The sequence below is a fragment of the Streptomyces sp. NPDC060232 genome, from assembly GCF_042726555.1.
GTDB lineage: Bacteria > Actinomycetota > Actinomycetes > Streptomycetales > Streptomycetaceae > Streptomyces.
Map to the genome: position 1 here is coordinate 7,214 of NZ_JBHXAG010000003.1, position 223,047 is coordinate 230,260.

Below are 223,047 nucleotides of genomic sequence, written 5' to 3' on the forward strand. Positions count from 1 at the left end.
TCGGAGGTGGGGGGGCCGGGGCTGTGCGCCCCGGCCCACCACCGTCCTGCGCGGGCGCCGCTACTCCGCGTCCTCCGCGCCGAGGCCCAGGCCCGGGAGGAGGCCCGGAAGCAGGGGCGGGAGGGTGATCTCCGACTTGAGGCTCTCCTGCGTGCCCGCCGAGGGCTGCGCCGACTGTCCCGCGGGCGGGTTGAGCAGGTCGCCCGTACCGCCGAGCAGGCCGCCGTCGGCCGGTGGCCGGGTGCTGCCCGAGGGGGACGGAGCGGGGCTGCCGCCGGACGGCGTGCCCACCGCGGGGCTGGACTGCTTGGCACCGCCGGGTGTCTCCGGATCGGCGGGGGAGCCCGAGGATCCGGCGCCGCCGCGGGTCTGCTCCGGCGCCTTGGGGAGCAGGCTCTGGAGCGGCGCCACGTCATCGTCTATGGCCTGGAAGACCGAGTCCACTTCGCCGCCGACGTCGGTGAGCTGCACGGGCAGCTTCTCGCGCAGCTTGCCCCACGTGTCGCGGTGGGAGCGGGAGAACGACGACAGGGTCTGGATCGGGCCGAGGGAGCCGTCCCGGTCGTACGCGGCCTGGAGGAGGCGGTGGCCCTCCTCCGCGTCGTGCTTGACGCCCGAGAGCGCCCGCCGGATCGCGCCCAGGGACTCGTGGTCCAGGGTGCCCGTCCGGCCCCGCTCCATCAGCCTGCGGGCCTCCGACAGGCGGTTGGAGGCCCGGTCGAGGTAGACCTCTCCGCGCTCGGCGTCGTCGTCGGCCATGCCCAGCTTGAGGTCCTCCATGCCCCGCTTCACGGGGTAGAGGTGGTCACCGGGCAGGGCGTCGGAACTGGCAGCGGCCACTCCGCTGAAGGCCCCCGCGGCCACACCCACGGTGAGGCCGCCCGCTGCGATGCCCTTGGACCAGCGGGAGCGGGGCCGCAATTTCCGGAGCGGGGTCGCCCGGTGGGCGCCGCGGCCGGTCCGCTGCTCGGGCACCAGAGGGTCCGAGGCGGCACCGCCCCCGGCCCTCTCCTCCAGCACCATGGCCTCCATGGCCGCAACGAGCTGCGCTCGCTGCACCACTTTGACCTCGGGGTCCAGCATGGGGCGCGGCATCCGTTCGCCGAGCACGCTCGCCAGGGCCAACAACCGGTCGTGGTCAGCAGGTTCGGCAGGTGCCTCGGACTGCTCGGCCGCCGAGTCCGGTTCCGAAAGGTCGGATGGGTTCCGATCCTCCAGGGCCTGGGCGAAGGCGTTCGCCCGCCGGTGCGGGGTCACGTTCGCGATCACTGGCGGCACCTCCTCTCGTCATGACGATCGACTCCCCAAGGTGTCCGGAAGGTTGCCTTGCTTGAGCACATCCACACTTTCGAGTGAGCGGCTTCAGGCAGGGCGTGTCCACAGGGAGCCTGCATTCCGCACAACGAGCGTCGCGGCAGTTGGGTTACGGACGAAGGATGATCGGACCACAGCGTCATCGAGGGGTCACCGGATGTGAGGTCGGTTGTGTTGTCTGGGCGGGCCGTCAGCGGGCGTCTTCGGGGAGGAGGCGGGCCAGGGTGCGGACCGCCCGGTACTGGAGCGTCTTGATGGCGCCCTCGTTCTTCCCCATCGCCCGGGCCGTCTCGGCGACCGAGAGGCCCTGCAGGAAGCGCAGGGTCACGCACTCCTGCTGCTGCGGATTCAGCTTCCGTACGGCTTCCAGCAGGGCCGCGTTGGAGAGGGACTCCAGGACGGAGTCCTCGGGGCTGCGCTCCACCTCGTTGGCGTCGAGCATCTCCCCGGTGGTCACCTCCAGCCTGAAGCGGCTGGACTTGAAGTGGTCCGCCACCAGGTTGCGGGCGATCGTCACGAGCCAGGCGCCGAAGTCGCGGCCCTGCCAGGTGAAGGTGGAGATGCGGCGCAGGGCGCGCAGGAAGGTCTCGCTGGTGAGGTCCTCCGCGGTCGCCTTGCCGCCGACGCGGTAGTAGATGTAGCGGTAGACCGTGTCGCTGTACTGGTCGTAGAGGCGGCCGAAGGCCTCGGCCTCTCCGGCCTGGGCGCGTTCGACCAGGTCCATCATGCGGGCCTGGTCGCTGTCCGCCAGGGGGCGGCGGGGGGCGGCCTGGGTGCTCGTGCCGGCTGCGCCGTTCGAGCCGCCGGCGGCCGAGCGGCCTCGTCTGCCCACCGTCGCCCCGCCGTCGGTCAGGGCGTAGCAGGGACCGACCGGGCCGAGGCCGGCAGGAACCGCGGCGGCGAAGGCGGGGGCGGTGTACGCGGTGGGGACGAAGCCGCGCAGGTGGTCGAGGACCGTCGCGCGCAGCTGAGCCAGGCCCGAGGCGTCAACCCCGACAGGTGGGTACACGGGACTCCCAGAGGCAGAGCTTCCATCACGTGCAGTGCGGGACCGTTCATCCGTCGTGGCGATAGATGGCCGGTGGCATGCGTCTGAGGAGAATAACGCTTCGTACAGGCGGCACTACACCCAGTTGCTCAAATCACCGGTTCCGACACTTCTGTTGCGTGTCGAGGGCATATTCGGTCGCGGTTGGTGATCGATTCTTGATCACTTGGATACGCGGAATGGACGCTTCCAAGGGGGCCCGCGACCGAGTCGGGCAGGGCGGAGTGCCGCGCCCGGGGCGCGGGTAGGGGTGAGCGAATGCCCGTGGCCGGGGCGGGAGCGGCGTCGGCGGCCGTGGGGGCGGTGCGGGGAGCTGTGTGGCCTGGGCCTGGGCCGGGAGCGGCTACTTGCGGCGCCGGTGCAGGGCGATGGCAGCGGCCGCGCCGCCCGCGATCGCGCCGACTCCGGCCGCCGCCGGGACGCCGACCTTCACGGCCTTGCGGCCGGTCCGATAGTCGCGCAGCCGCCAGTCGTTGATCCGGGCATGCTTGCGCAGTTTTGTGTCGGGATTGATCGCGTACGGATGTCCGACCAAGGACAGCATCGGGATGTCGTTGTGCGAATCGCTGTACGCGGCGCAGCGTTCGAGTTCGAGGCCCTCGGCGGCGGCCAGGGCGCGGACCGCCTCGGCCTTGGCGGGGCCGTGCAGCGGCTCGCCGACCAGGCGGCCGGTGTAGACGCCGTCGACGGACTCGGCGACGGTGCCCAGGGCGCCCGTCAGGCCCAGCCGGCGGGCGATGATCGTGGCGGTCTCCACGGGGGCGGCGGTGACCAGCCACACCTTCTGGCCGGCGTCGAGGTGGGCCTGGGCCAGGGCGCGGGTGCCCGGCCAGATCCGCTCGGCCATGTACTCGTCGTAGATCTCCTCGCCGATCGCCATCAGCTCGGAGACCTTGTGGCCCTTGACGATGGACAGGGCGCTGTCGCGGGCGTCCTGCATGTGCTCGGGGTCCTCGACCCCGGCGAGCCGGAACCAGGCCTGCTGCCAGGCGAAGCGGGCGAGTTCGCGGCGCCGGAAGAACTCGCGCTTGTAGAGGCCGCGGCCGAAGTGGAAGATCGCGGCGCCCTGCATGACGGTGTTGTCGAGGTCGAAGAAGGCGGCGGCGAGGTCGTCGCCGGCGACCGGGAAGACGGGCTCGGCGGGACCCTCGTCGGGTTCCCTCGCCGGGAGGAGTTCGACGTCGGCTTCACCGGTCGGGGCCTCGGTGGGCTCGGCGGCTTCGGTCAGCGCGGTCTTGCGGGCGGCTTCGGCCGAGGCCTCGCCTGCCAGCACGCTGCGTGCGGTGGCGGAGCGCCTGCGAGGGGGGAGCCATCCGAGAGCGGCCATGACGCGAGCATAGCCACTGTGTTCGGGACTTCCCGAACCGGCGGGAAACGGAGGCGTTAACTCTTCGCGGCGCCGCCGGGCGCGGCGGGCGGGCCCTCGGGGGCGGCCGGCGGGGCGGGCGGGCGCGGGAGAATGGGGGCATGAGCCCTTTGTTGCGCCGTAAAGAGAAGAAGAGCCCCGGCGAGCGGATGGTGACGCTCATCGGGAAGCCGGGGTGCCACCTGTGCGACGAGGCCGAGGAGGTCGTCGCGAAAGTGTGCGCCGAGACCGGTACACAGTGGGAGAAGAAGGACATCTCGCAGGACGAGGAGCTCTACCGGCTCCACTGGGAGCAGATTCCGGTGGTCCTGGTTGACGGCGAACAGCACACCTTCTGGAGGGTGAACCCCGACCGGCTCCGGCGGGCGTTGGCGGGCTGAGCCTCCTCCCGGTTACCTTCATGGGTGATTTGTGGGGTCTGGGGGCGTATCTGCGAGAGGTGTGCACCGTTTTGCCCCCTTTGGTATTTGAACGGGTTCGGCGCGCCGTCGGTTCCGGGATTGCGTGCCGATGTCGCGTGACCCCGGTCACTTTGGACGGACAAAGCGGACACAATCTTTGTGCACGCGTTCACAAAGGCATAGCCTGCTGTCGACGGGGCGGTCCTGGGACAAGAGGCCGCCTGCAGCCCCGCTCATCCCGCAGGAGCATCGTGGCAACTGGCCGAACTCACCGACCGGCGACCCGCAGCCGAGGTATTCCCGAGGCCACTGTCGCCCGGCTTCCGCTGTACTTGCGTGCCCTGACCGCGCTCTCCGAGCGATCGGTCCCCACGGTGTCCTCCGAGGAGCTCGCGGCGGCGGCCGGAGTCAACTCCGCCAAGCTGCGCAAGGACTTCTCGTACCTGGGTTCCTACGGAACCCGCGGCGTCGGCTACGACGTCGAGTACCTCGTCTACCAGATCTCCCGTGAGCTCGGCCTGACCCAGGACTGGCCGGTAGTGATCGTCGGCATCGGCAACCTCGGCGCCGCCCTGGCCAACTACGGCGGTTTCTCCGCGCGCGGATTCCGTGTGGCCGCGCTGATCGACGCCGACCCGGCGATGGCCGGCAAGCCCGTCGCCGGCATGGCCGTCCAGCACACCGATGATCTGGAGAAGATCATCGAGGAGAACGGCGTCTCCATCGGCGTCATCGCGACGCCCGCCGGCGCCGCCCAGCAGGTCAGCGAGCGGCTGATCGCGGCCGGGGTCACCTCCATCCTGAACTTCGCCCCCACCGTGCTGTCCGTGCCCGACGGCGTGGACGTGCGCAAGGTCGACCTCTCCATCGAGCTCCAGATCCTCGCCTTCCACGAGCAGCGCAAGGCCGGCGAGGAGGCCGCCGCGGCCGCCACCGAGCCCGGCTCCACCGTGGGCGGCGCAGCCCCCGCCGCGGCCGTCGTGCCGCCGGCCGGGCGCACCGCCGCCGAAGCGCGCAAGGGCGGCCCCGACGGCGACGTCCCGGCGGTGATGCCGGCATGAGCCTGCTCGTCGTCGGGCTGAGCCACCGCAGCGCACCCGTGAGCGTGCTGGAGCGCGCCTCGCTGTCGGCCGACGCCAAGACCAAGCTGCTGCACGACACCCTCGCCGCCGAGCCGGCGACGGAGGCGACGGTGCTCGCCACGTGCAACCGCATCGAGCTGTACGCGGACGTCGACAAGTTCCACGCCGGCGTCGCCGAGCTCTCCACGCTGCTCGCCCAGCACAGCGGTGTCGCGCTGGAGGAGCTCACCCCCTACCTGTACGTGCACTACGAGGACCGGGCGGTGCACCACCTGTTCTCGGTGGCGTGCGGACTGGACTCGATGGTCGTGGGCGAGGGGCAGATCCTCGGCCAGATCAAGGACGCCCTCGCGCTGGGCCAGGAGCTGCACACCGCCGGCCGGCTGATCAACGACCTGTTCCAGCAGGCGCTGCGGGTCGGCAAGCGGGCGCACTCCGAGACCGGGATCGACCGCGCCGGCCAATCGCTGGTGACCTTCGGGCTGGAGCAGCTCGCGGTGCGCACGCCGGTCGCCGAGTGGGCCCACGGCAAGCGGGCCCTGGTGATCGGCGCCGGGTCGATGTCCTCGCTGGCCGCGGCGACCCTCACACGGGTCGGCGTCCGCGAGGTCGTCGTGGCGAACCGGACCACCCAGCGGGCGGAGCGGCTCGCAGAGATTCTGGTTGCCTCAGGCACGGGTGTGCGGGCTTCGGCCATCCCCATGGCCGAGGTGGCCGATGAGCTGACACGCGTCGACGTGGTGGTGTCCTGCACCGGTGCCACCGGGCTCGTGCTGACCGCCGACGACGTGCTCGCCGCCGTGTCCTGGGGCGCCGCCGGACTCGCGCCCGTGGAACGGGAGGAAGGGGGCTCCGCCCCGGTCCCCGCGCCTCGGACGCAGGCGGGGCCGGACGTGGCGGGGCTGGACACCGACGTGCTCGCCCGGCTGGTCGCCGCGGCCGAGGCCGGCGGCCGGATGGCCGACGCCGGGGCCGCGCGGACCATCAGCGCCACCCCGGAGGCCGACGGGTGCCCCGTGGGCCCCGACGGACGCTCCGCGCTGACCGGCGTCGACGCCAACGCCCTCGAACTGCACGGCACCTGGGCCGACCAGGGCGAGGCCGCCGCACAGCGGCAGCCCCGCAGGAGCGCCCGTACGCACACCGACGCGACCGCCGTCCGGCTCGCGCTGCTCGACCTGGCCATGCCCAGGGACATCGACGCGGCCGTGCACCGGATCCCGGGCGTGCGGCTCGTGGACATCGAGTCCCTCGCGGAAGCCTCCGCCGACGCCCCCATGGCGGCCGACGTCGACGCCGTACGCGGCATCGTCGCCCAGGAGGTCGCCGCCTTCGGCGCGGCGCAGCGGGCCGCGCACATCACGCCCACCGTCGTCGCCCTGCGCGCGATGGCGGCCGAGGTCGTGGCCATGGAAGTGGCCCGCCTCGACGGGCGGCTCCCCGACCTCGACGAGCGACAGCGCGCCGAAGTCACCCAGACCGTGCGCCGCGTCGTGGACAAGCTCCTCCACGCGCCGACCGTGCGTGTCAAGCAGCTCGCGAGCGAGCCCGGCGGCGCCGGGTACGCCGACGCACTGCGCGAACTCTTCGACCTCGACCCTCAGACGGTTGCCTCCGTCAGCCGGGCGGACGCGGCCGATCCGAAGAACGACGACGACCCAGGACGGGCATCATGAACACACGTCCCGACCAGCCGCTGCGGCTCGGTACGCGGCGGAGCAAGCTGGCCATGTCCCAGTCGGGGCACGTCGCCGACGCGGTCCGGGCGATCACCGGCCGACCCGTCGAGCTCGTGGAGATCACGACCTACGGCGACGTCTCGCGCGAGCACCTCGCCCAGATCGGCGGCACCGGCGTCTTCGTCACCGCGCTGCGCGACGCGCTGTTGCGCGGCGAGGTCGACTTCGCCGTGCACTCGCTGAAGGACCTGCCGACCGCACAGCCCGACGACCTCGTCATCGCGGCCATGCCCCGGCGCGAGGACGTCCGCGACGCGCTCGTCGCCCGCGACGGCCTGACCTTCGAGCAGCTGCCCGACGGCTCCCGCATCGGTACCGGCTCGCCGCGGCGCACCGCCCAGCTCAACCACCTGGCGCGCTCGCTCGGCAAGCGGATCGAGACCGTCCCGATCCGCGGCAACGTCGACACCCGCATCGGCTTCGTCCGCGACGGCGCACTCGACGCCGTCGTCCTCGCGGCCGCCGGCCTGAACCGGATCGGCCGCGGCGACGAGGCCACCGACCTGCTGTCGGTCGACAGCATCCTCCCCGCCCCCGGCCAGGGAGCCCTGGCCGTGGAGTGCCCCGCGTCCTCCACGGACCTCATCGCCGCGCTCGGCCGGCTCGACGACCCGCACACCCGGGCCGCCGTGACCGCGGAGCGTTCTCTGCTCGCCGCCCTGGAGGCCGGCTGCAGCGCACCCGTGGGCGCGTTCGCCGACCTGCTGGCCGACGGACGGAATGTCAATGAAATGCGCCTGCGCGGCGTCGTCGGAACCCTCGACGGCTCGACGCTGGTGCAGCTGTCCACCACCGGTCCCGTGCCCCAGTCGTACGACGAGGCCATGGCGCTCGGCCGCGAACTCGCGGACGAGATGCTGGCCAAGGGTGCGGCCGGTCTGATGGGGGAGCGATCGCTTTGAACCCCTCAATTCCGACCACCTCCGCTTTTCCGGCCGTCGCCGCCCACGGGCGCGTCACCTTCCTCGGTGCCGGCCCGGGCGACCCGGGTCTGCTGACGCTGCGCGCCGTCGAGGCGCTCGCCGCCGCGGACGTACTGATCGCGGAGCCCGAGGTGCTCGAGGTCGTACGGACGCATGCGCGCGCGGGTGTCGACACGCCGCAGCTGACGGTAGCTGACGAAGTGTCAGCAGCCGCCGGGGTCCCGGTGATCCGGGACGCGGCCAATCTTGTCATGGAGGCCGCACGCTCCGGCAGGCGGGTCGTGCGTGCCGTCACGGGTGACCCCGGACTCGACGGCAACGCCGCCGACGAGATGCTCGCGTGCGCGACGGAGGGGATCCCCTTCGAGGTGGTGCCCGGCGTCGCGACCGCCGTCGGCGTGCCCGCCTACGCCGGTGTCCCGCTGCGCGACAAGCAGGGCGCGGACGTGCGGTTCGTCGACGCGAAGACCGCGTCGGCGCGCTGCTGGAGCGAGGTCGGCACCAGCGACGGCACCCTCGTCGTCTCCGCGACCCTGGAGACCGTCTCGGCCGCCGCGGCCGAGCTGGTGAGCGCCGGGCGCAAGCCCGACACCCCGCTCACCGTGACGGTCGCCGGCACGACGACGCGGCAGCGGACCTGGTGCGCGACCCTGGGCACGATCGCCCAGGTGTTCAAGCAGGGCAAGGTACTGCCCTCGCCCGAGGGCGGCCGGTCCGTCATATGCGTGGTCGGTGAGCACGGCGCCGCCGCGCGCCGCGAGGACCTGTCGTGGTTCGAGTCGAAGCCGCTGTTCGGCTGGCGCGTCCTCGTACCGCGGACGAAGGAACAGGCCGCCTCGCTCTCCGACCAGCTGCGTTCCTACGGCGCGGTGCCGCACGAGGTGCCGACCATCGCCGTGGAGCCGCCGCGCACCCCGCAGCAGATGGAGCGCGCGGTCAAGGGCCTGGTGACAGGCCGCTACGAGTGGATCGCCTTCACCTCGGTCAACGCCGTCAAGGCCGTCCGCGAGAAGTTCGAGGAGTACGGGCTCGACGCGCGCGCCTTCGCGGGCATCAAGGTCGCCGCGGTCGGCGAGCAGACCGCCGCCGCGCTGGTGGAGTTCGGCGTCAAGCCCGACCTGGTCCCGAGCGGCGAGCAGTCCGCGGCCGGACTGCTGGACGACTGGCCGCCCTACGACCCGGTCTTCGACCCGATCGACCGCGTCTTCCTGCCGCGGGCCGACATCGCCACGGAGACGCTGGTCGCCGGGCTCATCGAGCTCGGGTGGGAGGTCGACGACGTCACCGCCTACCGGACCGTGCGCGCGTCGCCGCCGCCGGCGGACACGCGCGAGGCGATCAAGGGCGGCGGTTTCGACGCCGTTCTCTTCACGTCGTCCTCGACCGTCCGCAACCTGGTCGGCATCGCGGGCAAGCCGCACAACGTGACCGTCATCGCCTGTATCGGCCCGGCGACGGCCAAGACCGCCGAGGAGCACGGCCTGCGGGTCGACGTCCTGTCCCCGGAGCCGTCGGTGTCGAAGCTGGCGGAGGCTCTCGCCGAGTACGGCGCGGCGCGCCGCGAGGCGGCCAAGGAGGCCGGCGAGACGGTCTTCCGCCCGAGCGAACGCCGCCCGGGCGCGCGGCGCCGTCGTACCACGTGAGCGGCTTAGCCGGCCGGAGAACGGCGGACGGTACGGGCGAGGGGCCCGGGTGCGGAGCGATTCCGCGCCCGGGCCCCTCGCGTTCCCGGCATCCGGGGTGCGCGACCCGGACCGGAAACCGAGGGCGCTGGAAGCTCAGGAACGAACCCAGCGGGTGAGACCCGTCCAGGCGGCCGGTGCGAGGGTCAGGGTCGGCCCGTCGGTGACCTTGGAGTCCCGGACGTGCACCTGCGCGGCGGGGCAGGCGGCGACTTCGACGCAGGCGCCGCCTTCGTCGCTGCTGTAGGAGGACTTCCGCCAGGCGATGGCGGCTTCTAGGCAGTCTCCGCCGTCGCTGCCGCTGTAGCTGGACTTGAACCACGCGAGTTGGGCGCTCATGGGTCTCCTAGCAGCCGGTCCAACAGGTCCCTCGTTTCATCAGGGTTGAGGGCCTGAGTCCGCAGCATCGCATACCTCTGGGACAAGATGCTGACCTCATCGAGGTGGGATACGACCAGGCTGCCGCGTTGACTCTCGACGTACGCGATGTGCTGGTGGTCCGACGTCTCCAGCAGGACGAAGGGGCCGTCGAGTGCGGGGTGGGTCGTGCGGTCGTGGGCCAGTACTTGGATCGTGATTCCGGGCAGCTCCGAGCAGGCGGCCATGTGTCGGAGCTGCTCCTTCAGGACTTCGCGGCCCCCGACCGGGCACCGCAGGACCGGTTCCCAGATCACGAAGCTGGCCAGCATGGGCTGCGCGCGGTGGAGGACGGACTGCCGGTCGATGCGCGCGGAGGTCTGCGCGGCGATGTCGTCGACGGTGTACAGGGGGATGCGGCTCCGGAAGACGGACTCGGCATAAGCGGGAGTCTGGAGGAGTCCCGGCACGACTTGGTTTTGGTACGAGGACAGAGCTTGGGCGCTCTGCTCCAGGCAGATCAGTGGCTCTGCCCAGGGCGGGATCACATCGATCTGTGGCATTTTGTGAGCAGCGACGGTCAGGATGCCGGGAAGCCCGAGCTCCCGGTCCATGGCCTCCGCGACATCGGGCATCAGCGGCCTTCTGCCCTGTTCGATAGAGGCGATGCTCTCCTCCTGGAGCCCGACCTGCTTGCCGAGTTCCCGCTGCGTCAGCCCTTTGGCGATACGAGCGGTGGCTACCTGCTCGCCGACCATCTTCATCGCCGTGCCGTTGGGCCGTGTCCTCTTGCGTGGTGGCATGAACCAGAACTCCCCGCCCTGGAAGGCGAACTACCCGTACCAACCCGTACTGAACATCGGGTACGGGTTCCCGTACTCCACCACGCTAGTCACGGAGGGCGACCATCGGCGGGTGAACGTGGAAATCCAACCGGCCCTGCTGCGCGAGCGGTTCTATCCCCGCAGCCGCCAGACCGTCCGCCCTGCCAGGGAATTCGCGGCGGAGACACTTCACGCGTGGGGTGTCACATGCCGCCGCGACGACGTGTTGCTCTGCGTGAGCGAGCTGGCGACCAACGCCCTGCTGCACGGCGTCCCGCCCGGCCGCGGCTACCGGCTGCGGATGCTGAGGTTCGAGGGGGTCGTGCGGGTCGAGGTGCACGACAGCGGCGGAGGCCGGCCGCGCATCGGGCGCGGGGACCCGGGCGCCGAGGGCGGGCGCGGGTTGCTGCTGGTGGCGGCGGTCGCGGACCGGTGGGGGACCCTGCCACGGGTGCCGGGCAAGGTGGTGTGGTGCGAGTTCGGCCTCGGACCGGGCGCGGCGGGCGGGCCCGCGCACGGGCTCTAGGCTTGGTGCGACTGCTGTCGAAGCTCGAAGAGGCGACTGAAGATGAGCGCGTACGGATCCTTCCCCGGTTCGCGGCCCCGCCGGCTGCGCACCACCCCGGCGATGCGGCGGATGGTCGCGGAGAACCGGCTGCACCCCTCGGACCTGATCCTCCCGGCCTTCGTGCGCGAGGGCATCAGCGAGCCCCTCGCCATCTCGGCCATGCCGGGCGTGGTCCAGCACACGCGGGACACGCTGCGCAAGGCGGCCGTGGAAGCGGTCGAGGCGGGCGTCGCGGGCATCATGCTCTTCGGCGTCCCGGCCGACGAGAACAAGGACGCGCGCGGTACGGCGGGCACCGAGCCGGACGGCATCCTCCAGGTCGCGATCCGCGACGTGAAGGCCGAGGTCGGCGACGACCTGGTGATCATGTCGGACCTTTGCCTGGACGAATACACCGACCACGGCCACTGCGGCGTCCTCGATGAGCACGGGCGCGTCGACAACGACGCGACGCTGGAGCGCTACGCCGAGATGGCGCAGGTCCAGGCCGACGCAGGCGTCCACGTCGTGGGTCCCAGCGGAATGATGGACGGCCAGGTCGGCGTCGTCCGCGACGCCCTCGACGAGACCGGCCACGAGGACGTGTCGATCCTCGCCTACACGGCGAAGTACACCTCCGCCTTCTACGGCCCCTTCCGCGAGGCCGTCGCTTCCTCCCTCCAGGGCGACCGCAAGACGTACCAGCAGGACCCGGCGAACGCCCGCGAGTCCCTGCGGGAGCTCGCCCTCGACCTGGAGGAGGGCGCCGACATGGTGATGGTCAAGCCGGCCGGCCCCTACCTCGATGTCCTCTACCGGGTCGCGCAGGCCGTGGACGTACCGGTGGCGGCGTACCAGATCAGCGGCGAGTTCGCGATGATCGAGGCGGCGGCGGAGAAGGGCTGGATCGAGCGCGACCGCGCCATCCTGGAGACCCTGCTCGGCATCAAGCGCGCGGGCGCGGACACGATCCTCACCTACTGGGCGACCGAGGTCGCGGGCTGGCTGCGCAACGCCTGATCGGGGCCTGATCCGGGCCTGATCCGGGCCTGATCCGGGCCTGATCCGTCCTACGGCCAGTCGACGAGGCCGTGGAAGACCATGAAGTCGAGGACGACGGCGGCCGGGGCGATCACGGCCAGCCACGCCCTGGCGGCGGCGTTGCGCCGCTGCCAGGGCAGCGCCCACGCGGAGAGCAGTACGACCAGGACCACCACCAGGCCGAACCCGAAGACGGGGAAGGCGAGGTTGTAGGAGGCGTCGAACCGGTCGCTCACCTCGCCCCCGCAGGAGTCGCAGGCCATCGGTGCCAGCCCGACGAAGAAGAACGCGACGGCCGCCATCGGCAGCGTCAGCAGGGTGGAGACGAGCGGCGCGACGAACGCGCGCGGATGCCGGTCGGCGCCGGCGTCCGGGGTCGGGTTCATGCCTCTAGTGAACTCCGCGACAGAAAGGCGGACATGAGTGTGCGTACTCAGGTGCGTGGCGCGGAGGTCTGTGAACCTCGTAGGGATACGTGCGCACTTGGCACGTCGATACCGAGAGGTTCTGCATGCAGGCTGAACACCTGTCCGTTGCCGACCAGGCGTCCTGGGAAGGGGCGATCCGGCACCTGTACGAGGACGCGACCACGTTCAGTGCGACCGGTCCGCGCGCGCACGAGGACTGGCGGGCAGACGTGCTCGCCGTCATGGCGCGCGCCGTCCCCGACCCGCGCGGCTGGGCGGGGCTCGACGACACCGCGAACGACCGCTCGCAGGAGCACCCGGATTTCCCGTTCTGCCGTCCGGCTTTCAGTTCCGATCCGTCCCGCCCGCTCACGCCGACCGACATCGGGGAACGGTTGCACGAGATCAATCGTGCGAGTGCCGAAAACCTCCTCCTTGCGCTCACCGACGGCGGCTGCACCCTGCGGAACCTCGAACGGTTCACCGAGAGCTTCGACGAGCTGCAGGACATGGCCCGCACCATCCTCGCCCGCTACGGGGACACGTTCGCCTGCTACACCAACGTCACGGTCGGCGCGCGCAAGGACGACACGCTGGACTTTGGGGCGTCCCACTGGGGCTATACCCCGATGACCTTCTACTGGGAGGACGCCGGCCTGGTCGTCGTCTCCGACACAGAGATCGGGGTGTTCTGGACCTTTGCCTGCTGAGCCGAGAGGAGAATCCATGCACACCCGATCCACCGATGCCGCCACCTGGGACCGCGCACTGCTGCGGCTCCTTGAGGACGTCTACACCTTCGCCAGGTGCGGGCCCCGGTTGCACGAGGACTGGGCGCAGGACGTCTGCGCCGTCATGGAGCGGTCGGTCGCCGACCCGCGGGGTTGGTCCGTCTTGGAATGGGAGATGGATGAGGAAGGACGTCGGACCTACCGTCCGTCGTACCCGTTCCGTGCCATGAGTGCCGGGGACATCCACGACGGGCTCCGGCCGATCACGGCCGCCGCCGCCGTCGAGCTACTCGCCTCCCTCGCGCAGGAGTGGTTCTTCGAGGGCAACCCTGTCCGGTTGAGGGAGGACCGGGACATGGTGCTCGCGGACGCCCGGACCGTGCTGGACCGCTTCGGCCCGGAGGCGGCGTTCTGGACTTCTTCAGACCTCGCCCGTACCTGCGACGCGCCCGACTTCCTGGCCCAGGATCTCAAAAGCGGCCGCCCCTTCACCGACTACATGATGGACCTCGGCCTGATCGCGGTGTCCGCCGACGAGGTCGGCGTCTTCTGGTCGTTCAACGCGTTGTGAGTCCGGGGCGGGGGCTTCGGGGGCGGGGTTGGACATCGCCTCAGACGTCATCTGACGCCCTTCCTCCCCCAGATCGCCCGCAGGCGCCCTCCATGAGGAGCGAATCCATGCCTCTGCGGCTTATGGCCAGCCCCAGGTGATCTGCGGACGCGTGAGGGAGAAGCGTGTAGCGATCGATGGCGGCCTCTGTCCAGCCACAGGGGCTGGCAGACGCCGTCGGGCAGGAGCGCGTAGCGATTTGCGGCGCACCGGGCTTCCCCGCCCATCACTGATGTGCCCGTCCCTGAAAACTGAGACCGGCCCGTTCCTCTGGGGGCTTCCCGGCAGTCTTTCGGATTTCCGTGGCGGGACGGGCGGTCAAGGGTGGAGCGCAGCGACATCGCGAAGCGACGCGACCGAAGGAAGCGCCCTTGAGGGACCGGCACGACACGGAGAGACGATGGGACTGACGGGAAACCCCAGAACCTCCCCGACACCGCCCGAGCGGATCCCGCCCCCTCGAAGCCGCCCCCACACCTTCGGCCTCGCCTCTGTCGGTTTCCGCAGTGCTCAGCCACCCCGCGGCTGCCGGGGCCGGGGCGGCCGGGCTCGCGTCGCGGTCCCGCTCGCGCGCGTCGGGGCGTAGGTGCACTCTGGAGGGAACAGGTGACCCTGGAGGTGATGCACCATGGCCACGCTCGTCGGGTGGCATGTGGAGCTCGAATTCACCGAGGAGGGCCACCGCACCAGTGCGGCGGCCCTGGTACGGCTCGGGGACGGCTCCGAGATCAGGGCGCGGGGCTATGCCTTGCGTCACCCCTCCGACCCGGAGCAGATGAGGGTCGGGGAAGAGATCGCGGGCGCCCGTGCGCTCATGGATCTCTCGCAGCAGCTGTTGCAGAAGGCCCACTCGGAGATCGACGAGGCGACGGGCCGTCATTCCTACCCGCTCAACCGCTGAGCGGTGGGCGGACCACCGGCCCGCTGAGGGGCTCCTGACCGAGCCGCTCAGCGGGTCCTGCTGCGGAAGAGGACGGCTGCCAGGGTCACGGCCACGGCCGTGATGCCCGCGCACCAGGTCAGGGCCGTCCAGGGGGCGCTTCCGGCGGGCTGTGCGAGGAGCAGTGCGCGCAGGGATTCGATCACCGGGGTGAGCGGCTGGTGCTCGGCGAAGCCGTGCAGCCAGCCGGGCATGGTCTGGATGGGGACGAAGGCGCTGGACGGGTAGGGCAGGAACATCATCAGGAAGGTGAAGCCGCCCGCCGCCTCCGGCGTCTTGGCGAGCAGCCCCAGTACGGCGGCCAGCCAGGAGATCGCCGTGATGTACGCCAGCAGCAGGCCGGCGGCGGCGAGGAAGGCGGCCGGTCCGGCCTGGGGCCGGAAGCCGATGGCGAGGGCGACGGCGAGGACCAGGGTGGTGGAGAGCAGGTTGCGCAGGACGGAGGCGGTGACGTGCCCGGCCAGGATGGGGATGCCGCCGACGTCGAGGCTGCGGAAGCGGTCGATGATCCCGCCCCGCATGTCGTCGGCGACGCTGACGGCGGTGGAGGCCGCGCCGAAGCCCGCGCAGAGCAGCATGGCGCCGGGGACCACGTACGTCACGTACTCGGTCCCGGTGTCGATGGCCCCGCCGAAGAAGTAGACGAAGATTAGCATCAGCATCACGGGCAGCATCAGGGCGGCGATCAGGGCGTCCGGGCTGCGGCGGCTGATGCGCAGGCTGCGGCCGGCCAGGGCGAGGGCGCTCACGGGTGCGGCGGTCATCGGTCGGCTCCCGTCAGGGTGAGGAACACGTCGTCGAGGGTGGCGGTGCGGACGGCGAAGCGGTCCACGGCGGTGCGGTCCGGGTCGAGTTCGTCGAGCAGGGCGCGCACGTGGGCGGCGCTGCCGTCGGTGGTGACGCCGAGGGTGAGGTCGTCCGGGGCGAGGTGGACGGCGCGCGGGGCGAGGGCCTCGTAGGCGGCCCGGGTGGTGAGGGTGAGGTCCAGCCGGTGGCCCGCGACGCGCCCCTTGAGCTCGGCAGGGGTTCCCTCGGCGGCGATCCGTCCGTCGGCGAGGACGGCGACGCGGTCGGCGAGCCGGTCCGCCTCCTCCAGGTACTGGGTGGTGAGCAGCACGGTCGTGCCGTCGGCGCGCAGTTCCCGTACGAGTTCCCACAGGTCCTGGCGGCTGCGCGGGTCGAGGCCGGTGGTGGGCTCGTCGAGGAAGATCACCTCGGGGCGGGAGACGAGGCTCGCGGCGAGGTCGAGGCGGCGCCGCATGCCGCCCGAGTACGTCTTGGCCGTACGCGCGGCGGCGTCGGAGAGGCCGAAGCGGGCGAGGAGTTCGTCGGCGCGGGTGCGGGCGGCGCGCGGGGTGAGCCCGCTCAGCCGGCCCATCATGCGGAGCGTTTCCGAGCCGGTCTGGAGGTCGTCGACGGCCGCGAACTGTCCGGTGATGCTGATGCGTTCGCGGACGCGGGCCTGCTGGGTGACGGTGTCGTGCCCGGCGACGCGGGCGGAGCCGGCGTCGGGCGCGGTGAGGGTGGCGAGGATCCGGACGGTGGTGGTCTTCCCGGCGCCGTTGGGGCCGAGGAGGGCGAGGACGCTGCCGCGGGGGACGGCGAGGTCGATGCCGTCGAGGACGCGGACGTCGCCGTAGGACTTGGTCAGGCCGGTGGCGTGGATGCCGGGGGCGTCGGCGCCGGTGCCCGCGCCGGTGGCGCGGGGGCCGGGGGCGCCGGAGATGCGTCCGGAAGCGTGCGTGGTCATGAGGGATGTGCTCCCTTCTCCCTCTTCTGCGTATGCCTTACGCTCTTCTGTGTAAGTAATACACAGAACTAGGATGGGGGTCAATCGAGGAGTGGGCGGACATGGCGGACGAGGACGACGAGGACGACGAGGGCGGCGGCACCGGGCTGCCGGCCAGCCTGGAAATGGCCTGGGGCCTGCGCGAACGCCCCGGGAAGGGGCCGCGCCCCACGCTCACGCTGCCGCGCATCGTGGAGACGGCCGTGGCGCTGGCCGCGGGTGAGGGGATGGACGCCGTCTCCATGGGCCGGGTGGCCAAGGAGCTGGGCGTCTCGACGATGTCCCTCTACCGGTACGTCACGGCGAAGGAGGAGCTCTACATCCTGATGTCGGACGCGGGCGTCGGCGCCCCGCCGGCGCTGCCGCCGGAGGCGGAGGGGTGGGGGTGGCGCGAGCTGCTGACCCAGTGGGCGTACGCGCAGCGGGCCGTCCTGATGGCCAACTCCTGGATCCTGCGCATCCCGATCACCGGGGCGCCGGTCAGCCCGAACCAGCTGGCCTGGATGGAACGCGGGCTGGCGGCGATGGCCGGCGCGGCCCTGACCGAGGGCGAGAAGATCTCGACGATCATCCTGATCGGCGGTCTGGTCCGCAACGAGGCGACGATGGCCGCGGACATGATGGACGCCATCGTGAAGTCCGGCGTCGCACCGGACCAGGTCATGGGCCAGTACGTGCGCACGCTGCGGCTGATGACGGGCCCGGACAGCCACCCGGCGGTGACGCGGCTGCTGGACTCGGACGCCTTCACCGGCTCGGACGAGCCGGACTTCCAGTTCAGCTTCGGCCTGGACCGGATCCTGGACGGCCTGGCGGCGCTGGTGGCGGGGCGGGAGCCGAACGGGGCCTGAGCGACGGGGCAGCGCCTCGGATCGCTACGCGGCAGGACAGACGGGATCCCCGCCCTCAGCTCTGCCCGCGCTATCGGGTAAGCCAGCCGGTCAGCGCCGCCCAGCTCGTCGGCGCCAGCGTCAGGATCGGCCCGTCCTGGACCTTCGAGTCCCGGACGTGGACCGTATCCGGGCCGGGGGCCACCTCGACGCACTGGCCGCCCCCGCTGCCGCTGTACGAGGACTTGCGCCAGCCCACGGCGACCTCAAGGCAGGCATCGCCGTCGCCGCCGCTGTGGCTGGACTTGAACCACGTCAGTTCGGTGCTCATAGCTCTCCTGGCAGGCGGTCCAACAGGCCCTGCGTCTGGACCGTGTTGAGGCCCTCGTGTACTTTTCGCCGCCGAGCGGTCTGGTGCGAGTTCCGGATCGCATGCTGACGGCGCGGAGCCTGCCCCCCCGGCAACTCCCCGGACGGTCGCGTCCGGGAGCCTTGCGCCTGCTGCCGCGGATCACGTGGCAGCAGGCGCAAGGAGCCGGAAGGCACGGCGTCCGGTCAGGCGGGCTGTTCCGGGGCGGGCGCCGTGATCACCGAGAAGGTGCCGCCCTGCGGGTCGGCGAGGACGGCCATGCGGCCCGCCACCATGTCGAAGGCCGGGGCCATGACACTGCCCCCGGCGCGCACCGCGGCGGCCTGGATCTCGTCGACGTCGTCGACGTGGAAGTACGGCATCCAGTGCGGCGGCACCCCGGCCGGCAGCTGGGCGAGGTCCATCATCCCGCCGACGGCGCGGTCGCCGACCTTGAACTCGGTGTACTCCCCGGCGCCGGGCATCTGCGACTTGGCCGTGGTGACGGGGAGGATGGCGGTGTAGAAGGCGGCCGCGGCCGGGACGTCGCCGGTGTTCAGCTCGTTCCAGACCAGGGCGCCGTGCTCGTTGACGATGCCCGCGCCGTCGAAGGTGCCGGCCTGCCACAGGCCGACGGCGGCGCCGGTCGGGTCGGTGATCACGGCCATCCGGCCGAGGTCCATGACGTCCATCGCGCCCGTCATCACCGAGCCGCCCGCGTCGGTGACGGACTTGAGGGTGGAGTCGAGGGAGTCGGTGGCCAGGTACGTGGTCCACGCGGTCGGCGGCATCGGGTCGGGCACGGTGCCGTCCGGGTTCGACGCCTTCATGATGCCGGCGACGGGCTTGCCCTTGAGGAGGCAGACGGAGTATCCGCCCTGCTCGGCCGGGCCGACCTCGCCCTGCCAGCCGAACAGGTCGCAGTAGAAGTCGAGGGCCGCCTGCTGGTCGGGGACCACCAGGTCGATCCAGCACGGGGTGCCGGGCTTGTAGGGGCCGTTCATGTCGGGCACGGATGCCTCCGCAGGTGGATGGGGGGAAGGACGCGCCGTCCCCTACCCGGGCCGCACACCCCGAACCGGCCCGTTCGGGTGAACCGGGACGGCCCCGGAGAGCGGGACGGGCCCGCGGGGAGGACTCTCCCTGCGGGCCCGTCGCATCACGCGGGTGGGAACGCGGTTCAGGCGGTGGTACGGCGACGGTGGCGGCCGGTGCCCGCGACCAGGGCCGCGCCCATGGCCAGAGCGATACCCGCCCCGCCGAGGGCCCAGCTGGTGGCCGGGTCGGTGCCGGTGGCGGCGAGTTCGCCGCCAGTGGTGTCGCCGATGGGCTTCGCCCCGCCGTTCGGGCTCGGCTGGTTGCCGTTGCCTCCGGTGCTCGGGTCGGCGGCGACGATCTTCGTCAGGCGCGCCTTGGAGCGCGACTGCGCCCACGGCGTCGGGGTGTCCGGCCCGACCTGGGAGGTGCCCCAGGAGGAGATGCGGAGGTCGCCGAGCGGCGCGTCGGCCGTCAGGCGGATGCGGACCTGGATGTCGAAGCTCTGGCCCGCTGCGACGGGGCCGCCGGCCAGGTCCACTCCGAGGAACATGCCCTCTTCCTCGGACCGGATCTCGGCCTCGTGCCAGCCGGCCGTGCCGTTCTTGTCCTTGCTCAGGACCTCGACCTTGATCTGGGAACCCTTCATGGGGACCCAGTCCGGCCGGGCCAGGACCAGGCCGACGTTGAAGCCGTCCAGGGCCTTCTTGCCGGAGTTGTCGACGCGCACGGACAGGTCGGTCCAGTCGCCGCCGGCCTTGACGGTCTCCGGTACGCCGTTCACCGCGAGCGCGGGGCCTTCGACGAACGGGTCCTCGTCCCCGTCCTCGGCGCCTTCGATCTTGGCGTCGTACCAGCTGCTGGGGCCGTACTTCCAGCCCTCGGCGCGGATGCTCACGGCGTCGGAGGCCATCTCGAAGTTGATGCGCGGAGCGTCCGCGGTGAAGCGGATGCGCACGTCGAGGTCGTAGCTCGCGCCGCGGTCGAGGGTGCCGACGGTGCCGATGAAGTAGTCGCTCATGCTGGTGGCGTCGGTCGCGTGGTCGAGCGACGTGGCGGGCCACCAGTAGCTGCTGCCGTCCGTGCGGACGATGCGGGTCTCGATCTCGTAGTGGGCGTCCTTCAGCTTGCCGCCGGCCTTGTCGACCGAGAGGCGGGGCTGGAGCCCGTTGACCCAGTCGCCACCGGAGTTGTCGACCGTCACCTTCAGCTGGGTCCAGTCGCCGCCCGGCTTGAAGCCGTTCTTCGGGATGCCCGCGACGGTGACGTCGGGGCCCATCATGATGCCGTCGGAGTCGGCCTGCTGCTTGTCCGCGGCGGGCTTGGCGTCCTTCGCGGGCTGCTCGGACGGCTTGGGCGCCGGGACCGGGGTGGTCGGCGCGGGCGTGTCGACGACGGGCGCGGGCTTCTCCGCGGCGGGCTTGTCCGCTCCGGGCGTCTCGGCGCCGGGCGTCTCGACGACGGGCGTGGTCGGCGCGCCGGCGTCAGGCGTGGCGTCGTCCTTCGGCGCCACGTCGGGAACGATCACGGCCGGCTGGTCGGCGGCCATGGCGGGCGTGGCGGTCAGGACGGTCGGTCCGGCCACGGCGACCGCGGCGACCGCGGCCATGCGCTTGATCTTCTTCACTTGTTTCCCCCACACATTTTCTTTTGAACATGATCAGATTAGTGGGGTGGGTGAGAAGGTTGACGGCTTGAACATCACGAAACGCCAACGACCCCGGCAGTCGCTGCCGGGGTCGTTGCCATTCAGTGCGTTCTGTCCTGATGTCAGAGCTTCTCGGGGGTGCGGATCCCGAGGAGGGACATGCCCTTCGAGAGGGTGCGGGCCGTCAGCTCGCACAGGAACAGGCGGTTCTCGACCTGCTCGGCCGTGTCCGCCTTGAGGACCGGGCACTCCGAGTAGAACGACGTGTACAGCGACGCCAGCTGGTACAGGTACGCCGCCAGCTTGTGCGGGGCGTGCTCCGCCGCCGCCTCCGCGATCAGCTCGCCGAAGCTGTCCAGGTGCAGACCCAGCGCGCGCTCGGTCGGGGCCAGCGCCACCTCCGGGTGGGCGGCCGGCTTGGCGTCGCCCGCCTTGCGCAGGATCGACTGGATGCGGGCGTACGCGTACTGCAGGTACACGGACGTGTCGCCGTTCAGCGAGACCATCTGGTCCAGGTCGAACTTGTAGTCCCGGGCGGCGGACGTCGACAGGTCGGCGTACTTCACCGCGCCGATGCCGACCTGGGCACCGCGCTCGGCGATCTCGGCCTCCGTCAGGTCCTGGGCCTTCTCGCGGACCACGGCCGAGGCACGGTCGATCGCCTCGTCCAGGAGGTCCACCAGCCGGACCGTCTCGCCCTCACGGGTCTTGAACGGCTTGCCGTCCTTGCCCAGGACCGTGCCGAACGCCAGCTGCACGGCCTTGACGCCGTCGTTCAGCCAGCCCGCCCGGCGCGCCGTCTCGAAGACCATCTTGAAGTGCAGCGACTGCCGCGCGTCCACCACGTAGATCAGCTCGGTCGCCCCGAGGTTGGTGACGCGGTCACGGATCGCCGACAGGTCGGTGGCCGCGTAGCCGAAGCCGCCGTCCGACTTCTGCACGATCAGCGGGGTCGGGTTGCCGTCCGGGCCCTTGACGTCCTCGAAGAACACGCACAGCGCGCCGTTGGAGCGGACCGCGACGCCCGACTCCTCCAGCAGCTTGCACGTCTCGACCAGCATGTCGTTGTAACCGGACTCGCCGACCACGTCCGCGTCCTGGATGTCCATGTCCAGCTTGTTGAAGACGGAGTAGAAGTAGATCTTCGACTCGTCCACGAACCGCTGCCACAGGGCCAGCGTCTCCGGCTCGCCCGCCTGCAGGTCCACCACCCGCGCCCGGGCCCGCGTCTTGAACTCCTCGTCGGAGTCGAAGAGGGCGCGCGAGGCCTTGTAGAGGCGGTTGAGGTTGGACATGGCCTCCTCGCCGGAGACCTCCGAGTCCGACTTGTGGTCCAGCTCGTGCGGGTGCTCCAGCAGGTACTGGATGAGCATGCCGAACTGGGTGCCCCAGTCGCCGATGTGGTGGCGCCGGACCACCTTCTCGCCCGTGAACTCCAGGATCTCCACCATCGCCGCGCCGATCACCGCGGACCGCAGGTGCCCGACGTGCATCTCCTTGGCGACGTTCGGCTGCGCGTAGTCGATCACCGTCGTGCCGGCCGACGCGTTCAGCGGGACGCCGAGCCGGTCGTCCGCGGCGCGCGCGGCCAGCGTCGAGATGATCGCCCCGTCGGCGACGGTGATGTTCAGGAAGCCCGGGCCCGAGACCTCGATCTCCTTGATCAGGTCACCGGTCGGGATGGCCTCGACCACGGTCGTGGCCAGCTCGCGCGGGTTGGCCTTCGCCTTCTTCGCGAGCGCCAGGATGCCGTTGGCCTGGAAGTCGGCCCGGTCGCTTCGTCGCAGCAGCGGGTCGGCGCCACCGGCCTCCGGCAGGGCGGAGGCGAGGGCGTCGGCGACGCGCTGGTTGACGGACGAAGCGAGCGAAGGGACCGAGGCCATGAGCTGCCGTTCCTGTGAGGTTTCGTACGGGGGGTCGTGCCGGGTCGGACCTGGGTCCTGGCGACAAGTGCCGAGTATCCCACGCGGGCGCCATCCCTTTCGCGGGATATCACTGGGCGGAAGCAACCCCGGAGTGGCTGCTTCCGTCTGGGAGAATGGCCGAAGCCAGCATTCGAGATAGAAGGACGTGTCGTGGCTCAGAGCGCGCAGAGCAGCACCGAGACCGACTGGGTCTCCCGTTTCGCGGACGATGTCATCGCCGAGGCGGAGCGCCGAGCCCCGGGCAAAGCAGTGGTCGTCGCGTCCGGTCTCTCCCCCTCCGGCCCGGTCCACCTCGGCAACCTCCGCGAGGTCATGACCCCGCACCTGGTCGCCGACGAGATCCGCCGCCGCGGCCACGAAGTCCGCCACCTCATCTCGTGGGACGACTACGACCGCTTCCGCAAGGTCCCCAAGGGCATCCCCGGCGTCACCGAGGAGTCGCACGCCCAGCACATCGGGCGCCCGCTGACCGCCGTCCCCGCCCCCGAAGGCTCCGCCCACCCGAACTGGGCCGAGCACTTCAAGGCCGCCATGGCCGAGTCGCTGGCCGAGCTCGGCGTCGAATACGACCCGATCAGCCAGACCGAGCAGTACACCACCGGCGTCTACCGCGAGCAGATCCTGCACGCGATGAAGCACCGCGGCGACATCGACGCCGTACTCGCCCAGTACCGCACCAAGGTCAAGCCGGGCGGCAAGAAGCCCCAGCAGAAGCAGGTCGACGAGGCCGAGCTGGAAGCCGCCGAGGGTTCCGGCGCCGCCGCCGAGGACGACGGCAGCGCCGGCGAGGGCGGCTACTTCCCGTACAAGCCGTACTGCGGCCAGTGCGGCAAGGACTTCACCAAGGTCACCTCGTACGACGACGAGACCACCGAGATGACCTACGTCTGCACCGAGGACGAGTTCACCGAGACCGTCAAGCTCAGTGAGTTCAACCGCGGCAAGCTCGTCTGGAAGGTCGACTGGCCCATGCGCTGGGCCTTCGAGGGCGTGATCTTCGAGCCCTCCGGCGTCGACCACTCCTCGCCCGGCTCCTCCTTCCAGGTCGGCGGCCAGATCGTCCACATCTTCGGCGGCGAGCAGCCCATCGGCCCCATGTACGCCTTCGTCGGCATCAGCGGCATGGCCAAGATGTCCTCCAGCAAGGGCGGGGTCTTCACCCCCGGCGACGCCCTCAAGATCATGGAGCCGCAGCTGCTGCGCTGGCTGTACGCCCGACGCAGGCCCAACCAGTCCTTCAAGATCGCCTTCGACCAGGAGATCCAGCGGCTCTACGACGAGTGGGACAAGCTGGAGGCCAAGGTGGCGGACGGCTCCGTGCTGCCCGCCGACGCCGCCGCGCACAGCCGCGCCGTCCGCGTCGCCTCCCACGAGCTGCCCCGCACCCCCCGCCCCCTCCCGTACCGCACCCTCGCCTCGGTCGTCGACATCACCGCGGGCCACGACGAGCAGACCCTGCGCATCCTGGCCGACCTCGACCCCTCGCAGCCGCTCACCTCCCTCGACGAGGTACGGCCGCGCCTGGACCGCGCCGAGAACTGGATCACCACCCAGGTCCCGGCCGACCAGCGCACCCTCGTACGCGAGGACGCCGACACCGAGCTCCTGTCCTCCCTGGACGACGAGGGCCGCGAGTCCCTGCGCCTCCTCCTGGAAGGCCTCGACTCCCACTGGTCGCTCGACGGACTCACCACCCTCGTCTACGGCGTCCCCAAGGTCATGGCCGGGCTGGAGCCCGACGCCAAGCCCACCCCCGAGCTCAAGGTCGCCCAGCGCACCTTCTTCGCACTGCTCTACCGGCTCCTCGTCACCCGCGAGACCGGACCGCGACTGCCCACGCTGCTCCTCGCCGTCGGCGCGGACCGCGTGCGCAAGCTGCTCGCCGTCTGACACCCCGCCGCCGCAGGCGGACATGCGAAAAGGGCCCGCACCCCTCGGGGTGCGGGCCCTTTTCGCATACCGGCACCAGCCCCGGCCTGGCCGCTACGCCGGCTCGGCCTCACGGTCCTTGTGGTGCTGCTGCCGGAACGACGAGATCATCCGCCGCAGGAGCGAACCACTGCGCGGGTGCGTCACGCCATAACGGTCCGCCAGCATGATGTCGAGGGCCTCAGCGGTCGGATAGTCCTGCGTCTCCTCGGCCAGCGCACAGAACACCTTGTACGCGATCTGCGCGAACTCGACCTCGTCCGGAGAATCCACCTCCGGCACCTGCTCCGGGAACTGCCCGTCCGGAGCCGCCTCGTGACGCGGCTCCGGAATCGGGAGCTGCTGCGCCTGCGGCTCCTCCGGGCCCATCGGGGGCAGCACCGGGGTCGGCTCCAGACCCTCCACGTACTGCGGGTTGTAGCCCCCCTCGTACGCGGCCTGCGGCGCCTTCGGGGCAGCGAACCAGGCACTGTTGTGGGCCGCCGGCATCGCCGTCGGATCCACCGCGAACGCCGGCGGGACATGGGCGACCGCCCCGGGCGCCGCCTGCTGGGCAGCGGGCTGCTGGGCCTGGTCGGGCTGCTGCGCCCCGGCCTGGGCCTGCGCCTGGCCCTGGAGCGGGTCCGGGGCGCCGGCCGCCGACATCTCCAGCGCCGGGGCCGAAGCAGCGATCTGCTGCTCCAGCGGCGGCAGCACCGCCGGATCGATCCCCGTCGCCGCCAGCGCGTCCGGCGCCGTCTGCGAGAGCGGGACACCGATCCGCGCCAGCTTCAGCGGCATCAACGCCTCCACCGGCGCCTTCTGCCGCCAGAAACGCCCGTACCGCGCCTGCAGCCGCGCCTGGTAGATCAGCCGGTCCTGCTCCATGCCGATCGCCTGCTCGTACGAACGCAGCTCCCACAGCTTCATCCGCCGCCACAGCTTGAACGTCGGCAGCGGCGACAGCAGCCACCGCGTGATACGCACACCCTCCATGTGCCGGTCCGCGGTGATGTCCGCGATCCGGCCCACCGCGTGCCGGGCGGCCTCCACCGTCACCACGAACAGGATCGGGATCACGGCATGCATGCCCACACCGAGCGGATCCGGCCACGACGCCGCACCGTTGAACGCGATCGTCGCCGCCGTCAGCAGCCACGCCGTCTGACGCAGCAGCGGGAACGGGATCCGCATCCAGGTCAGCAGCAGGTCCAGCGCCAGAAGCACGCAGATACCGGCATCGATGCCGATCGGGAACACCAGGGAGAAACTGCCGAAGCCCTTCTTCTCCGCGAGCTCGCGCACCGCGGCGTACGACCCCGCGAAGCCGATGCCCGCGATGACGACGGCTCCGGCGACCACGACACCGATGAGTATTCGGTGCGTACGAGTCAGCTGCATCGCGGCCACCCGCGATCCCCTCCCCTTGTCGAGCACAAACCGAGCGCTTACCGCGCCTTTACGGAGCCGCGGCAGGCACAGCGTACGGGTGACTGGAAGTCAGCGCTCCAGGAGGCCCCGACCCCGACCCGCCACCGCTCCTACTGGGGCTGGGGAGACTCCGGCTGCGGCTGCTCCGCCGGCTTGTTGGCCGTCGCGATCGAGGCCACGGCCTCCTTCGCCGCCGTCAGCGCGTCCTGCAGCAGCTTCGCCTGGTCCGGAGCGCCGGCACCCTCGTACGCCGCACCGTTGTAGTCGAGGGTGACCACCACGTTCTGGGAGCGCGCCACGATCGTCGTGTTGAAGAAGTCGACGTCCTTCTTCACCGAATAGACGACCGACGTGCCCTGGTCACCCAGGCCCTCGGCCGGCTCGGCCTTCACGTTCTGCGCACCCTCGGAGGCCTTCGCCGCCTCGACCTGCTTGCCGTACTGCTCCTCGGCCCGCTTGTTGGCGCTGCCGAGCGAGGCGTGCGAGTCCGTGCGGAAGAAGGAGAGCGAGAGCCAGCGGTACTGCGAGCCCTTCAGACCGTCCTCGTCCAGACCGTTCCAGGAGCAGCTGGCGCGGGTGGCCAGGTCGTTCGACTTGGTCGCCGTACCGTTCTTGTCCTTCGCCTCCGGCACGAGCGTGTCTATCGTCGCCGTCTGGATCGCCTTGCAGGGATCCGGGAGCGCGGCGAACGCCGCCTTCTCCAGCTCCGGCTTCTTCGACTTCTCGCCGGGCTTCGAAGAAGCGGACGAACCGGACTTCTTGTCGTCCTTCGCGGCCGATTCCTTGCCCGAGTCGGAGGAACACCCGGCCACGGTGAGGATCACCGGGACGGCTGCGCAGGCGAGAACGCGGGTGAGGCGCGAGGCTGATCGGTGCATGGTTCCTTCAGTGCTCTGGGGGTGTTCTTCGGACACGGACCCGGTCAACGGTAGCCCGATCGGGTGCCCGACTGCTGTGCGGGCCGTCACGCCGGGGCGCGGCGCGCACCGCTCACTCGTTGAAGCGCTCGACGAGCGCCAGCGCCAACTGCCGTGCCCTGTCCTGTGTTTCGGCGCTCGACGGGACGGTTCCGGGCAGGGTCGGCTGCACGCTGTACTCGACCTTGACGATGACGTTCGAGGTACGGAACACAATCCGCACGGTGCGCGACTGCGCGGCCGTGGCCCCGGCGGGGCTCAGCTTGTCGTCCAGGAAGGCCTCGGTGCCGAGCCCCTCCAGGACGCGCGAGCCGAGCTCGGGCTGCGGGGACGGACTCGTGCCGGGGGCGGGAGTCCCCGCGGCCGGCGCTCCGGGCGCCGGTGCGCCGCTCGCGGGGGGTGCGGCATTCGCGGGCGGGGGCGTGGAGGCGGCGGGATTAGCGGGATTGGCTGGTTTGCCGGGATCGGCGGGGTTGGCCGGATTGGTGGCACCCGGGCTGGGGGTGGTGGCCGGCCCCGGGAAGGGCAGGTGGGCGTCCGTGAGCAGGCGTACGTAGACCTGCTTGGCCTTGTCGTCGTCGCTGGCGGCGGCGCGGTCGTAGGAGACGACGCGTTCGAAGCCGACCGACAGCAGCCGGGTCTCCTCGGGGGTCTGCGCGGTCCAGCGGCAGCCGACGTGCCGGTCGCCGTCGTAGGAGGAGTCGGCGACGCCGGCATACATCTGGTCGAGCTGTTCGGGGGTGAGTCCGTCCGGCTCGGGGAGCATGGCCTTGAGCTTCTTGCTGTCGGCGGCCGCCCTGCAGGGTGCGGGCAGGCTCCGGTACTTCCCCGGCTGGGCGGGTGCGGCGGCGCCGCCGCCGGCCTTCGAGTCGCTGGTACCCGCCCTGTCGCCCCCGCCGGTGCACCCGGTCAGGCCGGCCGCACCGGCCGCGAGAGCGGTGAGCATCGCGATGCCGGGCAGGACTCGCCGTACCGCCTTGCGCTGCACGTCCACTGGCTCCCTTCGACCGGCGGGCCCCCCGACGGTCAGGAAAATGCGTTGCCGCGACTTGGGCACGGCTGGACACAATGTCTATCGCACACGCTGGTGCTGGCGCCGGTCCCCTGTCGTCTTTGGGATCAAGAGCGAGGCTTTTGCGTAATCTCACCTTTCTGTTGGTTTCGGGGGATTGATTCCTTATGTCGTATGTAGAGGTACCGGGGGCACAGGTCCCGATCCGGATGTGGACGGACCCGGCGTCGGTCGAGGCCGGCGCGATGCGGCAGCTCCACAACGTCGCCACCCTTCCGTGGATCAAGGGCCTGGCCGTCATGCCGGACGTCCACTACGGCAAGGGGGCCACGGTCGGCTCGGTGATCGCCATGAAGGACGCGGTCTGCCCGGCGGCGGTGGGCGTGGACATCGGCTGCGGCATGTCGGCGGTGAAGACGTCCCTGACGGCGAACGACCTCCCGGGCGACCTCTCCGCGCTCCGCTCGAAGATCGAGCAGGCGATCCCGGTGGGTATGGGCCTCCACAAGGAGGCGGTGGACCCGTCGCGGCTGTACGGCTTCTCGGTGCAGGGGTACGAGGACCTGTGGAAGCGGTTCGACTACCTCACCGATGCGGTCAAATTCCGTCAGGAACGTGCAACAAAGCAGATCGGAACGCTCGGATCCGGAAATCATTTCATCGAGTTCTGTCTCGATGAGTCAGGTTCGGTCTGGCTGATGCTGCACTCCGGCTCCCGGAACATCGGCAACGAGCTCGCCGCGCACCACATCGGAGTGGCCCGGGGTCTCGCGCACAACCAGAACCTGGTCGACCGGGACCTGGCGGTCTTCCTCGCGGCGACGCCCGAGATGGCGGCCTACCGCAACGACCTCTTCTGGGCGCAGGAGTACGCGAAGTTCAACCGCGCGGCGATGATGAGCCTCTTCAAGGAGGTCGTCCGCAAGGAGTTCCGCAAGGCCAAGGTCTCCTTCGACCGCGAGATCAGCTGCCACCACAACTACGTGGCGGAGGAGCGGTACGACGGCATGGACCTGCTGGTCACCCGCAAGGGCGCGATCCGCGCCGGCAGCGGGGACTACGGGATCATCCCGGGCTCGATGGGCACGGGCTCGTACATCGTGAAGGGGCTCGGCAACGAGAAGTCCTTCAACTCGGCCTCGCACGGCGCGGGCCGGAAGATGAGCCGGACGGCGGCGAAGAAGAAGTTCTCGGCGCGGGACCTGGCGGAGCAGACCAAGGGCGTCGAGTGCCGTAAGGACTCGGGCGTGGTGGACGAGATCCCGGGTGCCTACAAGTCGATCGAGCAGGTCATCGACCAGCAGACGGACCTCGTCCAGGTGGTGGCCAAGCTCAAGCAGGTCATCTGCGTCAAGGGCTGAGGCCCGGGCGCGGCTGTCGGGGGAGTGGAGGGGCCCGGACCGGTGAAGACCGGTCCGGGCCCCTCCGCGTGCATCAGCCCGCGGTGCCGTCGAGGAGGAGGTCGACGGCGAGCCTTGATGCCGCACCTGGGAAGTGCGGGACGCCCCTACAGCTCGCGGTGGACCTTGGTGTTGGAGGCCTGGGCGCGGGGGCGGACCACCAGGAGGTCGATGTTGACGTGGCTGGGGCGGGTCACGGCCCAGGTGATGGTGTCGGCGACGTCGTCGGCGCTGAGGGGTTCGGCGACGCCCGCGTAGACCTTCTCCGCCTTCTCGGCGTCGCCGCGGAAGCGGGTCCTGGCGAACTCGTCGGTCTTGACCATGCCGGGGGCGATCTCGATGACGCGTACGGGCTGGCCGACGATCTCCAGGCGGAGGGTCTCGGCGAGGACGCGGGCGCCGTTCTTGGCGGCGACGTAGCCGGCGCCGCCCTCGTAGGTGGCGTGGCCGGCGGTGGAGGAGAGGACCACGACCGTGCCGTCACCGGAGGCGGTGAGGGCGGGGAGCAGCGCCTGGGTGACGTGGAGCGTGCCGATGACGTTGACCTCGTACATGGTGCGCCAGTCGGCGGGGTCGCCGGTGGCGACGGGTTCGGCGCCGATGGCGCCGCCGGCGTTGTTGACGAGGACGTCGCAGCGGTCGAGGGAGGCGGCGAGGGCGTCGACGGCGGCGCGGTCGGTGACGTCGAGGGCATGGGCGGTCGCGCGGTGTCCGGCCTCGGTGAGCTCGGCGGCGAGGGCCTCGATGCGGTCCTTGCGGCGGGCGGTGAGGACGACGTGGTAGCCGGCCGAGGCGAGCTGCCGGGCGGTGGCCGCGCCGATGCCGCTGCTCGCGCCGGTGACTACGGCGGTTCGGGTGGCGGCCGTGCTCATGTGCGTGCTCCTCGGTCGTTCGTACGGGCGATTACCCGCCAGCATAGGCGCGGCCGGTCGGTCAGCGGCCGCGTGGGGCGTACATGATCACGGCCATTCCGGCGAGGCAGACGAGGGCGCCGACGATGTCCCAGCGGTCGGGGCGGTAGCCGTCGGCGACGGCGCCCCAGGCGAGGGATCCGGCGACGAAGACGCCTCCGTAGGCGGCGAGGACGCGGGCGAAGTCGCCTTGGGGCTGGAGGGTGGCGGCGAAGCCGTAGAGGCCGAGGGCGATCACGCCGGCGCCGATCCAGGTCCAGCCTCTGTGTTCGCGTACGCCTTGCCAGACGAGCCAGGCGCCGCCGATCTCCAGGAGGGCGGCGAGGGTGAAGAGGGCGATGGAGCGGGCGATCAGCATGGCTCAAAGGTATGCATGGCAGATGGGGGCGGGCGCGCCCTCGTTCGTGTGATGGTCCGACCGGTGGGGGGTGGTGGGGGCTAGCCTCCGCGCGAGACGCGAGGAGGTGGTGGCGGTGCGCCGTGTCGCCGTACGAAGTGTGGTGGTGGCGGGGTTGCTGGCGTTCGGGGCGGGTGTTCCCGGGCCGGCGCAGGCGTCGGCGTGGGCGCCGGTGTCGGTGTCGGCGCCGGTGGGGTCCGGGCCGGAGGCCGACGTGTCGTACCACGGCCGGGTGGCCCTGGCCGGGTCGCAGTTGCGGGTGTGGCTGGTTCCGGAGAACGACGGGCCGGCCGCGCTGCCGAACGCGACGCTGCGGGTGCGGCTGTCGGCCGACCTGGCGGACCGGCAGCAGCTGGCGGAGGGCTGTGCGCGGGCGGGCCTGCGTGAGGTGGTGTGCGAGACGGGGCCGTTGCCGTTGCGCGGGCGGGGCCGACACGTGGGGCTGGCGCTGGAGCTGCGGGAGCGGGTGCCGGAGGTGGTGGTGCGGGTGGACACCTGGTGGAACGGTGGTGCGACGGACCGGAACCACGCGAACGACGACCACGTGGTGCTGGCCCTGGACACCGGTGACGCCTACGCCTTTTAAGTGCCTACGCCTTTAGGGTCTGTATCGAGTTGCCCCGTGGAGCAAGGAGCGGCGTTCGGTGCGTGCCCTCGGCGTGCGGGACGAATGTCCTCGTAGCGGAGCTACTAGGGCATGTGGCTCGTCCGCCGTGGGCCAGGCGGGATTTCGACGACAGGACCTGGCCCCGCGGCCGCCTCACAGGTCCGGGTGCCCCGGGGCGCTCTCGTCAGGCGGTGCCGAATTCGACGAGTGCCTCGTCGACGATCCGCTCCAGGCGGGAGTGGTGGGCGCCGCGCCAGTAGACGCGCTCGCATGCGGCGCACTGGGCGAAGACGTCGTAGGAGCGGTGCGTGCCGTGTTCCAGGCGGTCGCCGACGCTCTCCTTGTCGGCCTCGTGGAGCGGCCCGTTGCAGGCGGTGCAGCGGGTCCACGGGGCGAGGGCCGGTGCGAAGCGGCCGAGGATGTCGCGCAGTTGCTCGTCGGGGTTGTCGCTGTAGACGTACGCGCCGGCGAAGATCTCGCGGCGGCGGAGCAGTCCGCGGTCGCGGGAGAGCAGGACGCGCTGTTCGGCGGCGGAGCGGGTGGCGAGGGCGGGGTCGCCGATGTCCTCGTTCTCGTAGGCGGCGTCGACGCCGAGGAGGCGCAGGCGGCGGGCGAGCGTGCCGAGGTGGACGTCGAGGAGGAAGCGGAGGGGGGCGCCGGGGATGTGCTGGGGGCGTTCGACCCCGAACACCTCGACGATCTGGCCGTCTTGGGGCACGTAGGAGGCGGGGACCTCGTGGCCGTCGACGAGGAGGCGGCCGACCTCGGTGAGCGGCACTCCGGCGGATTCGACGACGTGGCCGAGGCTGGAGGCGCCGTCGGTGGCGGTCGGTACGCGGTCCGTGCGCCGGCTGGGCGGGGCGAAGAGGCGCAGTTCGGGGGCGAGGGTGAGCTGAATGCCGGGTCCGTTCACCCTGCCAGCATGCCATTGCGGGGTGGGTGGCCGCGCCTGATTTCAGGGGCCTTCTGCGCCCGCCTTCTGCGCCTTCTGCGTCCTGCGTCGTCTCCTGCGTCCTGCGTCTCCCGTGCCTCAGGAGTCGGCGGTGGCCCGGTCGTAGGTGGCGCGGTGGGCGTTGACCTCGTCGAAGTGGTTCTCGGCCCAGGTCTTCACGGAGGAGAGCAGGCAGCCGAGGCTGCTGCCGAGGTCGGTGAGGCGGTAGTCGACGCGGACGGGGACGGTGGGGGTGACGTGGCGGGTGACGAGGCCGTCGCGTTCGAGGGAGCGCAGGGTCTGGGTGAGCATCTTCTGGCTGACGCCGGGGATCCTGCGGCCGAGGTCGCTGTAGCGCATGGTGCGGTCGTCGGCCTCGCCGAGGGCGCTGACGATGAGGCCGACCCACTTGTCGCTGATGCGGGCGAGGAGCTGGCTGGTGGGGCACTCCTTGAGGAAGGCGTCGTAGGCGGAACGGGCTTCCTCGCGGCGGGCCGCGGCGGTGCTGGTGGCCATGGGTCCCCACTTCCAGGTCCGGTACGCACCTTGAAGTGCGTACTTACGGAAAGAGAGTACCTCTCCCTAGGTTAGTGGTCACCAGGGGCGGCGCGGAGAGTGCCGACCGTGAGGACACAGAAGCGGGGAGAGGAACGATGAGTGAGCGGACGATGCTGGCGGCCGTGGTGACCGGTTTCGGTGGCCCGGAGCAGGTCGAGCTGGCGCAGGTGCCGGTGCCGCGTCCCGCGGCGGGCCAGGTGAGGATCCGGGTCGCCGCGGCGGGGCTCAACCCGGTGGACGGCGCGGTCCGCGCCGGGGTCTTCGGCGGCGCCGGGCAGCGGATCGGCCTCGGCTGGGACGTCGCCGGGGAGATCGACGAGACGGGCCCCGAGGTGACCGGCTGGAGCCGCGGCGACCGGGTGGTGGGCCTGCACTACGGCACGGTGAAACCGCTGGGTACGCATGCCGAGTACGTGGTCCTCGACGCCGACGCGGTGGCCGCGGCGCCGGCCGCGGTGGACGTCCTGGCGGCGGCGGCGCTGCCGCTGGCCGGCCTGACCGCCGCCCGCGCCGTGGACCAGCTGGGGCTCGCGCCCGCCTCGTCGGTGCTGGTCACCGGGGCGGCGGGCGTGGTCGGCGGCCTGGCGGTGCAGCTCGCGGTGCGGGCCGGCCTGGTGGTGACGGCCCTGGCGGGTGCGGAGGACGAGGAGCTCCTACGGTCGCTGGGTGCGGCCGCCTTCGTCCCGCGCGGCGGGGCTCCGGCCGGGCCGGTGGACGGGGTCCTGGACGCGGCCGTGCTGGGCGGTGCCGCGCTGGCCCACGTCCGCGACGGCGGGGCCTACGTCGGCCTGATCCCGAACCACGCCCCGGCGGCGGAGCGCGGCATCCGGGTCGAGGAGCAGGAGGTCGCCGCGGACGGGGAGCTGCTGGCCCGCCTGGTGTCGCTCGTCGACGCGGGCGCGCTCACCCTGCGGGTCTCGGAGGTGTTCCCCCTGGCGGAGGCGGCGAAGGCGCACGACCGGCTCGCGGTGCCGGGGGTGCGCGGCCGGATCATCCTGACGCCGTGACCGCCGCCGTCCTCGCCGTCCCCACCCGGTAGCGCCGGTCGAAGCTCGGGTGGGGGACGGCGGGCTGAGCTCGAAGTCGACCTCGCCCAGGCATGCGGAGCCGGCGCGCCGGCAGACGGCGTCGGAGGCCGGGTGGTCGGTTCCGGGGAAGGCGCGGATCTCCGGATTTTTGTCGCGACGTCGCTCCCCGTCCGGCGGCCGGGGATCCGGACAGTGCGCGTCTGGGGAGTTCGGCTTCTCCTCGGGCGGGGCTGACCTGGGCCGGGTCCGTGACCGGAGCGTGGGGGGTGTGCCGAAATGGAGGGCGGACGAGCCGGAAATCGGTCACTGAATGATCAATTCCAAACGTCAACCGTCCTTGTTGTAAAGGAAATTGACCTTTTACTTCCGAACGGCGTGGCCTAGCCTGGCTCTCAGCCGACCGGGGGGAAGGGCTTCGGCTGCCCTGCCCTCTCACTGCATCAGTCACCACCCGACGAGGGGGAGTAACGAGTGCTCAGTAAGAGGATTTCGGCCGGATTCATCGCGATGGCGGCCGTCGCCGGCGTCGTCGCCGCGGCACCGTCCGCATCCGCCGTGGACCGTACCTGCTACGACGGCAATTTCTGCATCTACAAGGACCGGGACTACTCCACCAGCAACTCGATGTACCGGACGAAGTACGAGTCCGCGCGCTGGGACATCGACATGCCGGCCGTGTACGAGGCCGACAGCTCCTGGTGGAACCGGCGCGGCCAGTCGTCCAAGACCTACGGCGGTCGCTGGATGTCCCTGGGCGTCGAGATCTGTCTCATTCCCGGCGGTTCCGTGAACTACTACTGGGACGCCAACGACGATGGTGCGAGCAACACGCTGAACGACGGCTCCCGCTGCTGACCATCGCTCGAAGGCCGGGCCGCCCCCGCACCGCGGGGGCGGCCCCGGCCGCACCTTCCGGAGGACACGGACATTGAACAAGCGCACCCGGGTTGTGACGGCCATCGCGGTGGTGGCGGTGTTGACGGGCTCCGCCTCCGCCTGCTCGGAGGAGTCCCCCAAGGACCTGGAGACGGCCCGCAGGGCACAGGCCGCGCTCGACAGCGCGAACGAGGCGCTGGAGCAGGAGCGTGAGGCCGAGACCAAGCTGATCCGCAAGTGCATGAACGACCAGGGCTTCAAGGTCTTCCCGTCCGACGGTGCCAACAGCAACAAGGGCAAGAAGCGCAGCGAAGACCTCACCCCGACGCCCGAGACCGCACGCACCGTGGGCTACGGCGCGGACCCGCGCCGTTCGGACAACCAGAAGACCCAGGAGACCGGCGACGACTTCGACGCGCTGCCCGAGGACGTCAAGCGGGCCCACAGCATGGCCATGGACGGCTACGTCGACAAGCCGGAGGGCGGGGTCGAGTTCGACTTCGGCGGCGGCAAGGTCATGGTGCCGTCGAAGGGCTGCCGCGGCGAGACCCTCAAGGCCGTGTACGGGGACGTGAAGGAATACCTGCGCCTCAACTGGACGGTGTACAACACCGTGAAGCAGGACAGCGCGCACATTCTCGCCGACGACGACGCGTATCAGAAGGCATTGTCGGAATGGGCCTCCTGTATGAAGGCCGGCGGCTATCCGGAGATTCCGACTCCCGAGAAGGCCAGGGAGGCGGCGCTTTCGCACTATGCGAATGTTCCGGAAGGTGACACCGCCGCGCTCGACAATGCGCAGCGTGCCGAGATCAAGCAGGCCACCACCGATGCGGAATGCGGCACGAAGGTCGGGCTCAACACGAAGGCGCGGGAGGCCAAGAGCAAGGCGTCCGCCGATTCGCTGGTGAAGCACGAGGCGGAGATCACGGCCTGGCTGGAACTCGTCACGAAAGCCAAGGGCAGGGCACAGGAACTACTGCGAGAGACGTCGTAACACCGTGATGAGCCTCGAACGCCCCGAAGGGGCCCAGGCGGCCGAGCCGTCCGGCGGGCGGGCCCGGCGCAGGTCCAGGCGGGGCCTCGTCATCGCTGCCGCCGTCGTCGTGCTGTTCGGAAGTTCCGGATCCGTCTGGTGGATCGCATCCCAGGCCAGGACACCCGAGCAGCGTGCTTCGAACGCCGCGGCGCCGCCTCCCTCCCGGATCACGGGGAAGGTCTCCGACCAGCAGCTCGTCGAGAAGATGGAACTGACCGGGAAGGTCGAGACGGCCTCCCGGACGACCATCACCGGCGTCCAGCCGCAGGGCACCAGCCGCGCGGTCGTGACGGGCCTGCCCGCGACCGCGGGCAAGAGCCTCAAGGCCGGCGCGGTCGTCGCCGAGGTGTCGGGCCGGCCGGTCCTGCTCCTGCCGGGACGCTTCCCCGCGTACCGGGACCTGAAGGCGGGCGACAAGGGCCCGGACGTCCAGCAACTACAGCGCGCGCTCAAGCCCTTGTACGGGACAGCCGTGAACGGAACGTACGGCCAGGCCACCGTCGAGGCGGTGCGCAAGCTGTACGCGGCAGCCGGGTACGAGGCGCCTTCCGGGCAAGGGCAGGCGGGCGGCGCGACGGGCGGCGGTGCGAGCGGTGGCGGCGGCGCGCCGTCCGGCAGGTCCGCCGGCGCCGCCGCCCCCCGGGGCGGCGCGGAGACCGACGGCGGCACGGGCGCGGCCCCCGCTGCGAACGGAGCAGCGAGCGCGGCGCCCACCCGCGGCCCCGAAGCGCCACCCGCCTCCGGACCCGCCAAGCCCGGCGAGACGCTGCCGGCCGCGGAAGTCGCGTACGTCAGCACCCTCCCCGCCACCGTGGTGCAGGTCACCGCGGCGGTGGGCGACGCGGCCGACAAGCCGCTCGCCGTCCTCGGCAGCGGCGGCCGCCAGGTGCGGGCGACCCTCACCGCGGACCAGCGCACCCGGTTGCGCGACCTGCCGAACGACGCGGTCATCCGCTTCGGCACCGGCCCCTACGCGGGCCGGGAGGGCAGCCTGGGCTCCCTCCGCGGTTCCTCCGACGCCAAGGGCGGCGACCAGCAGGGCAACGCGAAGACCGGCGGGCAGGACGGCGGGGACACGTCCGGCACCGCGGGCACCGCGGGCGCGGCAAGCGGCAACGGAAACGGCGGTGGTGGCAGCGGCGCCGGCGGGGAGCAGTCCGAGGCGCTGTTCGTCCCCGGCGGCTCGGAGGCCGAGGAGGGGGCGGTCCAGCAGATCAGCGTCGAACTGCGGCGCAGCCCCAAGGGCGCGCTGACCGTTCCGGTGTCGGCCGTCTGGACCGACCTCGGCGGCTCGTCCACGGTCACCGTCACCGAGAACGGCAAGGAGCGCAACGTCCCCGTCGAGGTGCTGTTCACCCATGAGGGCCTCACCGCGGTCAACGCGCTCGACGCGGACCTCGGCACCGGCCAGAGCGTCGTCCTCGTGCGCCGTGGAAAGGCGGCGGACAGCTCCGAAGGGGGCAGCGATGGCTGATCCGGCCCCCGTCATCGAGATGGCCGGCATCGCCAAGACGTACCCGGGGCCGCCGCCCGTGCACGCGCTGACCGACGTCACGCTCGACGTCCGGCCCGGTCGGCTCGCCGCGATCGTCGGCCCGTCCGGCTCGGGGAAGTCCACGCTGCTGAGCGTGCTCGGGCTGCTCGACGTGCCCACCCGCGGCCGGTACCTGCTGGGGGGCAGGGACACCACCGACCTGTCGGAACGGGCCCGCACCGCCCTGCGGGCCTCGACGCTCGGCTTCGTCTTCCAGGCCTTCCACCTCGTCCCGCACCTGACCTGCGTACAGAACGTGGCCCTTCCGCTCGTCCACCTCGGCGTGCCCCGTGCCCGGCGGCGGCCGCAGGCCGTGGCGGCCCTGGAATCCGTGGGCCTCGGGCACCGGCTGGACGTCAGACCGACCACCTTGTCCGGCGGGGAGCGGCAGCGCGTCGCGGTCGCGCGGGCGATCGTCCACCGGCCCGCCGTCGTGCTGTGCGACGAGCCGACCGGCAACCTGGACACCGCGAACTCGGCCCGCGTCATGGACCTGCTGACCGGACTGGTCGCGCAGGACCGGGCCGTCGTCGTGGTCACGCACGAACCCGACGTGGCGGCCCGAGCCGACCGCGTGTTCAAGGTGGTGGACGGCCGTGTTTCGTAGCCGTGGGACGCGCGCGCCGTCCGCGGAGGGGACCGGGACGGGCATGGGCACGGCCGCTCCCCGGACGTCCGCGGCGGACCTGCTCGTGCAGGCGTTCCTCGCGCTGTTCGGCCGCCGGTTCCGCACCCTGCTGACGATGGTGGGCATCTCCGTGGGGCTGGCCGCGGCACTCGCCACGCTGGGTATCACCGCCAGTGCGGCCGGCGCCGTCTCCGACCAGTTCGACGCGCTCAAGGCGACCCGGGTGACGGTCAAGTACCCGTCGGAGCCCGTCGCCGGGATCCGGCCGCGGCCCGACGGCGGCGACACCCAGCGGGTACGCGGCCTCAACGGGGTCCGCACCGCGGGTCTCGTCAGCAAGGCCGGTGAACAGCCGGTGGTCTCCCGGCTGTCATCGGGCACGTCCAACGATCTGCCCGAGGGCTCGGTCCTGGCCGCGCAGCCCGAAGCACTGCTGGCCCTGTCGGCCGAACTCACGCAGGGCCGGTGGTTCGACACCGGACACGACGCGCGGCGGGAGCGGGTGGCCCTGATCGACACGGCCGCCGCGTCCCGGCTCACCGTCGACGGCGGCGCCGGCAACTCCGTGATCCACGTCAACGGCGTCCCGTTCAGCGTGCTCGGAGTCTTCCGCGCCCCCTCCGGCGACACGAACCTCACCGGGTCCGTGGTCGTCCCCTACTGGGCCGCCCTCCAGGACCCGGCCGGGCTGGGCTTCGCCCCCGCGGAAATGATCATCCGTACGGATCTGGGCGCCGCCGACCAGATCGGCGCCGAGGCCCCCTTCGCCCTGGCCCCGGGCGCCCCGGACAAGCTCGTCGCGCTGGTGCCGCCGGACCCCCGGTCCCTGCGCCAGGGCGTGGAGTCGCAGACCCGGGCCCTGTTCCTCGGACTGGCCGCCGTCTCCCTCGGCGTGGGCGCGCTCGGTGTCAGCAACACCGCTTACGTGTCCGTGCTGGAGCGGCGCTCCGAGATCGGCCTGCGCCGTGCCCTGGGTGCCTCCCGGCGGGCCGTCGCCGGGCAGTTCTGCATCGAGAGCGGTCTGGTCGGGCTCGCCGGCGGGGTCGTCGGCACGGTACTGGGCATCCAGATCACCGCCGTGACCTGCCTGGCGAAGGACTGGCTGGTGGTCCTCGACCCCGCCCTCACGTCGGCGGGGCCGCTGGTGGGCCTCGTGGTGGGTCTGGCCGCAGGGCTGTACCCGGCCCTGGCGGCCGCCCGCATCCTGCCCGCCGAGACCCTCCGGGCGGGCGTGTAGCCGGCGGGGGTGTGGTCGGCGGGCGGGTGGTTCAGCCGCGCTGGAAGAACTCCACCTCCGCGAGGGCGAGAGGGCGGTCCGTAGCCGATCCGGCGGGTTCCTGCAGGGTCAGCCGGATCGTGGTGGCGTCGCTGATGCCGAGGGGGAAGGTCTGGGGTCCGGGCTTGTCGCTGAGGACGAGCTTCTTGTGGACGGTGGTGCCGTCCCGGTCCGTCACCTCCATGTCGATGCGCAGCGCCCGTCCCTGCTTGGCGTACTCCTCGGGTGCGGGTGAGGCGCCGTTGGTGACGATCACGTCGACGAGGCGGAACGGCTTGCCGAAGGTGTACGTCACCGAGGCGCCGGGGGCGGGTGCGCCCCAGTAGCGGTTGCTGAGGCCGTCCGTGCTGTGGGCCACGGGGTGTCCGGGGAGCTCGGCGCTCGCCTGGACGCGGGTCGGGGTCACCGCCTTGGCCTTGCCGAGCTTGTCCCGGGTGTCCTCGATGAGGTGGCGTCCGGCCGGCAGCAGCAGGAAGGCGGCCGCGCACAGGGCCAGTACGACGGCCAGGACCACCAGGAAGCGGACCAGGCGGCCGGAGCCGGCCCGGGTGCGGCGGCGGAACGGCCAGACGGTCCGCCACCACGGCAGGGGGGCCGCGACGGTCGTGGGCGTCAGCGGTGTCGCACAGCGGCGGCAGAAGCGGCGGTCGGGCGGGTTGGGCGTGCCGCAGGCCGGGCACGGTGCGCCGGTGACGTCGTCGGCGGCCGGAAGGGGGCGTACGAGGGGGCGCGGCGCGACGGCCCTGGCGGGCAGCACGGGAGCCGGGGACGCTGCCGCTGGGGCGGCGGGCGGCCGCGGCGCCGGCGGCGCCGGGCGGGCCGGGGCCACCGGCGCGGGCGAGGCTCCCGCCCCGTCCGCGGCGCCGGACCCCGCGCCCGGACGGCGCTCGGCCCCTGCGGGGCCGGACCCGGCGTCGGCGTCGGCGCCGGCGCCGACGGGCGCGGTCGGGCCGGACTCGGCGTCGGGGCTGGCGGCCGAGGCCGGGGCGGGCCTCCTGCCCAGCCAGGACAACCACCGCTCCACCCGAGACGCGGCCTGCGCCCCGGCGGGGGCGGACGCCCCGGATCCCGCTCCCGCGGGCGCCTCTGCCCCGACGGCAGGTGATCCGGGCCCTTCCGAGTCCGTGCCCGTGCGCGGCGTGGCCTCCCGGGCTGTGCCCTGGCGGGCCCCGGCCCCGTGCGGGCTGCCGAACGCGCCGCCTTGAGCGGTGCCGCCTTGGGCCGCGCCCTGCAAGGGCGTCCCGACCTGAGAGGCACCCTCCCGGGCCGCGCCGCCCTGAGGCGTGGCCCCTTGGGGCGTACCGCCGTGGGCGGCGGTGTCCTGGGCCGCACCCGGCGGGGGCGTGTCGCCCTGGGAGGTGCCCGTCTGTTGTATGGCTTCCGGGGCCCTTCCACCGTGGGCCGGCCTCCGCAGGCCCATGTCGGCCTGAGGTGTGGCCCCTTGGGCTGTACCGCCGTGGGCGGCGGTTTGTGGGGCTGCGCCCCGCGGGGGTGTGCCGCCCAGGGGTGCGGACGTGCCGCCGTGAGGGGTGGTGCCCGTCTGATGCGGGTCCTGCTGAGCCGTCCCGGCCTGGGCCCCGTCGCTCTGGGCAGTGCCGGCCTGAGGGGTGGCTTCTTGAGCCATGCCCCCACGAGGTGCTCCGCCATGGGCTGTGCCCGGAGGGGGAGCCTCTTGGGGCGCCCCGCTGTGGCCTTCCTGGGTTCGGCCGCCGGGGGGCGCGCCAGCGCTGGGTGCGCCGTTCCCGGCCGCGTCCTTCTGAGGCCTGGTGCCCCGAGGGGCGGCTTCCCGGGCCTGCCCGCCCAGGGCCGTGCCGTCGGCAGGGGCGGCCTCTGGGGATGTGTCGCCGCGGCGGGTCGTCTCCTGGGCCGCGCCCAGTCGGGGTGTGTCGGCGCCGGGGGCGGCTTCCCGGGGCGTGCCGCCCCGCAGCGTGCCCTCCCGGGCTCGCCCACCTCGGGCGGGCCCGTCCTGGGCCGCGCCCTGTGGGGCCGTGTCGCCGTGCCGGGTGTCCTCCCGAGGCATCCCGTCCTCGGCCCAGCCGCTGTGGGCCGGGCGGGCTTGAGGGGCGTCCTCGGGGGCTGCGTCCCCGTGCGGTGCGTCCCCGCGCGGTGCGCCGCCTTGGGCCGTGCCCCGGAGGACGGGTCCCTGAGCTCGCCCGTCCTGGGCCGTGCCCTCGCCGGCGGTGGTCTCCGGGTGCGTTTCCGAGCCAGGGGCGGCTTCCCGGGCTGTGCCGCCCCGAGGGGTGGCCTCCTGGGACGGGCCGGCCTGGGCCGGGCCAGCGCCCGGTGGGGCTTCCTGGGCCGTGTCCTCCGGTGGTGTTGTGGCCCACCACGGGGTGGGCTCCTGGGCCCGGTCGTCCTGGCGGGTGGGGGAGGACCAGTTGAGGTAGGCGCCGCAGTTGGTGCAGAAGTCGTCCGTCGGGGTCGTGGACGCCCCACAGGCGGGACACGTGCGCATGGAGTCAGCTCCCTTCGGCCGTGGGCGGCCCGGGCAGGATCTCCACCCGGCATGCCGTGTGGACGGGGCACAGGCTGTGGACGAGGGCGCGGACCCGGTCCGCGTCCACCTCGTACGAGGCGCCCGGGCCGCGCGGCCACACCCGTACGAGGACCTCGCCGGCCGGCGCCGGGGTCGGCTCGGAGCCGGCCGTGCGGGACCAGGCGGCCGTGCCGTCGCCGCTGACGTCGGCGGACACGCCCAGGACCAGGCGCAGGGCCTCGACCAGGCCGCGCCGGGTGCCGCGCCACCGGTGGAGTTCCACCGCGCGGGCCACCGCCTCGCGCCGCAGTGCGGCCGGCCAGTCGGGGTCGTCCGCGCCGCCGACCCAGCAGGCCAGCCAGGCGAGGAAGTCGTCCGGGGCGAGCCGGGGGTCGAAGTAGGAGGGAAGGTTGTCGAGGGTCGTGAACACCGGGGCCAGGACCGTGTCCAGGCCGGCCGTGAACCGCTGGGCGAAGTCGTCGTCGGCGTACAGCGCGGGCAGTTGCCCGCCGATCGGGTGCCGGCTGGGCAGGCCGGGTACGGCGGCCCGGCTCATTCGCCCGCCTCCGGCTCCGTCACGACCACCTGGTGCTGGTAGGAGAAGACGAGCGTGCCCGCGCCGATGCCGATGCGGTCGACGGGGGCGCCGCGCCGTCCCGTGATCGGATCCGCGGCGAACATCCGGATCTCCTCCACCAGGACGTCCCCGACGGCGCGTTGCAGTACGCCGAACACCTCGCCGTACTGCACGGGTCGGCCGAACGGCCAGCCGGTGCCGTCGGGTCCGCCGTGCAGCGGGTTGAGGTGCCGGTACAGCGCGGCGAGTGCCGCGTCGCGCACGCGGTCGGCGTCCGCGGCGGGTGCCGACAGCCGGGCGACGACGGTGATGCCCTGGTAGACGGGCGGTTCCACGACGAGGCTGGTGCCGATCAGGCGCCGTTCGTCGAGGGTGTCGGTGATCGCGGTGAGGACCTGGTCGGAGGGGATCAGCTGCTCGAAGCGGAGCCGGTCGCCCTCGTCGGCGACGGCGTCGGGCACCACCAGGACCCGTACCGAGCCGGCGCCGCGTCCGCCGTCCGTGGCGGGCAGGCAGCGGACGCGGCGTACCGAGGGCGCCGCCCGGCGGGCGATGATCTCGTAGTCCTCGGCGGTCACGGCGCGTTCCTGCATGCGCAGGGCGTCCGGGGCGCGCAGCTTGGCGTTGTCGACGGTCTCCCCGGCGACGCCGCCGCGTGCCGCCTCCCGGTTGGTGACACGGGCGACGTACGGGACGGAGCTGCGCAGTACGGAGATCGCGCCGCGCGAGACGTTGCCGGCCGGGCCGCCGCCCGTGCGGTGGCGGGTCACGCGGATCTGGGAGCCCTTGGGCGGTACGGCGCCGCAGGCGCGCAGGGTGCCGTCGGCCTCGCGCAGCACCGGCGGGAAGGAGAACTCGCCGGTGGTGGCGTCGACGCGGACGTGCCGGTCGTCGGGTCCGGAGCGGCCGAAGTGTTCGACGACGTCCCAGCGCTGCCAGCCCTCGGGGGAGGACACCTCCACCACCGGGGGTTCCCCGTCGAGCAGTACGGGCGGCCGGCCGAGGCGGAAGCTCTGCCCGGCCACGCCCTCCGACACGCCGAGCGGTACGTCGGCCACGCGCTCGGCGTGTTCCACGGTCATGGTGCCGCCGACGGTGAAGACGGCGGCTTCGCGGACGGTGGGGGACTCGGAGTAGAAGGGCTGGCCGGGCTCGGGCTCGGTGACCCGGCAGCGCAGCCAGCCGGCGCGGGTTCCGCTGATCACGGACGCGGTGTGCCCGGCGGGCACGTACACGATGATCTCGCCGGGCCGGTTCAGGCCGCCGGTGCTGTCGGAGTCGGTGGCGCAGCGCTGCCAGCGGCCGCCGTCCCAGGCCTCCCACACCAGCGGGGGCTGGCGCGGGTCGACGCCGACGCCTTCGACGCGGCTGTCCAGGCGTACGGCGACGACGCAGCGCGGCACGGCCGTCGGGAGGCCGAAGAGCAGGGCGTCGCCGGGTTCGGGCGTCGCCTGGAAGCACGGTATGTCGCGGCCCTCGGTGAGGGCGCCGGTCCGGTCGGCGGGCTCGCCGGCGCGGGGCGCGGTGACCAGCCTCGTCAGCTCGCTGGGCAGGATCCGTAGGTCGTCGGTGGTGGCGAAGACGACGGCTTCCTCGGTGTCGCCGGCCGCGGTCGCGACTTCGGTCGTCACCTCGGTGCCCGCGGGCAGGGTGACGGTGTCGGGCTGGGGGGCCGACAGCCAGAAGTCGACGTCGGCGCAGGCGGCCGAGGGCGGGTACAGCTGGATGCCCAACAGGTCCAGGAACGCCAGGTAGTTCTTGTCCGGGACCCGGTTGAGCCGGTAAAGGAGCTGGTCGACGAGGTAGGCGAACGTCTCGATGAGGGTGACGCCCGGGTCGGAGACGTTGTGGTCGGTCCACTCCGGTGCGCGCTGCTGCACGTACCGCTTCGCCTCGTCGACGAGCTGCTGGAACCTTCGGTCGTCCAGGTTGGGGGAGGGCAGGGCCATCAGTCCGCGACCATTTCCTCGGCCCCCTCCTCGGAGGGGATCGTGTAGAAGGGGAAGACCAGGTTGCGCCGGTCGTTGGTGGTGCGCACCGTGTAGTGCACATCGATGTAGAGGGTGCCCGCCTCGACGGCGTCGAAGGCCACGACGACGTCGTCGACGGTGATCCGGGGCTCCCAGCGTTCCAGGGCCTCGCGGACCTGCTGGGCGACGCGGCCGGCGGTGTCGCCGTCGCCGGGGGCGAAGACGTACTCGTGGATGCCGCAGCCGAAGTCGGGCCGCATGGGGCGTTCGCCGGGGGCGGTGCCCAGGACGAGGCGGATGGCCTCTTCCAGCTCGCGTTCGCGTTCGACCATGGCGATCCCGCCGGTCGGTCCGACGCGCAGCGGGAACGCCCAGCCGCGGCCGATGAACCGTTCGCTCATCACATGCCTCCGATCAGGACGTCCATGGCGCCGGTGAGGACCTGTGCGCCGCATGCGGTCTGGTCGCGGGCCCGGGCGGCGGGCAGGCCGCCGATGAGGACCGTTCCCGTGGTGAGGGCGGCCGGGTTGGGGACGATCACGTTGGCCGGGCCGAGGGCGGCGTGCGGCGGGACCACGCAGACGTGCAGGCTGCCCACGACGGCGGCGGGCCGGCCGCCGATCAGCACCGTGGCCACCGCCGCGGCGGCGCCGGGCGGCGGCGTGGCGAGCAGGCCACCGTGGTTGATGGGGTCGCCGGTACGGGCTGCGGCTGGCATCGGGGGCTCCTCGGGGACGGCGGTCGTGGTGCGGGGGCGGGCGTGCGGTACGGGTGCGGGTGCGGGTGCGGTCGGCGGGGTCAGTTGATGCGGATGAGGCGGGCCTTGAGGACGGCGAGCAGGCCGCCGTTGACCGTGACGTCCGAGGTTCCGGACACCTTCACCGACCGGCCGCCGATGCTGACCCCGGCGGTGCCGTCGATGTCGACCTGGCGGCCGGACACCTTCACGGTGCCCTTGCGGGCGTCCAGCGTGATGCCGTCCTTGTCCATGAGGACGGAGGTCAGCGGCCGGCCCCGGCCCGCGTACACGGTGAGTTCGATCCGGTCCCGGCGGTCGTCCATGCGTACTTCGAGGCGCTCGTCCCCGGTCACCAGCCGCAGCCCGGAGGGGCCCGGCGCCGCCGCGTCCAGCAGTTCCACGCGGTGGCCCGAACGCGACACGATCGAGCGGCGGTTGACCTTGCCACTGGTCTTGTCGATCAGCGGCACGTCGTGCGGTGAGGGCTGGTCCACGCCGTTGTAGAGGCCGCCGATGACGTACGGGCTGTCGAGCAGGCCCTGCTCGAAGCCGACCAGCACCTCGTCGTTGACCTCGGGGCTCACGACGCCGCCGCCGCCCTTGCCGCCCCACTGGACGGTACGCACCCAGTCGGTGACGTAGGTGTCGTCCAGCCAGGGGAACTTCAGCCGTACGGCGCCGCGTTGGGAGCCGTTCGGTTCGCGTACGTCCGTCACCACGCCGATCGCGAGGCCGGGGATGCGCGGCCCGCGCCCGGGCGCGTTGGCGCCGGTCACCAGGCCGGTCAGGGAGCGGTCCGGGCTGGCGCTGACCCACACGGTGGTGCGGAAGCCGCCGTGCGGCTCCAGCACGTGCTGGACTGCGGTGGCCGTGTACCGGCCGGAGAACGCCTGCCCGACGTTGCCGAGGGCGACCGGTTTGCCGGCCCTCAGTAGCGGGTTGCCCTCGGCCACGGCCTCCAGTTCGCCGAAGCCGGAGCTGATCTGGGCGGCCGTGGCCTTGGCGACCGCCGTCGTCTCGGCCTGCGTGCGGTAGGGGGTGTCGGTGACGGACACGGCCGCCGCCCCGAACCGTGCGGCGGTCTGCGGGCCGAGGCCCGGCACCACCGTGTCGCTGACCACGGACGGCTGCTCGGCGACGAGCGGCCGCTTCGTGGTCACGTCCCAGCCGCGGACCTGCACCTTCGAGGCGCCGTCGGCGGCCGTCAGCGCGGCGCGCAGGGCGAGGAGGTTGCGCCCGTATTCCAGGACCATCGGGTCACGGACCGCCGACGTCGACGGGGCGGGCGCTCCCGACGCCTTCACGGGCCGGGTGAACTGCAGGATCCCCTGGTCGTCGACGCGTACCTGGGCGCCGCTCTCCCCGGCGAGGAACTGCAGGAAGTCCCAGTCGGAGACGTTCGCCTGGGACAGCTGCTTGTACGTGACCGGCGCGGCCTCCACCTTCCCGACGGCGAGGCCGGCGCCGGCGGCCACCTTGCGGACGATGGCGGCGGCCGTCATGTTCCGGTACGCCACCACCTTGCGGCCGCGCTGGAGGCGGTGCGCCTTGGAGTAGGCGCGTACGACGGTGAACGAGCCGGTGCGGTCCCGGTCGATCTCCAGGGCCGTGACCTCGCCGTTGAAAAGCCGCTCCCGTGACTGGCCCTTCACGGTCGCCACCGACACCCGCAGCGGGGTGCCGATGGTGACGCCGGTGGCGCGCAGGAACTCGTGGTCGGGGTCGCGGTAGGTGAGCACCGCGGTGTCGGGCAGGCCCACGTTCTCGTCGACCACGCAACTGACCAGCTGTGCCGCCCAGATCTGCGGCAGCTCGCCGGGGGCTTCCACGACGGGGTCGGCCGCGAACGACCGCCCTCCGGGCTCGGACCCGCTCACCGCTGTTCCTCCTCGCCGTGCTGGTCCCGCGTGCCCGGCACCACGATCTCGCTGCCGGGGACGAGGACCATCGGGTCGTCTATGCCGTTGGCCTCGGCGATGACCCGCCAGGCCGTCGCGTCGCCGTATTCGCGCCAGGCCAGCATGGCCAGGCTGTCGCCCGCCACCACGGTGTGCGTGCTGCGGGCGGTGCGTGAGCCCGAGGTCGGGTTCTGGCCGGGCGGGTCGACGCTCGCCTCCTCGATGGACAGCGAGCAGGTGGCCCGGAGCGGCTTTCCGTCCACGTCGAAGAGCGTGTACGACACCGACAGGTTCGACAGGACCCCGTCGAACGAGGTCGTGCGCGCGCTGCCCCACTCGAAGCGCACCCAGGGGCTCGCCGGCTTCTTGCGGCCGAGGCTGGCCGGGGTCGGCACGCACGCCTTCATCAGCTTCTCCACCGCCTGCTCCACCGAGTTGTCGTGGGTGGCGGTGGCGTCGAGGAACACGTCCAGGCTCAGCGTGCGCGGGCCGCTGCCCACGAACTCGGGCAGCGCCGACTGGCCCGCCATCCGGGACGGGGAGCGCCGCCATTCGGTGGTCTTGCCCAGTTGCAGGGTCGACGGGTTGAACTGCAGGTCGAGCCGGGCGATCGTCCCGCCGGGCTTGGCGCCGACCGAGGCCGGGGGCTCCTTGAGGGTGAGCTGGGCCCGGGCGCGGCTGGCGCGTGCCGAGGATGCCATGCCGTGGACTTCCTTCCGGGGCGGCGGGGAACGGGACGACGGGGAGGGGGAGTTGGGGGAGGAGGCGGGAGCGGGAGTCGGGGTGTCAGGAGGGCAGCAGGCCCGCGTGGGCGATCTCCAGGGTCTCCACGGCCGCCGCGGAGTTGGCGGGGTCGAAGGACGGCCCCTGCCAGCGCACCGGGACGATCCCGAAGACCTGCCAGCTGATGATCCGGCTCAGGTCGGGCCGCAGCGCCACGATCTCGCCGTCCTTCGGTTCGACCCGCCGCAGCGTCTCGTCCAGCCAGCGGCCGATCTTCGCCGTGTCGGCGGTGACGGGCCGGGTGAGGGTGATGTTCGACCAGGTCACGCGGCCGGGCAGCTGCCAGGTGAAGCCGTTGTTGCCGCCCTCGGCGTAGCTCTCCATCTCGACCTCGGCGCCCATGCCCGAGCAGGTGTGGAAGGCGCCCAGGTCGTTGCCGCCGATCGCCAGCCGGAAGAACACGCTGGTCGCGAAGATGTTGTCCGTCATCGGTCCGTCGTCCGTTTCTCGTTCGTACGTGTTCTCAGCGGCGGCCGTCGAAGGGCCTGCCCGCGCGTTCCCGGCCGCGCCGCAACTCGGTGCGCAGGAGGCGGGCGACCGGGTCCAGCAGACGACGCGCCAGGTCGTCCAGGTCGAGGTCGCCGCCGCCGTGCGGCGGTGCGTCGCCGGGAGTGGCGCGGGCGGGGCTGCTCCGGCCGGAGCCGGAGGTGGAGGTGGACGTGGACGTGGCCCGGCCCGGGCTGGTCCGGCCGCCGCCCGTATCGCGCTGGACGGGAGGCGGGCCGCCGCTCGCCGGGGGCGGCGGGGGCACGGGCGCCCCCGAGGCGGCGGGGGCCGAGCTCCTGGCCCGTACGACGGGCACGGACCCGGCGGCCGGGGCCGCCGGGGCCGGCTGGACCACGAGCGGCGGGGTGTACGGGCCGGTCACGGGCAGGGGGGCCGCCGTGCCACGGGCCGCAGGCGACGCGGGCGCCGGGCGCACGGGGCGTGCCGGGCGCGGGGGTACGGGCGCCGGGGTGTGCCTGCCGTCGGCGGCGCGCTGGACCTGTGGAGTCTGCGATTGCCGCGTCTGCCGGGGTGCGGCGGCGGACGGGGCGGACCAGCGAGCCGGGACCACGGGGCGGCCCGCCGGGCGGGGGCCGGGGGCGGCGGCCGGCGCGGCCCCCATGCCCGCCACATCAAGGGTGCCGAGCGACAGGGGCCGAGCCGCCAGGAGCTGGAGCGCCCGGGGCGCGGCCGCCGCGTCCGGCGAGGCCGTCCCACCGACGGCACGGGCGGCGACGAGCGGGACCGGGCCCGAACGCCGCGGGGCGGCGGTGGCCCGCTGGGCGGGCGGACGCGCCCCCGTCGGCCCACTGGTACGTGGCTGGGTGGCGGGCGCGCCCACCCCCAGCAGGGGCATGTGCCCCCGGGATCCGGAGGTGGGGGCTGCCGAGGCGGGTACGGCGGCACTCGCCGGCATCGACGGCAGAGGCGCCCCGAGACCACTGCGCAGACGCGGCGCGGCGGGCTCTGCCTGACGCTGCACGGTCGGCATGACCGGAGCGGCCGGCCCGGCGATCGGCTTCGCCGGAGTCGCCGTGGGCGGCTCGCCGAGGGGTGCGCGGGTCCGCGTCGGCTGTGCCGGTGTTTCCGGGGCCGGGCCGTTGCCGGTGGGTTCTGCTTGGCGCTGCACGGTGGGCATGGCCGGGGTCGGGGTGGTGGCCGTGGCGGGGGGCGCCGGTGTGGCCGTGGGCGGCAGTTCGGTGAGCGGTGCGCCGAGGGGTGCGCGGGTCCGCGTCGGCTGTGCGGGTGTGTCCGGGCCCGCCACACCGGTCGTGGGTTCTGCCTGCCGCTGCACGGTGGGCATGGCCGGAGCCGGGGTTGCGGTGTGCGGCGGAGGGGTGGGCTGTACCTGTGTCCCGGGACCCGCCACACCGGCCGTGGGTTCTGCCCGGCGCTGCACGGTCGGCATGGCCGGGGACGGGGCCGCCGCCGTGGCGGGGGTCGCCGGGGTCGCCGTGGGCGGGAGTTCGGTCAGTGGTTCGCCCAGGGGCGCGCGGGTCCGCATCCGCTGGACGGGAGTCTCCGGGGCGGCGCCTGCGGGCGCGGCCGCCGAGGCTTCTGCCTGCCGCTGCACGGTCGGTACGGCAGGGGCCGGGCTCGGCGGCGGGGCCGTGACCGGTGACTTGGTGACCGGCGACTCCGTGAGCGGCGAGCGGGTGCGCTGAACCGGCATCTGCGGGGCGGCCGGGCCCGCCCCAGAGGGTTCCGCCTGCCGCTGCACCGTCGGCATGGCCGGTGCCGGGCCCGCCGCTACGGGGCTCGACGGCGCCTGCACTGCCGGGAGTTCGGGGAGGGAGGTGCCGAGCGGGGGGCGGGTCTGCGCCCGCTGTTCGGGCGCGCCCGGGGCGGTGTCCGGCGCGGCGGAGGGGAGTACGGGCAGGCGGCGCCGGGGCGTGGCAGGGACTCGCGCGGTGGTGAGCGCACGCCCGACAGGGCGCGGCCGCACCGGGGTGGTCGCCCCCTCGCCCGTACGGCCGGGCCGGGCGTCCCCGGGGGCAGCGGTGCGCTGGACGGCCGGGCGGGGCACGGCTTCGGCGGATGCCCCGGGGACCACCGCGATGCGGCGGACCACGGGAAACAGCGCAGGCGAGGCCGCCGTACGGCCGGGTTCGGCAGAGGAGCCGGCGGCCCGCTGTACGGCAGGCGTGGATGTCCCGAGCACGGACGCGGAGTGGGTGGACGTGATGCCCCGCGTACCGGCCGAGGCCGCCGACCCATCCGGCGACCCGGATCCGGATCCGGCCGGCGTCGCGGCGCCGGAGCCCGCCGCCCGGGCCCGTCCGCGCTCGGCGCCGCCAGAGCGCGCGCCCGCATCCGACGCGGACGAGGACGAGGACGCGGATGCGGGTGTGCCGGATGCGGGCGCGGGCTGCGGATCCGGGGACTGACCCGGCAAGCCCGAGTGCCGGGAGCCGGGCGGCGCCGTCGCCCGCGACACAGGCGCGCCCGCGTCACCCCGGGCGACGGCACGCGAGACGGCACGCGAGACGACCGGCCCCGGCCTGCCGGTGTTCGCGCCGCGGTCCGCAGCCTGCGTCGGCCGTACGGTGTTCGGGGCGGGCGTCGTCGGGCTCGGCGAGGCGGCGCCGGGCCGCGTACGGCGCGAGATGTGCGGGGCGTGCGGGGTGTCGCGTACGGGCCCCGCCCCGGGCTCCGGCTCCGCGCCGGGCTCGGTGGGCAGCGCCCGCAGCAGCAGCGGGCCGCCGCCGCTGTGGGTGGGGCGGCCGGCGGCGGGGCGGGCGACCCCGCGTACGAGACCGGCGGGCGCGGACGGCAGCAGGGCGTGGGCGAGCCCGGTGTCGAACGACGGGTCGCGCCACGCGGCCAGGCCGGAGCGGAAGGCGAGCCCGTCGCTGACGCCCAGGGCCGCGCGCGACACGGTCAGCAGCGGTGGCGCGGTCATGCGCCAGCCGCCGTCCCAGTCGCCGGGCACGGCGGGTCCGGCGACCGGCGCGGCGGGTCCGGCCACCGGCGCGGCCGGGGTGTCCTGAGCCGTGCCCGCCCCAGCAGCAGTGGTGTCCGGCACGGCGGTGCGCCGACGCAGCCTGTCCCGCCATGCCATCTGCTCAACCGCCTTCGTTCACACGGGTGTTGATACGAGCTATCTCGGTGACCCAGTCCTGGCGCTCGCCGTGGGTCAGGTCGAGGATCTCGTCGCGCCGCCAGTGGAAGTGGTAGGCGATGTACGCGATCTCCTCCCGGAGCCGGGGGAGCGCGTACGTCACGATTCCCCCAGGCGCCCACCGGAGAGGTCGACCTCGAAGCCGCCGTCGCAGTGCGGGCAGGTGACCGCCGCGCGGGTGTGGCCCTCGCTGTTGACGCGCCGGTAGAAGTCCTGGAGGAACGCGACGTCGGTCGCGTACATCCGCTCGACGACCCCGGCGTGCACGTCGGTGATGGTGCCGAGCCGGGTGATCACCTGGCTCAGCAGCACCACGCTCAGGTACGCCGGGTTCTCCTTGACCCGCAGGTCGATCTGCGGGCGGAGCTCGTCGCGCGCGGTGGCCAGGCGCATCGCGCCGTGCCGGTGCACCGTGCCCGCCTCGTCCACGTAGCCGCGCGGCAGCTCGAACTCGAACTCCGTGCGCAGCCCGTGGTCCTCGCGCGGGGCCGGAGCGGCGGCGGCCGGGGGTGCCGCCGCCTGCTCCGGGGCCTGGGCGGGCGCCGTGACCTGGAGGATCTCCTCCAGGCTGCCCGCGGTCACGGTACGGCGCCTCATTCGACGATGATCTCCTCGAACACGATGGTCACGGACTCGGTGGCCGCGGCGGACTCGCCGGCCTTGAGGGACGGGCCCTCCCACTTGGAGGCCCAGCCCTGCATCAGCTGGATGCGGCGGATGGTCGCGCCCGTGGAGTCCTTGATCTCGATCGTGAGGTTCTGTCGCGCGGTGTCGACGGCGCCGTTGTTGAGGGTCTCCTTGATCCACTTGGTGAACTCGCTGCTCTTGTCGAGTCCCCGGGTGATCGTGACCTCGCCCGCCTGGCGTGCGCCGGGCTGCTTGCGGATGATCTGCTTGCCCTCCGCGCTGACCTGGCGGACCTCGACGACCTCTTCCTCGACGGTCAGGCCGCTGATCTCCTGGATCGATTCGACCAGGTAGCCGCCGAGCTGCACGCCGAAGATATGGGTGGAAAGAGCATCGCCCTCTGCCATGACTGTCCTTCACCTTTCCTTGCTGCTGCTGGTCCTGCCGGTGCTGCCGCTTGTGTCGCTGCCCCGGAGGGTCACTCGTCGACGAGGCTGGTGCTGTCGGAGAACTGGGCCAGCCGGAACACCACGAACTCGGCGGGCTTGACCGGTGACACACCGATCTCACAGACCACGCGGCCCTGGTCGATCGACTCCTGCGGGTTGTTGTCCCGGTCGCACTTGACGTAGAACGCCTCCGCCGCCGTCCGGCCGAACAGGGCGCCACGGCGCCACTCCTCCGTCAGGAACGCGGTGACGTTGCGCCGGATGCTGGACCAGAGCCGGTCGTCGTTCGGCTCGAAGACCACCCACTGCGTGCCCAGGAGGATGGACTCCTCCAGGTAGTTGAAGAGGCGGCGCACGTTCAGGTAGCGCCAGGCCGGGTCGGAGGAGAGGGTGCGCGCGCCCCAGATCCGGATGCCGCGGCCGGGGAAGGCCCGTACGCAGTTCACGCCGATCGGGTTGAGCAGGTCCTGTTCGCCCTTGCTCAGGCGCAGTTCCAGGTCCACCGCGCCGCGGATCACCTCGTTGGCGGGGGCCTTGTGCACACCGCGCTCGGCGTCGCTGCGCGCCCAGACGCCGGCGATGTGGCCGCTCGGCGGGACGGTCGTGTTGCGGCCGGCGGCCGGGTCGAAGACCCGCACCCACGGGTAGTAGAGGGTGGCGTAGCGGGAGTCGTAGCCCGCCTCGTCGTTGCGCCAGGTGCGCACCTGCTGGGCGGAGAGGCCGGGCGGGGTGTCGAGGACGGCCACCCGGTCGCCCATCTGCTCGCAGTGGGAGATCACCGCGAGCTGTACGGTGCGCACGCCCTCGGCGTCGATGTCGCCGCGCTCGTAGGCGCTCATCAGGTCCGGGACCGCGACCATGGTGATCTCGTCGATGGTCTCCAGGCCGGCGAAGCCGGTGCGGGCGGCCGGGTCGCCGACGTACTCGGCCGGGTCGAGCCGGGACACGGTGCCGTTGCCGGTCGCGGCGGGTACGGCCGTCGGGGTGTCGGGCAGGGCCAGGGTCTGGACGGCGGGCCGGGTCTGGGCGGCGGACCGCTGCTCGGTGACCTCGATCAGCTTCGAGGCGCGCGCCTGGGTGACGAGGTAGCCCTTGACGTTCTTGCGGGCGGAGACCTCGAAGGTCTCGGCGACCTGCTCGCCCTGGCGGACCAGGAGCTTGAAGCGGTCCTCGGGCGGGTTCTCCCCGTCCGCGTCGGCGATCTCCACGGACACGCCGCTGACGCCCGGACGCGCCGTGATCAGGAAGCCGCCGAGCTCGACGGGCTCCGCCGCGCGGGGCTGGGGGACCGCTCCCGTGGCGGCCGGTGCGGTGGAGGCGCCGCCGCGGTCGGATCCGCCGATGCGGACGACGTACGCGGCGCCGCCGCCGTTGGCGAAGTAGCCGTAGACGGCGTGGGGCAGGTAGGTGCCCTCGGTGAAGCCGCCGAAGTGCTGGGAGTACTGGTCCCAGCTGGTGACCAGCGTCGGTTCGTGGAAGGGCCCGCTCTGGGCGAACCCGACGAACGCGGCGACGGCGGTGCCGACCCCTTCGATCGGGCGAGCACCGGACTGCACCTCCTCCACGTACACGCCCGGGGTGAGGTACGTCGGCATGCTCGCTCCTTCGTCACGGCTTGCAATCAGGTCTGGTCACAGCCTCGTGCGCGGGCGACGCGGTCGGCAGGGGCGTGTGGACCTGGTCAGGGGCAAGTGCGCTGCCCCCGTGGTCGTTTCCGCCGGGCCGGCCAGGCAGACCGCACGCCTCCCCTCGCACTGCCCCTGCACCCGCATGCCCTGCGCCACGCCCGCCCCAGCCGCCCGCCCTGCGCAGCGGCCGCCCCGCCCCGCCCGGCCGGCCGCGGCTCAGACGTCCGTGACCTGGCCCAGGTACGGTCCGAACTCGCCCTCCAGGACCAGGCGTCCGAGCTTGCGGTACTCCTGGGCGACGGCGGTCATCACCTGGCGCATGGTCAGCGGTCCACCCGAAGCGGCCGCGAAGTAGGCGGCCGTCACCGCGCAGGACCGGATCGAGCCGCCGGCCAGTTCGAACCGGTCGGCGCAGAAGTCGAGATCGACGTCTTCGGCGCGGGGCAGCTGGTCGCCCAGGCAGCGTTCCCACAGGGCCCGGCGCTGGGCGGCGTCGGGCACCGGGAAGTCCGCGATCACGTCGAGGCGGCGGGTGAACGCCTCGTCGAGGTTGGCCCGCAGGTTGGTCGTCAGGACGGCGATGCCGTCGAAGGACTCCATCCGCTGGAGCAGGTAGGCCGACTCCATGTTGGCGTGCTTGTCGTGGGAGTCCTTCACGTCCGAGCGCTTGCCGAAGATCGCGTCGGCCTCGTCGAAGAGCAGCACCGCGTTGACGGCCGACGCCTCCGTGAAGATCCGTTCGAGGTTCTTCTCGGTCTCGCCGACGTACTTGTCGACGACCGTCGACAGGTCCACCACGTACAGGTCCATGCCCAGGTCGGCGGCCACCACCTCGGCGGACATGGTCTTGCCGGTGCCGGAGGAGCCCGCGAACAGGGCGATCACCCCGCGTCCGCGGCCGCCTCCGGGGCGCATGCCCCACTGGCCGAGCACCTGGTCGCGGTGGCGTGCGCGTACCGCGAGTTCGCGCAGCCGGCGGTGGGTGGGGGCGGGCAGCACCAGGTCGTCCCAGCCCACGGCGGGCTCCACCCGGCGGGCGAGGCGGGCCAGGCCCGCGCCGTTCTGGGCCCGTACGGCGGCGCGCAGGTCGGCGGGGGAGACGGGACGGCCGTCGAGCGCGGCGGTGCGCGACGCGGTGTCGGCGGCGCGCCGCAGCTGCCCGGCGTCGAGGCGGTGCGCGGACACGGACCGGGCGAGCGCTTCGACCGCGCCGGCCTCGGCTGCCGGGCCGGCCTCGCCGGCCTCGCCGGCCTCGCGCGCCCCGCCCGCCTCACCGCACTGCTCCCCGTGCTCGGCGGCGGCCCGTTCCAGTGCGTACCGCCAGCGCACGGCCTGCCGGTCGGGGGAGGGGGCCGTCACGGGCAGGGAGACGGGGGTGGCGGCCGCCCAGGCGGGCTCCCAGCCGCTCGTGCCGTGCGTGAACAGGGGGATGCCGCGCAGCACCGTGCACAGCGTGCGCAGTACGTGGGCCCGCTCGTCGGGCCTGTCGGGCAGGTCCTCCAGCGGCCCGAGCAGCACACCGGCGCCCAGCAGCCGCGCCTCGCGGGCCGCGGCGCGGGCGAGTGCGGGCAGGGCGCGGGCGTGGTGGGTCAGCGCCGCCGGGTCCAGGACCAGGGGGTGCAGCCCGCGGGCCCGCAGGGCGGCGGCGGCCAGGCCCTCGGGGTCGCCGCCGCGTGTACGCAGGTGGACGTGGCCGGTGCCGCTCAGGGCCGCGGCGGCGGCCCGGTGCAGCTCGTCGGGGTCGACGGCCGGGTCGTCGGCGGCTTCGCCGAGCACCTCGGCCAGCTGCTGATCGGGCGCGGCGTAGCCGAGGAGGTGGGCGGTGACCCGGTCCGGTACGGCCAGCACCCGGGACAGGGGAGGTCGTTCGGGTTCGGTGACCTCCAGCAGCCCGCCCGCGACGAGCGGTGCGCCGGGCGCGAGCCGGAAGCGTGCGGCGGCGACCCGGCCGCGGCCGCACAGTTCGAGGGCGAGCCCGACGGTGGGCCGGCGGCGCGTCAGGTCGTCGTTGAGGTAGCCGTAGAGCCGTTCGAACCGGGCGTCCAGGTCCGGGGCGAGCGCGACCAGGAGCAGGTCCACGTCCAGCGGCTCCAGGCCGAAGCGCGTGGCGAGCACGTCCAGTGGTGAGCTGGGCGGCGGCGGGCCGGCCGCGGCGAGCGCGGGCAGGTCCGGGGCGGGTTCCCCGTCCAGGATCCGGTCGACCGCCTCGGGCGTGAGGTACTGGCCCCGGTAGGGGTCGTCCGGGTCGGGGTCGACGGCGCGCCGCAGCTCCACGGCCAGCCGGACCCGTTCCTCGACGAGCCGGAGCCGTGCCCACAGGTAGGGGACCCCGCCGTCCACGTCCCGTTCCGGGTCAGGCACGGGGGCCGGGGCCAGGGCCGGGGCCGGGGGGTGGAGGGTGTGCGTCACGGCTGGCGTTCTCCTCGTCGCCGGCGGGCGGGGGCCTTGGGCCGTTCCCGGGACCCGCCGAAGCCTTCCGGCCCCGGTGCGCCCAGCTCGACGTAGCGCAGTCGGCGCGGGCTGCCGTCGCCGTCCCCGCCCGGCCCGGCCTGCGGTACGGAGTTCACCACGAGGCCCTGGGTGACCGGCGCGGCGGTGACCTTGCTGATACCGGCCAGCGGGGCCTTCACGCGCAGCCCGAGGGACGGCTTGAGTTCGCCGCCCAGCGCCGACCACACGTCGGAGGCGGCCGGCGCGTCCATTCCGGTGCCGCCCGCGTCCACGTCCACGAGCAGGCCGAGGTCGGCGAGCGTGCCGGTGAGCAGACGCGGCGGCAGCGTGTCGGTGTTCACCAGGCAGGAGAGCACCTGCGACAGCAGCCGGTGCTCGTCCTGCGGCCGGCCCGCCCAGGCGGTGACCAGGTACGTCAGCTCGAACCAGCGCGGCGGGGTGCGGCGCGCGACGACGAAGCCGTCCGCGTCGTACACCTCGCCCGCGCCGCTGCCGCGCCGGGTCGGGTCCTCCCGGATGTCGTACAGGAACACACAGACGGTGGGCGCGCTGCGGCGGGCCGCCCAGTCCCGGGTCGGCGCGTCGAAGACGACCTCGACGCCCGACGCCTCCAGGCCGGACTCCGCCAGCAGCCGCCGCAGCCCTTCGTCGACCTCGTGGATCACCGGCGGGCCACCTCGTCCGGCGGCTGCACCGTGCCGTTGACCACGAGGAAGTCGGTCTGCACCGGGGAGAAGCCGGGTCCGCTCGCGGTGATGACGCGGGGGCCGGTCTGGTCCTTGGCGAGGATCAGCAGCTGGCCGATGAACGTGCCGTCGGCCTGCGGGTGGGTCGGCGCCGCCGCGGCGGTGATGCCCGGCTTCCACGCGAACCGCACCGGCGCGCCGGGCGGGAAGTCCTCGCCGCGTACCGAGGTGACGAAGCCGGGCCTGCCGACCGCCGGGACGGCGACGATGCGCGGCTGGAGGATGCGCAGCTGCTGCTGGGCGGTGTTGTCACCGGGGTCGGCGTCCGTGCCGGTGGTGGTGAGGGTCGCGGTGACACGGCCGGTGAGCGCCTTGTCGGGGCTCAGGACGACCCGCAGGACGTTGCGGGCGCCCGGTGCCAGGTCCGGCAGCGCGCACGTCCAGTTCTGGTCGCAGCCCGGCGGCGGCCCGTCGTGGGGGACGCCGTCGGGCAGGCCGATGCGCAGCCGCAGGCCGGTGGCCAGGGCGCTGCGGCCGTTGGCGACGGTGTAGGTGACGACGACGCGGCCGCCGACGTAGCCGGGATTGGGCTGCGCGGTGATGCTCACGCCGGGGCCTGCCTTGGGTGCGGGCGGCTGCGGCGGCGCGGGCGGGACCGTCGGGGTGGGCGTCGGAGCCGGTGCCGGCGGGGGCGTCGGCGTCGGTGTGGGTGTCGGCGTGGGCGTCGGCGTCGGCGTCGGCTTCGGGGGTACGGGGGCTTCGCGCACCGGCACCACGGTCCGGCCGGCGTTGTCGCTGGGGCGGGGGTCGAGGACGGTGCCGGTGACCGACCACTCCACGGGCTGCTCGCCGGGGATGACGCCGGTGAGGGTCACCGTCACCGGGACGGTGGTACCGGGGCGCACCACGCCCAGGGTGCAGGTCAGGGCCGCGGCGTCGCAGGTGGCGCCGGGCGCGGTGAGCGCGGTGACGCTCGCGCCGAGCGGGGGTACGACGGTCAGCCGGGTGCCGGGGGAAGCCGCCGGGCCGTGGTTGACGACGTCCACCCGGACGGTGGCCGAGCCGCCGACGATGAGCGGCGGGGTCTTCTCGGGCGCCCGCACCGCGAGGTCCACCGACTGCTGTACGGAGGGCTCCTTCTGACGGCCCGGCAGGCCGGTGACGAGCAGGTTGTGCGCGCCGGTCGCCACGTCCACCAGCTTCAGCTTCTCCGGGCTGTTGACGGCCCGGGCGCCGCGGCCGGTGAGCACCAGGGACCTGCCGTCGGCGGTCCAGGCGGCGTCACGGGGCTGGAAGGGTCCGGAGCCGGTGGTCTCGGGCAGTTCACGGCCGCAGGCCCCCGGCTTGTCGCGGGCGGCGTCGGGCAGCAGGACCCGGCAGGTGCTGCCCGTCGCGGAGGCCAGCAGGATGCCGCTGCGCTCGTCGATGCGGCCGCCGCCGTTCTTGCGGTTGAAGGCGATGGTGGCGCCGTCCGGGGAGAACGCCGGGCTGTCGTCGATGACGTCGCAGGCGCCGGGGCACATGGCGGCGCTCAGGTCGCGCTGCCGGTCGAGGTGGTCGACGGGCACGGTCCAGACGTGCTTGTTGCCGCCGTGGCCGTTGATCACCAGGTTGCGGGTGAAGGCGAGCGTCATGCCGTCGGAGGACCACGTGGGCTGGGCGTCGCCGCCGCGCGGCTGGCCCGGGGGCGGGGTGATCTCGCTGCGGATCGCGCCGGTGGCGGCGTCCGCGATCAGGATGCGACCGGGGCCCGCGGCCTCGCCGACGCCGCCGGGCGAGGTACGCGTGAAGGCGAGGTACCGGCCGTCCGGGGAGAACGCGGGGTCGGTGTCCCAGTCCTTGGGGCCGCGGCCGGCGAGCGGCAGGACCGAGGCGTTGGTCCCGTCGGCGTCCGCCATCCAGATCCGCTGGATCCGGGCCCCGGGCTCGCCCTCGAAGCGGGTCACCACGATCCTGCGCCCGTCGGGCGTGTAGCTCTGCCGCTCCGTCCACGGGTCATGGCCGGGGCCGGGCCGGAACAGCGGGTCCTTGGCCGGGTCGGTGTTGGTGTCGGCCGCCGGGTCCTCGTCGAGGATGGTCAGGCCCAGGTCGCGGGGGTCGGAGCCGTCCGTCCGGGCGTCCTGCAGGGTCACGGTGTGCGGGCCGGCCGCCGAGATCCGTTCGACGACGGCGCCGCCGCCGTCGAGGGGGCCGAGCCAGGTGGGCGAGCCGATCTCGCGGTCCTCGCTGTAGACGAGCTTCGGGGTGTCCGCCGAGTGCGCGGGCACCTGGAAGACGTGGTCCCAGTCGCCCTTGCAGTCGCAGGTGCGGTCCGGGCTGAGGAAGAGCAGACCGTTCCCGTCGGGCAGCCAGGCTGCCCCCCGGGTGCGCCAGCCGGCCTGGGCGCCGGCCAGCAGCTGCCCGTCGGTGCGGCCGTTCGTCCAGCGCAGGCGGGGTCCGGAGCCCCCGGTGGCGGTGTAGGCGATCACGTCGCGGTTCGCGGCGTCGTCGACCGGGTTCCACACCGGCTCCGTGGCCCGGCCGTTGGCCGGGTCGGTGAGCCGGGTGGCGGCGCCGCCGCGCAGGGGGCGTACGTAGACCTGCCGGCCGGCGGCCGGGTCGCCGTCGGAGGAGTACGCCAGGCGTCCGCCCTCCGGGGAGACGGTGGGGTGCTCCTCGTTCGCCGGGGTGTCGGTCAGCCGGGTCAGGCCGGTGCCGTCGGTGCGTACGAGCCACAGGTCGCGCTGCACGCCGCCGGTCGCGGCGCGCTGGGCCGAGTCGAAGACGACCGACCGCCCGTCGGGGGTCAGCCGCGGGTTGCCCGCGTCCATGCCGCTGGTCAGCCGGCGTACCGAGCCGTCAGCGGCCCGCAGGTAGACCTGCGGGGACCTCTCGTCGCGCCGGCTGGCGAAGACGAGCTGGTCGCCCAGCGCGGCGGGCTGGACGTCGAGGTGGACCGGCCCCGCACCGAAGAGCGGGGTACTGGTGTCGGACGTGCCGCTCGCCACCCGCCCCAGGCTGCGGTGGCGCGTACCGGCGTACGCGACCCGGCTGTCGCCCGCGTCGGCCGCGAGGGGCCGCGCCCCGGCGTCGCCCGGTCCGGCGGCCGCCGTCACCGCGAGCAGGGGCGCCAGCAGCAGCATCGACGCGCCGGCCCTCCCCCAGCGGTGTCGCCGACTGCCGGACCCATCCGTGCCCATCACGGCCCACCTCACAGTCCGGTCCAGCATGCTGCCTGTCACCCCGCCACCCTGCGGCCGGGCGCCGCGGGTGCGGCAGGGCCGGGCGGCCGGACGCGGGGGAAGCGCGCGTTGCGCTTTCGGGCAGTGGCGGGCGGCCGTCCCCGCCCCGCCCGCAACCGTCCCCGCCCGCCCGCCGGTGTCCTCCCTCCCTCCCTCCCTCCCACCGGCCGGGCGGTCAGATCAGCCCGTTGCGCAGGGCGTAGCCGACCGCGTGCGTCCGGTTGCGCAGCTGCAGGCGCGTGATGACCTCGTGCAGCACGTTCTTGACGGTCCGTTCGGAGTACGAGGTCTTGCGTGCGATCTCCGCGGTGTCCAGGCCCTCCGACACCAGGCGCAGCATGTCCGCCTCGCGGGAGGTCAGGGTGGACAGGGACACGGAGCGCGGATCGAGCGCCGAACGCTGCAGGCTGCCCATGTGGTCGAGGAGTTTCGCGAGGAGGTCGCCCGGCAGGACGCCCTCGCCGTTCGCTATCGCCAGGACCAGCCGCAGCAGCCGGTCCTGGTCGGCCTCGGCGCGCCGCAGCACCGCGCTGACCCCGCATTCGATGGCGCGCTGCAGGGCGTCCCCGGATTCGAAGGTGCCGACCACGAGCCCGGTGCGGGTGTCGGGATTGTGCCGCAGCCGGTACAGCAGTGCGGCGGTCTCGTCGTCCACGCTGTCCACGGTCACCAGTGACACCTGCGCGGTGTCGGCGTCCATGTCGGCGACGAGTTCGATCTCGGGGCGTTGGCGCAGCTGGTGGACGACCCCGACGCGCAGAATCGGGTCCGACGCGTACACGGCCACGGTCACCCGTCGGCCGGTTCTGCGGGGAGGAGCCGGGGCGGGGTGCTGGGGCTGGGACGCGCCGGTGTGGGACGTCGGGACGGGGCTGTTGGTGTCAGCGCAGCGCATGTGTCGTACCTGTTCCGTGATGCGTATGTGGGGTGACGGAATGCACCGGCCTGTTCGGGTCTCGACGCTGAGATCCAACCGGTGTCCGTACATGAGGAGTTGAAGAGTCCGTGGGGGCATCGGGACTGCCCGGGGCCTTGCCCCCGCGTCCGTGGGGGAGGCGGGGGGGCCGGCGTAGCGTCGTGGCGTGACATCCCCAGCCGCATCTCCCAGCCCTGGCGCGCCCGTCCTCGACATCGAGCCGGTGTCGGTGATGCCGGGCGGTACCGCCACCACCAGCCTGACCGTCCGCAACGACAGCGACATCGTCGAGGCGTACCGCCTGGAAGTCGTCGGTGACTGCGCTGCCTGGACCACGGTGGAACCCGAGCGCGTCTCGCTGTATCCGGGCACCTCGGAGACGGTGACGATCCGTCTGGCGCCGCCCCGCTCGGCCCAGGTGCGGGCCGGGGACGTGCCGCTCGCCGTGCGCGTGCTGCCCACCGAGCAGCCCGAGGCGGTCCGGGTCCCCGAGACCACCGTGCACGTCGGGGAGTTCCGGGAGCTGCGCGCAGAGAGCGCTCCCAGGCGCCGCCGCGGCTGGCTCCGCGGGCGCTACCGCATCGCCGTGCGCAACGAGGGGAACTCCCCGGTGCGGGTGGGCTTCACGCCCGCGCAGCCCGGTGAGGACCTGAAGTTCGACTTCGCCCCGGCCACGCTGAAACTGGAGCCGGGCGAGTCCGCCGAGGCGGTGCTGAAGGTCCGCGCCGGCGGGCCGGTGTGGTTCGGATCCCCCGTGACCTGGCCTTTCACCGTGGAGGTGGCCGAGGCCAAGGACGGTGAGGACGCCGACGCCGATTCCGCCGCGGCGCGGCCCGAGCCGGAGACCGTACGGGCGCCGCTGGACGTGGAGTTCGTCCAGATCCCGATCTTCCCGACGTGGCTGCTCGCCGTACTGGCCGCGCTGCTCGCGCTGCTGCTCGCCTGGTTCATGCTGGTACGCCCGGCCGTGCGCAGCACCGCCAAGGAGGCCGCCGCCGAGGCGGCCAGGAATCCGGCGCCCGCCGCGGACGGGGCGGGGCAGACCCCGGTGACCGGTGACGGCAGGCAGCCGGGCGGCGCGGGCACGGCCCCGGGCGCGGCGAAGGGCAACCAGCCCGGCGGGGGCGGCGGCGCCACGGGCGGCGGCGGAACCGGCGGCGGTGGGGGCGGGCTGCAGAGCTCGGCCACCATCGACCTGCAGACCGCAGGCGGCCAGTCCAAGACCGGTTCCTACACGGTGCCCGCGGGCAAGGTGTTCGGGATCACCGACCTCGTCGTCGCCAACTTCCAGGGCGACGAAGGCGTGGTGACGATCAACTTCGGCGACCGCAAGATCACGACGATCGCGCTGGAGACGTTCCGAAACCAGGACTACCACTGGGTCACCCCCATCAGCATCACCGAGAGCCAGACTGTGACCGTCCAGGTGACCTGTGCAAAGCCGGGCACGCCGGCCACCGGCCGTCAGGCGCAGGAGTGCCACGAAGTCCTCAACGTGAGCGGTGTGCTGAGCGACCTCAGGTGACCCGAGCGGCACGGACATCGTCCGTCAGGCTCGCCCAGGAACAAAGCGGACCCGCTCCGGTCCGTCCGGAAAGCGCTTACCGGACGGACCGGTGACGGGTCGTCGGTATTCCCGCCTTCCGGTGCGGTTACGCCGTTCCACGGCTATTGCGTGCCTGCTGGTGCCTACTGGGTGGTAGTAAGGCAGCCGAGGAAAATATGGCTGTATTTCGACTCTCGCCCCCGGTCGGCGTGAATCCCGCTCGCCAGTCCGGTGGCAACGCCTCCCGCCTGGGGCAGTCGACACGGTGTCCCCTTCTTGGCCAGGGCAGGCGTCCGCGCAGCTCAACCAGGCACTCTCGGCAATGACTTCCCGATGCCGCCGGAAGTGAGACGAAGCCGTCGACCGTACAGACCCGTGCCGAGCATCGGCCGGCGTACGGAGCCACCCATGTCTGCGGCAGGGATTCGGCGGCGGTTGCACCGTCAACTACAACTTTGCCTGCCTTTGGTGTGGCTGCGGGGGCGGTTGGGACAGTCTCGGCATGCACAGACGGTGAGCACGGACACCTCTGCGAGGCCTCAACCCCTGTACGGAGCAACGCAGTTCACCAACCCCCCATGCATGACGGAAAGGCACCAAGATGACGACGAACCGCGCGATGCGGCACGCCGGCCGGTTACTGGTACTGACGGTGGCGGCCTGTGGAATAGCGGCGGCCACCGCCCTGCCCGCAGCGGCCGACGAGCAGCCGACACGGCAGCAGCTGACGGCTGACTGCACCTCAGGCCAGGGCAAGTGCACCTTCAACTCCCCCCGATTGGGCGAGGCGTACCTGGGGCAGTTCCGCCAGGTCTCCGACTCGCTCTACAACTGCAGTACGTCGGATGCCACTCAGTCCATGACCTGGAGCGACACCGTGGGATCGACCGACTCGGTCGGTGTCTCGGTCACCGCGGGCGGCACGATCGCGGGCATCGTGGACCTGAGCGTGACGGCGAGCTACGACCACAGCTGGTCGAGCACGCACTCGGAGAGCAGCTCCCTGGGCATGACGGTCAAGCCCGGTGAAGTGGGCTGGATCTCCCGTGCCCAGGTGATGCAGAAGGTCTCCGGCACTTGGCAGACCCACTACGACAGCCCCAAGTGGGGTCACTACTACTGGTTCTGGCAGGACACCATCACCGGACCGGCCGCGAACGGCACGGACGGCAAGAGCAATGCCGTGGTCGTCAAGAGCCGAAAGATGACCGCTGCGGAGAAGAAGTCCTGTTCCGCCGATGCCCATGAGGGCAGGGCGTTCGTACAGGCGCGCTGACGCACGGCCCTTGCCCTGCCTCACGGCGGGGCAAGGGCACCCGGCGCGGCAATTGCGTTGTCGCGGCGTTCGGTCGAGGTCTGATACGACGGGCCGGGGAGCAGGCAGGACGAGGCCCCGGCGCCCATCCGGGCGTGATGGACGCCGACACTGGTGCCAGGGCGGACGCCATGCAACGGGGCGGGATTTCTGAGGACGGCGGGCAGCCCGCCCAGAAGCCGCCCTCAGTTGACGAAAGACCAGGTCAGGGCCAGACCAGGCAGTAGGGCTGGTGGCCCGCCTCGTGGAGGCGGTGGCTGAAATCCTGCCACTCGTGGAGCAGCTGGTAGACGTTGAAGGCGTCGCTCGGGCCGCCGCGGTCCGGGACCGTGGACCAGATGAAGGCCGCCGCGCCCACGGACTCCTCGCCGATCCCGCGCAGCGGGTCGACCACCGTCATGGGGAGCTTGACCACCGCGTAGTCGGGGTGGAGGACGACCAGCTCCAGCGGGGGCACCTTGTGCAGGGGTATGCCCTCGATGCCGGTCAGGACCATCGCGGCCACCGTCTCCGGCTTGATCTTGGTGAAGAGGCCGCCCATGCCGAGCTCGTCGCCGCCGAGCTCCTCCGGCCGCATCGTCACCGGGACCCGCGCAGCCGTGGCGCCGTCCGGGGCGCCGAAGTACTTGTACGTCACTCCCATGCCGCGGCCCCTGGGCACGTCCTCCGGCGTCGTCGCGGGCTCCGGCACGGCGTCGGCCGCCTCGGTGGCGCGCCGGCGGTGCCTGCCCCGGCGGCGGGCCTCGCGGGCTTCGCGGGCGCGCTGCGGATCGAGGCCGTCCGTACCCTCGCCCGGTCCACCACCGCGTTGCATATCTCCACCCGACTGGTCTTGCTCGCCACGGCCCCGCGGCCCCCGCCACGCAGCCTGATCATCATGGCAGTGACCTCCCCCGCGGCGACGCGGTGAAACGCCCGCCCGCAAGTCTGTCGCAGCCTCTGAGACCATGGCTGGTGTGAGCTACCCGTACCCGTATGAAGCCCCAGTTTCGCAGACGCTCTTCGAGCGCGCCTCCCTCGTGACCCCCGGCGGCGTGAACTCTCCCGTGCGCGCCTTCCGCGCCGTGGGCGGTACGCCCCGGTTCATGGTGTCCGGCACCGGTCCGTACCTCACCGATGCCGACGGTCGCGAGTACGTGGACCTCGTCTGCTCGTGGGGGCCGATGATCCTCGGCCACTCCCACCCCGAGGTGATCGAGGCCGTCCAGGCCGCCGTCGCCCGCGGTACCTCCTTCGGCACGCCCGGTGAGGGCGAGGTGGCGCTCGCCGAGGAGATCGTCGCGCGCGTCGCCCCCGTGGAGCAGGTGCGGCTCGTCTCCTCCGGGACGGAGGCGACCATGTCGGCGATCCGGCTGGCGCGCGGCTTCACCGGTCGCGCCAAGGTCGTGAAGTTCGCCGGCTGCTACCACGGTCACGTGGACGCGCTGCTGGCCGCCGCCGGTTCCGGGCTCGCGACCTTCGCGCTGCCGGACACCCCCGGCGTCACGGGCGCGCAGGCCGGCGACACCATCGTGCTCCCCTACAACGACCTCGAAGCGGTACGGGCGGCCTTCGCCGCGCACCCCGGCGAGATCGCCTGCGTGATCACCGAGGCCGCGCCCGGCAACATGGGCGTGGTCACCCCCGCAGAGGGCTTCAACCAGGGACTCGCGGACCTCTGCCGCGAGAACGGCGCGCTCTACGTCTCCGACGAGGTCATGACCGGCTTCCGGACCTCCCGCGCCGGCTGGTACGGCGTCGACGGGGTCAAGCCCGACCTGATGACCTTCGGCAAGGTCATGGGCGGCGGCTTCCCCGCCGCGGCCTTCGGTGGCCGCGCCGACGTCATGGGCCACCTCGCGCCCGCCGGGCCCGTCTACCAGGCCGGCACGCTCTCCGGCAACCCCGTCGCCACCGCCGCCGGCCTCGCGCAGCTGCGGCTGCTCGACGCGGCCGCGTACGAGAAGGTCGACGCGGTCTCGGCGCAGATCCAGTCCCTGGTCACCGGGGCGCTCGCGAAGGAGGGCGTGGCGCACCGCCTGCAGACCGCGTCCAACATGTTCTCCGTCTTCTTCACCGAGGACGCGGTGCGCAACTACGACGACGCGAAGAAGCAGGAGAGCTTCCGCTTCAACGCGTTCTTCCACTCGATGCTGGCGCAGGGCGTCTACCTGCCGCCGTCCGCCTTCGAGTCCTGGTTCGTCTCCACCGCCCACGACGAGAAGGCGATCGAGCGGGTCGCGGCCGCACTGCCGGCCGCCGCCCGGGCCGCCGCGGAGGCCACGGCATGAGCGACGACAGCCGCGAGGTGGCGTCCGACCTCACCGTCGTACACCTGGTGCGCCACGGCGAGGTGCACAACCCGGACGGGGTCCTGTACGGGCGCCGCGAGGGCTACCACCTCTCCGAGTTGGGCCGCCAGATGGCGGACCGGGTCGCCGAGCACCTCAAGAGCCGGGACATCGCCTACGTGGTGGCCTCGCCGCTGGAGCGGGCGCAGGAGACGGCCGAGCCGATCGCCAAGGCCCACGGCCTGGACCTGGCGACGGACGGGCGGCTGCTGGAGGCGGAGAACGTCTTCGAGGGCAAGACCTTCGGCGTCGGCGACGGCGCGCTGCGCAAGCCCGGCAACTGGAAGCACCTGACGAACCCGTTCAAGCCCTCCTGGGGCGAGCCGTACGTCGAGCAGGTGGTCCGGATGATGAGCGCGCTGGAGACGGCGCGCGACGCGGCCCGCGGCCGCGAGGCGGTGGCGGTCAGCCACCAGCTGCCGATCTGGATCGTGCGCAGCTTCGCGGAGAAGCGCCGGCTCTGGCACGACCCGCGCCGCCGGCAGTGCACCCTCGCGTCCCTGACCTCCTTCACGTTCCAGGGGGACAAGCTCGTGTCGGTGGGCTACAGCGAGCCGGCCCGGGACCTGGTCCCGGCCCACCTGCTGGCCGGGGCGAAGCCGGTGAAGGGCGCCTCCAAGGCGTTCGGCGCCTGACGCGGGCCTGATCCGACGGTCTGTTACGGACCGTTACAGGCCTGTCTAATTAAATACAAGATGCGCGGGAATCACCGTGTCAGCACACATGTCCGGTCTGCTTGTCCGTCTGTAGGGGCTTCGGGTCGGGGCGTGTTGACGACGATGGGGACGGTGACATGCGCGACAACAGGGGAGTCAGTCGGAGGGGGCTGCTGGGACTGGGACTTGGCGCCGCGGCCGCGATGGGAGTCGCCGGCTGCGGTCTGCCCGATGTGTCCGGTCCCGGCGCTCCCGGACCCGTGAAGAGCCCGCAGCCCGGCGAGCGGCCGGCGGGCAGGCCCATCGGTGACGGCTCCACCGCCGACACCGGCCCGCAGCCCCACCAGCCCGAGCGGCCCGTCCCGCTCCAGCCGGGCGAGGCGCCGCCGCAGTTCGTCGTCTTCAGCTGGGACGGCGCGGGGGAGGTCGGCAACGGCCTCTTCCCGCGCTTCCTGGGGCTCGCCAGGGACCACGGCGCGGCCATGACCTTCTTCCTCTCCGGCCTCTACCTGCTGCCCGAGTCGAAGCGGGACCTCTACCGGCCGCCCCACAACCCCGTCGGCGCCTCGGACATCGGCTACCTCAAGGACGAGAACGTCCGCGCCACCCTGAAGTACCTCCGCGAGGCGTGGCTCGACGGACACGAGATAGGCACGCACTTCAACGGCCACTTCTGCGGGGGCCCCGGCTCCGTCGCCCGGTGGACCCCGGCCGACTGGCAGAGTGAGATCGACCAGGCCGTGTCCTTCGTCACGGGCTGGCGCACGAACACCGGCTTCACCGACGTCGAACCGCTGCCCTTCGACTACCGCAAGGAACTGACCGGCGCCCGCACCCCCTGCCTGCTCGGCCGGGACAACCTCCTGCCGACCGCCGGGAAGCTGGGCTGGCGCTACGACTCCAGCTCGCCCGGCGGCCTCCAGGTCTGGCCCGTGCGCAGGTCGGGCGTCTGGGACCTGCCGCTGCAGTCCCTGCCCTTCCCCGGGCACTCCTTCGAGGTCCTGTCGATGGACTACAACATCCTCGCCAACCAGTCGAAGAACACCACGCAGGGCGTGCCCGCCCACTACCCGGCCTGGCGCACCCAGGCCACCGCCACCTATCTCGGCGGCTTCCGCCGGGCCTACGAGACCAACCGGGCGCCCCTCTTCATCGGCAACCACTTCGAGGAGTGGAACGGCGGCATCTACATGGACGCGGTCGAGGAAGCACTCAAGGGTATGGCGGACAAAAGGGACGTACGGCTCGTATCCTTCCGGCAGTTCACCGACTGGCTGGACGTCCAGGACCCCAAGGTGCTCGCCAGGCTGCGCACCCTCGGCCCCGGCCGGCCGCCCACCGGCGGCTGGAACACGTACCTCACGGCCGCCTGACCCGTAGTGCCCATCCCCTGACCAGGGCATCGACATCGGCGCGGGGGGCGCGGTAGATCGCGGAACCGCTCATGCGAAACTTTTCACATGAGCCTTAGCCGCGCCCCCCGACGCCGCTCGACCAGCGGCCGTGCCCGCCTGCTGACCGCGGTGACCCTCACCGGCGCCCTCGCCCTCACGGCGTGCAGCGGTGCGGACAGCGGCAAGCCGACCGGCAGTGGCGGGAACTACGTCACGGGCGCGAAGGGCGTCTCCACCGCCGCCAAGGGCGAGCGCACCGAGGCACCCAGGCTCGACGGCGAGACCGTCGACGGCAAGACGCTCGACACCACCGCCTTCAAGGGCAAGGTCGTCGTCCTCAACGTGTGGGGCTCCTGGTGCCCGCCGTGCCGCGCCGAGGCCCCCTCCTTCGCGAAGGTCTCCAAGGAACTCGCCGACTCCGGCAAGGACGTCGTCTTCGTGGGCGTCAACGTCCGCGACAACAGCAAGCAGAACGCCGCCTCCTTCGAGGAGACCTTCCAGATCACCTACCCGAGCCTCTACGACCCCGACGGCAAGCTGCTGCTGCGCTTCCCCAAGGGCAGCCTCAACCCCAACGCCATCCCGTCCACGCTCGTCCTGGACCGGGAGGGCAAGATCGCGGCGCGCACCCTGGCCCCCCTCGGCGAGGAGCAGCTGCGCTCCATGATCGACCCCGTCCTCGCGGAGCAGTGACCTCGTGGTCCCGTACGTCCTCGCCGCCGAGGCCACCGGTGTGAACGAGACGGTGCTGAACGGCGCGCTGCTCCTCGCGCTGCCGATCGCCCTCCTCGCCGGTCTGGTCTCCTTCTTCTCTCCCTGCGTGCTGCCGCTCGTCCCCGGCTACCTCTCCTACGTGACCGGTGTCAGCGGCGCCGACCTCGCCGAGGCCCGCCGCGGGCGGATGCTGGCGGGCGCGCTCCTGTTCATCGCCGGCTTCACCGCCGTCTTCGTCTCCACCGGCGCGCTCTTCGGGTACTTCGGCGAGACCCTCCGGGAGAACAACGAGATCATCTCCCGCGTCCTGGGCGGCGTGGTGATCCTCATGGGCCTCTTCTTCATGGGGGCCATCCCGGGGCTGACGATGCGGGAGTTCCGCTTCCACCGGAAGCCGACGGCGGGCCTGCTCGGCGCACCCCTGCTCGGCGTGCTCTTCGGCGTCGGCTGGACCCCCTGCATGGGCCCGACGCTCGCCGCCGTCACCACCCTCTCCCTCGACCAGGCGAGCGCCGGCCGCGGCGCCCTGCTGACCGTGGTCTACTGCCTGGGCCTCGGCGTGCCCTTCGTCCTCGCCGCGGTGGCCTTCCGCAAGGCGCTCGGCGCGTTCGGCTGGGTGAAGAAGCACTACGCGTGGGTGATGCGCATCGGCGGCGGCATGCTGATCCTGACCGGACTGCTGCTCGTCACAGGAATGTGGGACAGCATCGTCAGCGACATGCAGAGCTGGACCCAAACCTTCACGGTGGGGATCTGAGGACCTAACGGACATGAGTACGACAGACAAAGCGTCCACCGAGGCGTCGCACGAGCCCGCCGAGCCCGCCGAGGGCGACTCCGCCGCCCTCGGCGACGCGGGCGCCCAGCTCTCCACCGCACCCGCCGAGGACCGCGGCCCCGTCGGCATCGGCGTCATCGGCTGGGCCCGCTGGTTCTGGCGCCAGCTCACCTCCATGCGGGTGGCGCTGATCCTGCTCTTCCTGCTGTCGCTGGGCGCCATCCCCGGCTCCCTCGTACCCCAGACGAACGTCGACGCGCTGAAGGTCGCCGAGTGGAAGCGCGACAACCCCTCCTACGTCGGCGTCGCCGAGGCACTCCAGCTCTTCGACGTCTACAGCTCGGTGTGGTTCTCCGCCATCTACCTGCTGCTGTTCATCTCGCTGATCGGCTGCATCATCCCGCGCGCCTGGCAGTTCGTCGGCCAGCTCCGCGGCCGCCCGCCGGGCGCCCCGGGCCGCCTCGACCGGCTGCCCGCCCACACCACCTGGCGCACCGGGAAGACCCCGCAGGAGGTCCTCGCGCTCGCGAAGACGCTCCTCGGCGAGCGGCGCTTCCGCACCGAGGCGGGCAGGGACCACGTCGCGGCGGAGAAGGGCTACCTCCGCGAGGCCGGGAACCTGATCTTCCACGTCTCGCTGATCGTGATGCTGGTGGCCTTCGCCTGGGGCCAGTACTTCAAGTCCGAGGGCGGCAAGCTCGTCCTGCGCGGCAGCGGCTTCTCGAACACCCTCACCCAGTACGACGACTTCAAGCCCGGCACGCTCTTCCACCCGGACGACCTGCCGCCGTTCAGCTTCACGCTGGACCGCTTCGACGCCACCTACGAGATGTCCGGCCCGCAGCGGGGCACCCCGCGCGACTTCAAGGCGCACGTCACCTTCCGCGACGGCGCGCACGGCGCGCCGCAGAAGCGCGAGATCCAGGTCAACGAGCCCCTTGAGGTCGACGGGTCCAAGATCTACCTGCTGGGCCACGGCTACGCGCCGGTCATCTCGGTGACCGACCCCACCGGGAAGGTGATCTACAGGGACGCCGTCCCGGTCCTCCCGCAGGACGGCAACCTCACCTCCACCGGAGCCATCAAGGTCACCGACGGCTACAAGGACAAGGACGGCAAGAGCGAGCAGCTCGGCTTCAACGCCGTCTTCGTGCCGACCTTCGCCGGCGAGGGCATGGGCACGATGTTCTCGCAGTTCCCCGCCCCCCTGAACCCGCAGCTCATGCTCAACGCCTTCCACGGCAGCCTCGGCGTGGACTCGGGTCTGCCGCAGAACGTCTACCGGCTCGACACCACCAAGCTGGTGCCGTTCAAGGACGAGTCGGGCCAGCAGTTCAAGCAGAAGCTGGCGCCCGGCGACACGATGACCCTGCCGGACGGCGCGGGCACCGTGAAGTTCGAGGGCATCGAGCGGTGGGCCACCTTCTCCGTCACCCACCAGCCCGGCAGCGGCCTCGCCCTCGCGGGCGCCGTCGCCGCCATCGCGGGCCTCGCCGGATCGCTGTTCATCCAGCGCCGCCGGATCTGGGTCCGGGCGGTGACCGGAAAGGACGGCGTCACCGTCGTCGAGATGGCGGGCCTGGGCCGCAGCGAGTCCGCCCGGCTCCCCGAGGAACTGGCGGACCTCGCCGCCACGCTGCACCAGCAGGCGCCGACCGCGCCCACCGCACCGGCCGAACCACGTGTCGAAGAAACCCCCGAAGGAGAGCGCGGATGACGCCGCTCGCAGCCGCAGCCAACGAGAACCTGGCGCAGATCAGCAACTACCTGATCTATTCGTCGATGGCGGTCTACATGCTCGCCTTCTTCGCCCACATCGCCGAGTGGACCTTCGGCAGCCGCAGCAAGGTGGCCCGTACGGCCGCCGCGCTCACCGGCGCCGAGGCCGCCCCGGCCCCGGCCGTGCAGGTCCGCGGCAAGGGCGGGGCCACCGCGGTCCTGGACCGGCCGAAGGTCACCACCCGCTCCGGCGCCGGCACCCGTGACGTCCCCGACGGCCCCGGAGCCGCCGGCGGCACCGCGCAGGGCGACCTGTACGGCCGGATCGCCGTCTCGCTGACCGCGCTGGCCTTCCTCGTCGAGGCGGCCGGAGTCGTCGCCCGCGCGATGTCGGTCGAGCGGGCCCCCTGGGGCAACATGTACGAGTTCTCGATCACCTTCTCCACGGTGGCCGTCGGCACGTACCTGGCGCTCCTCGCCCTGAAGAAGAACGTCCGCTGGATGGGCCTGATCCTGGTCACCACCGTCCTGCTGGACCTCGGTATCGCCGTCACCTGGCTCTACACCGACAGCGACCAGCTGGTCCCGGCCCTGCACTCGTACTGGCTGTGGATCCACGTCTCCACCGCCATCTTCTGCGGCGCCGTCTTCTACCTCGGCGCGGCCGGCGCGGTCCTCTACCTCTTCCGCGACGGCTACGAGAACCGGCTGGCCGGCGGCGGCAAGCCGGGCAGGATCGCCACGTCCGTCATGGAGCGGCTGCCCTCGGCGGCCTCGCTGGACAAGTTCTCGTACCGCATCAACGCGGCCGTCTTCCCGCTGTGGACCTTCACGATCATCGCGGGCGCCATCTGGGCCGGCGACGCATGGGGCCGCTACTGGGGCTGGGACCCCAAGGAGGTCTGGTCCTTCGTGACCTGGGTGGCGTACGCCTGCTACCTGCACGCCCGCGCCACCGCCGGCTGGAAGGGCCGCAAGGCCGCCTACCTGGCGCTCTTCGCCTTCGCCTGCTGGATCTGGAACTACTACGGCGTGAACATCCTGCTCAGCGGCAAGCACTCGTACGCGGGCGTCTGACCGGCGGGAGTGGGACGCTGGTGGCATGTCCCTCGTGAGCCATGCCACCAGCGAACGGCGCGGCGAGAACCACTGGCTGCTCCGCTTCGAGCTGCACCTGCCCTACTCCTACGAGGCCCTCTGGCACGCCCTGACCACACCCGAAGGGCTGCGCGGCTGGCTGGCCGCGGCCGACGTCCTGGAGCGCCACCTCGGCGGGGCCGTCACCCTGCGGTGGCTGACCACCGGGACCGTGGTGACCGGCCACGTGACGGCCTGGGACGTGGAGCGGGTCGCCGAGTACACGGTGAGCGAGTTCGGCCGGATCCGCTTCCACCTGGAGGCCGTGGGCACCGACTCGACGGTCATCCGCTTCCTGAACGAGCGCGGCGGGTCCGACGAGGACCGCCTCGACTGGCTGGCCGGCTGGCACGAGCACTTCGAGCTGCTGGACGCCGCACTGGCCGGGCGCCCGGCGGACTGGTCCGCCCGGACCGGCAGCCGCTGGGCGCGGCTGCGCGACTCCTACGCGTCCTTCACCAGGGCCCGCGAGGCCTCCTGAGGGCGCGGGCGCCCGGCTCACCAGACCGGCTCACCAGACCGGGCGCAGGGGCGGCAGCCCGTCCCCTCCGTGGAGCGCGCGCACGACGCGGGACAGCTCCCGGCGCAGGGCGGCGACATCGGCGCTGCCCGCGAGATCGGCCTCCAGCTCGTGCAGGACCCGGCCCGCGACGCCGAGGTGCTGCCGGGCCGCCGCGGTCAGGACGACCAGCTTGCGGCGGCCGCCCTCCGGGTGCGGCTCGCGGCGTACGTAGCCGCGCCTCTCCAGGTCGTCGACGATCTGCCCGGCCGCCTGTTTCGTCACCCCGAGCCGCTCGGCGAGTTCGGTGGCGGTGGCGCCGTCGCCCTTGAGGGCCTGGAAGGCCATGCCGTGCACGGGCCGCAGGTCCGCGTACCCCACCTCGGCCAGGCGCCGGGTGAACTCGCCCAGGACCAGCTGGAAGCCCAGGCCGAGCAGGAAGGTCAGCTCGACGCCCTCGCCCGGGCCGTCCCACGTCGCGTCGTCTCTCGTCACGCAAACATGGTGACACGATCGAGACAAGCTGCTTTACTCGGTGCGAGTAAAGCAGCTTGACTCATTGCCCGCTCCGAAGGACGAGGACCCCGTCTTGCACGTGATCGCCGCTTCCCCCGAGAACGTCACCACCACCCCGAACGCCACCATGACCGCGTTCGCCGCCCCCAGCCGCGGCAGCGTGGAGCTGTCCACCTGGCGCGTCGATATGCCCGCCGGCGCCACCGGCCCCGAGCACTCCGTCAGCCGCGAGCAGGTCTGGACCCTGACGGCCGGCTCCCTGGAGGTCGCCTGCGACGGGCGCACCGAGAAGGTCGCCGCCGGCCAGACCCTGGTCCTGCCCGCGGACGCACCGCGCCGGATCCACGCCCCCGAGACCTTCCAGGCCTACGTCGCGATGCGCGCGGACGGCGTGGTGTCGGTGGCGGGCGAGGAGGGCACCCGCGTCCTGCCGTGGGCCCGGTAGGACCCTCCCCGCGTCCCCGCCAGGGGGTGCGTGACGGAACCGCCGCCTCCCCGTCCGGGGTCCGTAACAGACGTTCCGGGCCGGACGCGGCGAGCGGCCGCCCGGGGCATGCTGACCAGCATGATCGAAAGCAACGGGGGGACGACCGGGGAGCCGCGCAGGCGGTCCGCGTTCGTCGCGGCCGCCGCCGTCGGGCTGGCGTCGGTACTGGCCGGGGCCGGGCTGCTGCTCGGCCCCGTCGCGAACGCCGTGGACACGGAACGCGCCTTCGAGGCCGCGACACCGTGCGCCCAGGGACGGACGGGGGACTGCCTGAGTGTGGCTCCCGCGACGGTGGTGGGGCGCTTGGACAACGGCAACCTCCGGCACGCCGACATCGAGTTCGCGACGGCCGACGGGACCAGCAGGGTGATCACCCTGGACTACAAACCCGACGAGAGGCACTTCCCCGCGGACAGGACCGTCCGGCTGGTCGCCTGGCGGGGCGCGGTCACCGCGGTCCAGTACGGCAACGGCCCCACCGCCGGCAGTTCCACCACCACCGAGAACCCGCTCGACGACCACCAGGCGCCCCTGGCCTGGGCGCTGGGCCTGGTCTTCGCCGGTGCGGGCGTGCTGTGGCTCGTCACGTGGACCGCAGCCTTCTCCACGCGCTCCCTGCGCAATGCGCCGCTGGGGGCCGCCATCCCGTACGTCTGGCTCGTGACGGTCGCCGTCGCCGCGCCCTTCACGGCCATGTTGACCGACGGCGTGACCCAGAGCCTGTTCTGGACGGCCGTCGCCGCCGCCGTGCTGCTGTGCATCACAGTCGCCCTCTGCCGGTCCCAGGTGGACCGGGGCGAGGTGATCGAGGTGGCGCCGCGCCGCGACGGGCGGGAGCACGTCTTCCCGGCGCTGGTGCTCGGTGACCGCAGCGGCCCCGGCGGTACGTACGCCCACAGCCACCTCGTGGTGGGCCCGGGGGTGCTCGCCTTCACCAACGACCCCACCGGCGCCTTCCGGCGCGACCCGTTGCCCGCCGGGCTGGTGTTGGAGCGGGTCCGGCTGCTGTTGCCCTCGGATCCCGATGCCATGGTCGCGAACGACATCGGCCGCGCGTGCCTGGTGGCCCAGTGCCGCGACGGGGAGCGCGAGGTGCTCATAGCCGTCAAACCCAAGAACATGCGGTGGCTCGTCGGCGCGCTGCCCCGGACGGACCCCGCCGACGCCGACTAATCGGTGTCCTTGTCCCGGTCCTTCTTCTCCTGCTCCTCGCGCAGGGACTTCAGGAAATCCGGGTTGTCGTCGGGGGCCACCCACTGGCTCCGGCCGCGGGGGCCGCGCCCACCGCCGGAGGCCACCCGCTTCTTGCCCGCGAACAGCCACACCACCGGCCCCACGATGGAGAAGAGCAGGATGATGATCACCCACATCACCTTGGGCAGGTGCTTGACCTCCTCCTCCGGCGTGTTCAGGCAGTCGATGAAGGCGTAGATGGTCAGCGCGATGATCAGCAGGAACGGCAGATAGCGCAACACGGTGTGGGACCGACTCCCGGGCAGTGACGGCGGGCCCACAAGGGGCCCCGGTGACGCTCCCAGCGTAGTTGGTGACGGATACTGGCCCCTATGGCTTACGACGATCTCCGCTCGCTGCTCCGGGCTCTGGAGCGAGAGGGCGACCTCAAGCGCATCAAGGCCGAAGTCGACCCGTACCTGGAGATCGGGGAGATCGTCGACAGAGTGAACAAGGCGGGCGGTCCCGCGCTCCTCTTCGAGAACGTCAAGGGCTCGGCGATGCCGCTGGCCATGAACGTCTTCGGCACCGACCGCCGCCTCCTGAAGGCCCTCGGCCTGAAGTCCTACGCCGAGATCAGCGAGAAGATCGGCGGCCTGCTCAAGCCGGAGCTGCCGCAGGGCTTCATCGGGGTCCGCGAGGCCTTCGGCAAGCTCGGCTCGATGGTCCACGTGCCGCCGAAGAAGGTGAAGGGCGACTCCGCGCCCGTCCAGGAGGTCATCCTCACCGGCGAGGACGTCGACCTGGACCTGCTGCCGGCCCTCTTCACCTGGCCCAAGGACGGCGGCTCCTTCTTCAACCTCGGCCTGACCCACACCAAGCACCCCGAGACGGGCGTGCGCAACCTCGGCCTCTACCGGCTGCAGCGCCACGACAAGCGCACCATCGGCATGCACTGGCAGATCCACAAGGACAGCCGCAACCACTACGCCGTCGCCGCTGCCAAGGGCGAACGGCTTCCGGTCGCCATCGCCTTCGGCTGCCCGCCCGCCGTCACGTACGCGTCCACCGCGCCGCTGCCGGGCGACATCGACGAGTACCTCTTCGCCGGCTTCGTCGCGGGCAAGCGGATCGAGATGGTCGACTGCAAGACCGTCCCGCTCCAGGTCCCGGCCAACGCGGAGGTCGTCGTCGAGGGCTGGCTGGAGCCCGGCGAGATGCTCCCGGAGGGCCCCTTCGGCGACCACACCGGCTTCTACACCCCGCAGGAGCCCTTCCCGGCCCTGAAGGTCGACTGCATCACGATGCGCAAGCGGCCGCTGCTCCAGTCGATCGTGGTGGGCCGCCCGCCGACCGAGGACGGCCCGCTGGGCCGCGCGACGGAGCGTTTCTTCCTGCCCCTGCTGAAGATCATCGTCCCGGACATCGTGGACTACCACCTGCCCGAGTCCGGCGGCTTCCACAACTGCGCGATCGTCTCGATCGACAAGAAGTACCCCAAGCACGCGCAGAAGGTCATGCACGCCATCTGGGGCGCCCACATGATGTCGCTGACCAAGCTGATCATCGTGGTGGACAAGGACTGCGACGTCCACGACCTGCACGAGGTGTCCTGGCGGGCGCTGGGCAACACGGACTACTCCCGCGACCTCACCGTCGTCGAGGGCCCCGTGGACCACCTCGACCACGCCTCCTACCAGCAGTTCTGGGGTGGCAAGGCGGGCATCGACGCGACGAAGAAGCTGCCCGAGGAGGGCTACACCCGCGACGGCGGCTGGCCGGACATGGTCGAGTCCGACCCGGCCACCGCCGCCCTGGTGGACCGCCGCTGGAAGGAGTACGGCCTGTGAGCCCGATCGCCGTGAGCGGCCCGGAGCTCGTCGTCGGCACCGCGGGGGCGTACGTGGTCCTGGCGCGCCCGAAGATCGACCCGACCCAGCCCGGCGTGATCGCCGCGGCCCGGGACGCCGGCGTGAGCCCGGAGGAGTTCGCCGGCCCCGGCGACGTCTGGACGCTGATGTACGACGCGGACGGCGACGGCGACGGCTTCGAACTGCCCGGCGCGCGGGACACCGAGGCCGATGCCTTCGCGGAGCAGTTGCAGCAGGCCGTGGCCGCGGCCGAGCCGTTCACCGTCGAGGCCGGAAACTTCCTGCGCCTGGACGCCCGGCCCACCGGCGCCGACTGGACGGTCACCGCGCACGTCACCCCGCCCGAAGGCGAGGAGGACGGCCCCGCCGCCCGGACGCTGGAACTCGGCGCGCTGCCGACGTCGGAACTGCTGACCGACCTCGAAGAGTTCCGACGGAGCCTGGCGTGACCCCGAGACCGCGCAGCGGCGACGACGAGGTCCATGCCGCCGCGGAGCGCCTGCTCGCGGGCACCCGCGCCGCCGCCGAACTCGAACCGTTCCGGAGGGAACTCGCATGATGACCACCGCCGACGGAGTGGTCGGACACGGTCCCGCGCCGGAGGCCACCAACAAGGTCAAGGCCTTCCTGCGGCTGGTGATGATCGAGCACTCGGTCTTCGCGCTGCCCTTCGCCTACATCGCGGCGCTGACCGCGATGTTCCAGCTCGACCGGACCGTGCACTGGGGCAGGCTGCTCCTCGTCACCGTCTGCATGGTGGGGCTGCGCACCTTCGCCATGGCCGCGAACCGGATCATCGACCGCGAGATCGACGCCCGCAATCCGCGGACCGCGGGGCGCGAGCTGGTCACCGGCGCGGTGTCGGTCCGCTCGGCCTGGACCGGGGCGGGAATCGCGCTCGTGGTCTTCCTCGGCTCGGCGGCCCTGCTGAACCCGCTGTGCCTGGCGTTGGCGCCGGTCGCCGTCGTCCCGATGGTGGTCTACCCGTACGGCAAGCGGTTCACGAACTTCCCGCACGCCATCCTGGGGCTGGCCCAGGCGATGGGCCCGGTCGGGGCCTGGCTGGCGATCACCGGCGCGTGGTCCTGGGACGCGGTGATCCTCGGGCTGGCGGTCGGCGTGTGGATCGGCGGCTTCGACCTGATCTTCGCCTGCCAGGACGTGGCCGCCGACCGCGCGGAGGGCGTCAGGTCCGTCCCGGCCCGCTTCGGCGTCCCGGCCGCCCTCTGGGGGGCGCGTGGCTCGCACGTCGTGACCACGGCCCTGCTGGCCTGGTACGCGCTCGCCACGGACGCGGGCCCGCTGTTCTGGGCCGGCCTGGCGATCGTCGTCGCCGCCTTCGCCTACGAGCACACCATCGTGACGCCGCACGACCTGTCCCGCCTGAACCGCGCCTTCTTCACCGTCAACGGCTTCATCGGCATCGCCCTCTTCGTGTGCGCCCTGGCCGATCTGGTGGCCCGCGGTCTGGCCGTGTAGTAGCTCCAACGGGTGGGTCGATCGGCATTGGTCGTTCGGGGCCTGACCTTCTCGCTACCGTGCGCCCTAACATCGAGTGCATGGACAGGGAGGCCGACGTGACCATCTCGGACAGCGACCGCCTGCACTCACAGCTCAGCCGGTACGAGGACATGTTCCCGGGGTATCGGACCGAGATTGTCGAGGGTGCCATCGTGATGAGCCCGGTCAAGCCCCACCATAATCAGACGATCTGGGACGTGCGGGACTTGTTGAAACCGCAGCTCCCGACCGGGTGGGCCTTCATCTCCGATGTCGCGGTCCCCTTCGACGAAAGCAACGAGTTCTGCCCGGACCTCGCCGTCATTCCGGATGCCGAGCGCCGTAAGAACCTCAGCGCCTACTCGCCCGATCTCATCGAGCTGGCCGTCGAGGTCGTCTCCCCGAGCAGCATCCGCAACGACTACGAGGTCAAGGACCGGGCCTACGCCCGGCGCGGGATCCCGCACTACCTGATCTTCGACCCGTACAAGGCGCACTGCGTGACCCTGTGGAACCCCGGCCCGGACGGTTACCGGGGCCGGGACACCATCCCGTACGGCGACGAGGTGACCGTCGAGACCGGCATCGGCAAGCTTGTGATCGACACCTCGGGCCTGCCCGTGGACCCTTCCGTCGTCAGGCCGTGACGGCCGGGCGGCGGGCCGGGCGCTGGAAGTAGAGGGCCGTCACGATGCCCGCCACCAGACCGCACAGGTGGCCCTGCCAGCTGACGCCCGAGTCCGTCGGGAGGATGCCGGAGACGATCGTGGTGCCCCAGACGGCGGCGACACCCACGGCCACCGCGATGCCCAGCGCCCTGCGCTCGACGAAGCCCCGTACGAGCAGGTAGCCGAAGAGCCCGAAGACGATGCCGGAGGCGCCCAGCGTCATGGTCTCGGAGGGGGATATCAGCCAGGTGCCGAGGCCGTCGGCCAGCATGATCAGACCGCACACCGCGAGGAACCGGCGGATCCCGGACAGGGCGGCTATGAAGCCGAGGACCAGCAGCGGAACGCTGTTGGATGCGACGTGGTCGAAGCCGAAGTGGAGGAAGCCCGCGGAGACGACACCGGTGAGGCTGTCCGGGTCGCGGGCGATGATCCCGTACTGGTCGAGGGCGTGGCCGGTGGCGTAGTCGACGGCTTCCAGCACCCACAGCAGGGCCACCCAGCCCAGCATCAGCTTGGCCGCCGCCTTGGCCCGGTCGGCCTGCGTCCAGCCGGTATCCACCGTCGTGCTCATCTTCGCCCCCTTCGCGGCTCCCCTCACGGGAACGTCCGGTCACCTTACTGAGTGCCCGCCGGGCATGGCCGGATAGTCTCGGAGGTATGACAGAGCGCAATCGCACCCCGTGGGTGGTCGGGGTTTCCGGAGCATCCGGGACGCCGTACGCGGCGGCGGTGCTCCGCGGGCTGCTCGCCGCGGGGGAGAGCGTCGACCTGGTCGTGAGCCGGGCGTCGCGCCTCACCCTGCTGGACGAGACCGGGATCGCCTTCCGTGACGCGCACTGGCGCGAGGACCTCGCGCAGTGGCTGGCACGCGGAGCCGACGGAAAGCCGGGGACCTTCGAGGGCCTGGCCGCAGGCGCGGACGTCCGGTACTGGGGCGCCGGGGACCTGGCCGCGGGCCCGAGCTCGGGCTCGTACCCGGTCAAGGGGATGCTCGTCGTCCCCGCCTCCACGGCATGCGTGGCGGGGGTGGCGCTCGGGCTGTCGAAGGACCTGCTCCAGCGCGTGGCGAGCGTGACGCTCAAGGAGCGGCGCCGGCTGGTGGTCGCGGTGCGGGAGACCCCGCTGAACGGCCAGACGCTGAAGCACCTGGTGGCGCTGGACGAGGCGGGCGCGGTCGTGCTGCCCGCCTCTCCGGCCTTCTACGCGGGGGCGACGCACATCCAGGATCTGGTGGACTTCGTCGCCGGGCGGGTGCTGGACGCGGCAGGGGTGCCGCACCGGCTGTACCGCCGCTGGGAGGGGGAGCTGGGAGGCTCCCGCTCCACCCGGGGGGCAAACGGTGGTGACTAGGCCTTCTTGCGGCCGAGCGGCTTGCGGGCCTTGTCGACGCGGACGGCCGCGGCGGGCTGGTGGGCTCGGGATCGGTTGGCCAGCTCCTGGAGCTGTCGCATGTGTGCGTGCGCCATCTCGATCGTGAACACGGTGTACCACTCCTGAAGATCGTCGCTGATCTGCTGAAAGAAATCGCAGGGTGTTGACCCTGCATGCCTTAGATTCTATACCTAGACTCGCAGGATCGCCGAATAATGGAAGGCTCCACGTAATGGACACGGTGGACAGGCAGCTCATCCAGGCACTCCGGGAGAACGGTCGCGCCTCGTACGCGGAGCTGGGCCGTCTCGTGGGCCTCTCCGGCCCCAGCGTCACCGACCGCATCAACCGTCTGGAGACGGCCGGCGTCATCACCGGCTACCGCGCGACGGTCGACTCGGCCTCGCTCGGCCTCGGCGTCACCGCGCTGATCGGCATCTCCCTCTCCGACGCCGCCGACCACGAGGACGTGGCCCGACGGCTGCGCGACCTCGCGGAGATCGAGGACTGCTGGTTCATCGCCGGCGACGACTCCTACATGCTCAAGGTGCGCGCCAGCGACGTGGACGGCCTGGAGAAGATCATCCGCAAGCTCTCCGGAACCAAGGGCGTCTCGCGCACCCGCACCACCATCGTGCTCTCCACGAAGTGGGAGAACCGGGTCGGGGAGCTGCCCGAGGAAGCCTGAGAGTACGGTTGGCCAGGGTTTGCAGGACAGGCAAGAGGCATCTAGAGGAGGCGACCGGTACATGGACGCTGGGCTCAAGCGTGAGCTGGAGGAGAAGGTCCGCTCCGGCGAGCGGCTGACCCGTGAGGACGGCATCGCCCTCTACGAGTCGGACGACCTGGCCTGGCTCGGCGGCCTCGCCCACGAGGTGCGCACGCGCAAGAACGGTGACGTCGTCCACTTCAACGTCAACCGGCACCTCAACATGACCAACGTGTGCACCGCCTCGTGCGCGTACTGCTCGTTCCAGCGCAAGCCGGGCGAGAAGGACGCGTACACGATGCGCATCGAGGAGGCCGTGCGCCTGGCCAAGGCCATGGAGACGGAGAACCTCACCGAGCTGCACATCGTCAACGGCCTGCACCCGAACCTGCCGTGGCGCTACTACCCGCGCTCGCTCTCCGAGCTGAAGAAGGCGCTCCCGAACGTCTCGCTGAAGGCGTTCACGGCGACCGAGATCCACCACTTCGAGACGATCTCCGGCATGTCGGCCTCCGACATCCTGGACGAGCTGATCGAGGCGGGCCTGGAGTCCCTCACCGGCGGCGGCGCGGAGATCTTCGACTGGGAGGTCCGCCAGCACATCGTCGACCACCGCACCCACTGGGAGGACTGGTCGCGCATCCACCGCCTCGCGCACGCGAAGGGCCTCAAGACCCCCTCGACGATGCTGTACGGGCACATCGAGGAACCGCGCCACCGCGTGGACCACGTGCTGCGCCTGCGCGAGCTCCAGGACGAGACCGGCGGCTTCCAGGTCTTCATCCCGCTGCGCTACCAGCACGACTTCGTGGACATGCAGGACGGCAAGGTGCGCAACAAGCTCCAGGCGCGCACGACGATGGCCACCGGCGCCGAGGCCCTGAAGACCTTCGCCGTCTCGCGGCTGCTCTTCGACAACGTGCCGCACGTCAAGGTCTTCTGGGTGATGCACGGTGTGCAGACCGCCCAGCTCGCGCTCCAGCACGGCGCGGACGACATGGACGGCTCGGTCGTCGAGTACAAGATCACCCACGACGCGGACAACTACGGCACCCCGAACAAGCTGGGCCGTGAGGATCTGCTGGAGCTGATCCGGGAGGCCGGCTTCCGCCCGGTCGAGCGCAACACGCGCTACGAGATCATCCGCGAGTACCCCGGCCCGGACGCGGACCTGCGCGAGACCCCGCAGGCGATGCGCGTCTGATCGGCGTCCGCCCCGCACCACAGCCGCTTCCGGCGAGTTGACCCCGGCCCATGGGCCGGGGTTTGGCTTTTTCCGGACGAGCCGATGAGGTAATGGCTAAACTCGTAAAATGATCCTTACTTTCACCCTGGATCCGGTCGTCGGGCCCTCCCTGCGTGATGGAATCCTCAAGCTCTGGACGGACGTCTCCAACGCGGGCGGAGCCGTGGGCTTCGTGCCGCCGGTCACCCACGACGACGTCCGCCCCTCGCTCGACAAGCACCTCGCCGGCGTCGCCGACGGGAGCTGCCGGCTGCTCGTCGGGCGCGACGAGGACGGTGCGGTCGCCGCGACCGCCTTCCTCACCCACAACACGCACCGGCTCCAGCGGCACTGGCTGTGGGCCTACACGGTGATGGTCCATCCGCGCCACCAGGGCAAGGGCCTCGGGCGCGACCTCATGGCCGCGACCGAGGCCGCGGCCCGCTCGATCGAGGGCATCGACGCCATCCGCCTCACCTGCCGCGGCGGCCTCGGCCTGGAGCACTTCTACTCCTCCTGCGGCTACAAGGAGGTCGGCCGCGTCCCCGGCGCCGTCCGCGTGGCCCCGGGCGACGACCGCGACGACATCACGATGCTGCTGCCGCTCTACTGATCCACCGACGGCGGCCGTACGGGCGCCGGGCGTACGGGCCGTACGGGCGTACGCACCCCGGCGGGCCGCGGCCGGGTCCCGGCGTGCTTCACTGGACGGGCACCGTGCGACGCACGACCTGACGACCACGACGAGAGAGAAGGGGTCACCGTGTCCCTCAAGCCGAGCGCAACGATCCGATACACCGCGATGCGCCTGGGCATCTTCGTCGGCTGCCTCGCCGTCGTCGCGCTCCTCGTCCGGTTCGGCCTGGTCCCCGCCGGACTCGGCGACGCCAACGGCGCCTGGGTCGTGCTGCTCGCCCTCGTGCTCTCCGCCCCGCTCTCCTTCGTCCTCCTGCGCAAGCAGCGCGACGAGATGTCCGCGCAGATCTCCGGGCGCGTCGCGGGTGCGAAGCAGAAGCTCGCCGACAACCGCAGCCAGGAGGACCAGGCGGACGACGCGGCGCGCGTCGCATCCTAGGTCCTCGTCGGGTCCTAGTCGGGTCCTGACGCCCCAGTTGGCTTCATCACACAGCCTCATCGCGCACCGAACGCCCCAGCACCGGGTACACCGCCCGTCGACGCTGGGGCGTTGGTGTGTTTCCGGGCCCGCGCAAGAGGGCTCCGTGCGCCGTTGTCTCAAAGGGCCCCTTTGAGAATCTCAAAGGAGAGGTGTTAGCGTGTTCAACATGTTGACCTCAGCTGCGCACCCGATGATCGCGAGCGTCCCGCTCGTGACGCGCCTGCACGTCGACCTCTGCCGCCGCGCGTCCGCGGCCTGTTGCTGTTGAGCTGAATCGATACAGCAGCGGTCCCGGCCGGCCCTTCCTGGCTGCTGCCGCACCGCAACACCACGCAGAACCACCCCCCCTCACTTCGTGCGCCACCTCCGGAGAGTGTCCGTGTCCGCGACCCCCCAGGCCCCTGCCAAGGCCTCGTTCAAGTTCCCCTTCTGGGCCCAGATCGTCGCCGGTCTCGCCCTCGGCGTCCTCCTCGGCTGGATAGCCCGCAGCCAGGACGTCAGCTGGCTCGCCACCACGCTGGAGAAGACCGGCGACCTCTTCGTCCAGCTGCTGAAGCTGGCCATCGCCCCGCTCGTCTTCTTCGCGATCCTCGTGTCGATCACCAACCTGCGGAAGGTGAACAACGCGGCGCGCCTCGCCTCCCGCACCCTCCTCTGGTTCATGATCACCTCGCTGATCGCGGTCGGCATCGGCATCGGCATCGGCCTGCTGACCGACCCGGGTGCGGGCACCGGCCTCACCGCCGCCGACGGCAAGGACCCGAAGAAGACCGGCTCCTGGATCGACTTCCTGACCGGCATCGTGCCCACCGACATCGTCACGCCGTTCACCGAGCTGAAGGTCCTTCAGATCGTCTTCCTGGCCGTCGTCGCCGGCATCGCCGCCCTCCAGCTCGGAGCGAAGGCCAAGCCGGTCCTCGACCTCGCCGAATCCGCCCTGGAGCTCCTCCAGAAGGCCCTGTGGTGGGTCATCCGCCTCGCCCCGATCGGCACCGTCGGCCTCATCGGCACCGCGATCGCCACGTACGGCTGGGACCTGATCGGCAAGTACGCCACCTTCACCGCCGACATCTACATCGGCTGCGCGCTCGTGATGTTCGGCGTCTACCCGCTGCTGCTCGCGACGGTCGCCAAGGTCAACCCGATCCAGTTCTTCAAGGGCGCCTGGCCCGCCATCCAGCTGGCCTTCGTCTCACGCTCCTCCGTCGGCACCATGCCGGTCACCCAGAAGGTCACCGAACGCCTCGGCGTCCCGAAGGAGTACGCCTCCTTCGCCGTCCCCTTCGGCGCCACCACCAAGATGGACGGCTGCGCCGCGATCTACCCGGCGCTCGCCGCGATCTTCATCGCGCAGATCTTCGACGTGCAGCTGGGCATCAAGGAGTACCTGCTCATCGTCTTCGTCTCGGTCATCGGCTCCGCCGCGACGGCCGGCCTGACGGGCGCGACCGTCATGCTGACGCTGACCCTCTCCACCCTGGGCCTCCCCCTGGCGGGCGTCGGCCTGCTGCTGGCGATCGACCCGATCCTGGACATGATCCGCACCGCCACGAACGTCGCCGGCCAGGCGGTGGTACCGGTCATCGTCTCGGCCCGCGAGGGCATCCTGGACAAGGAGGCCTACGCGACCGCCTCGGGCTCCCCGCTGGACGAGCCCGCCGCCCCGGCCGCCCTCGACGCCACGCCGCAGCCGGCCGCCGCGACCGCCTGAGCCGCCAGGCCCACCCGGCCCGCCGGCCGCTCGGCCGCCACACTCGCCGCAGCCCCGCCCCCGTCCGGGCGGGGCTGCGGCGTTCGGTCCTGGCGGCCGGGCCGTCGCGCGGCGGGGATGCGGGGCAGCGGGGCGGCGGGGCAGCGGGGGCGTCAGACCGGCTGGGCGCGGAAGGAGACGATCACCGCGAGCAGGACGGGGGTGGCGAACCACCCGTGGTCGCGCAGCCTCAGCCGAGCGTCTCGATACGCACCCACGCGATCACCCCCAGAACGAGCGGCGGCGCGAACCACCACGGGCCCAGTGCCCTGCGCACCGGCGGGACCAGCGTGATCAGGATCCCGAGGAGGCTCAGGCAGAGAGCGAGGAAGACGGCCGCCGCCGTGCCCTCGTAGCCCTGGTGGTCCCATGCGGCCTGCGGGCCGCGGAACACGGCGGCGTAGACGAACACGGCGTTCAAAGCGTGCACGAGGGTGAGGGGGAGCCCGAACGCCCAGCGCACCCGTCGACGGTCCCCGGGCGGGACGATGGTCCCGCTGCCGTCTGTCATCGCATCGCGTCCTTCACCTTGCCGAGAGCGTCGCCGAAATCATCGCCGTAGTCCTGGGCCTTGCCCGACTGCCAGTACGGCCCGCCGTTGTAGCGGGCGGCGATCTCCCGCATCTGGGCGTCGGTCAGCTGCTCGGCGGGCACATCGCCGTACCCCGCCTCGGCCTTGAGCTGGGCCAGGTAGCCCGCGGCGACGAACGCGTTCTGCCGGGGGTCCTGGAGCGACTCCTCCACCAGGACCCGCTGGGCGTCCGTGAGGTGCGCCGGATCGTAGCCGAGCACCTCCGCGCCCCGGCGCAGCTGGATCGCGATCGGGCCGAAGGAGGTCTCGTCGGGCGTCCCGCCCAGCCGCCAGGGCAGCTCCCGCGGCGCGACCGGGCTCAGCGGCGAGGCGGCCGCGCCGCGCACGGTGTCGGTGAGGTCGTCGGTGACCCCGTACTGGCCGCCGATCTCCTTCCAGGCGATGCCCGCGACGAGTTCGTCGGGCAGCCCGGAGTGTTGGGCGGCGGCCCGCAGGACCTCCCTGTTGTGGGAGATCCAGCGGGCCCGCTCCTCGTCGTCGCCCGGCGGGTCCCAGTAGCTGTCGTCCGCCTGCGGCAGGGACGAGATCCGCATCCGGATGTCCCGCAGGGCGGGTGACATCGCGGCGTCGCCGGGAGGCGGGGCCGTCTCCCGCTTCGGTCCGCTGCCGGGCAGGTGCGTCAGCGGGGAGGCGGCGGCCTCCGCCGCCTCCCGGCGGATGTCCGCCATCGCCGCATACAGGTCGGGGCGGGCGCCGCCGCCCGGCACCTTGAACTCGGGGAGCAGCTCGTACGCCTGCTTCAGCGCGTGGACGCAGGTGGCGCGGGCCTCCGCCTCGACCGTCTTCGCCAGGTGGAAGCTGCCGCCCGCCGCGTCGTGGAGGCGGTCCGCCTCCTCCCGGATGTCGTCGACGTCCATCGTGGCCTCGGCCAGGAAGTCCAGGAAACCGGTCGTGGCGCGCATGTCCTCCCACCGGCGCATCGGCTCGGCCGCCCGCGCGACCTTGGTGACCGCCACGCCCTTGGTGTCGATGAGTGCGGCGAGCGCCCGCTCGGTGTGCCTGCCGTTGCGGTAGTGGGACTTGGCGGTGGTGACGGCGGCGGCATAGGCGTTCAGGGCGCTGGCGGCCTTGTCGTAGCCCTCGGCCATCTGGGCCACGAGCAGCCGGGCCTCGGTGAGGCGCGCGGTGTAGGTGTGGCTGCCTTCGCTCTCCCACTCGGTACGGGTCTCGGCGCGCCGGGCCGGCTCGCCGACCTGTACGAGGAGGTCGCGCAGGCGGCGGAACTCGGCGGCGTTCCGCTCGATGAGGGGCGGATTGCACTCTTCCAGGAACGCGACGTCCTCGCGGTGGCTGAGCCCGCTCAGCCCGTCCAGTCCGGTCACTTGCACTCCGGCGGCACGTACCGCCCCGAGGAGAGGAGGCCGGCGAGGAAGGACCGGGCGGTGTCGTCGTCCACCCCGGCGAAGCTCGTGCCGGCGGTCTTCAGGCGGGTGGCGAGGCCGGCGAAGAGGGCGACGGTGTCCTTGAACTGGTCGTCGGCGAACGCCGCGAAGCGCAGGGTCTGTGCGGCGACGTCGGCGTGGGCGCGCGGGGCGCGCGCCATGGTGCTCGCGTCGCCGTCGGGGCGGCCCTCGTGGAGGAGCGCGGCGATCTCGATCAGGAGGTTCGCGCTGCCGTTGAGGGAGGAGGCCGTGGCCACCAGCGTCCCGTCCGGGCCGCTGCCGCCCGCCTCGGGCGCCGATGCCGGTGCCGGGGCGGGTGCCGACCGGGCGAGGGCTTTGTGCTGCGCCCATTCCGCGTCGAACGACATCCATCCCCCGCACAGTTGGCGACCGTCAATCGGGAGACGCGCAACGGGAAGGCGCGGTTCCGTCAGGCGTCGGACGCGTGGGCGACGAACCCGGCCCACGCGTGCGGGCCGAAGGCCAGGTGGGTGCGCGCGGTGTCCTTGGAGTCGCGGACCAGGACGGCGCCGGGGGTGGCGGCCACCTCGACGCAGTCGTCCCCCTCGCTGCTGTCGCTGTAGCTGCTCTTGAACCAGCCGAGCTCACGGTTGTCGTTCATCTGCTCCTGCCCCGGGGTGTCGTCAGGCGTCGGATGCGTGGGCGACGAATCCTGCCCATGCGTGCGGCGCGAAGGCCAGGTGGGTGCGCGCGGTGTCCTTGGAGTCGCGGACCAGGACCGTGCCGAGGGTGGCGGCCACCTCGACGCAGGAGTCGCCTTCGCTGCCGTCGCTGTAGCTGCTCTTGAACCAGTCGAGCTCGCGGTTGTCGGTCATGTCTCTCCCAGCACTTGCTCGATGAAGCCCCGCGACTCCAGGGGGGTGAGGGCTTGGGCCCGGATCATGCCATAGCGCAGCTCAAGGATCCGGAGCTGCCTCGGGTCGGAGACCGGTCGTCCGCCGAAAGCGCCTTCCGAGCGACCCACGGCCGTACCGTCCTCGAACTTCAGGACCTCGATCCCGCCGTCCATGCCGGCATGGACCTCGCGGTCGATCGGCATCACCTGCAGGGCCACGTGCCGCAACCGGCTCACCTCCAACAGGCGTTCGAGCTGTCGGCGCCACACCATTGTGCCTCCGATGTGCCGACGCAGGCTCGCCTCTTCTTGGACGATGCTGAGCGACGGAGCCGGATTTCGCTTGAAGAGGGCACGCCGAGCCATGCGCGCGGCCACGTACCGCTCCACCTCGTCCTGGCTGTAGGCGGGCTGGCGCATCTCGAAGAGTGCCCTGGCGTACTCCGCCGTCTGGAGAACACCGTGAATGCCGTGGATGCGGTACGCCCCGATCTCGACGGCCCTCGCCTCCAGCTTCGCTAGGTCCCGCACCTTCTTCGGGTAGCGGACCTGCTCCAGGTCGGCCTTCATCGCGGAGATCCGCCCCCCGGCGTCCAGTACCTCGTCCGCCCTGTCCAGGTACTCGGGGCGGGGGATCCGTTTGCCCGACTCGACCTTGCGGACCTGGTCCTCCCCGTACTGGATGGCCGCCCCGAAGTCCGCGGGCCGCAGGCCGGCCGCCTCGCGCCATGCCCTGAGCTGGCGGCCCAGCGCGGCCACCACCGCCGCGCCCTGTTCGTCCTCCGGATCGACGTCCCAGCCGGGCTCTTCCGTACCGTCACTGTCTGCGCTCATGCGCACCCACTTCCGACGAGCCGATGTACGCAACGCCTCGTACCCGTCGGGCGCGTCCGGACAGTCGGGACGGCTCCGGACAAGCTCCGGACAAACCCGGGACGTACGGGCGCTGCCGCTTCTCACGGTACGCACGGACGGACACGCTGAGTGATGTGATTCCTCAACTCGTCGACTTCCACGTCCAGCTGTCCGCGACCCCGCGCGCCGCCCGTCTCGCCCGCCTCCTGACGGTCGAGCAACTACGGGGCTGGGGACTGCCCCTGATCGAACCCGCGCACGTCGTGGCCGAGCTCGCCGCCAACGCCGTGACCCATGGACGCGTGCCCGGCCGGGACTTCCGACTGGCCCTCACCGCGACCCCTCAGACGCTGCTGATCGAGGTGACGGACGCGCGCGGCGACCGGATCCCGCGGATCCGCGACGCGGGGTGCGGACTGGTCATCGTCGAAGCGCTGGCGGACCGTTGGGGCGTCAGGGAAGGGCCGTTGCCCTGCAAGGTGGTGTGGGCGGAGGTCTCCCTGACGGCCGGGTCACGGGGGTCCGCGACCCGGCGTGCTTAGACGCATAAAGACCCAAAGAACCGGGAGAAAGAACCAACCCACCAACCAAACCCGGCCCGCGTCGCTCGGTCGGGTGAAAGGTGCCAACTGGGCTGGATTTCGGGTGGGTTGGCGGGCATATGCTCGCCGCGACAACCCCAGACATGAGACGGCCCCCGGTGGGACTGGCATCCCGGCCGAGGGCCTGACCAACAAGGAAGTAAGCGGCTTCCCAATGGCTCCCCAGCACCCTAGCGCGCCCTCGCGCGCCACGTCCCGAGTTCCCTCCGGCACCGCCCGATCCGGTGTCATCCACGTCAACACGTGGCACGCGAGTCACTACACCGTGGTCGGCAACCACCTCCTCCAGCACCGGGAGCTGTCCGCGACGGCGATCGGCGTCGCGGCGTACATCCAGTCGCTGCCGGACGGCGCCCCCGTCGGCATCAAGGCCCTCGCCGGCCGTTTTCCGGAGGGGGAGGTGCGGATCGCCTCCGCCCTGCGGGAGCTGGAGAAACACGGCTACCTGGAGCGGCGGCGCGAGCGGCTGGAGGGCGGGCGGGTGGTGACCCGTACGTACTCGTACAACAAGCCGGGCCCCGCCTCGGGCGGCCCGCACCCGCCGCCCGGCCGGGAACCCGTACCGGAGCCGGAGGCGGAGCAGAGGGCCGTGTCGCAGGCGGCCGACGTGTCCGGGCCCGTGGTGGAGCCGGAGCCGGCTGCGGACCCGGGCCCGGCTCCGAACCCGGCTCCGGAGGCCGCGCGGACTCCCGAGGCGCAGCGGTTGCACCCCGGTGCGGCCGACCTGCTCGCAAGTCTGCGGCGCCGCGATCCGAGGCTCCTGCTGTCCGAAGGGGACGTGCGGCGGCTCGCGCCCTCCGTGTCGGCCTGGCTGGAGCGCGGCGTGGACCCCGAGGCTGTCGGGCGGGTCCTGTCGTGGGACCTCCCCGCGGACATGCGCCGACCCGCGTCCGTCCTCGCGTACCGGCTCACCGCCCTGCTCCCGCCCCACCTGCCGCCCGCCCCACCGCCCTTGGCGGTCCGGCCGCCCGCACGTCCGGACCCGCTCCAGAACTGCGACGGCTGCGACCGCGCCTTCCGCGCCCCGACCCCGGGCCGCTGCAGAACCTGCCCGCCGGTCGCCGCGTAGGCCGCGCCTGCCGCCGACGGCCTTGCCGCGGGAAAACGCGCGCGGGAAAAACGCGCGCGGGGGACACCGGCCGGATGGCAGGGTGCGGCATGGCATCCCAGTATCAGATCCGTGCCGACTACGACGACCGCACGATCGTGGTCTACCAGGCGTACGCGCCCGCCATCGCCGAGCCGGCGCTGCGGGCGGGCCGCTTCGTCGAGCCGTTCTCCTTCCACCGGATGACGTGGATCAAGCCGTCGTTCATGTGGCTGATGCACCGCAGCAACTGGGCTCGAAAGCCGGGTCAGGAGCGCGTGCTCGCGGTGCGGATGACGCGCGAGGGCTGGGAGGAGGCTCTGTCCCGGGCCGTGCTCACGACCGAGGACCCGACGGCCGTGGCCCGGGCGGCCGTGCACGTCCAGTGGGACCCGGAGCGCTCGCCGCGCGGGACGGCGCTGAACCACTACAGCATCCAGGTCGGCATCGGCCGCCATCTGATCCGTACCTTCAACGAGGACTGGATCGTCAGTCTCACCGACCTCACGGCGCAGGTGCGCCGGTGCGCCTCGCTGCTGCAGACCGGACAGGCCGCCAAAGCCCGGCGGCTGTTTCCCGCAGAGCGCACCTACCCGCTCCCGCCTGCACTGGAGGACCGCCTTTCCCGAGGCGGCTGAAAGACCGCGGTCAGGGGCAGGAGCAGGGGCAGGGGCGAGGGCAAGGACTTCGCGGTGAGCGTCGACGACGCCGCACGCGGCGCGGCCCTCCTCAATTCCCTCGCGCGGTGCGGTGGCGGCGGTGGCGGAGTGGAGCGTCGGTGAAGAAGGGCTCCGAGGGCTGGTCGGACGAGGTTTCCCCTCCGTAAATTACCGGCGGTAACACTCGTGCGAGCCGAGGAGGGTGCGCCGTGGAAGCGGAGCCGAAGCTGGTGGAGCCCGTCCGGACGGTCGTCGACGGAGTGGTGCGCGAGGTGCGGGTGCCCGCACTCGCCGCCGCCCCCGCGCACGGCTCCCTCGGGGACATCCCCTTCGAGAACGCCGCGCAGGCCCCGAACGAGGCCGTACTCGCCCGCAAGGAGGCCGACGGGTCCTGGCGCGACGTCACGGCCGCCCAGTTCGCGGCCGAGGTCCTCGCCGTCGCCAGGGGCCTGATCGCCGAGGGGCTGCGCGAGGGCGACCGGCTCGCGATCATGGCCCGCACGACCTACGAGTGGACCCTGCTCGACTTCGCCGGCTGGGCCGCGGGGCTGGTCACCGTACCGATCTACCCCACCTCCTCCGCCCTCCAGGCGCGCTGGATCATCCAGGACTCCGGCGCCGTGGCCTGCGCCGTCGAGGACACCGCACAGGCCCGCATCATCAGCGCCGAGCGGGCCAACCTGCCCTGGCTGACCCACCTCTGGGAGTTCGACACCGGCGCGATCGGCCGGCTGGTGAAGGCGGGGGAACGCATCCCCGACGCCCTCGTGCACGCGCGCCGGGGCAACCGGACCCCGGACTCCGTCGCGACCCTCATCTACACCTCCGGCACCACCGGGCAGCCCAAGGGCTGTGTCATCACCCACGCCAACTTCTTCGCCGAGGTGGACAACTCCATCGAGCTGCTGCACCCCGTCTTCAAGTCGGTCAGCAAGGACCCCGCCTCGACCCTGCTGTTCCTGCCGCTCAGCCACGTCTTCGGCCGGATGGTCGCCGTCGGCTGCCTGCGGGCCCGCGTCAAGCTCGGACACGCGCCCAGCATCCGTACCGAGGACCTCCTCGCCGACCTCGCAGGCTTCCGCCCGACCTTCCTGCTCGCCATTCCCTACGTCCTGGAGAAGGTCTACAACACCGCCCGCGCCACCGCCGAGAAGATGGGCCGCGCCTCCTCCTTCGACCGGGCCGCCCGCATCGCCCGCCGCATCGGCGAGAGCGTAGAGGGCAAGGCCCCCGGGCCGCTCCTGCGCGCCGCCCGCGCCCTGTACGACCCGCTCGTCTACCGGCGGATCCGGGCCGCGCTCGGCGGCCGCGTCCGCTACATCCTGAGCGGCGGATCACCGCTGGGGCGCAGACTCGCCGCCTTCTACACCGGCGCGGGCATCGAGGTCTTCGAGGGCTACGGGCTCACGGAGACGACCGGCGCCAGCACCGTCACCCCGCCGCAGCGGCCCCGCCTCGGCACCGTGGGCTGGCCGCTGCCCGGTACGGCGGTACGGATCGCACCGGACGGGGAGGTGCTGCTGGGCGGGCGGCACGTCTTCGCCGGCTACTGGAACAGCGGGCAGGCGCTCCCGCACGGCAGCTGGCTGGCCACCGGGGACATCGGGGAACTCGACGCGGACGGGTACCTCACCATCACCGGCCGCAAGAAGGACCTGATCATCACCTCCGGCGGGAAGAACGTGGCCCCGGCGCCGCTGGAGGACTGGCTGCGGGCCCACCCGCTGGTCGGGCAGTGCATGGTCGTCGGCGACAACCGGCCGTACATCGCCGCGCTGATCACCCTGGAGCCGGACGGGCTGTGGCACTGGCGCCAGATGCGGAAGAAGCAGAACATGCCGATGCGGGAACTCGTCCGGGACGAGGAGCTGCTCGCCGACCTCCAGCGGGCCGTCGACGAGGCGAACCAGCTGGTGTCGCGGGCTGAGTCGATCCGCCGGTTCGCCGTCCTGCCGGGCGACTTCACCGAGGCGCGCGGGCATCTGACCCCGTCGCTGAAGCTCCGCCGCGGCGCGATCGCACGTGACTACGCCGACCGCATCGACGAGCTGTACCGGGGGCCGCGGGAGGGATGACCCCCGCGCCCCCGGCGGCCGGGCAGCTACGCCCGCCCCGAGCGCTCGGGCGCGCCCCGGGAAGCGGGTCGCATGGGGACGAGCGTGCCGGTGGCGGCGCGCTCCTTGGAGTCGCGGATCGCGGCGGGCGCCACGCGCAGGGCTCCGACGGCGATGGCGGCCTTGAGCAGGGCGAGACGGTGGATGCTGGTCATGACGTTCTCCTTGGCACGGCGGGCGAGCGGTGGAGGCCGGCCGGCCGGTCTGCGGGGGCCGAACCCCGTACGACCATTGCGCCCCGCCGCCCCCACCCCGTCACGCCACGGCATCTCGGGGCTTGACACCGCCCCCATCGCGAGCCTGCGCGGGGCGGGGGCTCCGGGGGCGGGATCCGCTGGTGCGGGGGCGGAAGCCGGGGGAGGTTTCGGTGGGCGGGATGCACGTGACCGGGATCAGAGACGTCCTGGGGGTTTCCCGTCTGTCCCATCGTCTGTCCGTGTCGGGCCGGTCCCTCAAGGGCGCTCGTTCCTCGCGTCGCTTCGCGATGTCGCTGCGCTCCACCCTGACCGACCGTCCCGCCCCGGACATCCGAAAGACTGCCGGGAAGCCCCCAGAAGAACGGGCCGGGCTGTCACGAGACCGAGACGGGGCGGCCAGCGATGCGCGGGCGGAGCCAGGGGACGCGTCACATCGCTACGCGCTCCTGCCGGACGGCGTCCGCGAACCCCTGTGGCTGGGCACAAGCCGCCCCAGATCGCTACGCGCTGACGGGAAACCCCCAGAACGTCTCTGATCCCGGTCACGTGCATCCCGCCCACCGCCCCCGCTCCCGCCCTTCCGCCGACCCGGCGTGACGCCGCTTCCCCGCGGGTATCGGCCTGCACGGGAGAGGGGGCGCTGTGCACGTTGATGTGCGGGGGTTGGGGCGGGGGGTGGCCGGGGCCGGGGCGATCGTGACGCTTGCGGTGGCCGGGTGGTTGATGTGGGTGCTGCCCGGGCCGCAGATGGGCGCCGTCCTCGGCTTCGGGCCCGTGGACGGGGTCGTCTCGGTCAGCCGCTGCTACGAGGCCGCCGACGCCGAGGGCTACACGACCGGTACCGACTGCACGGGCTGGTACGCCCCCCGGCGGCCGGGGGAGGCGGCGCGCGAGATCGAGCTGGACACCGCCGCCGACGAGTACCGGCGCGGCACCGAGGTGGAGGTGCGGACGGCGAGGGGCAGGGCGTACGAGCTGTCGGGGACCGCCGTGTTCAACTTCGGCACCGCCGGCGGCCTGCTGCTCGTGCCGTTCCTGACGCTCGCTGCCTGGCTGTTCGCCTGCGCGCGCAGCGGCACGGTGCAGAACGGCGAGGGCTACTTCCTGCTGTCCCTGGTGGGCCTGTTCGCCGCTGTCGTGCTGGCAGCGGCGGCCGGGATCCTCGTCGAGATCGGGACCGCCGTCCTCTGACGGCCGGTCCCCTCGACGCCCCCGCCCCGGCTGGTGCCGCGCCGGGCAACGTTTGCCCGTCAGGAGCGGCGGCCGGTGCGGCGAGAGTGCGCGCCGGGCGTCGCGACGGGGCGAACGTTGCCTGGCGCGGCACTAGCTCTTGGCGGCCGGGCGGTACGTGCACACGTGCACGCCCGCGGGGCTGATGGCCGTGGAGGCCAGTTCGAGCGTGTGCAGGCCGCCGTCCTCCGGGAAGATCGACTTTCCGCCGCCCAGCAGCACCGGCATGATCATGAGCCGGAGTTCGTCGACGAGGCCCTCGCTCAGCAGGGTGCGTACGAGGGTCGGGCTGCCCATGACCACCAGGTCGCCGCCCGCGCCGTCGCGCAGCTCGCGGATGCGGGCGACGGCCTTGGCGCCGTCGATGCGCGTGGTGTTGTTCCAGGTCAGTTCGTCATCACCCAAGGTGTCGGACACGACGTACTTCGGGAGGGCGTTCATCCGGTCCGCGAAGGGGTCGCCGGCCCGCTCGGGCCAGGCCGCGGCCATGGTCTGCCAGGTGCGGCGCCCGAAGAGCAGCGCCTCGGCCTTCTCCAGGGCCTCGGTGAAGGAGCCGCCGACGACCTCCGGGTCGAAGAAGGGCTGCGACCAGCCGCCGTGGGCGAAGGCACCGTCGTTGTCCTCGCCCTGGCCGCCCGGGGCCTGCACGACGCCGTCGAGGCTGATGAATTCGGTGATGACGATGCGCATGGGGTTCGTTCCTCTTCCGTCCGGGTCGGTGGTTACGCAACTTAGACCGGCGGGCCCGGCGGAACGCATCGGTTCCCGCGGCCCTGCTTGGGTGATCTGGGTCACACCGCCGTGTGCGGGTCGTGTGGGACGCCTGGAACGCTTCGGGGGCCTGTGGTGACGGCCGCCGGATGGGCGGCAGTCGCGGGGGCGTAGGCGTGTTCGGCCATTCGAGCGCAGGGGATCTGGCTGGAAATGCGTTGTCATCAGGCCATATCGGGCGCAGAGTTGACAGTGTTGTCCGTTCTGTCGTCAGACCCTGGTGAAGGCGAGACGAATGGTGCGTCACATCTGCCGGGCGCACGGCGAGTCGGGTCGGAATACCTGATAGACAGTGGATATTCACGGTCACTCCGGCCGTACACATCTGAACGGCTCCTTGGGGGGATTGCCGCACTGTGAAGCCGCTTCACCGCCACATCGTCAACACCTCGCGCAAGGTCCTGTGCACGGCCGCGCTCGCGGCCAGCCTGACCACTGCCGCGGTCGTGTCCACTCCGTCGACCGCGGATGCGGGAGAGTCCGAACCGACCCCGGACAGTCCGCAGGCCACCGATCGCGGTGACGCCCGGCTGGACCTGCCGGACATCGTCGCCGACCCGCCGCCCGCCGCAGGCGCGGGTACGGGCACGCAGGAGGGCGCCAGCGGGATACCCGCGACCGCCCTCGACGCCTACAACCGTGCCGAGGTCGCCGTGGCGGCCGCGCTCCCCAACTGCAAGCTGCCCTGGCAACTGCTCGCGGGCATCGGCCGGGTCGAGTCCGTCCACGCCTCCGGCTACGGCCTCAAGGCCGACGGCTACACCGAGAAGCCGATCCGCGGCCCGCGCCTCGACGGCAACGGCTTCGCCGAGATCCGCGACACCGACCGGGGCGAGTTCGACGCGGACGTGGTCTACGACCGCGCCGTCGGCCCCATGCAGTTCATTCCGTCGACCTGGGCCACCTGGGGCGCCGACGGCAACGGCGACGCCAAGCGCGACCCCAACAACATCTACGACGCGGCGCTGGGCGCCGGCCTGTACCTGTGCGCGGGCGACCGGAACCTGGCCGTGGCCGCCGAGCTCGACAAGGCCATCCTCAGCTACAACAACTCCCGCGAGTACGTGAACACCGTGCTCGGCTACATGCGCCAGTACCAGCAGGGCGCCACCGAGGTGGCAAACCCGCCCGTCGGGAACTACCCGCCCGCGCAGCCGGGCACCCTGCCCACGCCCCGCCCGCAGAACTCGGTCACGCCGACGCCGAACCCCAAGCCGACGCCGACGCCGACGCCGACCCCCAAGCCGACCCCCACGCCGACCCCCACGCCGACGCCGACCCCGACGCCCACCCCGACCCCGGAGAAGCCGGCCCCGCACCTGCAGGACCTGGCGGTGCTCGACGGTCCCGGCCTCACCGCCGAGACGGGCGCGGCCTTCACCGTGGTCCCGCGGGTCAAGCTGCTCCTCAGCGACGGCAAGCCCGCCGCCGACCGGGAAGTGATCTTCGCGGTCGAGGAGGACGCCACCGGCACCCTCTTCGGGACGGCGAAGTCCCTGGTGGTCAAGACGGGCGCCGACGGCATCGCCGCCGCGCCCGGCCTGAAGGCCGGCGCCACGGCGGGCACCTTCACCCTGCGCGTCTCGGCCTACGACACCACGAGCCGGCTCACCGTGAACTTCGCGGGCAAGGTCACGGCTCCGGCCGCCGACCTGCTCGCCCGCCCGAACGGCTCGAAGCCGCCGACGGCGGTCGCCGGTCAGAGCATCAAGGGCATCGAGGTCCGGGCCACGGCCAAGGGCAAGGCCGTCGCGGTGTCCGGTGTCGTCGCGGGCTTCGGCCAGGTGAAGGATGGCACGTGGGTGCCGGCCGACCCGGCGACCGCGAAGGGCCCGTACTTCAAGGACGAGACCGGCAAGAAGGTCTTCAGCCTCACCCTCCCGGAGACCGCCGCCGACGGCCGGATCGTCCTGCCGGAGCTCTTCACGGACGCGGACCTCGCCCCGGACACCTACCAGCTCCGTCTGGTCACCCCGGAGGGCGTGACCCTGATCATCGACATCGAGATCACGGCCCCCGCCCCGGCCGCCACCCCGAAGTAACCCGCTCCACACCCTTCGGGCCCGCACCGTCCACACGGTGCGGGCCCGAGGTCTTCTCCGTCCCCGCCGGCGGGAGGGAAAAGGCAGGAGCCCTGCCGCTCTGCTGGCGCAGAGGGGGCAGGGCTCCTTGGGTACTGCTTTTCCAACCCGCGATGAGGTTGGCCCTGGCGACTAGGCCGGGGTGACGTTCTCCGCCTGCGGGCCCTTCGGACCCTGCGTGACGTCGAAGTTGACCTGCTGGTTCTCCTCAAGGGAGCGGAAGCCAGAGGCGTTGATCGCGGAGTAGTGGACGAAGACATCCGGGCCGCCGCCGTCCTGGGCGATGAAGCCGAAGCCCTTTTCAGCGTTGAACCACTTCACGGTTCCGGTAGCCATGAGCCCTCCTATGGGCCAAAGGGTCGCCCTGCTCCAGAACCTGCTAAGAAGTCTGAAAACTACAAAAGCCTGCGGGTCACATTCTCCGCAGGCCTCGTACTGCAAGGGAAACCAAACTGCAACTTGCGGCGAGCCTAGCACGCACCATGCGGCCGAGACCAGAGGGAAAGATCACGTCACCCGGACGTTTGAGACCCGCCTCAAGGCTGACGCAGACCGTGGGACTAGTCTCGCGATGTGGACGTCTACCGCAGCCGGCCCCGCGTCGGCCACATTCAGTTCCTGAACTGCCTGCCCCTCTACTGGGGGCTCGCCAGAACCGGCACGCTGCTGGACCTGGAGCTGACCAAGGACACCCCCGAGAAGCTCAGCCAGAGGCTGGTCGACGGGGAGCTGGACATCGCCCCGATCACCCTCGTCGAATTCCTCCGCAACGCCGACCGGCTCGTCGCCTTCCCCGATCTCGCGGTCGGCTGCGACGGCCCCGTGATGTCCTGCGTGATCGTCTCGCAGGTCCCGCTGGAGCAGCTCGACGGAGCCCGCGTCGCCCTCGGCTCGACCTCCCGTACGTCCGTACGCCTGGCCCAGCTACTGCTCTCCGAGCAGTACGGGGTACGGCCCGACTACTACACCTGCCCGCCCGACCTGGGCTTGATGATGCAGGAGGCCGACGCCGCCGTGCTGATCGGCGACGCCGCGCTGCGGGCCTCGCTCCACGACGCGCCCCGGCTCGGACTGACCGTCCACGACCTCGGGCACATGTGGAAGGAGTGGACCGGACTGCCGTTCGTCTTCGCCGTCTGGGCCGCCCGCAAGGACTACCTCGCCCGGGAGCCCGCCGTCGTGCACAAGGTCCACGAGGCCTTCCTCGCCTCCCGTGACCTCTCCCTCGAAGAGGTCACCAAGGTCGCCGAGCAGGCGGCCCGCTGGGAGGCCTTCGACGCGGAGCTGCTGGAGCGGTACTTCACCACGCTCGACTTCCGCTTCGGACCCGACCAGCTCGCCGGCGTAAGGGAATTCGCCCGGCGGACCGGACCGACGACGGGGTATCCCGCGGATGTGTCCGTGGAGCTGCTGAGCGCGATGGTCCAGGAGTGCTGACCGGGTTTACCGCCGGGTAGATCCAAAGCGCCCGGCAGGTGAATGCCCGGTTTCCCGGGAATTCCCGTCCTTTCCGCATTTCTCCGCCGGGCGGGGGAAATGCAAAAGGATGGCGGCGCGCCCTGACCATCCCCGGACGCCCCGGGCTCACCGACCCCGATCCGCCGGGCACCCCCTAGGCTGCTGCTCGGCCGGGTGCCACAAGACGCCCGGGATCACGGGGAATTGGGGGGCGCGATGCAGCCGCTGGAAGCCGGTGAGCCGCGGACCATCGGCGCGTACCGGTTGCTCGGCCGACTCGGCGCGGGCGGCATGGGCCGGGTCTACCTGGGACGCAGCGCGGGCGGCCGGACCGTCGCCGTCAAGATCGTGCACCCGCACTTCGCCTCCGACGAGGAGTTCCGGGCCCGGTTCCGCCGCGAGGTCGAGGCGGCCCGGCGAGTCGGGGGCGAGTGGACCGCGCCGGTCCTGGACGCCGACCCGGAGGCCGCGGTCCCGTGGGTGGCCACCGGCTACGTGGCGGGCCCCTCCCTGGACCGCGCGCTCGCCGCCCACGGGCCGCTCCCCGAGGCGTCCGTACGGGCCGTCGGCGCGGGACTGGCACGGGCCCTGGTGGCCGTGCACGGCCTGGGCCTGGTCCACCGGGACGTCAAGCCGTCGAACGTGATGCTCACCCTCGACGGGCCGCGGCTGATCGACTTCGGGATCGCGCGGGCCACGGACGGCACCGCCTCGCTCACCTCCACCGGCGTCTCCATCGGCTCGCCCGGCTACATGTCGCCCGAGCAGATCCTCGGCAAGGGGGTCACCGGGGCGGCCGACGTGTTCTCGCTCGGCGCGGTCATGGCCTACGCGGCGACCGGCCGGCCGCCCTTCACCGGGGACAACTCCGCCACCCTCCTCTACAAGGTGGTCCACGAGCCGCCCGAACTCGGCGGGCTCCCGGCCGGGGAGCTGCGCGACCTGATCGCGGCCTGCCTGGCCAAGACGGCCGCCGACCGGCCCGCGCCCGAGGCGGTCGCCGCCGCCCTCGGCGGGGCGCTCGGCGCCCCCGGCTGGCTCCCGGCACCCCTGGTCGAGGAGGCCAGCCGGGCCGCGGTGGCGCTGCTGGACCTGGACGCCGAGCCCGCCGAGGACGGTCCGGGTGCGGGTGCGGGTGCGGGTGCGGGTGCGGGTGCGGGTGCGGGTCCAGGTGCGGGTCCGGCCGGGGCCGGGGTCGCTGCCGCCCCGGAGGCCGCCTCGGGCCCGGTCCCGTTCACCGCCGGGTCCTACGGCCCCGCCGGTGGCGGCTTCGGGGCGCCGGACCCCTCGTACGGCAACCAGGGCTCGTACGGGAGCCAGGGCGCGGGCTCCCCGTACGCCGCCCAGGCCGCGGGCCCGTACGGCCGTCCCACCGAGACCGCGGGCGGGGCCCCCGGAGCCGGCGGCGCGGTGCCGCAGCCGCGGAGCGCGGCTGACGGGCGGCAGGTCACCGTGAGCGCCGCGGGGCGCCGGTTCAGCTGCACCGTCGTACTGGCCGCGGCGGCCGTCCTCGCGGTGCTGTCCGGCGGGATCTACTTCCTGGACCTGCTCCCGGGCCGGGGCGGCGACCAGCGGGACCTGGCCGACGTCGGCGCCAGGCCTTCCGCCTCCTCGCCCGCCCCGGGCGCCTCGGCACCCTCGGCCGAGGCCACCGGTGCGGGTTCCGCGTCGCCGTCCGGGAGCCGTAGCGACGTCCCCAAGGAACTCATCGGCACGTGGAAGGGCACGGTCACCACCGCCCGCGCCGGGCTCTCCACCGAGTTCGAGATCACCATCAAGGCCGGCAGGGTCGGTGAGGTCGTCGGCCGGGACAAGTCGATCCTCCCGCTCTTCGGGACCGACTGCAGCGGGGACTGGAAGCTGGCCTCCGCCACCGACCGCTCGCTCGTCCTGGACACCTCGGGCGGCCCCAACCCCGCGCCCGGTGTGTGCTCCAACGGGTCCGCCGACGAGCGCTTCACCCTCGACTCCAACGGAACGCTCCACTACAAGTCGGGCGACGCCCCGGCCGGGAACCCCGAAGGAGACCTCACCCGCAGCCCCTGAAAACCCCCGCCAGGGGCTGGCGTAGGCTGGATCGGTCCGGACCTTGACACAGACACACCGCCGAAAGGTGACTCCCGGTGACCGACCAGGCCGTTCTCCAGTCTGTCCTCGACCGCGCCGCAGCGGGGGGCCGGATCACCAGGGAAGAGGCGCTCGACCTCTACCGCCACGCGCCGCTGCACGCGCTCGGCCAGGCGGCCGACGCGGTGCGCCGCCGCCGCTACGCCGGCACCGAGCACATCGCGACGTACATCATCGAGCGGAACATCAACTACACGAACGTGTGCGTCACGGCGTGCAAGTTCTGCGCCTTCTACGCGGCCCCCAAGGACACGAAGAAGGGCTGGTCCCGCGACCTCGACGACATCCTGCGCCGCTGCGCGGAGACCGTCGAGCTCGGCGGCACGCAGATCATGTTCCAGGGCGGGCACCACCCGGACTACGGCGTCGAGTACTACGAGCACCACTTCTCCGCCATCAAGAAGGCGTTCCCGCAGCTGGTCATCCACTCCCTCGGCGCGTCCGAGGTCGAGCACATGGCCCGCATCTCGGGCGTCTCGGCCGAGGAGGCGATCCAGCGCATCCACGCGGCCGGCCTCGACTCCTTCGCGGGCGCCGGCGCCGAGCTGCTGCCGGCCCGGCCGCGCAAGGCGATCGCCCCGCTCAAGGAGTCCGGCGAGCGCTGGCTGGAGATCATGGAGATCGCCCACAGGCTGGGCGTGGAGTCCACCTCCACCATGCTGATGGGCACCGGCGAGACCAACGCCGAGCGCATCGAGCACATCGCGATGATCCGGGACACGCAGGACCGCACGGGCGGCTTCCGCGCCTTCATCCCGTACACGTACCAGCCCGAGAACAACCACCTCAAGGGCCGCACCCAGGCGACGATCTTCGAGTACCTGCGCATGATCGCGATCGCGCGCCTGTTCCTCGACAACATCGCCCACATCCAGGGCTCCTGGCTGACCGTCGGCAAGGAGGCGGGCCAGCTCTCGCTGCACTACGGCGCGGACGACCTCGGCTCGATCATGCTGGAGGAGAACGTCGTCTCCTCGGCCGGCGCCAAGCACCGCTCCAACCGCCAGGAGATCATCGACCTGATCCGCAAGGCGGGCCGCACGCCGGCGCAGCGCGCGACGACGTACGAGCACCTGCTGGTGCACGACGACCCGGCGAACGACCCGGCCGACGACCGCGTCGTCTCGCACATCTCCTCCACCGCCATCGAGGGCGGCACCGCGCACCCCGAGCTGAAGCTCATCTCCGCGAACTGACGCCTGGCGACACGATGCTGACGCTGCACACCGCCGAGCTCCTCGTGACCGGCCCGGGGTCCGCGCCGCTGGAGGGCGGTGCGGTCCTCGTCGACGCGGACCGGATCACCCACGTGGGCCGGTACGAGGACCTCGGCGCGGCCCACTCGCACGCCCGGGTCCGCCGCTGGCCCGGGGTGCTCACCCCGGGGCTGCTGGTGCGCGGTGCGGACGAGCTGCTGGAGCGGACGTACTACCCGGACGACCCGTACGAGGTCACCGAGCTCGGCGCCGACCCGATCAGCGGCGAGGCGGCGCTGGACGCCCTGAAGCTGACCGAGGCGCGGTGGGGCAACAGCGCCCGGCGCGGCACGCAGCGGCTGCTGGCCCGCGGGGTGGTGGCGGTGTGCGGCCGCTTCACCGTCCCGGCGGTGCGCACCGCGGTGTCCCGCTCGGGGCTCACGATCCTGCCGCCGGCGCCCTACGAGGGGCGGCCGGCCCTGGATCCCTTCGCGGGCCGGGAGTCGGCGGCGGAGGCCTTCCACGGGGTGCTGGAGCCGGGTGCCGCGGCGCGGTTCGCGGTGTTCGCGGTGGCGGACGAGGCCGAGCTGCCGGCGCGGGGCGCGACCACGTGCGTGGCCACGGTCATCGGGGGACGGCTGCTGCACCGCCGCCGCTGAGCCCGTCGTCGCAGAGTCCGTCGTCGCAGAGTCCGTCGCCGGAGGGTGCTTGCCCGCAGGGCGGGAGGTCGGCCGGTCTGCCGCCCTCCCGGGCGAGGGCGGCCAGCAGGCAGGCCTGGAGGCGGCTGATCCCGCCGAGCTTGGCCCGTATGTTCACGACGTGGAACTTGACCGTGCTGACGGACAGTTGGAGCTCCCCGGCGAGTTCCCGGTTGGAGGCGCCGGTGGCCAGGCACAGGAACACCGCGGACTCCTGCTCGGTCAGCAGCGCTTCGAACGACCGGTCCCCGTGCTGCGCCGGCGGCCCGTCCGGCTCCTCGTACGAGGGGAACCACGCAGGGACGCTGAAGCTGACGACGCGCACGGTTCCACTCCTCGATCCCCCCGGGCGGCCCCTCTGGCGGCCGTCCTTTCCCTAGAGGACGGACGGACCCGACAGATAGGTTCCGTTCGCGTCGAACGGCCAGGCATTGGACTTGCATCCGCTCAGGCCCTTGATCTGCTGCATCATCGCCGGCGCGGGCTTTCCGGGGCCCGGGCAGCCCTCGTGGCCGCGGCCGATCTCGTGCCCGACCTCGTGGTTGACGATCAGCGCCCGGTACTCCTCCACGGAACCGCTGAACTGCGGCGAACCCTCCTTCCAGCGCTTGAGGTTCACCACCACGGTGTGGCCGACCCGGCAGTTGGTCTCGCCGATGAGCTCCGGGGTGACCACGTCGCACAGGACGTCGGCGGTCTTGGGGGTGGCGATCTTGACGGTGAAGTCCACCGGCTGGCCCGCTCCCACGAGCTGGAAGCCGTACTGCGGGTCCCTGGTCCAGCCGCGGGGGTCCCCGAGGATCGCCTCGACGGAGCGGGCGGCCGCCTCCGGGTCGACCCCGCTGCCCTCCTCGACCTCCAGCCGCCAGCGCCGTGTCGTCCCCTTGCCCTGCGCGCTGCCGGAAGCGGACGACCCGGAGAAGGTGCCGGGCTTGCCCGGCGTCGCGGTGGCGCCGGTGGACGCCGAGGGCGAGCCCGCGGGCTGCTGCGAGGGGGCGGCGGGGGACGGCGCGGCCTCGGGGGACTTCGCGCCGCCCTGCGGGAGCGGATTGCCCGCGGCGTCGGTGCCCTCCCCGTCCGGTGCGTCCGGCCGGGCGGCGGTGCGGCCCTCGGCGGTCGTGGTCGTGTCGTCCTCGGGCAGCAGCGCGTAGGCGGTCGCCGAGACGGCGACCAGCGCCGCCGAACCGAGGAGGATCGTGCGCCGCAGCCGCCTGCGCCGTTCGGCCCGGCGCCTGGCGCGCGGGCCGTCACGGCGGGAACGACCGGTGGAATGGCCTGCCGGCATCGTGAAGCTTCCTGTTCGCGGCGGCCACTGCCGGACCCGCCCACGGTTTGCGGTCCTGATCCGGTGGGTGACCCTCACCGGGCCGCACCCTGGCAGTCAACGCGCATGCGGCGTCGAAGCGTAACTGTCCTTCGGAACAGTTCTACGGTCGGGTACGCAACCTGCACGGCACGGTACGGCGGAGCCCGCGCCCTCCGGGTCGGCCCGGCCTGAGAGGATGGGACCGTACCCGCCGATCCGCATCGCAACACGAGGGGCGAACGCCAGTGACAAGGGCCTCCCTGGACAAGCAGCCGCACGAAGTCGCCTCCATGTTCGACAGGGTCGCGGCGAACTACGACCTGACCAACGACGTCCTCTCCCTCGGGCAGGACAGGGTGTGGCGCAAGGAGGTCGCCAAGGCGGTCGGCGCGCGCCCCGGGCAGAAGATCCTCGACCTGGCCGCCGGTACGGCGACCTCCTCGCTGCCCTTCGCCGCGACCGGCGCGTACGTCGTCCCGTGCGACTTCTCGCTCGGCATGCTCATGGAGGGCAAGAAGCGGAACTCCTGGCTTCCGCTGACCGCCGGGGACGCGACGAAGCTGCCGTTCAAGGACGACGTCTTCGACACCGTGACGATCTCCTTCGGCCTGCGCAACGTCCAGGACACCGACGCCGCCCTGCGCGAGCTGTACCGGGTGACCAAGCCCGGCGGCCAGGTCGTGATCTGCGAGTTCTCGCAGCCCACCTGGGCGCCCTTCCGGACCGTCTACACCGAGTACCTGATGCGCGCGCTGCCGCCCGTCGCCCGCGCGGTGTCGTCCAACCCCGACGCGTACGTGTACCTCGCCGAGTCCATCCGCGAATGGCCCGACCAGCCGGCGCTGGCCGCCCTGCTGCAGAAGGCCGGCTGGTCCAAGGTCGCCTGGCGCAACCTCAGCGGCGGCATCGTCGCGCTGCACAGAGGAACCAAGGGCTGACCGCCGTGTCCGACGCTGTGCCCACGGATTACGGCCCCCTGCTGGAGCGGATCGCCGCCGACGTCGCCCCGCTGCTGGGCAGCGGCACGCCCGCCGAGTACATCCCGGCGCTCGCGGCCGTGGACAGAAGACAGTTCGGGATGGCCGTCGCCGATCTCGACGGCAACGTCTTCGGGGTGGGGGACTGGCAGGTGCCCTTCTCCGCCCAGTCGATCACCAAGGTGTTCGCGCTGGCCCTGGCGTTGGCCGGGGGCGGCGACAGCCTGTGGGAGCGGGTCGGCCGGGAGCCCTCGGGCAACCCGTTCAACTCGCTCGTACAGCTGGAGTACGAAAACGGCATTCCACGCAATCCGTTCATCAATGCGGGCGCCCTCGTGGTCACCGACCGGCTCCAGACCCTGACGGGCGACGCGAGCAGCGAAGTGCTGGAGTTCCTGCGGCAGGAGAGCCAGAACCCCGACATAGCCTTCGACGCCGAGGTCGCCGCCTCCGAGCAGGAGCACGGGGACCGCAACGCCGCCGTCGCCCACTTCATGGCCTCGTACGGGAACATCGACAATCCGGTGCCCGCGCTGCTGGAGCACTACTTCTGGCAGTGCTCCATCGAGATGACCTGCGCCGACCTGGCGCGTGCCGGGCGCTTCCTGGCCCGGCACGGGCTGCGCGCGGACGGCTCGCGGCTGCTGACGCGCAGCGAGGCCAAGCAGGTCAACGCCGTGATGATGACCTGCGGGACGTACGACGCGGCGGGCGAGTTCGCCTACCGGGTGGGGCTGCCCGGCAAGAGCGGGGTGGGCGGCGGGATCGTCGCCGTCGTCCCGGGGCGGTGCACACTCGCCGTGTGGAGCCCGGGGCTGGACGCCCGGGGCAACTCGGTGGCGGGTGTCGCGGCGCTGGACCGCTTCACGACCCTGACGGGCCTGTCCGTCTTCTGATCCCCGCGGCCTGGGCCTTCTGATCCCCGTGGTCCCGGCGACCGCGATGCCGGCACGGCACGCAGCCGCCGGCATCGCGGTGCCGCGTGCCTCGGCCGGGACGGTCAACGGGGCCGCGGCAGGTCCCGCAGGTCCAGTACGTAGCGGCGCGCGGGATTCCCGCCCGGCGTGGTGAACTCCTCGGCCAGGGTCATGCCCAGCCGCTCCGCCACCGCCACGGAACGGGCGTTGCGGGCGTCGATCATCGCGCACACCCGGTCCAGGCCGGCCGCCCGGACGCGTGCCACGGTCGCCTCCGCGGCGGCCGTGGCATAGCCCCTGCCCCAGTGCTCCCGGCCCAGCCGCCAGCCGATCTCGACCTCCCCGACCGGGCCCCACGCCTTGTCCGCCGGCCACGGCTGGGCGCCGGTGAAGCCGACCACCGCGCCGTCCTCGTCCAGCAGCGTCCACAGGCAGTAGCCGAGCTGTGCATCGTGCATGCGCTGGCGCGCGGTGAACTCCTCGTACGCGGACAGCTCCGCGGGACCGCCGAGGAACTCCATGACGTCGGGATCGGCGAAGACCTCGTGCCAGGCGTGGGCGTCCTCGTCGGTGGGCACGCGGAGCCGCACCGCGGGGAGCGGCTGCCGGGGCGGGGAGGCCGGGGAGGTCTGCGAGGTCGGCGAGCTTGTCAACGTGGGTGGCCCTTCTGATCGCGATCTCTCTCGCTGCATAGACTGCACATGTCCGGTGCCATTGGGCACCCTTTATCGAGCCTTCGGGAGACCCCGCAGTGACCGAGCTCCTCTCCGAACACTCCGCGGACGTGATCGTCGTCGGGGCCGGGCCCGCCGGCTCGACCACCGCCTACTACCTCGCCAAGGCCGGATTGGACGTCCTGCTCCTGGAGAAGACGGCGTTCCCGCGCGAGAAGGTCTGCGGCGACGGACTGACCCCGCGCGCCACCAAGCAGCTGGTGGCGATGGGCGTCGACATCTCCGAAGAGGCCGGCTGGCTCCGCAACAAGGGCCTGCGGATCATCGGAGGCGGGCAGCGGCTCCAGCTGGACTGGCCGGAACTCGCCTCCTACCCGGACTACGGACTCGTCCGCAAGCGCGACGACTTCGACGAGATCCTCGCCCGCCAGGCGCAGAAGGCCGGCGCCCGGCTGTACGAGCGCTGCAACGTCGGCGAGCCCGTCCGCGACGCCCGCACCGGCCGCATCACGGGCGTGCAGGCGAAGCTGGGCGAGGAGAAGACCCCGGTCACCTTCCACGCCCCGCTGGTCGTCGCCGCCGACGGCAACTCCTCCCGGCTGTCCCTGGCGATGGGCCTGCACCGGCGCGAGGACCGCCCGATGGGCGTCGCGGTGCGCACGTACTTCACCTCGCCGCGGCACGACGACGACTACCTGGAGTCCTGGCTGGAGCTGTGGGACCGGCGCGGCCCGCAGGACCGGCTGCTGCCCGGCTACGGCTGGATCTTCGGCATGGGCGACGGCACCTCCAACGTCGGCCTCGGCATCCTCAACTCCTCCTCCGCCTTCAAGGAGCTGGACTGGCGCGAGGTCCTCAAAGCCTGGTGCGCCTCGATGCCGGAGGACTGGGGCTACACCCCGGAGAACATGACGCAGCCGATCCGCGGCGCGGCCCTGCCGATGGCCTTCAACCGGCAGCCGCACTACACCAAGGGCCTGCTGCTGGTCGGTGACGCGGGCGGCCTCGTCAACCCGTTCAACGGCGAGGGCATCGCCTACGCCATGGAGTCCGGCCAGATCGCGGCGGACGTCATCGTGCAGGCGCAGGCCCGGTCCACCCCGGCGCAGCGCGAGCTGGCGCTGCACAACTACCCGAAGGTGCTCAAGGAGACCTACGGCGGCTACTACACGCTGGGCCGCGCCTTCGTGAAGCTGATCGGCAACCCGAAGGTCATGAAGGTCGCCACCCAGCGCGGGCTGACCCACCCGCTGCTGATGAAGTTCACCCTGAAGATGCTGGCCAACCTGACCGACCCGGCGGGCGGCGACGCCATGGACCGGATCATCAACGGCCTCTCGAAGGTGGCTCCGAAGGCCTGACGAGGCCTGACGACGGCCTGACCAAGACCTGACGACGTCCCGACGGCCGGCTACGGACGGCGGTCCCGGATCCCCCGGCCCTCAGGGTCGGGGGATCCGTGCACGGTGCGCACGCACCGGGCGAGCAGGACCAGGCCGCACACCAGCAGCGCGCCCGACACGGTCCAGCCGGCGGCCAGCAGAAGGGTGTGCCCCGGCTTCTGCCAGGGGCGTGCGGTGTTCAGCAGCCAGCCCCCGACGGCGAGGAGCCCGAGCCCGAGGGCGGCCCGGACCGCGGTCGGGTCGCCGGCCTCGTGGTGCTCGTACGGCTGTGTGCCCACGGGACCACCACCTCCAGGGTCTGACGCTCGGGGCTTGCGCCGCCATTTTCGCAGGACCCGGCAGTCCCGGCGCCGCCCGCCCGACCGACTGCCCGCCCGAAGGACTGGACGCCTGCCGTCGACGAGGCGCACAACGGGCAACGGCCGTAGGGCCGGTACTCCACCCCCGAGCGGGGGAGTACCGGCCCTGCGGCCGTGTGCGGGTGCCGTGGCCCGAGCGGGGCTCGGGGGCGGGCTCAGAGGACGCGGACGGCGCCCGTCGGCTTGTCGTAGCTCAGGTTGCGCTCGACGATGCCCGTGCTGGGGTTCTGCGCACCGACGAACTTGCCGCCGCCCACGTAGATGGCGACGTGGTACGCGCTGCCCTTGGAGCCCCAGTACAGGATGTCGCCCGGCTGAAGGGCGTTCAGGGAGACCGACGTGCCGGCCGAGGACTGCGCCTGGGACATGCGCGGCAGGGAGATGCCGGCCTGGCGGTAGGCGGCCTGGACGAGGCCGGAGCAGTCGAAGGAGGACGGGCCGGTGCCACCCATGACGTAGGCCTTGCCGACCTGCGCGCGGGCGAAGTTGACGATGGCGGCGGCGGAGCCGGTCGCCGGGGCCGACACGGTGCCGGTGCCCTGGGGGGCCTTCGCGGGGGCCGAGGCGGTCTTGAGGGAGGTGCGCTCGGAGTCGCGGGTGGCGCGCTCGGCCTCGGCCTTGCGGTCCGCCTCCTCCTTCGCCTTCTTCTCGGCGGCCTTCTGGGCCGTTTCCTTGGCCTGCTTCGCCTCGGCGGCGGCGCCGGTGCGGGCGCTCTCCTCCTGGGCGGTCAGTTCGCCTTCCACGGCGGCCAGACGGGTGTTCTCGGCGGCCGTGGTGACGGCGGAGGAGACCTCGGCCGCCAGGTCCAGGTTCAGGACCGGCATTTCGAGCGTCGTCTCGGCCACGGGCTCGGACGGGGACGCGCTCGCGGTGCCGGCCATGGCCAGGGTGCTGAGGACGCCACCGGCAACTCCGGCGCGGACCGCGAGCTTCGAGGCGCTGCGGCGGGGCTTCCGGTGGCTGGGTATGTGAGCGGTGTGGGACATGAGAACAACCGCTATCAGGGCGTCAGGGTTCCCTTCAAGAAACGTGGGGTGCGCCACAGTTGCGCGCGAAGCACGCGAACCGGGCGCGTCTCAACTCTTATTGACGCCGTAACGGGCGAAACGGACACGCCTTCACAAGGCTGTGATCATGGGGTTTCAGAATTTAGTCCGAATTGATCCGCGGACTACCATCCCTCCGCACAGATGGCCAAGCCCGCTTTCGGAACGCCTGATTCATAGTGGCGCAGGTCACAGAGGGATCACGCCATGTGGACCCTGTGGCCGGGCCGTGACCTTCCTGTGAAGCGGCCGGGGCGGCTCGTGAACGGATGCACGTACTCGGCGGCCCGCCGCACCCTCGCCTGCCCCGCGTCCACCTCCGTACGCGCGGTCTCCCCCGACCGGGGGACGCGGATTCCCATACCACCAGGGGCGCTCCCAGGCCAATTTGCCTGCACCTGCCATCGTTTGATAGAGCGATGCGCCTTCCACCTGCAGGAACGGGCTCGAATGTCACCTTTGGTGATCATGCGGCTGCTTCGCGTATGAAGATCACCACTCATCGGACTTCATGATCGTTCGTCAGGTGGTGGAGATCACAAACTCGGTGTTGTTACCCGTGTCGCAGATCACAGACGAGCAGGCATAAGATGCGCACCAGTCCGGCTTGTGAACTGCCTCACATGCAGCGCTTGATCAAGAGCGTGATCTTTCGCGAGGCGGGGCACGCGGCGCCGGCGGCGGTCCAACGGTCAAGGACGACTGGAAGGAGCGAGGAGCGTGAATGCGTACGCGCCCATCCTCGTGCTCGGCGCCCTCGGCGCAGGGTTTGCGATCTTCTCCGTGGTCATGGCCACGCTGATCGGTCCAAAAAGGTACAACCGGGCGAAGCTCGAAGCCTACGAGTGCGGCATCGAGCCGACGCCGACGCCGGCCGGCGGCGGCCGCTTCCCCATCAAGTACTACCTGACGGCGATGCTCTTCATCGTCTTCGACATCGAGGTTGTCTTCCTCTACCCCTGGGCCGTCACCTTCGACTCCCTGGGGATCTTCGGGCTCGTCGAGATGCTGCTCTTCGTGCTCACCGTCTTCGTCGCCTACGCCTACGTATGGCGGCGCGGCGGCCTGGAATGGGACTGAGGGGCTGAATTTCCCATGGGACTGGAAGAGAAGCTGCCGAGCGGCTTTCTGCTGACCACCGTCGAACAGGCCGCGGGGTGGGTGCGCAAGTCGTCCGTCTTCCCGGCGACCTTCGGCCTCGCCTGCTGCGCCATCGAGATGATGACGACCGGAGCGGGCCGGTACGACCTGGCCCGCTTCGGCATGGAGGTCTTCCGCGGCTCCCCGCGCCAGGCCGACCTGATGATCGTGGCCGGGCGGGTCAGCCAGAAGATGGCGCCGGTGCTGCGCCAGGTGTACGACCAGATGCCCGCTCCCAAATGGGTCATCTCCATGGGGGTTTGTGCATCTTCAGGCGGAATGTTCAACAACTACGCGATCGTCCAGGGCGTCGACCACATCGTCCCGGTGGACATCTACCTCCCCGGCTGCCCGCCCCGCCCCGAGATGCTGATGGACGCGATCCTCAAGCTCCACCAGAAGATCCAGGGCGGAAAGCTCGGCGTGAACCGGGAGGAAGCGGCCCGCGAGGCGGAGGCGGCGGCCCTCAAGGCGCTCCCCACCATCGAGATGAAGGGGCTGCTCCGGTGAGCGAGACCCAAGAGCCGCGCAACGGCGACGGCAGCGACGCCCCCGGCTCCGACGGCAGCGGCCTGCCCGCGCCGCGCGCCCAGGGCCCCGAGGTCATCGGCGTCCGCAAGGGCATGTTCGGCGCGGCGAACGGCGGCGACACCAGCGGCTACGGCGGCCTCGTCCGCACCGTGGCCCTGCCCGGCGCGACCTCCCGCCCGTACGGCTCCTACTTCGACGAGGTGGCCGACGAGCTCGAAGGCGCCCTGGAGGAGCAGGACCTGCTCCCGGAGAACGCCATCGAGAAGACGGTCGTCGACCGGGGCGAGCTCACCTTCCACATCGCCCGCGAGCACCTCGTACGGGTCGCGCGCACCCTGCGTGACGACCCCGCCCTGCGCTTCGAGCTGTGCACCGGCGTCAGCGCAGTCCACTTCCCCGGGGACAAGGGCCGCGAGCTGCACGCCGTCTACCACCTGCGCTCGCTCACCCACGGCCGGATCGTACGGCTGGAGGTGTCCGCCCCGGACGCCGACCCGCACGTCCCCTCGCTCGTCTGCGTCTACCCGACCAACGACTGGCACGAGCGCGAGGCATACGACTTCTTCGGCCTGGTCTTCGACGGGCACCCGGCCCTCACCCGGATCATGATGCCGGACGACTGGCAGGGCTTCCCGCAGCGCAAGGACTACCCGCTCGGCGGCATCCCCGTCGAGTACAAGGGCGCCCAGATCCCGGCTCCCGACCAGCGGAGGTCGTACAGCTGATGTCCCCCATCTCGAACGACGCAGAAAACCACGCCTCCGCTCGCGAGACGACCGAGGGCACCGTCTACACCGTCACCGGCGGCGACTGGGACGAGATCGTCCGGTCGGCGGCCAAGGCCGACGACGAGCGGATCGTCGTCAACATGGGTCCGCAGCACCCGTCCACCCACGGTGTGCTCCGGCTGATCCTGGAGATCGACGGCGAGACGGTCACCGAGGCCCGGTGCGGCATCGGCTACCTCCACACCGGAATCGAGAAGAACCTCGAATTCCGCAACTGGACGCAGGGCACCACCTTCGTCACGCGCATGGACTACCTGACGCCGTTCTTCAACGAGACGGCGTACTGCCTCGGTGTCGAGAAGCTCCTCGGCATCACCGACCAGGTCCCGGACCGCGCCACCGTCGTCCGCGTCCTGCTGATGGAGCTCAACCGGCTCTCCTCCCACCTGGTGTGCATCGCCACCGGCGGCATGGAGCTGGGCGCGACCACGATCATGATCTACGGCTTCCGCGACCGGGAGCTGATCCTCGACATCTTCGAGCTGATCACCGGACTGCGCATGAACCACGCGTTCATCCGCCCCGGCGGCCTCGCGCAGGACCTGCCCCCGGGCGCCGTCGACCAGCTGCGCGAGTTCGTCAAGACCATGAAGAAGAACCTGCCGGAGTACGACAAGCTCGCCACCGGCAACCCGATCTTCAAGGCCCGCATGCAGGACGTCGGCTACCTCGACCTCTCCGGCTGCATGGCGCTCGGCGCCACCGGCCCGATCCTGCGCTCCGCCGGCCTGCCGCACGACCTGCGCAAGTCGGACCCGTACTGCGGATACGAGACCTACGAGTTCGACGTGCCGACCACCGAGACCTGCGACTCCTACGGGCGGTTCCTGATCCGCCTGGAGGAGATGCGCCAGTCGCTGCGGATCGTCGAGCAGTGCCTGGAGCGGCTGGAGCCCGGGCCGGTGATGGTCGCCGACAAGAAGATCGCCTGGCCGGCGCAGCTGGCCATGGGCCCCGACGGCCTCGGCAACTCGCTCGATCACATCAGGAACATCATGGGCACCTCCATGGAGGCCCTCATCCACCACTTCAAGCTGGTGACCGAGGGCTTCCGGGTGCCGGCCGGGCAGGCGTACGCGGCCGTCGAGTCGCCCAAGGGCGAGCTCGGCGTCCACGTCGTCTCCGACGGCGGAACCCGCCCCTACCGGGTCCACTTCCGTGATCCGTCCTTCACCAACCTGCAGGCCATGGCCGCGATGTGCGAGGGCGGCCAGGTCGCCGACGTCATCGTCGCCGTCGCCTCCATCGACCCCGTGATGGGAGGCGTCGACCGATGACCACCAGTCCTCAGAACCGAGGGGTCCCGCTGGGCATGCCCCAGCTGCCCGCCCCCGACTTCCCGGCGGAGGTACGGACACGCCTCGAAGCGGACGCGAAGGAAGTCATCGCCCGCTACCCCGACAGCCGCTCCGCACTGCTCCCGCTGCTGCACCTGTGCCAGTCGCACGAGGGCTACGTCTCCAAGACCGGCGTCCGCTTCTGCGCCGAGATGCTCGGTCTGACCACGGCCGAGGTCACCGCCGTCGCCACCTTCTACACCATGTACCGGCGGCGTCCCTCCGGCGACTACCAGGTCGGTGTCTGCACCAACACCCTGTGCGCGGTCATGGGCGGCGACGCCATCTTCGAGGAGCTCAAGGAGCACCTCGGGGTCGGCAACAACGAGACCACCCCCGACGGCAAGGTCACGCTGGAGCACATCGAGTGCAACGCGGCCTGCGACTACGCCCCCGTGGTGATGGTCAACTGGGAGTTCTTCGACAACCAGACCCCCGAGTCCGCCAAGGCCCTGGTCGACGACCTGCTGGCCGGCCGCGAGGTCGCCCCGACCCGGGGCGCGCCGCTGTGCACGTACAAGGAGACCGCCCGGATCCTGGCCGGTTTCCCCGACGAGCGCGCGGGCGCGGTCGAGGCCACCGGCGGAGCCGGCCCCGCCTCCCTGATCGGTCTGCGCATCGCCCGCGGCGAATCCCCGCACACCCCGATCGTCCATCCGCGCGGCGAGAGCCGTACCGAGGGAGGGGAGTGATGAGCGTGTCTACCGAACTGAGCAAGAACGGCACCAGCCCGGAGAAGCTGCTGGCCCCCGTCCTGTCGGCCTTCTGGGACGAGCCCCGGTCCTGGACGCTGGAGACCTACCGGCGCCACGAGGGCTACGAAGGCCTGCGCAAGGCCCTCGCGATGACCCCCGACGACCTCATCGCCTACGTCAAGGACTCCGGTCTGCGCGGACGCGGCGGCGCGGGCTTCCCCACCGGCATGAAGTGGCAGTTCATCCCGCAGGGCGACGGAAAGCCGCACTACCTCGTCGTGAACGCCGACGAGTCGGAACCGGGAACCTGCAAGGACATCCCCCTCCTCTTCGCCAACCCGCACTCCCTCATCGAGGGAATGATCATCGCCTGCTACGCGATCCGCTCGCAGCACGCCTTCATCTACCTGCGCGGCGAGGTCGTACCGGTCCTGCGACGCCTGCACGAGGCGGTGCGCGAGGCGTACGAAGCCGGATACCTCGGCAAAGACATCCTCGGCAGCGGCCTCGACCTCGACATCACGGTGCACGCGGGCGCAGGCGCGTACATCTGCGGCGAGGAGACGGCGCTGCTCGACTCCCTGGAAGGCCGGCGCGGCCAGCCCCGGCTGCGTCCCCCCTTCCCTGCCGTCGAGGGGCTCTACGCGTGCCCCACTGTCGTCAACAACGTCGAGTCCATCGCCTCGGTTCCCGCGATCCTGAACAAGGGCAAGGACTGGTTCAAGGCGATGGGGACCGAGAAGTCCCCCGGCTTCACGCTGTACTCGCTCTCCGGGCATGTCGCCGGACCCGGCCAGTACGAGGCCCCCCTCGGCATCACCCTGCGCCAGCTCCTCGACATGAGCGGCGGCATGCGGCCCGGGCACCGGCTGAAGTTCTGGACCCCGGGCGGCTCCTCCACCCCGATGTTCACCGACGAGCACCTCGACGTCCCCCTGGACTACGAGGGTGTCGGCGCCGCCGGCTCGATGCTCGGCACCAAGGCCCTGCAGTGCTTCGACGAGACCACCTGTGTGGTGCGGGCCGTCACCCGGTGGACCGAGTTCTACGCGCACGAGTCCTGCGGCAAGTGCACGCCCTGCCGCGAAGGCACCTACTGGCTGGTCCAGCTGCTCCGCGACATCGAGGCCGGCAAGGGCGTCATGTCCGACCTCGACAAGCTGAACGACATCGCCGACAACATCAACGGCAAGTCCTTCTGCGCCCTCGGCGACGGCGCGGCCAGCCCGATCTTCTCCTCGCTCAAGTACTTCCGCGAGGAGTACGAGCAGCACATCACGGGCAAGGGCTGCCCCTTCGACCCCAGGAAGTCGACCCTCTGGGCCGACACGGAGGTGAACGCATGACCGTCACCACTCCAGCGGCCTCCGGGGGCGGAGCGGCGGTTCCACCCGAGAACACCGTCTCGCTGACCATCGACGGGGTCGAACTGTCAGTGCCCAAGGGCACCCTCGTCATCCGGGCCGCCGAACAGCTCGGCATCGAGATCCCCCGGTTCTGCGACCACCCCCTGCTCTCGCCGGCCGGCGCCTGCCGCCAGTGCATCGTCGAGGTCGAGGGCCAGCGCAAGCCGATGGCCTCCTGCACCATCACCTGCACCGACGGCATGGTCGTCAAGACCCAGCTGACCTCCGAGGTCGCCGACAAGGCCCAGCGCGGGGTGATGGAGCTGCTGCTCATCAACCACCCGCTGGACTGCCCCGTCTGCGACAAGGGCGGCGAGTGCCCGCTGCAGAACCAGGCCATGTCGCACGGCAACGCCGAGTCCCGCTTCGAGGGCAGGAAGCGCACCTACGAGAAGCCCGTCCCGATCTCCACCCAGGTCCTGCTGGACCGGGAGCGGTGCGTGCTCTGCGCCCGCTGCACCCGCTTCTCCAACGAGATCGCCGGCGACCCGATGATCGAGCTGCTGGAACGCGGCGCGCTCCAGCAGGTCGGCACCGGCGAGGACGACCCCTTCGAGTCGTACTTCTCCGGCAACACCATCCAGATCTGCCCGGTCGGCGCCCTCACCTCGGCCGCGTACCGGTTCCGCTCCCGCCCCTTCGACCTCGTCTCCTCCCCGAGCGTGTGCGAGCACTGCGCGGGCGGCTGCGCGACCCGTACCGACCACCGCCGGGGCAAGGTGCTGCGGCGCCTCGCCGCGGAGGACCCCGAGGTCAACGAGGAGTGGGTCTGCGACAAGGGCCGCTTCGGCTTCCGCTACGCGCAGCGCCCGGACCGGCTGACCACCCCGCTGGTGCGCAGCGCCGCCGGAGTGCTGGAGCCGGCGAGCTGGCCCGAGGCCCTGGAGGCCGCGGCGAACGGGCTCGCCGCCGCGCGCGGCCGGGCCGGTGTGCTGACCGGCGGCCGGCTCACCGTCGAGGACGCCTACGCGTACGCCAAGTTCGCCCGCGTGGTCCTCGACACCAACGACATCGACTTCCGGGCCCGCGTGCACAGCGCGGAGGAGGCCGACTTCCTGGCCGCCACCGTCGCCGGCACCGGCAAGGACCTCGACGGCGACGGCGTCACCTACACCTCGCTGGAGGCGGCGCCCACGGTGCTGCTCGCCGGAATCGAGGCCGAGGAGGAGGCCCCCGGCGTCTTCCTGCGACTGCGCAAGGCCCACCGCAGGTTCAAGCAGCGGACCTTCGCCCTCGCCCCCTTCGCCACCCGCGGACTTCACAAGGCCGGCGGCACCCTGCTCCCCGCCGCCCCCGGCACCGAGCCCGACTGGCTCGACGCGCTGTCCTCGCGGACCGGCCTGGAGACGGGCGGCGCCGAAGCCGCCGAGGCGCTGCGCCGGCCCGGCGCCGTCATCGTCGTCGGGGAGCGCCTCGCCGGTGTGCCCGGCGCGCTGACCGCCGCCGTACGGGCGGCCGCCGCGACCGGCGCGAAGCTGGTGTGGATCCCGCGCCGGGCCGGGGAGCGGGCGGCCGTCGAGGCCGGCGCGCTGCCGTCCCTGCTGCCCGGCGGCCGACCGGCGACCGACCCGCGGGCCCGCGACGAGGTCGCCACCGCCTGGGGCCTGGACGAACTCCCGCACCGCTACGGCCGCGACACCGGCCAGATCGTCGAGGCGGCCGCCACCCGGGAGCTGTCCGCCCTGCTGGTCGCGGGCGTCGAGGTCACCGACCTGCCCGACCCGGCCCGCGCGCGGACCGCCCTGGACGAGGCCTTCGTGGTCTCCCTGGAGCTGCGGCCCAGCGAGGTCACCGACCACGCGGACGTGGTCCTGCCGGTCGCCGCGGTCGCCGAGAAGGCGGGTGCGTTCATCAACTGGGAGGGCCGGGTCCGGCCGTTCGAGGCCGCGCTCAAGCCCGACCAGATGACCCGCAGGCTCGCCCCGGCCGACGCCCGCGTCCTGCACATGCTGGCCGACGCCGCCGACCGGCCGATCGGGCTGCCCGACGTGCACGCCGTACGCCGGGAGCTGGAGCGGCTCGGCCCCTGGGAGGGCGGGCTCGCCGCCGAGCAGTCCACCGACCCGGTGCCGCTGCCCCGTGCGGGCGCCGGCGAGGCGATCCTCGCGGGCCACCGGCTCCTCCTCGACCAGGGCCGGCTCCAGGAGGGCGACGAGGCGCTGGCCGGCACCCGCCACGATGCGAGCGCCCGGCTGTCGGCCGCCACGGCCGCCGAAGCGGGCGTCAAGGACGGCGACGTCCTCGCCGTCACCGGCCCCGCCGGCTCCGTGGAACTCCCGCTCCGGATCACCGAGATGCCCGACCGCGTGGTCTGGCTCCCGCTGAACTCCACCGGCTCCGGCGTCCTCGCCGACGCCGGAGCCCGCCCGGGCACCCTCGTACGCATCGGTCCGGCGATCCCGGCCGGCGCAGGCGACACCACTGCGGAGGTGGGCGCGTGAACACCGTTCAACTCGCTGCCGAGGACCTGTCCCTCTTCGGACAGGACGTCTGGTGGCTCGTCGTCATCAAGGCGGTGTTCTGCTTCGCCTTCCTGATGGTGACGGTGCTCTTCTCCATCGTGTGGGAGCGCAAGGTCGTCGCCTGGATGCAGCTGCGCATCGGCCCCAACCGGCACGGCCCCTGGGGCATGCTCCAGTCGCTCGCCGACGGCGTGAAGCTGATGCTCAAGGAAGACATCGTCGTCAAGCGGGCCGACAAGGTCGTCTACGTCCTGGCCCCGATCATCGCGGCGATCCCGGCCTTCATGGCCATCGCGGTGATCCCCTTCGGCCCGGCCGGCAACGAGGTCTCCATCTTCGGCCAGCGCACCTCGATGCAGCTGACCGACCTGCCCATCGCGATGCTCTACATCCTGGCGGTGGCCTCGGTCGGCATCTACGGCATCGTCCTCGCGGGCTGGTCCTCCGGCTCCACGTACCCGCTCCTCGGCGGCCTGCGCTCCTGCGCGCAGATGATCTCCTACGAGATCGCGATGGGCGCGGCCTTCGCCTCGGTCTTCCTCTACTCCGGATCGATGTCGACCTCGGCGATCGTGGAGGCCCAGCAGGACCGCTGGTTCATCGTGCTGCTGCCGGTGTCCTTCATCATCTACGTCGTCACGATGGTCGGCGAGACGAACCGCGCCCCCTTCGACATGCCGGAGTCCGAGGGCGACCTGGTCGGCGGCTTCAACACCGAGTACTCGTCGATCAAGTTCGCGCTGTTCATGCTCGCCGAGTACGTCAACATGGTCACCGTGTCGGCGGTCTCGGTCACCCTGTTCCTGGGCGGCTGGCGGGCCCCGTACCCGATCAGCACCTTCTGGGAGGGCGCGAACCACGGCTGGTGGCCGCTGCTCTGGTTCGTCCTGAAGGTGCAGCTGCTCCTCTTCTTCTTCATCTGGCTGCGCGGCACGCTGCCGCGCGTGCGCTACGACCAGCTGATGAAGCTCGGCTGGAAGGTCCTGATCCCGGTCTCCCTGGTCTGGCTGATGATGGTCGCCACCGTCCGGGCGCTGCGCAACGAGGCGTACGAGATCGGCGACATCGCCCTCTACGTCGGCGGCGCCGTCGTGGCGATCCTGCTGCTCTCCCTCGTCGCGGACGTCTTCCGCGACCGGCGCGAGAAGGCCGCCGCCGCGGACGCCGCCAAGGACGCCGAGCCCTTCGACCCGCTGGCGGGCGGCTTCCCCGTACCGCCCAAGCCCGGCCAGCACCTGGCACCCGTACCGCGCAGGCGGCCCCGCAACGAGCGGGAGCTGATCGTCAGTGGCGGCGCGAACCCCGACAGTGACCGAGAGGAGGCTTGAGAAATGTCTGACGAGAAGTGGCAGAACCCGGTGGCCGGCTTCGGCGTGACCTTCAAGGCCATGTTCAAGAAGCGCCTCACCGAGCAGTACCCGGAGCAGCAGAAGACGACCGCCCCGCGCTTCCACGGACGGCACCAGCTCAACCGGCACCCCGACGGTCTGGAGAAGTGCATCGGGTGCGAGCTGTGCGCATGGGCCTGTCCCGCCGACGCCATCTACGTCGAGGGCGCGGACAACACCGAGGAGGAGCGCTACTCCCCGGGTGAGCGGTACGGCCGGGTCTACCAGATCAACTACGCCCGCTGCATCCTGTGCGGGCTGTGCGTCGAGGCGTGCCCGACCCGGGCGCTGACCATGACGAACGAGTTCGAACTGGCCGACGCCAGCCGCGAGTCGCTCATCTACACCAAGGAGCAGCTGCTCGCCGGCCTGAGCGAGGGCATGGTCGAGGCCCCGCACTCCGTCTTCCCCGGCACCGACGAGCAGGACTACTACCGCGGACTGGTGACGGGGGCCGCCCCGGGTACGGTCCGGCAGGTCGCGGTCTCCAAGGGCGAGGAGCCGGCCGACGCCGCCGACGGCACCGCGGCGGAGGTGGGGTCATGAGCGCCATCGCCGCGACCGCCACCTCCGGCGGCGAGGCCGTGCAGTTCTGGATCCTCGGCACGGTCGCCGTCATCGGCGCGCTGGCCACGATCCTGATGAAGAGGGCCGTGCACAGCGCACTCAGCCTCGCCGGGACGATGATCATCCTGGCCGTCTTCTACCTCGCCAACGGGGCGTACTTCCTGGGCGTCGTCCAGGTCATCGTCTACACCGGCGCGATCATGATGCTCTTCCTCTTCGTGGTCATGCTCGTCGGCGTCACCGCCGCCGACTCCCTGAAGGAGACCATCAAGGGGCAGCGCTGGATGGCCGTCCTGTGCGGCCTCGGCTTCGGCATCCTGCTGTTCGCCGGCATCGGCCACGCCGGGCTGAGCCAGTTCAACGGGCTCGGCCGGATCAACTCCGCCGGGCACGTCGAGGGTCTGGCGCAGCTGATCTTCACCAAGTACGTCTTCGCCTTCGAGCTCACCGGCGCGCTGCTGATCACCGCGGCCGTCGGCGCGATGGTGCTCACCCACCGCGAGCGCACCGAACGGGCCGCGACCCAGCGCGAGCTGGCCGAGCGCCGCGTCCGCGAGGGTGTGCAGCTCCCGCCGCTGCCCGCGCCCGGCGTCTACGCCCGGCACAACGCGGTGGACGTCCCCGGCCTGCTGCCGGACGGAACCCCGTCCGAGCTGACCGTCAGCCAGACGCTGCGCGCCCGCGGCCAGATCCGCGACGTCTCCGGCGAGGCGCTCGACGACCTCAAGGCGCTGGAGCAGCGTTCCGCGGAGCGCCTCGGCCGTGAGGAGGCCCCGAAGTGAATCCGGTCAACTACCTGTACCTGGCGGCCCTGCTGTTCACCATCGGCGCCACCGGAGTGCTGATCCGCAAGAACGCGATCGTGCTGTTCATGTGCATCGAGCTGATGCTCAACGCCTGCAACCTCGCCTTCGTCGCGTTCTCCCGGATGCACGGCAACCTCGACGGCCAGATCATCGCCTTCTTCACGATGGTCGTCGCCGCCGCGGAGGTCGTGGTCGGCCTGGCGATCATCGTGTCGCTGTTCCGTACCCGCCACTCGGCCTCGGTCGACGACGCCAGCCTGATGAAGCTGTAAGGGGTCGCTGTGGAGAACCTGATTGCGCTGCTGATCGCGGCGCCCCTGCTCGGAGCGGTGGTGCTGCTCTGCGGCGGCCGGCGCCTCGACAAGGCCGGCCACTGGCTCGGCACCCTGCTCGCGGCCGTCTCCTTCGGGATCGGCGTCGCCCTCTTCGCGGACATGCTGGGGCGCGCCGCCGACGACCGGACGCTGACGCAGAACCTGTACACCTGGATCCCCGTCGAGGGATTCCAGGCGGACATGGCGTTCCAGCTGGACCAGCTGTCGATGACGTTCGTCCTGCTGATCTCGGGCGTCGGCACGCTCATCCACGTGTACTCGATCGGGTACATGGAGCACGACGAGCGCCGCCGCCGCTTCTTCGGCTACCTCAACCTGTTCGTCGCGGCCATGCTGCTGCTGGTCCTCGCCGACAACTACCTGCTGCTGTACTTCGGCTGGGAGGGCGTGGGCCTCGCCTCGTACCTGCTGATCGGCTTCTGGCAGCACAAGCCCAGCGCGGCCACCGCCGCGAAGAAGGCCTTCCTGGTCAACCGCGTCGGCGACATGGGCCTGTCGATCGCGATCATGCTGATGTTCACCACGTTCGGGACCTTCGCCTTCGGGCCGGTGTTCGGCGCGGTGGGCGAGGCCTCGGAGGGCACGCTCACCGCGATCGGCCTGATGCTGCTGCTGGCCGCATGCGGCAAGTCGGCGCAGGTCCCGCTGCAGTCATGGCTCGGGGACGCGATGGAGGGCCCGACCCCGGTCTCGGCCCTGATCCACGCGGCCACCATGGTCACCGCCGGCGTCTACCTGATCGTCCGCTCGGCGGCGATCTTCAACGCGGCGCCCGACGCGCAGCTGGTCGTCACCGTCGTGGGCGCGGTCACGCTGCTCTTCGGTGCGATCGTCGGTTGCGCGAAGGACGACATCAAGAAGGCGCTGGCCGGCTCGACGATGTCGCAGATCGGCTACATGATCCTCGCCGCCGGCCTCGGCCCCATCGGCTACGTCTTCGCGATCATGCACCTGGTGACGCACGGCTTCTTCAAGGCCGGGCTCTTCCTCGGCGCGGGTTCCGTGATGCACGGGATGAACGACGAGGTCGACATGCGCAAGTACGGGGGCCTGCGGAAGTACATGCCGGTCACCTTCGTCACCTTCGGCCTCGGCTACCTGGCGATCATCGGCTTCCCGGGCCTGTCCGGCTTCTTCTCCAAGGACATGATCATCGAGGCGGCCTTCGCGAAGGGCGGCACCGAGGGCTGGATCCTCGGCGGGGTCACCCTGCTGGGCGCCGGCATCACCGCCTTCTACATGACCCGCGTCATGCTCCTCACCTTCTTCGGTGAGAAGCGCTGGCAGCCGGACGCGGAAGGGCACGAGCCGCACCCGCACGAGTCCCCGAAGTCCATGACGATCCCGATGGTCATCCTCGCCTTCGGGTCGGTCTTCGCCGGCGCCTTCTTCGAGATCGGCGAGCGCTTCCTGACCTGGCTGGAGCCCGTCACCGGCTACTCCCACGGCAACCCGCCGGTCAGCGCCATGACGGTCACCGCCGCCACCATGGTGATGCTCCTCGCCGGCGTCGGCATCGCCTGGGCGATGTACGGCAAGCGGCCCGTCCCGGTCGTCGCCCCGCGCGGCTCCGTCCTCACCCGGGCGGCCCGCCGCGACCTGTACCAGGACGACTTCAACCACGTCGTGCTGGTGCGCGGCGGGGAGCACCTGACCCGCTCCCTGGTGTACGTCGACCACAGCCTGGTCGACGGGGTGGTCAACGGGACGGCCGCCTCGGTCGGCGGCCTCTCGGGCCGGCTGCGCAAGCTGCAGAACGGCTACGCCCGCAGCTACGCGGTCTCGATGTTCGGGGGCACGGCGATCCTGATCGCCGCGACCCTGCTGATGAGGGCGGTGTGACATGAACTTCCCGCTTCTGACGGTCACGGCCGCGGTGCCCGCGGTCGGCGCGATCCTCACGGCGGCCGTCCCGGCCGCCCGCCGGACCGCCGCCAAGTGGCTCGCGCTGCTCTTCTCGCTGGCGACACTGGCCCTGGCCGTGCTCGTCGCGGTCCGCTTCGATCCCGGTGGCGACCGCTATCAGCTCACCGAATCCCACGCCTGGATCCCCGACTTCGGCGTCCGCTACGAACTGGGCGTGGACGGGATCGGGGTGGTCCTCATCGGACTCACCGCGCTCCTGATCCCCTTCGTGATCGCGGCCGGCTGGCACGACGCCGACCCGCTGGAGACCAAATCCAAGCGCTGGCGGCCGACCCAGGGCTTCTTCGCCCTGATCCTGATGGTCGAGGCGATGGTGATCATCTCCTTCGAGGCCACCGACGTCTTCCTCTTCTACATCTTCTTCGAAGCCATGCTCATCCCGATGTACTTCCTCATCGGCGGCTTCGGGGACCGGGCCCACGCGGGCAGCGACGAGAACGCGGCCGCGCAGCGCAGCTACGCGGCGGTCAAGTTCCTCCTCTACAACCTGGTCGGCGGCCTGATCATGCTGGCCGCCGTCATCGGCCTGTACGTGGTCGCCGGGAACTTCTCGCTCCAGGAGATCACCGCCGCCCGCGCCGCGGGCACCCTCGACATGGCGACCAACACCGAGCGGCTGCTGTTCCTCGGCTTCTTCTTCGCCTTCGCGGTGAAGGCCCCGCTGTGGCCGCTGCACACCTGGCTGCCCAACGCGATGGGCGAGTCCACCGCGCCGGTCGCCGTACTGATCACCGCGGTCGTCGACAAGGTCGGCACCTTCGCGATGCTCCGCTTCTGCCTCGGGCTCTTCCCCGACGCCAGCAAGTGGGCCACGCCGGTGATCCTCGTACTGGCCCTGATCAGCATCGTCTACGGCGCGCTGGTCGCGGTCGGGCAGCGGGACATCAAGCGGCTGGTGGCCTACGCCTCCATCTCGCACTTCGGCTTCATCATCCTGGGCATCTTCGCGATGACCTCCCAGGGCCAGTCCGGCGCCACCCTCTACATGGTCAACCACGGCCTGTCGACGGCGGCACTGATGCTGGTGGCGGGCTTCCTGATCTCGCGGCGCGGCTCGCGGCTCATCGCCGACTACGGCGGCGTGCAGAAGGTGGCCCCGGTCCTCGCCGGGACCTTCCTCATCGGCGGCCTCGCCACCCTCTCGCTGCCGGGCCTCGCGCCCTTCGTCAGCGAGTTCCTGGTCCTGGTCGGCACGTTCGCCCGCTACCCGGTCGTCGGGATCATCGCCACCGTCGGCATCGTGCTGGCGGCGCTCTACACCCTCGTGCTCTACCAGCGCACGATGACCGGCCCCGTGAAGGAGGAGGTCCGCACCATGCCGGACCTGCGCCTGCGGGAGGTGCTGGTGGTCGCCCCGCTGATCGCGCTGCTGATCGGGCTGGGCGTCTACCCGAAGGTCCTCACCGACATCGTCAACCCGGCGGTGGAGCACACCATGTCGGACGTGAAGCAGACGGACCCGGAGCCCGAGGTCGCCGTCGAAGCCAAGAACGGGGAGGAGGCCAAGTGAGCACACTGACTTCCGCCCACAGCCTGTGGACACTGGCGGCCGACACGCCGGCCGACCGGATCCCGGCGCCGGTCATCGAGTACGCGCAGCTCGCTCCCACGCTGATCGTCGTGGGCGCGGCCGTCGTCGGGATCCTTGTGGAGGCCTTCGTGCCCCGCAGGTCCCGCTACTACGTGCAGGTGTTCCTCGCCCTCGCAGCGCTGGCCTCGGCCTTCGCCGCGGTGGTCGGCCTCGCGGCCGGCGGGTACGGCTCGTCCAAGGCCCAGGTCGCCGCGATGGGCGCCATCGCCGTGGACGGCCCCGCGCTCTTCCTGCAGGGCACCATCCTGCTGGCCTCGGTCGTCGCCGTCTTCACCTTCGCCGAGCGGCGCCTGGACCCGGCCGCGCACGGCAACCGGGTGGACTCCTTCGCCGCCCAGGCGGCGTCGGTACCGGGCAGCGACAGCGAGAAGGCCGCCGTCAAGGCGGGCTTCACCACCACCGAGGTCTTCCCGCTGGCCCTGTTCGCAGTCGCCGGCATGCTGATCTTCCCGGCGGCCAACGACCTGCTGACGCTGTTCGTCGCCCTGGAGGTCTTCTCCCTCCCGCTGTACCTGCTCTGCGCCGTCGCCCGCCGCCAGCGGCTGATGTCGCAGGAGGCCGCGGTGAAGTACTTCCTGCTGGGCGCCTTCTCCTCCGCCTTCCTCCTCTTCGGCATCGCGCTGCTCTACGGCTATGCGGGCTCCGTGTCGTACGCGGTGATCGCCGACGTGGTCGACGGCACGGTCACGAAGATCGACCCGGCGCTGGCCGGCACGATGGGCAACGACGCGCTGCTGCTCATGGGCGGTGCGCTGATCCTGACGGGCCTGCTCTTCAAGGTCGGCGCGGTCCCCTTCCACATGTGGACCCCGGACGTCTACCAGGGCGCCCCGACCCCGGTCACCGGTTTCATGGCGGCGGCGACGAAGGTGGCCGCGTTCGGCGCGCTGCTGCGGCTGCTGTACGTGGTCCTGCCGGGGCTGCGCTGGGACTGGCGCCCGGTGATGTGGGCGGTGGCCATCGTCACGATGCTCGCGGGCGCGGTGATCGCCGTGACCCAGACGGACGTCAAGCGGCTCCTGGCGTACTCCTCCGTCGCGCACGCGGGCTTCATCCTGGCCGGTGTGATCGCCACGTCGGCGCAGGGCGTCCAGTCCGTCCTCTTCTACCTGGCCGCCTACTCCTTCGTGACGATCGGCGCGTTCGCGGTGGTCACGCTGGTGCGCGACGCGGGCGGCGAGGCGACGCACCTGTCCAAGTGGGCCGGTCTGGGGCGGCGTTCGCCGCTGACGGCGGCCGTGTTCGCGGTGTTCCTGCTCGCCTTCGCAGGTATTCCGCTGACGTCGGGCTTCACGGGCAAGTTCGCCGTGTTCAGCGCGGCGGCGGAGGGCGGCGCGGGGGCGCTGGTCGTGATCGGTGTCCTGTCGTCCGCGATCGCCGCGTTCTTCTACATCCGGGTGATCGTGCTGATGTTCTTCAGCGAGCCGAAGGCCGACGGCCCGACGGTGGCCGTCCCGTCGCCGCTGACGATGACGACCATCGCGGTGGGCGTCGCGGTCACCCTGGTCCTGGGCCTGGCGCCGCAGTACTTCCTGGACCTGGCGGGCCAGGCGAGCACCTTCGTCCGCTGACCGGTCCGCCGCACGCCACAGGGCCCGGCCCCCTTCGGGGAGCCGGGCCCTCGTCCGTGTGCGGGGCTACTCGGGTAGCCCCTTCGGCTTGATGGTGGTGAGGTCGAGGTCGATGGGGAAGGGCACGGACACCTTCAGCCGGTCGTGGAAGATGCCCGTTGCGACGTAGGCGCGCGTGGCCGGTTCGAGCTCGAACACGTAGACCACTGCCCGGTCGTTCTTGTTCTCGACCCGCCAGTAGTGGGGGATTCCCGCCCGGGCGTATTTGGCCGGCTTGGTCTCGCGGTCCCTGTCGATCGAATCAGGAGAGACGACCTCGATGGCCAGCCGGACGGACGCGGCGGGGACCCGTGTCTGTTGCTCGGTGCCCCGGGCCAGTTCCTCGTCGACGACGAGGATGTCCGGCTCGGGCCGGTTCCCTCGGTCGATGTCGACGGTGAACTTCCTCATCACTTCGAGTCCGTCCGGAACCAGTGATTCGAGTTGCCATTCGAAGAATCGCAGGGCTCGCATGTGGAAACGGGTTTGCGGTCTCACGAAGATCAGGCTCCCGTCGATCAGCTCCGTGTGCGGAGGCAGGTTGGGAAGCCGGTCAAGGTCGTCGGCCGTCCACCCGCCCGCGGGCGGGACGGGCCAGTGCGGGGCGGGCTCCTGCTCAGGGGTCCCGGGATCGACGCTCATCGGTAGTGCTCCCATGCCACGGAGTCTCGCGAGTCCGACCAGCGTATCGCCCGGGATTCCCGGAGGGACCGCCCTCACGGGTGAGTCATATGCGCACGGCACTTGACCGCACGGGTCGGCGCCGACTAATGGCCGTGCGCGTGGGCGGCCGCCGGCTTGCCCGGGGTGGGGGCCTTCTTCGGGCAGGTCAGGGCCGTGTTCCAGTTGTGGAAGCGGCCGGCCGGGTTCTTCTTGTACGCCCACATGTGCAGGTCGTAGTGCTTGGGCATGCCCGCCCAGTGGCCCGGCATGGGGCCGTCGAAGGGCAGGCCGAACATGCTCGGCCGGTCGTCGGCCGTCTTCAGGTCCTGGTCCCGGTCGGTCGACATCCACTCCACCGTCTCCAGCCTGCGGCGGCCGTTCTTGTCCTTCTCCCGGCTGTAGAGGAGCGCCGTGGGCCTCGCGGGGTCCTTCGAACCCCAGTTGGCCTGCTTGACGTAGTGGTAGTTCATGGCGCCCACCCCGAAGGGGTTCGTCATGCACTCCTCGCCCTTCGGGACGTACCCGTCCCTGATGGCCACCCGCTCGTCCGCGTACTTGGCCGTCGCCGCGATCGCCGTCGCCATGTCCCGCATGGCCTTCGCGTCGTGCGGGTCGGGCGCGGGCCCCTCGACCCCGTGGGCCGGGGCCCCGGCGGTCAGTGCGAGCGTCACGGCGGCCGCACAGGCGACGACGGTCCTGAGGCTGCGTACGGTCATGGCGGCGGCTCCTCGCGGTGGGGGTACGGGGTACGGGTTCCCGCATCCGGTCGTCCGTCCACCATCCCGGCCCGCCCCGCCCGCCGCACGCGGCGCGCCTCCGAACGGGGGCCGGGCCCGTCCGGAGGACGCGGGGCGGGGGGGCGACTACGCGGCGCCCACGATGCGCCCGACGACCTCGCCGAGGCCGACGCGCGTGCCGTCCGGGCCGGGGGCCCAGGCGGTGAGGGTGACGGTGTCCCCGTCCTCCAGGAAGGTGCGCTTGCCGTCGGCGAGCTCGATGGCGTCGCGGCCGTTCCAGGTCAGCTCCAGCAGCGAGCCGCGCTGGCCGACCTCGGGCCCGCTGACGGTGCCCGAGCCGAAGACGTCGCCGGTGCGCAGGGAGGCGCCGTTGACGGTCATGTGCGCGAGCTGCTGGGCGGCGGTCCAGTACATCGTCGCGAACGGCGGCTGCGCCACCTCCTGCCCGTTGACGGAGACGGTGATGTGCAGGTCGAAGCCGCCGGGGCGGTCGACGGCCGCGTCGTCCAGGTAGGGCAGGAGCGGGAAGTCGCGGGCGGGCGGGGCCACACGGGCGGCGTCCAGGGCCTCCAGCGGTGTCACCCAGGCGGAGACGGAGGTGGCGAAGGACTTGCCGAGGAAGGGGCCGAGCGGCACGTACTCCCAGGCCTGGATGTCGCGCGCCGACCAGTCGTTGAGCAGGAACAGCCCGAAGACGTGGTCCTCGAACGCGCCCAGCGGCACCGGGCGGCCCAGCTCGGACGGGGCGCCGACGACGAAGCCCACCTCGGCCTCGATGTCGAGCTTGACGGACGGCCCGAAGACGGGCGCCGGGTCGGTGGGCGCCTTGCGCTGCCCGGAGGGCCGTACGACGTCGGTGCCGGAGACCACGATCGTGCCGGAGCGGCCGTGGTAACCGATCGGCAGGTGCTTCCAGTTGGGCGTCAGCGCGTCGCCGTCCGGGCGGAACATCCGCCCGACGTTGGTGGCGTGGTGCTCGCTCGCGTAGAAGTCGACGTAGTCGGCGACCTCGTACGGCAGGTGCAGGGTGACCTCGTCCAGCGGCAGCAGGTGCGGCTCGACGGTGGGGCGGTGGCCGGGGTCGGTCACCCAGGCGGTCAGCGCGCGCCGCACGTCGCGCCAGGCGGTGCGCCCGGCGGCCAGCAGCGGGTTGAGGCTGGAGTGGCCGAGCAGCCCGGCGTACGGGGAGCCGAGCGCGACCGCGGCCGCTCCCGCGTCGAGCACGTGCCCGCCGATGCGGACACCGATCCGGCGGCGTTCCTCGCCGGCGGTCGAGAAGACGCCGTAGGGGAGGTTGTGCGGCCCGAACGGGTCGCCCTCGGGGACATCGAGGGGGCTCTGCTGGGGCATGGGGTACTGCCTCGCTTTCGACGCGGTCCGGGGGTGTCCCGGGGGCTGGTTGACACGTTACGTGGAGGAGGGGGCGCGTGGGAGGCCGGATTCGCGCTCTATTTGTAGGACTTGTCCAAAGGGGTCCGTATCCTTGGCGCCGTGACTTCCGCGCCTCTTCCGGCCCTCCCCTTTGCCTTGATCGCCACTGACCTGGACGGGACCCTGCTGCGTGCCGGGGACACCGTTTCAGGCCGTTCCCATGCGGCTCTCGACGCCGCCCGGGCGGCCGGCGCCCGGCACATCATCGTCACCGGCCGCCCCGTTCCCCAGGTCCGACACGTCCTCGACGGACTGGGTTACACGGGGCTCGCGGTGTGCGCGCAGGGCGCGCAGGTGTACGACGCGGCGCACGCCCGGCTCCTGCACTCCGTCTCCATGGACCGGGAGCTGGCGGAGGTGGCCCTCGGCAAGATCGAGGCGGAGATCGGCGAGGTCTACGCGGCGGTCGACCAGGAGGGCCTGGAGGCGGAGATGCTGATGGCGCCGGGCTACCGGATGTGGCATCCGCACCTGCCGACGGTGCGGGTGGCCCGGCGGTCGGACCTGTGGTCGGCCCCGATCAACAAGGTGCTGCTGCAGCACCCGGAACTGGACGACGACGAGCTGACCCGGGTGGCGCGGTCGGTGGTCGGGGACCTGGTGAACGTCACGATGGCGGGTGAGCACACGGTGGAACTCCAGCCGCCGGGCATCGACAAGGCCAGTGGTCTCGCGCGGGCGGCCGACGTCCTGGGCGTCTGCGCCACCCGCACGATCGCCTTCGGGGACATGCCGAACGACATCCCGATGTTCGCGTGGGCGGGGTGGGGGGTGGCCATGGCCAACTCCCACCCGGAGCTGGTCGCGGTGGCCGACGAGCTGACCCTGTCCAACGAGGCCGACGGCATCGCGGTGGTGCTGGAGCGGCTGTTCGGCTGACCGCGGGCCGTCGGGGGCGGGGCGCTCAGCCCGCCGCGCGCGGGATGCGGCGTTCCCATGTGCGGTGGAAGACGACCTCGTCCCCCTCCCGGCACACCACCTCGTTCGCCGTCAGGAAGCCGCCCTCGTCGCAACGGACCTCCGAGCGGGTCTCCACCCGCGTCTCCCAGCCCGACTCCGGCCGGTGGAGCCGGATCCGCCACTGCGAGCGGGCCCGGGCCGAAAGCGGGTCCCCGTCCTGGATCTCGTACACCTCGGTCGCGTCCTCGTCGTACTCCAGGCCGTCCGGGTAGACCCGGGTGCCCCCGTAGCGCGGGTCCACCTCCAGCCGCCAGGTCCCGCGCGCGACGTCCCGTACGACCAGCCGCTCCGGGCCCGGCTCGTCCAGGGTGGCCGGGAACGAGACGCCCAGCGGCGGCGCCTGCTCCGGCGGCTCGAAGACGATCCCGCCCTCGCCGGCCGGGGAGGCCGCCCGCACCGGCAGGGTCACCGAGCTGCCCGCCGGGTCCAGCGTCCAGCCGGCCTCGGACCCGGCCCGCGGCCAGATCCACGGCCAGTACGCGGAGGACACCGCGAGGCGGATCCGGTGCCCCGGGGGGAAGGCGTGGCCGATGCCGTTCAGCTCGAAGGTGACGTCCTCGTACGAGCCCACCGGCCACGGCGCGGCCCGGTCCCGGCCCTGGCGGGCGGAGAGGTTCAGCGCGCCCCGCGTGACCAGCGTCGAGGAGCCGTCCGGGGCGACGTCGCACAGCCGGGCCACGACCTGCCCGTACGGCACGTCGAGCCGCAGCCGCAGGGTCACCGACGGCCGGCCCAGGATCTCCACCGGCTCCGCGCCGCCCACCGGGAACTCGAAGCAGGCCGACTTCGCGTCCTCCTCCCGCTGGTCCGGCGGCAGGTCGGCGTCGTTGCCGAAGGGGAAGAAGCGGCCCGCGTCCAGCCCGGTGTGCTGCGGGGAGGCGACGGCCACCGGCAGGCCCTGGAATACGTACGGCACGGGGATCACGGTCGGCGAGGGCCAGGCCTTCTCGCCGACCCAGCGCCCCGGCAGCTCCTCGTACACGGTCGCCGGCGGGTGCGCGTCGCTGATCCAGGCACGCAGCAGCGGCTCCTCCATCACCCCGTTGTCGGCCCCCTTCAGCCAGTGGTCCCACCAGCGCAGGGTCTCCTGGAGGAAGCCGATCGCGGGCCCCGGCGGCAGCCCGCGGTCCGGGTACTGGTGCGACCAGGGGCCGATCAGGCCCCGCACCCGCGCGGACGGCAGGTGCTCCACCAGCCGCAGCACGGTGTCCCGGTACGGGTCGTGCCAGCCGCCGACGGCCAGCACGGCCGCGCCGATCGCCCCGTAGTCCTCGCAGACGCTGCCGTGGCGCCAGTAGGCGTCGCGGGTCTGGTGCGAGAGCCAGGTGTGGATCAGCGGTTCCACCGCCCCCAGCCGGTCCAGCCACTGCGCGCGCCAGCCGTCCCCGGCGTAGAGCGGGTCCGGCGGCCGCGAGGCGAAGGCCAGCATGGTCGCCGCCCACGCGTGCATGTCCACGGCGAGCACCGAGCCGCCCATGTAGTGCACGTCGTTGTCGTAGCGGTCGTCGGTCGAGCAGACGGTCACGACCGCCTTGAGCGGCTCGGGGGCGAGAGCGGCGATCTGGAGGGAGTTGACCCCGCCCCACGAGATCCCGAACATCCCCACCGACCCCGTGCACCACTCCTGCGCCGCCAGCCACTCCACCACCGCGACCCCGTCGGCGAGCTCGCGGGCGTCGTACTCGTCGCCGGGCAGGCCGCCGCTGCACCCGTGCCCGCGCACGTCGACCCGTACGGAGGCGTAGCCGTGCCCCGCGTACCAGGGGTGGCGCTGCCAGTCGCGCGGCGCGGTCCAGTCGGTGAGCCGGTACGGGAGGTACTCCAGCAGGGCCGGGACGGGCTCGCCGGTCACGGGGCGCCAGATCCGCGCGTACAGCTCCACTCCGTCGCGGAGCGGGATCCGGACATCCTCGTGGGTGGTGCCGTACGGGAACTCGGTTCGGATGATCATCGGTTCTGCCACCAATCGCCTCGCCGCAGCCTCAGTGGAGTTCCGGGCAAAACGTACGCTCCGGTTGTTTCTGCTCCTCCCGAACATACCGGTGCCCATCGGGCAGTGTGGGGAGGGTGGCCGGGAAGGCCCTCTCGGTGATCGAAAACAGACCCGATACGCTGGCTTGAGTGATGGCAGCGACACATCGACAATCCATGTGATCGTCAGCGTGATCGTCAGCAGACAGGAGTACCCCTCGTGACCGTCGTCGGGCCGTTCGGACTGAGCGTGCGGGACCAGGCTCTTGAGACCGATGTCCAGGCCGGACTGGCCGCCGTCGAGGCGGGTCTGCTGGAAGCCACCAAGAGCGAAGTCCCCTTCATCACCGAGGCCGCGCAGCACCTGGTCCGGGCCGGAGGCAAGCGGTTCCGGCCGCTGCTGGTCATGCTCGCGTCCCGTTTCGGCGACCCCTACGCGCCCGGGATCGTCCCGTCCGCCGTGGTCGTGGAACTCACCCACCTGGCGACGCTCTACCACGACGACGTCATGGACGAGGCCGACGTGCGCCGCGGCGTGGAGAGCGCCAACGCCCGCTGGGGCAACTCGGTGGCCGTCCTGACGGGTGACTTCCTCTTCGCCCGTGCCTCGCACATCCTGGCCGACCTCGGGCCCGAGGCCGTCCGCATCCAGGCCGAGGCCTTCGAGCGGCTCGTGACGGGCCAGATCCTGGAGACGGCCGGTCCGCGCGACGGCCGCGACCCCGTCGCCCACTACCTCGACGTCATCGCCGGCAAGACCGGCTCGCTGATCGCGGTCTCCGGCCGCTTCGGCGCGCTGATGTCCGGCGCCGACGAGTCGGTCGTCGACATCCTGACCCAGTACGGCGAGCGGCTCGGCACCGCCTTCCAGCTCGCCGACGACGTCCTCGACATCGCCTCCGACGCCCACGAGTCCGGCAAGACCCCGGGCACCGACCTGCGCGAGGGCATCCCGACGCTGCCCGTGCTGCGGCTGCGCGAGATGGCCGCGCGGGACGGCCGTCCGGAGGACCTGGAGCTCGTCACGCTGCTGGACGGCGACCTGGCGGACGACGCCCGCCACGCCGAGGTGCTCACCCGGCTGCGGGCGCACCCCGCCCTGGAGCAGGCCCGGCGCGACACCATCCGCTACGCGCAGGACGCGCGCGCCACGCTCGCACCGCTGCCCGAGTGCTTCGCGAAGGCGGCTCTGGAGGAGCTGTGCGACGCGGTGGTGCACCGCGCCGGCTGACGCCCGCGGACGGGCGGTTGCGCCCGACGACGCAGGACGGGCCCTCCGCCCGCCGACCCCTACGGGTCGGGGGAGGAGGGCCCGTTCCATGTCATCCCACGGTCGTACGCCCAGTTGCTTCCGGGGACTGACGCCCCGGCGCCGCCGTTTTGGTCAGATGGAGTCATCAACCCCACCGGATCGGGTGAGCGCGGCGTCCGGCGGATCGCCGCAGTCGACACAGAGGGCAGGGCACTGACATGGCAGCGAACTCGAAGACTTCTCGCAAGGCCGTCCGGTACGCCGTACCGGTCGCGGTGGCGGGTGTCGCCGCGGCGAGTGTGGCGATGGTCCCGGCCTTCGCCAACTCCGGCGGGCCCGACCTGCCCAAGGTGACGGCGCAGCAGCTGATCGAGAAGGTCGCCGCCTCGGACGTGGAGCAGTTGTCGGGCACGGCGAAGATCAGCACCGACCTGGGCCTGCCGAAGATCGCCTCCGGGCTGCTCGGCGGCGGTGGCGTCGCGGGCGGCTCGGCGAACCCGGAGGACAAGGTCGCACAGCTGGCGAACGGCACCCACACCTTCCGTGTGGCGGCCGACGGCGAGGACCGCCAGCGGCTCACCTTCCTGGACGGCAAGGACGAGTACAGCCTCATCCACAACGGCGACGACGTGTGGGGCTACGACTCCAAGTCGAACGAGGTCTTCCACCAGAAGGCCTCCCCGTCGGACCAGGCCGGCAAGGGCGCGGGCAGGGAGCACAAGACCGGTGACCGGCTGGCCGCCTCCCCCCAGAAGCTCGCCGAGGAGATCCTGGCGGCCGCCGGTCCCACCACGGACGTCAGCGTGGGCGAGACCGCGCAGGTGGCCGGCCGGGACGCCTACCAGCTGGTGCTCAAGCCCAAGCAGGCCGGCTCGACGGTCGGATCGGTGCAGATCGCGGTGGACGCCCGGAACGGCGTGCCGCTGCGCGTGCGGCTGCTCTCGGCGCAGGGCGGCAAGCCGATCGTGGACGCCGGATTCACCAAGGTGGACTTCGCCAAGCCGGCCGCCGACACCTTCGCCTTCACCCCGCCCAAGGGCGCCAAGGTGACCGAGGGCTCCGACGGGCACGGCAAGGGCGACAAGGACAGCGCGTTCAAGGCGCTGGAGTCCTTCCCCGGCCTGGACGGCCTGGCCGGCGGTCCTGGCGGCAAGGGCGACGTGAAGGTGCTCGGCGAGGGCTGGGCGACGATCGCGCGCATCGACTCCGGGACGGGCAGGAGCCTGGGGGACCTGGAGAACGACAAGAACACGCCCAAGGAGGCCAAGCAGTTCCTCGACTCCCTCGGGGACAAGGTCAACGGGAAGTTCGGTGAGGGCCGGGTCATGTCGACCCGCCTGTTCAACGTCCTGGTCACCGACGACGGCAAGGTCTACGCCGGTGCGGTCACCAAGGACTCGCTGGTGAAGGCGGCCGACGCCGACAAGTAGCCGCTCCGTGCGGTGAGCGCCGAGGGTGGGCGGGGACTGTGTCCCTGCCCACCCTTGCGTCGTTACCGCTGCCCGTACAGCGCGTCCGCTGTACGGTGTTGGGCATGTCGAGACACGTCACCATCCGCCTGGACGAAGAGTTCCACGAGCGCCTCAAGGCGCGCGCGGCGGCACTGGGGACGACGGTCACCGCTCTGATCACAGAGGTCACGGAGCGTGAACTCGACGAGGACCGGAAGAACTTCCTCTCCGGCATAGAGGAGTTCGCCGATCACTGGGGCTATTTCCAGGAGCGGTTCGGCAATTGAAGATCACCATGGAGTGGGCCTGGACCGCTCTGGCCCACCATCTCCCGTCGGATCCCGCGGTGTGGGATCCCTCCGGGGTGGCCGCCGCGGTCGCCCGGCACCAGAACGACCTGGTCCTGGTGCCAGAACAGCCCGCCCCGGACACCGCGTGGCGGGCCGCCGCGTTTCTGCACACCCTCGCGGTCTGCCCGGCGCTGGAATCACCGATGAACGAGTTCTACGCGGCCGCGGCGACCCGCTCCTACCTGCGCGTGGCCGGGGCCGCGAAGCTGCCCTCGCCGGAGGAGCTGGGCGACCTGGTCGAGGCGGCGAAGCTGGGCCGCGCGGACGTCGCCGCCGTGGCCGAGGAGCTGCGCGCCCGGATGAGGGAGCCGCTGGAGGCCTCGTCCCGGGCCAGCGCCGAGGACGCCTGAGCTCCGGCACGATCCGGGCGGATCATGCCGGAGCCCTGAGGAGAGGCCGGGGCCGGTGCCCCGGTACGGCTAGAAGGTGATCTTCCAGCTGTTGATGTAGCCGACGTCCTGCGCGGCCGAGTCCTTGACCCGGAGCTTCCAGACGCCGTTGGCGACCTCGCTGGAGGCGTTGACGGTGTACGACTGCACGAGGTTGTCGGCGCTGCCGCCGGAGCGGTTGTGCAGGTTGTAGACCGTGCCGTCCGGGGCGAGCAGGTCGACCACCAGGTCACCGCGGTAGGTGTGGACGATGTTCACGTCCACCTTGGTGGTGGCCGGCGCGTTGCCCGTGACGCCCGAGACCGTGATCGACGAGGTGACCGCCGCGGCGGGGGAGTCCGGGATGGTCACGTCCGTCGTGTTCTCGAAGGACGGGCCGGGCGGGACCGGGGTGGACGCGCCCAGGTTCCAGATCGCGTAGGCGACGGCGTCCGCGTTGCGGTCCAGGGCGGTGTCGTTGATGTTCGAGGTGTTGTCGCAGGAGGAGTGGTAGCAGCGGTCGAAGGACTGGCCGGCGGTGCCGCCCCACTTCTGCGCCTGCGCGGAGGTCTTGGTGTTGCTGGCGCCGGTGAACAGGCCGCCGACGGGGATGCCCACGTTCTTGAACGAGGCGTGGTCGGAGCGTCCGTCGCCCTCCGTCTCGATCTCGGTCGGGACCCCGATGCCGGCGTAGTAGTTCTTGAAGGTCTGCTCGATCGTCGGGTCGTCGTCGTAGACGAAGTAGCCCGGGTTCGGCGAGCCGATCATGTCGAAGTTCAGGTACCCGGCGAACTTGGCCCGCTCGGCCGTCGGCAGGTTGTTGACGTAGTACCTCGACCCGACCAGGCCCAGCTCCTCCGCGCCCCACCAGCCGAAGCGCAGGTGCTTGGTGGGCTGCAGCCCGGCCCGGGAGACGGCGAGGGCCGTTTCCAGGACGGCCGCACTGCCGGAGCCGTTGTCGTTGATGCCCGCGCCCGAGGTCACCGAGTCCAGGTGCGCGCCGGCCATCAGGACCGAGTTCGGGTCGCCGCCCGGCCAGTCGGCGATCAGGTTGTAGCCGGTGGCGCCGCTGGAGGTGAAGGTCTGCAGCGTCGTGGTGAAGCCCGCCGCGTCGAGCTTGGCCTTCACGTAGTCGATCGAGGCCTTGTAGCCGGCCCGGCCGTGGGCGCGGTTGCCGCCGTTGTTGGCGGCGATGGTCGAGAGCTGCGACAGGTGGGCCTTGACGTTGGCCAGCGGTATGTCGGGCGGGGTCGGCGCCGCCGCGACCGCCGTGGGGGCGGCGAGGGCGGCGGGGGCGGCGGAGGCGAACAGGCCGGCGACCGCGAGAGCGGTCACGGCAGCGAGGCGCCGGGAGACGGACAGGCTCATGTGGGGGCTCCGGGATTCCGCTGGGGATATGACGGAACGAGCGAGATAGAGCGGGTGAGCGTTAGTGCGTCAGTGCGTCAGTGCGAGCCTGATGGTCAGTGAAAGCGTGACGGTGCGTCAAGACCACAATTCGGTCAGGGCGGTTCGGAAAACGGACGATCCCCGGTACGGGGGTTCCGTACCGGGGATCGTGGGGCCGGGGGCGTCCGCTGGTGCGCGCCCTCCCGCGGTCGTTACGCGGGTTCGCGGGCCGGCGCGGGTACGACCACGGCAGCCGCCTCCAGCCGGGCGCGGGAGCGCCGCGCCGTCCGCAGCGCGTCCCAGGTCAGGAGGGCCAGCGCGGCCCACACCAGGGAGAAGCCGGCCCAGCGCTCGGGCGGCATGGCCTCGTGGAAGTACAGGACGCCCAGCCCGAACTGGAACACCGGGGCCATGTACTGGAGCAGCCCGAGGGTGGACAGCGGGACCCGGATGGCGGCCGCCCCGAAGAACACCAGCGGGATCGCCGTGACCAGGCCGGTCGCGGCCAGCAGCAGCGCGTGGCCGACGCCCTGCGAGGTGAAGCTGGACTGGCCCTGCGCGCCCAACCACAGCAGGTAGCCGAGGGCCGGGAGGAAGAGCATGGCCGTCTCGGCGGCCAGCGACTCCAGCCCGCCCATGTTGAGCTTCTTCTTGATCAGCCCGTACGTCGCGAAGGAGCACGCCAGGGCCAGGGAGATCCACGGCGGCCGCCCGTAGCCGACGGCCAGCACGAGCACGGCGACGAGGCTGATGCCGACGGCCACCCACTGGGCGCGGCGCAGCCGCTCGCCCAGCACCAGCACGCCCATGGCGATGCTGACCAGCGGGTTGATGAAGTAGCCGAGGCTCGACTCGACGACGTGGCCGTTGTTGACCGACCAGATGTACAGGCCCCAGTTCACGCTGATCACCGACGCGGCCAGCGCCGTCAGGCCGAGCTTGCGCGGCTGGCGCAGCAGCTCCCGTATCCAGCCCCAGCGGCGCACCGCGAGCAGTGCCAGCCCGACCACGGCCAGGGACCAGGTCATGCGGTGGGCGAGGATCTCGACGGCCCCGGCGGGCATCAGGAGGGGCCAGAAGAGGGGTACCAGCCCCCACATCCCGTAAGCGCCGAATCCGTAGAGCAAACCCGTGCGCTGCTCGTTCTCCGCCTTCACGGGGCCTCCTGTGCGACTTCCAGCCAACTTCCACGACGGTATCGCCGTACGGGCCAGATGTCATGCCCGTAATCACGAGATACTCATGACACTGCAGTGCGTTGCCGGCCGCACACGCCGAAAGCCCGGGCCCCTGGGGGGTCCGGGCTTTCGGCGGCCGTGGGTCGCGCGGGCGGGTCAGCCGACGACGGTCCAGGTGTCGTTGCCGTTCAGCAGGGCGCCGAGGTCGCCCTTGCCGCTGCGGTCGACGGCCGCGTCGAGCTGGTCGGCCATGAGCGTGTCGTAGACCGGCCGCTCGACACTGCGGAAGACACCGATCGGGGTCCGGTGCAGGGTGTCCGGGTCGGCGAGGCGGGAGAGCGCGAACGCCGTGGTGGGGCTGGCGGTCCGCGCGTCGTGGACCAGGACCTGCGCCTCGTTGGCGGGGGTCACGTCGACGACCTCCAGGTCGCCGGTGGCCTGGTTGCGCACGACGCCCTTCTCGTCGTCCGCGCCGAACCGGATCGCCCGGCCGTGCTCCAGCCTGATCACCGCCTCGCGGGCCTGGTCCTTGTCCTTGAGGACCTCGAAGGCGCCGTCGTTGAAGATGTTGCAGTTCTGGTAGATCTCGACGAGCGCCGTGCCCTGGTGGTCGGCGGCCTGGCGCAGCACCTCGGTGAGGTGCTTGCGGTCGGAGTCGACGGTGCGGGCGACGAAGGAGGCCTCGGCGCCGATCGCCAGCGACACCGGGTTGAAGGGCGCGTCGAGCGAGCCCATAGGCGTCGACTTCGTGATCTTGCCCACCTCGGAGGTGGGGGAGTACTGGCCCTTGGTCAGGCCGTAGATCCGGTTGTTGAAGAGCAGGATCTTCAGGTTGACGTTGCGGCGCAGGGCGTGGATGAGGTGGTTGCCGCCGATGGAGAGCGCGTCGCCGTCACCCGTGACCACCCACACCGACAGGTCGCGGCGGGAGGTGGCCAGGCCCGTCGCGATGGCGGGGGCCCGGCCGTGGATCGAGTGCATCCCGTAGGTGTTCATGTAGTACGGGAAACGGGAGGAGCACCCGATGCCGGAGACGAAGACGATGTTCTCCTTCGCCAGTCCCAGCTCGGGCATGAAGCCCTGGACCGCGGCGAGCACGGCGTAGTCGCCGCACCCCGGACACCAGCGGACCTCCTGGTCCGACTTGAAGTCCTTCATCGACTGCTTGCTCTCGGCCTTGGGCACCAGCGAGAGCAGGGTCCGCGCCCCGTCGGTCGCCTCCGTCACCTCAGTCATCGATGGCCTCCTTGAAAACCTTGGCGAGCTGCTCGGCCTTGAACGGCATTCCGTTGACCTGGTTGCAAGACCGGGCGTCAACCAGGTATTTCGCCCGGATCAGGGTGGCGAGCTGCCCGAGGTTCATCTCCGGCACCACTACCTTCTCGTAACGCTCCAGGACCTCGCCGAGATTCCTGGGGAAGGGGTTGAGGTGGCGCAGGTGGGCCTGCGCGACGGGGAGCCCGGCGCCGCGGACCCGGCGGACCGCGGCGGTGATGGGGCCGTAGGTGGAACCCCAGCCGAGGACCAGGGTGGCGGCGCCGTCCGGGTCGTCGACGTCGAGTTCGGGCACCTCGATGCCGTCGACCTTGGCCTGGCGGGTGCGGACCATGAAGTCGTGGTTGGCCGGGTCGTAGGAGATGTTGCCCGTGCCGTCCTGCTTCTCGATGCCGCCGATGCGGTGTTCCAGGCCGGGAGTGCCCGGGACCGCCCAGGGCCGGGCCAGCGTCTGCGGATCCCGCTTGTAGGGCCAGAAGACCTCGGAGCCGTCGGCGAGGGTGTGGTTCGTGGCGGCGGCGAACTTGACCTTCAGGTCCGGCAGGTCCGCGACCTCCGGGATCCGCCACGGCTCGGAGCCGTTGGCGAGGTAGCCGTCGGAGAGCAGGAAGACCGGGGTCCGGTACGTCAGCGCGATCCGGGCCGCGTCGAGGGCGGCGTCGAAGCAGTCCGCCGGGGTCCTCGGCGCCACGATCGGGACGGGCGCCTCGCCGTTGCGGCCGTACATGGCCTGGAGGAGGTCCGCCTGCTCGGTCTTCGTCGGCAGACCGGTGGAGGGGCCGCCGCGCTGGATGTCCACGATCAGCAGCGGAAGTTCCAGCGACACCGCGAGACCGATCGTCTCCGACTTGAGCGCCACGCCGGGCCCGGAGGTGGTGGTCACCCCGAGCGCCCCGCCGAAGGCCGCGCCGAGCGCCGCCCCGATGCCGGCGATCTCGTCCTCGGCCTGGAAGGTCCGCACGCCGAAGTTCTTGTGCTTCGACAACTCGTGCAGGATGTCCGAGGCCGGGGTGATGGGGTAGGAGCCCAGGTAGAGGGGCAGCTCGGCCTGCTGGCTCGCGGCGATGAGGCCGTAGGAGAGGGCCAGGTTCCCGGAGATGTTGCGGTAGGTGCCGGTGGGGAAGGCCTGGGTCGCGGGCGCCACCTCGTAGGAGACCGCGAAGTCCTCCGTCGTCTCCCCGAAGTTCCAACCGGCCCGGAAGGCCACGATGTTCGCCTCGGCGATCTCGGGCCTCTTCGCGAACTTCTGCCGCAGGAAGCTCTCCGTGGCCTCGGTGGGCCGGTGGTACATCCACGACAGCAGGCCCAGCGCGAACATGTTCTTGCTGCGCTCGGCCTCCTTGCGGGAGAGCCCGAAGTCCTTCAGCGCCTCCACCGTCAGCGTGGTCAGCGGCACCGGGTGCAGGTTGTAGCCGGCCAGCGAGCCGTCCTCCAGCGGGGAGGTCTCGTAGCCGACCTTGGCCATGGGGCGCTTGGTGAACTCGTCCGTGTTGACGATGATCTCCGCGCCGCGCGGCACGTCGGCGATGTTCGCCTTCAGTGCGGCCGGGTTCATCGCCACCAGCACGTTCGGCGCGTCGCCGGGGGTGAGGATGTCGTGGTCGGCGAAGTGGAGCTGGAAGGAGGAGACGCCGGGCAGGGTGCCGGCGGGGGCGCGGATCTCGGCCGGGAAGTTCGGCAGCGTCGACAGGTCGTTCCCGAACGACGCCGTCTCCGAGGTGAACCGGTCACCGGTGAGCTGCATACCGTCACCGGAGTCACCCGCGAACCGGATGATCACCCGATCGAGACGCCGTACTTCCTTGCCGTCCGGACTCCCCGGAGCGCGCTGCCCACCGACAGTCGCACCCCCGGCCCCGTCGGCCTGCTCGGCTGGGCTGCTGACCTGGCTGGTCACTGAACTGGACCTCCTTCGAGGCGTGAGCACCCCCATAACCCACCCTACGTCGGTAGGGATCAGGCCCCCAGGAGCGACCACATTCTGGACCGTAGGACCGCTCTTTGAGACGGCCCTGCCGGTATGCCGTATCTGACAGAGTGTCAGTCGATCAAGACTTCAGATAGGTGAGAACGGCCAGAACCCGCCGGTGATCCCCGTCACTCGGCGAGAGGCCCAGTTTCATGAAGATGTTGCTGACGTGCTTCTCCACCGCGCCGTCGCTCACGACCAGCTGCTTCGCCACGGCGGAGTTCGTACGGCCCTCGGCCATCAGCCCGAGCACCTCGCGCTCGCGCGGCGTCAGCCCCGCCAGCACGTCCTGCTTCCGGCTGCGCCCGAGCAGCTGGGCGACGACCTCGGGGTCCAGGGCGGTGCCGCCCCGGGCCACCCGGACCACCGCGTCCAGGAACTCCCGCACCTCGGCCACCCGGTCCTTCAGCAGATACCCCACTCCGGTACTCGAACCGGCCAGGAGCTCGGTGGCGTACTGCTCCTCCACGTACTGCGACAGCACGAGCACGCCTATCCCGGGGTGATCGCGACGCAGCCGCACGGCGGCCCGTACGCCCTCGTCGGTGTGCGTCGGCGGCATCCGCACGTCCGCCACCACCACGTCCGGCAGCGCATCCTCGGCAGCCAGCTCCGCCACCGTCTTGATCAGGGCTTCCGCGTCCCCGACGCCCGCCACGACGTCATGCCCCCGGTCGGTCAGCAACCGGGTCAGGCCCTCACGCAGCAGCACTGAATCCTCGGCGATGACCACCCGCACCCTGTCTTCCACGACTCAGCAGCTCCCGCGTCACTCGTTCCCGTACTACCCCGACCCAGCCAAGCATCCCAGCCTTAAGTCCCGGTGAAGGCAGAGCCGGGACAACGCGTGGGCGTACGGGGGGAGTTTTCGCATGCCGAGAGGACGGAAAGCCCAGGTACCGGATTCACCGCCGTTTTGGCCTCGCCGGCACGGGAGGCGCGGGGTCCGGGGCAGACCCCGGGGAGCGGCGCCGCACCGGACGCGTGAGCGGGCCCCCCGCCCACCCCGGACGGGAGTCCCGGCCCTGCGCCCGAACCCGGACCCGGCTGCTGCGGGCTACGCCCGCCACGGCAGCTCGGCGGTCACCGTCGTCCCTTCGCCCTCGGGGGAGTCGACGACCAGCACCCCGTCGACAGCGTCCAGCCGCTCGGCCAGCCCCGCCAGCCCGCTCCCGCCGGACACGTCCGCCCCGCCCCGGCCGTCGTCGGCGACCTGCAGCAGCAGCCGGCCACCGGACTTCCACACGTCCACCGAGGCGGACCGGGCCCCGGCGTGCTTGCTGATGTTCTGCAGCAGCTCCGAGACCGTGAAGTAGGCGATCCCCTCGATCGCCGCGGCCGGCCGGGCCGGGAGATCCACGGCCACCCGTACCGGCACGGCGCACCGCGAGGCCACCGCGGACAGTGCCGCGTCCAGTCCCCGGTCCGTCAGCACCGCCGGGTGGATCCCGCGGGCCAGATCCCGCAGCTCCTGGAGGGCGATCTTCACCTCGCCGTGCGCCTCGTCCACCAGCCGGGCGGCGGCCTGCGGGTCCTCGGCCAGCTTCTCGCGGGCCATCCCCAGGTCCATGGCCAGCGAGACCAGCCGGGCCTGTGCCCCGTCGTGCAGGTCCCGTTCGATGCGCCGCAGGTCGGCGGCGGCGGTGTCCACGACGACCCCCCGGTCGGACTCCAGCTCGGTGACCCTGCTGTCCAGCCGGGACGTCCCGAGCAGCCCGCCGACCATGACCCGGTCCACGGTGGTCAGCGCCCGGATCACCCACGGGGTGGCGAGGGTGAAGGCCAGCCCGACCAGGCAGGTGAGCGCGATCTCCGCGGGGGAGTCGAGGTAGAAGGAGTAGCCGTCGTTCTGGAAGAGCTGGAGCCCGGGCTGGTCGGTGAAGGCGGGGAAGACCCAGAACCACAGCGGGTACAGCAGGTAGGCCCAACCAGCCGCCCAGAACGTCAGTGCCAGGCAGAAACCGAACACCGCCCACGGGAAGTGGATCACCGAGTACAGCAGGTGCCGCCAGGCGCTCCCGCTCATGAGCACCGCGCCCATGGCGGCCAGCGGCCCGCTCTTCTTCGCCCGGATCGGCGCGGGCTCGGTGATGTCCGCCCCCAGCAGCGCGCGCACCCGGGCCCGCTCCAGCCGCCCGAACCCACGGCACATCGTGAGGGCGCCCGCCAGGACCGGCACGCCGAGGAAGGTGACGAGCATCCCGGCGCCGAGGCTCACGCCCGTGATGGCGAGCGAGAAGTACAGCGTGCTCAGCGGCAGACCGACCAGCAGGTACGCGAACTCCCGCCAGGTCCGCCCCGCCACCGGGGCCCACAGCACCGCCCCGACACCGCCACGCCCGCTCTTGCCGTCGTCCATCTCCCGACCCGCCCTTCCGCTCCTCGCCTACACCCCCACCCTCCCGGCCGCCCCCGCCCCGAGACCATGCGGCGAGTAGGCATCTCCACCCGGGGGTTAACCCCACCCCTCGGCCCCGCACCGCCCAGCCCGCCGGCGTTTGCGGCACGGGGCCGGCCGCGCCGTTTCAGCCTCGCCGGCGTTTCGGCACGGGGCCGGCCGCGCCGTTTCAGCCTCGCCGGCGTTTGAGGCGCGGGGTCCGGGGCGGCGCCCCGGGAAACGGCGCCGCACGCCCCGAACGAAGCGGGACCCCCGCCCACCCGGACGAGAGCCCCGCTCAACACCGACCAACCGCACCGGCCGGCAGGCCATCCGCACCGGCCGACCGGCCAACCGCACCGGCCGGCAGGCCATCCGCATCGGCCGGCAGGCCATCCGCACCCGGCCGACCGGCGGCCGAAAGATCAGCGGCGCCCCCGCCACGGCAGCTCCGCCGTCACCACCGTCCCCTCCCCCTCGGGGGAGTCCACCACCAGCACCCCGTCCACCGCGTCCAGCCGCTCCGCCAGCCCCGCCAGCCCGCTCCCGCCGGACGTGTCCGCCCCGCCCCGCCCGTCGTCCGACACCCGGATGACCAGCCGGGCCCCCGCCCGCCACACCTCCACGGTCGCGCCCCGCGCCCTCGCGTGCTTGCTCACGTTCTGCAGCAGCTCGGACACCACGAAGTACGCGATCCCCTCGATCGCCTCCGCCGGCCGGGCCTCCTGCCCCGCCGGCAGGTCCACCAGCACCTTCACCGGCACCACGCACCGCGCCGCCACCGACGACAGCGCCGCGTCCAGCCCCCGGTCGGTCAGCACCGCCGGGTGGATGCCGCGCGCCAGGTCCCGCAGCTCCTGGAGGGCCAGCTTCACCTCCCCGTGGGCCTCGTCGACCATCGCCGCCGCGCCCTCCGGGTCCTCCAGCAGCTTCTCCTTCGCCAGGCCCAGTCCCATCGCCAGCGCGACCAGCCGCGCCTGCGCCCCGTCGTGCAGGTCCCGTTCGATGCGCCGCAGGTCCGCCGCCGCGGTGTCGACCACCACGCCCCGGTCGGACTCCAGTTCCGCGATCCGCCGCTCCAGGCCGTCGGAAGGCGACAGGAGCCCCCGTACCATCGCCCGGTCCGCGTCGGCCAGCAGCCGCACCAGGTACGGCAGCACAGGCCACAGCACGAAGAGGCCGGTGAGGACTACCGTGAAGGTGAGTACTCCCCACGGCAGCCGGATCAGCTGGTACAGCACGGTCCGCCAGCCGACCGGATCCTTGATGCCCGTCCACAGCCAGGGGAAGAATCCGCCGGACCGACGCGGCCCGGGGATCGGGGTCGGCTCCTCCACCCGTACGCCCAGCAGCCATCGCGCGCGGGCCCGTTCGAGCCGTCCCCATTGACGGGACAAAAAGAGACCGACCGCCAGCAAAGGAAGTCCGATCGCGGTCACGGAAAGACCGCCGGTGGTGGAAACCATGACAACCGCGTAAACGAATCCGATGATCCCCTCTGGCAGATTGGTCACCAGATGGGCGATTTCCTTCCACGTGACGGCACTGAATACGGGCCGTACGGGAGGAGGGCGATCGTTGTCGGGGACGGCATGGCTCGTGGTCATGCGCCACAGCCTGTCAAGCCGGGTCCCCCGATGCCATGGGGTGTCCGGGGTGCTGTGAACGGGGGATAACCCCACCCCGTGTGAGGCAGGCCCTAGACTCCCGTCCGTACCAGATCGTCGACAGTGACCGAGGAGCGAGGAACGGACGTGTCCGAACCAACGGTATCGACCGTAACCGTGCTCGCGGCGGACTACTTCCGGAGTTATTCGGTCGTCGGTCTGCTGGCGGCCCTCGGTGTGCTCTTCGTGGCCGTCGCCTTCGGTGCCGGCCGCCTCCTGCGGCCGGTCGTGCCGACCCGCGAGAAGCTGCTGACCTACGAATGCGGCGTGGACCCCGTCGGCGAGGGCTGGGCGCACACCCAGGTCCGCTACTACGTCTACGCCTTCCTCTACGTCATCTTCGCCGTCGACTCGATCTTCCTGTTCCCGTGGGCGACGGTCTTCGCCGCCGCCGGCTACGGCGCCACGACCCTGGTCGAGATGTTCATCTTCCTGGGCTTCCTGGCCGTCGGCCTGCTCTATGCGTACAAGAAGGGCGTCCTCGAATGGACGTGACACCTCAGCCGGAGCTGCTCCCGGAGCCCAGGCGCCTCGGAGTCCTCTCCCGCCTGGCCCCAGAACCGATGAAGGTGGTCCTGAACTGGGGCCGCCGGTACAGCCTGTGGGTCTTCAACTTCGGCCTCGCCTGCTGCGCGATCGAGTTCATCGCCGCGTCGATGGCCCGGCACGACTTCATCCGCCTCGGTGTCATCCCCTTCGCACCGGGTCCGCGCCAGGCCGACCTGATGATCGTCTCGGGCACCGTCACGGACAAGATGGCCCCCGCCGTCAAGCGGCTCTACGAGCAGATGCCGGAGCCGAAGTACGTCATCTCCTTCGGTGCCTGCTCCAACTGCGGCGGCCCGTACTGGGACTCGTACTCGGTGACCAAGGGCGTCGACCAGATCATCCCCGTCGACGTCTACGTGCCCGGCTGCCCGCCGCGACCGGAAGCGCTCCTCCAGGGCATCCTCAAGCTCCAGGAGAAGATCGCCCGTGAGTCGCTGGCCGAGCGCTACGCCCCCGGGCCGTCCGTCTCCCAGCTGACCAGCGGCCTGGTCACGCCCCCGACCGCGCCTACCGGGGAGGCCGGCGCGTGAACCTCTACGACTCCCTCCCCGACGCCGCGCCGACGGTCTTCGGCGCCGAGGCCGTCGCCGAGCGCTCGTACGACGTCCTCACGGTGGACGTGCCCGTCGGCAGCTGGATCTCCTGCCTGGAGATCGCCCGGGACAAGCTGGGCTGCACGTACTTCGACTGGCTGAGCGCGGTGGACGAGCCCGGCACCGGCTTCCGGGTGTGCGCGCACGTCGTCTCGCTGGAGAACCACCGCGTACGCCGCCTCCTGCTGCGCACGACCGTCCCGCACAGCGCCCCCTCCCTGCCGTCGGCGGTCGCCGTCTACGCGGGAGCGGAATGGCACGAGCGCGAGACGTTCGAGATGTTCGGGATCACCTTCACCGACCACCCGCACCTGGTGCACCTCCTCCTCCCGGAGAACTTCGAGGGGCACCCGCTGCGCAAGGACTTCGTGCTGGCGGCGCGCGTCGCGAAGGCCTGGCCGGGGGCGAAGGAGCCGGGCGAGGCCCACGACCCGGACGCCCCCAAGCGCCGTCAGATGCTGCCGCCGGGCGTACCCGACCCCAACGACTGGGGCCCGCTGAAGGGCCAGCTCCCGCCGGCCCCGGCCCGGCCGGCCCGCACCCCGCGCGCCGCCGGAGCGGCGGGCCCCGCCGCCCGCACCCCGCGCGAGGGCGCACCCGTCCGCCGGACCCGCTCGGTCGCCGAGGGCTCGGCCACCCAGGCCGGCGAAGCCCCCACCCCGGAGGCCCCGGCCCGTCCGCCGCGCCGTACCCGCTCGGTGGCGGACGGCTCCGCGAGCCAGGCCCCCGCCCCGGGCGCGCCCGCCCCGGGCGCGGAGGCCCCGGGCGCGGAGGCCCCGGAGGCCCCGGCCCGTCCGCCGCGCCGTACCCGCTCGGTGGCGGACGGCTCCGCGAGCCAGGCCCCCGCTGCGGACGGCGGCTCGGCCGGCCAGGCCGCGCCCGCCGCGGACGAGGGGGCGCGCCCGCCGCGCCGCCCCGCACCCCGCAGCTCCGACGCCCCCTGGCACGACCCGAAGCCCGCCTTCGACGAGCCGGCCCCCGAGCCGGCTCCGAAGGCCGATCCCGAGACCGACCCCACCAACACCACCACCACCGACAACGGAGGCGACGCGTGAACGACGTCCTCGACGTCGCCCTGCGGCTGATCGTCGTCTTCGCCGTCTTCCTCGTGCTCCCGCTCGTCGTCGGGCAGACCGAGCACAAGGTGATGGCCCACATGCAGGGCCGCCTCGGCCCCATGTACGCCGGCGGCTTCCACGGCTGGGCCCAGCTCGTCGCCGACGGCGTGAAGTTCGCGCAGAAGGAAGACGTCGTCCCGGCGGGCGCCGACCGCCGGATCTTCCAGCTGGCCCCCGCCGTCGCCCTGCTGCCGTACCTCCTCGTCCTCCTCGCCATCCCGATCGGCCCCGGCGAGGGCGCGGTCGGCCAGGTCATCGACGCCGGCGTGTTCTTCGTGCTCGCCGTCATGGGCGTCGGAGTCCTCGGCTCCCTCATGGCCGGCTGGGCCTCGGCGAACAAGTTCTCCCTGCTCGGAGGCCTGCGCACCGCCGCCCAGCTGCTCGCCTACGAGCTCCCCATGCTGCTGGCCGCCGCCTCCGTGGCGATGGCCGCGGGGACGGTCTCCCTCACCGGCATCGTCGAGGGCTTCGAGTGGTGGTGGCTGCCCTGGCAGATCGTCGGCGCGCTCGTCTTCTTCACCGCCGGCCTCGCCGAACTGCAGCGGCCCCCCTTCGACATGCCCGTGGCCGACTCCGAGATCATCTTCGGCGCGTACACCGAGTACACCGGCCTGCGCTTCGCGCTGTTCCTGCTCGCCGAGTACGCCGGCATCGTCGTCCTCTGCTTCCTCACCACCGTCCTCTTCCTCGGCGGCTGGCACGGCCCCTTCGGCGCCGAAGGCCTCGGCTGGGTCTGGACCCTGCTCAAGACCGCGGTCCTCGCCTTCGTCGTGATCTGGCTCCGGGTGAGCTACCCGCGCCTGCGCGAGGACCAGCTGCAGAAGCTCGCCTGGACCACACTCATCCCGCTCGCGCTCGCCCAGATCGCGCTCACCGGCATCGTGAAGGTGGCGATCCAGTAATGCCCATCCCCGGATCCGGCCTCGCCAAGGGCCTGGCCGTCACGCTGCGCACGATGACGAAGCGCTCGCACACGGCCCAGTACCCCGAGGTCCAGCCCGAACTCCCGCCCCGCTCCCGCGGGGTCATCGGCCTGTTCGAGGAGAACTGCACGGTCTGCATGCTGTGCGCCCGTGAATGCCCCGACTGGTGCATCTACATCGACTCCCACAAGGAGACGGTCCCCGCCTCCACCCCCGGCGGCCGCGAGCGCAGCCGCAACGTGCTCGACCGCTTCGCCATCGACTTCTCCCTCTGCATGTACTGCGGCATCTGCATCGAGGTGTGCCCCTTCGACGCCCTCTTCTGGTCGCCGGAGTTCGAGTACGCGGAGACCGACATCCACGAGCTGACCCACGAGCGGGACAAACTCCGCGAGTGGATGTGGACCGTCCCGGCCCCGCCCGCCCTGGACCCGGCCGCCGAGGAACCCAAGGAGCTCGCCGCCGCCCGCAAGGCCGTGGAGAAGGCCGAGGCCGCGGCAGCGGCGGCAGCAGCCGCGGCAGCCGCCGCAGCAACCGAAACCGCGCAGGCCGCCGAGAACGAACCGCCGACCACCCCGACCCGGGAGGCAGACGCGTGACCCCCGCCGCCACCCTGGCCGCAGCCGCCACCACCGGGCCCGGGTTCCTGTCCCCGACCGGCGTCGAGATCGCCTTCCTCCTCGTGGGCCTCGCCACCTTCGGCGCGGCCCTCGTCACGGTCACCACCAAGCAGCTGGTGCACGCCGCCCTCTGGCTGGTCGTCGCACTCGGCGGTATCGCCGTGGAGTACCTGCTGCTGACCGCCGAGTTCATCGCCTGGGTACAGGTCCTGATCTACCTCGGTTCCGTGGTCGTGCTCCTCCTCTTCGGGCTGATGCTCACCAAGGCCCCCATCGGCCGCTCCCCGGACGCGGACTCCGGCAACCGGTGGATCGCGCTCGGTGTCGCCGTCGTCGCGGCCGTGGCCCTGGTGTGGGTGGTCGTCGACGCCTTCCGCACCACATGGATCGACCTGGACGGGCCGGTCCAGGGCTCCACGAAGGTCTCCGGAGAGATCCTCTTCCAGCACTGGGTGCTGCCCTTCGAGGCGCTCTCGGTCCTCCTCCTCGCCGCCCTGATCGGCGCCATCGTGCTGTCCCGCCGCAACGACCCCGCCGACGCCAGCGACAAGGGGCAGCGCTGATGCACCTCGCCTACCCCGCCGTGCTCGCGGCGCTCCTCTTCTGCACCGGCCTGTACGGAGTACTCGCCCGCCGCAACGCCATCCTGGTCCTGATGTCCGTCGAGCTGATGCTCAACGCCGTCAACCTCAACCTGGTGGCCTTCGACGTATGGCTGCGCGACACCCTGCACGCCGGCCAGGCCCTCACCCTCTTCACCATCGCCATCGCCGCCGCCGAGATCGGCATCGGCCTCGCGATCGTGCTGATGGTGTACCGCAACCGCGGCACCTCGGACGTCGACCGCCTGCGCGACACCGCCGAAGGCCACGAGCCCTACCCGAACGACGCCGGCGACAGCACCGGCACCGCCCGGCCGGAGGTCGCCGCGTGAGCACCACGACCCTCGCCGTCCTCGTCCCGCTGCTGCCCTTCCTGGGCGCGGTGGCGGGCCTGCTGCTGGGCCGCAGCGCCCCCGGATTCGTCCGCCCGCTCGCGATCCTGCCGACGCTCGCGGCCGCCGTACTGGCCGTGACCGTCGCCGTCGCCGTCCGCCAGGGCGGCGGTCAGCCCATCAGCACCGCGACCGAGCTGACCCCGACCGGCTCGGTGCCGATCGACCTCTCGCTCTACATCGACGGCTTCGCCGCACTGGTCGCCGTCCTGGTCGGAGTCGTCGCCACCTGCGTACAGCTCTACTCGACGGCGTACCTCCGTGAGGACCCGCGCTACCCGTCGTACGCCGCCCTCGTCTCGCTGTTCACCTCCGCCATGCTGCTCGTCGTCTACTCCGGCGACCTGATGGTGCTGCTCGTCGGCTGGGAAGTCATGGGCATCTGCTCGTACTTCCTCGTCGGCCACTACTGGGAGACCCAAGCGGCCCGCTCCGCCTCCCTGAAGGCCTTCCTCGTCACCAAGCTCGGCGACGTCCCCTTCCTCATCGGCCTGTTCGCGCTCGCCACCGACGCCGGCTCCTTCCGGATCGCGAAGATCCTCGGGACCGTCGCCGCCGGCGGACTCGACCACCCGACGCTCGTCGCGCTGCTCCTGCTCGCCGGAGTCGCGGGCAAGTCCGCGCAGTTCCCGCTGCACACCTGGCTCCCCGACGCGATGGCCGGCCCCACCCCCGTCTCCGCGCTGATCCACGCCGCGACGATGGTCGCCGCCGGTGTCTACTTCATCGCCCGCCTCCTGCCCGTCTTCGCGGCCTCAGCCGCCGCACTGGTGGTCATGGCCGTCATGGCGGCCGTCACGATGGTCGGCTCCGGCCTCGCCGCCCTCGCCCAGGACGACATCAAGCGGGTGCTCGCCTACTCCACGATCGGCCAGCTCGCCTACATGACCGGCGCCCTGGCCGTCGGCGACCGCGGCGCCGCCGTCTTCCACCTCCTGTCCCACGGCGCCTTCAAGGCGCTCCTCTTCCTGGGCGCGGGCGTGATCATCCATGCCGCCGGTACGAACTCCCTGGCCGCTATGTCCCGGATGGACGGCCTGGCCAAGCGCATTCCCGACGCCTTCTGGACGATGACGATCGCGCTGCTCGCGCTCGCCGCCATCCCGCCCTTCGCCGGCTTCTTCTCCAAGGAAGCCGTGCTCGTCGCCGCCGAGCAGACCGCCACCGGCCACTCGGACCTCGCTCCCGGCGCCGCCGGCTGGCTGGTGCTGATCGCCGGCGTGCTCACCGCACTGCTCACCGCCGCCTACGCCGCCCGGCTGTGGCTGATGGCCTTCCGCGGCCGGGGCGCAGCCGCCCCCGACCACGGCAGGGAGCCCCTCGCCATGACGGGCGTGCTGTGGCTGCTGGCCATCCCGACGGTCGCCTTCGGCCTCGCGGCCGACTCGATCGCCGACTGGTTCGACGGCAGGGCCCTCACCCCGACCGTGGCCACCTCGGTCCTCGGCACGGGCGCCGCCGTCATCGGCGCGATGCTCACCTACGCCCTCTGGCAGCGCGCCACCGCGAAGACCGCCGCCGCCCCCGCGAGCGCAGCCGCCGGCGGCGAGACGGCCGCCGAGCAGCCCGCCGCCGTGGCCGCCACGGTGTCCGCGGCCACCGCGGCCGCCGAGTCCGCGGCCGAGACGCCCGAGGTCGCGGAGGTCACCCACGAGCACCCCACCGTCCCGGCGGGACCCGCCGCGGACCCCGGCCGGGCCCTCCTGGGCCCCCTGCACCGCCACGCGGCCGACGGCTTCCACCTCGACGCCGTCTACGACCGGCTCCTCGTCCGGCCCGTACGCGGCGCCGCGAGCCTCGTCCGCTTCCTCGACCGCGAGGTCGTGGACACCTACGTCCGCGGCGCGGGCAGCGGCACCCGGCTGCTCGGCGGCCTCGTACGCCGCGCCCAGACCGGCAACGTGCAGAGCTACCTGAGCGCCCTGCTCGCCGGCGCCGTGGTCCTGGCGATCGCCACCGCCGTCCTCGCCAACGTCAACGCCGGATCGTGAGCCGTGAGTCAGCCGTGATTGATATCAGCCCGTCCGTGATGCAGTTCCTTCTGGCGTTCATGCTGGCCGCCCCGCTCCTCGGCGCCGCCGCGGCCCTCCTGCCGGCCCCGCCCGGCCTCAGGGGCCGCAGCCCCGAGCAGGCCGTGCTCCGCCACGGCGTGACCGTGACCGGCGTGATCCTCGCCGCGGCGACCGCCCTCACCCTGGGCTTCGACCACGACGCCCCGTCCCGCTTCCAGGCGACGACGGACATCAGCTGGATCCCGGCACTGGACGTCCGGATCCACCTCGGTGTCGACGGCATCTCGCTCCCCCTCCTCCTGATGACCGCGCTGCTGTTCTTCCTCTGCGCGCTCTACAGCTACTTCAAGCTCCCCGCAGGCCCTTCCCCCAAGGCCTTCGTCGCGCTGCTCCTCGTACTCGAATCCGGCACCCTCGCGACCTTCGCCGTCCTCGACCTGCTGCTCTTCTTCCTCGCCTTCGAGATGGTCCTCATCCCGATGTACTTCCTGATCGCCCGCTGGGGCGGTGCCCAGCGGCAGGCCGCCGCCTGGAAGTTCATCCTCTACACGCTCCTCGGCTCCGTCGTCATGCTGCTCGGCCTCCTCCTCATCGGTGTGACGGCGGACACATTCGACATGGTGGCACTCGCCACTGACAACGGCCGCGAACTGTCCCACACCGTCCAGCTCCTGGCCGTCCTCGCCATCGGCATCGGCCTCGCCGTGAAGTCCCCGATGTGGCCCCTGCACAGCTGGCTGCCCGACGCCCACACCGCCGCCCCCACCGTCGGATCCGTCCTCCTGGCGGGCGTCCTGCTCAAGATGGGCACATACGGGTTCGTCCGCATCCTGCTCCCCGTCACCCCCGACGGCATGGCCACCTTCGCCCCCTACCTGGGCGCCTTCGCCGTCGTCGGCATCGTCTACGGATCGCTCGCCTGCCTCGCGCTGGCCCGCAAGGGGAACAAGGGCGACCTCAAGCGCCTCATCGCCTACTCCTCCGTCGGCCACATGGGCTTCGTCCTCCTCGGCATCGCGTCCATGACCCCCACGGGAGTCAACGGCGCCCTCTTCGCCAACATCGCCCACGGTCTGATCACCGGCCTCTTCTTCTTCCTGGTCGGCGCCCTCAAGGACCGCTACGGCACCGCCGACCTCGACACCCTCGCCGGAGCCACCGGCGCCGCCCTCTACGGCCGCGCCCCCCGCCTCGGCGGGCTCCTCGCCTTCGCAGCCGTCGCCTCCCTGGGCCTGCCCGGCCTCGCCGGCTTCTGGGGCGAGATGCTGGCCCTCTTCGGCGCCTTCGACCCGGCCCAGGGCCTGCCCCGGGCCGCGTTCCTCACGTACACGGCCGTCGGCGCGTTCGGCACCCTGCTCACGGCCGCCTACCTGCTGGTCGTCGTACGGCGCGTCTGCATGGGAGACCCCGCGGCCGGCCCCGAGCTCGCCGTCGCGGACGTCCACCGCTACGAGTACGCCGCCTGGACCCCGCTCGTCGCCCTCACCGTCCTCGCCGGCCTGTGGCCCGCGCTCCTCCTCGGCCTGACCGACCCGGCCGTTCAGCAGCTCCTCGCAGGAGGCAACTCATGACGGCCCTGACGGTCCTGGCGGCCGAGACCCCCAGCCTGGTCCAGTCCGTCGACTGGCTCGCCATCGCGCCGGTGGTGATCACCGCCGTCGTCGGCCTGGCCGTCCTCGTGGCCGACCTCTTCGTCGCCGAGCGGCACAAGGCGGTCCTCGGCTGGATCTCGGTGGCCGGCCTGGCCGCCGCGACCGCCGCCCTGATCCCGTTGCGCGCCGGCGACCGCTCCACCTTCTGCCTCACCGCCGACCCGGAGGCCTGCAGCTACACCGCCGACCACTTCACGGTGGTCGTCCAGTTCCTGGTGCTGGCCGGAGCCCTGGTCACCGCGCTGCTGTCGGTCACCGCCGTGCGCGACACGCGGATGCCCGCCGGCGAGTACTGGTTCCTGCTGCTCTCCTCCGCGGCCGGCGCCGCCCTGCTGCCCGCCTCCCGCGACCTGGCCACCCTGATCGTCGCGCTGGAGGTCGCGTCCCTGCCCGCCTTCGCCCTCGTGGGCATGCGGCGCGGCGACCGGCTCTCCTCCGAGGCCGCCCTGAAGTTCTTCCTGTCCTCCGTCACCGCCACCGCCGTGTCGCTGATGGGCGTCAGCTTCGTCTACGCCGTCACCGGCTCGCTGCACCTCACGCAGGTCGCCGACCGCCTTGAGGACGTCCCCGGGCAGTTCGACACCCTCGCCATGGCCGGCGTCGCGCTCACCCTGGTCGGCTTCGCCTTCAAGACCGCGGCCGTCCCCTTCCACTTCTGGGTCCCCGACACCTACGTCGGAGCCCCCCTGCCCATCGCCGGCTACCTCTCGGTGATCGGCAAGGCCGTGGGCTTCACCGGCCTCATCCTCGTCACGGTGATCGCCTTCCCGGCGTACGCGCAGGTCTGGGGCCCGGCCATCGCCGTCCTGGCCGCGCTCACCATGACCCTGGGCAACGCCGCCGCGGTGCGCCAGTCCGCGGACCGCCCGAACAGTGCCGTACGGCTGCTCGCCTGGTCCTCGGTCGGCCAGGCCGGCTACCTGCTGGTCCCGATCGCCGCCGCCGCGTACTCCGAGCGCGACCAGATCGGCGCCACCCTCGCCTACGCCCTCATGTACGCCGCCGTAAACCTCGGCGCCTTCGCCGTGGCCGCCCTCGTCGCCCGTACGAAGCCGCTCCACCGGATCAGCGACTACCGCGGCCTGTACACCGAGCGCCCGCTGGCCGCCCTCTCCCTGGCCTTCTTCCTGCTCTGCCTGGCCGGCCTGCCGCCGGGCATCATCGGGCTCTTCGCCAAGGTCACCGTCTTCCAGTCCGCCGTCGACGCGGGCCTGGGCTGGCTGGCCGTGCTCATGGCGGTCAACGTGGTCATCGCCCTGTACTACTACCTGCGCTGGACGGCGCTGCTCTTCCGCGCGCCGGAGGGCGCACAGGCCCCGGAGGCCGTCACACCGGCCCGTACGAAGGCCCCCTGGCCGGTCGCGGCGGCCATCGTCGCGACCGCGGTCACCGCGGTCGTCCTCTCGGGTGCCCCGCAGCTCGTCCTGCGCGTCGCGTCGGGGAGCCTCTTCACGCAATAGCCCGTCCCGGGCCGGTCTGCCCGTACGGAGCAACGCACGCGCCGGCCCCGCCGCCCCGCCGAGGGGGCGGCGGTGGGCCCGCGTCACGGCACGCCCTGGGAACCAGACGCCCTCACCTCGCGTTGACCAGGAAGGGAGGGTCCACTGGACCGTAGGCCCTCACATCCATGACGGGCTCCCCTGCCGCACCACCTGGAGGGCGTACCGTGCACCGCCGGCACAACGGGCTCAAGACCGCCGTACTCCTCGGCGGGCTGTCCGCACTCATCATCCTCATCGGCAGCTTCTTCGGCCGGACCGGCCTGATAGTCGCCGTCTTCGTCGCACTCGGGACGAACGCCTACGCGTACTGGAACAGCGACAAACTCGCTCTACGCGCGATGCGTGCCCGTCCCGTCAGCGAATTCGAGGCGCCCCAGCTCTACCGCATGGTGCGTGAGCTCTCCACGTCCGCGCGCCAGCCCATGCCACGCCTCTACATCTCGCCCACCGAGGCTCCCAACGCCTTCGCCACCGGCCGCAACCCGCGCAACGCCGCCGTCTGCTGCACCGAGGGCATCCTGCGCATCCTCGACGAGCGCGAGCTGCGCGGGGTCATCGGCCACGAGCTCAGCCACGTCTACAACCGCGACATCCTCATCTCGTCGGTGGCCGGAGCGCTCGCCTCGGTGATCATGTTCCTGGTGAACTTCGCCTGGCTCATCCCCGTCGGCCGTTCGAACGACGACGAGGGCCCCGGCCTGCTCGGCATGCTGCTGATCATGATCCTGGGCCCGCTGGCCGCGTCCGTGATCCAGCTGGCCATCAGCCGCTCGCGCGAGTACGAGGCCGACGCCTCCGGCGCCCAGCTCACCGGGGACCCGCTGGCCCTCGCCAGCGCCCTGCGCAAGCTCGACGCGGGGACCAAGCAGCTTCCGCTGCCGCCCGAACCACGGCTGGAGACGGCGAGTCATATGATGATCGCCAACCCCTTCCGCCCCGGTCAGGGGCTGACCAGGATGTTCTCGACCCACCCTCCGATGGCCGAGCGCATCGCCCGGCTCGAACAGATGGCAGGCCGCCGCCAATGAAGACAATCCTGAACGTCATCTGGCTCATCCTCAGCGGAATCTGGCTGTTCCTGGGATACGTGCTCGCGGGTGTGCTCCTCTGCATCACCATCATCGGCATCCCGTTCGGCATCGCCGCCTTCCGCATCGCCGTCTACGCCCTCTGGCCCTTCGGCTACACCACGGTCGAGCGCCACGACGCCGGTGCCGGGTCCTGCGTCGGCAACGTGCTCTGGCTCGTCCTCGCCGGCTGGTGGCTCGCGCTGAGCCACATCGTCACCGGCATCGCGCTCTGCGTCACGATCATCGGCATCCCGTTCGGCATCGCCAACTTCAAGATGGTCCCGCTCTCCCTGCTCCCGCTGGGCCGTGAAATCGTCCCCACGGACGCTCCGTTCGCCTCCCGGTGACACACGTCTGACGCGGCCTGGTCAGGAGTTGTCCACAGGCCGGGGCGGCTGTCGGTGGGGTGCGCCACCATGAACGCATGAACGAGACCGAGCAGTTGCTGGAGCAAGTCGCAGCCCGTGCGCGCCACTGCGCGCACGGGCCCGGAAGGCCCGGAGAGCCCCTGCCGGCGCCCCTGGGCGCAGAGGAGATCGCCCGCGCCGAGGACATACTCGGCGTCGCCCTGCCGCCCCTGCTCGGCCAGCTCTACACCTGCGTCGCAGACGGCGGATTCGGCCCGGAGCGCGGGCTGCTGCCACTGCGTCAGGCCCTCGCCGCCTACCAGGCGCGACGCGCCTCCGGCTGGCGGTGGCCCGAGGCCGTCCTGCCGGTGGCCGACCTCGGCTGCGCCGTGTACGCCTGCGTGGACTGCAGATCCGCAACCGCCCAGGTCCTGCTGTTCGACCCGAACACCGGGGAGCCCGACCTCGCCTGGTCCGTCGACGCCCCGAGCCTGGCGGGCTGGCTGCGCGGCTGGCTCGACGGCACCGCGTGGTTCTGCGAGGAGTCCGCCCTGGGGCAGGACCACGACCTGGAACTCGCCCCCTGGCCGGAGTTCAGATCCCGGATCTGAGCCGGCCGCGCACCTGGTACGCCAACGCGCCCAGAGCCAGCACGGCGGCCCCCGCGACCACCGACGCGAGGGGCAGCGCACAGGCCAGCACCACACAGCCGGACAGCCCGACCGCCGCCACGGCCCGCCCCTTGACACCTGAATCGAGAGTCCACGCGGAGGCGTTCGCGATCGCGTAGTAGGCGAGCACGCCGAAGGAGGAGAAGCCGATCGCGCCCCGCAGATCGGCGGTGGCCGCGAGCACCGCCACGACCGCTCCCACCGCGAGCTCGGCATGGTGCGGCACCCGACGCCTGGGGTGTACGGCGGCCAGCGCGCGCGGGAGATGGCCGTCCCGGGCCATCGCCAGCACGGTCCGCGACACCCCGAGCACCAGGGCCAGCAGAGAGCCCAGCGCGGCCAGGGCCGCGCCCACCCGGACGACCGGCGCCAGTCCCGGCGCGCCGGCCGCCCGGACCGCGTCGGCCAGCGGCGCCGACGCCCCCGCCAGCCCCTCGACGCCGAGCACCGACAGCAGTGCCACCGCCACCGCCGTGTACACCAGCAGGGCGATCCCCAGCGCGATGGGCACCGCGCGCGGGATCGTCCGTACCGGGTCACGCACCTCCTCGCCCAGGGTGGTGATCCGCGCATAGCCAGCGAAGGCGAAGAACAGCAGACCGGCGCCCTGCAACAGCCCGAAGGCGGTCCAGTCCGGCCCGCTCAGCCGCCCCGGGGCCGCCGCACCCGAGGACAGGCACACCGCGACCACCCCGGCCAGCACCGCCAGGACCGCCGCCACGATCAGCCGGGCGAGCCGGGCGGACTTCTCGACACCGCCGTAGCTCGCGGCGGTGACCCCCACCACCGCCGCCACGGCCACGGCGTGCTCCCGCCCGGGCCAGACGTAGGCACCCACCGTCAGTGCCATCGCCGCGCAGGACGCGGTCTTGCCGATCACGAACCCCCAGCCGGCCAGATATCCCCAGAAGGGGCCGAGCCGCTCCCGCCCGTACACGTACGTGCCGCCGGAGGCCGGATACCGGGCGGCCAGCCGCGCCGAGGAGTGCGCGTTGCAGTAGGCCACGAGGGCCGCCACCGCCAGAGCGGTCAGGAGCGCCCCGCCCGCGGCCCCCGCGGCCGGGGCGAAGGCGGCGAAGACCCCGGCGCCCACCATCGCGCCGAGCCCGACGACGACCGCGTCGGAAACGCCCAGGGTGCGCTTCAACTCATCTGTCACGCCGGGAGGGTAACGGGTCTAGATGACGCCCTCGCGGCGGGGAAGGGGCGTCCGGCTGCGCTCCCATTCCTCCAGGGCGGTCAGGCAGGCGTGGTCGAGGTGGCGCAGACCGCTCAGGTCGAGCCGCACCGGCTGCCCGTGCGGCAGCGCCTCCAGTGCGTCGAGCAGCTTCGGCAGCCGCAGGAAGCTGGCGTTCCCCACGACCCGCACACAGAGCTCCCCGTCCTCCCACACCTCCTCGACGTGCACGTGGGAGGTCTCCCAGGCCGCCTTGGCGATGGCCAGCCCCAGCCCGACCAGCACCCCCTCGAAGAGGTTGGTGACGACGATCGCGCAGGCCGTGGAGACCAGCACCACCGCCTCCCCCCGGTGCGTGCCCCACAGCGCCGCCACCGCCCTGACCGGCAGCAGCTTCCAGCCCGCGTACAGCAGCACCCCGGCCAGAGCGGCGAGCGGCACGCTCTCCAGCACCTGGGGGAGGAGCACGGCGAAGAGCAGCAGCCAGCCGCCGTGCATGACCCGGGCCGCCCGGGTGCGGGCGCCGGCCTCCACGTTGGCGGCGCTGCGGACGATCACGGCGGTCATCGGCAGTGCCCCGAGCAGCCCGCAGACACCGTTGCCGACGCCCTGGGCGATCAGTTCCCGGTCGTACTCCGTCCGGGGTCCGTCGTGCATCCGGTCCACGGCGGCGGCGCTGAAGAGGGTCTCGGCGGAGGCGATCAGCGCCAGCGCCACCACCGTCCCGACCGCGCCGACGGAGGCCAGCACCTCGAACTCGCCCCAGGCGGGCGGGGACACGGCCTCCAGGACCCCCGTCACCCGCACCTTCTCGACAGGCAGCCGCAGCAGGGCGGCCGCGGTGGTGGCGGCGGCCACCCCGACCAGCGCGCCGGGCAGCAGCCGCAGACGGGCGGGTGCCCGCCGCCACGCGACCATGACGGCTATGGTCCCGACCCCGAGCAGCACCGCGGCCCAGTCGGCCCGAGCCGCCAGCCCGTGCACGCCGCCCAGCTTCGCCAGGGTCTGCCCGGGGGCCTGCGCGTCGCCCAGGGCGTACAGCTGCCCGGAGATCAGCACGAGCCCGATACCCGCCAGCATGCCGTGCACGACGGCCACGGAGATCGCCCGGAACCACTGCCCGAGCCGCAGCACCCCCATGCCCAGCTGCAGCGCGCCGGCGGCCAGCACCAGCACCCCGAGGGCGGCCGCGCCGTACGCCTGCACCGCCTCGTAGACCAGCACGGTGAGCCCGGCGGCGGGCCCGCTCACCTGGAGGGAGCTGCCGCGGAACCAGCCGGTGACCAGCCCCCCGACCACCCCGGTGACGATCCCCAGTTCGGCGGGGACCCCGGAGGCGACCGCCACCCCCACGCACAGGGGTACGGCGACCAGTGCGACGACGACGGACGCCCCGAAGTCTGCGCGAAACGTGCCGGCCCCAGGCATGCGAGAACCCCCTGCCACGCGGTGAGTGTGATGCCACCCACCGTGCTGGGCGCACTCGCCGCCGCCCAAGTGCCCATGGGAGCCCGCGGTAGCGCGTGCGCCGCACACGCCCGGCACGCACGCCCCGCGAACCACCGCGGCCCGGCGGTCGGTGAGGACCGCCGGGCCGGCGTGGTGGCAGGTCGGGGACCTGCGTCAGCGGTAGTTCACGAACTGGATCGCGAAGTCCAGGTCCTTGCCCTTGAGGAGGGCCTGGACGGCCTGGAGGTCGTCGCGGCTCTTGGAGCTGACGCGCAGCTCTTCGCCCTGGACCTGGGCCTTGACGCCCTTCGGACCCTCGTCCCGGATGATCTTCGCGACCTTCTTGGCGTTCTCCTGGGAGATGCCCTCCTCGATCGTGGCGAAGATCTTGTACTCCTTGCCGGACAGCTGCGGCTCACCGGCGTCCAGCGCCTTGAGCGAGATCCCGCGCTTGACCAGCTTGGTCTCGAAGACGTCGAGGACGGCCTTGACGCGCTCCTCGGAGTTGGCCTCCATGAGGATCTTCTCGCCGGACCAGGCGATGGTGGCGCCGGTGCCCTTGAAGTCGTAGCGCTGCGAGAGCTCCTTGGCGGCCTGGTTGAGGGCGTTGTCGACCTCCTGCCGCTCGACCTTCGAGACGATGTCGAAACTGGAGTCGGCCATGTGCTGTGGCTCCTTGAAGTCGATTGCGATCACCCCGGAGGGCGCGGCCGGACAACCCCGGACCGCTCGGCAAAGCCTAGTGCTGTGGCCGGAAAGGTTTGCCGGGTGGCGTGACCCTGTGAACCCGGGCGGTCACGGCACCTGCGCCGCACCCACCCGCGGCGCTGATCAATCCGGTGGCGAAGCACCCCCGGTCATCAGGTATCGTTTACGTCGTTGCCAGGGAGAACCGCGGGAAAGCGGCCTCGAAGGCGACATCCCATGGCGGTGTGCCCGAGTGGCCAATGGGAGCGGACTGTAAATCCGTCGGCTTAGCCTACCCAGGTTCGAATCCTGGCGCCGCCACGCGAGTGGAACCCCTGTTCATCTGCGGAAACGCAGTGGACGGGGGTTCCTTCGTTTCCGGCTCCGGGGGCTTGCCGTGGGGGTGGCGGCCGCATCGTCGGGGGCTTGCGGTCGTTCACCGTGGGTGAAATGGACATCTGACACGCGGGGAAAGGTCGGCGGCGGGGTACTCATCGCCCTGCTCGGCGCGGGGATTCCGGCTCTGATGGGAGCCGCCCTGCATACGGACGTGGGGGAGCCCTACCGGGAGACCCGGCTGTACTTCGGCACCGAACGGACCGACGGCGGGGACCCGGTCGCGGAGCGGGATTTCATGCGGTTCCTGGACCAGGAGATCACCCCCGCCTTCCCCGAGGGGCTGACCCTCCACGACGGGTACGGCCAGTGGCGCGGCGAGAACGGCAAGATCGTCCGTGAGGCGTCCTACGAAGTGGTCCTGCTGTACCCGGAGAAGGACGCCGACGACCGCAGCGTGCGCATCGAGCGGATCCGCGACGCGTACGAGAGCCGCTACCAGCAGGACTCGGTCGGCCGCTCCGACGACAAGGTGGCAGCGCAGTTCTGATCCACCGGCGGGGAGGCCGGCCCTGATCCGGCCTTCCCGCCGGGCCGTCAGTTGCCCGCCACGTCCTTGACGGCCACCTCGACCGGGGTCGGTCCGGAGATCAGCTCCAGGGTCAGGCCCGCCGTCGCGGGCGTCTCCACCAGCTCGGCCAGCACCGCCGCCACGTCGTCGCGCGGGACGGCCCCACGGCCGGTGCGCACCTCCAGGCGGACCCGCCCCGTCCCGGCGTCGTCGAGCAGCGAGCCCGGACGCAGGACCGTCCACTCCAGGCCCAGCCGCGTCCGTACGTGGTCGTCGGCGTCGCCCTTCGCCCGCAGATAGACGTCGAACACCTCGTCGCCCTCGTGATGGGCGTCCGCGCCCATCGAAGAGACCATCAGGAAGCGGCGTACACAGGCCCGTTCGGCCGCGTCGGCGAACAGCACCGCCGCGCCCCGGTCCACCGTGTCCTTGCGCCCGGCACCGCTGCCGGGGCCGGCGCCCGCCGCGAACACCGCGACGTCCGCGCCCTGCAGGATCCCCGCCACGTGCTCCACCGTGGCCGACTCCAGATCGCAGAGCACCGGTTCCGCGCCCGCCGCCCTGAGGTCGTCGCCCTGCTCGGGATCGCGGATGATGCCCGCGACCTCGTACCCGCGTGCGGCGAGCAGGCGCTCCAGCCGCAGCGCGATCCGACCGTGTCCACCCGCGATGACGATGCGCATGCCCCGACGGTACGACTTCCCGGGCGCCCCCGCCCGGGAAGACACCCCTACGGGCCGGGCTCCGTGCGGCCCTGCCGGGGCAGGTCCAGGGCCACCGCGACGGCGGAGTCGCAGTACTCCCGTACGGCGCTCGTACGGGCCACCACCCGCCCGCGGTGGATCACGATCCGGCTGTACGCGAGGGACAGTACGCCCGCGATCTGCTCGCCGCGCACGGCGAGCAGCTCCGCCGGGAAGCCGGCCTCCACCCGCACCTCCGGCAGGCCCATGGCCTCGCGGGCGCACGCGCTGACGGAGTCGTAGGCCTCGGCGGGGCGCAGGCCGCCCTGGGAGGCCAGCAGGTACGCGGCTTCCAGCGGGTCGCCTCGGCCCACCGGGTTCCCGGCGTCACGCAGCGCCCCGCTGCCGGCCGCGACCCGTACGCCGGCGGCGCGCAGCAGCCGTACGGGGGCGGCGCGCAGGCCGCGGCGTTCCAGGGCCGCGCAGTCGCCCTGGGGCAGGCAGGTCACCCGTACGCCGGCCGCGGCCAGCTGGTCGGCGGCGCGGGCGGCCGCGTCCAGCGGAAGCCGGGACAGGCCCCCGCAGGGGCCGATGGTCACCCCGGGGCGCAGACCGCCCGCCATCGCCGCGAGCCGGGCGAGGCGGGCCGGGTCGTCACCGTCCGTGTGCAGGTCCACGGGGCAGCCGTGCTCGTCGGCGAGCTCCAGGACGGCTTCGAGGAAGCCCGCGGGGTCCGGATCCAGGTCCGGGCAGCCGCCGATCGCCGAGGCACCCATCTTGACCGCGTCGCGCAGCATGGCCAGCCCGTCCGCCCCGGCCACGCCGGTCAGCAGCCGGGGCACGGCCACCGCGGTCAGGTCGGCGAGCCCGCGCAGGGAGCGCCGGGCCTGGAGCACGGCCTCCAGCGGGCCGACCCCGTGCACGTCGCCGATGCGCACGTGGGACCGCATGGCGGTCGCGCCGTGCCCGAGCTGGAGCAGGGCCGCTTCGGTGGCCCGGCGCTGGACCTCGTCGGGCGCGTACGAGACGGGCCCGTCGCCGTCTGCGGTCAGCGCGGTGTCCCCGTGGGCGTGCGGCTCGGCGGGCGCCGGGAGCAGCAGGTAGCCGCTGAGGTCCACCCGGGACAGCACGGGGGAGGAGAGGCTCCCCGTGGTCCCGACGGCCTGGATCCGGCCGCCGCCGAGGCGGACGTCGACCGTACGGCCGTCCGTGAGGCGGGCCCCGGCGAGGAGCAGGGTGGTGGCTTCGGCGGCGGCCGCGCTGCCGTTGCCGCCGCGGGGGGACGGGGACGGCTGCTGCGGCTGGCTGTCGGACATCGCGCTCCTGCGGTGGCTCGGGCGGTTCCTGGGGCCGTGGCCGCGGCCCGCGGCCCAAGATCACGCAGCGTGCTCAGAGCCTAGGGTGCGGCGCACCCCGCTTCGCGGAAGAGGGCAATAGTCGTACCGGTGTGGTGCCCGGCGGCGTCCGCGCCCGCGCGTGCGCCCCTTCGCCGTCCTGCCGCCCCTGCCCTGGCCGTACGTGTCGGCCCCGCGGCCGCGGAGAGCGCGGGAGGTGTGAGCCCGCACACAAACGGCGGGAGAAGAGGGGCGGGAGTGGCCTGCGGGTTGATCAAGAGGGGTGTCCGAACCGCCTCGGAGCCCAGCTCTCGCAAAGGATTTGGGCGATCGGCTGGCAACCGTGTAATGTCTTCATCGCTCGCCCCAATAGCTCAGTCGGTAGAGCGTCTCCATGGTAAGGAGAAGGTCTGCGGTTCGATTCCGCATTGGGGCTCTGGTGAGAGAGGTTCCCCACCCTCGGGTGGGGAGCTGATCACATCAAAGCGGCGTAGCTCAGTCGGTAGAGCAAGCGGCTCATAATCGCTGTGTCACCGGTTCAAGTCCGGTCGCCGCTACCCACAGTAGCCGATTGCGGGGTCGGTCTCCCGATCGGCTACTCTTTTATGCGTTCATCCGTCCCATAGTCCGTCAAGGAGCACTCACGTGGCTGCCACCGACGTCCGCCCGAAGATCACGCTGGCCTGCGTGGAGTGCAAGGAGCGGAACTACATCACCAAGAAGAACCGGCGTAACAACCCGGACCGCATGGAGATGAAGAAGCACTGCCCGCGCTGCAACTCGCACACCGCGCACCGCGAGACCCGCTGACCCCAGCGAAGTCTCGAATACAGGCACCGTCATGAGGTCGTCCCCTTCATTGGGGGCGGCCTCGTGTCGTTTTCGCGCCTGATCTCTCCAGTCTTTGTCCCTGTGTGTTTCGTGTCCCTTCAACAGGAGGTAGTGAGTCATGGCTCTCGACCAGTCCTTCGTGGGGCGGAGCTACCCGCCCACCGATCCGTACGAGGTCGGCCGGGAGAAGATCCGCGAATTCGCGGTCGCTGTGGGTGACGCCAATCCCGTCTACACCGACCCCGAAGCGGCGAAGGCCTACGGCCACTCCGATGTGATCGCTCCGCCGACTTTTGTGTTCGCCATCACTTTCAAGGCGGCCGGAGAGGTCGTCCAGGACCCGCAGCTGGGCCTGGACTACAGCCGCGTCGTGCACGGCGACCAGAAGTTCGCGTACTCCCGCCCGGTGCGTGCCGGTGACCGCCTGACGGTGACCTCCACCATCGAGGCCGTGAAGTCGCTCGCGGGCAACGACATCATCGACGTCCGCGGCGAGGTCCACGACGAGACCGGCGAGCACGTGGTGACGGCGTGGACGAAGCTCGTCTCCCGCGCCCCCGAGGAGGCCTGACATGGCAGCGCAGATCAAGTACGCCGACGTCGAGGTCGGCACCGAGCTGCCCGCGGCGGCCTTCCCCGTGACCCGTGCCGCGCTGGTCCAGTACGCCGGTGCCTCGGGTGACTTCAACCCGATCCACTGGAACGAGAAGTTCGCCCGGGAGGTCGGACTGCCGGACGTGATCGCGCACGGCATGTTCACCATGGCCGAGGCGATCCGCGTGGTCACCGACTGGGTGGGCGACCCGGGCGCGGTGGTGGAGTACGGCGTGCGCTTCACCAAGCCCGTCGTGGTCCCCGACGACGACCGGGGCGGCCTGATCGAGGTCACCGCCAAGGTCGCGGCGAAGCTGGATGACAACCGGGTGCGGGTCGACCTGACCGCCATGAGCGCCGGCCAGAAGGTCCTCGGCATGTCCCGCGCGGTGGTCGCGCTCGCCTGACAGGCCTGAGCGTGTGAGGGCGTGTGTGGGGCCTGGGCGGGCGAGGGGGCGGTGCGTCCGCCCCCTCGCCCGCCCAGGGCCCCGCCACCCCCGGCCCGGCCTGTCCTCCAGGGCGCCCCACGCGACCCCTTGACGAAGTTAGTGATTGAGCACTAACTTCGCCGTATGGCAAGGATGAGCGCAGACGAGCGACGCGAGAGCGTCATTCGCGCGGCGGTGCACGAGTTCGCCCGGGGCGGGTACCACGGGACCTCCACCGAGGCGATCGCCAGGCGGGTGGGGGTCTCGCAGCCGTACCTCTTCCGGCTCTTCCCCAACAAGCAGGCCATCTTCCTGGCCGCTTCCCAGCGCTGCCTGAGGGAGACCCGGGAGCTCTTCGCCTCCGCCGTCGAAGGCCTGCACGGCGAGGAGGCCCAGCGCTCCATCGCCAACGCCTACACCCGGCTGATCACCGAGGATCCCGACAAGCTCCAGATGCAGCTCCAGATGTACGTGGCCGTGGCCGCGGCCGAGGCGGCCGGCGACCACGAGTTCGGCGAGGTCGTCCGGGCCGGCTGGATGGAGCTGTGGGACACCGCCCACCTGCCGCTGGGGGCGGACCCGGGCGAGACCACGACCTTCATGGCCTACGGGATGCTGATCAACGTCCTGGCCGCCATGGGCTTCCCGTTCGACCACCGGGTCTGGGAAGGGTTCTACCCGTCGGCCCGCACCACCGGCCGCCTGGAGAAGTGAACGCGCGCGCGATCCGCTCGCGCGCCTTTCCATGGCCACGAAAGTTAGTCATTGATAACTAACAATTCGTAGGGGGAATCATGCACACGCAGGACTCCGACACCCGGCTCCGCGGGCCGGCCGTGTGGGCCCTCGTCCTCACCGGCGTCGCCGGCTTCATGGCCGCACTCGACAACCTCGTCGTCACCACCGCCCTCCCCGCCATCCGCGCGGACCTCGGCGGCGGGCTGGAGGACCTGGAATGGACGGTGAACGCCTACACGCTCACCTTCGCCGTCCTCCTCATGTTCGGCGCGGCCCTCGGCGACCGCTTCGGCCGCCGCCGGCTGTTCGCCGCCGGCCTCGCCGTCTTCACCGGCGCCTCCGCCGCGGCCGCCCTCTCGCCGGGGATCGACGCGCTCATCGCCGCCCGCGCCGTGCAGGGCGTGGGAGCCGCCGTCATGATGCCGCTCACCCTGACCCTCCTCACCGCCGCCGTCCCGGCCGCCCGACGCGGCACGGCCCTCGGCATCTACGGCGCCGTCACCGGCCTCGCCGTCGCCAGCGGCCCCCTGATCGGCGGCAGCCTCACCGAGCACATCTCCTGGCAGTGGATCTTCTGGCTCAACGTCCCGGTAGGCCTGGCCCTGATCCCGCTGGCCCGCCTGCGTCTCGCCGAGTCCACCGCCCCGGGCGCCCGCCTCGACATCCCCGGCACCCTGCTCATCAGCGGCGGTCTCTTCGGCATCGTCTACGCCCTGGTCAATGCCCACTCCGAGGGCTGGACCAGCGCGCCCGTCCTCACCGGACTGATCCTCGGCCCCGCCCTCGTCGCGGGCTTCGTCCACCACGGCTCCACCCACGCCGACCCCATGCTCCCCATGCGGCTCTTCCGTGACCGCGGCTTCCTGGGGATCAACCTGGCCAGCCTGCTGATGTTCCTCGGCATGTTCGGCTCGATCTTCCTGCTCAGCCAGTTCCTCCAGGGCGTCGCCGGCTACTCGCCCACCGAAGCCGGCCTGCGGATGCTCCCCTGGACCGGCATGCCGATGATCGTGGCCCCGCTCGCCGGGATCCTCTCCGACCGCATCGGCGGCCGCCCCGTCGCCGCCGCCGGGCTGGCGTTCCAGGCGCTCGGCCTCGGCTGGTTCGCCGCGATCCTCAGCACGGACGTCTCGTACGCCGCGCAGCTGCCGCCGTTGATCCTCAGCGGCATCGGCATGGCCCTCTACTTCGCCCCGGCGGCCAACATCCTGATGTCCACCGTGCGCCCCGCCGACCAGGGAAAGGCCTCCGGTGCGAACAACGCCCTGCGCGAGCTCGGCGGAGCCCTCGGTGTCGCCGTCCTGGCCTCCGTCTTCTCCGCCCAGGGCGGGTACGAGTCCCCGCACGCCTTCACCGACGGCACCGTGCCCGCCCTGTGGATCGGCGCCGCAGCGGTCGCCCTCGCCGCCGCGCTGGCCCTCCTGGTGCCCCGCAGGTCCCAGGCCGCCCCGGTCCCCGCGGGCCGCACCGCCCGCACCCCGGAGAAGGTCCCCGCCGCCCGCTGACCCGCCGCCGGCTGACCCGCCGCCGGCTGACCCGCCGCCCGCTGACCCCGGCCCGCGCGCAGCCCCGTACGACCGACCGGACCGCACCACCCCGTACGACGTACGACCGACCCGGATCCGCACCCTGCAGCGCAAGGAGAGCACCTCATGCCCGACATCCCCTGGTCCACGCCCACGCCTGCCGAGCCCGGCGCCGAGGCCTACGTCATGGCCTCCCGCTTCGAGACCGCCACCCTCACCGGCGCACTCAGGTTCCTCCTGAAGTCGCCCGGCATCGTCCGCCAGATGCGCAAGGCCCCCGGCGCCCACGGCGTCGCCCTCCGGGCCCGCGTCCTGCGGCGCACCTTCCTCACCCTCTCCGCGTGGGAGGACCGCGACGCCCTCTACCGCTTCGCCCGCACCGAACCCCACCGCACCAGCGCCCGCGCCGCCAGCGCGTACATGAAGGAATCCGTCTTCACCTACTGGACCGTTCCGGCCGCCGACCTGCCGATCAGCTGGGCCGAGGCCGAGCGCCGCCTCGCCCAGGAGAAGGCGGGCCGCTGACCCGGCCGGTACGGGGGACGAACGAGGACGGTCCGTGGCCCCGCAGGGATGCGAGGGGCACGGACCGTACTCTTGTCCACGTGCAGGAACTCCACGAAGCCCCCCTCGCCCCGCTGACCACCTTCCGCCTCGGTGGTCCCGCCGCCCGCCTGGTCACCGCGACCACCGACGCCGAAGTCGTCGCCACCGTGCGTGCCGCGGACGCCGACGGCACCCCGCTCCTGATCATCGGCGGCGGCAGCAACCTGGTCATCGGCGACCAGGGCTTCGAAGGAACCGCCCTGCGCATCGCGACCACCGGCTTCACCCTCGACGGCACCACCCTGGAACTCGCCGCCGGCGAGAACTGGAGCGACGCCGTCGCCCGCACCGTCGCGGCCGGCCTCGCCGGCATCGAATGCCTCGCCGGCATCCCCGGCTCGGCCGGCGCCACCCCGATCCAGAACGTCGGCGCGTACGGCCAAGAGGTTTGCGACACCATCACCGAGGTCGTCGCCTACGACCGCACCACCGGCGAAACGGTCACCCTGACCGCCGCCGAGTGCGCCTTCCGGTACCGCCACAGCACCTTCAAGGACCAGCCCGACCGCTACGTCGTCCTGCGCGTGCGCTTCGCCCTGGAGGACGCCGGCGGGCTCTCGGCGCCGATCAAGTACCCGGAGACCGCCCGCGCCCTCGGCGTCGAGGCCGGCGACCGGGTCCCCGCCGCCACCGCCCGCGAGACAGTCCTGCGGCTGCGCGCCGGCAAGGGCATGGTCCTCGACCCCGCCGACCACGACACCTGGTCGGCCGGCTCCTTCTTCCACAACCCGATCCTGACCGACGAGGCCTACGCCGCCTTCCTCGCCCGCGTCCAGGACCGCCTCGGCCCCGACACCGCCCCGCCCGCCTACCCCGCCGGCGAGGGCCGTACGAAGACCAGCGCGGCCTGGCTGATCGACAAGGCCGGCTTCACCAAGGGCTACGGCACCGGGCCCGCACGCATCTCCACCAAACACACCCTCGCCCTCACCAACCGCGGCGAGGCCACCACCGAGGACCTCCTCGCCCTGGCCCGCGAGGTCGTCGCGGGCGTCCACGCGGCCTTCGGCGTCACCCTCGTCAACGAGCCGGTGACGGTCGGCGTCAGCCTCTGAGGAGCCCCGGCCGCCCATGCTCTGTCCCCGCCACGGGGCCGGTACGGACCCCACTCGGCTCGTGGGTCGCACACTCAGCAGGGTCGTCGCGTCCTGGCACGTCAGTGACGGCGAACGCTCCGAGTCCCCCCTCGACGTCTGGCTGATCGACAGCGTCGGCGACTCGATCCGGATCACCACCGGGTCCGACCAGTGCCTCATCGTCGAGTCCGCCCCGCCCCACGCGCCGTACGACATGGGGGAGTGGGGCCGTATCGAGGTCGGCGAGGACCTCGGCGACCACCCCTTCCTGCGGCACCTGGGCGAGACCGTCTCCTCGGTCGCCGAGTTCGCCCTGCCCGAACAGGGCCGCACCCACCTGGAGATCGGCTTCCCGGACGGCCGCCGCGTCCGCGCCGACTGCTACGAGGGAGACCTGCGGCTCACCCGGTGAGCCAGTGGTCGATCCCGACCAGCAGCTTGGCCTGCACCTCGTCCGGAGCGGCGCTGCCGCGCACCGACTGGCGGGCCAGCTCGGCGAGCTCCGGATCCGTGAAGCCGTGGTGGCGGCGGGCGATCTCGTACTGGGCCGCCAGCCGGGACCCGAACAGCAGCGGGTCGTCCGCGCCCAGTGCCATCGGCACCCCGGCCTCGAACAGCGTGCGCAGAGGGACGTCCTCGGGCCGCTCGTAGACCCCGAGGGCGACGTTGGAGGCCGGGCAGACCTCGCAGGTGATCTGCCGGTCCGCGAGCCGCCTCAGCAGCCGGGGGTCCTCCGCGGCCCGTACGCCGTGCCCGATGCGGGCGGCGTGCAGGTCGTCGAGGCAGTCGCGGACGGAGGCCGGGCCGGTGAGCTCGCCGCCGTGCGGGGCCGCCAGGAGCCCGCCGTCGCGGGCGATGGCGAAGGCCCGGTCGAAGTCGCGGGCCAGGCCCCGGCGCTCGTCGTTGGAGAGGCCGAAACCGACGATGCCGCGGTCGGCGTAGCGCACGGCGAGGCGGGCCAGGGTGCGGGCGTCGAGGGGGTGCTTCATGCGGTTGGCAGCGATCAGGACCCGCATGCCGAGGCCGGTCTCGCGGGACGCGCTGTCCACGGCGTCGAGGATGATCTCGACCGCCGGAATCAGGCCGCCGAGCAGCGGGGCATAGGAAGTGGGATCCACCTGGATCTCCAGCCAGCCGCTGCCGTCCCGGACATCCTCCTCCGCGGCCTCGCGGACCAGGCGCCGGATGTCCTCGGGCTCGCGCAGGCAGGACCGGGCGGCGTCGTAGAGCCGCTGGAAGCGGAACCAGCCGCGCTCGTCGGTGGCGCGCAGCTTGGGCGGCTCCCCGGCAGTCAGGGCGTCGGGAAGCCGCACGCCGTATTTGTCGGCGAGCTCCAGGAGGGTCGATGGTCGCATCGACCCGGTGAAGTGCAGGTGCAGGTGGGCCTTCGGCAGAAGCGTGAGATCGCGTGCGTGCTCCATCTGGAGATCCTGCCGTACCGCCGCGCTCGGCGGGAGGGGGTTTTACCGATCGGGGGCTTGCGCGAACGCGTGAGCGGGCGCCGCGCCGTTGCCGGGGCGCTGCCCCCGAGCCCCGCGCCTCGAACGCCGGCGGGGCCGAAAAGGCGAGCGGCGCCGCCCCGTCCGGGGAGGCGCCGCTGCGGGCCGCGTCAGGCCTAGGCCTTGGCCTCGGCCAGGAGCTTCTGGATGCGGGAGACGCCCTCCACCAGGTCCTCGTCGCCCAGGGCGTACGAGAGGCGCAGGTAGCCCGGGGTGCCGAAGGCCTCGCCCGGGACGACCGCGACCTCGGCCTCGTCCAGGATCAGGGCGGCCAGCTCGACGGAGGTCTGCGGGCGCTTGCCGCGGATCTCCTTGCCGAGGAGCTCCTTGACCGACGGGTACGCGTAGAACGCGCCCTCGGGGGTCGGGCAGAAGACGCCGTCGATCTCGTTCAGCATCCTGACCATCGTCTGGCGGCGGCGGTCGAAGGCCTTGCGCATCTCGGCGACCGCGTCCAGGTTGCCCGAGACGGCGGCCAGCGCGGCGACCTGGGCCACGTTGGAGACGTTGGAGGTGGCGTGCGACTGCAGGTTCGTCGCGGCCTTGACGACGTCCTGCGGGGCGATGACCCAGCCCACGCGCCAGCCGGTCATCGCGTACGTCTTGGCGACGCCGTTCACGATGATGCACTTGTCACGCAGGGCCGGCACCAGGACCGGCAGCGAGGTGAACTTCGCGTCGCCGTAGACCAGGTGCTCGTAGATCTCGTCGGTCAGCACCCACAGGCCGTGCTCGGCGGCCCATTCGCCGATCGCCTTCGCGTCGGCCTCGCTGTAGACCGCACCGGTCGGGTTGGACGGGGAGACGAACAGGACGACCTTGGTGCGGTCGGTGCGCGCGGCCTCCAGCTGCTCGACGGAGACCCGGTAACCGGTGGTCTCGTCGGCGACGACCTCGACCGGGACACCGCCGGCGAGACGGATCGACTCCGGGTAGGTGGTCCAGTACGGAGCCGGCACGATGACCTCGTCACCCGGGTCCAGAACGGCCGCGAAGGCCTCGTAGATCGCCTGCTTGCCGCCGTTGGTCACCAGGACCTGCGACGCCTCGACCTCGTAACCGGAGTCGCGCAGCGTCTTGGCGGCGATGGCGGCCTTCAGCTCCGGCAGACCGCCGGCCGGCGTGTAGCGGTGGTACTTGGGGTTTCGGCAGGCCTCGACTGCGGCCTCGACGATGTAGTCCGGGGTCGGGAAGTCGGGCTCGCCCGCGCCGAAGCCGATCACAGGGCGACCGGCGGCCTTGAGGGCCTTGGCCTTGGCGTCCACGGCGAGGGTGGCGGACTCGGAAATGGCGCCGATACGGGCGGACACCCGGCGCTCGGAGGAAGGCGTTGCAGAGGTCATACGGGCAATCGTCCCAGACCGCGCAGAGGCGCCGCACAACGTTTCAGTCAACGGACTGGAGCATGTCAGGTCGGTTGCTGTTCGACGTTACGGCCCAGTTCACGTACACTCACCTGTCGTTGGACCTCGCCAGCCGCTGCAGAGCGTGAGCACTCCGTGCACTCGCCCGGATGCGGTAGGTTGGGGGACGCAAAGGGTCGTAGCTCAATTGGTAGAGCACTGGTCTCCAAAACCAGCGGTTGGGGGTTCGAGTCCCTCCGGCCCTGCTCCACACTCCTTCTCGGATGTGTGTGCGCAGGTACGTACTTAGATGCAACGCCGTGCGGCGCAACCGGGCGCGGTACGGCCACGACCCGGATTCAGGTGAGAGACGTGACGGACGCCCTGGGCTCCATCGACATGCCTGATGCCGAGGACGAGACGCGCGAGAAGAAGGCCCGCAAGGGCGGCAAGCGCGGCAAGAAGGGCCCTCTGGGTCGGCTCGCGCTTTTCTACCGCCAGATCGTCGCGGAACTCCGCAAGGTTGTCTGGCCCACGCGCAACCAGCTCACGACGTACACCACCGTGGTGATTGTCTTCGTCGTCATCATGATCGGTATCGTGACCGTGGTTGACTTTGGGTTTGAGAAGGCCATCAAGTTCGTCTTCGGCTGATCCCCGCGGGGGGCGGCGCCTTGATGGGTGTCGCCCGTTTTCGCATGTTCCACCACCTTTTGTATCCAGGAAGAAGCAGCCACCGTGTCTGACCCGAACCTGAACGCGAGCCACGACTCCGTCGAGTCCGTCGAGGACGAGCTCGACATCGTCGAGGCGGCAGACGCTGTGGACCCCGACGAGGCCGAGCTCGCCGACGCCGAGGCGGGTGCCGCCGCCGAAGAGGCCGCGGTGCACGTCGAGTCCGACGAGGACGAGGACGAGGCTGACACCGAGGTCGACGCCGACGCCGACGCCGAGGTCGAAGAGGCTGCTGACGAGGTCGAGGCCGGCGAGGAAGAGGCCGAAGAGGCCGAGCCCGCCGAGCCGGTCGACCCGATCCAGGCCCTGCGCGAGGAGCTGCGCCTCCTCCCCGGCGAGTGGTACGTGATCCACACCTACGCCGGCTACGAGAAGCGCGTGAAGGCCAACCTGGAGCAGCGCGCCGTCTCGCTGAACGTCGAGGAGTTCATCTACCAGGCCGAGGTGCCCGAGGAAGAGATCGTCCAGATCAAGAACGGCGAGCGCAAGAACGTCCGGCAGAACAAGCTGCCCGGCTACGTTCTCGTCCGCATGGATCTGACGAACGAGTCCTGGGGCGTCGTCCGCAACACCCCCGGCGTCACCGGCTTCGTGGGCAACGCGTACGACCCGTACCCGCTGACCCTGGACGAGATCGTCAAGATGCTCGCCCCGGAGGCGCAGGAGAAGGCCGCCAAGGCCGCCGCGGAAGAGGCCGGTCTGCCCGCGCCCGCCGTCAAGCGCACCATCGAGGTCCTGGACTTTGAGGTCGGCGACTCGGTCACCGTCACCGACGGCCCGTTCGCCACGCTCCAGGCGACCATCAACGAGATCAACCCCGACTCGAAGAAGGTCAAGGGTCTCGTCGAGATCTTCGGCCGCGAGACCCCGGTCGAGCTCAGCTTCGACCAGATCCAGAAGAACTGATCCACTCCGCGTGCATCACGGCTTCTGAGCCACAGCTTCCGGACAGGTCAGACCGCCCCTCAAGGGTGGTCTGACCTGCTCGGTTTTTAGCCCCGCACTGATACCCGCTATCGTGGTGCGGTATGCCTCCATCCGGATGACCGGATCGGCGGCTGAAAACTCTCACTAGGACCCGGAGAGAGCAATGCCTCCCAAGAAGAAGAAGGTCACGGGGCTTATCAAGCTCCAGATCAAGGCCGGTGCGGCCAACCCGGCTCCGCCGGTCGGCCCCGCGCTCGGTCAGCACGGCGTCAACATCATGGAGTTCTGCAAGGCCTACAACGCCGCGACCGAGTCGCAGCGTGGCATGGTCGTGCCGGTGGAGATCACGGTCTACGAGGACCGCACCTTCACCTTCATCACCAAGACTCCGCCGGCCGCGCGCCTCATCCTGAAGCACGCGGGCATCGAGAAGGGCTCCGGCGAGCCCCACAAGACCAAGGTCGCCAAGCTCACGGCTGCCCAGGTCAAGGAGATCGCCGAGCTGAAGATGCCCGACCTGAACGCCAACGACATCGACGCGGCCGTCAAGATCATCGCCGGCACCGCGCGTTCGATGGGCGTCACCGTCGAAGGCTGATCCAGCCACCCCCTCGTACCACCAGTGGTAGGGCCAAGCGCTGGTCCGCACCACGACTCCATGCCTGAAGCCACAACACAGGAGCAGAAGTGAAGCGCAGCAAGACTCTCCGCGCTGCGGACGCCAAGATCGACCGGGAGAAGCTCTACGCCCCGCTCGAGGCCGTCCGTCTCGCCAAGGAGACCTCCTCCACCAAGTTCGACAGCACCGTCGAGATCGCCTTCCGCCTGGGTGTCGACCCGCGCAAGGCCGACCAGATGGTCCGCGGCACCGTGAACCTCCCGCACGGCACCGGCAAGACCGCCCGGGTCCTGGTCTTCGCGACCGGTGACCGTGCTGCGGCCGCGGAAGCCGCCGGCGCCGACATCGTCGGCGACGACGAGCTGATCAACGAGATCGCCAAGGGCAACCGCCTGAACGAGTTCGACGCCGTTGTCGCCACTCCGGACCTCATGGGCAAGGTCGGCCGCCTCGGCCGCGTGCTCGGTCCCCGTGGCCTCATGCCGAACCCGAAGACCGGCACCGTCACGATGGACGTCGCGAAGGCTGTCACCGAGATCAAGGGTGGCAAGATCGAGTTCCGCGTCGACAAGCACTCGAACCTGCACTTCATCATCGGCAAGGTCTCCTTCTCCGACGAGCAGCTCGTCGAGAACTACGGCGCGGCCCTGGACGAGATCCTTCGTCTGAAGCCGTCCGCCGCCAAGGGCCGCTACCTGAAGAAGGCCGCCCTCAGCACCACCATGGGCCCCGGCATCCAGCTGGACCCGAACCGCACCCGGAACCTCCTCGTCGAGGAAGACCCGGCTGCCGTCTGATCGGGCTGAGCCTGACGGCTCACCGAGCAGCTCGACGGACCCCTCGCCCCCCTCACGGGTGGCGGGGGGTCCGTTTTTCGTTTCCCTGTGCGAGTCCCGTGCGATTACTTTCGGTGCGGAGTCGTACAGTCGTACGGGCGGCGCCGCAGGTGACAACACCGGAGACCATGCGCTGCCACGAGGACACGGGGTGGGGAACAAACACATGAACGCATACCGCAAGAAGACCGTCGCAGCCGTCCTGGCCGCCTTCCTGCTCGCAGGCGGTGCCACGGCCTGCGAGGACGGCAAGGACGCGAAGAAGGAGACGGGGGCGCCCGCGCCGGCCAAGCCCGCGGAGAAGCCGGCGGAGGTGACGCCTGCCGCGTACCTGGAGAAGGCGAAGAAGAAGTCCGAGGAGATCACCTCCCTCCGGTACAGCATCACGGGCGACGCGGCCGGTCAGAAGATCACCGGCGAGGCCGCCATGCGGATCAAGCCGACCGTGGCCATGTCGATGACGATGGACTCGCCCGAGAAGCCGGGCGAGAAGGTGCAGATCCGCCTCCTCGACAGCGCCATGTACCTGGGCACCGAGGGCAAGTGGCTGAAGTTCGACCTCAAGGCCCTGGCTCCGGAGCAGGCCAAGGAGCTGGACTCGCTCGGCTCGGCCCAGCAGGGCCAGAACCCGGCCGACACGGCCGACAGCCTGAGCGCCTCCAAGGACCTCAAGAGGGTCGGCGACGAGACCATCGACGGGCAGAAGACGACGCACCTGAGCGGCACCGTCTCGGTCGATGAGATGCGGTCCCGCAGCGCCGCCGCCACCCCGGAGGCCAAGGAGCGCCAGGAGAAGAATCTCGCGGCACTGGAGGCCCAGGGCATCAAGACCCTGACCATGGACCTCTGGATCGACGAGAACGACCAGGCGAAGCAGGTCCGCACCCGGGGCGCCGGCACGTCCGGCCCGATGGACATCACCATCAAGTTCCTGGACATCAACAAGCCCGTCGAGGTCATCGCGCCGCCGGCCGAGCAGGTCGTCGACCTCGCCGAGATGATGAAGGGCTCCGGCGAGGGCTCCGCCTGATCGCCGCAGCGCGGCCGCGGCGCCGTACGACCGCACTACCGTCGCGCCGCCGCTGTACCGCGGCGGCGCGGCGCGCAGCAGAACCATTCATGGGGGAGAAGCAGATGAACAGCGCTGTCCGGATCCGGGCCGGCGTGGCGATGGCCGGTACCGCACTGCTCGTGGGCGGCCTCACCGCCTGCGGTGGCGGCGCCGAGGGGGCGGACGCCAAGGCGCACGACCCCGTGGCGGCGGTGAAGGCGTCCTACCTGAAGACGGTGGCCGCCACGTTCGCCAAGGCGGAGGTGTCCACCGTCGGGACCGACGGCACGACCAGCGGCCAGTCGGGCACGAAGGGCTGGTACCCGTCCAGCCACGACGTGGTCCTCAAGGACGGCGGCGGGAAGCCCGACACCCGCTCGATCATGATGGGCGACACCGTCTACACCCAGTTGGACAAGCCCCTCAAGGGCAAGACCTGGATGCAGATGGACCTGTCCAAGGACGGCAAGCCGGGGGTCCGGCTGAACGAGGACCCGGCCGAGTACCTCGCCATGCTGCTCGGCCAGGAGAAGCTCACGCACGTCGGGGCCGAGACGACCGACGGCATCGACGCCCAGCACTACAAGGGCAGCCTCACCAACGCGGACCTGATCAAGGCGGACGAGTCCACCAAGGTCATGGAGGAGAAGAACCGCCAGTACCTCCACGAGTCCGTGAAGCACATCACCTCCTTCGAGGTGGACCTGTGGATCGGCAAGGACGGCTACCCGGTCCGCGTCGACAGCTCCAGCACGGACGGCAAGGGCACATCGAAGACCACGGCGAAGTTCTCCGACTTCGGCCGGGCCGCCGCCGTCCAGCCGCCGCCGGCCGACCAGGTCGTCACCTTCGACGCCGTGATGAAGGGCGTCGACGCCGACCTCGAACAGGCCGACAAGGACCTGGAAGCGGCCGACAAGAGCCTCGAAGAGGCCGACAAGACGCTGCGGGACGCAGGGCTGCCGGGCCTTCGCAGCTGACCCGTCCGCTGACCGATTTGCCTCGACCGGAACCCTTCACGTAGTCTTCCCCGGAAGCCAAAGACCGCTGGTCGTTGCCGTGCCCGCAAGGGTGTGGTGGCCGAAGGATCCGCTGAATGCGGACGACCCGCGCAGGTGACTGTGGAAGGTTCCCGGGATTCGTTCCGGTCGAGCCACGCCCTGGCGCCTGCGCCGGGGCGTTTCGTTTTTCAGCCCCTTCTGAGCGGTCCTCATCACCCGGAAGGAGGCGAACGCACCATGCCGACGCCCAACAAGGCTGCATCGGTGGCCGAGCTCAAGGACGCGTTCCAGAGCTCCAACGCCGCCGTGCTGACCGAGTACCGGGGTCTCACCGTCGCGCAGCTCAAGACGCTGCGTCGCTCCCTCGGTGAGAACGCCCAGTACGCCGTGGTGAAGAACACGCTGACCAAGATTGCGGCCAACCAGGCCGGGATCACCGCGCTGGACGAGCACTTCGCTGGTCCGACTGCGGTCGCCTTCATCACCGGTGACCCGGTGGAGTCGGCGAAGAGCCTGCGTGACTTCGCCAAGGACAACCCCAACCTGATCATCAAGGCGGGTGTCCTTGATGGTAAGGCGCTCTCCGCCGATGACATCAAGAAGCTTGCGGACCTCGAGTCCCGCGAGGTTCTGCTCAGCAAGCTGGCCGGCGCGTTCAAGGGCAAGCAGTCCCAGGCTGCCTCGCTCTTCCAGGCGCTGCCGTCGAAGTTCGTCCGCACCGCGGAAGCGCTTCGCGTCAAGCTCGCCGAGCAGGGCGGTGCCGAGTAATTCGGCTCGCGCATTGATCCGCGCCGCCTAGTGCGCGGGTCGTAGCGGGCCGTTACGCCCGCCTCTATAGACACATCGGCACCTGCCGAATTAGTGGAAGGATCGCCCATCATGGCGAAGCTCTCTCAGGACGACCTCCTCGCCCAGTTCGAGGAGATGACCCTCATCGAGCTCTCCGAGTTCGTGAAGGCCTTCGAGGAGAAGTTCGACGTCACCGCCGCCGCGGCCGTCGCCGTTGCCGGCCCGGCCGGCCCGGGTGCCGTTGTCGAGGCCGAGGAGGAGAAGGACGAGTTCGACGTCATCCTCACCGGTGCCGGCGACAAGAAGATCCAGGTCATCAAGGTCGTGCGCGAGCTGACCTCCCTGGGTCTGAAGGAGGCCAAGGACCTCGTGGACGGCGCCCCGAAGCCGGTCCTCGAGAAGGTCGCCAAGGACGCCGCCGAGAAGGCCGCCGAGGCCCTCAAGGGCGCCGGTGCGGCCGTCGAGGTCAAGTAACACCTCTGAGGCCCTCCTGAGGCCTCAACCAAGGGCGATCACCCGTAAGGGTGGTCGCCCTTTGGCGTACCCGCAGTGCCTGACTTGCCCTGGTCTCGTTGGGGAGTAGGGTGATCATCGTTGCTCCGACGCAGGGTCCGAAGATGATCCGCTCGGAGCAGGGGGCCTTGACGAACGGGACGCGGCGCAGCATTCTCAGACCCGTCGAGAGGTCGACCGCCTCGATCCGAGATCCGAGGCATGGATCGACTACGAAGAGGGCAGTACTGATACGCGCTCTGTGTACGAGAGCCGCAGCGTTGGACGCAGGGTTGAACGACATGGGGAAGGCCTGTTGCCGGTTTCCGGAAACGCGGTCTGGACATCAGTGAGCCGAGTGGCTACACTGACCCTTTGCGCTGCCTGTTAGCTGTCCCCTGCCCGTCGCCAGGGACATGCCCACGCTTGAGCACACTTGATTGATCTGCCCTGACCTGGCCTTTTGGGCCGGAATCGGGGGGCCTGTCTTCTGTGTCTGCTGGGACCGGTACGCGCGTAGTGAGTCCGAGCCCTCGGAAGGACCCCCTCTTGGCCGCCTCGCGCAACGCCTCGACCAATACGAACAACGGTGCCAGCACCGCCCCGCTGCGCATCTCCTTTGCAAAGATCAAGGAGCCCCTCGAGGTTCCGAACCTCCTGGCGCTGCAGACCGAAAGCTTTGACTGGCTGCTCGGCAATGCCGCCTGGAAGTCTCGCGTCGAGTCGGCGCTTGAGAGTGGACAGGACGTCCCCACCAAGTCCGGTCTGGAAGAGATCTTCGAGGAGATCTCGCCGATCGAGGACTTCTCCGGGTCGATGTCGCTGACCTTCCGCGACCACCGTTTCGAGCCGGCGAAGAACTCCGTCGACGAGTGCAAGGAGCGCGACTTCACGTACGCGGCTCCGCTGTTCGTCACTGCCGAGTTCACGAACAACGAGACCGGAGAGATCAAGTCTCAGACGGTCTTCATGGGCGACTTCCCGCTCATGACCAACAAGGGCACCTTCGTCATCAACGGCACCGAGCGTGTCGTCGTGTCGCAGCTTGTCCGTTCCCCCGGTGTCTACTTCGACTCCTCCATCGACAAGACGTCCGACAAGGACATCTTCTCCGCCAAGATCATCCCGTCCCGGGGTGCCTGGCTGGAGATGGAGATCGACAAGCGCGACATGGTCGGCGTCCGCATCGACCGCAAGCGCAAGCAGTCCGTCACCGTCCTCCTGAAGGCTCTCGGCTGGACCACCGAGCAGATCCTCGAGGAGTTCGGCGAGTACGAGTCCATGCGCGCCACCCTGGAGAAGGACCACACCCAGGGTCAGGACGACGCGCTGCTCGACATCTACCGCAAGCTGCGCCCGGGCGAGCCGCCGACCCGTGAGGCCGCTCAGACGCTGCTCGAGAACCTCTACTTCAACCCCAAGCGCTACGACCTCGCCAAGGTCGGCCGCTACAAGGTGAACAAGAAGCTCGGCGCCGACGAGCCGCTCGACGCCGGTGTGCTCACCACCGACGACGTCATCGCCACGATCAAGTACCTGGTCAAGCTGCACGCCGGCGAGACCGAGACGATCGGCGAGTCCGGCCGTTCGATCGTGGTCGAGACCGACGACATCGACCACTTCGGCAACCGTCGTCTGCGCAACGTCGGCGAGCTCATCCAGAACCAGGTCCGCACGGGTCTGGCTCGTATGGAGCGCGTCGTGCGCGAGCGCATGACCACCCAGGACGTCGAGGCGATCACGCCGCAGACCCTGATCAACATCCGGCCGGTCGTCGCCTCCATCAAGGAGTTCTTCGGCACCAGCCAGCTGTCGCAGTTCATGGACCAGAACAACCCGCTCTCGGGCCTGACCCACAAGCGCCGCCTGTCGGCGCTGGGCCCCGGCGGTCTGTCCCGTGAGCGGGCCGGCTTCGAGGTCCGTGACGTCCACCCGTCGCACTACGGCCGCATGTGCCCGATCGAGACCCCCGAAGGCCCGAACATCGGTCTGATCGGCTCGCTCGCGTCCTACGGCCGCGTCAACGCGTTCGGTTTCGTCGAGACCCCGTACCGCAAGGTCATCGACGGTGTCGTCACCGACGAGGTCGACTACCTGACGGCCGACGAGGAAGACCGCTTCGTCATCGCGCAGGCCAACGCGGCCCTGTCCGAGGACATGCGCTTCACCGAGAACCGCGTCCTGGTCCGCCGTCGTGGCGGCGAGATCGACTACATCGCCGGCGGCGACGTCGACTACATGGACGTCTCCCCGCGCCAGATGGTGTCCGTCGCGACCGCGATGATCCCCTTCCTGGAGCACGACGACGCCAACCGCGCCCTCATGGGCGCGAACATGATGCGCCAGGCCGTTCCGCTCATCAAGGCGGAGGCCCCGCTCGTCGGCACCGGCATGGAGTACCGCTGTGCGGTCGACGCCGGTGACTCGATCCGTGCGGAGAAGGACGGTGTCGTCCAGGAGGTCTCGGCCGACTACATCACCGTCGCCAACGACGACGGCACGTACACCACGTACCGCGTCGCCAAGTTCTCCCGCTCGAACCAGGGCACCTCGGTCAACCAGAAGGTCATCGTCAACGAGGGTGACCGGATCGTCGAGTCCCAGGTCCTCGCCGACGGACCGGCGACCGAAGAGGGCGAGATGGCCCTCGGCAAGAACCTGCTCGTCGCGTTCATGCCGTGGGAAGGCCACAACTACGAGGACGCGATCATCCTGTCGCAGCGCCTCGTGCAGGACGACGTCCTCTCCTCGATCCACATCGAGGAGCACGAGGTCGACGCCCGTGACACCAAGCTCGGCCCCGAGGAGATCACCCGGGACATCCCGAACGTCTCCGAGGAGGTCCTCGCGGACCTCGACGAGCGCGGCATCATCCGCATCGGTGCGGACGTCGTCGCCGGCGACATCCTGGTCGGCAAGGTCACGCCCAAGGGTGAGACCGAGCTGACCCCGGAGGAGCGTCTGCTCCGCGCGATCTTCGGTGAGAAGGCCCGCGAGGTGCGTGACACCTCGCTCAAGGTCCCCCACGGTGAGATCGGCAAGGTCATCGGTGTCCGCGTCTTCGACCGCGAGGAGGGCGACGAGCTTCCCCCGGGCGTGAACCAGCTGGTCCGCGTCTACGTCGCCCAGAAGCGCAAGATCACCGACGGTGACAAGCTCGCCGGCCGCCACGGCAACAAGGGTGTCATCTCCAAGATCCTCCCGATCGAGGACATGCCGTTCCTGGAGGACGGCACCCCGGTCGACATCATCCTGAACCCGCTGGGTGTCCCGTCCCGAATGAACCCGGGACAGGTCCTGGAGATCCACCTCGGCTGGCTCGCCAGCCGCGGCTGGGACGTCTCCGGTCTGGGTGAGGAGTGGGCCGAGCGACTGAAGGCCATCGGCGCCGACCGCGTCGAGCCCGGCACCAACGTCGCCACCCCCGTGTTCGACGGCGCCCGCGAGGACGAGCTCGCCGGCCTGTTCGAGCACACCATCCCGAACCGCGACGGTGACCGCCTGGTCCTCCCGTCCGGCAAGGCGCGCCTGTTCGACGGCCGCTCCGGCGAGCCGTTCCCGGACCCGATCTCGGTCGGGTACATGTACATCCTCAAGCTCCACCACCTGGTCGACGACAAGCTCCACGCCCGTTCGACCGGTCCGTACTCGATGATCACGCAGCAGCCGCTGGGTGGTAAGGCACAGTTCGGTGGCCAGCGATTCGGTGAGATGGAGGTGTGGGCGCTCGAGGCTTACGGCGCCGCCTACGCCCTCCAGGAGCTGCTGACCATCAAGTCCGACGACGTCACCGGCCGCGTGAAGGTCTACGAGGCCATCGTCAAGGGCGAGAACATTCCCGAGCCGGGCATTCCCGAGTCCTTCAAGGTGCTCATCAAGGAAATGCAGTCGCTCTGCCTCAACGTGGAGGTGCTGTCCTCGGACGGCATGTCCATCGAGATGCGCGACACCGACGAGGACGTCTTCCGCGCGGCGGAGGAGCTCGGTATCGACCTGTCCCGGCGCGAGCCGAGCAGCGTCGAAGAGGTCTGACGGGCCTGACGGGGGGCTCACGAACAGAGCCCCCCGTCATCCCCGGGACCGTTCAGACCACTGATCAAGAGACACGACCCCGAAAGAGGGATTGACGCACAGTGCTCGACGTCAACTTCTTCGACGAGCTGCGGATCGGCCTTGCCACCGCGGACGACATCCGAACCTGGTCGCACGGCGAGGTAAAGAAGCCGGAGACCATCAACTACCGCACCCTGAAGCCCGAGAAGGACGGACTCTTCTGCGAGAAGATCTTCGGTCCGACCCGGGACTGGGAGTGCTACTGCGGCAAGTACAAGCGTGTCCGCTTCAAGGGCATCATCTGTGAGCGCTGTGGCGTCGAGGTCACGCGCGCCAAGGTGCGCCGTGAGCGGATGGGCCACATCGAGCTTGCCGCTCCCGTCACCCACATCTGGTACTTCAAGGGCGTCCCGTCGCGCCTGGGCTACCTGCTGGACCTCGCGCCGAAGGACCTCGAAAAGGTCATCTACTTCGCCGCGTACATGATCACGTTCGTCGACGACGAGCGTCGCCAGCGCGACCTGCCGTCGCTGGAGGCGCACGTCTCCGTCGAGCGCCAGCAGATCGAGAACCGCCGTGACGCGGACCTCGAAGGCCGTGCCAAGAAGCTTGAGTCCGACCTGGCCGAGCTTGAGGCCGAGGGTGCGAAGGCCGACGTGCGCCGCAAGGTGCGCGAGGGTGCCGAGCGCGAGATGAAGCAGCTCCGTGACCGCGCCCAGCGCGAGATCGACCGCCTCGACGAGGTGTGGGCCCGCTTCAAGAACCTCAAGGTCCAGGACCTTGAGGGCGACGAGCTGCTCTACCGCGAGCTGCGTGACCGCTTCGGCACGTACTTCGACGGCTGCATGGGCGCCGCAGCGCTGCAGAAGCGCCTGGAGTCCTTCGACCTCGACGAGGAGGCCGAGCGCCTCCGCGAGATCATCCGTACCGGCAAGGGCCAGAAGAAGACCCGTGCGCTCAAGCGCCTCAAGGTCGTCTCCGCGTTCCTGCAGACCAGCAACAAGCCCAAGGGCATGGTTCTGGACTGCGTGCCGGTCATCCCGCCGGACCTGCGTCCGATGGTGCAGCTGGACGGTGGCCGCTTCGCGACCTCCGACCTGAACGACCTGTACCGCCGCGTGATCAACCGCAACAACCGCCTGAAGCGCCTTCTCGACCTCGGTGCCCCCGAGATCATCGTGAACAACGAGAAGCGCATGCTCCAGGAGGCCGTGGACGCCCTCTTCGACAACGGTCGTCGCGGCCGCCCGGTGACGGGCCCCGGCAACCGTCCGCTGAAGTCCCTCAGCGACATGCTGAAGGGCAAGCAGGGTCGATTCCGTCAGAACCTTCTCGGTAAGCGTGTGGACTACTCCGCGCGTTCCGTGATCGTCGTCGGTCCGCAGCTGAAGCTGCACCAGTGCGGTCTGCCCAAGGCCATGGCGCTGGAGCTCTTCAAGCCGTTCGTGATGAAGCGCCTGGTCGACCTGAACCACGCGCAGAACATCAAGTCGGCCAAGCGCATGGTCGAGCGCGGCCGCACGGTCGTGTACGACGTGCTCGAAGAGGTCATCGCCGAGCACCCGGTCCTGCTGAACCGTGCGCCCACGCTGCACCGCCTCGGCATCCAGGCCTTCGAGCCCCAGCTGGTCGAAGGCAAGGCCATCCAGATCCACCCGCTCGTCTGCACCGCGTTCAACGCGGACTTCGACGGTGACCAGATGGCCGTGCACCTGCCGCTCTCCGCGGAGGCGCAGGCCGAGGCCCGCATCCTGATGCTGTCCTCGAACAACATCCTCAAGCCGGCCGACGGCCGTCCGGTCACGATGCCGACCCAGGACATGGTCCTCGGTCTGTTCTTCCTGACCACCGACGGTGAGCTCCGTGACACCAAGGGCGAGGGCCGCGCGTTCGGCTCCACGGCCGAGGCGACCATGGCGTTCGACGCCGGCGAGCTCGCGCTGCAGTCGTCCGTCGACATCCGCTTCCCGGTGGGCACCATCCCGCCGCGCGGCTGGGTGCCGCCGGTCTCCGAGGGAAGTGACGACGGCGTCGGGGAGCGAGAGTTCCAGCCGGGCGACAGCTTCCGCCTGCGCACCACCCTGGGCCGCGCGCTCTTCAACGAGCTGCTGCCCGAGGACTACCCGTTCGTCGACTACTCGGTGGGCAAGAAGCAGCTCTCCGAGATCGTCAACGACCTGGCGGAGCGCTACCCCAAGGTCATCGTGGCGGCGACGCTCGACAACCTGAAGGCGGCCGGCTTCCACTGGGCGACCCGTTCGGGCGTCACCGTGGCCATCTCCGACGTCGTCGTGCCCGAGGCCAAGAAGGCCATCGTCGCGGGCTACGAGGCGCAGGACGAGAAGGTCCAGAAGCAGTACGAGCGCGGTCTGATCACCAAGGACGAGCGCACGCAGGAGCTCATCGCGATCTGGACCAAGGCGACCAACGAGGTCGCCGAGGCGATGAACGCGAACTTCCCCAAGACGAACCCCATCTTCATGATGGTTGACTCGGGTGCCCGAGGAAACATGATGCAGATGCGACAGATCGCCGGTATGCGTGGTCTGGTGTCGAACGCGAAGAACGAGACCATCCCGCGTCCGATCAAGGCGTCCTTCCGTGAGGGCCTCACCGTTCTGGAGTACTTCATCTCCACGCACGGTGCCCGTAAGGGTCTGGCGGACACCGCCCTGCGTACCGCCGACTCGGGTTACCTGACCCGTCGTCTGGTGGACGTCTCGCAGGACGTGATCATCCGCGAGGAGGACTGCGGCACCGAGCGCGGTCTGAAGCTGAAGATCGCCGTGCGCGGCGAGGACGGCGTGCTGCGCAAGGCCGACGACGTCGAGACCTCGATCTACGCCCGCATGCTGGCCGAGGACGTCGTCATCGACGGCAAGGTCATCGCGCCGGCCAACGTCGACCTCGGTGACGTGCTCATCGACGCGCTGGTCGCCAACGGCGTCGAGGAGGTCAAGACCCGCTCGGTCCTGACCTGTGAGTCCGCGGTCGGCACCTGTGCCTTCTGCTACGGACGCTCCCTGGCCACCGGCAAGCTGGTCGACATCGGTGAGGCGGTCGGCATCATCGCCGCCCAGTCCATCGGTGAGCCCGGTACCCAGCTGACGATGCGTACCTTCCACACCGGTGGTGTGGCCGGTGACGACATCACGCAGGGTCTGCCGCGTGTCGTCGAACTCTTCGAGGCCCGTACCCCGAAGGGTGTCGCCCCGATCTCCGAGGCCGCCGGCCGCGTGCGGATCGAGGAGACCGAGAAGACGAAGAAGATCGTCATCACGCCCGACGACGGCAGCGACGAGACGGCGTTCCCGATCTCGAAGCGCGCCAAGGTCATCGTGCACGAGGGCGACCACGTCGAGGTGGGCCAGAAGCTCACCATGGGTGCCACCAACCCGCACGACGTGCTGCGCATTCTCGGCCAGCGTGCCGTCCAGGTCCACCTGGTCGGCGAGGTCCAGAAGGTCTACAACTCGCAGGGCGTGTCGATCCACGACAAGCACATCGAGATCATCATCCGGCAGATGCTGCGCCGCGTGACGATCATCGAGTCCGGCGACGCGGAGCTCCTGCCGGGCGAGCTGGTCGAGCGGTCGAAGTTCGAGACCGAGAACCGTCGTGTGGTCACCGAGGGCGGTCACCCCGCCTCCGGCCGTCCGCAGCTGATGGGTATCACCAAGGCCTCGCTCGCGACCGAGTCGTGGCTGTCGGCGGCGTCCTTCCAGGAGACGACCAGGGTCCTGACGGACGCGGCGATCAACGCCAAGTCCGACTCCCTGATCGGCCTCAAGGAGAACGTCATCATCGGTAAGCTCATCCCGGCCGGTACGGGCCTCGCCCGCTACCGCAACATCCGGGTGGAGCCCACCGAGGAGGCGAAGGCCGCGATGTACTCGGCCGTCGGCTACGACGACATCGACTACTCGCCCTTCGGCACCGGCTCCGGCCAGGCTGTCCCGCTGGAGGACTACGACTACGGCCCGTACAACGGCTAACAGCTCGTAAGAAGAAGCCCCCCGCCGCTCCGAGAGGAGTGGCGGGGGGCTTCTTCGTTCCCACGGGGATGGCCGTTCGGTGTTCTCCCCGGCCGGCCCGTCCGGCCGTCGCGGGAACACCGCGGGTCAGCGGCGGCGCAGGCGGCGCAGGCGTGGCGCCGCCGCGACGGCGGCGAGGGCCAGGAGGGCCAGTGCGCCTCCGCCCAGGCCTGCGGTGAAGCCCTTCGGGGTGAAGGTGCAGGAGAAGCCGGTCCTGCCCGGGGGGAGCTCCACGGCCAGGAGGCCGTGGAAGGGCTTGACGGGGGCCGAGCAGCTCCAGCCGGGGACCGCGGTGGTGGCGACGACCGCCGTGCCCCGGGTGTCCGCGGGGAAGGTGGCCCGGAGGGAGTGGCCGCCGACCTCGACCGCGGTGGCGCCGGTGGCCGTCAGGCGGTCGACGGCCGAGGCCAGGGCCGCCCGGTCCAGGCAGCCCAGCGGGTGGGCGCCCGCGTCGGCGCCCTTCGTACGGGTCCGCACGGTGACGTCGACCTTGCCGGAGGCGGGGACGGGGCCGAGCGGGGTCACCCCGGTCATCTCGTCCTCCAGCGGCTTCTCGGTGTCCCCGGCGTGGAGGGTGCCGTAGAGGGCGGGGGAGTACCAGTAGGCCTCGGAGCCCGGCCGGCACCGGGCCGCGTACGTCTGGACCTCGGGGCCGCCGCCGCGGGTGACCTGCGGGACCTCGTAGACCGTGGCGCCCAGGACGCTCTCCTGGCGGGCGTAGACGCTGTCCGCCGGGTTGGGGGAGGCGTACGGTGCGGTGCGGACGGTGACCAGCGGGGGCGCCGGGAACCTCTGGGCCGTCCAGCTGTTCGAAGCGGCGCCCGGCCGGACCCGCGCGCCGATCGAGAAGATCGCGTCGAGCACCGGGTTGTCGGCGCCGAAGAAGGTCCGGCCGTCGTTCTTGAAGCCGTAGCCGAGGGGCTCCAGCGCCCGGTAGGTGGCCTCCGGGAGGTAGCTGCTGTAGTACTGCGGCCCCTCCGCGCGGAGCGCCAGGGCGTCGTTGTACGCGGTCTGCGGCGCGCCCGAGTCGGTGCGGTAGGCGGGCCAGTCCTCGACGCCGCGGACGGCGTCGAAGTGCCCGGCGATCGACTGGTTCGAGGTGGCGATCGGCTTCGCCCAGCGCTCGCGGGCCCGGCGGGCGTCGGCGCCGGACGCGGCGGCGGTGGACTCGGCGAGGACGACGCCGACCATCAGTACGGCGGCCACCGGGACCAGGAAGCGGCGCTTCTCGCCGAGCCGCAGCAGGACCAGGGCCAGCAGCGAGACGCCCCCGCCGCCGAGGACCGCCGGCCAGGTCCAGCCGCCGAAGTCGTCGGTGCGGCGGAGCACGAAGGCGGCCGTGACCAGCACGGCCGCCATCAGGGCCAGGTGCCGCGGGCGCGGCCGGTTGGCCAGTGCCAGCCAGGCCAGGACCACCACCATCCCGCTGAAGACGAAGGTCTCGCGGTAGGGGTTGCCGTTCGGCACGGCCAGCCCGTGCCACACGTACTGCGTGGGCGGGAACTGGAAGGAGGCCAGGACCAGCCCGGTGGCGAGCGCCCACACCAGGCGGGTCCGCCGCGCGACGGCGGTGTTGAGGAGGAAGGCGCCGGCCAGGATCAGGCCGAGGGAGGCCACGTAGAGCCGGGGGCGGCCGCCCCACAGGTGCGTGGCCGGCAGCATGCCCGCGAAGAAGACCTCGATCCGTACGGGGTCGAAGGCGGCGGCCCTGGTGGGCTGCGCGGCTCCGCTGGACAGGAACGACGGCAGGAGCAGCGGGAGCGTGAGCAGGATGCCGGTCCCGGCGGCCGTCGCGGCCCGCCACAGGGCGAGCAGCCGCTCCCGGGCCGTCGTGTCGCGGGTGGCGAGGCGGATCGCCAGCAGCACGCAGGCGGCCATCGTGGCCATCATCGCGGTGTAGAAGTTCCCGAACCAGGCGAGCGCGACCAGCAGGGCCGCACCCGGCCAGCGCCGCCCCTCCAGGCACCACTCGACGGCGATGCCGAGCATCGGGAACGCGACCAGGCCCCAGAGCCACATCGGAATGTACGAGGCGTCGCTCAGCGCCCACCCGCACAGGCCGTACGTCGCCCCCAGCACGCCCCGCTGCCACCACGGGCCCGGGTGCAGCTTGCCGAGGTACACCGTCATCACGGCGGCGGCGGCGCCCATCGTGAGCGGGGTGACCGCGAAGACGGCGAGGTCCACATGGGCGCGCGGGACCAGCACGGCCAGCCAGGAGAACGGGTTTCCGAGGTAGGTGTGGTAGTCGGAGAGGAACTGCTGTCCGAATCCACCGCGCCAGGTGAAGAGCAGGTCGCCGGCGGCCTGCCCGTGGACCAGGTCCCACAGCGCCCGGTGGAAGGGCACGTACTGGTTGGCCTGGTCGTTGAGGGCCCGCCCGGTGTTGCCGAAGGGGAACGTGCCGCGGGCCGCCCAGGCCGCGCAGAAGGCGGTGGCGGCCATCAGGAACGCCAGCAGGGGACCGCGCAGGCGGGCGGATCCGCGGACCGAGCGGCGGACGGACCGGCGGACGGCCGACGGGCTGTCCGCGGCGGGGGGCCGGGCGTCGACTGTGGTCGGCTCGGGTGCCACGGTCCCCAATGTGCTGCTCCCTGCTGATCGACTCGCGGGCGCCCAGCGCCCGGGCAAGGTGTCAGTTTAGGGCGCCGGGGCGGGCCGCCGGGCCGAACGGCCCCCCTCCCGCTTGCGCGCGGCGGGTTTTCGTGCTGGGCATTTGTTTTGACCTACCTCTGTGAGGTAGGTACGCTCTGACCTTGTGCCTGGGGTGTGCCCTGGGCTCCCGCGTGCGCTTGAGACCCGCGGTGAGCCGAGAAGACCACACCGCGATCCGTGCCCCTCTCACCTCGGTGGAAGTGTGCAGGGTCCGACACACCCGACCGCGTGGGTCGGCAACGTTCCAGGTTAGCTTCACTACACGGCACACAGAAACCGGAGAAGTAGTGCCTACGATCCAGCAGCTGGTCCGTAAGGGCCGGCAGGACAAGGTCGAGAAGACAAAGACTCCCGCGCTTGAGGCTTCGCCCCAGCGTCGCGGCGTCTGCACGCGTGTGTTCACGACCACCCCGAAGAAGCCGAACTCGGCGCTCCGTAAGGTCGCGCGTGTGCGTCTGACCTCCGGCATCGAGGTCACCGCTTACATTCCGGGTGAGGGACACAACCTGCAGGAGCACTCGATCGTGCTCGTGCGTGGTGGCCGTGTGAAGGACCTGCCGGGTGTTCGTTACAAGATCATCCGCGGTGCGCTTGACACCCAGGCTGTCAAGAACCGCAAGCAGGCCCGCAGCCGCTACGGCGCCAAGAAGGAGAAGTAAGAATGCCTCGTAAGGGCCCCGCCCCGAAGCGCCCGGTCATCATCGACCCGGTCTACGCATCTCCTCTGGTGACCTCGCTCATCAACAAGATCCTCCTGAACGGCAAGCGCTCCACCGCCGAGCGCATCGTCTACGGCGCCATGGAAGGCCTCCGCGAGAAGACCGGCAACGACCCGGTCATCACGCTGAAGCGCGCGCTGGAGAACGTCAAGCCGTCCCTTGAGGTCAAGTCCCGCCGTGTCGGTGGCGCGACCTACCAGGTCCCCGTCGAGGTCAAGCCGGGTCGCCAGTCGACCCTGGCCCTCCGCTGGCTCGTGGGTTACTCCCGCGCCCGTCGTGAGAAGACCATGACCGAGCGCCTCATGAACGAGCTGCTCGACGCCTCCAACGGTCTTGGCGCTGCCGTCAAGAAGCGCGAGGACACGCACAAGATGGCCGAGTCCAACAAGGCCTTCGCGCACTACCGCTGGTAGTCCCACCCCACATCGAGACCGAGAGAAGACCGAAGCCTTATGGCTACCACTTCGCTTGACCTGGCCAAGGTCCGCAACATCGGGATCATGGCCCACATCGACGCGGGCAAGACGACCACCACCGAGCGCATCCTGTTCTACACCGGTGTGTCGTACAAGATCGGTGAGGTCCACGACGGCGCTGCCACGATGGACTGGATGGAGCAGGAGCAGGAGCGCGGCATCACGATCACGTCCGCCGCGACGACCTGCCACTGGCCGCTCGAGGACGTCGACCACACCATCAACATCATCGACACCCCGGGTCACGTGGACTTCACGGTCGAGGTGGAGCGTTCGCTCCGCGTCCTCGACGGTGCCGTCACCGTGTTCGACGGTGTCGCCGGTGTGGAGCCGCAGTCCGAGACCGTTTGGCGTCAGGCGGACCGCTACGGCGTCCCGCGCATCTGCTTCGTCAACAAGCTCGACCGTACCGGTGCCGAGTTCCACCGCTGCGTCGACATGATCAAGGACCGCCTCGGCGCCGTCCCGATCGTCATGCAGCTCCCCATCGGTGCCGAGGCCGACTTCCAGGGTGTCGTCGACCTCGTCCGCATGAAGGCGCTCGTCTGGTCCGCCGAGGCGACCAAGGGCGAGATGTACGACATCGTCGACATCCCGGCCAGCCACACCGAGACCGCTGAAGAGTGGCGCGGCAAGCTGGTCGAGACCGTCGCCGAGAACGACGACGAGATCATGGAGCTCTTCCTCAACGGCGACGAGCCGACCGAGGAGCAGCTGCACGCCGCCGTCCGTCGCATCATCCTCGGCTCCGGCAAGGGCAAGGGCGAGCCCACGATCACCGCGGTGTTCTGTGGCACGGCGTTCAAGAACAAGGGTGTTCAGCCCCTGCTCGACGCTGTCGTCCGCTACCTGCCGTCGCCGCTGGACATCGAGGCCATCGAGGGTCACGACGTCCGCGACGCCGAGACGGTCGTGAAGCGCAAGCCGTCCGACGAGGAGCCCCTCGCCGCGCTCGCGTTCAAGATCATGAGCGACCCGCACCTCGGTAAGCTCACCTTCGTCCGGGTTTACTCGGGCCGCCTGGAGGCCGGCACTGCGGTGCTGAACTCCGTCAAGGGCAAGAAGGAGCGCATCGGCAAGATCTACCGCATGCACGCGAACAAGCGTGAGGAGATCGACTCGGTGGGCGCCGGCGACATCGTCGCCGTGATGGGCCTGAAGCAGACCACCACCGGTGAGACGCTGTGCGACGACAAGCAGCCCGTGATCCTGGAGTCCATGGACTTCCCGGCTCCGGTCATCCAGGTCGCCATCGAGCCCAAGTCCAAGGGTGACCAGGAGAAGCTGGGTGTCGCCATCCAGCGTCTCGCGGAGGAGGACCCCTCCTTCCACGTTCACTCGGACGAGGAGACGGGCCAGACCATCCTCGGCGGTATGGGCGAGCTGCACCTTGAGGTGCTGGTCGACCGTATGAAGCGCGAGTTCAAGGTCGAGGCCAACGTCGGCAAGCCGCAGGTCGCGTACCGCGAGACGATCCGCAAGGCCGTCGAGCGCCACGACTACACCCACAAGAAGCAGACCGGTGGTACCGGTCAGTTCGCCAAGGTGCAGATCGCGATCGAGCCCATCACCGAGGCCGACGGCCCGGCGTACGAGTTCGTGAACAAGGTCACCGGCGGTCGTGTGCCGAAGGAGTACATCCCTTCGGTGGACGCGGGTGCGCAGGAGGCCATGCAGTTCGGCATCCTGGCCGGCTACGAGATGACGGGCGTTCGCGTCACGCTTCTCGACGGTGGCTACCACGAGGTCGACTCCTCCGAGCTCGCCTTCAAGATCGCCGGTTCGCAGGCCTTCAAGGAGGCCGCGCGCAAGGCTTCTCCCGTGCTCCTCGAGCCGATGATGGCCGTCGAGGTCACCACGCCGGAGGAGTCCATGGGTGACGTCATCGGCGACATCAACTCCCGCCGTGGCCAGATCCAGGCCATGGAGGACCGTCACGGAGCCAAGATCGTCAAGGGCCTCGTGCCCCTGTCGGAGATGTTCGGCTACGTCGGCGACCTCCGCAGCAAGACCTCGGGTCGCGCCAGCTACTCGATGCAGTTCGACTCCTACGCCGAGGTTCCCCGGAACGTCGCCGAGGAGATCATCGCGAAGGCCAAGGGCGAGTAACTCTTCGGAGTACACGCTTTAGGCTTGTCACCGGCAGCCTCTGGGGCAACAGGAACCACTCCCGTTGCCCCGGGGACCGGCCGGCTTCCCAGCAAAGATCACCTGGCGCCGATCTGTAAGGCGTACAGAACCACTCTCCAGGAGGACCCCCGTGGCGAAGGCGAAGTTCGAGCGGACTAAGCCGCACGTCAACATCGGCACCATCGGTCACATTGACCACGGTAAGACGACCCTCACGGCCGCCATTACCAAGGTGCTGCACGACGCGTACCCGGACCTGAACGAGGCCTCGGCCTTCGACCAGATCGACAAGGCTCCTGAGGAGCGCCAGCGCGGTATCACCATCTCCATCGCGCACGTCGAGTACCAGACCGAGGCGCGTCACTACGCCCACGTCGACTGCCCGGGTCACGCGGACTACATCAAGAACATGATCACCGGTGCCGCGCAGATGGACGGCGCGATCCTCGTGGTCGCCGCCACCGACGGCCCGATGCCGCAGACCAAGGAGCACGTGCTCCTGGCCCGCCAGGTCGGCGTCCCCTACATCGTCGTCGCCCTCAACAAGGCCGACATGGTGGACGACGAGGAGATCCTGGAGCTCGTCGAGCTCGAGGTCCGTGAGCTGCTCTCCGAGTACGAGTTCCCGGGCGACGACCTGCCGGTCGTCCGCGTCTCCGCGCTGAAGGCGCTCGAGGGCGACAAGGAGTGGGGCGAGAAGCTTCTCGGCCTCATGGCTGCCGTCGACGAGGCCATCCCGACCCCGCCGCGTGACACCGAGAAGCCGTTCCTCATGCCCGTCGAGGACGTCTTCACGATCACCGGTCGCGGTACGGTCGTCACCGGCCGTATCGAGCGTGGTGTCCTGAAGGTCAACGAGACCGTCGACATCATCGGTATCAAGGAAGAGAAGACCACCACCACGGTCACCGGTATCGAGATGTTCCGCAAGCTCCTCGACGAGGGCCAGGCGGGCGAGAACGTCGGTCTGCTCCTCCGTGGCATCAAGCGCGAGGACGTCGAGCGCGGCCAGGTCATCATCAAGCCCGGTTCGGTCACCCCGCACACCGAGTTCGAGGCCCAGGCCTACATCCTGTCGAAGGACGAGGGTGGCCGTCACACCCCCTTCTTCAACAACTACCGTCCGCAGTTCTACTTCCGTACCACGGACGTCACGGGTGTCGTCACCCTGCCGGCCGGCACGGAGATGGTCATGCCGGGCGACAACACCGAGATGTCGGTCGCGCTGATCCAGCCGGTCGCCATGGAGGAGGGCCTGAAGTTCGCCATCCGTGAGGGTGGTCGTACCGTGGGCGCCGGCCAGGTCACCAAGATCACGAAGTAATTCGTGTTCTGACCTGGTAGCCCGTTGACCGGGCACCAAGTTGCACCGGAGGGCCCCGGCCCATCGCCTCGGCGGTGGGGCGGGGCCCTTCGGCGTTCCCCGGGGCCGGGTACGGAAGAGGGCCGCACCCCGTCCGGGGTGCGGCCCTCTGTACGTGCGTGCGGCGGCCGGTCAGCTCACGCGGAGCGACTCGGTGAACTCGTTGCAGGCGGCGAAGTCCGGGAGCAGCCCGGTCGCGACGGCCTCGGCCAGCGACGGGGCGGCCTCGTCGCGCGCGGACAGCTGCGGGACCTCGGCCGGCCACTCGATGCCCAGGTCCGGGTCGAGCGGGTGGACCGAGTGCTCGCCGGTCGGGTTGTACGTCTCCGAGCACAGGTACGACAGGGTCGCGTCGTCGGTCAGGGCGCAGAAGCCGTGGCCGAGGCCCTCGGGGATGTAGACGGCGCGGCGGTCGACGTCGTCGAGGCGTACGCCCTCCCACGTGCCGAAGGTGGGGGAGCCCACCCGCAGGTCCACGATGACGTCGAGGACGGCGCCGCGCACACAGGTCACGTACTTGGCCTGGCCGCGCGGCACGTCGGCGAAGTGGATGCCGCGGACCACGCCGGCGGCGGAGACGGAGAGGTTGGCCTGCGCCAGGTTCAGCGGGTGGCCGACGACCTCCGCCAGGCGGTCGAAGCGGTACCACTCGGTGAACAGGCCGCGCGGGTCGCCGTGCAGCTGCGGGGTCACCTCGAAGGCGCCCGCGATGGAGAGTTCGCGGAACTTCACTTGCCCTCCTCCTCGTCGAGCAGGGCCAGGAGGTAGGTGCCGTAGCCGCTCTTGGTCAGCGGCTCGGCGAGCGCGCGCAGCTGGGCGGAGTCGATGAGGCCGGCCCGCCAGGCCGCCTCCTCGATGCAGCCGATCTTGAAGCCCTGGCGCTCCTCGATCACGCGGACGAACTCGGAGGCCTGGACCATCGAGACGAAGGTGCCGGTGTCCAGCCACGCGGTACCGCGGTCGAGGATGGTGACGTTCAGTTCGCCGGCCTGGAGGTAGGCGTCGTTGACGGCGGTGATCTCCAGCTCGCCGCGGGCGCTGGGCTTGAGCCCCTTGGCTATCTCCACGACCTGGTTGTCGTAGAAGTACAGACCCGGCACCGCGTAGCGGGACTTGGGCTTGACCGGCTTCTCCTCGATGGAGATGGCCTGGCCGTTCTCGTCGAACTCCACGACGCCGTAGGCGGTCGGGTCCGCCACCGGGTACGCGAACACACGGCCGCCCTTGGCGTCGGTGTGCTGGGCGAGGCGGGTGCCGAGGCCGCTGCCGTGGAAGATGTTGTCGCCGAGGATCAGCGCGACGGACTCGTCACCGATGAAGTCGGCGCCGAGCACGAACGCCTGGGCGATGCCCTCGGGGCGCTCCTGGACGGCGTACTCCAGCCGCAGTCCGAACTGCGAGCCGTCGCCGAGCAGTCGCTCGAACTGGTCGCGGTCTTCAGGGGTGGTGATGATCAGGATCTCGCTGATGCCCGCCATCACCAGGGTGGAGAGCGGGTAGTAGATCATCGGCTTGTCGAAGACGGGCAGCAGCTGCTTCGAGACGGCCCGAGTCAGCGGCCAGAGTCGCGATCCGGTGCCACCGGCCAAAAGGATTCCACGCATGGGTGAACCCTATGCGAGAGGGCCGGGGCGGTCCGACCGTCCGGCGTGTGACGTTCGGCAGGCGGCTAGACTCTTCGTATTATGCGCATCCTCGTGACCGGCGGCGCCGGCTTCATCGGTTCAGAATTCGTCCGCCAGCAGCTCGGTGCAGACGCCACGGCGCAGATCACCGTCTTCGACAAGCTGACCTACTCGGGGGTCGAGGCCAACCTCGCCCCGGTCGCGGACCACTGCGGATACCGCTTCGTCAAGGGCGACATCTGCGACGCCGAAGCCGTCGACCAGGTGATGGCCGGCCACGACGTGGTCGTGCACTTCGCCGCCGAGTCCCACGTGGACCGGTCGATCGCCGGTGCGGGCCCCTTCGTCATGACGAACGTCGTCGGCACCCAGGTGCTGCTGGACGCCGCCCGCAAGCACGGCGTCGGCCGCTTCGTCCACATCTCCACCGACGAGGTGTACGGCTCGATCACCGAGGGCTCCTGGACCGAGGAGTGGCCGCTGGTGCCGAACTCCCCGTACTCCGCCTCCAAGGCGTCCTCCGACCTGCTGGCGCTGGCCTACGCGCGCACGCACGGCATGGACGTGGTGGTCACCCGCTGCTCCAACAACTACGGGCACTACCAGTTCCCGGAGAAGGTCATCCCGCTGTTCGTCTCGAACCTGATGGACGGCAAGAAGGTCCCGCTGTACGGCAACGGCGGCAACGTCCGCGACTGGCTGCACGTCTCCGACCACTGCCGCGGCATCGACCTGGCCATGCGCAAGGGCCGGGCCGGCGAGGTCTACAACATCGGCGGCGGCACCGAGCTCACCAACAAGGAGCTCACCGGCGTCCTGCTGGAGGCCGCGGGCCTGGGCTGGGACATGGTCGAGCACGTCGAGGACCGCAAGGGCCACGACCTGCGCTACTCCATCGACATCAGCAAGATCGGCGCGGAGCTGGGCTACGCCCCGCAGGTCACCTTCGAGGACGGCATCAAGGCCACCATCGACTGGTACCGCGAGAACCGCGCCTGGTGGGAGCCGCTGAAGGCGAAGGCGGCCCTGCAGAAGTGAGGACCAACTCGACGGCCGGGCGCTGGCTCGTCACCGGCGCCGGCGGGATGCTCGGCCAGGACGTCCTGACCGTGCTCGGCCGTGCCGGGATCGAGGCCGTCGGCCTGCGCCGCGCCGACCTCGACATCACCGATCCGGCCGCCGTCCGGGCCGCCGTCGAGGGCGTCACCGTCGTCGTGAACTGCGCCGCCTGGACGGACGTGGACGGCGCCGAGACCGCCGAGGAGGCCGCGACCGCCGTCAACGGCACCGCCGTGCGCGTCCTCGCCGAGGCGTGCGCCGCCGCCCACGTGCGCCTGATCCACGTCTCCACCGACTACGTGCTCCCCGGCGACGCCTCGGAGCCGTACCGCGAGGACGCCGAGACCGGCCCGGTCAACGCCTACGGGCGCTCCAAGCTGGTCGGCGAGCAGGCCGTCACCGAGCTGCTGCCGCAGGACGGTTACGTCGTGCGGACCGCCTGGCTCTACGGCGAACACGGGCCGAACTTCGTCGCCACCATGCTGAAGCTCGCCGCTCAGCGCGACACCCTCGACGTGGTCGACGACCAGCACGGCCAGCCCACTTGGTCCTACGCGCTCGCCCGCCACCTGGTCGACCTCGGCCTGGCCGCCCTCAGGGGCCATGCCATGGGCGGGATCTACCACGGCACCGCGAGCGGCCGGACCACCTGGATGGGGCTGGCCCGCGAGACGTACCGGCTGAGCGGCCTGGACCCCGAGCGGATCCGGCCGACCACTTCCGAGGCGTTCGTCCGCCCCGCCGCCCGCCCCGCCTTCAGCGTGCTCGCGCACGACGCGTGGAAGGAGGAGGCCGGGCTGGACCCGCTCCCCGACTGGCGCGACCAGCTGGCCAAGGCACTCGCCACCCCCGGCCTCGCCGCACTCGCGAAGGCGGCCCGGGACGGCCGCGCGGGATGAAAACCCTGCTGAACAAGCTGACCGCGGCGCTGCCGCCGGGCACCGTCGCGGTGGCCGGCGGCACCGTCGTGCTCGGCGCGGCCTCGTACGTCCACCTCGGCGTGGCAGGGCACAGCCTGTCGACGGAAGCCCTGGCGAACGTCTCGGTGCTGTGGACGATCGTGATGTCCATCGGCATCGGCATCTTCTTCCCCATCGAGCAGGAGCTGACCCGGATCGTCTCGGCCCGGGTGGTCCTGGGCCACGGCGCCGCCCCGGTGCTGCGCCGCGCCACCCTGCTCACGGCGGGCATCCTCGCAGCGACCCTGCTGGTCCTCGCCGTCGGCGCAGGCCCCCTCGCCGACCTGCTCTTCCACGGGGACCGCGCCCTGGTGGCCGCCCTCGGCGGCGCCTTCACCGGCATGGCCGTCTGCTACCTCACCCGCGGAGTGCTGGCCGGCCTCGGCCGCTTCGGCGCGTACGGCACCCAGCTCGCCGTCGACGGCGGTCTGCGCATCGTGCTCGCCTTCGCGTGCGCCCTCCTCGGGCTGCACTCGGCACTCGCCTTCAGCCTCATCCTGGCCCTCGCACCCGTCGTCGCGACGCTGGTGACGCTGCCCGCACTGCTGCGCGCGGTCGGCCCCGGCGAGCAGATCGCCTGGCGGGAGCTGTGCAGCGGCCTCGGCCTGCTCGTCTGCGCGACCCTGCTGTCGCAACTGGTCGTGAACGCGGCCGTGATGAGCACCAAGCTGCTGGCCCCGTCCGACAGCGCGCTGATCGCCTCGCTGCTGAGCGCCCTGGTCCTGGCGCGGGTGCCGCTCTTCGTCTTCGGCTCGCTGCAGGCCTCGCTGCTCAGCGGTCTGACCGCCGCCTTCACCGCCGGCGACCGCCCGGCCTTCTGGGCGATGCTGCGCCGGATCGCCATGGTCGTCGGAGCGCTGGGCCTGCTCGGCGGCGTGCCCGCGACAGCCCTCGGCCCCTGGCTCATCGAGCTGCTCTTCGGCATCGAGGACCCGGTGCTGGGGCACTTCGACTTCTTCCTGCTGTCCGCAGGCACCGTGGCATACATGTTCGCGATGGTCCTGGGACAGGCGCTCATGGTATTCAAGCGGCACAACCTGCAGTTGCTCTGCTGGGCCCTCGGCACCGCGGTCCTGGTGGGCACCACCCTGATCCCCGGCGAGGTGTCCGTGCGCGTGATCGTCGCCTACGCCCTGGGATCGACGGCCACCGTGCTCGCTATGCTGGCAGCCCTCAGGCTGAGCTTCCCCGCAGCCGCGGCCGCAGCCGGTGAAGCACCCCGGCAGACGACCGACGCAGACACCGGCGCCCCGGGCGTGGGCGCGGTCGGGAGATGACCATGCCGGCCCACGACGTCACACCGATCACCGAGCACTCGTACGTGCCACTTTCCGCTGGAGCTACCGTGTCCCAATACGACGATGTCTGGCTGGTCATACCGGCCTATAACGAGGGCCAGGTGATCGCCGAGGTGGTCGAGGGGGCCCGCAAGACGTTCCCCAACATCGTCGTCGTCGACGACGGCAGCACCGACGACTCGGCCGAGCACATAGCGAACACGGGCGCCCACCTGGTCCGCCACCCGGTCAACCTCGGCCAGGGCGCGGCCCTCCAGACCGGTCTGAAGTACGCGCTCGCCCAGCCCGGTTCCCGCTACTTCGCGACCTTCGACGCCGACGGCCAGCACCAGACCAAGGACGTCGAGACGATGGTCGGCGTGCTGCGGCGGGACGAGGCCGACGTGGTCCTCGGCTCCCGCTTCATCGAGCAGAACGGCCAGGTGCCGTGGATCAAGCAGGTCGTCCTGCGCACGGCCGCCGCCGTCAGCCCCACCGCCCGCAAGCTCAAGCTCACCGACGCGCACAACGGTCTGCGCGTCCTGAGCCGCAAGGCCGCCGAGCAGCTGAACATCACGATGAACGGCATGGCGCACGCGTCCGAGCTCGTCGGTTTCCTGGCGGGCTCCGACCTGCGGGTGACCGAGGTGCCCGTGGACATCCTCTACACCGAATACTCGCGCTCCAAGGGCCAGTCCCTCATCAACGGCGTGAACATCATCTTTGACATTTCGCTGCGGGAGCGTGGGCGTCGATGAAGTACTTCTGGATCCAGCTCGTCCTCATCGTCGGCTCCGTGTCGATGGCCCTGGTGTTCATCCGCACGTGGAGCCAGGCGAAGAACCGCGCCTGGAAGCGCATCGCCTTCTCCCTGTTCGTCGTCGTCAACGTGTACGCCGTGCTCCGCCCGACGGACGTCACCTGGCTCGCCCACCAGCTCGGCGTCGGCCGCGGCACCGACCTGGTGCTGTACGTGATGGTCCTCGCGATGGGCTTCCTCACGCTCAACACCTTCCTGCGGTTCCGCTCGCTGGAGAAGAAGATCACCGACCTCGCCCGGACGGTGGCCATCAACGAGGGCATGCGGCACAACGACGAGCGCCTGAGTGCCGAGCCCGGCGCCGGCGCAGCCGTCGAGGCGGACGCCGACTCCGACTCCGTGAAGGCCTGAAGCTCCATGGTGACCTTCGACTTCATGCTCCCCTACTACGGGGACGTCCAGCTGATGCAGGACGCCGTCCGCAGCGTCCTGGCACAGACGGACCGGGACTTCCGCCTCGTCGTGATCGACGACGGCAAGGAGCCCGACGTACCGGGCTGGTTCGCCGGACTCGGCGACGACCGCGTGCACTACACGCGCAACGAGCAGAACCTCGGCATCACCAGGAACTTCCAGAAGTGCGTGCGGCTGTCCGAGGCCGACTACGTGGTCATCATGGGCTGCGACGACCTCCTGCACCCGCACTACCTGGAGACCGTCCGCGGGATCATCGACGCCCAGCCGGGCGTTGGCATGGTCCAGCCCGGCGTCGAGGTCATCGACGGTGCCGGCCAGGTGACCCAGGGCCTGGCGGACAACACCAAGAAGCGGCTGTACGCACCGCAGGTGAAGGGCCGTCGCCTGATGGGCGGCGAGGAGCTCGCCGCCAGCGTGCTGCGCGGCAACTGGCTCTACTTCCCGTCGATCGCCTGGCGCGGCGAGGTGCTGCGCAAGGTGAACTTCCGGGACGACTACTCGGTGATCCAGGACCTCGCGCTCGTCGTCGACCTGCTCGAAGACGGTGAGCAGATGGTCGTCGACAACACGACGACCGTCTTCCAGTACCGCCGGCACGCCGTCAGCGAGTCGTCGGTCCAGGCCTTCTCCGGCACCCGCTTCGCCGAGGCCGAGCGGTACTTCTCCGCCGTCGCGGCCCGCATGGACGCCCGCGGCTGGCCGAAGGCCGCCCGCGCGGCCCGCTTCCACAGCGCCTCGCGGCTGCACGCGCTGACGATGCTCCCCGGAGCCCTGCGCAGCGGCAACAAGGCGGGGGCCCGCACCCTGGCGAAGCACGCCTTCACCTCCGGCCAGAACTGATCAGACTCCGCCCACCACGAAACGGACCGAGATGACACACCTGGCCCCCGAGGCCGTCGGCGACGCCGGCGCCCCGGCCCAGCGTCCTGACGAACCGGCACCGGGCAAGAGCCGCCCGTCCCCCTCAGGGATCCGGGTGTGGATGTCCCGGCGGTGGGTGCAGATCCTGGCCGAGGTCGTGGTCAGCGTGGTGGCGGCCCTCGGGTTCACACTGCTGAGCCGCCACATCGGCGTCAACCCGATGAACCGCATCGGCCAGGTCAGCGGACTCGCCCGGCTCCAGCTCTTCGCGGCCGTCCTCGGGCTCCCGCTGCTCGGACTGCTGCTCTACACCGCCTACCGGGGCTCTGTCCGCCGTCACGAGCTCGTCAAGCGGCTGGTCTGCGCCGCCCTGGCCGGGCTGGTCACCGGCGTGGTCGCCGGCGGCGTCGTCGTCGCGCTGCGCGGCACCCCGCACCCGCTCGGCGGCCAGGAGGGCGACCCGAGCGTCCTGGTGGAGATGGCCAACTCGTTCCTGTCGGGCGAGGGCATGTCCGGCATCTACCCGCCCGCGTTCCCGGCGCTGATCGCCCTGTGGGCCAAGGTCCGCTACGACGGCCTCGGCAGTTCGGGCTTCGCCCTGCACGACCTCCAGATCGTCTGCAGCGCCCTCGTCGGCCCGATGGCGTACCTGGCGTGGCGGCTGCTGCTGCGTCCCTTCTGGGCGCTGCTGATCGCCGTCCCGTCGGCCGTGCTGTTCCTCGACCCGGTCCGCCCGTACAGCCACGTCGTGATGATCGTGCTGCTGCCGCTGCTCGGGTACTGCTTCCGCGAGCTGCGCCGGTCCGCCGGCCGCACCCCGAAGTCCCTGGTGCTGCGCGGCGCGGGCCTCGGCGCGATCTTCGGCGTGCTCTTCCTCTGGTACTCGGGCTGGTTCGTCTGGGCCGCGCCCGGCGCCGCCGTCCTCTTCCTCTTCCTGTTCCCGTGGCGCGCCGGCGCGCCCGCGGTGAAGCGGGCGGTGCTGTTCGTCGCCTCCGTCCTGGCCACGGCCGGGATCATCGGCGCCCCGCTGCTCTACCAGATGGTGCGCCTGGGCTCGCAGACCCCGGACCGGTACGCCTACCTCGGCGTGTACGCGGACCCGGGGTACGTCCTGGGCTGGATCTCCGACCGGACCGGCTACATCAAGTACAACCAGTGGCCGGTCTCCGGCGAGATGGCCGGCCAGACCGGGTTCGCGCTGCTGCTGATCCTCGGCGTGGGCCTCGGAGTCGGCCTCGGCCTGCGCAACGTCATGGTGCGCACCGCCGCGGCGGTGCTCGCCGGCGCCTGGCTGGCCCGCTTCTGGTTCGCCTCGCACATGGCGCAGGACAAGGCGGTCCAGCTCTTCCCGCGGACCACCTGGATCATCATGTACTCGCTGATGATCCTGGCCGTCCTCGGCGTGATGGCGGCGGTCCAGCGGGGCTCCGGCTGGACCGAGCGGACCCTGCGGCCTGCCGCCGCCGACCCGTCCGCGCGCGTCATCCCCCGCCGGACGATCCGTCAGCTCTCGGCCGGCATGGTGTGCGCGGTCGCGCTGTTCGCCACCATGGGCGCCTCCTGGTCGGCCAACCGCTACCTGCCGACGCACGAGGACACCGACCTCATGGGTCTCGACGCCTGGCGCGCGCACAACATCAAGCTGCCCAACGGCAAGTGCCCGCGCTTCGCGCCGAACAAGGACTGCGAGGACCTCGACGTCAAGCTGTGGAAGCAGTTCAAGGACGACGGCGAGATCTGGTGCGCCAACATCGTGGCCAAGGACTGGCCCGCGATCTGCGGCCGCAAGGCGCCGTTCAAGGACAAGTCGGTGGAATAGCACCCCCGTACGAACCGGCTGCGACGGCCGTCACCTTCGCAGCCCCCATCCCGCCCTGATCGGCCGTCGCCGCGGCCAGTAGGATCCCGTCCGCCAGTGCTGTCATCTGGCCGGATCCGCATAGGGGTTGGGGACAACGTGAGAATAGGTCGTGCGCGCGGGACGGCTCTGGCCGCCGCGCTCGGCGTCGTCGTGGTCCTGGGCATACAGGGCGTCGCAAACGGCACGGGCGGTTCCGACGAGGGCGAGGTGTCGCCCTACAGTGCCCGCGCCCGCGAGAAGGGGCCGGTCGAGGGGGAGCTGCACAAGCTCGCCCTCAAGCCCAAGGGCAGGGGCGAGGCCGTCCTCTCCCAGCAGGGCACCGAGCCGTTCGGGCTCCTCGGCGTCTCCTGGACCGACCCCGAGGCCGAGGTGAAGGGCAAGATCGAGGCCCGCACCCGGGACGCCGACAGCGGCAAGTGGTCGAAGTGGGTCGTGCTGGAGCAGGCCGAGTCCGGCCTCGACGGCAAGCGCCCCGGCCTGCGCGGCGCCACCGAGCCGGTCTGGGTCGGCCCGTCCGACGGCGCCGAGGTACGGGTGACCGGCGGCGGCACACTGCCCGCCGGCATGGAGCTGAACCTGGTGGACCCGGGCGCCGGCGCCGCGAAGGCGAAGAAGAAGGGCGACCTGGGCCTCGGGCCGGCCGCCTTCGCCCTCCCCGCGGTGGACCCCGCGCCGACGACGCCGGGACCGGAATCGACCGCCCCGCGGCCGGACGTGGTCTCGCGCGTGCAGTGGGGCGCCGACGAGTCCCTGAACGACGAGGGCCCGGTCTACCTGCCCGGCGGGAAGATCAAGGCGGTCTTCGTCCACCACACCGCGTCCACCGCCCCGTACGAGTGCTCCGAGTCCGCCGCCATCGTCCGCAGCCTGCACGTCTACCACGTACAGGGCAACGGCTGGCGCGACCTCGGCTACAACTTCCTCGTCGACAAGTGCGGAACGGTCTTCGAGGGCCGGCAGGGCGGTGTGGACCAGCCCGTCCAGGGCGCGCACACCTACGGCTGGAACGCCGAGTCGACGAGCGTCTCCGTCCTCGGCGACTACACGAACGCCGGGGCCTCCGCAGCGGCGCTGGGTGCCATCTCCAAGGTCGCGGCCTACAAGCTCGGCCAGTACGACGGCGACATGAACGGCACCGCGACGCTGACCGCGGGCGCCACCCAGACGAACCACTTCGGCAAGAGCTACACCGCCGGCCAGCAGTACGAGTTCAAGTCCCTCTCGGGACACCGCGACGGCTTCAACACCCAGTGCCCGGGCAACTCGCTCTACCCGCAGCTGGACGCGCTCCGGCAGACGGGCCCCGCGGCCCAGCTGAAGATCGCCTCGGTGAACGGGGCGACGGCCACGCCGGGTGCCACCCTCCCGAGCGGCGCCGCCCTGACGGTCGACTGGACCACCAGCACGGCCACCGGCCGGCTGTCCACGTTCGAGCTGCTCGTGGACGGCGAGGCCACCGCGGTCACCGACGGAGCGGCCCGCAGGGCGACGGCCGTCGTGGCCGACGGCAAGCACGAGGTCCGGGTCCGGGCGACCGCCGCGAACGGCAAGGTCTCCACGAGCCTCGCGGTCACCGTCGAAGCCGAGGTCAAGGGCGCCAAGTTCGTCCCCCTCGCCCCGAAGCGCCTGATGGACACCCGTGAGGGTCTCGGTGTGCGCAAGGGCCCCGTCGGCAGCGGCGAAGTGGTCACCCTGCCGGTGGCCGCCGCCACCGGTGGCACGCCCACCGCGGTGGTGCTGAACGTGACGGCGACGAACCCGACGCAGCCGAGCTTCGTGTCGGTGTACCCGAGCGGCACGACCCGCTCCAGCGCGTCGAACCTGAACTTCACCCCCGGCAAGACGATCCCCAACCTGGTGGTCGTGCCGGTCGTGGACGGCAAGGTCAGCTTCTACAACAACCAGGGCACCGTCGACCTGATCGCCGACATCACCGGCTACTTCACCTCGACCGCCGACGGCGCGACCCAGACCAACTTCGGCCCGAAGCGCCTGATGGACACCCGTACGGGCATCGGCGTCCCGACCGGCCCGGTCGGCACCGGCGGCGTGGTCACCCTGCCCGTGGCGGGCGTCGACGGCATCCCGGCCACCGGCGTCAAGGCCGTGGTGCTGAACGTGACGGCGACGAACCCGACGCAGCCGAGCTTCGTGTCGGTGTACCCGAGCGGCACGACCCGCTCCAGTGCGTCGAACCTGAACTTCACCCCGGGCCAGACGATCCCCAACCTGGTGGTCGTGCCGGTCGTGGACGGCAAGGTCAGCTTCTTCAACAACCAGGGCACGGTCGACCTGATCGCCGACATCACCGGCTACTTCTCGGACAGCGACGCGGGCGCCATGCACGCGAACTTCGGTCCGAAGCGCCTGATGGACACCCGTACGGGCACGGGCGTCCGCCAGGGCCCGGTCACCGGCGGCAGCGTCGTCACGCTGCCCGTGGCCGGCGTCGGGGGAGTCCCGGCCACCGGGATCAAGGCCGTGGTGCTGAACGTGACCGCGACCAACCCGACCGAGGCCAGCTACGTGTCGGTCTTCCCGAGCGGTACGACCCGCACGAGCGCCTCGAACCTGAACTTCACCGCGGGCCTCACGATCCCCAACCTGGTGGTCGTGCCCGTCGTGGACGGCAAGGTCAGCTTCTACAACAACTCCGGTTCCGTGGATCTCATCGCGGACATCACGGGGTACTTCCGCTAGCGAAGAAACGTCTTTGCGCAGGTGAGGGGCTCCGCACCGGAAGGTGCGGAGCCCCTCGCACATGTCGGGCGGGGAACGGACGAGGACGGGGCATGGGGAAGAACGACCACAGCACACCGGGCGTCTCCGACGAGGAGTGGGCCCGCTTCATGGAGCAGGCCGCCCAAGGGGCCGGGGACGCGCCGAAGGAGCCCTCCGCGCGGGCGCGCATGGTGACCGAGCGGCTGCGCGCCAGCCAGGGCCAGGAACCGCCGGGGTGGCGCACCGGCCCCGCGCGGCGCGAACGCCGCCGGCCGGGACGGCTCAAGGCCGTCGCGGCCGTCGTGGCCATCGCCGGGCTCGCGCTGATCGCCGTACGGCCCGAGCTGGTGATCGACCGCATCACGGGCAAGGCGCAGGCCCGCGAGGACGCCGCGAAGGCGGGCCCGCTGCCCGCGGAGTCCGTACGCCCGACCGCACCGCCGCCGTCCCTGCCGCCGGACCAGCCGACCCTGCGGGAACCCTTCCGCGGCTCCCCTGCCCTGCAGTGGGCGGACGGCGCCGCCGGCATCGAGCTGCCCGAGGCCACCGCCGTGAACGGTGTCAGCCGAGAGCTGGTCGCCCAGGGGCTGGAGCGGACGAAGCAGTTCCTGGTGCTGGCCAACCTCGACCCGGCGACGCTCCGCGGGGAGCGCCCCACCGCGGCACTGCAGATGATCGACCCCGGGCAGCGGCAGATGGTCGAGCTGCTGGAAGGCGCCCTGGCCCGTCCGGGCCGCGATGCGGACCCGCTTCAGGTGTTCACCCGTGCCGACCCCGCGCAGGTGCGCCTCGCCGGTGAGGTGGTGAAGGTGCGCGGCCGGATGACGGTCGAGCCCGGCGAGAGCCCGGGCCAGGTCGACATCATGACCGACTACACCTTCGTCTACCCCCTGGTGCAGGCGAAGAGCGGCGCCGAGGAGGTCAGCCGCACCGTCGTGCGCCGACAGATGGAGTTCACCTTCGCCGATCCCCGGAAATGGCGGGTCGAGGCGGGGATGATGCAGGTCGGGCCCTACCTGTACGACATCGCGAACTCGGAGTGCTTCGTCTACGACGGGTACCTGCATCCGATGTTCCGGGACGCGCCCGCCGACGGTCCCGAGCCGTCAGGGAAGCCCAGGGACCCGTACGACCGCAGCGAGGCCCTGCAACAGCCCGAGCAGGAGGGCTGCGGGACGGCCTCGCGGACCTGACGCCGCCGGGGAGAGGCCCCGCCGGGCGAAGGGCGCGGCGCGGTTTGACCACTCAGCGTGGCGGGGTATTCTCTTCGACCCGATTGGCCAGGTGCGTGTCTCGTATGGCAGACTACTCAAGTTGCTCGGCTGAGTGCCGATGCTGCGCGCCTCCCGCCGGGAGGACCGGAAGCGAGTCCCACAGTACTCGTCGTCCTTAATCTGCCTCTCGGGGCAGCAATGGGGACGGACGTACGGGAATCTTCTGGGAAGTGTCAGCACGGTGCCCACCAGGCACTCGGTGGGTGTTTCTCCCCCGAATCGCGGTCATGGGACCGCACCCCCTTGGACGAGGGAATTTCCGTATGGGAATTTTCTGTAGAGGGAGTGCGACACGCCCGACCGCGTGGGTCGGAGGAGAGGCAGCGGGACCCCGTCCCGCAGCCGACCGGGAGCCAGAGCGTTTCCACACAGAGACAGGACTACGGAGTAGCCATGGCGGGACAGAAGATCCGCATCCGGCTCAAGGCCTACGACCACGAGGTCATCGACTCCTCGGCGAAGAAGATCGTCGAGACGGTGACGCGCACTGGTGCGTCGGTCGCGGGCCCGGTGCCGCTGCCCACTGAGAAGAACGTGTACTGCGTCATCAAGTCGCCGCACAAGTACAAGGACTCGCGCGAGCACTTCGAGATGCGCACGCACAAGCGCCTGATCGACATCCTCGACCCGACGCCCAAGACCGTTGACTCGCTGATGCGCCTGGACCTTCCGGCCGGCGTTGACATCGAGATCAAGCTCTGAGAGGCGTCGAGAAGATGGCAAAGCAGATCAAGGGCGTCCTGGGCGAGAAGCTCGGCATGACCCAGGTCTGGGACGAGAACAACCGTGTCGTCCCGGTGACCGTCGTCAAGGCCGGGCCCTGCGTCGTTACCCAGGTCCGTACGAACGACATCGACGGCTACGAGTCGGTCCAGATCGCCTTCGGCGAGATCGACCCGCGCAAGGTGAACAAGCCCCTCAAGGGCCACTTCGCCAAGGCCGACGTGACCCCCCGCCGCCACCTGGTGGAGCTCCGCACCTCCGACGCCAGCGAGTACACGCTCGGCCAGGAGATCACTGCTGAGGTGTTCGAGTCCGGCGTCAAGGTTGACGTCACGGGCAACAGCAAGGGCAAGGGCTTCGCCGGTGTCATGAAGCGGCACAACTTCCGGGGCCTCGGCGCCGGTCACGGTGTGCAGCGCAAGCACCGCTCCCCCGGTTCGATCGGTGGCTGTGCCACCCCTGGGCGTGTCTTCAAGGGCATGCGCATGGCCGGTCGCATGGGTAACGAGCGCGTCACCACCCAGAACCTGACCATCCACGCGGTAGACGCGGAGAAGGGTCTGCTCCTCATCAAGGGCGCAGTCCCCGGTCCGAACGGCGGCCTCGTCCTGGTCCGTACCGCGGCCAAGGGGGCTTGAGGTTAATGAGCACCATTGACATCCTTTCGCCGGCAGGCGACAAGGCCGGTACCGTCGAGCTCCCCGCGGAGATCTTCGACGCGAAGACCAGCGTTCCGCTGATCCACCAGGTCGTCGTCGCCCAGCTGGCTGCTGCCCGTCAGGGCACGCACAAGACCAAGACCCGTGGCGAAGTCCGTGGTGGTGGCCGCAAGCCGTACCGCCAGAAGGGCACCGGCCGCGCCCGTCAGGGTTCGACCCGCGCTCCGCAGTTCGCCGGCGGTGGCGTCGTCCACGGCCCGCAGCCGCGTGACTACTCGCAGCGGACCCCCAAGAAGATGAAGGTCGCCGCCCTCCGCGGTGCCCTCTCGGACCGTGCGCGTCACTCCCGCATCCACGTCGTCACCGGCGTGGTCGAGGGTGCCGTCTCCACGAAGGCCGCCAAGACGCTGTTCGGCAAGATCTCGGAGCGCAAGAACCTGCTCCTGGTCGTCGAGCGTGCCGACGAGGCCGCGTGGCTGTCCGCCCGCAACCTGCCCCAGGTTCACATCCTGGAGCCGGGCCAGCTGAACACGTACGACGTGATCGTCTCTGACGACGTGGTCTTCACCCAGGCCGCGCTCGAGTCCTTCGTGTCTGGCCCCAAGGCCGATGAGACCGAAGGGAGCGACGCCTGATGTCTGAGGCGACCGTTACCAGCAAGACCTTCACCGACCCGCGCGACCTGCTGATCAAGCCGGTCGTCTCGGAGAAGAGCTACGCGCTGCTGGACGAGAACAAGTACACGTTCATCGTCGCGCCCGGCGCCAACAAGACCCAGATCAAGCAGGCCGTCGAGGCGGTCTTCTCGGTCAAGGTCACCGGGGTCAACACGATCAACCGTCAGGGTAAGCGCAAGCGCACCAAGACCGGTTTCGGCAAGCGCGCCAACACCAAGCGCGCCATCGTGACCCTTGCCGAGGGCAACCGTATCGACATCTTCGGCGGCCAGGCCTCCTAACGGAGGTCTAGTCGTCCGGAATCGGACGAGGACTGAGAAATGGGTATCCGCAAGTACAAGCCGACGACCCCGGGCCGTCGTGGCTCCAGCGTCGCCGACTTTGTCGAGATCACGCGGTCCACGCCGGAGAAGTCGCTGGTCCGCCCCCTGCACAGCAAGGGCGGCCGTAACAACACCGGTCGTGTGACCGTTCGCCACCAGGGTGGTGGACACAAGCGCGCCTACCGCGTGATCGACTTCCGTCGTCACGACAAGGACGGCGTGCCGGCCAAGGTCGCGCACATCGAGTACGACCCCAACCGCACCGCGCGCATCGCGCTGCTGCACTACGCCGACGGCGAGAAGCGCTACATCATCGCGCCGCGCGGCCTGCAGCAGGGTGACCGGATCGAGAACGGCCCCACGGCCGACATCAAGCCGGGCAACAACCTCGCGCTCCGCAACATCCCGGTCGGTACCACGATCCACGCGATCGAGCTCCGCCCCGGTGGCGGCGCCAAGTTCGCGCGTTCCGCTGGTGCCTCCGTGCAGCTGCTGGCGAAGGAGGGCGTGATGGCCCACCTTCGTATGCCGTCCGGTGAGATCCGTCTCGTCGACGCGCGCTGCCGCGCCACGGTCGGCGAGGTCGGCAACGCCGAGCAGTCGAACATCAACTGGGGCAAGGCCGGCCGCATGCGCTGGAAGGGCGTTCGCCCCTCCGTCCGCGGTGTCGCGATGAACCCGGTTGACCACCCGCACGGTGGTGGTGAGGGCAAGACCAGTGGTGGCCGCCACCCGGTCTCCCCGTGGGGTCAGAAGGAGGGTCGTACTCGTTCGCCGAAGAAGGCTTCGAACAAGTACATCGTCCGCCGCCGCAAGACGAACAAGAAGCGCTAGGAGCGGGTTTAGATGCCGCGCAGTCTCAAGAAGGGGCCCTTCGTCGACGACCACCTCGTAAAGAAGGTGGACGCCCAGAACGAAGCCGGCACCAAGAACGTCATCAAGACCTGGTCCCGTCGCTCGATGATCATCCCCAGCATGCTGGGTCACACCATCGCGGTGCACAACGGCAAGACCCACGTCCCGGTGTTCGTCACCGAGTCGATGGTCGGCCACAAGCTCGGCGAGTTCTCGCCGACTCGCACCTTCCGCGGCCACGTCAAGGACGACCGGAAGTCGAAGCGCCGCTAAAGGCGGGGTGGTTACGACTATGACTTACACCGAAGGGACAACCATGGAAGCCAGGGCCCAGGCGCGGTACATCCGCGTCACGCCCATGAAGGCCCGCCGCGTGGTGGACCTTATCCGTGGCATGGATGCCACGGAGGCTCAGGCGGTCCTGCGTTTCGCCCCGCAGGCCGCGAGCGTGCCGGTCGGCAAGGTGCTGGACAGCGCCATCGCCAACGCCGCACACAACTACAACCACCCGGACGCCTCCACGCTGGTCATCAGCGAGGCGTACGTGGACGAGGGCCCGACCCTGAAGCGGTTCCGTCCGCGTGCCCAGGGCCGTGCCTACCGGATCCGCAAGCGGACCAGCCACATCACCGTGGTCGTCAGCAGCAAGGAAGGTTCCCGGTAATGGGCCAGAAGGTAAACCCGCACGGGTTCCGGCTCGGCATCACCACGGACTTCAAGTCCCGTTGGTACGCCGACAAGCTGTACAAGGACTACGTCAAGGAAGACGTCGCCATCCGTCGGATGATGACGTCCGGCATGGAGCGCGCCGGCATCTCGAAGGTTGAGATCGAGCGCACCCGTGACCGCGTGCGTGTGGACATCCACACCGCTCGTCCGGGCATCGTCATCGGCCGCCGTGGCGCCGAGGCCGACCGCATCCGCGGCGACCTCGAGAAGCTCACGGGCAAGCAGGTCCAGCTGAACATCCTCGAGGTCAAGAACCCCGAGCTCGACGCTCAGCTGGTTGCCCAGGCCGTTGCCGAGCAGCTCTCCTCCCGCGTCTCCTTCCGTCGTGCCATGCGCAAGAGCATGCAGGGCACGATGAAGGCCGGCGCCAAGGGCATCAAGATCCAGTGCGGCGGCCGTCTCGGCGGCGCCGAGATGTCCCGCTCCGAGTTCTACCGCGAGGGTCGTGTGCCGCTGCACACGCTGCGCGCGAACGTGGACTACGGCTTCTTCGAGGCCAAGACCACCTTCGGCCGTATCGGCGTGAAGGTCTGGATCTACAAGGGCGACGTCAAGAACATCGCCGAGGTTCGCGCCGAGAACGCTGCGGCCCGTGCGGGTAACCGCCCGGCCCGTGGTGCCGGCGCTGGCGACCGTCCCGCCGGCCGTGGTGGCCGTGGTGGCGAGCGCGGCGGCCGTGGTGGCCGCAAGCCGCAGCAGGCTGCTGGTGCCGAGGCCCCCAAGGCCGACGCCCCCGCCGCCGCTCCGGCTGAGAGCACCGGAACGGAGGCCTGACCGACATGCTGATCCCTCGTAGGGTCAAGCACCGCAAGCAGCACCACCCGAAGCGCCGCGGTATGGCCAAGGGCGGTACTGAGGTCTCGTTCGGCGAGTACGGCATCCAGGCGCTGACCCCGGCGTACGTGACGAACCGCCAGATCGAGGCGGCTCGTATCGCGATGACCCGCCACATCAAGCGTGGCGGCAAGGTCTGGATCAACATCTACCCGGACCGCCCGCTCACGAAGAAGCCCGCCGAGACCCGCATGGGTTCCGGTAAGGGTTCTCCCGAGTGGTGGATCGCCAACGTGCACCCGGGTCGGGTCATGTTCGAGCTGTCCTACCCGAACGAGAAGATTGCTCGTGAGGCGCTCACCCGCGCTGCTCACAAGCTTCCGATGAAGTGCCGGATTGTTCGGCGCGAGGCAGGTGAGTCGTGATGGCGACGGGAACCAAGGCGTCCGAGCTGCGTGAGCTCGGCAACGAGGAGCTCGTTGGCAAGCTGCGCGAGGCCAAGGAGGAGCTGTTCAAGCTCCGCTTCCAGGCGGCCACGGGTCAGCTGGAGAACAACGGCCGGCTCAAGTCCGTCCGTAAGGACATCGCTCGCATCTACACCCTGATGCACGAGCGTGAGCTCGGTATCGAGACGGTGGAGAGCGCCTGATGAGCGAGAAGAACGTGACTGAGACGAACGAGCGCGGTTTCCGCAAGACCCGTGAGGGTCTCGTCGTCAGCGACAAGATGGACAAGACCGTCGTCGTCGCCGTCGAGGACCGCGTCAAGCACGCCCTGTACGGCAAGGTCATCCGCCGTACGAACAAGCTCAAGGCGCACGACGAGCAGAACGCTGCCGGCGTCGGCGACCGCGTCCTCATCATGGAGACGCGTCCGCTGTCGGCGAGCAAGCGCTGGCGCATCGTCGAGATCCTCGAGAAGGCCAAGTAAGCACCTGAGGGGTTTCCCTTAGGTTCGTTCCGCCAGGCTCGGTGGGGGCTCCGCTTCCAGAGTGAAGCCCCCGCCGGGAACCGGCAGACAAACAGGAGATAGACGTGATCCAGCAGGAGTCGCGACTGCGTGTCGCCGACAACACTGGTGCCAAGGAGATCCTTTGCATCCGTGTTCTCGGTGGCTCCGGTCGCCGCTACGCGGGCATCGGTGACGTCATCGTCGCCACCGTCAAGGACGCGATCCCCGGTGGCAACGTGAAGAAGGGTGACGTCGTCAAGGCGGTCATCGTTCGCACCGTCAAGGAGCGCCGCCGCCAGGACGGCTCGTACATCCGCTTCGACGAGAACGCCGCCGTCATTCTGAAGAACGACGGCGACCCTCGCGGCACCCGTATCTTCGGCCCCGTCGGCCGTGAGCTGCGCGAGAAGAAGTTCATGAAGATCATCTCGCTCGCGCCGGAGGTGCTGTAAGCATGAAGATCAAGAAGGGCGACCTGGTCCAGGTCATCACCGGTAAGGACAAGGGCAAGCAGGGCAAGGTCATCGTCGCCTTCCCCGCCGAGAACCGCGTCCTGGTCGAGGGTGTCAACCGGGTCAAGAAGCACACCAAGGCTGGCCAGAACCAGGCCGGTGGCATCGTGATCACCGAGGCCCCGGTCCACGTGTCCAACGTCCAGCTGGTCGTGGAGAAGGACGGCAAGAAGGTCGTCACCCGCGTCGGTTACCGCTTCGACGACGAGGGCAACAAGATCCGCGTTGCCAAGCGCACGGGTGAGGACATCTGATGGCTACCACTCCGCGTCTGAAGACGAAGTACCGCGAGGAGATCGCGGGCAAGCTGCGTGAGGAGTTCTCCTACGAGAACGTCATGCAGATCCCCGGCCTCGTCAAGATCGTCGTGAACATGGGCGTCGGCGACGCCGCCCGTGACTCGAAGCTGATCGACGGTGCCATCCGCGACCTGACGACGATCACCGGTCAGAAGCCGGCCGTCACCAAGGCCCGCAAGTCCATCGCGCAGTTCAAGCTGCGCGAGGGTCAGCCGATCGGCTGCCACGTCACCCTCCGCGGTGACCGTATGTGGGAGTTCCTGGACCGTACGCTGTCGCTCGCGCTGCCGCGTATCCGTGACTTCCGTGGTCTGTCGCCGAAGCAGTTCGACGGCCGTGGCAACTACACCTTCGGTCTCACGGAGCAGGTCATGTTCCACGAGATCGACCAGGACAAGATCGACCGTACCCGGGGTATGGACATCACCGTGGTCACCACGGCGACCAACGACGCTGAGGGCCGCGCGCTCCTTCGTCACCTCGGCTTCCCCTTCAAGGAGGCGTAAGCGAGATGGCGAAGAAGGCTCTCATCGCGAAGGCTGCCCGTAAGCCCAAGTTCGGTGTGCGTGCGTACACCCGCTGCCAGCGCTGCGGTCGCCCCCACTCCGTGTACCGCAAGTTCGGCCTGTGCCGCGTGTGCCTCCGTGAGATGGCTCACCGTGGCGAGCTGCCGGGCGTGACCAAGAGCTCCTGGTAATCCCCACGCCCTTTGGGTGTTGAGGTTTTCCAGACGCTCTCGGTAAGCATCAGGTCGGCGGACCGCCCTGCCCGCATGCCGTAGGCTTGTGGGGTTGGGCGTCCGCCGCCCTATCGACTTACTACGCCGTAGGTCCCCGTGCCGCACCCGTCCCGCCACTGAGTGGGGAGAGGGATGGCGCATACAGGAAACCCCGGCGAGAGAGGCCGAAGGCCACTTCATGACCATGACTGACCCCATCGCAGACATGCTCACGCGTCTGCGTAACGCTAACTCGGCGTACCACGACACCGTCGTGATGCCGCACAGCAAGATCAAGTCGCACATCGCGGAGATCCTCAAGCAGGAGGGTTTCATCACCGGCTGGAAGGTCGAGGACGCCGAGGTCGGCAAGAACCTCGTCCTCGAGCTGAAGTTCGGGCCGAACCGTGAGCGCTCCATCGCGGGCATCAAGCGGATCTCGAAGCCCGGTCTGCGCGTGTACGCGAAGTCCACCAACCTGCCGAAGGTCCTCGGCGGCCTGGGCGTGGCGATCATCTCCACGTCCCACGGTCTCCTGACCGGCCAGCAGGCAGGCAAGAAGGGCGTAGGTGGGGAAGTCCTCGCCTACGTCTGGTAGTCGGGAACGGAGGAAAAGCAATGTCGCGAATCGGCAAGCTCCCCATCCAGGTTCCCGCCGGTGTGGACGTCACCATCGATGGCCAGACGGTCAACGTGAAGGGCCCCAAGGGTTCCCTCGCGCACACCGTTAAGGCGCCCATCGCAGTTGTCAAGGACGAGGACGGCGTTCTGAACGTCACCCGTCCGAACGACGAGCGTCAGAACAAGGCCCTGCACGGCCTGTCCCGCACGCTGGTGGCGAACATGATCACCGGTGTGACCACGGGATACGTCAAGGCTCTCGAGATCAGCGGTGTCGGTTACCGCGTGGCCGCGAAGGGCTCCAACCTGGAGTTCCAGCTCGGCTACAGCCACCCGATCCTGGTGGAGGCGCCCGAGGGCATCTCCTTCAAGGTCGAGTCGCCGACCAAGTTCTCGGTCGAGGGCATCGACAAGCAGAAGGTCGGCGAGGTCGCCGCCAACATCCGCAAGCTGCGGAAGCCCGACCCGTACAAGGCCAAGGGTGTCAAGTACGCCGGCGAGGTCATCCGCCGCAAGGTCGGAAAGGCTGGTAAGTAGCCATGGCATACGGTGTGAAGATCGCCAAGGGCGACGCGTACAAGCGCGCTGCCAAGGCTCGCCGCCACATCCGCATCCGCAAGAACGTCTCGGGTACGGCGGAGCGTCCGCGCCTCGTCGTGACGCGTTCCAACCGCAACATCGTTGCTCAGGTCATCGACGACCTCCAGGGCCACACCCTGGCGTCGGCGTCGACCCTGGACGCTTCGATCCGCGGTGGCGAAGGCGACAAGAGCTCCCAGGCCCAGGCCGTCGGCGCGCTCGTCGCCGAGCGTGCCAAGGCCGCGGGTGTCGAGACCGTCGTCTTTGACCGCGGTGGCAACCGATACGCCGGGCGCATTGCCGCTCTGGCTGACGCCGCCCGCGAAGCCGGGCTGAAGTTCTAAGCCCCGGTTCCGGGACTCACGGACGTAACAGAGAGAGGTAATCCAATGGCTGGACCCCAGCGCCGCGGAAGCGGTGCCGGTGGCGGCGAGCGGCGGGACCGGAAGGGTCGCGACGGTGGCGCTGCCGCCGAGAAGACCGCTTACGTTGAGCGCGTTGTCGCGATCAACCGCGTCGCCAAGGTTGTCAAGGGTGGTCGCCGCTTCAGCTTCACCGCGCTGGTCGTGGTGGGCGACGGTGACGGCACCGTAGGTGTCGGTTACGGCAAGGCCAAGGAAGTTCCCGCGGCCATCGCCAAGGGCGTCGAGGAAGCCAAGAAGAACTTCTTCAAGGTTCCCCGTATCCAGGGCACCATCCCGCACCCGATCCAGGGCGAGAAGGCGGCCGGCGTTGTCCTGCTGAAGCCTGCTTCCCCCGGTACCGGTGTTATCGCCGGTGGCCCGGTGCGCGCCGTTCTGGAGTGCGCCGGCGTTCACGACATCCTGTCGAAGTCCCTGGGCTCCGACAACGCGATCAACATCGTGCACGCGACCGTGGCGGCCCTCAAGGGCCTGCAGCGTCCCGAGGAGATCGCGGCTCGCCGTGGTCTGCCCCTCGAGGACGTCGCCCCCGCGGCTCTGCTTCGTGCGCGTGCTGGGGCGGGTGCGTAATGGCTCGCCTCAAGATCACGCAGACGAAGTCGTACATCGGCAGCAAGCAGAACCACCGCGACACGCTGCGTTCGCTCGGGCTCAAGCGCCTGAACGACGTCGTCGTCAAGGAGGACCGCCCCGAGTTCCGCGGAATGGTGCACACCGTCCGCCACCTCGTGACGGTTGAGGAGGTTGACTAATCATGGCTGAGAACAGCCCGCTGAAGGCCCACAACCTCCGTCCCGCCCCCGGCGCCAAGACCGCGAAGACCCGTGTGGGTCGCGGTGAGGCGTCGAAGGGTAAGACGGCCGGTCGTGGTACGAAGGGCCAGAAGGCCCGCTACCAGATCCCGCAGCGCTTCGAGGGTGGGCAGATGCCCCTCCACATGCGCCTGCCGAAGCTCAAGGGCTTCAAGAACCCGTTCCGCACCGAGTTCCAGGTCGTCAACCTGGACAAGCTCGGCGCTCTCTACCCCGAGGGTGGAGAAGTCACGGTGGCCGACCTGGTCGCCAAGGGCGCGGTTCGCAAGAACAGCCTCGTCAAGGTCCTGGGCCAGGGCGAGCTCTCCGTGGCGCTGCAGGTTTCGGTTGACGCCGTTTCCGCCTCCGCCAAGGAGAAGATCACCGCTGCCGGCGGTACCGTCACCGAGCTCGTCTAAGACGATTTCAGTGGCTGAATAGCTCAAAACCCGACCGGGGATGCCTCACATATGGGGCATCCCCGGTTGGTCGTTCCACGGGGGGCACACTCGCCGGTAAGGTGGCGTGCACCATTGCTTTGTCGTATTCGTCGATCCCTCAGACCGTCACCTCTGACGCAGTAGCGCGGGGGTCGCAGGAGGCACCGTGCTCACCGCGTTCGCCCGGGCGTTCAAGACGCCCGACCTGCGCAAGAAGCTGCTCTTCACGCTCGGCATCATCGTGCTGTTCCGGCTCGGGTCCCATGTCCCCGTCCCCGGCGTGAGCTACAAGAACGTACAGATCTGCGTGGAACAGGCCGGAAGCAGCAATGGTCTGTTCGGCCTCGTCAACATGTTCAGCGGCGGCGCGCTGCTGCAGATCACGATCTTTGCGCTCGGCATCATGCCGTACATCACGGCGAGCATCATCCTGCAGCTGCTGACCGTGGTCATCCCGAAGCTGGAGACCCTCAAGAAAGAGGGCCAGTCCGGCACGGCGAAGATCACTCAGTACACGCGCTATCTGACGGTCGCGCTCGCGATCCTCCAGGGCACCGGCCTCGTCGCCACCGCCCGTACCGGCGCCCTGTTCCAGGGCTGCCAGGTCGCCAGCCAGATCGTTCCCGACCGGTCGATCTTCACCACGGTCGTCATGGTGGTCACCATGACCGCCGGTACCTGCGTCGTGATGTGGCTCGGTGAGCTCATCACCGACCGCGGCATCGGCAACGGCATGTCGATCCTCATGTTCATCTCGATCGCCGCCGGCTTCATCGGCGCCCTCTGGCAGATCAAGCTCCAGGGCAAGATCGCGGACGGCTGGGTCGAGTTCGGCGTGGTCATGCTGGTCGGCCTCGCGATGGTCGGCCTGGTGGTCTTCGTCGAGCAGGCGCAGCGCCGGATCCCGGTCCAGTACGCGAAGCGCATGATCGGCCGCCGCGCCTACGGCGGTACCTCCACCTACATCCCGCTCAAGGTGAACCAGGCGGGCATCATCCCCGTCATCTTCGCCTCGTCGCTGCTCTACATCCCGGCGCTGGTCGTGCAGTTCAGCGGGTCCACCGCGGGCTGGGCCACCTGGATCCAGAAGCACTTCGTCAAGGGCGACCACCCGTACTACATCGCGGTCTACTTCCTCCTGATCGTCTTCTTCGCGTTCTTCTACGTGGCGATCTCGTTCAACCCCGAGGAAGTTGCAGACAACATGAAGAAGTATGGTGGGTTCATCCCGGGTATCCGCGCCGGTCGACCCACCGCCGAGTACCTGAGCTACGTGCTCAACCGGATCACCTGGCCGGGGTCGCTGTACCTGGGTCTCATCGCTCTTGTGCCGACGATGGCGTTGGCCGGCTTCGGAGCGAACCAGAACTTCCCGTTCGGCGGGACGAGCATCCTGATCATCGTGGGTGTGGGTCTGGAAACCGTGAAGCAGATCGAGAGCCAGCTCCAGCAGCGTAATTACGAAGGGTTCCTCCGCTGATGCGAATCGTCCTCGTCGGACCGCCCGGTGCGGGCAAGGGAACGCAGGCCGCGTTCCTTGCCAAGAACCTGTCGATCCCGCACATCTCCACGGGCGACCTGTTCCGGGCCAACATCAGCCAGGGCACCGAGCTGGGCAAGCAGGCGAAGGCGTTCATGGACGCCGGCGACCTGGTCCCCGACGAGGTGACCATCGGCATGGCGAAGGACCGGATGGAGCAGCCCGACGCCGTGGGCGGCTTCCTGCTCGACGGCTTCCCGCGCAACGTCTCCCAGGCCGAGGCGCTCGACGTGATGCTCCAGGCCGAGGGCATGAAGCTCGACGCCGTCCTCGACCTGGAGGTCGAGGAGGACGAGGTCGTCAAGCGCATCGCCGGCCGCCGGATCTGCCGCAACGACTCCGCCCACGTCTTCCACGTGACGTACGCCCCGCCGAAGGCCGAGGGTGTCTGCGACACCTGCGGCGGCGAGCTGTACCAGCGCGGTGACGACTCGGAGGCGACGGTCCGCAACCGGCTTGAGGTCTACCACACGCAGACCGAGCCGATCATCGACTACTACAAGGCCCAGGGCCTGCTGGTGACGATCCCGGCCCTCGGTGAGGTGTCGGACGTCACCAAGCGCGCCATGGACGCTCTCAAGAAGTAGTCATCCCCTTGCTGTGCAGGTACGGCCGCGGTGTCCCCTCGGGGCACCGCGGCCGTCTGCATGACGCGCCGTGGCACGACATCAGCCAATAATTGAGCAACCACAGCGGACAGCGACCACGTCCGCGCGAGCGGCGGCGGTTTAGCCGCAAAAAACGGAAGGCACGCCCACATGGTGCAGATCAAGACCCCCGAGCAGATCGCGAAGATGCGCGAGGCGGGGCTGGTCGTCGCCGCGATCCATGCGGCGACCCGTGAGGCGGCCGTACCGGGCGCCACGACGCGGGATCTGGACATGGTGGCCCGCAAGGTCATCGCGGACGCCGGGGCGAAGTCGAACTTCCTCGGCTACGGCGGCTTCCCCGCGACGATCTGCACCTCGGTCAACGAGGTCGTCGTCCACGGCATCCCGGACGACAAGACCGTCCTCAAGGACGGCGACATCATTTCCATCGACGCCGGCGCGATCGTGGACGGCTGGCACGGCGACGCGGCGTACACCGCCTTCGTCGGCACCGGTCACGCGCCCGAGCTGGTGGAGCTCTCCCGGGTGACGGAGGAGTCGATGTGGGCCGGCATCGCCGCGATGAAGCTGGGCAACCGCCTCGTGGACATCTCCAAGGCGATCGAGACGTACATCAAGCGCCAGCCCCGCCCCTCCACCGGTGAGCACAGCCTCGGCAGGTTCGGGATCATCGAGGACTACGGCGGCCACGGCATCGGGTCCGAGATGCACATGGACCCCCACCTGCTGAACTACGTCTCGCGCAAGCGGGGCAAGGGGATCAAGCTCGTTCCGGGCGTCTGCCTGGCGATCGAGCCGATGGTCTCCCTGGGTACCGCCCAGACGGAGGTCCTTTCGGACGACTGGACGGTCATCACGACGGACGGCACCTGGTCCTCGCACTGGGAGCACTCCATCGCGCTGACGGAGGCCGGTCCGATCGTCCTGACCAGCCCGGACTGCGGCAAGGCGAAGCTGGCGGAGTACGGGGTCAGCACGGCCCCGGACCCCCTCGGTTAATGATCTAGACTCTGGGGCAAACTTTCCGGATTCGTCTTTCTGGGTGCCCTGACGTAGACTGACTCGTCGGCTCTCGTGCACTTCCATGTCTCCATGGCGCACGGGGCCGATCAAGGTAGCCGATTCGAAAGGCGAAGCGTGGCCAAGAAGCAAGGTGCCATCGAAATCGAGGGCACCGTGATCGAGTCCCTCCCGAACGCCATGTTCAAGGTGGAACTCCAGAACGGTCACAAGGTCCTCGCGCACATCAGCGGGAAGATGCGCATGCACTACATCCGCATCCTGCCTGATGACCGGGTCGTGGTGGAGCTCTCTCCCTACGACCTGACGCGTGGCCGGATCGTCTACCGATACAAGTAGATCTTGCTCTCACTCCTGCCTGGGCGTCCGTCCCGGTGCGGGTGGTGGCACTGACCCGGAGAACCTCACCAACATGAAGGTCAAGCCGAGCGTCAAGAAGATCTGCGACAAGTGCAAGGTGATCCGCCGTCACGGCCGGGTCATGGTCATCTGCGACAACCTGCGCCACAAGCAGCGCCAGGGCTGACGCACGCCGACCGACCTGCCTTAACGCAGTTCTTCGCGCGACGTAAGAAAACGTACATACGCAGAACCCGCCCAGCCCCGCCAAGGGCCGGCGGCACCTCCGGCGGGGGCCGGGGACCCGGACGTACCATCACCCGACACGGGTGGTCGGCGGTCGGGATCGGTTCTGTGGAAGACCCCCGAACACACAGGAGCCATTGAATGGCACGCGTTTCCGGTGTCGACATCCCGCGCGAAAAGCGTGTGGAGATCGCACTCACCTACGTCTTCGGTATCGGGCGCACCCGGTCCAAGGAGATCCTCGCCTCCACCGGCGTGAACCCGAACACCCGCGTTCGTGACCTGGCCGAAGAGGACCTCGTCAAGATCCGCGAGTACGTGGACGCCAACCTCCGTACCGAGGGTGACCTCCGCCGCGAGATCCAGGGCGACATCCGTCGCAAGATCGAGATCCAGTGCTACCAGGGCATCCGCCACCGTCGCGGCCTCCCGGTGCACGGTCAGCGCACCAGCACGAACGCGCGTACCCGCAAGGGCCCGCGTCGCGCGATCGCCGGTAAGAAGAAGCCGGGCAAGAAGTAGTCCTGTTCAGCGGTCTTGCGCTGTAGGACCGACCACCTCCCGTAGGAGATTTAGATGCCCCCCAAGGGTCGTCAGGGCGCTGCCAAGAAGGTGCGCCGCAAGGAAAAGAAGAACGTCGCTCACGGGCACGCCCACATCAAGAGCACGTTCAACAACACCATCGTTTCGATCACGGACCCGTCCGGCAACGTGATCTCCTGGGCCTCCGCCGGCCACGTCGGCTTCAAGGGCTCGCGCAAGTCCACCCCCTTCGCCGCGCAGATGGCCGCCGAGTCGGCCGCCCGCCGCGCGCAGGAGCACGGCATGCGCAAGGTCGACGTCTTCGTCAAGGGTCCCGGCTCCGGCCGTGAGACCGCGATCCGCTCCCTCCAGGCCACCGGCCTCGAGGTCGGCTCGATCCAGGACGTCACCCCCACCCCGCACAACGGCTGCCGCCCGCCGAAGCGCCGCCGCGTCTGATCCGGGGCGGCGCTCGACCCCGCTTCCGCGGGGATGATCCGCGCCGCCGCGTCTGTGCAGTGGACGCACCTGTGCGTTCTTGAGTGTCCGGGCGGTACGACCCCTTCGGGGGACGTGCCGCCCGTACCCTTGCAGTAGCCGTACCCGGGTAGCCCCGGTACGGCCCCCGTCGGGCGTCAAATAGTGGGCGTCCACGAATGAAGGAACACAGACATGCTTATCGCTCAGCGTCCGTCGCTGACCGAAGAGGTCGTAGACGAGTACCGCTCGCGCTTCGTGATCGAGCCGCTGGAGCCGGGCTTCGGTTACACCCTCGGCAACTCCCTGCGCCGTACCCTCCTGTCGTCCATCCCGGGTGCCGCTGTCACCAGCATCCGCGTGGACGGCGTCCTGCACGAGTTCACCACCGTGCCGGGCGTCAAGGAAGACGTCACGGACATCATCCTCAACATCAAGCAGCTGGTCGTCTCCTCGGAGCACGACGAGCCGGTCGTGATGTACCTGCGCAAGCAGGGTCCCGGCCTGGTCACCGCTGCCGACATCGCGCCCCCGGCCGGTGTCGAGGTGCACAACCCGGACCTCGTCCTCGCCACGCTCAACGGCAAGGGCAAGCTGGAGATGGAGCTGACCGTCGAGCGCGGTCGCGGCTACGTCTCCGCCGTCCAGAACAAGCAGCTGGGCCAGGAGATCGGCCGCATCCCGGTCGACTCCATCTACAGCCCGGTCCTCAAGGTCACCTACAAGGTCGAGGCGACCCGAGTCGAGCAGCGCACCGACTTCGACAAGCTGATCGTCGACGT

At 71.0% G+C, this 223,047-nt stretch carries 224 protein-coding genes and 4 tRNA genes (1 of these 228 running past the window's edge); 152 read left to right on the top strand and 76 right to left on the bottom strand.

Translation table 11 applies throughout. From position 1 onward, the window contains the following. Positions 1-60: 60 nt before the first annotated feature. The 3 genes from ACFWFZ_RS06165 to ACFWFZ_RS06175 all read right to left on the bottom strand — a co-directional run bounded on the left by ACFWFZ_RS06165 (position 61) and on the right by ACFWFZ_RS06175 (position 3,689). Complete coding sequence (locus ACFWFZ_RS06165; protein ID WP_387117374.1) at positions 61-1,269, bottom strand: DUF5667 domain-containing protein; 1,209 nt, start codon at positions 1,267-1,269, stop codon at positions 61-63. Between the two features lie 235 nt (positions 1,270-1,504). Then, on the bottom strand, positions 1,505-2,323 hold the full coding sequence (locus tag ACFWFZ_RS06170) for an ECF subfamily RNA polymerase sigma factor, BldN family (protein ID WP_387117377.1): 819 nt from the start codon (positions 2,321-2,323) through the stop codon (positions 1,505-1,507). A 382-nt stretch (positions 2,324-2,705) separates the two neighbouring features. Further along, positions 2,706-3,689, bottom strand: coding sequence for an HAD family hydrolase (locus tag ACFWFZ_RS06175; protein ID WP_387117380.1), 984 nt, complete (start codon positions 3,687-3,689; stop codon positions 2,706-2,708). Between the two features lie 140 nt (positions 3,690-3,829). Here ACFWFZ_RS06175 and ACFWFZ_RS06180 point away from each other — a divergent pair, with 140 nt between their 5' ends. The 5 genes from ACFWFZ_RS06180 to ACFWFZ_RS06200 all read left to right on the top strand — a co-directional run bounded on the left by ACFWFZ_RS06180 (position 3,830) and on the right by ACFWFZ_RS06200 (position 9,516). Then, a complete protein-coding gene (locus tag ACFWFZ_RS06180) occupies positions 3,830-4,108 on the top strand; it encodes a glutaredoxin family protein (RefSeq protein WP_387117383.1) in 279 nt (92 codons plus the stop codon). A gap of 272 nt (positions 4,109-4,380) precedes the next feature. Then, positions 4,381-5,190, top strand: coding sequence for a redox-sensing transcriptional repressor Rex (locus tag ACFWFZ_RS06185; RefSeq protein ID WP_387117385.1), 810 nt, complete (start codon positions 4,381-4,383; stop codon positions 5,188-5,190). Continuing rightward, positions 5,187-6,887, top strand: coding sequence for a glutamyl-tRNA reductase (locus ACFWFZ_RS06190; protein WP_387117388.1), 1,701 nt, complete (start codon positions 5,187-5,189; stop codon positions 6,885-6,887). Before ACFWFZ_RS06185 ends, ACFWFZ_RS06190 begins: the two co-directional genes overlap by 4 nt. After that, the gene (hemC, locus tag ACFWFZ_RS06195) at positions 6,884-7,852 is read left to right on the top strand and encodes a hydroxymethylbilane synthase (protein ID WP_387117391.1); all 969 of its coding nucleotides are present in this window, start codon (positions 6,884-6,886) and stop codon (positions 7,850-7,852) included. Before ACFWFZ_RS06190 ends, hemC begins: the two co-directional genes overlap by 4 nt. Then, positions 7,849-9,516, top strand: coding sequence for a uroporphyrinogen-III synthase (locus tag ACFWFZ_RS06200; RefSeq protein ID WP_387117393.1), 1,668 nt, complete (start codon positions 7,849-7,851; stop codon positions 9,514-9,516). The genes hemC and ACFWFZ_RS06200 overlap by 4 nt, the downstream gene beginning before the upstream one ends. 135 nt (positions 9,517-9,651) lie before the next feature. Here ACFWFZ_RS06200 and ACFWFZ_RS06205 read toward each other — a convergent pair whose 3' ends face one another. Next, complete coding sequence (locus tag ACFWFZ_RS06205; protein WP_387117396.1) at positions 9,652-9,894, bottom strand: DUF397 domain-containing protein; 243 nt, start codon at positions 9,892-9,894, stop codon at positions 9,652-9,654. Beyond that, a complete protein-coding gene (locus tag ACFWFZ_RS06210; RefSeq protein WP_387117399.1) occupies positions 9,891-10,715 on the bottom strand; it encodes a Scr1 family TA system antitoxin-like transcriptional regulator in 825 nt (274 codons plus the stop codon). The genes ACFWFZ_RS06205 and ACFWFZ_RS06210 overlap by 4 nt, the downstream gene beginning before the upstream one ends. Here ACFWFZ_RS06210 and ACFWFZ_RS06215 point away from each other — a divergent pair. Continuing rightward, a complete protein-coding gene (locus ACFWFZ_RS06215; RefSeq protein ID WP_387117402.1) occupies positions 10,714-11,262 on the top strand; it encodes an ATP-binding protein in 549 nt (182 codons plus the stop codon). The genes ACFWFZ_RS06210 and ACFWFZ_RS06215 overlap by 2 nt on opposite strands. A gap of 42 nt (positions 11,263-11,304) precedes the next feature. Continuing rightward, positions 11,305-12,303 carry a porphobilinogen synthase gene (gene hemB / locus ACFWFZ_RS06220; protein WP_387117405.1) on the top strand — a complete coding sequence of 333 codons (999 nt, stop codon included), beginning with the start codon at positions 11,305-11,307 and terminating at the stop codon, positions 12,301-12,303. Positions 12,304-12,353: 50 nt separating this feature from the next. Here the strand turns inward: hemB and ACFWFZ_RS06225 are convergent, their stop codons facing one another. Then, positions 12,354-12,710, bottom strand: coding sequence for a hypothetical protein (locus ACFWFZ_RS06225; protein ID WP_387117408.1), 357 nt, complete (start codon positions 12,708-12,710; stop codon positions 12,354-12,356). Positions 12,711-12,835: 125 nt separating this feature from the next. On the opposite strand from ACFWFZ_RS06225, the gene ACFWFZ_RS06230 reads away from it, so the two are divergent. The 3 genes from ACFWFZ_RS06230 (at position 12,836) to ACFWFZ_RS06240 (ending at position 14,973) form a co-directional block, all read left to right on the top strand. Continuing rightward, a complete protein-coding gene (locus ACFWFZ_RS06230) occupies positions 12,836-13,441 on the top strand; it encodes a hypothetical protein (RefSeq protein WP_387117411.1) in 606 nt (201 codons plus the stop codon). A gap of 16 nt (positions 13,442-13,457) precedes the next feature. After that, positions 13,458-14,033, top strand: coding sequence for a hypothetical protein (locus ACFWFZ_RS06235; protein WP_387117414.1), 576 nt, complete (start codon positions 13,458-13,460; stop codon positions 14,031-14,033). Between the two features lie 667 nt (positions 14,034-14,700). Next, positions 14,701-14,973: a DUF1876 domain-containing protein gene (locus ACFWFZ_RS06240; RefSeq protein ID WP_030851867.1), complete on the top strand. Its 273-nt coding sequence runs from the start codon at positions 14,701-14,703 to the stop codon at positions 14,971-14,973. 47 nt (positions 14,974-15,020) lie between these two features. Here the strand turns inward: ACFWFZ_RS06240 and ACFWFZ_RS06245 are convergent, their stop codons facing one another. Further along, complete coding sequence (locus ACFWFZ_RS06245) at positions 15,021-15,776, bottom strand: ABC transporter permease (protein WP_387117417.1); 756 nt, start codon at positions 15,774-15,776, stop codon at positions 15,021-15,023. Beyond that, positions 15,773-16,762: an ATP-binding cassette domain-containing protein gene (locus ACFWFZ_RS06250; RefSeq protein WP_387117421.1), complete on the bottom strand. Its 990-nt coding sequence runs from the start codon at positions 16,760-16,762 to the stop codon at positions 15,773-15,775. The genes ACFWFZ_RS06245 and ACFWFZ_RS06250 overlap by 4 nt, the downstream gene beginning before the upstream one ends. 101 nt (positions 16,763-16,863) lie before the next feature. On the opposite strand from ACFWFZ_RS06250, the gene ACFWFZ_RS06255 reads away from it, so the two are divergent. Beyond that, positions 16,864-17,652, top strand: coding sequence for a TetR/AcrR family transcriptional regulator (locus ACFWFZ_RS06255; protein ID WP_387117424.1), 789 nt, complete (start codon positions 16,864-16,866; stop codon positions 17,650-17,652). A gap of 70 nt (positions 17,653-17,722) precedes the next feature. Here the strand turns inward: ACFWFZ_RS06255 and ACFWFZ_RS06260 are convergent, their stop codons facing one another. The 4 genes from ACFWFZ_RS06260 to argS all read right to left on the bottom strand — a co-directional run bounded on the left by ACFWFZ_RS06260 (position 17,723) and on the right by argS (position 22,546). Further along, the gene (locus ACFWFZ_RS06260; RefSeq protein ID WP_387117427.1) at positions 17,723-17,962 is read right to left on the bottom strand and encodes a DUF397 domain-containing protein; all 240 of its coding nucleotides are present in this window, start codon (positions 17,960-17,962) and stop codon (positions 17,723-17,725) included. Positions 17,963-18,186: 224 nt separating this feature from the next. Further along, complete coding sequence (locus ACFWFZ_RS06265; RefSeq protein WP_387118360.1) at positions 18,187-18,984, bottom strand: VOC family protein; 798 nt, start codon at positions 18,982-18,984, stop codon at positions 18,187-18,189. Between the two features lie 176 nt (positions 18,985-19,160). Then, positions 19,161-20,642 (bottom strand): hypothetical protein, encoded by a 1,482-nt coding sequence (locus ACFWFZ_RS06270; protein WP_387117430.1) that lies wholly within the window; start codon positions 20,640-20,642, stop codon positions 19,161-19,163. A 143-nt stretch (positions 20,643-20,785) separates the two neighbouring features. Further along, positions 20,786-22,546 carry an arginine--tRNA ligase gene (gene argS, locus ACFWFZ_RS06275; RefSeq protein WP_387117433.1) on the bottom strand — a complete coding sequence of 587 codons (1,761 nt, stop codon included), beginning with the start codon at positions 22,544-22,546 and terminating at the stop codon, positions 20,786-20,788. A 192-nt stretch (positions 22,547-22,738) separates the two neighbouring features. Here argS and lysS point away from each other — a divergent pair, with 192 nt between their 5' ends. Beyond that, positions 22,739-24,478, top strand: a complete 1,740-nt coding sequence (gene lysS, locus ACFWFZ_RS06280; RefSeq protein ID WP_387117436.1) for a lysine--tRNA ligase — start codon at positions 22,739-22,741, stop codon at positions 24,476-24,478. Positions 24,479-24,571: 93 nt separating this feature from the next. On the opposite strand, the gene ACFWFZ_RS06285 is transcribed toward lysS, so the two are convergent. From ACFWFZ_RS06285 to ACFWFZ_RS06295, 3 genes are all read right to left on the bottom strand, one after another. Next, positions 24,572-25,906 (bottom strand): DUF2637 domain-containing protein, encoded by a 1,335-nt coding sequence (locus ACFWFZ_RS06285; RefSeq protein ID WP_387117438.1) that lies wholly within the window; start codon positions 25,904-25,906, stop codon positions 24,572-24,574. Positions 25,907-26,037: 131 nt separating this feature from the next. After that, positions 26,038-26,805: a DUF3558 family protein gene (locus tag ACFWFZ_RS06290; protein ID WP_387117441.1), complete on the bottom strand. Its 768-nt coding sequence runs from the start codon at positions 26,803-26,805 to the stop codon at positions 26,038-26,040. 112 nt (positions 26,806-26,917) lie between these two features. Further along, positions 26,918-27,832, bottom strand: a complete 915-nt coding sequence (locus tag ACFWFZ_RS06295; protein WP_387117444.1) for a DUF3558 domain-containing protein — start codon at positions 27,830-27,832, stop codon at positions 26,918-26,920. Between the two features lie 191 nt (positions 27,833-28,023). Here ACFWFZ_RS06295 and ACFWFZ_RS06300 point away from each other — a divergent pair, with 191 nt between their 5' ends. After that, complete coding sequence (locus ACFWFZ_RS06300; RefSeq protein ID WP_387117447.1) at positions 28,024-29,217, top strand: RtcB family protein; 1,194 nt, start codon at positions 28,024-28,026, stop codon at positions 29,215-29,217. 146 nt (positions 29,218-29,363) lie between these two features. Here the strand turns inward: ACFWFZ_RS06300 and ACFWFZ_RS06305 are convergent, their stop codons facing one another. After that, the gene (locus ACFWFZ_RS06305) at positions 29,364-30,128 is read right to left on the bottom strand and encodes an SDR family NAD(P)-dependent oxidoreductase (protein ID WP_387117450.1); all 765 of its coding nucleotides are present in this window, start codon (positions 30,126-30,128) and stop codon (positions 29,364-29,366) included. A 61-nt stretch (positions 30,129-30,189) separates the two neighbouring features. Next, the gene (locus ACFWFZ_RS06310; RefSeq protein WP_387117453.1) at positions 30,190-30,525 is read right to left on the bottom strand and encodes a YnfA family protein; all 336 of its coding nucleotides are present in this window, start codon (positions 30,523-30,525) and stop codon (positions 30,190-30,192) included. Positions 30,526-30,640: 115 nt separating this feature from the next. Here ACFWFZ_RS06310 and ACFWFZ_RS06315 point away from each other — a divergent pair, with 115 nt between their 5' ends. Continuing rightward, positions 30,641-31,150 carry a hypothetical protein gene (locus ACFWFZ_RS06315; protein ID WP_387117456.1) on the top strand — a complete coding sequence of 170 codons (510 nt, stop codon included), beginning with the start codon at positions 30,641-30,643 and terminating at the stop codon, positions 31,148-31,150. A gap of 205 nt (positions 31,151-31,355) precedes the next feature. Here ACFWFZ_RS06315 and ACFWFZ_RS06320 read toward each other — a convergent pair whose 3' ends face one another. Together ACFWFZ_RS06320 and ACFWFZ_RS06325 are read right to left on the bottom strand one after the other, a co-directional pair. Next, positions 31,356-32,084, bottom strand: coding sequence for a Mut7-C RNAse domain-containing protein (locus ACFWFZ_RS06320; RefSeq protein WP_387117459.1), 729 nt, complete (start codon positions 32,082-32,084; stop codon positions 31,356-31,358). Between the two features lie 117 nt (positions 32,085-32,201). Then, positions 32,202-32,618, bottom strand: coding sequence for a winged helix-turn-helix transcriptional regulator (locus tag ACFWFZ_RS06325; protein WP_387117462.1), 417 nt, complete (start codon positions 32,616-32,618; stop codon positions 32,202-32,204). A 152-nt stretch (positions 32,619-32,770) separates the two neighbouring features. Between ACFWFZ_RS06325 and ACFWFZ_RS06330 the strand changes: the two genes are divergently transcribed. The 6 genes from ACFWFZ_RS06330 (at position 32,771) to ACFWFZ_RS06355 (ending at position 39,002) form a co-directional block, all read left to right on the top strand. Next, positions 32,771-33,667, top strand: coding sequence for an NADP-dependent oxidoreductase (locus ACFWFZ_RS06330; protein ID WP_387118363.1), 897 nt, complete (start codon positions 32,771-32,773; stop codon positions 33,665-33,667). A 492-nt stretch (positions 33,668-34,159) separates the two neighbouring features. Further along, a complete protein-coding gene (locus tag ACFWFZ_RS06335) occupies positions 34,160-34,543 on the top strand; it encodes a peptidase inhibitor family I36 protein (RefSeq protein ID WP_387117465.1) in 384 nt (127 codons plus the stop codon). Between the two features lie 73 nt (positions 34,544-34,616). Continuing rightward, positions 34,617-35,561: a hypothetical protein gene (locus ACFWFZ_RS06340; RefSeq protein ID WP_387117468.1), complete on the top strand. Its 945-nt coding sequence runs from the start codon at positions 34,617-34,619 to the stop codon at positions 35,559-35,561. A gap of 7 nt (positions 35,562-35,568) precedes the next feature. Beyond that, a complete protein-coding gene (locus ACFWFZ_RS06345; protein WP_387117471.1) occupies positions 35,569-37,077 on the top strand; it encodes a peptidoglycan-binding protein in 1,509 nt (502 codons plus the stop codon). Further along, positions 37,070-37,744 (top strand): ABC transporter ATP-binding protein, encoded by a 675-nt coding sequence (locus ACFWFZ_RS06350; RefSeq protein ID WP_387117474.1) that lies wholly within the window; start codon positions 37,070-37,072, stop codon positions 37,742-37,744. Before ACFWFZ_RS06345 ends, ACFWFZ_RS06350 begins: the two co-directional genes overlap by 8 nt. Positions 37,745-37,787: 43 nt before the next feature. Beyond that, on the top strand, positions 37,788-39,002 hold the full coding sequence (locus ACFWFZ_RS06355) for an ABC transporter permease (RefSeq protein ID WP_387117476.1): 1,215 nt from the start codon (positions 37,788-37,790) through the stop codon (positions 39,000-39,002). Between the two features lie 31 nt (positions 39,003-39,033). On the opposite strand, the gene ACFWFZ_RS06360 is transcribed toward ACFWFZ_RS06355, so the two are convergent. From ACFWFZ_RS06360 to ACFWFZ_RS06440, 17 genes are all read right to left on the bottom strand, one after another. Continuing rightward, positions 39,034-40,053 carry a zinc ribbon domain-containing protein gene (locus ACFWFZ_RS06360; RefSeq protein WP_387117479.1) on the bottom strand — a complete coding sequence of 340 codons (1,020 nt, stop codon included), beginning with the start codon at positions 40,051-40,053 and terminating at the stop codon, positions 39,034-39,036. A gap of 1,447 nt (positions 40,054-41,500) precedes the next feature. Further along, on the bottom strand, positions 41,501-42,073 hold the full coding sequence (locus ACFWFZ_RS06365; protein ID WP_387117482.1) for a phage tail protein: 573 nt from the start codon (positions 42,071-42,073) through the stop codon (positions 41,501-41,503). Further along, complete coding sequence (locus ACFWFZ_RS06370) at positions 42,070-44,043, bottom strand: putative baseplate assembly protein (protein ID WP_387117484.1); 1,974 nt, start codon at positions 44,041-44,043, stop codon at positions 42,070-42,072. Before ACFWFZ_RS06370 ends, ACFWFZ_RS06365 begins: the two co-directional genes overlap by 4 nt. After that, entirely contained in the window at positions 44,043-44,465 is a 423-nt protein-coding gene (locus tag ACFWFZ_RS06375; RefSeq protein ID WP_387117487.1) for a GPW/gp25 family protein, read from the bottom strand. Before ACFWFZ_RS06375 ends, ACFWFZ_RS06370 begins: the two co-directional genes overlap by 1 nt. Further along, on the bottom strand, positions 44,465-44,782 hold the full coding sequence (locus tag ACFWFZ_RS06380) for a PAAR domain-containing protein (protein ID WP_387117490.1): 318 nt from the start codon (positions 44,780-44,782) through the stop codon (positions 44,465-44,467). The genes ACFWFZ_RS06375 and ACFWFZ_RS06380 overlap by 1 nt, the downstream gene beginning before the upstream one ends. An 80-nt stretch (positions 44,783-44,862) precedes the next feature. Continuing rightward, a complete protein-coding gene (locus ACFWFZ_RS06385) occupies positions 44,863-46,680 on the bottom strand; it encodes a VgrG-related protein (RefSeq protein ID WP_387117493.1) in 1,818 nt (605 codons plus the stop codon). Then, entirely contained in the window at positions 46,677-47,402 is a 726-nt protein-coding gene (locus ACFWFZ_RS06390) for a LysM peptidoglycan-binding domain-containing protein (RefSeq protein WP_387117496.1), read from the bottom strand. The genes ACFWFZ_RS06385 and ACFWFZ_RS06390 overlap by 4 nt, the downstream gene beginning before the upstream one ends. Before the next feature lie 85 nt (positions 47,403-47,487). Further along, positions 47,488-47,913, bottom strand: a complete 426-nt coding sequence (locus ACFWFZ_RS06395) for a phage tail protein (RefSeq protein WP_030664136.1) — start codon at positions 47,911-47,913, stop codon at positions 47,488-47,490. 34 nt (positions 47,914-47,947) lie between these two features. Further along, entirely contained in the window at positions 47,948-51,031 is a 3,084-nt protein-coding gene (locus tag ACFWFZ_RS06400) for a hypothetical protein (RefSeq protein ID WP_387117499.1), read from the bottom strand. Positions 51,032-51,035: 4 nt separating this feature from the next. After that, positions 51,036-51,194 carry a DUF6760 family protein gene (locus tag ACFWFZ_RS06405; protein WP_167344733.1) on the bottom strand — a complete coding sequence of 53 codons (159 nt, stop codon included), beginning with the start codon at positions 51,192-51,194 and terminating at the stop codon, positions 51,036-51,038. Beyond that, on the bottom strand, positions 51,191-51,688 hold the full coding sequence (locus ACFWFZ_RS06410) for a zinc-ribbon domain-containing protein (RefSeq protein ID WP_030664145.1): 498 nt from the start codon (positions 51,686-51,688) through the stop codon (positions 51,191-51,193). Before ACFWFZ_RS06410 ends, ACFWFZ_RS06405 begins: the two co-directional genes overlap by 4 nt. Beyond that, positions 51,685-52,125: a phage tail protein gene (locus tag ACFWFZ_RS06415; RefSeq protein ID WP_030031999.1), complete on the bottom strand. Its 441-nt coding sequence runs from the start codon at positions 52,123-52,125 to the stop codon at positions 51,685-51,687. Before ACFWFZ_RS06415 ends, ACFWFZ_RS06410 begins: the two co-directional genes overlap by 4 nt. Positions 52,126-52,196: 71 nt before the next feature. After that, positions 52,197-53,762 carry a phage tail sheath subtilisin-like domain-containing protein gene (locus ACFWFZ_RS06420; protein ID WP_387117503.1) on the bottom strand — a complete coding sequence of 522 codons (1,566 nt, stop codon included), beginning with the start codon at positions 53,760-53,762 and terminating at the stop codon, positions 52,197-52,199. A 249-nt stretch (positions 53,763-54,011) separates the two neighbouring features. Beyond that, positions 54,012-56,156: an AAA family ATPase gene (locus tag ACFWFZ_RS06425; RefSeq protein WP_387118366.1), complete on the bottom strand. Its 2,145-nt coding sequence runs from the start codon at positions 56,154-56,156 to the stop codon at positions 54,012-54,014. A 44-nt stretch (positions 56,157-56,200) separates the two neighbouring features. Beyond that, positions 56,201-56,911, bottom strand: coding sequence for a DUF4255 domain-containing protein (locus ACFWFZ_RS06430; RefSeq protein WP_387117506.1), 711 nt, complete (start codon positions 56,909-56,911; stop codon positions 56,201-56,203). After that, positions 56,908-60,111 carry a hypothetical protein gene (locus ACFWFZ_RS06435; RefSeq protein WP_387117509.1) on the bottom strand — a complete coding sequence of 1,068 codons (3,204 nt, stop codon included), beginning with the start codon at positions 60,109-60,111 and terminating at the stop codon, positions 56,908-56,910. Before ACFWFZ_RS06435 ends, ACFWFZ_RS06430 begins: the two co-directional genes overlap by 4 nt. A gap of 217 nt (positions 60,112-60,328) precedes the next feature. Next, positions 60,329-61,048 (bottom strand): LuxR C-terminal-related transcriptional regulator, encoded by a 720-nt coding sequence (locus ACFWFZ_RS06440; RefSeq protein WP_387117512.1) that lies wholly within the window; start codon positions 61,046-61,048, stop codon positions 60,329-60,331. 187 nt (positions 61,049-61,235) lie between these two features. On the opposite strand from ACFWFZ_RS06440, the gene ACFWFZ_RS06445 reads away from it, so the two are divergent. Then, positions 61,236-62,594: a hydrolytic protein gene (locus ACFWFZ_RS06445; RefSeq protein ID WP_387117515.1), complete on the top strand. Its 1,359-nt coding sequence runs from the start codon at positions 61,236-61,238 to the stop codon at positions 62,592-62,594. A gap of 622 nt (positions 62,595-63,216) precedes the next feature. Continuing rightward, positions 63,217-63,891 (top strand): hypothetical protein, encoded by a 675-nt coding sequence (locus ACFWFZ_RS06450; RefSeq protein WP_387117518.1) that lies wholly within the window; start codon positions 63,217-63,219, stop codon positions 63,889-63,891. 244 nt (positions 63,892-64,135) lie between these two features. On the opposite strand, the gene ACFWFZ_RS06455 is transcribed toward ACFWFZ_RS06450, so the two are convergent. Beyond that, the gene (locus ACFWFZ_RS06455; protein ID WP_387117521.1) at positions 64,136-64,744 is read right to left on the bottom strand and encodes a hypothetical protein; all 609 of its coding nucleotides are present in this window, start codon (positions 64,742-64,744) and stop codon (positions 64,136-64,138) included. A 133-nt stretch (positions 64,745-64,877) separates the two neighbouring features. Here ACFWFZ_RS06455 and hemL point away from each other — a divergent pair, with 133 nt between their 5' ends. The 8 genes from hemL (at position 64,878) to ACFWFZ_RS06495 (ending at position 73,139) form a co-directional block, all read left to right on the top strand. After that, positions 64,878-66,200, top strand: a complete 1,323-nt coding sequence (gene hemL, locus ACFWFZ_RS06460; protein WP_387117524.1) for a glutamate-1-semialdehyde 2,1-aminomutase — start codon at positions 64,878-64,880, stop codon at positions 66,198-66,200. Next, entirely contained in the window at positions 66,197-66,895 is a 699-nt protein-coding gene (locus tag ACFWFZ_RS06465) for a histidine phosphatase family protein (RefSeq protein WP_387117527.1), read from the top strand. Before hemL ends, ACFWFZ_RS06465 begins: the two co-directional genes overlap by 4 nt. A 158-nt stretch (positions 66,896-67,053) precedes the next feature. After that, positions 67,054-68,289: a hypothetical protein gene (locus tag ACFWFZ_RS06470; RefSeq protein WP_387117530.1), complete on the top strand. Its 1,236-nt coding sequence runs from the start codon at positions 67,054-67,056 to the stop codon at positions 68,287-68,289. A gap of 87 nt (positions 68,290-68,376) precedes the next feature. After that, positions 68,377-69,003: a TlpA family protein disulfide reductase gene (locus ACFWFZ_RS06475; protein ID WP_387117533.1), complete on the top strand. Its 627-nt coding sequence runs from the start codon at positions 68,377-68,379 to the stop codon at positions 69,001-69,003. A 4-nt stretch (positions 69,004-69,007) separates the two neighbouring features. Then, positions 69,008-69,781 (top strand): cytochrome c biogenesis CcdA family protein, encoded by a 774-nt coding sequence (locus ACFWFZ_RS06480; RefSeq protein WP_387117536.1) that lies wholly within the window; start codon positions 69,008-69,010, stop codon positions 69,779-69,781. Positions 69,782-69,794: 13 nt separating this feature from the next. Further along, positions 69,795-71,519: a cytochrome c biogenesis protein ResB gene (locus ACFWFZ_RS06485; protein ID WP_387117539.1), complete on the top strand. Its 1,725-nt coding sequence runs from the start codon at positions 69,795-69,797 to the stop codon at positions 71,517-71,519. Then, entirely contained in the window at positions 71,516-72,598 is a 1,083-nt protein-coding gene (gene ccsB, locus ACFWFZ_RS06490) for a c-type cytochrome biogenesis protein CcsB (protein WP_387117542.1), read from the top strand. The genes ACFWFZ_RS06485 and ccsB overlap by 4 nt, the downstream gene beginning before the upstream one ends. A gap of 25 nt (positions 72,599-72,623) precedes the next feature. After that, positions 72,624-73,139, top strand: a complete 516-nt coding sequence (locus ACFWFZ_RS06495) for an SRPBCC domain-containing protein (protein ID WP_387117545.1) — start codon at positions 72,624-72,626, stop codon at positions 73,137-73,139. A gap of 30 nt (positions 73,140-73,169) precedes the next feature. Here the strand turns inward: ACFWFZ_RS06495 and ACFWFZ_RS06500 are convergent, their stop codons facing one another. Continuing rightward, entirely contained in the window at positions 73,170-73,652 is a 483-nt protein-coding gene (locus tag ACFWFZ_RS06500; RefSeq protein ID WP_387117548.1) for a MarR family winged helix-turn-helix transcriptional regulator, read from the bottom strand. Between the two features lie 64 nt (positions 73,653-73,716). Here ACFWFZ_RS06500 and ACFWFZ_RS06505 point away from each other — a divergent pair, with 64 nt between their 5' ends. Together ACFWFZ_RS06505 and ACFWFZ_RS06510 are read left to right on the top strand one after the other, a co-directional pair. Continuing rightward, positions 73,717-74,118, top strand: a complete 402-nt coding sequence (locus ACFWFZ_RS06505; RefSeq protein WP_387117551.1) for a cupin domain-containing protein — start codon at positions 73,717-73,719, stop codon at positions 74,116-74,118. 120 nt (positions 74,119-74,238) lie between these two features. Continuing rightward, positions 74,239-75,333: a hypothetical protein gene (locus ACFWFZ_RS06510; protein ID WP_387117554.1), complete on the top strand. Its 1,095-nt coding sequence runs from the start codon at positions 74,239-74,241 to the stop codon at positions 75,331-75,333. Here ACFWFZ_RS06510 and ACFWFZ_RS06515 read toward each other — a convergent pair. After that, positions 75,330-75,635, bottom strand: a complete 306-nt coding sequence (locus ACFWFZ_RS06515) for a PLD nuclease N-terminal domain-containing protein (RefSeq protein WP_387117557.1) — start codon at positions 75,633-75,635, stop codon at positions 75,330-75,332. The genes ACFWFZ_RS06510 and ACFWFZ_RS06515 overlap by 4 nt on opposite strands. A 90-nt stretch (positions 75,636-75,725) precedes the next feature. Here ACFWFZ_RS06515 and ACFWFZ_RS06520 point away from each other — a divergent pair, with 90 nt between their 5' ends. The 4 genes from ACFWFZ_RS06520 (at position 75,726) to ACFWFZ_RS06535 (ending at position 79,351) form a co-directional block, all read left to right on the top strand. Then, positions 75,726-77,183 carry a menaquinone biosynthesis decarboxylase gene (locus tag ACFWFZ_RS06520; protein WP_387117560.1) on the top strand — a complete coding sequence of 486 codons (1,458 nt, stop codon included), beginning with the start codon at positions 75,726-75,728 and terminating at the stop codon, positions 77,181-77,183. After that, complete coding sequence (locus tag ACFWFZ_RS06525) at positions 77,180-77,653, top strand: hypothetical protein (protein ID WP_387117563.1); 474 nt, start codon at positions 77,180-77,182, stop codon at positions 77,651-77,653. The genes ACFWFZ_RS06520 and ACFWFZ_RS06525 overlap by 4 nt, the downstream gene beginning before the upstream one ends. Positions 77,654-77,759: 106 nt before the next feature. Then, the gene (mqnP, locus tag ACFWFZ_RS06530; protein ID WP_387117566.1) at positions 77,760-78,683 is read left to right on the top strand and encodes a menaquinone biosynthesis prenyltransferase MqnP; all 924 of its coding nucleotides are present in this window, start codon (positions 77,760-77,762) and stop codon (positions 78,681-78,683) included. 80 nt (positions 78,684-78,763) lie between these two features. Beyond that, the gene (locus tag ACFWFZ_RS06535; RefSeq protein WP_387117569.1) at positions 78,764-79,351 is read left to right on the top strand and encodes a Uma2 family endonuclease; all 588 of its coding nucleotides are present in this window, start codon (positions 78,764-78,766) and stop codon (positions 79,349-79,351) included. On the opposite strand, the gene ACFWFZ_RS06540 is transcribed toward ACFWFZ_RS06535, so the two are convergent. Beyond that, entirely contained in the window at positions 79,341-79,946 is a 606-nt protein-coding gene (locus tag ACFWFZ_RS06540) for a rhomboid family intramembrane serine protease (RefSeq protein WP_387117572.1), read from the bottom strand. The two genes, ACFWFZ_RS06535 and ACFWFZ_RS06540, sit on opposite strands and share 11 nt — an antisense overlap. Positions 79,947-80,032: 86 nt before the next feature. On the opposite strand from ACFWFZ_RS06540, the gene ACFWFZ_RS06545 reads away from it, so the two are divergent. Then, positions 80,033-80,725, top strand: coding sequence for a UbiX family flavin prenyltransferase (locus tag ACFWFZ_RS06545; RefSeq protein ID WP_387117575.1), 693 nt, complete (start codon positions 80,033-80,035; stop codon positions 80,723-80,725). Here the strand turns inward: ACFWFZ_RS06545 and ACFWFZ_RS06550 are convergent. Then, positions 80,722-80,856 carry a hypothetical protein gene (locus ACFWFZ_RS06550; protein WP_257857992.1) on the bottom strand — a complete coding sequence of 45 codons (135 nt, stop codon included), beginning with the start codon at positions 80,854-80,856 and terminating at the stop codon, positions 80,722-80,724. The genes ACFWFZ_RS06545 and ACFWFZ_RS06550 overlap by 4 nt on opposite strands. A gap of 122 nt (positions 80,857-80,978) precedes the next feature. On the opposite strand from ACFWFZ_RS06550, the gene ACFWFZ_RS06555 reads away from it, so the two are divergent. The 5 genes from ACFWFZ_RS06555 (at position 80,979) to ACFWFZ_RS06575 (ending at position 85,508) form a co-directional block, all read left to right on the top strand. Beyond that, positions 80,979-81,434 (top strand): Lrp/AsnC family transcriptional regulator, encoded by a 456-nt coding sequence (locus ACFWFZ_RS06555; RefSeq protein ID WP_030026281.1) that lies wholly within the window; start codon positions 80,979-80,981, stop codon positions 81,432-81,434. A 61-nt stretch (positions 81,435-81,495) separates the two neighbouring features. Next, positions 81,496-82,659 (top strand): aminofutalosine synthase MqnE, encoded by a 1,164-nt coding sequence (gene mqnE / locus ACFWFZ_RS06560; protein WP_030965880.1) that lies wholly within the window; start codon positions 81,496-81,498, stop codon positions 82,657-82,659. Between the two features lie 109 nt (positions 82,660-82,768). Continuing rightward, on the top strand, positions 82,769-83,293 hold the full coding sequence (locus ACFWFZ_RS06565; protein WP_387117579.1) for a GNAT family N-acetyltransferase: 525 nt from the start codon (positions 82,769-82,771) through the stop codon (positions 83,291-83,293). A 150-nt stretch (positions 83,294-83,443) separates the two neighbouring features. Then, positions 83,444-83,755: a DUF4229 domain-containing protein gene (locus ACFWFZ_RS06570; protein ID WP_387117582.1), complete on the top strand. Its 312-nt coding sequence runs from the start codon at positions 83,444-83,446 to the stop codon at positions 83,753-83,755. 415 nt (positions 83,756-84,170) lie between these two features. Next, positions 84,171-85,508, top strand: a complete 1,338-nt coding sequence (locus tag ACFWFZ_RS06575; RefSeq protein WP_387117585.1) for a dicarboxylate/amino acid:cation symporter — start codon at positions 84,171-84,173, stop codon at positions 85,506-85,508. Positions 85,509-85,737: 229 nt separating this feature from the next. On the opposite strand, the gene ACFWFZ_RS06580 is transcribed toward ACFWFZ_RS06575, so the two are convergent. The 6 genes from ACFWFZ_RS06580 to ACFWFZ_RS06605 all read right to left on the bottom strand — a co-directional run bounded on the left by ACFWFZ_RS06580 (position 85,738) and on the right by ACFWFZ_RS06605 (position 89,211). Beyond that, complete coding sequence (locus ACFWFZ_RS06580; RefSeq protein WP_387117587.1) at positions 85,738-86,058, bottom strand: hypothetical protein; 321 nt, start codon at positions 86,056-86,058, stop codon at positions 85,738-85,740. Continuing rightward, complete coding sequence (locus ACFWFZ_RS06585) at positions 86,055-87,461, bottom strand: hypothetical protein (RefSeq protein WP_387117590.1); 1,407 nt, start codon at positions 87,459-87,461, stop codon at positions 86,055-86,057. The genes ACFWFZ_RS06580 and ACFWFZ_RS06585 overlap by 4 nt, the downstream gene beginning before the upstream one ends. Beyond that, positions 87,458-87,889 (bottom strand): hypothetical protein, encoded by a 432-nt coding sequence (locus tag ACFWFZ_RS06590; RefSeq protein WP_387117593.1) that lies wholly within the window; start codon positions 87,887-87,889, stop codon positions 87,458-87,460. Before ACFWFZ_RS06590 ends, ACFWFZ_RS06585 begins: the two co-directional genes overlap by 4 nt. Before the next feature lie 62 nt (positions 87,890-87,951). Further along, positions 87,952-88,143: a DUF397 domain-containing protein gene (locus ACFWFZ_RS06595; RefSeq protein ID WP_387117596.1), complete on the bottom strand. Its 192-nt coding sequence runs from the start codon at positions 88,141-88,143 to the stop codon at positions 87,952-87,954. Positions 88,144-88,165: 22 nt separating this feature from the next. Continuing rightward, positions 88,166-88,357, bottom strand: a complete 192-nt coding sequence (locus ACFWFZ_RS06600) for a DUF397 domain-containing protein (RefSeq protein WP_387117598.1) — start codon at positions 88,355-88,357, stop codon at positions 88,166-88,168. Further along, positions 88,354-89,211, bottom strand: a complete 858-nt coding sequence (locus ACFWFZ_RS06605; RefSeq protein WP_387117601.1) for a helix-turn-helix domain-containing protein — start codon at positions 89,209-89,211, stop codon at positions 88,354-88,356. The genes ACFWFZ_RS06600 and ACFWFZ_RS06605 overlap by 4 nt, the downstream gene beginning before the upstream one ends. A 155-nt stretch (positions 89,212-89,366) precedes the next feature. Here ACFWFZ_RS06605 and ACFWFZ_RS06610 point away from each other — a divergent pair, with 155 nt between their 5' ends. From ACFWFZ_RS06610 to ACFWFZ_RS06625, 4 genes are all read left to right on the top strand, one after another. Next, positions 89,367-89,774 (top strand): ATP-binding protein, encoded by a 408-nt coding sequence (locus tag ACFWFZ_RS06610; protein ID WP_387117604.1) that lies wholly within the window; start codon positions 89,367-89,369, stop codon positions 89,772-89,774. 325 nt (positions 89,775-90,099) lie between these two features. Continuing rightward, on the top strand, positions 90,100-90,903 hold the full coding sequence (locus tag ACFWFZ_RS06615) for a helix-turn-helix domain-containing protein (protein ID WP_387117607.1): 804 nt from the start codon (positions 90,100-90,102) through the stop codon (positions 90,901-90,903). A gap of 89 nt (positions 90,904-90,992) precedes the next feature. After that, entirely contained in the window at positions 90,993-91,559 is a 567-nt protein-coding gene (locus ACFWFZ_RS06620) for a DUF4291 domain-containing protein (protein WP_387117609.1), read from the top strand. Between the two features lie 230 nt (positions 91,560-91,789). Continuing rightward, positions 91,790-93,655, top strand: coding sequence for an AMP-dependent synthetase/ligase (locus tag ACFWFZ_RS06625; protein WP_387117612.1), 1,866 nt, complete (start codon positions 91,790-91,792; stop codon positions 93,653-93,655). Positions 93,656-93,681: 26 nt separating this feature from the next. Here the strand turns inward: ACFWFZ_RS06625 and ACFWFZ_RS06630 are convergent, their stop codons facing one another. Beyond that, complete coding sequence (locus ACFWFZ_RS06630) at positions 93,682-93,849, bottom strand: hypothetical protein (RefSeq protein ID WP_387117615.1); 168 nt, start codon at positions 93,847-93,849, stop codon at positions 93,682-93,684. Positions 93,850-94,599: 750 nt separating this feature from the next. Here ACFWFZ_RS06630 and ACFWFZ_RS06635 point away from each other — a divergent pair. After that, complete coding sequence (locus ACFWFZ_RS06635; RefSeq protein ID WP_387117618.1) at positions 94,600-95,082, top strand: hypothetical protein; 483 nt, start codon at positions 94,600-94,602, stop codon at positions 95,080-95,082. 132 nt (positions 95,083-95,214) lie between these two features. Here ACFWFZ_RS06635 and ACFWFZ_RS06640 read toward each other — a convergent pair whose 3' ends face one another. Then, complete coding sequence (locus ACFWFZ_RS06640) at positions 95,215-95,811, bottom strand: dihydrofolate reductase family protein (RefSeq protein WP_387117620.1); 597 nt, start codon at positions 95,809-95,811, stop codon at positions 95,215-95,217. A gap of 437 nt (positions 95,812-96,248) precedes the next feature. On the opposite strand from ACFWFZ_RS06640, the gene ACFWFZ_RS06645 reads away from it, so the two are divergent. Then, the gene (locus ACFWFZ_RS06645) at positions 96,249-97,934 is read left to right on the top strand and encodes a lytic transglycosylase domain-containing protein (RefSeq protein WP_387117623.1); all 1,686 of its coding nucleotides are present in this window, start codon (positions 96,249-96,251) and stop codon (positions 97,932-97,934) included. A gap of 171 nt (positions 97,935-98,105) precedes the next feature. Here the strand turns inward: ACFWFZ_RS06645 and ACFWFZ_RS06650 are convergent, their stop codons facing one another. Next, the gene (locus ACFWFZ_RS06650; protein ID WP_007265804.1) at positions 98,106-98,309 is read right to left on the bottom strand and encodes a cold-shock protein; all 204 of its coding nucleotides are present in this window, start codon (positions 98,307-98,309) and stop codon (positions 98,106-98,108) included. Positions 98,310-98,546: 237 nt separating this feature from the next. Here ACFWFZ_RS06650 and ACFWFZ_RS06655 point away from each other — a divergent pair, with 237 nt between their 5' ends. The 4 genes from ACFWFZ_RS06655 (at position 98,547) to ACFWFZ_RS06670 (ending at position 103,413) form a co-directional block, all read left to right on the top strand. Further along, entirely contained in the window at positions 98,547-99,410 is an 864-nt protein-coding gene (locus tag ACFWFZ_RS06655; protein WP_387117626.1) for a menaquinone biosynthetic enzyme MqnA/MqnD family protein, read from the top strand. Positions 99,411-99,647: 237 nt separating this feature from the next. Then, positions 99,648-101,477 carry a serine/threonine-protein kinase gene (locus ACFWFZ_RS06660; RefSeq protein WP_387117629.1) on the top strand — a complete coding sequence of 610 codons (1,830 nt, stop codon included), beginning with the start codon at positions 99,648-99,650 and terminating at the stop codon, positions 101,475-101,477. Between the two features lie 77 nt (positions 101,478-101,554). Next, entirely contained in the window at positions 101,555-102,754 is a 1,200-nt protein-coding gene (gene mqnC, locus ACFWFZ_RS06665) for a cyclic dehypoxanthinyl futalosine synthase (RefSeq protein WP_387117632.1), read from the top strand. 14 nt (positions 102,755-102,768) lie between these two features. Continuing rightward, on the top strand, positions 102,769-103,413 hold the full coding sequence (locus tag ACFWFZ_RS06670) for a hypothetical protein (RefSeq protein WP_387117635.1): 645 nt from the start codon (positions 102,769-102,771) through the stop codon (positions 103,411-103,413). On the opposite strand, the gene ACFWFZ_RS06675 is transcribed toward ACFWFZ_RS06670, so the two are convergent. Together ACFWFZ_RS06675 and ACFWFZ_RS06680 are read right to left on the bottom strand one after the other, a co-directional pair. Then, entirely contained in the window at positions 103,379-103,777 is a 399-nt protein-coding gene (locus tag ACFWFZ_RS06675; protein WP_387117638.1) for a response regulator transcription factor, read from the bottom strand. The genes ACFWFZ_RS06670 and ACFWFZ_RS06675 overlap by 35 nt on opposite strands. A gap of 51 nt (positions 103,778-103,828) precedes the next feature. Continuing rightward, complete coding sequence (locus ACFWFZ_RS06680) at positions 103,829-104,737, bottom strand: DUF3152 domain-containing protein (RefSeq protein ID WP_387117641.1); 909 nt, start codon at positions 104,735-104,737, stop codon at positions 103,829-103,831. Between the two features lie 266 nt (positions 104,738-105,003). On the opposite strand from ACFWFZ_RS06680, the gene ACFWFZ_RS06685 reads away from it, so the two are divergent. Next, positions 105,004-105,696 carry a demethylmenaquinone methyltransferase gene (locus tag ACFWFZ_RS06685; RefSeq protein WP_387117644.1) on the top strand — a complete coding sequence of 231 codons (693 nt, stop codon included), beginning with the start codon at positions 105,004-105,006 and terminating at the stop codon, positions 105,694-105,696. 5 nt (positions 105,697-105,701) lie between these two features. Then, complete coding sequence (locus tag ACFWFZ_RS06690; protein WP_387117647.1) at positions 105,702-106,631, top strand: glutaminase; 930 nt, start codon at positions 105,702-105,704, stop codon at positions 106,629-106,631. A gap of 104 nt (positions 106,632-106,735) precedes the next feature. On the opposite strand, the gene ACFWFZ_RS06695 is transcribed toward ACFWFZ_RS06690, so the two are convergent. Beyond that, a complete protein-coding gene (locus ACFWFZ_RS06695) occupies positions 106,736-107,305 on the bottom strand; it encodes a GNAT family N-acetyltransferase (RefSeq protein ID WP_387117650.1) in 570 nt (189 codons plus the stop codon). A gap of 98 nt (positions 107,306-107,403) precedes the next feature. Here ACFWFZ_RS06695 and ACFWFZ_RS06700 point away from each other — a divergent pair, with 98 nt between their 5' ends. Further along, positions 107,404-108,687: a geranylgeranyl reductase family protein gene (locus ACFWFZ_RS06700; protein WP_387117653.1), complete on the top strand. Its 1,284-nt coding sequence runs from the start codon at positions 107,404-107,406 to the stop codon at positions 108,685-108,687. A gap of 50 nt (positions 108,688-108,737) precedes the next feature. Here ACFWFZ_RS06700 and ACFWFZ_RS06705 read toward each other — a convergent pair whose 3' ends face one another. Then, on the bottom strand, positions 108,738-109,007 hold the full coding sequence (locus ACFWFZ_RS06705; RefSeq protein ID WP_387117656.1) for a hypothetical protein: 270 nt from the start codon (positions 109,005-109,007) through the stop codon (positions 108,738-108,740). Between the two features lie 236 nt (positions 109,008-109,243). Beyond that, complete coding sequence (locus ACFWFZ_RS06710; RefSeq protein WP_387117658.1) at positions 109,244-110,074, bottom strand: C40 family peptidase; 831 nt, start codon at positions 110,072-110,074, stop codon at positions 109,244-109,246. Between the two features lie 780 nt (positions 110,075-110,854). On the opposite strand from ACFWFZ_RS06710, the gene ACFWFZ_RS06715 reads away from it, so the two are divergent. The 14 genes from ACFWFZ_RS06715 to nuoN all read left to right on the top strand — a co-directional run bounded on the left by ACFWFZ_RS06715 (position 110,855) and on the right by nuoN (position 126,677). Next, positions 110,855-111,214, top strand: coding sequence for an NADH-quinone oxidoreductase subunit A (locus tag ACFWFZ_RS06715; protein WP_030028256.1), 360 nt, complete (start codon positions 110,855-110,857; stop codon positions 111,212-111,214). Positions 111,215-111,229: 15 nt separating this feature from the next. Then, entirely contained in the window at positions 111,230-111,784 is a 555-nt protein-coding gene (locus ACFWFZ_RS06720) for an NADH-quinone oxidoreductase subunit B family protein (protein WP_030028258.1), read from the top strand. Positions 111,785-111,846: 62 nt separating this feature from the next. After that, entirely contained in the window at positions 111,847-112,530 is a 684-nt protein-coding gene (locus tag ACFWFZ_RS06725; protein WP_387118369.1) for an NADH-quinone oxidoreductase subunit C, read from the top strand. Continuing rightward, on the top strand, positions 112,530-113,870 hold the full coding sequence (locus ACFWFZ_RS06730; protein ID WP_387117661.1) for an NADH-quinone oxidoreductase subunit D: 1,341 nt from the start codon (positions 112,530-112,532) through the stop codon (positions 113,868-113,870). Before ACFWFZ_RS06725 ends, ACFWFZ_RS06730 begins: the two co-directional genes overlap by 1 nt. Further along, positions 113,867-114,622 (top strand): NADH-quinone oxidoreductase subunit NuoE, encoded by a 756-nt coding sequence (gene nuoE, locus ACFWFZ_RS06735; RefSeq protein ID WP_387117664.1) that lies wholly within the window; start codon positions 113,867-113,869, stop codon positions 114,620-114,622. The genes ACFWFZ_RS06730 and nuoE overlap by 4 nt, the downstream gene beginning before the upstream one ends. Beyond that, positions 114,622-115,971 (top strand): NADH-quinone oxidoreductase subunit NuoF, encoded by a 1,350-nt coding sequence (gene nuoF, locus ACFWFZ_RS06740; RefSeq protein ID WP_387117667.1) that lies wholly within the window; start codon positions 114,622-114,624, stop codon positions 115,969-115,971. Before nuoE ends, nuoF begins: the two co-directional genes overlap by 1 nt. Continuing rightward, a complete protein-coding gene (locus ACFWFZ_RS06745) occupies positions 115,968-118,472 on the top strand; it encodes an NADH-quinone oxidoreductase subunit G (RefSeq protein ID WP_387117670.1) in 2,505 nt (834 codons plus the stop codon). Before nuoF ends, ACFWFZ_RS06745 begins: the two co-directional genes overlap by 4 nt. Further along, a complete protein-coding gene (nuoH, locus tag ACFWFZ_RS06750) occupies positions 118,469-119,821 on the top strand; it encodes an NADH-quinone oxidoreductase subunit NuoH (RefSeq protein WP_387117673.1) in 1,353 nt (450 codons plus the stop codon). Before ACFWFZ_RS06745 ends, nuoH begins: the two co-directional genes overlap by 4 nt. Before the next feature lie 3 nt (positions 119,822-119,824). After that, positions 119,825-120,427: an NADH-quinone oxidoreductase subunit NuoI gene (gene nuoI, locus ACFWFZ_RS06755; protein ID WP_387117676.1), complete on the top strand. Its 603-nt coding sequence runs from the start codon at positions 119,825-119,827 to the stop codon at positions 120,425-120,427. Then, complete coding sequence (locus ACFWFZ_RS06760; protein ID WP_387117679.1) at positions 120,424-121,230, top strand: NADH-quinone oxidoreductase subunit J; 807 nt, start codon at positions 120,424-120,426, stop codon at positions 121,228-121,230. The genes nuoI and ACFWFZ_RS06760 overlap by 4 nt, the downstream gene beginning before the upstream one ends. Next, entirely contained in the window at positions 121,227-121,526 is a 300-nt protein-coding gene (gene nuoK / locus ACFWFZ_RS06765) for an NADH-quinone oxidoreductase subunit NuoK (protein WP_327415750.1), read from the top strand. The genes ACFWFZ_RS06760 and nuoK (ACFWFZ_RS06765) overlap by 4 nt, the downstream gene beginning before the upstream one ends. A gap of 9 nt (positions 121,527-121,535) precedes the next feature. After that, entirely contained in the window at positions 121,536-123,431 is a 1,896-nt protein-coding gene (gene nuoL, locus ACFWFZ_RS06770) for an NADH-quinone oxidoreductase subunit L (RefSeq protein ID WP_387117682.1), read from the top strand. A gap of 1 nt (position 123,432) precedes the next feature. Further along, the gene (locus ACFWFZ_RS06775) at positions 123,433-125,025 is read left to right on the top strand and encodes an NADH-quinone oxidoreductase subunit M (RefSeq protein ID WP_387117685.1); all 1,593 of its coding nucleotides are present in this window, start codon (positions 123,433-123,435) and stop codon (positions 125,023-125,025) included. 5 nt (positions 125,026-125,030) lie between these two features. Further along, positions 125,031-126,677 (top strand): NADH-quinone oxidoreductase subunit NuoN, encoded by a 1,647-nt coding sequence (gene nuoN, locus ACFWFZ_RS06780; RefSeq protein ID WP_387118372.1) that lies wholly within the window; start codon positions 125,031-125,033, stop codon positions 126,675-126,677. Between the two features lie 66 nt (positions 126,678-126,743). Here the strand turns inward: nuoN and ACFWFZ_RS06785 are convergent, their stop codons facing one another. From ACFWFZ_RS06785 to fahA, 3 genes are all read right to left on the bottom strand, one after another. Further along, positions 126,744-127,358, bottom strand: a complete 615-nt coding sequence (locus tag ACFWFZ_RS06785) for a Uma2 family endonuclease (protein ID WP_387117688.1) — start codon at positions 127,356-127,358, stop codon at positions 126,744-126,746. Positions 127,359-127,483: 125 nt separating this feature from the next. Beyond that, positions 127,484-128,095: a hypothetical protein gene (locus ACFWFZ_RS06790; RefSeq protein WP_387117691.1), complete on the bottom strand. Its 612-nt coding sequence runs from the start codon at positions 128,093-128,095 to the stop codon at positions 127,484-127,486. Positions 128,096-128,242: 147 nt separating this feature from the next. Next, entirely contained in the window at positions 128,243-129,466 is a 1,224-nt protein-coding gene (gene fahA / locus ACFWFZ_RS06795) for a fumarylacetoacetase (protein ID WP_387117694.1), read from the bottom strand. A 141-nt stretch (positions 129,467-129,607) separates the two neighbouring features. Here fahA and ACFWFZ_RS06800 point away from each other — a divergent pair, with 141 nt between their 5' ends. Further along, the gene (locus ACFWFZ_RS06800; RefSeq protein ID WP_387117697.1) at positions 129,608-130,426 is read left to right on the top strand and encodes a Cof-type HAD-IIB family hydrolase; all 819 of its coding nucleotides are present in this window, start codon (positions 129,608-129,610) and stop codon (positions 130,424-130,426) included. A gap of 25 nt (positions 130,427-130,451) precedes the next feature. Here the strand turns inward: ACFWFZ_RS06800 and ACFWFZ_RS06805 are convergent, their stop codons facing one another. Then, positions 130,452-132,458 (bottom strand): CocE/NonD family hydrolase, encoded by a 2,007-nt coding sequence (locus ACFWFZ_RS06805; RefSeq protein ID WP_387117700.1) that lies wholly within the window; start codon positions 132,456-132,458, stop codon positions 130,452-130,454. Between the two features lie 240 nt (positions 132,459-132,698). On the opposite strand from ACFWFZ_RS06805, the gene ACFWFZ_RS06810 reads away from it, so the two are divergent. The 4 genes from ACFWFZ_RS06810 (at position 132,699) to ACFWFZ_RS06825 (ending at position 135,881) form a co-directional block, all read left to right on the top strand. After that, complete coding sequence (locus tag ACFWFZ_RS06810; RefSeq protein ID WP_387117703.1) at positions 132,699-133,709, top strand: polyprenyl synthetase family protein; 1,011 nt, start codon at positions 132,699-132,701, stop codon at positions 133,707-133,709. A gap of 239 nt (positions 133,710-133,948) precedes the next feature. Continuing rightward, the gene (locus ACFWFZ_RS06815; protein WP_387117706.1) at positions 133,949-135,160 is read left to right on the top strand and encodes an outer membrane lipoprotein carrier protein LolA; all 1,212 of its coding nucleotides are present in this window, start codon (positions 133,949-133,951) and stop codon (positions 135,158-135,160) included. 104 nt (positions 135,161-135,264) lie between these two features. After that, positions 135,265-135,468 carry a ribbon-helix-helix domain-containing protein gene (locus ACFWFZ_RS06820; protein ID WP_225884906.1) on the top strand — a complete coding sequence of 68 codons (204 nt, stop codon included), beginning with the start codon at positions 135,265-135,267 and terminating at the stop codon, positions 135,466-135,468. Continuing rightward, complete coding sequence (locus tag ACFWFZ_RS06825) at positions 135,465-135,881, top strand: hypothetical protein (protein ID WP_387117709.1); 417 nt, start codon at positions 135,465-135,467, stop codon at positions 135,879-135,881. Before ACFWFZ_RS06820 ends, ACFWFZ_RS06825 begins: the two co-directional genes overlap by 4 nt. A gap of 69 nt (positions 135,882-135,950) precedes the next feature. On the opposite strand, the gene ACFWFZ_RS06830 is transcribed toward ACFWFZ_RS06825, so the two are convergent. From ACFWFZ_RS06830 to ACFWFZ_RS06860, 7 genes are all read right to left on the bottom strand, one after another. Next, on the bottom strand, positions 135,951-137,267 hold the full coding sequence (locus ACFWFZ_RS06830; RefSeq protein ID WP_387117712.1) for a M28 family metallopeptidase: 1,317 nt from the start codon (positions 137,265-137,267) through the stop codon (positions 135,951-135,953). Between the two features lie 233 nt (positions 137,268-137,500). Further along, positions 137,501-138,445, bottom strand: a complete 945-nt coding sequence (rarD, locus tag ACFWFZ_RS06835; RefSeq protein ID WP_387117715.1) for an EamA family transporter RarD — start codon at positions 138,443-138,445, stop codon at positions 137,501-137,503. Between the two features lie 177 nt (positions 138,446-138,622). After that, a complete protein-coding gene (locus ACFWFZ_RS06840; RefSeq protein ID WP_387117718.1) occupies positions 138,623-139,702 on the bottom strand; it encodes a 2-oxoacid:ferredoxin oxidoreductase subunit beta in 1,080 nt (359 codons plus the stop codon). Further along, positions 139,695-141,638: a 2-oxoacid:acceptor oxidoreductase subunit alpha gene (locus ACFWFZ_RS06845; protein ID WP_387117721.1), complete on the bottom strand. Its 1,944-nt coding sequence runs from the start codon at positions 141,636-141,638 to the stop codon at positions 139,695-139,697. The genes ACFWFZ_RS06840 and ACFWFZ_RS06845 overlap by 8 nt, the downstream gene beginning before the upstream one ends. Before the next feature lie 151 nt (positions 141,639-141,789). Beyond that, positions 141,790-142,449 carry a response regulator transcription factor gene (locus ACFWFZ_RS06850; protein ID WP_030026962.1) on the bottom strand — a complete coding sequence of 220 codons (660 nt, stop codon included), beginning with the start codon at positions 142,447-142,449 and terminating at the stop codon, positions 141,790-141,792. Between the two features lie 318 nt (positions 142,450-142,767). Next, positions 142,768-144,069, bottom strand: a complete 1,302-nt coding sequence (locus tag ACFWFZ_RS06855; protein WP_387117723.1) for a sensor histidine kinase — start codon at positions 144,067-144,069, stop codon at positions 142,768-142,770. 443 nt (positions 144,070-144,512) lie between these two features. Continuing rightward, a complete protein-coding gene (locus tag ACFWFZ_RS06860; RefSeq protein WP_387117725.1) occupies positions 144,513-145,694 on the bottom strand; it encodes a sensor histidine kinase in 1,182 nt (393 codons plus the stop codon). A gap of 147 nt (positions 145,695-145,841) precedes the next feature. Here ACFWFZ_RS06860 and ACFWFZ_RS06865 point away from each other — a divergent pair, with 147 nt between their 5' ends. From ACFWFZ_RS06865 to ACFWFZ_RS06925, 13 genes are all read left to right on the top strand, one after another. Then, positions 145,842-146,249, top strand: a complete 408-nt coding sequence (locus tag ACFWFZ_RS06865) for an NADH-quinone oxidoreductase subunit A (RefSeq protein ID WP_030653514.1) — start codon at positions 145,842-145,844, stop codon at positions 146,247-146,249. Beyond that, positions 146,240-146,833, top strand: a complete 594-nt coding sequence (locus tag ACFWFZ_RS06870) for an NADH-quinone oxidoreductase subunit B (protein ID WP_387117727.1) — start codon at positions 146,240-146,242, stop codon at positions 146,831-146,833. The genes ACFWFZ_RS06865 and ACFWFZ_RS06870 overlap by 10 nt, the downstream gene beginning before the upstream one ends. Continuing rightward, complete coding sequence (locus ACFWFZ_RS06875) at positions 146,830-147,951, top strand: NADH-quinone oxidoreductase subunit C (protein WP_387117729.1); 1,122 nt, start codon at positions 146,830-146,832, stop codon at positions 147,949-147,951. Before ACFWFZ_RS06870 ends, ACFWFZ_RS06875 begins: the two co-directional genes overlap by 4 nt. Next, positions 147,948-148,916: an NADH-quinone oxidoreductase subunit H gene (locus ACFWFZ_RS06880; RefSeq protein WP_387117731.1), complete on the top strand. Its 969-nt coding sequence runs from the start codon at positions 147,948-147,950 to the stop codon at positions 148,914-148,916. Before ACFWFZ_RS06875 ends, ACFWFZ_RS06880 begins: the two co-directional genes overlap by 4 nt. Beyond that, entirely contained in the window at positions 148,916-149,536 is a 621-nt protein-coding gene (locus ACFWFZ_RS06885) for a NuoI/complex I 23 kDa subunit family protein (RefSeq protein ID WP_387117734.1), read from the top strand. The genes ACFWFZ_RS06880 and ACFWFZ_RS06885 overlap by 1 nt, the downstream gene beginning before the upstream one ends. Then, positions 149,533-150,120, top strand: coding sequence for an NADH-quinone oxidoreductase subunit J (locus ACFWFZ_RS06890; RefSeq protein ID WP_372449428.1), 588 nt, complete (start codon positions 149,533-149,535; stop codon positions 150,118-150,120). Before ACFWFZ_RS06885 ends, ACFWFZ_RS06890 begins: the two co-directional genes overlap by 4 nt. Further along, on the top strand, positions 150,120-150,491 hold the full coding sequence (gene nuoK, locus ACFWFZ_RS06895; protein WP_387117737.1) for an NADH-quinone oxidoreductase subunit NuoK: 372 nt from the start codon (positions 150,120-150,122) through the stop codon (positions 150,489-150,491). The genes ACFWFZ_RS06890 and nuoK (ACFWFZ_RS06895) overlap by 1 nt, the downstream gene beginning before the upstream one ends. Then, positions 150,488-152,542 (top strand): NADH-quinone oxidoreductase subunit L, encoded by a 2,055-nt coding sequence (locus ACFWFZ_RS06900; RefSeq protein WP_387117740.1) that lies wholly within the window; start codon positions 150,488-150,490, stop codon positions 152,540-152,542. Before nuoK (ACFWFZ_RS06895) ends, ACFWFZ_RS06900 begins: the two co-directional genes overlap by 4 nt. 38 nt (positions 152,543-152,580) lie before the next feature. Continuing rightward, positions 152,581-154,134 (top strand): NuoM family protein, encoded by a 1,554-nt coding sequence (locus ACFWFZ_RS06905; RefSeq protein WP_387118375.1) that lies wholly within the window; start codon positions 152,581-152,583, stop codon positions 154,132-154,134. After that, entirely contained in the window at positions 154,131-155,675 is a 1,545-nt protein-coding gene (locus ACFWFZ_RS06910; protein ID WP_387117743.1) for an NADH-quinone oxidoreductase subunit N, read from the top strand. Before ACFWFZ_RS06905 ends, ACFWFZ_RS06910 begins: the two co-directional genes overlap by 4 nt. Before the next feature lie 206 nt (positions 155,676-155,881). Next, positions 155,882-156,745 (top strand): zinc metalloprotease HtpX, encoded by an 864-nt coding sequence (htpX, locus tag ACFWFZ_RS06915; RefSeq protein ID WP_387117746.1) that lies wholly within the window; start codon positions 155,882-155,884, stop codon positions 156,743-156,745. Then, entirely contained in the window at positions 156,742-157,134 is a 393-nt protein-coding gene (locus ACFWFZ_RS06920; RefSeq protein ID WP_387117749.1) for a YccF domain-containing protein, read from the top strand. Before htpX ends, ACFWFZ_RS06920 begins: the two co-directional genes overlap by 4 nt. A 77-nt stretch (positions 157,135-157,211) precedes the next feature. Continuing rightward, on the top strand, positions 157,212-157,745 hold the full coding sequence (locus ACFWFZ_RS06925; RefSeq protein WP_387117752.1) for an SMI1/KNR4 family protein: 534 nt from the start codon (positions 157,212-157,214) through the stop codon (positions 157,743-157,745). On the opposite strand, the gene ACFWFZ_RS06930 is transcribed toward ACFWFZ_RS06925, so the two are convergent. The 3 genes from ACFWFZ_RS06930 to ACFWFZ_RS06940 form a co-directional block, all read right to left on the bottom strand. Continuing rightward, positions 157,729-158,964 carry an APC family permease gene (locus ACFWFZ_RS06930; RefSeq protein ID WP_387117755.1) on the bottom strand — a complete coding sequence of 412 codons (1,236 nt, stop codon included), beginning with the start codon at positions 158,962-158,964 and terminating at the stop codon, positions 157,729-157,731. The two genes, ACFWFZ_RS06925 and ACFWFZ_RS06930, sit on opposite strands and share 17 nt — an antisense overlap. Before the next feature lie 18 nt (positions 158,965-158,982). Continuing rightward, a complete protein-coding gene (locus tag ACFWFZ_RS06935; protein ID WP_387117758.1) occupies positions 158,983-160,410 on the bottom strand; it encodes a SulP family inorganic anion transporter in 1,428 nt (475 codons plus the stop codon). Between the two features lie 195 nt (positions 160,411-160,605). Continuing rightward, positions 160,606-161,094, bottom strand: a complete 489-nt coding sequence (locus ACFWFZ_RS06940; RefSeq protein WP_030653550.1) for a YajQ family cyclic di-GMP-binding protein — start codon at positions 161,092-161,094, stop codon at positions 160,606-160,608. 263 nt (positions 161,095-161,357) lie between these two features. Here ACFWFZ_RS06940 and ACFWFZ_RS06945 point away from each other — a divergent pair. Together ACFWFZ_RS06945 and ACFWFZ_RS06950 are read left to right on the top strand one after the other, a co-directional pair. Continuing rightward, positions 161,358-161,439, top strand: a tRNA-Tyr gene (locus ACFWFZ_RS06945). Between the two features lie 205 nt (positions 161,440-161,644). Beyond that, the gene (locus tag ACFWFZ_RS06950) at positions 161,645-162,004 is read left to right on the top strand and encodes a DUF3574 domain-containing protein (RefSeq protein WP_387117762.1); all 360 of its coding nucleotides are present in this window, start codon (positions 161,645-161,647) and stop codon (positions 162,002-162,004) included. Between the two features lie 47 nt (positions 162,005-162,051). On the opposite strand, the gene ACFWFZ_RS06955 is transcribed toward ACFWFZ_RS06950, so the two are convergent. Further along, complete coding sequence (locus ACFWFZ_RS06955) at positions 162,052-162,708, bottom strand: SDR family oxidoreductase (protein WP_387117765.1); 657 nt, start codon at positions 162,706-162,708, stop codon at positions 162,052-162,054. A gap of 47 nt (positions 162,709-162,755) precedes the next feature. Continuing rightward, complete coding sequence (locus tag ACFWFZ_RS06960) at positions 162,756-164,024, bottom strand: amidohydrolase family protein (protein ID WP_387117768.1); 1,269 nt, start codon at positions 164,022-164,024, stop codon at positions 162,756-162,758. 381 nt (positions 164,025-164,405) lie between these two features. On the opposite strand from ACFWFZ_RS06960, the gene ACFWFZ_RS06965 reads away from it, so the two are divergent. From ACFWFZ_RS06965 to ACFWFZ_RS07010, 10 genes are all read left to right on the top strand, one after another. Continuing rightward, positions 164,406-164,478 (top strand) — tRNA-Thr (locus ACFWFZ_RS06965). A 48-nt stretch (positions 164,479-164,526) separates the two neighbouring features. Then, positions 164,527-164,599, top strand: a tRNA-Met gene (locus tag ACFWFZ_RS06970). An 88-nt stretch (positions 164,600-164,687) separates the two neighbouring features. Beyond that, positions 164,688-164,852, top strand: coding sequence for a 50S ribosomal protein L33 (gene rpmG, locus ACFWFZ_RS06975; protein WP_007265873.1), 165 nt, complete (start codon positions 164,688-164,690; stop codon positions 164,850-164,852). Between the two features lie 139 nt (positions 164,853-164,991). Next, the gene (locus tag ACFWFZ_RS06980) at positions 164,992-165,444 is read left to right on the top strand and encodes a MaoC family dehydratase N-terminal domain-containing protein (RefSeq protein WP_366677823.1); all 453 of its coding nucleotides are present in this window, start codon (positions 164,992-164,994) and stop codon (positions 165,442-165,444) included. Between the two features lies 1 nt (position 165,445). Continuing rightward, positions 165,446-165,874, top strand: coding sequence for a MaoC family dehydratase (locus ACFWFZ_RS06985; protein WP_387117772.1), 429 nt, complete (start codon positions 165,446-165,448; stop codon positions 165,872-165,874). Between the two features lie 165 nt (positions 165,875-166,039). Further along, positions 166,040-166,609 (top strand): TetR/AcrR family transcriptional regulator, encoded by a 570-nt coding sequence (locus ACFWFZ_RS06990; protein WP_387117775.1) that lies wholly within the window; start codon positions 166,040-166,042, stop codon positions 166,607-166,609. 80 nt (positions 166,610-166,689) lie between these two features. Further along, the gene (locus ACFWFZ_RS06995; protein ID WP_387117778.1) at positions 166,690-168,138 is read left to right on the top strand and encodes an MFS transporter; all 1,449 of its coding nucleotides are present in this window, start codon (positions 166,690-166,692) and stop codon (positions 168,136-168,138) included. A 147-nt stretch (positions 168,139-168,285) separates the two neighbouring features. After that, positions 168,286-168,684: a DUF3291 domain-containing protein gene (locus ACFWFZ_RS07000; RefSeq protein ID WP_387117781.1), complete on the top strand. Its 399-nt coding sequence runs from the start codon at positions 168,286-168,288 to the stop codon at positions 168,682-168,684. After that, positions 168,681-169,820: a UDP-N-acetylmuramate dehydrogenase gene (locus ACFWFZ_RS07005; RefSeq protein WP_387118378.1), complete on the top strand. Its 1,140-nt coding sequence runs from the start codon at positions 168,681-168,683 to the stop codon at positions 169,818-169,820. The genes ACFWFZ_RS07000 and ACFWFZ_RS07005 overlap by 4 nt, the downstream gene beginning before the upstream one ends. Positions 169,821-169,881: 61 nt before the next feature. After that, entirely contained in the window at positions 169,882-170,253 is a 372-nt protein-coding gene (locus ACFWFZ_RS07010) for a hypothetical protein (protein ID WP_234308926.1), read from the top strand. On the opposite strand, the gene ACFWFZ_RS07015 is transcribed toward ACFWFZ_RS07010, so the two are convergent. Together ACFWFZ_RS07015 and ACFWFZ_RS07020 are read right to left on the bottom strand one after the other, a co-directional pair. Beyond that, positions 170,243-171,262 carry an adenosine deaminase gene (locus ACFWFZ_RS07015; protein WP_387117785.1) on the bottom strand — a complete coding sequence of 340 codons (1,020 nt, stop codon included), beginning with the start codon at positions 171,260-171,262 and terminating at the stop codon, positions 170,243-170,245. The two genes, ACFWFZ_RS07010 and ACFWFZ_RS07015, sit on opposite strands and share 11 nt — an antisense overlap. Before the next feature lie 194 nt (positions 171,263-171,456). After that, entirely contained in the window at positions 171,457-172,683 is a 1,227-nt protein-coding gene (locus tag ACFWFZ_RS07020) for a pyridoxal phosphate-dependent aminotransferase (protein ID WP_387117788.1), read from the bottom strand. Between the two features lie 193 nt (positions 172,684-172,876). Between ACFWFZ_RS07020 and ACFWFZ_RS07025 the strand changes: the two genes are divergently transcribed. The 11 genes from ACFWFZ_RS07025 (at position 172,877) to ACFWFZ_RS07075 (ending at position 187,181) form a co-directional block, all read left to right on the top strand. After that, positions 172,877-172,949: transfer RNA gene (locus ACFWFZ_RS07025), tRNA-Trp, on the top strand. 106 nt (positions 172,950-173,055) lie between these two features. Next, positions 173,056-173,337 (top strand): preprotein translocase subunit SecE, encoded by a 282-nt coding sequence (gene secE, locus ACFWFZ_RS07030; RefSeq protein WP_030026642.1) that lies wholly within the window; start codon positions 173,056-173,058, stop codon positions 173,335-173,337. An 84-nt stretch (positions 173,338-173,421) separates the two neighbouring features. Beyond that, entirely contained in the window at positions 173,422-174,324 is a 903-nt protein-coding gene (nusG, locus tag ACFWFZ_RS07035; protein WP_387117791.1) for a transcription termination/antitermination protein NusG, read from the top strand. A gap of 184 nt (positions 174,325-174,508) precedes the next feature. Continuing rightward, a complete protein-coding gene (gene rplK / locus ACFWFZ_RS07040) occupies positions 174,509-174,943 on the top strand; it encodes a 50S ribosomal protein L11 (protein WP_030026644.1) in 435 nt (144 codons plus the stop codon). An 89-nt stretch (positions 174,944-175,032) separates the two neighbouring features. Beyond that, positions 175,033-175,761: a 50S ribosomal protein L1 gene (gene rplA, locus ACFWFZ_RS07045; RefSeq protein WP_387117795.1), complete on the top strand. Its 729-nt coding sequence runs from the start codon at positions 175,033-175,035 to the stop codon at positions 175,759-175,761. A gap of 205 nt (positions 175,762-175,966) precedes the next feature. Continuing rightward, positions 175,967-176,830 carry an LppX_LprAFG lipoprotein gene (locus ACFWFZ_RS07050; RefSeq protein ID WP_387117798.1) on the top strand — a complete coding sequence of 288 codons (864 nt, stop codon included), beginning with the start codon at positions 175,967-175,969 and terminating at the stop codon, positions 176,828-176,830. Between the two features lie 104 nt (positions 176,831-176,934). Further along, complete coding sequence (locus ACFWFZ_RS07055) at positions 176,935-177,831, top strand: hypothetical protein (RefSeq protein ID WP_387117801.1); 897 nt, start codon at positions 176,935-176,937, stop codon at positions 177,829-177,831. Between the two features lie 258 nt (positions 177,832-178,089). Beyond that, positions 178,090-178,620: a 50S ribosomal protein L10 gene (gene rplJ / locus ACFWFZ_RS07060; protein WP_030653597.1), complete on the top strand. Its 531-nt coding sequence runs from the start codon at positions 178,090-178,092 to the stop codon at positions 178,618-178,620. A gap of 111 nt (positions 178,621-178,731) precedes the next feature. After that, a complete protein-coding gene (gene rplL / locus ACFWFZ_RS07065) occupies positions 178,732-179,115 on the top strand; it encodes a 50S ribosomal protein L7/L12 (RefSeq protein ID WP_031152699.1) in 384 nt (127 codons plus the stop codon). Between the two features lie 567 nt (positions 179,116-179,682). Beyond that, the gene (gene rpoB / locus ACFWFZ_RS07070) at positions 179,683-183,165 is read left to right on the top strand and encodes a DNA-directed RNA polymerase subunit beta (protein ID WP_030026653.1); all 3,483 of its coding nucleotides are present in this window, start codon (positions 179,683-179,685) and stop codon (positions 183,163-183,165) included. A gap of 101 nt (positions 183,166-183,266) precedes the next feature. Beyond that, entirely contained in the window at positions 183,267-187,181 is a 3,915-nt protein-coding gene (locus ACFWFZ_RS07075) for a DNA-directed RNA polymerase subunit beta' (RefSeq protein WP_387117805.1), read from the top strand. 126 nt (positions 187,182-187,307) lie between these two features. On the opposite strand, the gene ACFWFZ_RS07080 is transcribed toward ACFWFZ_RS07075, so the two are convergent. Continuing rightward, the gene (locus ACFWFZ_RS07080; RefSeq protein WP_387117808.1) at positions 187,308-189,794 is read right to left on the bottom strand and encodes a YfhO family protein; all 2,487 of its coding nucleotides are present in this window, start codon (positions 189,792-189,794) and stop codon (positions 187,308-187,310) included. Positions 189,795-190,162: 368 nt separating this feature from the next. Here ACFWFZ_RS07080 and rpsL point away from each other — a divergent pair, with 368 nt between their 5' ends. The 4 genes from rpsL (at position 190,163) to tuf (ending at position 194,524) form a co-directional block, all read left to right on the top strand. Continuing rightward, entirely contained in the window at positions 190,163-190,534 is a 372-nt protein-coding gene (gene rpsL / locus ACFWFZ_RS07085) for a 30S ribosomal protein S12 (protein ID WP_007265893.1), read from the top strand. 2 nt (positions 190,535-190,536) lie between these two features. Next, positions 190,537-191,007, top strand: coding sequence for a 30S ribosomal protein S7 (gene rpsG, locus ACFWFZ_RS07090; RefSeq protein WP_007265894.1), 471 nt, complete (start codon positions 190,537-190,539; stop codon positions 191,005-191,007). Positions 191,008-191,046: 39 nt separating this feature from the next. Next, positions 191,047-193,179 carry an elongation factor G gene (fusA, locus tag ACFWFZ_RS07095; protein WP_030026471.1) on the top strand — a complete coding sequence of 711 codons (2,133 nt, stop codon included), beginning with the start codon at positions 191,047-191,049 and terminating at the stop codon, positions 193,177-193,179. Between the two features lie 151 nt (positions 193,180-193,330). After that, positions 193,331-194,524 (top strand): elongation factor Tu, encoded by a 1,194-nt coding sequence (tuf, locus tag ACFWFZ_RS07100; protein ID WP_030710320.1) that lies wholly within the window; start codon positions 193,331-193,333, stop codon positions 194,522-194,524. A gap of 171 nt (positions 194,525-194,695) precedes the next feature. Here tuf and rfbC read toward each other — a convergent pair whose 3' ends face one another. Together rfbC and rfbA are read right to left on the bottom strand one after the other, a co-directional pair. Further along, the gene (rfbC, locus tag ACFWFZ_RS07105) at positions 194,696-195,295 is read right to left on the bottom strand and encodes a dTDP-4-dehydrorhamnose 3,5-epimerase (RefSeq protein WP_387117813.1); all 600 of its coding nucleotides are present in this window, start codon (positions 195,293-195,295) and stop codon (positions 194,696-194,698) included. Beyond that, positions 195,292-196,167 carry a glucose-1-phosphate thymidylyltransferase RfbA gene (gene rfbA / locus ACFWFZ_RS07110; protein ID WP_387117816.1) on the bottom strand — a complete coding sequence of 292 codons (876 nt, stop codon included), beginning with the start codon at positions 196,165-196,167 and terminating at the stop codon, positions 195,292-195,294. Before rfbA ends, rfbC begins: the two co-directional genes overlap by 4 nt. An 81-nt stretch (positions 196,168-196,248) precedes the next feature. Here rfbA and rfbB point away from each other — a divergent pair, with 81 nt between their 5' ends. The 38 genes from rfbB to ACFWFZ_RS07300 all read left to right on the top strand — a co-directional run. Further along, positions 196,249-197,226: a dTDP-glucose 4,6-dehydratase gene (gene rfbB / locus ACFWFZ_RS07115; RefSeq protein WP_387117819.1), complete on the top strand. Its 978-nt coding sequence runs from the start codon at positions 196,249-196,251 to the stop codon at positions 197,224-197,226. Positions 197,227-197,273: 47 nt separating this feature from the next. After that, entirely contained in the window at positions 197,274-198,146 is an 873-nt protein-coding gene (gene rfbD, locus ACFWFZ_RS07120; protein ID WP_387118381.1) for a dTDP-4-dehydrorhamnose reductase, read from the top strand. Further along, complete coding sequence (locus ACFWFZ_RS07125) at positions 198,143-199,483, top strand: lipopolysaccharide biosynthesis protein (protein ID WP_387117822.1); 1,341 nt, start codon at positions 198,143-198,145, stop codon at positions 199,481-199,483. The genes rfbD and ACFWFZ_RS07125 overlap by 4 nt, the downstream gene beginning before the upstream one ends. A 68-nt stretch (positions 199,484-199,551) precedes the next feature. Beyond that, complete coding sequence (locus ACFWFZ_RS07130) at positions 199,552-200,241, top strand: glycosyltransferase family 2 protein (RefSeq protein WP_387117825.1); 690 nt, start codon at positions 199,552-199,554, stop codon at positions 200,239-200,241. After that, the gene (locus ACFWFZ_RS07135) at positions 200,238-200,654 is read left to right on the top strand and encodes a DUF2304 domain-containing protein (protein ID WP_387117828.1); all 417 of its coding nucleotides are present in this window, start codon (positions 200,238-200,240) and stop codon (positions 200,652-200,654) included. The genes ACFWFZ_RS07130 and ACFWFZ_RS07135 overlap by 4 nt, the downstream gene beginning before the upstream one ends. Before the next feature lie 6 nt (positions 200,655-200,660). Continuing rightward, positions 200,661-201,560: a glycosyltransferase family 2 protein gene (locus ACFWFZ_RS07140; RefSeq protein ID WP_387117831.1), complete on the top strand. Its 900-nt coding sequence runs from the start codon at positions 200,661-200,663 to the stop codon at positions 201,558-201,560. A gap of 31 nt (positions 201,561-201,591) precedes the next feature. After that, complete coding sequence (locus ACFWFZ_RS07145; protein WP_387117834.1) at positions 201,592-203,400, top strand: hypothetical protein; 1,809 nt, start codon at positions 201,592-201,594, stop codon at positions 203,398-203,400. Positions 203,401-203,538: 138 nt separating this feature from the next. Next, positions 203,539-206,142 (top strand): N-acetylmuramoyl-L-alanine amidase, encoded by a 2,604-nt coding sequence (locus tag ACFWFZ_RS07150; RefSeq protein WP_387117837.1) that lies wholly within the window; start codon positions 203,539-203,541, stop codon positions 206,140-206,142. A 92-nt stretch (positions 206,143-206,234) separates the two neighbouring features. Then, positions 206,235-207,356 (top strand): hypothetical protein, encoded by a 1,122-nt coding sequence (locus ACFWFZ_RS07155; protein ID WP_387117840.1) that lies wholly within the window; start codon positions 206,235-206,237, stop codon positions 207,354-207,356. 474 nt (positions 207,357-207,830) lie between these two features. Continuing rightward, the gene (gene rpsJ / locus ACFWFZ_RS07160) at positions 207,831-208,139 is read left to right on the top strand and encodes a 30S ribosomal protein S10 (protein ID WP_003948644.1); all 309 of its coding nucleotides are present in this window, start codon (positions 207,831-207,833) and stop codon (positions 208,137-208,139) included. A 14-nt stretch (positions 208,140-208,153) separates the two neighbouring features. Beyond that, entirely contained in the window at positions 208,154-208,798 is a 645-nt protein-coding gene (gene rplC, locus ACFWFZ_RS07165; RefSeq protein ID WP_007265899.1) for a 50S ribosomal protein L3, read from the top strand. Positions 208,799-208,803: 5 nt separating this feature from the next. Then, positions 208,804-209,454, top strand: coding sequence for a 50S ribosomal protein L4 (gene rplD / locus ACFWFZ_RS07170; protein ID WP_030298210.1), 651 nt, complete (start codon positions 208,804-208,806; stop codon positions 209,452-209,454). After that, positions 209,454-209,777 carry a 50S ribosomal protein L23 gene (rplW, locus tag ACFWFZ_RS07175; protein ID WP_007265901.1) on the top strand — a complete coding sequence of 108 codons (324 nt, stop codon included), beginning with the start codon at positions 209,454-209,456 and terminating at the stop codon, positions 209,775-209,777. The genes rplD and rplW overlap by 1 nt, the downstream gene beginning before the upstream one ends. A gap of 39 nt (positions 209,778-209,816) precedes the next feature. After that, positions 209,817-210,653, top strand: a complete 837-nt coding sequence (rplB, locus tag ACFWFZ_RS07180; protein WP_030026325.1) for a 50S ribosomal protein L2 — start codon at positions 209,817-209,819, stop codon at positions 210,651-210,653. A gap of 12 nt (positions 210,654-210,665) precedes the next feature. Next, entirely contained in the window at positions 210,666-210,947 is a 282-nt protein-coding gene (gene rpsS, locus ACFWFZ_RS07185; protein ID WP_007265903.1) for a 30S ribosomal protein S19, read from the top strand. A 43-nt stretch (positions 210,948-210,990) separates the two neighbouring features. Next, positions 210,991-211,338, top strand: a complete 348-nt coding sequence (gene rplV / locus ACFWFZ_RS07190; RefSeq protein ID WP_007265904.1) for a 50S ribosomal protein L22 — start codon at positions 210,991-210,993, stop codon at positions 211,336-211,338. Continuing rightward, complete coding sequence (rpsC, locus tag ACFWFZ_RS07195) at positions 211,338-212,177, top strand: 30S ribosomal protein S3 (protein ID WP_007265905.1); 840 nt, start codon at positions 211,338-211,340, stop codon at positions 212,175-212,177. The genes rplV and rpsC overlap by 1 nt, the downstream gene beginning before the upstream one ends. A 5-nt stretch (positions 212,178-212,182) precedes the next feature. Beyond that, the gene (gene rplP / locus ACFWFZ_RS07200) at positions 212,183-212,602 is read left to right on the top strand and encodes a 50S ribosomal protein L16 (RefSeq protein ID WP_030026326.1); all 420 of its coding nucleotides are present in this window, start codon (positions 212,183-212,185) and stop codon (positions 212,600-212,602) included. Next, the gene (gene rpmC, locus ACFWFZ_RS07205) at positions 212,602-212,826 is read left to right on the top strand and encodes a 50S ribosomal protein L29 (RefSeq protein WP_008739703.1); all 225 of its coding nucleotides are present in this window, start codon (positions 212,602-212,604) and stop codon (positions 212,824-212,826) included. The genes rplP and rpmC overlap by 1 nt, the downstream gene beginning before the upstream one ends. Beyond that, positions 212,826-213,107, top strand: coding sequence for a 30S ribosomal protein S17 (rpsQ, locus tag ACFWFZ_RS07210; RefSeq protein WP_030026328.1), 282 nt, complete (start codon positions 212,826-212,828; stop codon positions 213,105-213,107). Before rpmC ends, rpsQ begins: the two co-directional genes overlap by 1 nt. A gap of 104 nt (positions 213,108-213,211) precedes the next feature. Continuing rightward, complete coding sequence (gene rplN / locus ACFWFZ_RS07215) at positions 213,212-213,580, top strand: 50S ribosomal protein L14 (RefSeq protein ID WP_003956455.1); 369 nt, start codon at positions 213,212-213,214, stop codon at positions 213,578-213,580. Positions 213,581-213,582: 2 nt separating this feature from the next. Continuing rightward, complete coding sequence (gene rplX, locus ACFWFZ_RS07220) at positions 213,583-213,894, top strand: 50S ribosomal protein L24 (protein ID WP_030026329.1); 312 nt, start codon at positions 213,583-213,585, stop codon at positions 213,892-213,894. Further along, the gene (gene rplE / locus ACFWFZ_RS07225) at positions 213,894-214,445 is read left to right on the top strand and encodes a 50S ribosomal protein L5 (protein WP_030026331.1); all 552 of its coding nucleotides are present in this window, start codon (positions 213,894-213,896) and stop codon (positions 214,443-214,445) included. The genes rplX and rplE overlap by 1 nt, the downstream gene beginning before the upstream one ends. Before the next feature lie 5 nt (positions 214,446-214,450). Further along, a complete protein-coding gene (locus ACFWFZ_RS07230) occupies positions 214,451-214,636 on the top strand; it encodes a type Z 30S ribosomal protein S14 (protein ID WP_003956452.1) in 186 nt (61 codons plus the stop codon). A 220-nt stretch (positions 214,637-214,856) separates the two neighbouring features. Beyond that, positions 214,857-215,255 (top strand): 30S ribosomal protein S8, encoded by a 399-nt coding sequence (gene rpsH, locus ACFWFZ_RS07235; protein WP_007265911.1) that lies wholly within the window; start codon positions 214,857-214,859, stop codon positions 215,253-215,255. 20 nt (positions 215,256-215,275) lie between these two features. After that, entirely contained in the window at positions 215,276-215,815 is a 540-nt protein-coding gene (rplF, locus tag ACFWFZ_RS07240) for a 50S ribosomal protein L6 (protein WP_030653648.1), read from the top strand. Between the two features lie 2 nt (positions 215,816-215,817). Continuing rightward, positions 215,818-216,201, top strand: coding sequence for a 50S ribosomal protein L18 (gene rplR, locus ACFWFZ_RS07245; RefSeq protein WP_030008471.1), 384 nt, complete (start codon positions 215,818-215,820; stop codon positions 216,199-216,201). Positions 216,202-216,246: 45 nt separating this feature from the next. After that, positions 216,247-216,849: a 30S ribosomal protein S5 gene (rpsE, locus tag ACFWFZ_RS07250; protein WP_017239585.1), complete on the top strand. Its 603-nt coding sequence runs from the start codon at positions 216,247-216,249 to the stop codon at positions 216,847-216,849. Next, positions 216,849-217,031 carry a 50S ribosomal protein L30 gene (rpmD, locus tag ACFWFZ_RS07255; RefSeq protein ID WP_005313525.1) on the top strand — a complete coding sequence of 61 codons (183 nt, stop codon included), beginning with the start codon at positions 216,849-216,851 and terminating at the stop codon, positions 217,029-217,031. Before rpsE ends, rpmD begins: the two co-directional genes overlap by 1 nt. Before the next feature lie 2 nt (positions 217,032-217,033). Beyond that, positions 217,034-217,489: a 50S ribosomal protein L15 gene (gene rplO, locus ACFWFZ_RS07260; protein WP_030026337.1), complete on the top strand. Its 456-nt coding sequence runs from the start codon at positions 217,034-217,036 to the stop codon at positions 217,487-217,489. A 187-nt stretch (positions 217,490-217,676) separates the two neighbouring features. Continuing rightward, positions 217,677-218,990, top strand: coding sequence for a preprotein translocase subunit SecY (secY, locus tag ACFWFZ_RS07265; RefSeq protein WP_030026339.1), 1,314 nt, complete (start codon positions 217,677-217,679; stop codon positions 218,988-218,990). Further along, positions 218,990-219,637: an adenylate kinase gene (locus ACFWFZ_RS07270; protein ID WP_387117853.1), complete on the top strand. Its 648-nt coding sequence runs from the start codon at positions 218,990-218,992 to the stop codon at positions 219,635-219,637. The genes secY and ACFWFZ_RS07270 overlap by 1 nt, the downstream gene beginning before the upstream one ends. 171 nt (positions 219,638-219,808) lie before the next feature. Next, positions 219,809-220,660 carry a type I methionyl aminopeptidase gene (gene map / locus ACFWFZ_RS07275; RefSeq protein ID WP_387117856.1) on the top strand — a complete coding sequence of 284 codons (852 nt, stop codon included), beginning with the start codon at positions 219,809-219,811 and terminating at the stop codon, positions 220,658-220,660. A gap of 138 nt (positions 220,661-220,798) precedes the next feature. Next, on the top strand, positions 220,799-221,020 hold the full coding sequence (gene infA / locus ACFWFZ_RS07280) for a translation initiation factor IF-1 (RefSeq protein WP_003956442.1): 222 nt from the start codon (positions 220,799-220,801) through the stop codon (positions 221,018-221,020). A gap of 73 nt (positions 221,021-221,093) precedes the next feature. Then, positions 221,094-221,207, top strand: coding sequence for a 50S ribosomal protein L36 (gene rpmJ, locus ACFWFZ_RS07285; RefSeq protein WP_003956441.1), 114 nt, complete (start codon positions 221,094-221,096; stop codon positions 221,205-221,207). Between the two features lie 200 nt (positions 221,208-221,407). Continuing rightward, on the top strand, positions 221,408-221,788 hold the full coding sequence (rpsM, locus tag ACFWFZ_RS07290) for a 30S ribosomal protein S13 (RefSeq protein ID WP_007265919.1): 381 nt from the start codon (positions 221,408-221,410) through the stop codon (positions 221,786-221,788). Positions 221,789-221,842: 54 nt separating this feature from the next. After that, positions 221,843-222,247 (top strand): 30S ribosomal protein S11, encoded by a 405-nt coding sequence (gene rpsK, locus ACFWFZ_RS07295; RefSeq protein ID WP_003956432.1) that lies wholly within the window; start codon positions 221,843-221,845, stop codon positions 222,245-222,247. 213 nt (positions 222,248-222,460) lie between these two features. After that, positions 222,461-223,047: the 5' portion of a DNA-directed RNA polymerase subunit alpha gene (locus ACFWFZ_RS07300; RefSeq protein ID WP_007265920.1), read on the top strand. It continues 436 nt past the right edge of the window; the window shows 587 of its 1,023 coding nt (coding positions 1-587); its start codon is at positions 222,461-222,463; its stop codon lies off the right edge, out of view.

What these genes read in the sequence shown, in the direction of transcription:
- rpsS (WP_007265903.1), top strand. Translation starts at nt 210,666, where the DNA reads ATGCCGCGCAGTCTCAAGAAGGGGCCCTTCGTCGACGACCACCTCGTA.
- rpsQ (WP_030026328.1), top strand. Translation starts at nt 212,826, where the DNA reads ATGAGCGAGAAGAACGTGACTGAGACGAACGAGCGCGGTTTCCGCAAG.
- ACFWFZ_RS06720 (WP_030028258.1), top strand. Translation starts at nt 111,230, where the DNA reads ATGGGACTGGAAGAGAAGCTGCCGAGCGGCTTTCTGCTGACCACCGTC.
- rplF (WP_030653648.1), top strand. Translation starts at nt 215,276, where the DNA reads ATGTCGCGAATCGGCAAGCTCCCCATCCAGGTTCCCGCCGGTGTGGAC.
- ACFWFZ_RS06180 (WP_387117383.1), top strand. Translation starts at nt 3,830, where the DNA reads ATGAGCCCTTTGTTGCGCCGTAAAGAGAAGAAGAGCCCCGGCGAGCGG.
- ACFWFZ_RS06210 (WP_387117399.1), bottom strand. Translation starts at nt 10,715, where the DNA reads ATGCCACCACGCAAGAGGACACGGCCCAACGGCACGGCGATGAAGATG.
- ACFWFZ_RS06600 (WP_387117598.1), bottom strand. Translation starts at nt 88,357, where the DNA reads ATGACCGACAACCGCGAGCTCGACTGGTTCAAGAGCAGCTACAGCGAC.
- ACFWFZ_RS06420 (WP_387117503.1), bottom strand. Translation starts at nt 53,762, where the DNA reads ATGCCGACGTACCTCACCCCGGGCGTGTACGTGGAGGAGGTGCAGTCC.
- rpmC (WP_008739703.1), top strand. Translation starts at nt 212,602, where the DNA reads ATGGCGACGGGAACCAAGGCGTCCGAGCTGCGTGAGCTCGGCAACGAG.
- nuoE (WP_387117664.1), top strand. Translation starts at nt 113,867, where the DNA reads ATGACCACCAGTCCTCAGAACCGAGGGGTCCCGCTGGGCATGCCCCAG.
- ACFWFZ_RS06995 (WP_387117778.1), top strand. Translation starts at nt 166,690, where the DNA reads ATGCACACGCAGGACTCCGACACCCGGCTCCGCGGGCCGGCCGTGTGG.
- ACFWFZ_RS06760 (WP_387117679.1), top strand. Translation starts at nt 120,424, where the DNA reads ATGAGCGCCATCGCCGCGACCGCCACCTCCGGCGGCGAGGCCGTGCAG.
- ACFWFZ_RS06885 (WP_387117734.1), top strand. Translation starts at nt 148,916, where the DNA reads ATGCCCATCCCCGGATCCGGCCTCGCCAAGGGCCTGGCCGTCACGCTG.
- ACFWFZ_RS06330 (WP_387118363.1), top strand. Translation starts at nt 32,771, where the DNA reads ATGCTGGCGGCCGTGGTGACCGGTTTCGGTGGCCCGGAGCAGGTCGAG.
- ACFWFZ_RS06410 (WP_030664145.1), bottom strand. Translation starts at nt 51,688, where the DNA reads ATGAGGCGCCGTACCGTGACCGCGGGCAGCCTGGAGGAGATCCTCCAG.
- rplD (WP_030298210.1), top strand. Translation starts at nt 208,804, where the DNA reads ATGAGCACCATTGACATCCTTTCGCCGGCAGGCGACAAGGCCGGTACC.
- ACFWFZ_RS06815 (WP_387117706.1), top strand. Translation starts at nt 133,949, where the DNA reads ATGGCAGCGAACTCGAAGACTTCTCGCAAGGCCGTCCGGTACGCCGTA.
- ACFWFZ_RS06960 (WP_387117768.1), bottom strand. Translation starts at nt 164,024, where the DNA reads ATGTCCGACAGCCAGCCGCAGCAGCCGTCCCCGTCCCCCCGCGGCGGC.
- ACFWFZ_RS06380 (WP_387117490.1), bottom strand. Translation starts at nt 44,782, where the DNA reads ATGCCAGCCGCAGCCCGTACCGGCGACCCCATCAACCACGGTGGCCTG.
- mqnE (WP_030965880.1), top strand. Translation starts at nt 81,496, where the DNA reads ATGGACGCTGGGCTCAAGCGTGAGCTGGAGGAGAAGGTCCGCTCCGGC.
- ACFWFZ_RS06190 (WP_387117388.1), top strand. Translation starts at nt 5,187, where the DNA reads ATGAGCCTGCTCGTCGTCGGGCTGAGCCACCGCAGCGCACCCGTGAGC.
- rplL (WP_031152699.1), top strand. Translation starts at nt 178,732, where the DNA reads ATGGCGAAGCTCTCTCAGGACGACCTCCTCGCCCAGTTCGAGGAGATG.
- ACFWFZ_RS06920 (WP_387117749.1), top strand. Translation starts at nt 156,742, where the DNA reads ATGAAGACAATCCTGAACGTCATCTGGCTCATCCTCAGCGGAATCTGG.
- ACFWFZ_RS06990 (WP_387117775.1), top strand. Translation starts at nt 166,040, where the DNA reads ATGGCAAGGATGAGCGCAGACGAGCGACGCGAGAGCGTCATTCGCGCG.
- ACFWFZ_RS06470 (WP_387117530.1), top strand. Translation starts at nt 67,054, where the DNA reads ATGCGCGACAACAGGGGAGTCAGTCGGAGGGGGCTGCTGGGACTGGGA.
- rplR (WP_030008471.1), top strand. Translation starts at nt 215,818, where the DNA reads ATGGCATACGGTGTGAAGATCGCCAAGGGCGACGCGTACAAGCGCGCT.
- ACFWFZ_RS06860 (WP_387117725.1), bottom strand. Translation starts at nt 145,694, where the DNA reads ATGACCACGAGCCATGCCGTCCCCGACAACGATCGCCCTCCTCCCGTA.
- fusA (WP_030026471.1), top strand. Translation starts at nt 191,047, where the DNA reads ATGGCTACCACTTCGCTTGACCTGGCCAAGGTCCGCAACATCGGGATC.
- ACFWFZ_RS06820 (WP_225884906.1), top strand. Translation starts at nt 135,265, where the DNA reads ATGTCGAGACACGTCACCATCCGCCTGGACGAAGAGTTCCACGAGCGC.
- ACFWFZ_RS07000 (WP_387117781.1), top strand. Translation starts at nt 168,286, where the DNA reads ATGCCCGACATCCCCTGGTCCACGCCCACGCCTGCCGAGCCCGGCGCC.
- ACFWFZ_RS06215 (WP_387117402.1), top strand. Translation starts at nt 10,714, where the DNA reads ATGAACCAGAACTCCCCGCCCTGGAAGGCGAACTACCCGTACCAACCC.
- nuoI (WP_387117676.1), top strand. Translation starts at nt 119,825, where the DNA reads ATGTCTGACGAGAAGTGGCAGAACCCGGTGGCCGGCTTCGGCGTGACC.
- ACFWFZ_RS06415 (WP_030031999.1), bottom strand. Translation starts at nt 52,125, where the DNA reads ATGGCAGAGGGCGATGCTCTTTCCACCCATATCTTCGGCGTGCAGCTC.
- ACFWFZ_RS06435 (WP_387117509.1), bottom strand. Translation starts at nt 60,111, where the DNA reads ATGGGCACGGATGGGTCCGGCAGTCGGCGACACCGCTGGGGGAGGGCC.
- ACFWFZ_RS06580 (WP_387117587.1), bottom strand. Translation starts at nt 86,058, where the DNA reads ATGACAGACGGCAGCGGGACCATCGTCCCGCCCGGGGACCGTCGACGG.
- ACFWFZ_RS06640 (WP_387117620.1), bottom strand. Translation starts at nt 95,811, where the DNA reads ATGCGCATCGTCATCACCGAATTCATCAGCCTCGACGGCGTCGTGCAG.
- ACFWFZ_RS06630 (WP_387117615.1), bottom strand. Translation starts at nt 93,849, where the DNA reads ATGACCAGCATCCACCGTCTCGCCCTGCTCAAGGCCGCCATCGCCGTC.
- ACFWFZ_RS06260 (WP_387117427.1), bottom strand. Translation starts at nt 17,962, where the DNA reads ATGAGCACCGAACTGACGTGGTTCAAGTCCAGCCACAGCGGCGGCGAC.
- ACFWFZ_RS06985 (WP_387117772.1), top strand. Translation starts at nt 165,446, where the DNA reads ATGGCAGCGCAGATCAAGTACGCCGACGTCGAGGTCGGCACCGAGCTG.
- ACFWFZ_RS06390 (WP_387117496.1), bottom strand. Translation starts at nt 47,402, where the DNA reads ATGGCATCCTCGGCACGCGCCAGCCGCGCCCGGGCCCAGCTCACCCTC.
- ACFWFZ_RS06485 (WP_387117539.1), top strand. Translation starts at nt 69,795, where the DNA reads ATGAGTACGACAGACAAAGCGTCCACCGAGGCGTCGCACGAGCCCGCC.
- ACFWFZ_RS07020 (WP_387117788.1), bottom strand. Translation starts at nt 172,683, where the DNA reads ATGACCTCTGCAACGCCTTCCTCCGAGCGCCGGGTGTCCGCCCGTATC.
- ACFWFZ_RS06365 (WP_387117482.1), bottom strand. Translation starts at nt 42,073, where the DNA reads ATGAGCCGGGCCGCCGTACCCGGCCTGCCCAGCCGGCACCCGATCGGC.
- rpsC (WP_007265905.1), top strand. Translation starts at nt 211,338, where the DNA reads ATGGGCCAGAAGGTAAACCCGCACGGGTTCCGGCTCGGCATCACCACG.
- ACFWFZ_RS06935 (WP_387117758.1), bottom strand. Translation starts at nt 160,410, where the DNA reads ATGCCTGGGGCCGGCACGTTTCGCGCAGACTTCGGGGCGTCCGTCGTC.
- ACFWFZ_RS06520 (WP_387117560.1), top strand. Translation starts at nt 75,726, where the DNA reads ATGGCTTACGACGATCTCCGCTCGCTGCTCCGGGCTCTGGAGCGAGAG.
- ACFWFZ_RS06300 (WP_387117447.1), top strand. Translation starts at nt 28,024, where the DNA reads ATGTCGTATGTAGAGGTACCGGGGGCACAGGTCCCGATCCGGATGTGG.
- ACFWFZ_RS06775 (WP_387117685.1), top strand. Translation starts at nt 123,433, where the DNA reads ATGAACTTCCCGCTTCTGACGGTCACGGCCGCGGTGCCCGCGGTCGGC.
- ACFWFZ_RS06840 (WP_387117718.1), bottom strand. Translation starts at nt 139,702, where the DNA reads ATGACTGAGGTGACGGAGGCGACCGACGGGGCGCGGACCCTGCTCTCG.
- ACFWFZ_RS06605 (WP_387117601.1), bottom strand. Translation starts at nt 89,211, where the DNA reads ATGAGCGCAGACAGTGACGGTACGGAAGAGCCCGGCTGGGACGTCGAT.
- ACFWFZ_RS06745 (WP_387117670.1), top strand. Translation starts at nt 115,968, where the DNA reads ATGACCGTCACCACTCCAGCGGCCTCCGGGGGCGGAGCGGCGGTTCCA.
- rplJ (WP_030653597.1), top strand. Translation starts at nt 178,090, where the DNA reads ATGCCGACGCCCAACAAGGCTGCATCGGTGGCCGAGCTCAAGGACGCG.
- ACFWFZ_RS07155 (WP_387117840.1), top strand. Translation starts at nt 206,235, where the DNA reads ATGGGGAAGAACGACCACAGCACACCGGGCGTCTCCGACGAGGAGTGG.
- ACFWFZ_RS06950 (WP_387117762.1), top strand. Translation starts at nt 161,645, where the DNA reads ATGGGAGCCGCCCTGCATACGGACGTGGGGGAGCCCTACCGGGAGACC.
- ACFWFZ_RS06290 (WP_387117441.1), bottom strand. Translation starts at nt 26,805, where the DNA reads ATGCACCGATCAGCCTCGCGCCTCACCCGCGTTCTCGCCTGCGCAGCC.
- ACFWFZ_RS06350 (WP_387117474.1), top strand. Translation starts at nt 37,070, where the DNA reads ATGGCTGATCCGGCCCCCGTCATCGAGATGGCCGGCATCGCCAAGACG.
- ACFWFZ_RS06980 (WP_366677823.1), top strand. Translation starts at nt 164,992, where the DNA reads ATGGCTCTCGACCAGTCCTTCGTGGGGCGGAGCTACCCGCCCACCGAT.
- ACFWFZ_RS07230 (WP_003956452.1), top strand. Translation starts at nt 214,451, where the DNA reads ATGGCGAAGAAGGCTCTCATCGCGAAGGCTGCCCGTAAGCCCAAGTTC.
- ACFWFZ_RS07135 (WP_387117828.1), top strand. Translation starts at nt 200,238, where the DNA reads ATGAAGTACTTCTGGATCCAGCTCGTCCTCATCGTCGGCTCCGTGTCG.
- ACFWFZ_RS06225 (WP_387117408.1), bottom strand. Translation starts at nt 12,710, where the DNA reads ATGAACCCGACCCCGGACGCCGGCGCCGACCGGCATCCGCGCGCGTTC.
- ACFWFZ_RS06465 (WP_387117527.1), top strand. Translation starts at nt 66,197, where the DNA reads ATGAGCGACGACAGCCGCGAGGTGGCGTCCGACCTCACCGTCGTACAC.
- ccsB (WP_387117542.1), top strand. Translation starts at nt 71,516, where the DNA reads ATGACGCCGCTCGCAGCCGCAGCCAACGAGAACCTGGCGCAGATCAGC.
- ACFWFZ_RS06325 (WP_387117462.1), bottom strand. Translation starts at nt 32,618, where the DNA reads ATGGCCACCAGCACCGCCGCGGCCCGCCGCGAGGAAGCCCGTTCCGCC.
- ACFWFZ_RS06245 (WP_387117417.1), bottom strand. Translation starts at nt 15,776, where the DNA reads ATGACCGCCGCACCCGTGAGCGCCCTCGCCCTGGCCGGCCGCAGCCTG.
- ACFWFZ_RS06475 (WP_387117533.1), top strand. Translation starts at nt 68,377, where the DNA reads ATGAGCCTTAGCCGCGCCCCCCGACGCCGCTCGACCAGCGGCCGTGCC.
- rpsH (WP_007265911.1), top strand. Translation starts at nt 214,857, where the DNA reads ATGACCATGACTGACCCCATCGCAGACATGCTCACGCGTCTGCGTAAC.
- argS (WP_387117433.1), bottom strand. Translation starts at nt 22,546, where the DNA reads ATGGCCTCGGTCCCTTCGCTCGCTTCGTCCGTCAACCAGCGCGTCGCC.
- ACFWFZ_RS06790 (WP_387117691.1), bottom strand. Translation starts at nt 128,095, where the DNA reads ATGACCGTACGCAGCCTCAGGACCGTCGTCGCCTGTGCGGCCGCCGTG.
- ACFWFZ_RS06830 (WP_387117712.1), bottom strand. Translation starts at nt 137,267, where the DNA reads ATGAGCCTGTCCGTCTCCCGGCGCCTCGCTGCCGTGACCGCTCTCGCG.
- ACFWFZ_RS06540 (WP_387117572.1), bottom strand. Translation starts at nt 79,946, where the DNA reads ATGAGCACGACGGTGGATACCGGCTGGACGCAGGCCGACCGGGCCAAG.
- ACFWFZ_RS06375 (WP_387117487.1), bottom strand. Translation starts at nt 44,465, where the DNA reads ATGAGCGAACGGTTCATCGGCCGCGGCTGGGCGTTCCCGCTGCGCGTC.
- fahA (WP_387117694.1), bottom strand. Translation starts at nt 129,466, where the DNA reads ATGCCCCAGCAGAGCCCCCTCGATGTCCCCGAGGGCGACCCGTTCGGG.
- rplK (WP_030026644.1), top strand. Translation starts at nt 174,509, where the DNA reads ATGCCTCCCAAGAAGAAGAAGGTCACGGGGCTTATCAAGCTCCAGATC.
- ACFWFZ_RS06455 (WP_387117521.1), bottom strand. Translation starts at nt 64,744, where the DNA reads ATGCAACGCGGTGGTGGACCGGGCGAGGGTACGGACGGCCTCGATCCG.
- ACFWFZ_RS06240 (WP_030851867.1), top strand. Translation starts at nt 14,701, where the DNA reads ATGGCCACGCTCGTCGGGTGGCATGTGGAGCTCGAATTCACCGAGGAG.
- ACFWFZ_RS06440 (WP_387117512.1), bottom strand. Translation starts at nt 61,048, where the DNA reads ATGCGCTGCGCTGACACCAACAGCCCCGTCCCGACGTCCCACACCGGC.
- ACFWFZ_RS06535 (WP_387117569.1), top strand. Translation starts at nt 78,764, where the DNA reads ATGGACAGGGAGGCCGACGTGACCATCTCGGACAGCGACCGCCTGCAC.
- ACFWFZ_RS06925 (WP_387117752.1), top strand. Translation starts at nt 157,212, where the DNA reads ATGAACGAGACCGAGCAGTTGCTGGAGCAAGTCGCAGCCCGTGCGCGC.
- ACFWFZ_RS06495 (WP_387117545.1), top strand. Translation starts at nt 72,624, where the DNA reads ATGTCCCTCGTGAGCCATGCCACCAGCGAACGGCGCGGCGAGAACCAC.
- rplV (WP_007265904.1), top strand. Translation starts at nt 210,991, where the DNA reads ATGGAAGCCAGGGCCCAGGCGCGGTACATCCGCGTCACGCCCATGAAG.
- ACFWFZ_RS06175 (WP_387117380.1), bottom strand. Translation starts at nt 3,689, where the DNA reads ATGGCCGCTCTCGGATGGCTCCCCCCTCGCAGGCGCTCCGCCACCGCA.
- ACFWFZ_RS06255 (WP_387117424.1), top strand. Translation starts at nt 16,864, where the DNA reads ATGGCGGACGAGGACGACGAGGACGACGAGGGCGGCGGCACCGGGCTG.
- ACFWFZ_RS06565 (WP_387117579.1), top strand. Translation starts at nt 82,769, where the DNA reads ATGATCCTTACTTTCACCCTGGATCCGGTCGTCGGGCCCTCCCTGCGT.
- ACFWFZ_RS06730 (WP_387117661.1), top strand. Translation starts at nt 112,530, where the DNA reads ATGTCCCCCATCTCGAACGACGCAGAAAACCACGCCTCCGCTCGCGAG.
- ACFWFZ_RS06940 (WP_030653550.1), bottom strand. Translation starts at nt 161,094, where the DNA reads ATGGCCGACTCCAGTTTCGACATCGTCTCGAAGGTCGAGCGGCAGGAG.
- ACFWFZ_RS07125 (WP_387117822.1), top strand. Translation starts at nt 198,143, where the DNA reads ATGAAAACCCTGCTGAACAAGCTGACCGCGGCGCTGCCGCCGGGCACC.
- rplX (WP_030026329.1), top strand. Translation starts at nt 213,583, where the DNA reads ATGAAGATCAAGAAGGGCGACCTGGTCCAGGTCATCACCGGTAAGGAC.
- rplE (WP_030026331.1), top strand. Translation starts at nt 213,894, where the DNA reads ATGGCTACCACTCCGCGTCTGAAGACGAAGTACCGCGAGGAGATCGCG.
- ACFWFZ_RS06395 (WP_030664136.1), bottom strand. Translation starts at nt 47,913, where the DNA reads ATGACGGACAACATCTTCGCGACCAGCGTGTTCTTCCGGCTGGCGATC.
- nuoK (WP_387117737.1), top strand. Translation starts at nt 150,120, where the DNA reads ATGCACCTCGCCTACCCCGCCGTGCTCGCGGCGCTCCTCTTCTGCACC.
- ACFWFZ_RS06660 (WP_387117629.1), top strand. Translation starts at nt 99,648, where the DNA reads ATGCAGCCGCTGGAAGCCGGTGAGCCGCGGACCATCGGCGCGTACCGG.
- ACFWFZ_RS06450 (WP_387117518.1), top strand. Translation starts at nt 63,217, where the DNA reads ATGACGACGAACCGCGCGATGCGGCACGCCGGCCGGTTACTGGTACTG.
- ACFWFZ_RS07050 (WP_387117798.1), top strand. Translation starts at nt 175,967, where the DNA reads ATGAACGCATACCGCAAGAAGACCGTCGCAGCCGTCCTGGCCGCCTTC.
- ACFWFZ_RS07270 (WP_387117853.1), top strand. Translation starts at nt 218,990, where the DNA reads ATGCGAATCGTCCTCGTCGGACCGCCCGGTGCGGGCAAGGGAACGCAG.
- ACFWFZ_RS07015 (WP_387117785.1), bottom strand. Translation starts at nt 171,262, where the DNA reads ATGGAGCACGCACGCGATCTCACGCTTCTGCCGAAGGCCCACCTGCAC.
- rpsE (WP_017239585.1), top strand. Translation starts at nt 216,247, where the DNA reads ATGGCTGGACCCCAGCGCCGCGGAAGCGGTGCCGGTGGCGGCGAGCGG.
- rfbD (WP_387118381.1), top strand. Translation starts at nt 197,274, where the DNA reads ATGCTCGGCCAGGACGTCCTGACCGTGCTCGGCCGTGCCGGGATCGAG.
- rplP (WP_030026326.1), top strand. Translation starts at nt 212,183, where the DNA reads ATGCTGATCCCTCGTAGGGTCAAGCACCGCAAGCAGCACCACCCGAAG.
- rplW (WP_007265901.1), top strand. Translation starts at nt 209,454, where the DNA reads ATGTCTGAGGCGACCGTTACCAGCAAGACCTTCACCGACCCGCGCGAC.
- ACFWFZ_RS06230 (WP_387117411.1), top strand. Translation starts at nt 12,836, where the DNA reads ATGCAGGCTGAACACCTGTCCGTTGCCGACCAGGCGTCCTGGGAAGGG.
- ACFWFZ_RS06305 (WP_387117450.1), bottom strand. Translation starts at nt 30,128, where the DNA reads ATGAGCACGGCCGCCACCCGAACCGCCGTAGTCACCGGCGCGAGCAGC.
- rplC (WP_007265899.1), top strand. Translation starts at nt 208,154, where the DNA reads ATGGCAAAGCAGATCAAGGGCGTCCTGGGCGAGAAGCTCGGCATGACC.
- ACFWFZ_RS06265 (WP_387118360.1), bottom strand. Translation starts at nt 18,984, where the DNA reads ATGAACGGCCCCTACAAGCCCGGCACCCCGTGCTGGATCGACCTGGTG.
- rfbB (WP_387117819.1), top strand. Translation starts at nt 196,249, where the DNA reads ATGCGCATCCTCGTGACCGGCGGCGCCGGCTTCATCGGTTCAGAATTC.
- ACFWFZ_RS06345 (WP_387117471.1), top strand. Translation starts at nt 35,569, where the DNA reads ATGAGCCTCGAACGCCCCGAAGGGGCCCAGGCGGCCGAGCCGTCCGGC.
- rpsG (WP_007265894.1), top strand. Translation starts at nt 190,537, where the DNA reads ATGCCTCGTAAGGGCCCCGCCCCGAAGCGCCCGGTCATCATCGACCCG.
- ACFWFZ_RS06650 (WP_007265804.1), bottom strand. Translation starts at nt 98,309, where the DNA reads ATGGCTACCGGAACCGTGAAGTGGTTCAACGCTGAAAAGGGCTTCGGC.
- ACFWFZ_RS06555 (WP_030026281.1), top strand. Translation starts at nt 80,979, where the DNA reads ATGGACACGGTGGACAGGCAGCTCATCCAGGCACTCCGGGAGAACGGT.
- ACFWFZ_RS07140 (WP_387117831.1), top strand. Translation starts at nt 200,661, where the DNA reads ATGGTGACCTTCGACTTCATGCTCCCCTACTACGGGGACGTCCAGCTG.
- map (WP_387117856.1), top strand. Translation starts at nt 219,809, where the DNA reads ATGGTGCAGATCAAGACCCCCGAGCAGATCGCGAAGATGCGCGAGGCG.
- hemB (WP_387117405.1), top strand. Translation starts at nt 11,305, where the DNA reads ATGAGCGCGTACGGATCCTTCCCCGGTTCGCGGCCCCGCCGGCTGCGC.
- ACFWFZ_RS06595 (WP_387117596.1), bottom strand. Translation starts at nt 88,143, where the DNA reads ATGAACGACAACCGTGAGCTCGGCTGGTTCAAGAGCAGCTACAGCGAC.
- ACFWFZ_RS06785 (WP_387117688.1), bottom strand. Translation starts at nt 127,358, where the DNA reads ATGAGCGTCGATCCCGGGACCCCTGAGCAGGAGCCCGCCCCGCACTGG.
- ACFWFZ_RS06250 (WP_387117421.1), bottom strand. Translation starts at nt 16,762, where the DNA reads ATGACCACGCACGCTTCCGGACGCATCTCCGGCGCCCCCGGCCCCCGC.
- nuoF (WP_387117667.1), top strand. Translation starts at nt 114,622, where the DNA reads ATGAGCGTGTCTACCGAACTGAGCAAGAACGGCACCAGCCCGGAGAAG.
- ACFWFZ_RS06805 (WP_387117700.1), bottom strand. Translation starts at nt 132,458, where the DNA reads ATGATCATCCGAACCGAGTTCCCGTACGGCACCACCCACGAGGATGTC.
- ACFWFZ_RS06590 (WP_387117593.1), bottom strand. Translation starts at nt 87,889, where the DNA reads ATGTCGTTCGACGCGGAATGGGCGCAGCACAAAGCCCTCGCCCGGTCG.
- ACFWFZ_RS07145 (WP_387117834.1), top strand. Translation starts at nt 201,592, where the DNA reads ATGACACACCTGGCCCCCGAGGCCGTCGGCGACGCCGGCGCCCCGGCC.
- rpmJ (WP_003956441.1), top strand. Translation starts at nt 221,094, where the DNA reads ATGAAGGTCAAGCCGAGCGTCAAGAAGATCTGCGACAAGTGCAAGGTG.
- rpsJ (WP_003948644.1), top strand. Translation starts at nt 207,831, where the DNA reads ATGGCGGGACAGAAGATCCGCATCCGGCTCAAGGCCTACGACCACGAG.
- ACFWFZ_RS06310 (WP_387117453.1), bottom strand. Translation starts at nt 30,525, where the DNA reads ATGCTGATCGCCCGCTCCATCGCCCTCTTCACCCTCGCCGCCCTCCTG.
- rplB (WP_030026325.1), top strand. Translation starts at nt 209,817, where the DNA reads ATGGGTATCCGCAAGTACAAGCCGACGACCCCGGGCCGTCGTGGCTCC.
- rfbA (WP_387117816.1), bottom strand. Translation starts at nt 196,167, where the DNA reads ATGCGTGGAATCCTTTTGGCCGGTGGCACCGGATCGCGACTCTGGCCG.
- ACFWFZ_RS06855 (WP_387117723.1), bottom strand. Translation starts at nt 144,069, where the DNA reads ATGGACGACGGCAAGAGCGGGCGTGGCGGTGTCGGGGCGGTGCTGTGG.
- ACFWFZ_RS06955 (WP_387117765.1), bottom strand. Translation starts at nt 162,708, where the DNA reads ATGCGCATCGTCATCGCGGGTGGACACGGTCGGATCGCGCTGCGGCTG.
- hemL (WP_387117524.1), top strand. Translation starts at nt 64,878, where the DNA reads ATGGCTGGTGTGAGCTACCCGTACCCGTATGAAGCCCCAGTTTCGCAG.
- rpsM (WP_007265919.1), top strand. Translation starts at nt 221,408, where the DNA reads ATGGCACGCGTTTCCGGTGTCGACATCCCGCGCGAAAAGCGTGTGGAG.
- ACFWFZ_RS06905 (WP_387118375.1), top strand. Translation starts at nt 152,581, where the DNA reads ATGCAGTTCCTTCTGGCGTTCATGCTGGCCGCCCCGCTCCTCGGCGCC.
- ACFWFZ_RS06910 (WP_387117743.1), top strand. Translation starts at nt 154,131, where the DNA reads ATGACGGCCCTGACGGTCCTGGCGGCCGAGACCCCCAGCCTGGTCCAG.
- ACFWFZ_RS06355 (WP_387117476.1), top strand. Translation starts at nt 37,788, where the DNA reads ATGGGCACGGCCGCTCCCCGGACGTCCGCGGCGGACCTGCTCGTGCAG.
- ACFWFZ_RS06545 (WP_387117575.1), top strand. Translation starts at nt 80,033, where the DNA reads ATGACAGAGCGCAATCGCACCCCGTGGGTGGTCGGGGTTTCCGGAGCA.
- rpsK (WP_003956432.1), top strand. Translation starts at nt 221,843, where the DNA reads ATGCCCCCCAAGGGTCGTCAGGGCGCTGCCAAGAAGGTGCGCCGCAAG.
- ACFWFZ_RS06680 (WP_387117641.1), bottom strand. Translation starts at nt 104,737, where the DNA reads ATGCCGGCAGGCCATTCCACCGGTCGTTCCCGCCGTGACGGCCCGCGC.
- ACFWFZ_RS06235 (WP_387117414.1), top strand. Translation starts at nt 13,458, where the DNA reads ATGCACACCCGATCCACCGATGCCGCCACCTGGGACCGCGCACTGCTG.
- mqnP (WP_387117566.1), top strand. Translation starts at nt 77,760, where the DNA reads ATGATGACCACCGCCGACGGAGTGGTCGGACACGGTCCCGCGCCGGAG.
- ACFWFZ_RS06710 (WP_387117658.1), bottom strand. Translation starts at nt 110,074, where the DNA reads ATGTCCCACACCGCTCACATACCCAGCCACCGGAAGCCCCGCCGCAGC.
- ACFWFZ_RS06510 (WP_387117554.1), top strand. Translation starts at nt 74,239, where the DNA reads ATGATCGAAAGCAACGGGGGGACGACCGGGGAGCCGCGCAGGCGGTCC.
- ACFWFZ_RS06870 (WP_387117727.1), top strand. Translation starts at nt 146,240, where the DNA reads ATGGACGTGACACCTCAGCCGGAGCTGCTCCCGGAGCCCAGGCGCCTC.
- ACFWFZ_RS06670 (WP_387117635.1), top strand. Translation starts at nt 102,769, where the DNA reads ATGCTGACGCTGCACACCGCCGAGCTCCTCGTGACCGGCCCGGGGTCC.
- rpmD (WP_005313525.1), top strand. Translation starts at nt 216,849, where the DNA reads ATGGCTCGCCTCAAGATCACGCAGACGAAGTCGTACATCGGCAGCAAG.
- hemC (WP_387117391.1), top strand. Translation starts at nt 6,884, where the DNA reads ATGAACACACGTCCCGACCAGCCGCTGCGGCTCGGTACGCGGCGGAGC.
- ACFWFZ_RS07055 (WP_387117801.1), top strand. Translation starts at nt 176,935, where the DNA reads ATGAACAGCGCTGTCCGGATCCGGGCCGGCGTGGCGATGGCCGGTACC.
- ACFWFZ_RS06370 (WP_387117484.1), bottom strand. Translation starts at nt 44,043, where the DNA reads ATGGCCCTGCCCTCCCCCAACCTGGACGACCGAAGGTTCCAGCAGCTC.
- rplO (WP_030026337.1), top strand. Translation starts at nt 217,034, where the DNA reads ATGGCTGAGAACAGCCCGCTGAAGGCCCACAACCTCCGTCCCGCCCCC.
- ACFWFZ_RS06400 (WP_387117499.1), bottom strand. Translation starts at nt 51,031, where the DNA reads ATGGCATGGCGGGACAGGCTGCGTCGGCGCACCGCCGTGCCGGACACC.
- ACFWFZ_RS06620 (WP_387117609.1), top strand. Translation starts at nt 90,993, where the DNA reads ATGGCATCCCAGTATCAGATCCGTGCCGACTACGACGACCGCACGATC.
- ACFWFZ_RS06205 (WP_387117396.1), bottom strand. Translation starts at nt 9,894, where the DNA reads ATGAGCGCCCAACTCGCGTGGTTCAAGTCCAGCTACAGCGGCAGCGAC.